The organism is Bradyrhizobium sp. KBS0727, assembly GCF_005937885.2.
Taxonomy (GTDB): domain Bacteria; phylum Pseudomonadota; class Alphaproteobacteria; order Rhizobiales; family Xanthobacteraceae; genus Bradyrhizobium.
Genome location: NZ_CP042176.1, coordinates 3,609,696 through 3,837,142 on the forward strand (window position 1 = coordinate 3,609,696; position 227,447 = coordinate 3,837,142).

212 protein-coding genes, 1 tRNA gene and 3 pseudogenes (1 of these 216 only partly in view) are annotated in these 227,447 nt (G+C 62.2%); 116 read left to right on the forward strand and 100 right to left on the reverse strand.

Translation table 11 applies throughout. The features are described from left to right. From FFI89_RS16650 to FFI89_RS16660, 3 genes are all read left to right on the forward strand, one after another. Positions 1-1,145, forward strand: the 3' portion of a protein-coding gene (locus tag FFI89_RS16650; RefSeq protein ID WP_138838344.1) for a cytochrome P450. 88 nt of this gene lie to the left of the window's left edge; 1,145 of the gene's 1,233 nt are visible here — the last part of the coding sequence; its start codon lies off the left edge, out of view; the stop codon is at positions 1,143-1,145. A gap of 164 nt (positions 1,146-1,309) precedes the next feature. Further along, entirely contained in the window at positions 1,310-3,034 is a 1,725-nt protein-coding gene (gene ilvD, locus FFI89_RS16655; RefSeq protein WP_138838346.1) for a dihydroxy-acid dehydratase, read from the forward strand. Then, entirely contained in the window at positions 3,021-3,857 is an 837-nt protein-coding gene (locus tag FFI89_RS16660; protein ID WP_138838348.1) for a tetratricopeptide repeat protein, read from the forward strand. The genes ilvD and FFI89_RS16660 overlap by 14 nt, the downstream gene beginning before the upstream one ends. A gap of 51 nt (positions 3,858-3,908) precedes the next feature. Here FFI89_RS16660 and xth read toward each other — a convergent pair whose 3' ends face one another. Further along, positions 3,909-4,700: an exodeoxyribonuclease III gene (xth, locus tag FFI89_RS16665; RefSeq protein ID WP_138838349.1), complete on the reverse strand. Its 792-nt coding sequence runs from the start codon at positions 4,698-4,700 to the stop codon at positions 3,909-3,911. Positions 4,701-4,854: 154 nt separating this feature from the next. On the opposite strand from xth, the gene FFI89_RS16670 reads away from it, so the two are divergent. The 3 genes from FFI89_RS16670 (at position 4,855) to FFI89_RS16680 (ending at position 11,579) form a co-directional block, all read left to right on the forward strand. Further along, the gene (locus FFI89_RS16670) at positions 4,855-5,985 is read left to right on the forward strand and encodes an efflux RND transporter periplasmic adaptor subunit (RefSeq protein ID WP_138838350.1); all 1,131 of its coding nucleotides are present in this window, start codon (positions 4,855-4,857) and stop codon (positions 5,983-5,985) included. 3 nt (positions 5,986-5,988) lie between these two features. Beyond that, positions 5,989-9,117 (forward strand): efflux RND transporter permease subunit, encoded by a 3,129-nt coding sequence (locus FFI89_RS16675; protein ID WP_138838351.1) that lies wholly within the window; start codon positions 5,989-5,991, stop codon positions 9,115-9,117. Between the two features lie 107 nt (positions 9,118-9,224). Beyond that, positions 9,225-11,579: an ATP-binding protein gene (locus FFI89_RS16680; RefSeq protein WP_138838352.1), complete on the forward strand. Its 2,355-nt coding sequence runs from the start codon at positions 9,225-9,227 to the stop codon at positions 11,577-11,579. A gap of 16 nt (positions 11,580-11,595) precedes the next feature. Here the strand turns inward: FFI89_RS16680 and erpA are convergent, their stop codons facing one another. Next, on the reverse strand, positions 11,596-11,925 hold the full coding sequence (erpA, locus tag FFI89_RS16685) for an iron-sulfur cluster insertion protein ErpA (RefSeq protein WP_027537859.1): 330 nt from the start codon (positions 11,923-11,925) through the stop codon (positions 11,596-11,598). A 107-nt stretch (positions 11,926-12,032) separates the two neighbouring features. Here erpA and FFI89_RS16690 point away from each other — a divergent pair, with 107 nt between their 5' ends. The 13 genes from FFI89_RS16690 to FFI89_RS16750 all read left to right on the forward strand — a co-directional run bounded on the left by FFI89_RS16690 (position 12,033) and on the right by FFI89_RS16750 (position 25,526). Next, positions 12,033-13,241, forward strand: coding sequence for a deoxyguanosinetriphosphate triphosphohydrolase (locus FFI89_RS16690; protein WP_138838353.1), 1,209 nt, complete (start codon positions 12,033-12,035; stop codon positions 13,239-13,241). A 9-nt stretch (positions 13,242-13,250) separates the two neighbouring features. After that, the gene (gene argS, locus FFI89_RS16695; protein ID WP_138838356.1) at positions 13,251-15,044 is read left to right on the forward strand and encodes an arginine--tRNA ligase; all 1,794 of its coding nucleotides are present in this window, start codon (positions 13,251-13,253) and stop codon (positions 15,042-15,044) included. 118 nt (positions 15,045-15,162) lie between these two features. After that, complete coding sequence (locus tag FFI89_RS16700) at positions 15,163-16,644, forward strand: SPOR domain-containing protein (protein WP_138838358.1); 1,482 nt, start codon at positions 15,163-15,165, stop codon at positions 16,642-16,644. A gap of 47 nt (positions 16,645-16,691) precedes the next feature. Then, the gene (nagZ, locus tag FFI89_RS16705) at positions 16,692-17,714 is read left to right on the forward strand and encodes a beta-N-acetylhexosaminidase (RefSeq protein ID WP_138838360.1); all 1,023 of its coding nucleotides are present in this window, start codon (positions 16,692-16,694) and stop codon (positions 17,712-17,714) included. Continuing rightward, a complete protein-coding gene (locus FFI89_RS16710) occupies positions 17,711-18,532 on the forward strand; it encodes a ScpA family protein (RefSeq protein ID WP_138838362.1) in 822 nt (273 codons plus the stop codon). The genes nagZ and FFI89_RS16710 overlap by 4 nt, the downstream gene beginning before the upstream one ends. Before the next feature lie 18 nt (positions 18,533-18,550). After that, on the forward strand, positions 18,551-19,300 hold the full coding sequence (scpB, locus tag FFI89_RS16715; protein ID WP_138838364.1) for an SMC-Scp complex subunit ScpB: 750 nt from the start codon (positions 18,551-18,553) through the stop codon (positions 19,298-19,300). 166 nt (positions 19,301-19,466) lie between these two features. Continuing rightward, the gene (locus FFI89_RS16720) at positions 19,467-19,700 is read left to right on the forward strand and encodes a twin-arginine translocase TatA/TatE family subunit (RefSeq protein WP_138838366.1); all 234 of its coding nucleotides are present in this window, start codon (positions 19,467-19,469) and stop codon (positions 19,698-19,700) included. A gap of 134 nt (positions 19,701-19,834) precedes the next feature. Further along, positions 19,835-20,347 (forward strand): Sec-independent protein translocase protein TatB, encoded by a 513-nt coding sequence (tatB, locus tag FFI89_RS16725; RefSeq protein WP_138838368.1) that lies wholly within the window; start codon positions 19,835-19,837, stop codon positions 20,345-20,347. Then, on the forward strand, positions 20,344-21,165 hold the full coding sequence (tatC, locus tag FFI89_RS16730) for a twin-arginine translocase subunit TatC (protein ID WP_138838370.1): 822 nt from the start codon (positions 20,344-20,346) through the stop codon (positions 21,163-21,165). The genes tatB and tatC overlap by 4 nt, the downstream gene beginning before the upstream one ends. 167 nt (positions 21,166-21,332) lie before the next feature. Beyond that, entirely contained in the window at positions 21,333-22,664 is a 1,332-nt protein-coding gene (gene serS / locus FFI89_RS16735) for a serine--tRNA ligase (RefSeq protein WP_138838372.1), read from the forward strand. Positions 22,665-22,676: 12 nt separating this feature from the next. Beyond that, on the forward strand, positions 22,677-23,582 hold the full coding sequence (locus FFI89_RS34715) for a hypothetical protein (protein WP_210249128.1): 906 nt from the start codon (positions 22,677-22,679) through the stop codon (positions 23,580-23,582). 95 nt (positions 23,583-23,677) lie between these two features. Beyond that, positions 23,678-24,445 carry a 5'/3'-nucleotidase SurE gene (gene surE, locus FFI89_RS16745; protein ID WP_138838375.1) on the forward strand — a complete coding sequence of 256 codons (768 nt, stop codon included), beginning with the start codon at positions 23,678-23,680 and terminating at the stop codon, positions 24,443-24,445. Positions 24,446-24,539: 94 nt separating this feature from the next. Then, entirely contained in the window at positions 24,540-25,526 is a 987-nt protein-coding gene (locus FFI89_RS16750) for an integrase core domain-containing protein (RefSeq protein WP_138838376.1), read from the forward strand. A gap of 100 nt (positions 25,527-25,626) precedes the next feature. Here the strand turns inward: FFI89_RS16750 and FFI89_RS16755 are convergent, their stop codons facing one another. Continuing rightward, positions 25,627-26,004, reverse strand: coding sequence for a response regulator (locus FFI89_RS16755; protein WP_138838378.1), 378 nt, complete (start codon positions 26,002-26,004; stop codon positions 25,627-25,629). Positions 26,005-26,277: 273 nt separating this feature from the next. Between FFI89_RS16755 and FFI89_RS16760 the strand changes: the two genes are divergently transcribed. Further along, on the forward strand, positions 26,278-26,895 hold the full coding sequence (locus FFI89_RS16760) for a protein-L-isoaspartate(D-aspartate) O-methyltransferase (protein ID WP_138839335.1): 618 nt from the start codon (positions 26,278-26,280) through the stop codon (positions 26,893-26,895). A 120-nt stretch (positions 26,896-27,015) separates the two neighbouring features. Beyond that, complete coding sequence (locus FFI89_RS16765) at positions 27,016-28,389, forward strand: peptidoglycan DD-metalloendopeptidase family protein (protein WP_138838380.1); 1,374 nt, start codon at positions 27,016-27,018, stop codon at positions 28,387-28,389. 188 nt (positions 28,390-28,577) lie between these two features. Here the strand turns inward: FFI89_RS16765 and FFI89_RS16770 are convergent, their stop codons facing one another. Beyond that, positions 28,578-29,549, reverse strand: a complete 972-nt coding sequence (locus FFI89_RS16770) for an ATP-binding protein (RefSeq protein ID WP_138838382.1) — start codon at positions 29,547-29,549, stop codon at positions 28,578-28,580. Between the two features lie 194 nt (positions 29,550-29,743). Between FFI89_RS16770 and yajC the strand changes: the two genes are divergently transcribed. From yajC to FFI89_RS16795, 5 genes are read left to right on the forward strand one after another with little or no spacing between them, the layout of a single operon-like run. Beyond that, the gene (gene yajC / locus FFI89_RS16775) at positions 29,744-30,109 is read left to right on the forward strand and encodes a preprotein translocase subunit YajC (RefSeq protein ID WP_074830187.1); all 366 of its coding nucleotides are present in this window, start codon (positions 29,744-29,746) and stop codon (positions 30,107-30,109) included. A gap of 54 nt (positions 30,110-30,163) precedes the next feature. After that, positions 30,164-31,762 carry a protein translocase subunit SecD gene (gene secD, locus FFI89_RS16780; protein WP_138838384.1) on the forward strand — a complete coding sequence of 533 codons (1,599 nt, stop codon included), beginning with the start codon at positions 30,164-30,166 and terminating at the stop codon, positions 31,760-31,762. An 11-nt stretch (positions 31,763-31,773) separates the two neighbouring features. Beyond that, positions 31,774-32,775, forward strand: coding sequence for a protein translocase subunit SecF (secF, locus tag FFI89_RS16785; protein ID WP_138838386.1), 1,002 nt, complete (start codon positions 31,774-31,776; stop codon positions 32,773-32,775). Positions 32,776-32,777: 2 nt separating this feature from the next. Beyond that, the gene (locus FFI89_RS16790) at positions 32,778-33,161 is read left to right on the forward strand and encodes an Mth938-like domain-containing protein (RefSeq protein WP_138838389.1); all 384 of its coding nucleotides are present in this window, start codon (positions 32,778-32,780) and stop codon (positions 33,159-33,161) included. Continuing rightward, entirely contained in the window at positions 33,158-34,018 is an 861-nt protein-coding gene (locus FFI89_RS16795) for a phytoene/squalene synthase family protein (RefSeq protein ID WP_138838391.1), read from the forward strand. Before FFI89_RS16790 ends, FFI89_RS16795 begins: the two co-directional genes overlap by 4 nt. Before the next feature lie 98 nt (positions 34,019-34,116). Here FFI89_RS16795 and FFI89_RS16800 read toward each other — a convergent pair whose 3' ends face one another. The 3 genes from FFI89_RS16800 to FFI89_RS16810 all read right to left on the reverse strand — a co-directional run bounded on the left by FFI89_RS16800 (position 34,117) and on the right by FFI89_RS16810 (position 36,980). Next, entirely contained in the window at positions 34,117-35,220 is a 1,104-nt protein-coding gene (locus tag FFI89_RS16800) for a serine/threonine protein kinase (protein ID WP_138838393.1), read from the reverse strand. Between the two features lie 4 nt (positions 35,221-35,224). Continuing rightward, positions 35,225-36,676 carry a methylenetetrahydrofolate--tRNA-(uracil(54)-C(5))-methyltransferase (FADH(2)-oxidizing) TrmFO gene (gene trmFO / locus FFI89_RS16805; protein ID WP_138838395.1) on the reverse strand — a complete coding sequence of 484 codons (1,452 nt, stop codon included), beginning with the start codon at positions 36,674-36,676 and terminating at the stop codon, positions 35,225-35,227. 151 nt (positions 36,677-36,827) lie between these two features. Further along, positions 36,828-36,980, reverse strand: a complete 153-nt coding sequence (locus FFI89_RS16810) for a DUF1127 domain-containing protein (protein WP_138838396.1) — start codon at positions 36,978-36,980, stop codon at positions 36,828-36,830. Positions 36,981-37,839: 859 nt separating this feature from the next. Between FFI89_RS16810 and FFI89_RS16815 the strand changes: the two genes are divergently transcribed. Further along, the gene (locus FFI89_RS16815) at positions 37,840-38,148 is read left to right on the forward strand and encodes a hypothetical protein (protein ID WP_138838398.1); all 309 of its coding nucleotides are present in this window, start codon (positions 37,840-37,842) and stop codon (positions 38,146-38,148) included. An 83-nt stretch (positions 38,149-38,231) separates the two neighbouring features. On the opposite strand, the gene FFI89_RS16820 is transcribed toward FFI89_RS16815, so the two are convergent. Continuing rightward, a complete protein-coding gene (locus FFI89_RS16820; protein WP_210249129.1) occupies positions 38,232-39,065 on the reverse strand; it encodes a lytic transglycosylase domain-containing protein in 834 nt (277 codons plus the stop codon). A gap of 237 nt (positions 39,066-39,302) precedes the next feature. Continuing rightward, positions 39,303-40,220, reverse strand: a complete 918-nt coding sequence (locus FFI89_RS16825) for a DUF2189 domain-containing protein (RefSeq protein ID WP_168213163.1) — start codon at positions 40,218-40,220, stop codon at positions 39,303-39,305. A 307-nt stretch (positions 40,221-40,527) separates the two neighbouring features. On the opposite strand from FFI89_RS16825, the gene FFI89_RS16830 reads away from it, so the two are divergent. The 3 genes from FFI89_RS16830 (at position 40,528) to FFI89_RS16840 (ending at position 42,626) form a co-directional block, all read left to right on the forward strand. Further along, positions 40,528-40,914 carry a DUF3597 domain-containing protein gene (locus FFI89_RS16830; protein WP_138838402.1) on the forward strand — a complete coding sequence of 129 codons (387 nt, stop codon included), beginning with the start codon at positions 40,528-40,530 and terminating at the stop codon, positions 40,912-40,914. Between the two features lie 87 nt (positions 40,915-41,001). Continuing rightward, positions 41,002-41,793: a fumarylacetoacetate hydrolase family protein gene (locus tag FFI89_RS16835; RefSeq protein WP_138838404.1), complete on the forward strand. Its 792-nt coding sequence runs from the start codon at positions 41,002-41,004 to the stop codon at positions 41,791-41,793. Positions 41,794-41,930: 137 nt separating this feature from the next. Continuing rightward, the gene (locus FFI89_RS16840) at positions 41,931-42,626 is read left to right on the forward strand and encodes a hypothetical protein (protein WP_138838405.1); all 696 of its coding nucleotides are present in this window, start codon (positions 41,931-41,933) and stop codon (positions 42,624-42,626) included. Here the strand turns inward: FFI89_RS16840 and FFI89_RS16845 are convergent. After that, on the reverse strand, positions 42,514-42,786 hold the full coding sequence (locus tag FFI89_RS16845; RefSeq protein WP_138839339.1) for a GNAT family N-acetyltransferase: 273 nt from the start codon (positions 42,784-42,786) through the stop codon (positions 42,514-42,516). The genes FFI89_RS16840 and FFI89_RS16845 overlap by 113 nt on opposite strands. Positions 42,787-42,922: 136 nt before the next feature. On the opposite strand from FFI89_RS16845, the gene FFI89_RS16850 reads away from it, so the two are divergent. Beyond that, positions 42,923-43,090, forward strand: coding sequence for a tetratricopeptide repeat protein (locus tag FFI89_RS16850; RefSeq protein WP_246669508.1), 168 nt, complete (start codon positions 42,923-42,925; stop codon positions 43,088-43,090). A gap of 184 nt (positions 43,091-43,274) precedes the next feature. Then, a complete protein-coding gene (locus tag FFI89_RS16855; protein WP_138838409.1) occupies positions 43,275-43,676 on the forward strand; it encodes an SPW repeat protein in 402 nt (133 codons plus the stop codon). A 48-nt stretch (positions 43,677-43,724) separates the two neighbouring features. On the opposite strand, the gene FFI89_RS16860 is transcribed toward FFI89_RS16855, so the two are convergent. After that, the gene (locus FFI89_RS16860) at positions 43,725-44,000 is read right to left on the reverse strand and encodes a GNAT family N-acetyltransferase (protein WP_138838411.1); all 276 of its coding nucleotides are present in this window, start codon (positions 43,998-44,000) and stop codon (positions 43,725-43,727) included. Between the two features lie 260 nt (positions 44,001-44,260). Between FFI89_RS16860 and FFI89_RS35215 the strand changes: the two genes are divergently transcribed. The 7 genes from FFI89_RS35215 to FFI89_RS16895 all read left to right on the forward strand — a co-directional run bounded on the left by FFI89_RS35215 (position 44,261) and on the right by FFI89_RS16895 (position 49,554). After that, positions 44,261-44,389: a hypothetical protein gene (locus FFI89_RS35215; RefSeq protein WP_256379192.1), complete on the forward strand. Its 129-nt coding sequence runs from the start codon at positions 44,261-44,263 to the stop codon at positions 44,387-44,389. Positions 44,390-44,555: 166 nt separating this feature from the next. Continuing rightward, positions 44,556-44,756 (forward strand): hypothetical protein, encoded by a 201-nt coding sequence (locus tag FFI89_RS16865; protein ID WP_138838412.1) that lies wholly within the window; start codon positions 44,556-44,558, stop codon positions 44,754-44,756. After that, complete coding sequence (locus FFI89_RS16870) at positions 44,753-46,390, forward strand: acyl-CoA synthetase (RefSeq protein ID WP_168212913.1); 1,638 nt, start codon at positions 44,753-44,755, stop codon at positions 46,388-46,390. Before FFI89_RS16865 ends, FFI89_RS16870 begins: the two co-directional genes overlap by 4 nt. Positions 46,391-46,394: 4 nt before the next feature. Beyond that, positions 46,395-47,276: a PCC domain-containing protein gene (locus FFI89_RS16875; protein ID WP_138838416.1), complete on the forward strand. Its 882-nt coding sequence runs from the start codon at positions 46,395-46,397 to the stop codon at positions 47,274-47,276. 344 nt (positions 47,277-47,620) lie between these two features. Then, a complete protein-coding gene (locus FFI89_RS16885; protein WP_138838420.1) occupies positions 47,621-48,376 on the forward strand; it encodes an AAA family ATPase in 756 nt (251 codons plus the stop codon). A gap of 19 nt (positions 48,377-48,395) precedes the next feature. After that, positions 48,396-49,172, forward strand: a complete 777-nt coding sequence (locus FFI89_RS16890) for an AAA family ATPase (protein WP_138838423.1) — start codon at positions 48,396-48,398, stop codon at positions 49,170-49,172. A 184-nt stretch (positions 49,173-49,356) separates the two neighbouring features. Then, on the forward strand, positions 49,357-49,554 hold the full coding sequence (locus tag FFI89_RS16895; protein WP_246669172.1) for a HigA family addiction module antitoxin: 198 nt from the start codon (positions 49,357-49,359) through the stop codon (positions 49,552-49,554). A 129-nt stretch (positions 49,555-49,683) separates the two neighbouring features. Here the strand turns inward: FFI89_RS16895 and FFI89_RS34720 are convergent, their stop codons facing one another. From FFI89_RS34720 to FFI89_RS16930, 8 genes are all read right to left on the reverse strand, one after another. Then, a complete protein-coding gene (locus tag FFI89_RS34720) occupies positions 49,684-49,950 on the reverse strand; it encodes a hypothetical protein (protein WP_210249005.1) in 267 nt (88 codons plus the stop codon). Positions 49,951-49,956: 6 nt separating this feature from the next. Then, a complete protein-coding gene (locus tag FFI89_RS16900; RefSeq protein WP_210249006.1) occupies positions 49,957-50,679 on the reverse strand; it encodes a hypothetical protein in 723 nt (240 codons plus the stop codon). A 26-nt stretch (positions 50,680-50,705) separates the two neighbouring features. Next, on the reverse strand, positions 50,706-53,693 hold the full coding sequence (gene uvrA / locus FFI89_RS16905; protein WP_138838425.1) for an excinuclease ABC subunit UvrA: 2,988 nt from the start codon (positions 53,691-53,693) through the stop codon (positions 50,706-50,708). After that, positions 53,686-54,018 carry a hypothetical protein gene (locus FFI89_RS16910; protein WP_138838427.1) on the reverse strand — a complete coding sequence of 111 codons (333 nt, stop codon included), beginning with the start codon at positions 54,016-54,018 and terminating at the stop codon, positions 53,686-53,688. Before FFI89_RS16910 ends, uvrA begins: the two co-directional genes overlap by 8 nt. Continuing rightward, a complete protein-coding gene (locus tag FFI89_RS16915; RefSeq protein WP_138838429.1) occupies positions 54,005-54,799 on the reverse strand; it encodes an outer membrane protein in 795 nt (264 codons plus the stop codon). The genes FFI89_RS16910 and FFI89_RS16915 overlap by 14 nt, the downstream gene beginning before the upstream one ends. A 199-nt stretch (positions 54,800-54,998) precedes the next feature. After that, entirely contained in the window at positions 54,999-55,763 is a 765-nt protein-coding gene (locus tag FFI89_RS16920) for an outer membrane protein (RefSeq protein ID WP_138838431.1), read from the reverse strand. A gap of 191 nt (positions 55,764-55,954) precedes the next feature. Beyond that, the gene (locus tag FFI89_RS16925; protein ID WP_138838433.1) at positions 55,955-56,749 is read right to left on the reverse strand and encodes an outer membrane protein; all 795 of its coding nucleotides are present in this window, start codon (positions 56,747-56,749) and stop codon (positions 55,955-55,957) included. Positions 56,750-56,944: 195 nt separating this feature from the next. After that, positions 56,945-57,709 carry an outer membrane protein gene (locus FFI89_RS16930; protein WP_138838435.1) on the reverse strand — a complete coding sequence of 255 codons (765 nt, stop codon included), beginning with the start codon at positions 57,707-57,709 and terminating at the stop codon, positions 56,945-56,947. A gap of 498 nt (positions 57,710-58,207) precedes the next feature. Here FFI89_RS16930 and FFI89_RS16935 point away from each other — a divergent pair, with 498 nt between their 5' ends. Then, positions 58,208-58,705, forward strand: coding sequence for a single-stranded DNA-binding protein (locus FFI89_RS16935; RefSeq protein ID WP_138838437.1), 498 nt, complete (start codon positions 58,208-58,210; stop codon positions 58,703-58,705). A gap of 55 nt (positions 58,706-58,760) precedes the next feature. Here the strand turns inward: FFI89_RS16935 and ccoG are convergent, their stop codons facing one another. The 8 genes from ccoG to FFI89_RS16975 all read right to left on the reverse strand — a co-directional run bounded on the left by ccoG (position 58,761) and on the right by FFI89_RS16975 (position 64,142). Then, the gene (gene ccoG, locus FFI89_RS16940; protein ID WP_138838439.1) at positions 58,761-60,194 is read right to left on the reverse strand and encodes a cytochrome c oxidase accessory protein CcoG; all 1,434 of its coding nucleotides are present in this window, start codon (positions 60,192-60,194) and stop codon (positions 58,761-58,763) included. 10 nt (positions 60,195-60,204) lie between these two features. Continuing rightward, positions 60,205-61,095, reverse strand: coding sequence for an SUMF1/EgtB/PvdO family nonheme iron enzyme (locus FFI89_RS16945; protein WP_138838441.1), 891 nt, complete (start codon positions 61,093-61,095; stop codon positions 60,205-60,207). 66 nt (positions 61,096-61,161) lie between these two features. Beyond that, entirely contained in the window at positions 61,162-62,259 is a 1,098-nt protein-coding gene (gene nirK, locus FFI89_RS16950; protein WP_138838443.1) for a copper-containing nitrite reductase, read from the reverse strand. Positions 62,260-62,401: 142 nt separating this feature from the next. Beyond that, complete coding sequence (locus FFI89_RS16955; RefSeq protein ID WP_138838445.1) at positions 62,402-62,716, reverse strand: hypothetical protein; 315 nt, start codon at positions 62,714-62,716, stop codon at positions 62,402-62,404. A gap of 21 nt (positions 62,717-62,737) precedes the next feature. Then, entirely contained in the window at positions 62,738-63,151 is a 414-nt protein-coding gene (locus FFI89_RS16960; protein ID WP_138838447.1) for a hypothetical protein, read from the reverse strand. 10 nt (positions 63,152-63,161) lie between these two features. Further along, entirely contained in the window at positions 63,162-63,671 is a 510-nt protein-coding gene (locus FFI89_RS16965; RefSeq protein WP_138838449.1) for a copper chaperone PCu(A)C, read from the reverse strand. Next, entirely contained in the window at positions 63,671-63,871 is a 201-nt protein-coding gene (locus tag FFI89_RS16970) for a hypothetical protein (RefSeq protein WP_138838451.1), read from the reverse strand. The genes FFI89_RS16965 and FFI89_RS16970 overlap by 1 nt, the downstream gene beginning before the upstream one ends. Position 63,872: 1 nt before the next feature. Next, positions 63,873-64,142 carry a biotin attachment protein gene (locus FFI89_RS16975; protein WP_210249007.1) on the reverse strand — a complete coding sequence of 90 codons (270 nt, stop codon included), beginning with the start codon at positions 64,140-64,142 and terminating at the stop codon, positions 63,873-63,875. Between the two features lie 171 nt (positions 64,143-64,313). Here FFI89_RS16975 and FFI89_RS16980 point away from each other — a divergent pair, with 171 nt between their 5' ends. Next, positions 64,314-64,520, forward strand: a complete 207-nt coding sequence (locus FFI89_RS16980; RefSeq protein WP_138838453.1) for a DUF1858 domain-containing protein — start codon at positions 64,314-64,316, stop codon at positions 64,518-64,520. On the opposite strand, the gene FFI89_RS16985 is transcribed toward FFI89_RS16980, so the two are convergent. After that, positions 64,510-65,229: a Crp/Fnr family transcriptional regulator gene (locus tag FFI89_RS16985; protein WP_138838455.1), complete on the reverse strand. Its 720-nt coding sequence runs from the start codon at positions 65,227-65,229 to the stop codon at positions 64,510-64,512. The genes FFI89_RS16980 and FFI89_RS16985 overlap by 11 nt on opposite strands. A 145-nt stretch (positions 65,230-65,374) precedes the next feature. Between FFI89_RS16985 and FFI89_RS16990 the strand changes: the two genes are divergently transcribed. The 4 genes from FFI89_RS16990 (at position 65,375) to gyrA (ending at position 70,683) form a co-directional block, all read left to right on the forward strand. Continuing rightward, entirely contained in the window at positions 65,375-65,827 is a 453-nt protein-coding gene (locus FFI89_RS16990) for a pseudoazurin (RefSeq protein ID WP_138838457.1), read from the forward strand. Between the two features lie 27 nt (positions 65,828-65,854). Next, a complete protein-coding gene (locus FFI89_RS16995; RefSeq protein ID WP_138838459.1) occupies positions 65,855-67,045 on the forward strand; it encodes an NnrS family protein in 1,191 nt (396 codons plus the stop codon). A 282-nt stretch (positions 67,046-67,327) separates the two neighbouring features. Continuing rightward, positions 67,328-67,720, forward strand: a complete 393-nt coding sequence (locus FFI89_RS17000) for a DUF2306 domain-containing protein (RefSeq protein WP_138838461.1) — start codon at positions 67,328-67,330, stop codon at positions 67,718-67,720. Positions 67,721-67,944: 224 nt separating this feature from the next. Continuing rightward, positions 67,945-70,683, forward strand: coding sequence for a DNA gyrase subunit A (gyrA, locus tag FFI89_RS17005; RefSeq protein ID WP_138838463.1), 2,739 nt, complete (start codon positions 67,945-67,947; stop codon positions 70,681-70,683). A gap of 130 nt (positions 70,684-70,813) precedes the next feature. Here gyrA and FFI89_RS17015 read toward each other — a convergent pair whose 3' ends face one another. Both FFI89_RS17015 and FFI89_RS17020 read right to left on the reverse strand, forming a co-directional pair. After that, complete coding sequence (locus FFI89_RS17015; RefSeq protein WP_138838465.1) at positions 70,814-72,736, reverse strand: potassium transporter Kup; 1,923 nt, start codon at positions 72,734-72,736, stop codon at positions 70,814-70,816. Positions 72,737-72,839: 103 nt separating this feature from the next. Continuing rightward, the gene (locus FFI89_RS17020; protein ID WP_138838467.1) at positions 72,840-73,100 is read right to left on the reverse strand and encodes a hypothetical protein; all 261 of its coding nucleotides are present in this window, start codon (positions 73,098-73,100) and stop codon (positions 72,840-72,842) included. A 286-nt stretch (positions 73,101-73,386) separates the two neighbouring features. Between FFI89_RS17020 and coaD the strand changes: the two genes are divergently transcribed. The 6 genes from coaD to FFI89_RS17050 all read left to right on the forward strand — a co-directional run bounded on the left by coaD (position 73,387) and on the right by FFI89_RS17050 (position 77,218). Continuing rightward, positions 73,387-73,884 (forward strand): pantetheine-phosphate adenylyltransferase, encoded by a 498-nt coding sequence (coaD, locus tag FFI89_RS17025; RefSeq protein WP_138838469.1) that lies wholly within the window; start codon positions 73,387-73,389, stop codon positions 73,882-73,884. A 38-nt stretch (positions 73,885-73,922) separates the two neighbouring features. Beyond that, positions 73,923-74,486 carry a peptidylprolyl isomerase gene (locus FFI89_RS17030; RefSeq protein WP_138838471.1) on the forward strand — a complete coding sequence of 188 codons (564 nt, stop codon included), beginning with the start codon at positions 73,923-73,925 and terminating at the stop codon, positions 74,484-74,486. A 4-nt stretch (positions 74,487-74,490) separates the two neighbouring features. Continuing rightward, the gene (locus FFI89_RS17035; RefSeq protein ID WP_138838473.1) at positions 74,491-74,931 is read left to right on the forward strand and encodes a hypothetical protein; all 441 of its coding nucleotides are present in this window, start codon (positions 74,491-74,493) and stop codon (positions 74,929-74,931) included. Beyond that, positions 74,907-75,371 (forward strand): peptidylprolyl isomerase, encoded by a 465-nt coding sequence (locus tag FFI89_RS17040; RefSeq protein ID WP_138838475.1) that lies wholly within the window; start codon positions 74,907-74,909, stop codon positions 75,369-75,371. The genes FFI89_RS17035 and FFI89_RS17040 overlap by 25 nt, the downstream gene beginning before the upstream one ends. A 120-nt stretch (positions 75,372-75,491) precedes the next feature. Beyond that, positions 75,492-76,562, forward strand: a complete 1,071-nt coding sequence (gene queA / locus FFI89_RS17045) for a tRNA preQ1(34) S-adenosylmethionine ribosyltransferase-isomerase QueA (RefSeq protein ID WP_138838477.1) — start codon at positions 75,492-75,494, stop codon at positions 76,560-76,562. 203 nt (positions 76,563-76,765) lie between these two features. Further along, positions 76,766-77,218, forward strand: a complete 453-nt coding sequence (locus FFI89_RS17050) for an ester cyclase (protein WP_138838479.1) — start codon at positions 76,766-76,768, stop codon at positions 77,216-77,218. Positions 77,219-77,424: 206 nt separating this feature from the next. Here the strand turns inward: FFI89_RS17050 and FFI89_RS17055 are convergent, their stop codons facing one another. Further along, positions 77,425-78,462 (reverse strand): aspartate-semialdehyde dehydrogenase, encoded by a 1,038-nt coding sequence (locus tag FFI89_RS17055; protein WP_138838481.1) that lies wholly within the window; start codon positions 78,460-78,462, stop codon positions 77,425-77,427. A 261-nt stretch (positions 78,463-78,723) separates the two neighbouring features. On the opposite strand from FFI89_RS17055, the gene tgt reads away from it, so the two are divergent. Beyond that, complete coding sequence (gene tgt, locus FFI89_RS17060) at positions 78,724-79,857, forward strand: tRNA guanosine(34) transglycosylase Tgt (RefSeq protein WP_138838483.1); 1,134 nt, start codon at positions 78,724-78,726, stop codon at positions 79,855-79,857. Between the two features lie 3 nt (positions 79,858-79,860). On the opposite strand, the gene FFI89_RS17065 is transcribed toward tgt, so the two are convergent. After that, positions 79,861-80,076, reverse strand: a complete 216-nt coding sequence (locus FFI89_RS17065) for a hypothetical protein (protein ID WP_138838485.1) — start codon at positions 80,074-80,076, stop codon at positions 79,861-79,863. A gap of 233 nt (positions 80,077-80,309) precedes the next feature. Here FFI89_RS17065 and cysK point away from each other — a divergent pair, with 233 nt between their 5' ends. Both cysK and FFI89_RS17075 read left to right on the forward strand, forming a co-directional pair. Continuing rightward, positions 80,310-81,287, forward strand: coding sequence for a cysteine synthase A (gene cysK / locus FFI89_RS17070; protein ID WP_138838487.1), 978 nt, complete (start codon positions 80,310-80,312; stop codon positions 81,285-81,287). 2 nt (positions 81,288-81,289) lie between these two features. Next, positions 81,290-81,529: a BrnA antitoxin family protein gene (locus FFI89_RS17075; RefSeq protein WP_138838488.1), complete on the forward strand. Its 240-nt coding sequence runs from the start codon at positions 81,290-81,292 to the stop codon at positions 81,527-81,529. A 127-nt stretch (positions 81,530-81,656) separates the two neighbouring features. On the opposite strand, the gene FFI89_RS17080 is transcribed toward FFI89_RS17075, so the two are convergent. Together FFI89_RS17080 and FFI89_RS17085 are read right to left on the reverse strand one after the other, a co-directional pair. Further along, positions 81,657-83,072, reverse strand: coding sequence for a caspase family protein (locus FFI89_RS17080; protein ID WP_138838490.1), 1,416 nt, complete (start codon positions 83,070-83,072; stop codon positions 81,657-81,659). Positions 83,073-83,275: 203 nt separating this feature from the next. Continuing rightward, positions 83,276-84,154, reverse strand: coding sequence for a DMT family transporter (locus tag FFI89_RS17085; protein ID WP_138838492.1), 879 nt, complete (start codon positions 84,152-84,154; stop codon positions 83,276-83,278). Between the two features lie 283 nt (positions 84,155-84,437). Here FFI89_RS17085 and FFI89_RS17090 point away from each other — a divergent pair, with 283 nt between their 5' ends. Continuing rightward, positions 84,438-84,836, forward strand: a complete 399-nt coding sequence (locus FFI89_RS17090; protein ID WP_138838494.1) for a RidA family protein — start codon at positions 84,438-84,440, stop codon at positions 84,834-84,836. A 94-nt stretch (positions 84,837-84,930) separates the two neighbouring features. Continuing rightward, entirely contained in the window at positions 84,931-85,131 is a 201-nt protein-coding gene (locus tag FFI89_RS17095; RefSeq protein ID WP_138838496.1) for a hypothetical protein, read from the forward strand. 15 nt (positions 85,132-85,146) lie between these two features. Here FFI89_RS17095 and FFI89_RS17100 read toward each other — a convergent pair whose 3' ends face one another. From FFI89_RS17100 to coxB, 6 genes are all read right to left on the reverse strand, one after another. After that, positions 85,147-85,440 carry a GYD domain-containing protein gene (locus tag FFI89_RS17100; RefSeq protein ID WP_138838498.1) on the reverse strand — a complete coding sequence of 98 codons (294 nt, stop codon included), beginning with the start codon at positions 85,438-85,440 and terminating at the stop codon, positions 85,147-85,149. A 33-nt stretch (positions 85,441-85,473) separates the two neighbouring features. Beyond that, entirely contained in the window at positions 85,474-85,869 is a 396-nt protein-coding gene (locus FFI89_RS17105; RefSeq protein WP_168212915.1) for a cytochrome C oxidase subunit IV family protein, read from the reverse strand. Positions 85,870-85,878: 9 nt separating this feature from the next. Next, complete coding sequence (locus FFI89_RS17110) at positions 85,879-86,601, reverse strand: heme-copper oxidase subunit III family protein (protein ID WP_138838500.1); 723 nt, start codon at positions 86,599-86,601, stop codon at positions 85,879-85,881. Positions 86,602-86,617: 16 nt separating this feature from the next. Continuing rightward, positions 86,618-87,322 (reverse strand): cytochrome c oxidase subunit 3, encoded by a 705-nt coding sequence (locus tag FFI89_RS17115; protein ID WP_138838502.1) that lies wholly within the window; start codon positions 87,320-87,322, stop codon positions 86,618-86,620. Next, entirely contained in the window at positions 87,319-89,094 is a 1,776-nt protein-coding gene (ctaD, locus tag FFI89_RS17120; RefSeq protein WP_138838504.1) for a cytochrome c oxidase subunit I, read from the reverse strand. The genes FFI89_RS17115 and ctaD overlap by 4 nt, the downstream gene beginning before the upstream one ends. Positions 89,095-89,179: 85 nt before the next feature. Then, positions 89,180-90,013: a cytochrome c oxidase subunit II gene (gene coxB / locus FFI89_RS17125; RefSeq protein WP_138838506.1), complete on the reverse strand. Its 834-nt coding sequence runs from the start codon at positions 90,011-90,013 to the stop codon at positions 89,180-89,182. Positions 90,014-90,565: 552 nt separating this feature from the next. Between coxB and FFI89_RS17130 the strand changes: the two genes are divergently transcribed. Further along, on the forward strand, positions 90,566-91,462 hold the full coding sequence (locus tag FFI89_RS17130; RefSeq protein ID WP_138838508.1) for a DUF2189 domain-containing protein: 897 nt from the start codon (positions 90,566-90,568) through the stop codon (positions 91,460-91,462). Between the two features lie 116 nt (positions 91,463-91,578). Here the strand turns inward: FFI89_RS17130 and FFI89_RS17135 are convergent, their stop codons facing one another. The 5 genes from FFI89_RS17135 to FFI89_RS17155 form a co-directional block, all read right to left on the reverse strand. Next, positions 91,579-92,127 carry a hypothetical protein gene (locus FFI89_RS17135; protein ID WP_168212916.1) on the reverse strand — a complete coding sequence of 183 codons (549 nt, stop codon included), beginning with the start codon at positions 92,125-92,127 and terminating at the stop codon, positions 91,579-91,581. Next, positions 92,072-92,425: a hypothetical protein gene (locus FFI89_RS34890; protein ID WP_138838512.1), complete on the reverse strand. Its 354-nt coding sequence runs from the start codon at positions 92,423-92,425 to the stop codon at positions 92,072-92,074. The genes FFI89_RS17135 and FFI89_RS34890 overlap by 56 nt, the downstream gene beginning before the upstream one ends. A gap of 197 nt (positions 92,426-92,622) precedes the next feature. Next, the gene (locus tag FFI89_RS17145) at positions 92,623-93,222 is read right to left on the reverse strand and encodes a formyltransferase family protein (protein WP_138838514.1); all 600 of its coding nucleotides are present in this window, start codon (positions 93,220-93,222) and stop codon (positions 92,623-92,625) included. 123 nt (positions 93,223-93,345) lie between these two features. Further along, positions 93,346-93,678 (reverse strand): hypothetical protein, encoded by a 333-nt coding sequence (locus tag FFI89_RS17150; RefSeq protein ID WP_138838516.1) that lies wholly within the window; start codon positions 93,676-93,678, stop codon positions 93,346-93,348. Positions 93,679-93,720: 42 nt separating this feature from the next. Then, positions 93,721-93,978, reverse strand: coding sequence for a hypothetical protein (locus tag FFI89_RS17155; RefSeq protein ID WP_138838518.1), 258 nt, complete (start codon positions 93,976-93,978; stop codon positions 93,721-93,723). A gap of 150 nt (positions 93,979-94,128) precedes the next feature. Here FFI89_RS17155 and FFI89_RS17160 point away from each other — a divergent pair, with 150 nt between their 5' ends. Beyond that, positions 94,129-94,545 (forward strand): hypothetical protein, encoded by a 417-nt coding sequence (locus FFI89_RS17160; protein WP_138838520.1) that lies wholly within the window; start codon positions 94,129-94,131, stop codon positions 94,543-94,545. A 270-nt stretch (positions 94,546-94,815) separates the two neighbouring features. Here the strand turns inward: FFI89_RS17160 and FFI89_RS17165 are convergent, their stop codons facing one another. From FFI89_RS17165 to FFI89_RS17175, 3 genes are all read right to left on the reverse strand, one after another. Further along, entirely contained in the window at positions 94,816-95,073 is a 258-nt protein-coding gene (locus FFI89_RS17165) for a hypothetical protein (protein ID WP_138838522.1), read from the reverse strand. 154 nt (positions 95,074-95,227) lie between these two features. Beyond that, positions 95,228-95,479, reverse strand: coding sequence for a hypothetical protein (locus tag FFI89_RS17170; protein ID WP_138838524.1), 252 nt, complete (start codon positions 95,477-95,479; stop codon positions 95,228-95,230). A gap of 175 nt (positions 95,480-95,654) precedes the next feature. Beyond that, positions 95,655-96,452 carry a substrate-binding domain-containing protein gene (locus FFI89_RS17175; protein WP_246669174.1) on the reverse strand — a complete coding sequence of 266 codons (798 nt, stop codon included), beginning with the start codon at positions 96,450-96,452 and terminating at the stop codon, positions 95,655-95,657. Between the two features lie 332 nt (positions 96,453-96,784). Here FFI89_RS17175 and FFI89_RS17180 point away from each other — a divergent pair, with 332 nt between their 5' ends. The 4 genes from FFI89_RS17180 (at position 96,785) to FFI89_RS17195 (ending at position 100,275) form a co-directional block, all read left to right on the forward strand. Then, positions 96,785-98,413, forward strand: coding sequence for a hypothetical protein (locus tag FFI89_RS17180; RefSeq protein ID WP_246669175.1), 1,629 nt, complete (start codon positions 96,785-96,787; stop codon positions 98,411-98,413). Between the two features lie 132 nt (positions 98,414-98,545). Beyond that, positions 98,546-98,974, forward strand: coding sequence for an FMN-binding protein (locus FFI89_RS17185; RefSeq protein ID WP_371721266.1), 429 nt, complete (start codon positions 98,546-98,548; stop codon positions 98,972-98,974). After that, positions 98,955-99,866, forward strand: a complete 912-nt coding sequence (locus FFI89_RS17190) for an FAD:protein FMN transferase (RefSeq protein ID WP_138838528.1) — start codon at positions 98,955-98,957, stop codon at positions 99,864-99,866. The genes FFI89_RS17185 and FFI89_RS17190 overlap by 20 nt, the downstream gene beginning before the upstream one ends. Next, positions 99,853-100,275, forward strand: coding sequence for a hypothetical protein (locus FFI89_RS17195; RefSeq protein ID WP_138838530.1), 423 nt, complete (start codon positions 99,853-99,855; stop codon positions 100,273-100,275). The genes FFI89_RS17190 and FFI89_RS17195 overlap by 14 nt, the downstream gene beginning before the upstream one ends. Before the next feature lie 141 nt (positions 100,276-100,416). On the opposite strand, the gene FFI89_RS17200 is transcribed toward FFI89_RS17195, so the two are convergent. The 3 genes from FFI89_RS17200 to FFI89_RS17210 form a co-directional block, all read right to left on the reverse strand. Beyond that, positions 100,417-100,704, reverse strand: a complete 288-nt coding sequence (locus FFI89_RS17200) for a hypothetical protein (protein WP_138839349.1) — start codon at positions 100,702-100,704, stop codon at positions 100,417-100,419. A 400-nt stretch (positions 100,705-101,104) separates the two neighbouring features. Next, entirely contained in the window at positions 101,105-102,304 is a 1,200-nt protein-coding gene (locus FFI89_RS34895) for a peptidase M15 (protein ID WP_246669176.1), read from the reverse strand. Between the two features lie 195 nt (positions 102,305-102,499). Next, positions 102,500-103,045 (reverse strand): CAP domain-containing protein, encoded by a 546-nt coding sequence (locus tag FFI89_RS17210; RefSeq protein WP_138838532.1) that lies wholly within the window; start codon positions 103,043-103,045, stop codon positions 102,500-102,502. A gap of 247 nt (positions 103,046-103,292) precedes the next feature. On the opposite strand from FFI89_RS17210, the gene FFI89_RS17215 reads away from it, so the two are divergent. Beyond that, positions 103,293-103,601, forward strand: a complete 309-nt coding sequence (locus FFI89_RS17215; RefSeq protein ID WP_138838534.1) for a hypothetical protein — start codon at positions 103,293-103,295, stop codon at positions 103,599-103,601. Between the two features lie 16 nt (positions 103,602-103,617). Here FFI89_RS17215 and FFI89_RS17220 read toward each other — a convergent pair whose 3' ends face one another. Next, positions 103,618-104,052: a DUF2721 domain-containing protein gene (locus FFI89_RS17220; protein WP_138838536.1), complete on the reverse strand. Its 435-nt coding sequence runs from the start codon at positions 104,050-104,052 to the stop codon at positions 103,618-103,620. A gap of 399 nt (positions 104,053-104,451) precedes the next feature. On the opposite strand from FFI89_RS17220, the gene FFI89_RS17225 reads away from it, so the two are divergent. The 3 genes from FFI89_RS17225 to FFI89_RS17240 all read left to right on the forward strand — a co-directional run bounded on the left by FFI89_RS17225 (position 104,452) and on the right by FFI89_RS17240 (position 108,693). Further along, positions 104,452-106,251 carry a HAMP domain-containing sensor histidine kinase gene (locus tag FFI89_RS17225; RefSeq protein WP_138838537.1) on the forward strand — a complete coding sequence of 600 codons (1,800 nt, stop codon included), beginning with the start codon at positions 104,452-104,454 and terminating at the stop codon, positions 106,249-106,251. Positions 106,252-106,859: 608 nt separating this feature from the next. Beyond that, entirely contained in the window at positions 106,860-107,351 is a 492-nt protein-coding gene (locus FFI89_RS17235) for a DUF992 domain-containing protein (RefSeq protein WP_246669177.1), read from the forward strand. A 133-nt stretch (positions 107,352-107,484) separates the two neighbouring features. After that, positions 107,485-108,693, forward strand: a complete 1,209-nt coding sequence (locus tag FFI89_RS17240) for a TAXI family TRAP transporter solute-binding subunit (protein WP_371722517.1) — start codon at positions 107,485-107,487, stop codon at positions 108,691-108,693. Between the two features lie 88 nt (positions 108,694-108,781). On the opposite strand, the gene FFI89_RS17245 is transcribed toward FFI89_RS17240, so the two are convergent. From FFI89_RS17245 to FFI89_RS17255, 3 genes and pseudogenes are all read right to left on the reverse strand, one after another. Further along, positions 108,782-109,183 carry a hypothetical protein gene (locus tag FFI89_RS17245; RefSeq protein ID WP_138838543.1) on the reverse strand — a complete coding sequence of 134 codons (402 nt, stop codon included), beginning with the start codon at positions 109,181-109,183 and terminating at the stop codon, positions 108,782-108,784. Further along, a pseudogene (locus FFI89_RS17250) lies at positions 109,180-109,518 on the reverse strand (arylsulfatase); the annotation flags it as partial. The pseudogene FFI89_RS17250 and the gene FFI89_RS17245, both read right to left, overlap by 4 nt. A 211-nt stretch (positions 109,519-109,729) precedes the next feature. Continuing rightward, the gene (locus FFI89_RS17255; RefSeq protein ID WP_138838545.1) at positions 109,730-110,362 is read right to left on the reverse strand and encodes a response regulator transcription factor; all 633 of its coding nucleotides are present in this window, start codon (positions 110,360-110,362) and stop codon (positions 109,730-109,732) included. Between the two features lie 431 nt (positions 110,363-110,793). Here FFI89_RS17255 and FFI89_RS17260 point away from each other — a divergent pair, with 431 nt between their 5' ends. The 5 genes from FFI89_RS17260 to FFI89_RS17280 all read left to right on the forward strand — a co-directional run bounded on the left by FFI89_RS17260 (position 110,794) and on the right by FFI89_RS17280 (position 113,090). Further along, positions 110,794-111,474 carry a hypothetical protein gene (locus FFI89_RS17260; protein WP_371721271.1) on the forward strand — a complete coding sequence of 227 codons (681 nt, stop codon included), beginning with the start codon at positions 110,794-110,796 and terminating at the stop codon, positions 111,472-111,474. A gap of 95 nt (positions 111,475-111,569) precedes the next feature. Then, positions 111,570-111,926: an HdeA/HdeB family chaperone gene (locus tag FFI89_RS17265; RefSeq protein ID WP_138838547.1), complete on the forward strand. Its 357-nt coding sequence runs from the start codon at positions 111,570-111,572 to the stop codon at positions 111,924-111,926. A gap of 101 nt (positions 111,927-112,027) precedes the next feature. Beyond that, on the forward strand, positions 112,028-112,405 hold the full coding sequence (locus FFI89_RS17270; RefSeq protein WP_138838549.1) for a response regulator transcription factor: 378 nt from the start codon (positions 112,028-112,030) through the stop codon (positions 112,403-112,405). Between the two features lie 71 nt (positions 112,406-112,476). Further along, entirely contained in the window at positions 112,477-112,710 is a 234-nt protein-coding gene (locus FFI89_RS17275) for a response regulator (protein ID WP_246669180.1), read from the forward strand. 95 nt (positions 112,711-112,805) lie between these two features. Next, on the forward strand, positions 112,806-113,090 hold the full coding sequence (locus tag FFI89_RS17280) for a hypothetical protein (protein ID WP_138838551.1): 285 nt from the start codon (positions 112,806-112,808) through the stop codon (positions 113,088-113,090). A 182-nt stretch (positions 113,091-113,272) separates the two neighbouring features. On the opposite strand, the gene FFI89_RS17285 is transcribed toward FFI89_RS17280, so the two are convergent. Both FFI89_RS17285 and FFI89_RS17290 read right to left on the reverse strand, forming a co-directional pair. Further along, entirely contained in the window at positions 113,273-113,647 is a 375-nt protein-coding gene (locus tag FFI89_RS17285; protein ID WP_138838553.1) for a hypothetical protein, read from the reverse strand. Positions 113,648-113,940: 293 nt separating this feature from the next. Beyond that, a pseudogene (locus FFI89_RS17290) lies at positions 113,941-114,261 on the reverse strand (HupE/UreJ family protein); the annotation flags it as partial. Positions 114,262-114,393: 132 nt separating this feature from the next. Here FFI89_RS17290 and FFI89_RS34370 point away from each other — a divergent pair. From FFI89_RS34370 to FFI89_RS17340, 11 genes are all read left to right on the forward strand, one after another. After that, complete coding sequence (locus tag FFI89_RS34370; protein ID WP_168212917.1) at positions 114,394-114,564, forward strand: hypothetical protein; 171 nt, start codon at positions 114,394-114,396, stop codon at positions 114,562-114,564. 667 nt (positions 114,565-115,231) lie between these two features. Further along, entirely contained in the window at positions 115,232-115,501 is a 270-nt protein-coding gene (locus FFI89_RS17295; protein WP_138838555.1) for a hypothetical protein, read from the forward strand. Positions 115,502-115,681: 180 nt separating this feature from the next. Then, on the forward strand, positions 115,682-115,918 hold the full coding sequence (locus FFI89_RS17300; RefSeq protein WP_138838557.1) for a hypothetical protein: 237 nt from the start codon (positions 115,682-115,684) through the stop codon (positions 115,916-115,918). Between the two features lie 647 nt (positions 115,919-116,565). After that, a complete protein-coding gene (locus FFI89_RS17305) occupies positions 116,566-116,766 on the forward strand; it encodes a hypothetical protein (RefSeq protein WP_138838559.1) in 201 nt (66 codons plus the stop codon). Next, the gene (locus FFI89_RS17310; RefSeq protein WP_138838561.1) at positions 116,763-117,971 is read left to right on the forward strand and encodes a virulence-associated E family protein; all 1,209 of its coding nucleotides are present in this window, start codon (positions 116,763-116,765) and stop codon (positions 117,969-117,971) included. Before FFI89_RS17305 ends, FFI89_RS17310 begins: the two co-directional genes overlap by 4 nt. A 786-nt stretch (positions 117,972-118,757) precedes the next feature. Then, on the forward strand, positions 118,758-119,174 hold the full coding sequence (locus tag FFI89_RS17315; protein WP_138838563.1) for a hypothetical protein: 417 nt from the start codon (positions 118,758-118,760) through the stop codon (positions 119,172-119,174). 69 nt (positions 119,175-119,243) lie between these two features. Beyond that, positions 119,244-119,576 (forward strand): hypothetical protein, encoded by a 333-nt coding sequence (locus FFI89_RS17320; protein ID WP_138838565.1) that lies wholly within the window; start codon positions 119,244-119,246, stop codon positions 119,574-119,576. 28 nt (positions 119,577-119,604) lie between these two features. After that, the gene (locus tag FFI89_RS17325; protein WP_138838567.1) at positions 119,605-120,225 is read left to right on the forward strand and encodes a hypothetical protein; all 621 of its coding nucleotides are present in this window, start codon (positions 119,605-119,607) and stop codon (positions 120,223-120,225) included. Further along, positions 120,215-121,276, forward strand: coding sequence for a phage major capsid protein (locus FFI89_RS17330; protein ID WP_138838569.1), 1,062 nt, complete (start codon positions 120,215-120,217; stop codon positions 121,274-121,276). Before FFI89_RS17325 ends, FFI89_RS17330 begins: the two co-directional genes overlap by 11 nt. Before the next feature lies 1 nt (position 121,277). Continuing rightward, on the forward strand, positions 121,278-121,616 hold the full coding sequence (locus tag FFI89_RS17335) for a hypothetical protein (RefSeq protein ID WP_138838571.1): 339 nt from the start codon (positions 121,278-121,280) through the stop codon (positions 121,614-121,616). 193 nt (positions 121,617-121,809) lie between these two features. After that, the gene (locus FFI89_RS17340) at positions 121,810-123,054 is read left to right on the forward strand and encodes a hypothetical protein (protein WP_138838573.1); all 1,245 of its coding nucleotides are present in this window, start codon (positions 121,810-121,812) and stop codon (positions 123,052-123,054) included. A gap of 141 nt (positions 123,055-123,195) precedes the next feature. On the opposite strand, the gene FFI89_RS17345 is transcribed toward FFI89_RS17340, so the two are convergent. The 4 genes from FFI89_RS17345 to FFI89_RS17365 all read right to left on the reverse strand — a co-directional run bounded on the left by FFI89_RS17345 (position 123,196) and on the right by FFI89_RS17365 (position 127,863). Beyond that, positions 123,196-123,666 (reverse strand): hypothetical protein, encoded by a 471-nt coding sequence (locus FFI89_RS17345; RefSeq protein WP_138838575.1) that lies wholly within the window; start codon positions 123,664-123,666, stop codon positions 123,196-123,198. Positions 123,667-124,131: 465 nt separating this feature from the next. Next, a complete protein-coding gene (locus tag FFI89_RS17350; RefSeq protein ID WP_138838577.1) occupies positions 124,132-124,803 on the reverse strand; it encodes a hypothetical protein in 672 nt (223 codons plus the stop codon). A 1,847-nt stretch (positions 124,804-126,650) separates the two neighbouring features. After that, positions 126,651-127,079, reverse strand: a complete 429-nt coding sequence (locus FFI89_RS17360; protein ID WP_138838581.1) for a hypothetical protein — start codon at positions 127,077-127,079, stop codon at positions 126,651-126,653. Positions 127,080-127,215: 136 nt separating this feature from the next. Continuing rightward, complete coding sequence (locus FFI89_RS17365; protein WP_138838583.1) at positions 127,216-127,863, reverse strand: DUF6680 family protein; 648 nt, start codon at positions 127,861-127,863, stop codon at positions 127,216-127,218. Between the two features lie 225 nt (positions 127,864-128,088). Here FFI89_RS17365 and FFI89_RS17370 point away from each other — a divergent pair, with 225 nt between their 5' ends. The 6 genes from FFI89_RS17370 (at position 128,089) to FFI89_RS17390 (ending at position 133,014) form a co-directional block, all read left to right on the forward strand. After that, positions 128,089-129,072, forward strand: coding sequence for a hypothetical protein (locus FFI89_RS17370; protein ID WP_138838585.1), 984 nt, complete (start codon positions 128,089-128,091; stop codon positions 129,070-129,072). Positions 129,073-129,397: 325 nt separating this feature from the next. Further along, positions 129,398-130,105 carry a hypothetical protein gene (locus FFI89_RS17375; RefSeq protein ID WP_138838587.1) on the forward strand — a complete coding sequence of 236 codons (708 nt, stop codon included), beginning with the start codon at positions 129,398-129,400 and terminating at the stop codon, positions 130,103-130,105. 550 nt (positions 130,106-130,655) lie between these two features. Further along, positions 130,656-130,859: a helix-turn-helix transcriptional regulator gene (locus tag FFI89_RS35370; protein ID WP_371722518.1), complete on the forward strand. Its 204-nt coding sequence runs from the start codon at positions 130,656-130,658 to the stop codon at positions 130,857-130,859. Then, positions 130,856-131,548 carry a hypothetical protein gene (locus FFI89_RS17385; protein WP_138838592.1) on the forward strand — a complete coding sequence of 231 codons (693 nt, stop codon included), beginning with the start codon at positions 130,856-130,858 and terminating at the stop codon, positions 131,546-131,548. Before FFI89_RS35370 ends, FFI89_RS17385 begins: the two co-directional genes overlap by 4 nt. After that, positions 131,549-131,806, forward strand: a complete 258-nt coding sequence (locus FFI89_RS34375) for a hypothetical protein (RefSeq protein ID WP_138838594.1) — start codon at positions 131,549-131,551, stop codon at positions 131,804-131,806. It begins immediately after the preceding gene. Positions 131,807-131,841: 35 nt separating this feature from the next. After that, the gene (locus tag FFI89_RS17390) at positions 131,842-133,014 is read left to right on the forward strand and encodes a hypothetical protein (RefSeq protein ID WP_138838596.1); all 1,173 of its coding nucleotides are present in this window, start codon (positions 131,842-131,844) and stop codon (positions 133,012-133,014) included. A gap of 56 nt (positions 133,015-133,070) precedes the next feature. Here FFI89_RS17390 and FFI89_RS17395 read toward each other — a convergent pair. From FFI89_RS17395 to FFI89_RS17405, 3 genes are all read right to left on the reverse strand, one after another. Further along, a tRNA-Lys gene (locus FFI89_RS17395) sits at positions 133,071-133,146 on the reverse strand. Between the two features lie 229 nt (positions 133,147-133,375). Beyond that, complete coding sequence (locus FFI89_RS17400) at positions 133,376-136,048, reverse strand: glycosyltransferase (protein ID WP_138838598.1); 2,673 nt, start codon at positions 136,046-136,048, stop codon at positions 133,376-133,378. Between the two features lie 191 nt (positions 136,049-136,239). After that, positions 136,240-136,821, reverse strand: coding sequence for a beta-1-3, beta-1-6-glucan biosynthesis protein (locus FFI89_RS17405; protein WP_138838600.1), 582 nt, complete (start codon positions 136,819-136,821; stop codon positions 136,240-136,242). Between the two features lie 232 nt (positions 136,822-137,053). Between FFI89_RS17405 and FFI89_RS17410 the strand changes: the two genes are divergently transcribed. Continuing rightward, positions 137,054-138,679 (forward strand): beta-(1-6) glucans synthase, encoded by a 1,626-nt coding sequence (locus tag FFI89_RS17410; protein WP_138838602.1) that lies wholly within the window; start codon positions 137,054-137,056, stop codon positions 138,677-138,679. On the opposite strand, the gene FFI89_RS17415 is transcribed toward FFI89_RS17410, so the two are convergent. Further along, a complete protein-coding gene (locus FFI89_RS17415) occupies positions 138,639-139,019 on the reverse strand; it encodes a hypothetical protein (RefSeq protein ID WP_138838604.1) in 381 nt (126 codons plus the stop codon). The two genes, FFI89_RS17410 and FFI89_RS17415, sit on opposite strands and share 41 nt — an antisense overlap. Positions 139,020-139,122: 103 nt before the next feature. Then, positions 139,123-140,595, reverse strand: coding sequence for a hypothetical protein (locus tag FFI89_RS17420; protein WP_138838606.1), 1,473 nt, complete (start codon positions 140,593-140,595; stop codon positions 139,123-139,125). A gap of 269 nt (positions 140,596-140,864) precedes the next feature. Between FFI89_RS17420 and glmU the strand changes: the two genes are divergently transcribed. After that, positions 140,865-142,223, forward strand: coding sequence for a bifunctional UDP-N-acetylglucosamine diphosphorylase/glucosamine-1-phosphate N-acetyltransferase GlmU (gene glmU, locus FFI89_RS17425; protein WP_138838608.1), 1,359 nt, complete (start codon positions 140,865-140,867; stop codon positions 142,221-142,223). Between the two features lie 10 nt (positions 142,224-142,233). On the opposite strand, the pseudogene FFI89_RS17430 reads toward glmU, so the two are convergent. Next, positions 142,234-142,473, reverse strand: a pseudogene (locus tag FFI89_RS17430) (F0F1 ATP synthase subunit A); the annotation flags it as partial. 176 nt (positions 142,474-142,649) lie between these two features. Between FFI89_RS17430 and FFI89_RS17435 the strand changes: the two are divergent. Both FFI89_RS17435 and FFI89_RS17440 read left to right on the forward strand, forming a co-directional pair. Continuing rightward, a complete protein-coding gene (locus FFI89_RS17435) occupies positions 142,650-143,330 on the forward strand; it encodes a DUF2270 domain-containing protein (RefSeq protein WP_138838611.1) in 681 nt (226 codons plus the stop codon). Positions 143,331-143,786: 456 nt separating this feature from the next. Beyond that, entirely contained in the window at positions 143,787-144,920 is a 1,134-nt protein-coding gene (locus tag FFI89_RS17440) for a transporter substrate-binding domain-containing protein (protein ID WP_168212918.1), read from the forward strand. Positions 144,921-144,986: 66 nt separating this feature from the next. On the opposite strand, the gene FFI89_RS17445 is transcribed toward FFI89_RS17440, so the two are convergent. Then, positions 144,987-147,551, reverse strand: a complete 2,565-nt coding sequence (locus FFI89_RS17445; protein ID WP_138838615.1) for a GAF domain-containing protein — start codon at positions 147,549-147,551, stop codon at positions 144,987-144,989. Between the two features lie 914 nt (positions 147,552-148,465). On the opposite strand from FFI89_RS17445, the gene glmS reads away from it, so the two are divergent. Together glmS and FFI89_RS17455 are read left to right on the forward strand one after the other, a co-directional pair. Next, a complete protein-coding gene (gene glmS / locus FFI89_RS17450; RefSeq protein ID WP_138838617.1) occupies positions 148,466-150,289 on the forward strand; it encodes a glutamine--fructose-6-phosphate transaminase (isomerizing) in 1,824 nt (607 codons plus the stop codon). Positions 150,290-150,410: 121 nt separating this feature from the next. Next, positions 150,411-151,178, forward strand: coding sequence for a DUF502 domain-containing protein (locus FFI89_RS17455; RefSeq protein WP_138838619.1), 768 nt, complete (start codon positions 150,411-150,413; stop codon positions 151,176-151,178). Between the two features lie 95 nt (positions 151,179-151,273). On the opposite strand, the gene recG is transcribed toward FFI89_RS17455, so the two are convergent. Then, complete coding sequence (recG, locus tag FFI89_RS17460; RefSeq protein ID WP_138838621.1) at positions 151,274-153,382, reverse strand: ATP-dependent DNA helicase RecG; 2,109 nt, start codon at positions 153,380-153,382, stop codon at positions 151,274-151,276. A gap of 158 nt (positions 153,383-153,540) precedes the next feature. On the opposite strand from recG, the gene FFI89_RS17465 reads away from it, so the two are divergent. Beyond that, positions 153,541-153,831 carry a succinate dehydrogenase assembly factor 2 gene (locus tag FFI89_RS17465; RefSeq protein WP_138838623.1) on the forward strand — a complete coding sequence of 97 codons (291 nt, stop codon included), beginning with the start codon at positions 153,541-153,543 and terminating at the stop codon, positions 153,829-153,831. Continuing rightward, complete coding sequence (mfd, locus tag FFI89_RS17470; RefSeq protein WP_138838625.1) at positions 153,828-157,346, forward strand: transcription-repair coupling factor; 3,519 nt, start codon at positions 153,828-153,830, stop codon at positions 157,344-157,346. Before FFI89_RS17465 ends, mfd begins: the two co-directional genes overlap by 4 nt. Before the next feature lie 161 nt (positions 157,347-157,507). Here mfd and FFI89_RS17475 read toward each other — a convergent pair whose 3' ends face one another. The 3 genes from FFI89_RS17475 to FFI89_RS17485 form a co-directional block, all read right to left on the reverse strand. Continuing rightward, positions 157,508-158,734, reverse strand: a complete 1,227-nt coding sequence (locus FFI89_RS17475) for a GGDEF domain-containing protein (protein ID WP_138838626.1) — start codon at positions 158,732-158,734, stop codon at positions 157,508-157,510. Positions 158,735-158,817: 83 nt separating this feature from the next. Continuing rightward, positions 158,818-160,323: a class I adenylate-forming enzyme family protein gene (locus FFI89_RS17480; protein ID WP_138838629.1), complete on the reverse strand. Its 1,506-nt coding sequence runs from the start codon at positions 160,321-160,323 to the stop codon at positions 158,818-158,820. Positions 160,324-160,341: 18 nt separating this feature from the next. Further along, positions 160,342-162,174 (reverse strand): extracellular solute-binding protein, encoded by a 1,833-nt coding sequence (locus FFI89_RS17485; RefSeq protein WP_138838631.1) that lies wholly within the window; start codon positions 162,172-162,174, stop codon positions 160,342-160,344. A gap of 258 nt (positions 162,175-162,432) precedes the next feature. Between FFI89_RS17485 and FFI89_RS17490 the strand changes: the two genes are divergently transcribed. Further along, positions 162,433-163,263 carry an invasion associated locus B family protein gene (locus FFI89_RS17490; protein WP_138838633.1) on the forward strand — a complete coding sequence of 277 codons (831 nt, stop codon included), beginning with the start codon at positions 162,433-162,435 and terminating at the stop codon, positions 163,261-163,263. A gap of 92 nt (positions 163,264-163,355) precedes the next feature. Here FFI89_RS17490 and hspQ read toward each other — a convergent pair whose 3' ends face one another. Next, positions 163,356-163,688 carry a heat shock protein HspQ gene (gene hspQ / locus FFI89_RS17495; protein ID WP_027537766.1) on the reverse strand — a complete coding sequence of 111 codons (333 nt, stop codon included), beginning with the start codon at positions 163,686-163,688 and terminating at the stop codon, positions 163,356-163,358. A 123-nt stretch (positions 163,689-163,811) separates the two neighbouring features. Between hspQ and FFI89_RS17500 the strand changes: the two genes are divergently transcribed. Next, on the forward strand, positions 163,812-164,765 hold the full coding sequence (locus FFI89_RS17500) for an AEC family transporter (protein ID WP_138838635.1): 954 nt from the start codon (positions 163,812-163,814) through the stop codon (positions 164,763-164,765). Between the two features lie 5 nt (positions 164,766-164,770). Here FFI89_RS17500 and FFI89_RS17505 read toward each other — a convergent pair whose 3' ends face one another. Next, on the reverse strand, positions 164,771-165,961 hold the full coding sequence (locus tag FFI89_RS17505; protein ID WP_138838637.1) for a UbiH/UbiF family hydroxylase: 1,191 nt from the start codon (positions 165,959-165,961) through the stop codon (positions 164,771-164,773). 134 nt (positions 165,962-166,095) lie between these two features. On the opposite strand from FFI89_RS17505, the gene pcsA reads away from it, so the two are divergent. From pcsA to FFI89_RS17520, 3 genes are all read left to right on the forward strand, one after another. Next, positions 166,096-166,830 (forward strand): phosphatidylcholine synthase, encoded by a 735-nt coding sequence (pcsA, locus tag FFI89_RS17510; protein ID WP_138839357.1) that lies wholly within the window; start codon positions 166,096-166,098, stop codon positions 166,828-166,830. Continuing rightward, entirely contained in the window at positions 166,827-167,540 is a 714-nt protein-coding gene (locus FFI89_RS17515; RefSeq protein ID WP_138838639.1) for a TerC family protein, read from the forward strand. The genes pcsA and FFI89_RS17515 overlap by 4 nt, the downstream gene beginning before the upstream one ends. 100 nt (positions 167,541-167,640) lie before the next feature. After that, complete coding sequence (locus tag FFI89_RS17520; RefSeq protein WP_138838641.1) at positions 167,641-168,615, forward strand: quinone oxidoreductase; 975 nt, start codon at positions 167,641-167,643, stop codon at positions 168,613-168,615. Positions 168,616-168,740: 125 nt separating this feature from the next. Here the strand turns inward: FFI89_RS17520 and FFI89_RS17530 are convergent, their stop codons facing one another. Next, positions 168,741-169,937, reverse strand: coding sequence for an acetylornithine transaminase (locus tag FFI89_RS17530; protein ID WP_138838643.1), 1,197 nt, complete (start codon positions 169,935-169,937; stop codon positions 168,741-168,743). A gap of 233 nt (positions 169,938-170,170) precedes the next feature. Further along, on the reverse strand, positions 170,171-171,496 hold the full coding sequence (gene rimO, locus FFI89_RS17535) for a 30S ribosomal protein S12 methylthiotransferase RimO (RefSeq protein ID WP_138838645.1): 1,326 nt from the start codon (positions 171,494-171,496) through the stop codon (positions 170,171-170,173). Positions 171,497-171,610: 114 nt separating this feature from the next. Between rimO and FFI89_RS17540 the strand changes: the two genes are divergently transcribed. The 4 genes from FFI89_RS17540 to FFI89_RS17555 all read left to right on the forward strand — a co-directional run bounded on the left by FFI89_RS17540 (position 171,611) and on the right by FFI89_RS17555 (position 177,093). Next, positions 171,611-172,201: an ANTAR domain-containing response regulator gene (locus FFI89_RS17540; RefSeq protein ID WP_057852587.1), complete on the forward strand. Its 591-nt coding sequence runs from the start codon at positions 171,611-171,613 to the stop codon at positions 172,199-172,201. Further along, positions 172,198-173,364 (forward strand): CmpA/NrtA family ABC transporter substrate-binding protein, encoded by a 1,167-nt coding sequence (locus FFI89_RS17545; protein WP_138838647.1) that lies wholly within the window; start codon positions 172,198-172,200, stop codon positions 173,362-173,364. Before FFI89_RS17540 ends, FFI89_RS17545 begins: the two co-directional genes overlap by 4 nt. Before the next feature lie 346 nt (positions 173,365-173,710). After that, positions 173,711-175,498, forward strand: a complete 1,788-nt coding sequence (locus FFI89_RS17550) for a NirA family protein (RefSeq protein ID WP_138838650.1) — start codon at positions 173,711-173,713, stop codon at positions 175,496-175,498. Then, positions 175,495-177,093 carry a sulfite reductase subunit alpha gene (locus FFI89_RS17555; RefSeq protein WP_138838652.1) on the forward strand — a complete coding sequence of 533 codons (1,599 nt, stop codon included), beginning with the start codon at positions 175,495-175,497 and terminating at the stop codon, positions 177,091-177,093. The genes FFI89_RS17550 and FFI89_RS17555 overlap by 4 nt, the downstream gene beginning before the upstream one ends. Positions 177,094-177,223: 130 nt before the next feature. Here FFI89_RS17555 and FFI89_RS34380 read toward each other — a convergent pair whose 3' ends face one another. Continuing rightward, the gene (locus FFI89_RS34380) at positions 177,224-177,391 is read right to left on the reverse strand and encodes a hypothetical protein (protein WP_168212919.1); all 168 of its coding nucleotides are present in this window, start codon (positions 177,389-177,391) and stop codon (positions 177,224-177,226) included. Here FFI89_RS34380 and FFI89_RS17560 point away from each other — a divergent pair. Beyond that, on the forward strand, positions 177,390-177,542 hold the full coding sequence (locus FFI89_RS17560) for a hypothetical protein (RefSeq protein ID WP_168212920.1): 153 nt from the start codon (positions 177,390-177,392) through the stop codon (positions 177,540-177,542). The two genes, FFI89_RS34380 and FFI89_RS17560, sit on opposite strands and share 2 nt — an antisense overlap. Before the next feature lie 3 nt (positions 177,543-177,545). On the opposite strand, the gene FFI89_RS17565 is transcribed toward FFI89_RS17560, so the two are convergent. From FFI89_RS17565 to pxpB, 3 genes are read right to left on the reverse strand one after another with little or no spacing between them, the layout of a single operon-like run. Continuing rightward, positions 177,546-178,316 carry a LamB/YcsF family protein gene (locus tag FFI89_RS17565; RefSeq protein ID WP_138838656.1) on the reverse strand — a complete coding sequence of 257 codons (771 nt, stop codon included), beginning with the start codon at positions 178,314-178,316 and terminating at the stop codon, positions 177,546-177,548. A gap of 39 nt (positions 178,317-178,355) precedes the next feature. Beyond that, the gene (locus tag FFI89_RS17570) at positions 178,356-179,411 is read right to left on the reverse strand and encodes a biotin-dependent carboxyltransferase family protein (protein WP_138838658.1); all 1,056 of its coding nucleotides are present in this window, start codon (positions 179,409-179,411) and stop codon (positions 178,356-178,358) included. After that, the gene (gene pxpB / locus FFI89_RS17575) at positions 179,408-180,139 is read right to left on the reverse strand and encodes a 5-oxoprolinase subunit PxpB (protein WP_138839359.1); all 732 of its coding nucleotides are present in this window, start codon (positions 180,137-180,139) and stop codon (positions 179,408-179,410) included. The genes FFI89_RS17570 and pxpB overlap by 4 nt, the downstream gene beginning before the upstream one ends. A 224-nt stretch (positions 180,140-180,363) precedes the next feature. On the opposite strand from pxpB, the gene FFI89_RS17580 reads away from it, so the two are divergent. After that, positions 180,364-181,062 carry a ribonuclease activity regulator RraA gene (locus tag FFI89_RS17580; RefSeq protein ID WP_138838660.1) on the forward strand — a complete coding sequence of 233 codons (699 nt, stop codon included), beginning with the start codon at positions 180,364-180,366 and terminating at the stop codon, positions 181,060-181,062. Positions 181,063-181,087: 25 nt separating this feature from the next. Next, complete coding sequence (locus tag FFI89_RS17585) at positions 181,088-181,492, forward strand: cupin domain-containing protein (protein WP_138838662.1); 405 nt, start codon at positions 181,088-181,090, stop codon at positions 181,490-181,492. A 108-nt stretch (positions 181,493-181,600) separates the two neighbouring features. On the opposite strand, the gene FFI89_RS17590 is transcribed toward FFI89_RS17585, so the two are convergent. Next, positions 181,601-182,431 (reverse strand): DUF2147 domain-containing protein, encoded by an 831-nt coding sequence (locus FFI89_RS17590; protein ID WP_138838664.1) that lies wholly within the window; start codon positions 182,429-182,431, stop codon positions 181,601-181,603. A gap of 185 nt (positions 182,432-182,616) precedes the next feature. After that, positions 182,617-183,387, reverse strand: coding sequence for a transporter substrate-binding domain-containing protein (locus tag FFI89_RS17595; protein WP_371722519.1), 771 nt, complete (start codon positions 183,385-183,387; stop codon positions 182,617-182,619). 106 nt (positions 183,388-183,493) lie between these two features. On the opposite strand from FFI89_RS17595, the gene FFI89_RS17600 reads away from it, so the two are divergent. Further along, positions 183,494-184,006: a DUF1993 family protein gene (locus tag FFI89_RS17600; RefSeq protein WP_246669181.1), complete on the forward strand. Its 513-nt coding sequence runs from the start codon at positions 183,494-183,496 to the stop codon at positions 184,004-184,006. Between the two features lie 20 nt (positions 184,007-184,026). On the opposite strand, the gene FFI89_RS17605 is transcribed toward FFI89_RS17600, so the two are convergent. The 7 genes from FFI89_RS17605 to FFI89_RS17635 all read right to left on the reverse strand — a co-directional run bounded on the left by FFI89_RS17605 (position 184,027) and on the right by FFI89_RS17635 (position 191,613). Continuing rightward, positions 184,027-184,494, reverse strand: coding sequence for a hypothetical protein (locus tag FFI89_RS17605; RefSeq protein ID WP_138838670.1), 468 nt, complete (start codon positions 184,492-184,494; stop codon positions 184,027-184,029). A gap of 121 nt (positions 184,495-184,615) precedes the next feature. Next, entirely contained in the window at positions 184,616-186,040 is a 1,425-nt protein-coding gene (locus tag FFI89_RS17610; RefSeq protein WP_138838672.1) for an amidase, read from the reverse strand. A 75-nt stretch (positions 186,041-186,115) separates the two neighbouring features. Beyond that, positions 186,116-187,105: a hydroxyacid dehydrogenase gene (locus FFI89_RS17615; protein ID WP_138838685.1), complete on the reverse strand. Its 990-nt coding sequence runs from the start codon at positions 187,103-187,105 to the stop codon at positions 186,116-186,118. 31 nt (positions 187,106-187,136) lie between these two features. Then, the gene (locus FFI89_RS17620; RefSeq protein WP_138838687.1) at positions 187,137-188,237 is read right to left on the reverse strand and encodes an ABC transporter ATP-binding protein; all 1,101 of its coding nucleotides are present in this window, start codon (positions 188,235-188,237) and stop codon (positions 187,137-187,139) included. Between the two features lie 4 nt (positions 188,238-188,241). Further along, the gene (locus tag FFI89_RS17625) at positions 188,242-189,153 is read right to left on the reverse strand and encodes a carbohydrate ABC transporter permease (protein WP_138838689.1); all 912 of its coding nucleotides are present in this window, start codon (positions 189,151-189,153) and stop codon (positions 188,242-188,244) included. Further along, on the reverse strand, positions 189,153-190,091 hold the full coding sequence (locus FFI89_RS17630) for a carbohydrate ABC transporter permease (RefSeq protein WP_138838692.1): 939 nt from the start codon (positions 190,089-190,091) through the stop codon (positions 189,153-189,155). The genes FFI89_RS17625 and FFI89_RS17630 overlap by 1 nt, the downstream gene beginning before the upstream one ends. 181 nt (positions 190,092-190,272) lie before the next feature. Then, on the reverse strand, positions 190,273-191,613 hold the full coding sequence (locus FFI89_RS17635) for an ABC transporter substrate-binding protein (RefSeq protein WP_138838694.1): 1,341 nt from the start codon (positions 191,611-191,613) through the stop codon (positions 190,273-190,275). 458 nt (positions 191,614-192,071) lie between these two features. Between FFI89_RS17635 and FFI89_RS17640 the strand changes: the two genes are divergently transcribed. Next, positions 192,072-192,836 carry a Spy/CpxP family protein refolding chaperone gene (locus FFI89_RS17640; RefSeq protein WP_138838696.1) on the forward strand — a complete coding sequence of 255 codons (765 nt, stop codon included), beginning with the start codon at positions 192,072-192,074 and terminating at the stop codon, positions 192,834-192,836. Positions 192,837-193,235: 399 nt separating this feature from the next. On the opposite strand, the gene FFI89_RS17645 is transcribed toward FFI89_RS17640, so the two are convergent. From FFI89_RS17645 to FFI89_RS17655, 3 genes are read right to left on the reverse strand one after another with little or no spacing between them, the layout of a single operon-like run. Then, positions 193,236-193,637, reverse strand: a complete 402-nt coding sequence (locus FFI89_RS17645) for a VOC family protein (RefSeq protein WP_138838698.1) — start codon at positions 193,635-193,637, stop codon at positions 193,236-193,238. Between the two features lie 50 nt (positions 193,638-193,687). Further along, positions 193,688-194,884, reverse strand: coding sequence for an acyl-CoA dehydrogenase family protein (locus FFI89_RS17650; RefSeq protein WP_138838701.1), 1,197 nt, complete (start codon positions 194,882-194,884; stop codon positions 193,688-193,690). Between the two features lie 17 nt (positions 194,885-194,901). Beyond that, positions 194,902-196,305, reverse strand: coding sequence for an MFS transporter (locus tag FFI89_RS17655; RefSeq protein ID WP_138838703.1), 1,404 nt, complete (start codon positions 196,303-196,305; stop codon positions 194,902-194,904). A gap of 216 nt (positions 196,306-196,521) precedes the next feature. Between FFI89_RS17655 and FFI89_RS17660 the strand changes: the two genes are divergently transcribed. Continuing rightward, positions 196,522-196,872, forward strand: a complete 351-nt coding sequence (locus tag FFI89_RS17660; RefSeq protein ID WP_246669182.1) for a PilZ domain-containing protein — start codon at positions 196,522-196,524, stop codon at positions 196,870-196,872. A 51-nt stretch (positions 196,873-196,923) separates the two neighbouring features. Here FFI89_RS17660 and FFI89_RS17665 read toward each other — a convergent pair whose 3' ends face one another. The 3 genes from FFI89_RS17665 to FFI89_RS17675 form a co-directional block, all read right to left on the reverse strand. Next, positions 196,924-197,892 carry a tripartite tricarboxylate transporter substrate binding protein gene (locus FFI89_RS17665; protein ID WP_138838705.1) on the reverse strand — a complete coding sequence of 323 codons (969 nt, stop codon included), beginning with the start codon at positions 197,890-197,892 and terminating at the stop codon, positions 196,924-196,926. A gap of 90 nt (positions 197,893-197,982) precedes the next feature. Next, the gene (locus FFI89_RS17670; protein ID WP_371721289.1) at positions 197,983-198,618 is read right to left on the reverse strand and encodes a DsbA family protein; all 636 of its coding nucleotides are present in this window, start codon (positions 198,616-198,618) and stop codon (positions 197,983-197,985) included. A gap of 119 nt (positions 198,619-198,737) precedes the next feature. Then, on the reverse strand, positions 198,738-200,969 hold the full coding sequence (locus tag FFI89_RS17675; RefSeq protein WP_168212922.1) for a BTAD domain-containing putative transcriptional regulator: 2,232 nt from the start codon (positions 200,967-200,969) through the stop codon (positions 198,738-198,740). Between the two features lie 260 nt (positions 200,970-201,229). On the opposite strand from FFI89_RS17675, the gene FFI89_RS17680 reads away from it, so the two are divergent. From FFI89_RS17680 to FFI89_RS17690, 3 genes are all read left to right on the forward strand, one after another. Further along, positions 201,230-213,946 carry a VCBS domain-containing protein gene (locus FFI89_RS17680; protein WP_138838711.1) on the forward strand — a complete coding sequence of 4,239 codons (12,717 nt, stop codon included), beginning with the start codon at positions 201,230-201,232 and terminating at the stop codon, positions 213,944-213,946. 237 nt (positions 213,947-214,183) lie between these two features. Beyond that, entirely contained in the window at positions 214,184-215,209 is a 1,026-nt protein-coding gene (locus FFI89_RS17685; protein WP_138838713.1) for a histone deacetylase family protein, read from the forward strand. Between the two features lie 238 nt (positions 215,210-215,447). Further along, the gene (locus tag FFI89_RS17690) at positions 215,448-216,677 is read left to right on the forward strand and encodes a Spy/CpxP family protein refolding chaperone (protein ID WP_138838715.1); all 1,230 of its coding nucleotides are present in this window, start codon (positions 215,448-215,450) and stop codon (positions 216,675-216,677) included. 96 nt (positions 216,678-216,773) lie between these two features. On the opposite strand, the gene FFI89_RS34385 is transcribed toward FFI89_RS17690, so the two are convergent. Continuing rightward, positions 216,774-216,920: a hypothetical protein gene (locus tag FFI89_RS34385; protein WP_168212923.1), complete on the reverse strand. Its 147-nt coding sequence runs from the start codon at positions 216,918-216,920 to the stop codon at positions 216,774-216,776. 85 nt (positions 216,921-217,005) lie between these two features. Continuing rightward, the gene (locus FFI89_RS17695) at positions 217,006-217,248 is read right to left on the reverse strand and encodes a hypothetical protein (protein ID WP_138838717.1); all 243 of its coding nucleotides are present in this window, start codon (positions 217,246-217,248) and stop codon (positions 217,006-217,008) included. 345 nt (positions 217,249-217,593) lie between these two features. Here FFI89_RS17695 and FFI89_RS17700 point away from each other — a divergent pair, with 345 nt between their 5' ends. Then, entirely contained in the window at positions 217,594-218,004 is a 411-nt protein-coding gene (locus FFI89_RS17700) for a hypothetical protein (protein WP_138838719.1), read from the forward strand. A 717-nt stretch (positions 218,005-218,721) separates the two neighbouring features. On the opposite strand, the gene FFI89_RS17705 is transcribed toward FFI89_RS17700, so the two are convergent. Together FFI89_RS17705 and FFI89_RS17710 are read right to left on the reverse strand one after the other, a co-directional pair. Beyond that, positions 218,722-221,895 (reverse strand): efflux RND transporter permease subunit, encoded by a 3,174-nt coding sequence (locus FFI89_RS17705; protein ID WP_138838721.1) that lies wholly within the window; start codon positions 221,893-221,895, stop codon positions 218,722-218,724. Between the two features lie 4 nt (positions 221,896-221,899). After that, entirely contained in the window at positions 221,900-223,009 is a 1,110-nt protein-coding gene (locus FFI89_RS17710; protein ID WP_138838724.1) for an efflux RND transporter periplasmic adaptor subunit, read from the reverse strand. A 945-nt stretch (positions 223,010-223,954) separates the two neighbouring features. Between FFI89_RS17710 and FFI89_RS17715 the strand changes: the two genes are divergently transcribed. Then, positions 223,955-224,212 carry a hypothetical protein gene (locus tag FFI89_RS17715; protein WP_138838726.1) on the forward strand — a complete coding sequence of 86 codons (258 nt, stop codon included), beginning with the start codon at positions 223,955-223,957 and terminating at the stop codon, positions 224,210-224,212. Positions 224,213-224,562: 350 nt separating this feature from the next. Here FFI89_RS17715 and FFI89_RS17720 read toward each other — a convergent pair whose 3' ends face one another. Beyond that, positions 224,563-226,764 (reverse strand): hypothetical protein, encoded by a 2,202-nt coding sequence (locus FFI89_RS17720; RefSeq protein WP_138838728.1) that lies wholly within the window; start codon positions 226,762-226,764, stop codon positions 224,563-224,565. Positions 226,765-227,447 lie beyond the last annotated feature (683 nt).

Below are 227,447 nucleotides of genomic sequence, written 5' to 3' on the forward strand. Positions count from 1 at the left end.
CGCAGGGGCCGGTGGTTCGGGTGAATTTCCCGATCGTCGGCAAGGTCTGGGCCACGACGACGCAGGCGCTGGCGGACCGGGTGCTGAAAGACACCGAAACGTTCACCATCCGCAAGGACGACGGCACGGTCGCCGGAATGCAGTGGTGGATGCCGAAGGTGATCCGGGCCCTGGCCAACAGCATGCTGTCGATGGACGATCCCGGACACAAGCGATTGCGCGACATCGTCGACGAGGCGTTTCGCCGGCGCGCGGTGCTCGGGATGGAGCCGCACATTCAGGCCATTGGGGATAAGCTCGCCGACGAATTGTTCGCCGAGGGCAGCCCATGCGACCTTGTCGATCGCTATGCGCGCAAACTGCCGTTGTCGGTGATTTCCGAACTGCTCGGGCTTCCGCCGGGCGACCGGACAAGATTCATTGCCTGGGCCGGCGGTTTCACCCGCTTCACCGGCATGCTGGGATTTTTCGGCGCGATCCCGAACATGCTTGCGATGCGGCGCTACATGGAACGGCATGTCGAGACCGTCAGGCAATCCGGCGGCGAGGAGCTGATCGCCGAAATCGTGCGCGTCGAAAAAGAGGGCGGACAGATCAGCCGCGATGAAATCGTCGCGATGATTTTCCTGCTGCTGTTTGCAGGCCACGAAACCACGTCGCACCTGATCAGTGGATCCGCGTACGAGCTTTTGAAAAATCCCGATCTCCGCAACTGGCTCGAACAGGATTGGAGCCGTCTCGATCTGGCGGTCGAAGAGTTCTTGCGGTTCGTCACCCCGGTGCAATTCACCAAGCCGCGTTACGTCCGCCGCGATGTCGAACTCGATGGCATCCGGTTGCGCAAGGGCGACAAGGTCATGGCGATGCTGGCGGCCGCCAACTGGGATCCTTTGGCCAATGCCCATCCGGAGCGTCTCGACCTGCAACGCAGGCCGAACCGCCATATCGCCTTTGGCACCGGCATTCATTTCTGCCTCGGCCATCAACTCGCGCGCCTCGAAGCCAAATGTGCGCTGAAATCCCTGTTTCAGCGCTGGCCTGGCCTGAAGCTGGCGGTTGATGAGTCGGAAATCCGGTGGCGACAACGGCCGGGCTTGAATGCCATTGAGCGATTGGCGGTGGAACCGGGTTCCCTGGACAGTTAGGGGCGGGTGTATTGGTGCCTCAATGGTTGCCCGCGCGCCACGATTGTTGCGCTGTCGCAACAGTATGGGGACATTTAACCGTTCTCACGGGTAGTTCGCGCTTGCGCCGCTTTTTAGCCACACCCCTCCATGAAATCATGTTGACTTGGGGGAACGGGGTCGCAATGGACGCCAAGGCCAACATCAAGAGCAGGTTGCCGAGCCGTCACGTGACGGAGGGGCCCGAGCGCGCGCCCCATCGGTCCTATCTGTACGCGATGGGTCTGACCACCCAGCAGATTCACCAGCCCTTCGTCGGCGTGGCATCGTGCTGGAACGAGGCCGCCCCCTGCAACATTTCGCTGATGCGCCAGGCCCAGGCCGTGAAGAAGGGCGTTGCCTCAGCCGGCGGCACCCCGCGCGAATTCTGCACCATCACCGTCACCGACGGCATCGCCATGGGCCATGACGGCATGCGCTCGTCGCTGCCGTCGCGCGAATGCATCGCCGACTCGGTCGAACTGACCGTCCGCGGCCATTCCTATGACGCGCTGGTTGGCCTTGCCGGCTGCGACAAGTCGCTGCCGGGCATGATGATGGCGATGGTCCGGCTCAACGTGCCCTCGATCTTCATCTATGGCGGCTCGATTTTACCCGGCAATTTCCGTGGCCAGCAGGTCACGGTGCAGGACATGTTCGAGGCCGTCGGCAAGCATTCGGTCGGTGAGATGTCGGACGCCGACCTCGATGAAATCGAGCGCGTGGCCTGTCCGTCAGCCGGCGCGTGCGGCGCACAATTCACCGCCAACACCATGGCGACGGTGTCGGAGGCGATCGGGCTGGCGCTGCCTTACTCGGCGGGCGCCCCGGCTCCTTACGAGATCCGCGATGCGTTTTGCACCGCCGCGGGCGAGAAGGTCATGGACCTGATCGCGCTCAATATCCGCCCGCGCGACATCGTTACCCGCCGCGCGCTGGAGAACGCCGCCGCCGTGGTCGCTGCGTCGGGCGGGTCGACCAATGCTGCGCTGCACCTGCCGGCCATTGCCCACGAATGCGGTATCAAGTTTGACTTATTCGACGTCGCCGAAATCTTCAAAAAGACTCCGTATGTCGCCGATTTGAAGCCGGGTGGCCGTTATGTTGCCAAAGACATGTTTGAAGTTGGTGGCATACCGCTTCTGATGAAAACGCTGCTCGACAATGGCCATCTGCACGGAGACTGCATTACCGTCACGGGCCGGACGATCGCCGAAAACCTCAAGAGCGTAAAATGGAATCCGCACCAGGATGTGGTGCGGTCCGCCGACAAGCCGATCACCGTCACCGGCGGTGTGGTCGGCCTGAAGGGAAATCTTGCGCCTGAGGGCGCGATCGTGAAGGTCGCGGGCATGTCGAAGCTGAAATTTACCGGTCCCGCCCGCTGCTTCGATCGCGAAGAAGATGCCTTCGAGTCGGTGCAGAAGAAAACCTACAAAGAGGGCGAGGTCATCGTGATCCGCTACGAGGGGCCGCGTGGCGGTCCCGGCATGCGGGAAATGCTGTCCACGACCGCGGCCCTGACCGGGCAGGGCATGGGCGGCAAGGTCGCCCTGATCACGGACGGCCGGTTCTCCGGCGCCACCCGCGGGTTCTGTATCGGCCATGTCGGACCGGAAGCGGCGGTGGGCGGCCCGATCGCCCTGTTGCAGGATGGTGACATCATCGAGATCGATGCTGACGTCGGGACTCTTAACGTAAATTTGACCGACGCCGAGCTCGCAGAACGTAAGACCAAATGGCGGCCTCGCGCGACCAACCATACGTCGGGTGCGCTGTGGAAATACGCCCAGCAGGTTGGGCCGGCGGTGGATGGGGCTGTAACCCATCCGGGCGGTGCGCACGAGAAACAGTGTTATGCGGACATCTAGGCGTATCATTCTTGCGTTGATGTTGGGGGCCGCGCCGGTGGCTGCTCCCGGATTCGCGTTTGATGGTGCGCCGACCACCCAGGATGCCGCGCTTCCTGTCGTGTCCCAGCCGGCTGCTGCAGCCCTCAATGCCCAGGCCCTGAAGAAGGTGGCGCCGTCGGCGGTGACGCCTGCCAGCGCGCCCTCGCTCAATTCGCTGCAATACGCCGCTGAAGGTGGTCACCCCGTCGCGCAGTGGAAGCTCGGCCGGATGTATGCCGACGGTGACGGCGTCATCCAGGACGACGTACGCGCGTTCGAATATTTCAGCCGCATCGCCAATGCGCATGCCGAGGACAGCCCGTCGGCGCCGCAGGCGGCGATCGTCGCCAACGCCTTCGTCGCGCTGGGCCGCTACTACCTCAACGGCATTCCGAATTCGAAGATCAAGGCCGACACCGAGCGGGCGAGGGAGATGTTCTCCTACGCCGCGTCCTATTTCGGCAATGCGGATGCGCAATACGATCTGGCGCGGCTCTATCTGAAGACCCCTGATGCTTCGCGGGATGATTTCCGCTACGGCGCACGCTGGCTCGGTCTTGCCGCCCAGAAGGGCCAGCATCAGGCGCAGGCCCTGCTCGGCCAGATGCTGTTCAACGGCGACCGGCTGCCGCGTCAGGCCGCGCGGGGGCTGATGTGGCTGACCTTGGCCCGTGACAGCGCCACGGCCGACGAGGCCTGGATCAAGGAAAGCTACAACCGGGCGATCACCAAAGCGTCCGACGACGACCGCGCCATGGCGCTGCAGATGCTCGAGCACTGGGTGCAGGGCCGAAAAGACTGAGACCGCAGAGACCAATTCTCCGGCAGAGGCGCTCTTGCGCCTGTCCGGCGCTCAGCCCGTCTCCAGGTCGAAATCCGCCCACACCGGCACATGATCCGACGGCTTCTCCCAAGCGCGCACGTAGCTGTCGATGCCGACATCGGTGAGCCGGTCGCTGGCCTGCGGCGACAGCAGCAAATGGTCGATCCGGATGCCCCAGTTCTTCTGCCAGGCGCCGGCCTGGTAATCCCAGAACGTGTACTGGCCGGGTGCGTCGGTCACCGCGCGTAGCGCATCGGTCAGCCCGAGGCCGAGCAGGGACTGGAACGCCTCGCGGGTTTCGGGGCGGAACAACGCATCGTTGGCCCAGGCGGCGGGGTTATAGACGTCCTGGGCCGCCGGAATGACGTTGAAGTCGCCGGCGAGAATGAACGGTTCTTCCGCTTTAAGTCGCTCGCGGGAGTACTCAAGAAGTCGCGACATCCATTTGAGTTTGTACGGATATTTATCGGTGTCCGGTGGGTTGCCGTTGGGCAGATAGAGGCAGGCGATCCGCAGGACGCCGGATTTCAACGTGACCACGCCTTCGAGAAAGCGCGCATGGGCGTCCTCGTCGTCGCCGGCGAGGCCCGATTTGGTTTCCTCGAACGGCAGCTTCGACAACAGCGCGACGCCGTTGAAGGTTTTCTGGCCATGGGTGACGACGTTGTACCCGAGCGCTTCGATCTCCAGCCTGGGAAAGGCGTCATCGACGCATTTGATCTCCTGCAGGCAGACGATGTCCGGCGAGCAGTCCCTGAGCCAGCTGACGAGATGCTCGATCCGTTGCCGGACCGAATTGACGTTCCACGTAGCAATACGCATTCAAATGACCCGGATCGTAACCACACATTTTCGCTTTGCTGGCATACCATGCGCCGCAAGCCTGTGGTAACCGTCTAGAAATAAGGCGCAAAAGTCGCCGTCAAGGGGTCGGAAACCGTCGTCCCGTCCTTTGCGGGCGGCGGACGTGAAAATTATGAAAAAAAATCACTTGATCGTTTTTGCCGGCGTCATCGGCATTGCCGCGGTGGCCGCCTATGCAACCCGCTCGACCTGGATGGGCGGCGGGGCCACGGCGCAGGGGCCGCAGCGGCCGCGCATGGTCTCGGTCGAACTGGCCAAGGCCGAGCGCAAAACCGTCCCCGTCGACGTCGATGCGATCGGGACCGTGACGCCAATCTCCAGCGTGGCGCTGAAATCGCGGGTCGAGACCACCATCGTCTCGGTGCATTTCGAGGACGGCGCCAAGGTCGCGGAAGGCGATCTGTTGTTCACGCTCGACAGCCGCCAGATCGACGCCCAGATCGAGCAGGCCGAGGGGACGCTGGCCAAGGATCAGGCGCAGCTCGAGGGTGCCCAGCGCGATCTCCGCCGCTTCACCGACCTGGTCGGCAAGGGCGCCACCACGCAGGTCAACGTTGATAACGCCAAGACGCAGTCCGACACCCTGTCCGCCACTATCAAGGCCGATCAGGCGGCGCTGGACAATCTGAAGGTCCAGAAAAGCTACACCCTGATCCGTGCGCCGTTTGCAGGCCGGATCAGCGCCGCCAACGTAAAGGTCGGCAATTTCGTGCGGCCGGCCGATACCGCGGCGCTCGCCGTGATCAACCAGATGGCGCCTGTTTACGTGACCTTCGCCGTTCCGCAGCGCGTGCTGGTCGACCTGCGCGAGGCAATGGCCAAGGGCGATTCCGGGGTCGCCGCGACGATCCCGGGCCACCAGCGTTCCGAGAGCGGCAAGGTCGCGATGGTCGAGAACACCGTGGACGCCACCACGGGCATGGTGACCGTGCGCGGCATCATGAACAACGAGAACGAGACGCTGTGGCCGGGGACCCTGGTCGCGACCAAGCTCGTGATCCGCAATGAAGACGCCATCGTGGTGCCCACGGTCGCCGTGCAGCGCAGCCAGAACGGCAACTATGTGTTTGTCGTCAAGGACGGCGCCGCCAAGGTCCAGCCGGTCAAGGTCGATCGGACCTCGCAGGGCGTTTCGGTGATTTCCGAAGGGCTGACCGGCGACGAAAGCGTTGTGGTCGACGGACAATTGCTGCTGTCGAACGGGGCGCGGGTCGAGCCGCGGGCCAAGAAGGCCGGGGCGTAACCGATGACGCTCTCCGAGCTCTGCATTCGCCGCCCGGTCATGACGACGCTGATCACGGCGTCGATCATCGCCTTCGGCGTGTTCGGTTTCCGCCTGCTGCCGGTGTCGGCGCTGCCGCGGGTCGATTTTCCGACGATCGCGGTCAGCGCGACCTTGCCGGGTGCGAGCGCGGATACCATGGCGGCTTCGGTCGCCGGCATCATCGAGCGGCAGCTCTCGACCATTGCCGGCATCTCGTCGATGTCGTCGAGTTCCTCGCAGGGCACCAGCGTCATCACCATTCAGTTCGACCTCAACCGCAACATCGATGCCGCGGCGCTGGACGTGCAGACCGCATTGACGATCGCGCAACGCCGGCTGCCGATCGAAATGACGATCCCGCCGAGTTTCCGCAAAGTGAACCCGGCCGACTTCCCGGTGCTGTTCGTCTCGCTCGGTTCGGCGACGCTGCCGCTGTCGGCGGTCAACGAATACGGCGACATCACCATCGGGCAGGCGCTATCGCAAATTCCCGGCGTCGCGCAGGTGCTGATCTACGGGGCGCAGAAATTCGCCATCCGCGTCCAGGCCGATCCCGAAGCCGCGGCGGCGCGCGGGCTGTCGCTTGAGGACATCAGGACCGCGGTATCGCGGGCAAATTCGTCGACGCCGGTCGGCACCCTGAACGGGCCGAAGCAGGACGTCGCGCTGCAGGCCTCCGGGCAGATGGACAAGGCGATCGACTACCGGCAGGTCGTGGTGGCCTGGCGCAACGGCTCGCCGGTCAAGCTCGACGAAGTCGCGCGGATCTATGACAGCGTCGAGAACGACAAGATCGCGACCTGGCTGAACGACGAGCGGGCCATCGTGCTGGCCATCCAGAAGCAGCCGGATGCCAATACGGTGGCTGTGGTCGATTCCGTGCTGGCCAAGCTGCCGGCGCTGCGCGCGCAGATTCCACCGTCGGTTTCGATCAATGTGATGATGGATCGTTCGATATCCGTCCGTCAGGCGGTCGCCGATGTCGAGGAAACGCTGCTGATCGCCGTGGCCCTCGTGATTCTGGTGATCTTCCTGTTCCTGCGCTCGGCGTCCGCGACCTTCATTCCGGCGCTGGCGGTTCCGATCTCGCTGTTCGGCACCTGTGCGGTCATGTACGCGCTGGACTATTCGATCAACAACATGACGCTGCTGGCGCTGACGCTGTCGGTCGGCTTCGTGGTCGACGATGCCATCGTCATGCTGGAAAACATCGTTCGTCACATCGAACACGGCATGCGGCCCTATGAGGCTGCGCTGAAAGGTGCGCGCGAGATCGGCTTTACGATCATCTCGATCACCTTCTCGCTGATCGCGGTGTTCATTCCCGTGCTCTTGATGGGCGGCATTGTCGGCCGGGTGTTCCGCGAGTTCGCGGTGACGGTATCGGTGGCGATCATCGTATCCGGCTTCGTGTCCCTGACCCTGACGCCGATGCTGTGCGCACGCGTGTTGCGGGCGCATGATGCGACCAAGAAGCCGAATGTCGTGCTTCGCGTGTTCGAGGCGATGTTCGAGTCCTGGCTGCGCGCCTACGAATGGGCGCTCGACCGGGTGCTGGCGCACAAGGCGTTGATGCTGGTCGTGACGCTGGCGACGCTGGGTGGCACGGTCTACCTCTACATGATCGTGCCGAAGGGCTTCTTCCCGCAGGAGGACACCGGCTTTTTGATCGGCGTGACCGAAGCCGCCACCGACACCTCGTTCGAGGCCATGAAGGTGCGGCAGCAGGCGCTGGTCGAAGTGCTGAAATCCGATCCCGCGATTGAGTACATCAACTCCACCGTCGGCTCGGGTGGCCCCAATGCGACCGCCAATTACGGCCGCCTGTTCATCGCGCTGAAGCCGCAGAAGACGCGTGACAACGCCGCCGTCGTGATCGGACGTTTGCGCACCAAGGCGCGACAGATTCCGGGCATGCAGGCGTTCTTCCAGAGCATCCAGAACCTCAATATCGGTGGCCGGATTTCGAAAAGCCAGTACCAGTACGTACTGCAGAGCGGCGATACCGAGTCGCTCTACCGGCTCGCGCCTGAGATGCGCGACAAAATCGAGAAGCTGCCGGGTCTGCTCGACGTCACCACCGACCTCTACATCAAGAATCCGCAGATGACGGTCGACATCGACCGTGAAAAGGCCGCGGTCTACGGCATCACCGTCGATCAGGTGCGCAACCAGCTCTACAACGCCTATGGCGCGCGCCAGGTCGGCACCATCTACATGCCGACCAACGACTACCAGATCATCCTGGAAGTGCAGCCGCAGTTCCGTGTCGATCCGTCGGATCTCTCCAAGCTCTACATGAAGACCCAGAACAACGTGACCATTCCGCTTGCAGCAGTTGCCAAACTGGTGCCTTCGGTGGGGCCGCTGCAGATCAACCACCAGGGCCAGCAGCCGGCGGTGACGATTTCCTTCAATCTCGCGCCGGGCTACTCGCTCGGCTATGCCACCGACAGCATCCGCGAACTCGAGCGTTCGTCAAACCTGCCGCCGACGATCTTCTCCGGCTTCTCGGGCACGGCGCAGGTCTTCGAGGACTCCAAGAGTGGGCAGGGCGTCCTGATCCTGGCGGCCATCTTCGCGGCCTTCGTCATCCTCGGCATTCTCTACGAGAGCTTCATCCACCCGATCACCATCATCTCCGGCCTGCCGTCGGCCGGCATCGGCGCGATCCTGACCCTGATGCTGTTCGGCATGGAGCTGTCGGTGATCGCGATGATCGGTATCGTGATGCTGGTTGGCATCGTCAAGAAGAACGCCATCATGATGGTGGATTTCGCGCTGGAACGCCGCCGCGTCGGTCTCAGCGCCGAGCATGCGATCCGCGAAGCGGCGCTGCTGCGTTTCCGTCCGATCATGATGACGACGTTTGCCGCGATCTTCGGCACGCTGCCGATCGCCATCGGCGCCGGCGCCGGCGCCGAACTGCGCCAGCCGCTCGGCGTCGCCGTGGTCGGCGGTCTCTGCGTGTCGCAATTGCTGACGCTGTTCATCACGCCTGTCATCTACATCTATCTCGATCGTGTCGATCGTCTGCTGAAGCGCCGGCTCGAACCGCAGCACGAGGAGACCGGCGAAGGCGAGCGGCCACATGTGGTTGCAGCCGAATGAATTCGGCTACGGATTGTTAACGCTGTCGCCGGGCGCGGCACGCAGTTAACGCCGCCGAAGCGTTTGCTGGTCCTATCTGCCGATATCGCGCGGAAGGTTGGCCCAGCATGAAATCCACTGTTGATCTGTTGACCGGTTCGGTCGTGCGCGGCGGTCCGCTGGGGAAGCCGTTCGCCTGGATCGGCGGATTTTCTTCGATGGCCGGCATCGAGGCTGGCGAAATCACCGATCGCGAAATGAGCCGGATCCGCGCCAGGCAGATCGACGCCGTGACGCGGCTCGTGCCGGTCAGCATGACCGTCAATCTGATCACCGTTTCGATCGTGCTCGCGCTGTTCTGGAACACCGGCTCGAACGCCTTTCTGGGACTGTGGGCCCTGCTGATCGCGGCGGTCGCCCTGCTGGCGGCGCGGTCGTGGATACGGTCTCAACGCACCCGCCCGCAGCAGGCCTCCTTGGGGGCGATGCGCAACTCGACGCTGCAGGCCATCTTTCTGGCGGCGATCTGGAGCGCGTTGCCGCTGGCGTTGCTCCCCAGATCAGGCCCGGCAGAGCAGATGATCATCGTCTGCCTGGTGGCCGGAATGATTGCGGGCGGTGCCTTCACGCTGTCGACGATTTCCCGGGCGAGCCTGATGTACATCTGGACGATGGCTTTCGCATCGACTGGCGCGCTGCTGCTGTGCGGTGACAAAATCCATTTCTTCACCGCGGCGTTCCTGTTGCTGTTTGCCGGCTTCATGGCGCGCAACGTCGTTTCTCACGGCAATCTGTTCGCTGACAATCTGCGTGCCCAACTGCAGCTCGAGCGACAGACCGAGATCATCTCGCTGCTGCTCAAGGAATTCCAGGAAAACGCCAGCGACTGGCTGTGGCAGACCGATGCGCAGGGGCGGCTGATCGACGTACCGGAACGTTTCGCCGAAGTGGCGCAGGTGCCGCTGCCGCTGCTGAAGGGCGCGCATTTTTCCGAATTGCTGGAAATGCTGTGTCCCGACGACACGATCACGGCATCGAACATCGCAGCCTTGATGGAACGGCATGCGCCGTTCCACGAGATCAGCCTGCGTGTCGTCGCCGGCGGCGAGACGCGGTTGTGGTCCTTGACGGCCAAGCCGATGGGCGACAGCGAAGGGCAGTTTCACGGCTATCGCGGCTTCGGCCGCGACGTCACCGAACGCTGGCGGGCGGAGCGGGCCGAGGCCGAAAGCCGGGCGAAGTCGGATTTCCTGGCCGTGATGAGCCACGAAATCCGCTCGCCCATGAACGGTGTGCTGGGGTTGGCCGCCATGCTGCTGGAAACCGCGCTCGATCCGGAACAGCGCCAGGCGGTCGCCACCATTCACGAATCCGGCGACAACCTGCTGCGGATCCTCAACGACATTCTCGATCTTTCGAAACTGGAGGCCGGGCGGTTCCAGTTCGAAGCCACGGACTTCTCGCCGATAGCGCTCGTCGAGGCCGTGGCCGCGGTGATCCGCAGCACTGCCGGCAACAAGGGACTGACGGTTACGATCGAACTCGACCCGGCACTGCCCGCATCCCTGCGCGGCGATGTCGCCCGAATCCGGCAGGTGTTGCTCAATCTTGCGTCTAACGCGGTGAAATTCACCGAACGCGGCAAGGTAACCATTGCAGCTCACTGCCACTCGCGCGGCGACATGCTGGCCCGGGTGGACTGGTGTGTCTCCGATACCGGTATCGGCATTGCTCCCGACCGGGTCGGCCGCCTGTTTACCGACTACGAGCAGGCCGACGCCTCGATCAATCGCCGCTTTGGCGGCACCGGCCTCGGGCTCGCGATTTCCCGGCGGATCATCGAACAGATGGGCGGCAAGATCGGTGTCACCTCGGTCCCGGAACAGGGCTCGACATTCCGGTTTTCACTGACATTGCCGTGGAGCGATACCTTCGTCGCCGAACCATCGAAGGACCGGGCTGGCGCCGACGATCTCAAGGCGCGGATTGCCGCGCAGGGCCGTCCGTTGCGGATCCTCATTGCCGAGGATGATGCGACCAACCGCTTGGTGGTCAGCAAGATGCTCCGGGAATTCGACATCGAAACCTGCATCGTGAGCGACGGCGCGCAGGCAATCGAGGCCGTGCTGGAAGCCGAATACGATCTGGTGCTGATGGATGTGCAGATGCCTGTCATGGACGGCCTCGCCGCGACGCGGGCGATCCGCTCGGGCGACTTCATGTCGCTGCCGATCGTAGCACTGACCGCCAACGCCTTCCCCGAAGACGCAAAACTGTGCCGCGAGGCCGGGATGTCGGACTTCCTCGCCAAGCCGCTGCGGAAGCAGATGCTGGTCGATGCCGTGTTGCGGGCGTTGGGTCGGGCGCGCGAGCCATCGGACGTGTCGCTGGAGCTGGCGCCAACGCTGGTGCCTGCCATGCCGGACACGGCGGAGCAGGGCGGCAAGGCTGCCGCGGAGCACGAAGTCCAGCCCGCGAGCTAGCCGGGGAACAGCAGGGTCAGATCGAGAAGCTGGTGCCGCAGCCGCAGGAGGCGGTGGCGTTCGGGTTGACCACGCGGAACGAGGCGCCGATCAGGTCATCGACGAAGTCGACTTCCGATCCGGCCAGGAACGGCACCGAGGCCGGATCGACTAGCACCACCGCGCCTTCGCGCGCGATCACGAGATCGTCTTCGGCCTTGGCATGATCGACGTCGAATTTGTACTGGAAGCCGGAGCAGCCGCCGCCCTCGACGGAGATGCGCAGCATGGCGCCGTCGCCTTCGGTCTTGAGGATTTGCCCGATACGGCGGGCAGCCCGCTCGCTGACGGTGATGGCAGTGGTCATGACAGCTCTCCGGTCGATGGCGTCATACCCAATTCATTTGGTATGCCGCCTCATACATAGTTAAGTGCGTAACGTCGCGGAATCAAATGGATAAGGACTAAAAAAACGTGTCGGTCGGAATGGCTGCCCCCCGCGCCCTTTATGCCTGCGACCCTGAGCGGAGCCGCGGCCGGCTGTTCGCGGAACCCCCGAGTAGGACCCGCAGCCCGTTCCGCAGGGATTGCGACCGGGTAATCCATTCCACCGCTTTTCGCCGTCTCAAGCACAAAACCCAGGTTTTCGTGTTCCATGAGGGCGATCATTACCGCACCCGGCTGACCCATTCGCTGGAAGTGGCGCAGATCGCACGGGCTTTGGCCCGGCAGCTTGGCCTCGACGAGGACCTGACGGAGACGCTGGCGCTGGCCCACGACCTCGGCCATCCCCCGTTCGGCCATGCCGGCGAGCGGGCGCTCGACAAATGCCTGCACGCCCATGGCGGCTTCGACCATAACGCGCAGGCGCTGCGCGTGGTGACCGCGCTGGAGCATCGCTACCCCGAATTCGACGGGCTCAACCTGACCTGGGAATCGCTCGAGGGCATCGTCAAGCACAACGGCCCGCTGGCTGAGCGCAGCGGGGCGCCGGCCGGTCACCATGGCGAAGGCGGCATTCCCGTCGGCATTGTCGACTTCAACCGGAAATTCGATCTGGAGCTGTGGAGTTTTGCTTCGCTGGAGGCCCAGGTCGCGGCCTTTGCCGACGACATCGCCTATGATGCCCACGATATCGACGATGGCCTGCGCGCCGGTCTCTTTGCTGTTGATGACCTCAAGGTGATGCCGCTCACCGAGGCGATCATCGCCGATATCGGCAACCATTATCCCGCTCTCGACGACGTTAGGCGCGGCGCCGAACTGGTGCGCGAGCTGATCTCGTACCTGATCGGGGCGGTGGTCGCGGAGACTCAAAAACGCCTGGAGGCGGCCAAGCCGCAATCGGCCCACGACGTCCACCTTTACCATCAGCCGATGGTCGCGTTTCCGGATCCGGTGGCGCAGGAGGAGGCCGCCATCAAGGCGTTCCTCAAGCAGCGGATGTACCGGCACGCGCGGGTGATGCGCGTGATGGGCGAGGCGGAAGGGATCCTGTTCGACCTGTTCGCGCGCTACCAGGCGTCGCCGGGCGATCTGCCGGCCGAATGGGTCGAGGGCACTGAGCGCGAAAGCGAGGGCGAGCGGGCGCGCCGGATCGGCAATTTCATCGCAGGGATGACCGACCGTTTCGCCCTGATGGAGCACCAAAGGCTTTTTGACTCGACCCCGGATTTGCGTTAGGCGGCGGCCATGGCCGACAAACCTGCTTCACAACACCTTTTTGCCGATGTGCTCGCGCGCGTGCACGCGATCTGCGCAGCACTTGCGACCGAAGGCCGATGGCCCGACGGCATCGATTTCTCCCGCGTGGTGGTCGAGCCGCCGCGCGATGCCAGCCATGGCGACATGGCAACCAATGCCGCGATGGTGCTGGCCAAGGAAGCCAAGGCCAAGCCGCGCGAACTCGCCGATAAATTTGCCGAAAAACTTCGTGCCGACGAGCTGATTGCCTCGGTCGATGTCGCTGGGCCCGGTTTCATCAATCTCACGCTGAAGCCTCAGGTGTGGGCGGATGCGCTGCGCACGGTGCTGCGCGAAGGCGCCTCCTACGGCAACAGCGCGATCGGCAACGCCGGCAAGGTCAATGTCGAATACGTCTCGGCCAATCCGACCGGACCGATGCATGTCGGGCATTGCCGCGGCGCCGTGTTCGGCGATGCGCTCAGCAGCCTGTTGCAGTTCGCGGGCTATGACGTCACGCGCGAATATTACATCAACGATGCCGGCGCGCAGGTCGACGTGCTCGCGCGTTCGGCGTACCTCCGCTACCTCGAAGCGCTCGGCGACAACATCGGTGAAATTCCGGAAGGGCTTTACCCCGGCGACTATCTGGTGCCGGTCGGGCAGGCGCTCGCCGCCGAATTTGGCGACAAGCTCAAGGCGATGCCGGAAGACGCCTGGCTGCCGATCGTTCGCGCCAAGGCGATCTCGGCCATGATGGAGATGATCAAGGGCGACCTGGCCGCGCTCCAGATCAAGCATGATGTGTTCTTCTCGGAGCGGTCGCTGGTCGAGACCGGCAACAACAAGGTCACCGAGACCATCGATTTCCTGCGCTCCAAGGGCGATATCTACGAGGGCCGCCTGCCGCCGCCGAAGGGCAAGCCGGTCGAGGATTACGAGGATCGCGAGCAGACCTTGTTCCGCGCGACGGCCTATGGCGACGACGTCGATCGTCCCCTGATCAAGTCCAACGGCGCCTACACTTATTTCGCTTCCGACATCGCCTATCACAAGAACAAGATCGATCGCGGCTTCCTCGATATGATCGACGTGTTCGGCGCCGATCATGGCGGCTACATCAAGCGCATGCAGGCCGCCGTGAAGGGCGTCAGCGCCGGCAAGGCCACGCTGGACATCAAGGTCGTGCAGCTCGTTCGGCTGCTGCGCGACGGCGAGCCGGTGAAGATGTCGAAGCGGTCAGGCGATTTCGTCACTCTGCGCGAAGTCGTCGACGAAGTCGGCTCGGACGCCGTCCGCTTCATGATGCTGTTCCGCAAGAACGACGCGGTGCTGGATTTCGACCTCGCCAAGGTGATCGAGCAGTCCAAGGACAACGCGGTGTTCTACGTCCAGTACGGCCACGCCCGCGGCCATTCGATCTTCAAGAACGCCCGCGAGCTGGTTCCGGACCTGCCCGAGTCCGACGCCGCCCGGGCGGCCTATCTGGGCGACGCCGCCTTGGAGCGGCTGACCGACCCGGCGGAACTCAGCCTGCTGAAGCTGCTGGCGCTCTATCCCCGGATGATCGAGGCGGCGGCGGTCGCACACGAGCCGCACCGAATCGCATTTTATCTGTATGATTTGGCCAGCGAATTTCATGCGCTTTGGACCAGGGGGCGCGATTTGCCCTATTTACGCTTCATTATCAATAATGATGCACAGATCACGAAGGCGCGGCTGGCGATGGTTCAGGGCGTCGTCTCGGTTCTGGCATCGGGCTTAGCCGTTCTCGGCGTCCATGCTCCGACCGAGATGCGGTAGGCAGGGGCGAAGGCCCTCACGAATGGGGATTTGTGGGGGGTCTGGCAGGGGCCAATTCGTTGTCAGGTTTCGCTGACATAGCGGGTTGGCGCTGTCCCGAATGGGATGCACCACCACGATGGCTGAACGATATCCGGACCGACCTTTTCCCGCCTCCGACCACGACCGGGGCGACGACCTCCGCCGTGCGGAGAGCGATCCGCTGGCGGAACTGGCAAGGCTGATCGGCCAAACCGATCCCTTCGGTACCGCAGCAGGCAAGGCGCCGCCACCACATCCGTTGCAGTCGCGCGCCAATCCGCGCCCGCAAACCTATGCCCCGGCTGACGAAGACGACAACGCGGCCCCGATGCCGCCGCCCTGGATGCAGCGCGCCCGCCAGGAAGCCCCGCCACCGGAGGATTACGCAGACGAAGAGCCGGCTTACGAGCCCGCGCCTGTGCATCCCTTGCACCGCTACGCGGCTCAGCAGCCGGCGGCGCCCGCGCAGGAATACCAACGAGACTACCAGCAGGAATATCAGGAAGAGCAGCACTACGCCGACGAGGCGCCGCCGGCCGACCCGTCGCGTTATGACGACGCGCTGTACGGTCAAATCGAATCCGGGGAACAGGAATATCAGCGCGACCCGGCCTATCCGGACGATCCCTACGCCTACCAGAGCGAATATGAGGAGCCTGCCGAGCCCAAGCGCCGTTCCAGCGGCCTGGTGACGGTCGCCGCCGTGCTGGCGCTGGCCGTGGTAGGGACGGGGGCAGCCTTCGCCTATCGTACTTATGTCGGTTCGCCCCGCAGCGGCGAGCCGCCGATCATCAAGGCCGACAACAGCCCGACCAAGGTCGTTCCGGCGCCGGCCGACAGTGCCTCCGGAAAGACGCCCGACCGCATGGTGCCGGGCGATGGTGGCGAGAAGCTGGTGTCGCGCGAAGAGACGCCGGTCGACGTCAATTCCAGGTCCGGCGCGCCGCGTGTGGTGTTTCCGCCGCTGAACCAGAACGGCAGCCCGCCGCCGGTCGCCAGCGTTTCGCCGGGGGCGCCGCCGCCGCCGACGGCTGCGAACGGCACGATGCCGAACAGCGAGCCGCGCAAGATCAAGACGCTGGCCGTCAAGGGCGATGCGGCTGAAAACGGCGGGGTTCCGGCTGCCGTGGCCGCGCCTGCAACAAAACCGGTGGCCGGACGGACGGCGAGCGCGCCGGCGGCACCGGCCCCGGCCGCACGTAACCCTTCCTCAGCCAACGCCAGCGCGCCGCTGTCACTGGCGCCGCAGGGTGGGGCACAGCCCGATCCGGCGCCGACCCGCATGGCCGCCACCAATCCGGTGCAGACGGCTCCGGCCGCCTCCGCCGGCGGTGGATACGTGGTTCAGGTCTCCTCGCAGAAGTCCGAGGCGGACGCGCAGGCGTCGTTCCGGGCCCTGCAGGGCAAATTCCCGGCGGTGCTGGGTTCCCGTTCGCCCCTGATCAAGCGGGCCGATCTGGGCGAGAAGGGGGTCTACTACCGGGCCATGGTCGGGCCGTTTGGGTCACCCGACGAAGCCTCGCAGTTCTGCGGTAGTTTGAAAACCGCGGGTGGACAGTGCGTCGTCCAAAGGAATTAACGGCCGTTTCCTTGACCCGGGAGCCGTGAGGGGCCTAATCGGCCCCTATGAGCAGCCGCGCATTCATCACAGGCGTATCGAGACTGGAACTGGGCGCTGACGAGCGCAAGTTTATCCGCGACGAACGCCCATGGGGCTTCATCCTATTCAAGCGCAATATCGATACTCCGGCTCAAGTGTCTTCACTCGTTCGGGAATTGCGTGAAGCCGCAGGCAGCCCGGATGCGCCGGTCCTGATCGATCAGGAAGGCGGCCGGGTTCAGCGGCTGGGACCGCCGCACTGGCCGGTCTATCCGCCCGGCGCCGTCTTCGGTGCGCTCTACGACATCGAGCCCAGGCTGGGCTTTCAGGCGGCGCGCCTGAGCTCCCGGCTGATCGCGGCCGACCTGATCGACCTCGGGATTACCGTCGACTGTCTGCCACTGGCGGACGTTCCGGTGGCCGGCGCCGACGCTGTGATCGGCAACCGGGCCTATGGAACCGGACCTGCCAAGGTTGCCGCGATCGCCCGGGCCGTCACCGACGGGCTGGTCGAGGGCGGCGTGCTGCCGGTTCTCAAGCATATTCCCGGGCATGGCCGGGCCACCGCAGACAGCCATTTTCGTCTGCCGACGGTCGATACGTCGCGGGAAGAGCTCGAAACGACCGATTTCGCGGCCTTTAAACCGCTGGCAGACCTGCCAATGGCCATGACCGCACATGTTGTGTTTAGCGCGCTAGACACCGCCCATCCGGCGACGACTTCTGCGACAATCATAAACCAAGTGATTCGCGGCGTAATCGGGTTCCAAGGTTTGTTGATGAGTGATGACGTGTCCATGAATGCGTTGGCGGGAACGATCGCCGAGCGGACCCGCGCCATCGTCAACGCCGGCTGCGACATGGTTTTGCATTGCAACGGCAAGCTCGACGAGATGCGCGACGTAGCGCGTGAGACGCCGGAACTGACGGGTGAGGCCCTTGAGCGCGCCAAACGGGCGCTGGCCTCACGACATCAACCGCAGCCGCTCGACCGGCAGGCGGCACGGGCTGAATTGGACGCGCTGATTAATCGGGTAGGGACGGCATGACCGCGGAGATTCTATCGTTTGAAACCGGACGGCCCGCCGAAGTAACGGACGGCGAGCACTCGCTGGTCGTCGACGTCGAGGGCTATGAAGGCCCGCTCGATCTGCTGCTGACGCTGGCGCGGCAGCAGAAGGTCGATCTCTCCAAGATATCGATCCTGGCGCTGGCCGACCAGTATCTGGTCTTCATCGAGGCGGCGCGAAAAATCCGCCTTGAACTCGCGGCCGATTACCTGGTCATGGCGGCGTGGCTCGCGTTCCTGAAGTCGCGCTTGCTGCTGCCTGAACCGGCGACGCCGGATGGACCGAGCGCCGAGGAGATGGCGACTGCGCTTGCCAACCGGCTGCGCCGGCTGGAGGCGATCCGCGAGGCGGCCAACCGGCTGATGAACCGGCCGCAGTTCCAGCGCGATATCTTTCCGCGCGGCAATCCGGAATCGATCGCCGAAATCCGCCACCCGAAATTCACCGCGACGCTGTACGACCTGCTGTCGGCTTACGCCACGCAGCGCCAGCAGCGCGTGCTCGCCACCGTTCATCTGGCCAAGCGCACGGTGTGGTCGCTGGCGGAAGCGCGCGCCTCGCTGGAGCGGCTGATCGGCATCGCCGAGGAGTGGAGCTGTCTCGACGAATATCTTCTCAACTATGTCGTCGATCCCTCGCAAAAGGCGACGGTGTTCGCGTCGAGCTTTGCCGCCGCCCTTGAGCTCGTGCGCGAAGGCGAGATGGAAATAAACCAGAAAGAGGCGTTCGCGCCGATCTATTTTCGTAAGCGTCAAGCGTCCGGAGCGATGTCCGCGCCGGATCTGACGGTCGAGTAAGTGGAAGGAGAGCTAGCCATGGCAAGCCTGGCGGAAAAACGCATGGAAGATGCCGAGGAGCGTCCCGTCGACCCCAACACGGAAATCGATACCGTGGCGCGGCCCGAGGAATTGCGGCTACTCGAAGCGCTGCTGTTTGCCTCCGCCGAGCCGATCGATCAGGCAACGTTGGCGAAACGGATGCCCGACGGGGTCGACATCAAGGAAGCGTTGGCGCGGCTGCAGGCTGAATACGCCACGCGTGGCGTCAACCTGGTGCGGGTCGCCAACAAGTGGTCGTTCCGCACCGCCGGCGATCTGTCGTGGCTGATGACCCGCGAGAGCACCGAAACCCGCCGCCTGTCGCGCGCGGCCATCGAGGTGCTCGCAATCATCGCCTATCACCAGCCGGTGACGCGCGCCGAGATCGAGGAAATCCGCGGCGTGATCACGTCGAAGGGAACCCTGGACGTGTTGCTGGAGACCGGCTGGATCCGTCCCCGCGGCCGTCGCAAGACGCCGGGCCGTCCGCTGACCTTCGGCACCACCGAGGCGTTCCTGACGCAATTCAGCCTTGAGGCGCTGGGCGATCTGCCGGGCCTGGAAGAGCTGAAGGGAACGGGTCTCCTGGACTCACGGTTGCCTTCCGGCTTCAGCGTTCCGACACCGTCTGACGATGCGGCATTGCGTGAGGACGAAGATCCGCTGGAAGCAGGCGATACGCTGGACCTGCTGCTGGCACCCGCTGCGGAGCCTGAAAGCGGCCCAGAAGGTAGCAGCGAAAGCTAGTTCCAAGGCGCCGTCGTTTATTCCCGGATTGGGGATTAACAATAGCAAAATTACGTAGCCGCGGCACCGATTTGCCGCGGCCTAAGTCCTTGTTTTTGACACCTCCCGGGCCTACCTTCCGCCAAAGCTTGGTCGGTTTCCGGCCGTCTCTTTGGAGGGTTGCAGGATGGGTTCGCTTAGCATTTGGCACTGGATCGTCGTGATCGCAGTGGTCCTGCTGTTGTTCGGTCGCGGCAAGATTTCGGACCTGATGGGCGACGTCGCGCAGGGCATCAAGGCCTTCAAGAAGGGTATGCAGGACGATGACAAGACGGCGGAAAAGCCCGAGCCCGCCAAGACCATCGATCACGCCGGGGCTCCTTCCGCGGCGCGTTCGGATGTCGGCAGCAAGGCTGTCTGAACCAGCCCCTCGTTGAAGGGTGCCGGCTTATTGAGGCCGGTTGAGGAAAGGCGCGGGCGTCCCCAAATCTTGCTACAAGGCAAGTCTTGTCGCAGGGAAATGGGCGCGGACGTCGCGCGTGAGCGGAAAAATTCATGTTCGATATCGGGTGGAGTGAACTGGTCGTCATCGCGGTCGTCGCGTTGATCGCCATCGGCCCGAAAGAGCTGCCGGGTGTGCTGCGCATGGTCGGGCAATGGATGGGCAAGGCGCGCAAGATGGCGGCCGAATTCCAGGGCCAGTTCAACGAAGCGATGCGCGAGGCCGAAATGGCCGACCTCAAGAAAAGCTTCGACGAGGTCAAGGAAGCCGCGACCGGCTTCACCAGCGGCAACATCATGACCTCGCTGCAAAAAGACGTCAGCGATGCCATGCAGATCGACGATATCGACAAGCCGAAAGAAAAACTTGAGGTTCAGCCGGTAGATGCGCAGATTGCATCCGCGATCGGCGAACCGGTCGAGCCAACCACGCCGGCCGCGCCGACCCCGGAAACCTTCGTCGAGGCCGAGACGCACGCCTCTGAGCCGCTCGCGATCACCCGTGAAGTCCAGGCCGCGCCGCAGGAAATCGCAGCCGACATCGCCCGGGACGCCAAAGCGTCATGAGCGCCGAAGACATCGAGGCCAGCAAGGCGCCGCTGATGGATCACCTGATCGAGCTGCGCTCGCGGCTGATCAAGGCGCTCCTCGGTTTCGGCATTGCCTTCATCTTCTGCTTCTTCTTCGCCAAGCAGATCTACAACGTGCTGGTCTGGCCGTTCGTCTGGGTCGCCGGACCCGAGAATTCGAAATTCATCTACACCGCGCTCTTGGAATATTTCCTGACGCAATTGAAGCTCGCGCTGTTCGGCGCCGGCTTCATCTCGTTCCCGATCGTGGCGACGCAGATCTACAAGTTCGTGGCGCCCGGCCTCTACAAGCATGAGCGCGGCGCGTTCCTGCCGTACCTGATCGCAACCCCGTTCTTCTTCGTGCTCGGCTCGCTGCTGGTCTATTTCGTCGTGCTGCCGATGCTGGTGCGGTTCTCGCTCGGCATGCAGCAGTCCGGCGGCGCGGAAACCGCCCAAATTCAGCTATTGCCCAAGGTCGGCGAATTCCTGTCGCTGACGATGTCGCTGATCTTTGCCTTCGGCATCGCGTTCCAGTTGCCTGTGATCCTGACGCTGCTGGGCCGGATCGGGATCATCACCTCGAAGCAGCTCAAGGAAAAGCGCCGCTATTTCATCGTCGTCGCCTTCATCATCGCCGCTGTGCTGACGCCGCCGGATGTCCTGAGCCAAGCCTCGCTCGCGCTACCTTTGCTGCTGCTTTACGAAGGCTCGATCATCGCCGTCCGCATGGTCGAAAAGAAGGCCGCCGCCACACAGGCTGCCGCGACACCTCCGCCCGAAAGCCCGCCTCCGGAAGCCAATCCGGCGGAATAGACTGGCCGTCATACCCCGCGAAGGCGGGTATCCAGTACGCCACGGTCTCCCCGAATATCTGCGGTCGAGCCGCGCCCGTGCGACGTTCGGTGTTCCAAAACCGGCTTATTCGGGTTACTGGATGCCCGCCTTCGCGGGCATGACGAAATTTCGCCTCAGGATTGGCCATGCACGACATCAAATCGATCCGCGACAACCCCGCCGCCTTCGACGCCGGACTGAAGCGCCGCGGGCTGCCGCCGTTGTCGGCGTCGCTGCTCGCGATCGACGAAAGGCGCCGTGCGGCGATCCTGGCCTCGGAGCAGGCACAGGCAAGACGCAATGCGGCTTCGAAGGAAATCGGCGAAGCCAAGAAAGCCAAGAACGACGCGCGCGCCAATAAGTTGATGGCTGAAGTCGCCGAGCTCAAGACCACCATGCCTGAGCTCGAGCTTACGGCGAAGACGGCCGACGAAGATCTCGCGAGCGAATTGTCCGCGATCCCCAACCTGCCGCTCGACGAGGTGCCCGATGGGGTCGACGAGCATGGCAACGTGCAGCGCCATGTCTACGGCAAGGCCCGGACCTACGCTTTCACGCCGAAGCCGCATGACGATCTCGGCGGCGCGCTCGGCTACATGGATTTCGAGGCCGCCGCCAAACTGAGCGGCGCGCGCTTCGTCGTGTTGAAGAAGGGCCTGGCGCGACTGGAGCGCGCGATCGGCCAGTTCATGCTTGATCTCCATACCAACGAGCACGGCTACTCCGAGATCAATCCGCCGCTGTTGGTGCGGAACGACGTGATGTTCGGCACCGGGCAGTTGCCGAAGTTCGAGGACGATCAGTTCTGGGCCATCAAGGGCGAATTGCTCGCCGATCCCGATGGTCGATTGCTGACCGATCGTCTTGGCCTGATCCCCACGGCCGAAGTGTCGCTGACAAATCTCGTCCGCGAATCCATCATCGACGAAAAAGAGCTGCCGATGCGCCTCACCGCGCTGACGCCGTGCTTCCGCGCCGAGGCGGGTGCTGCGGGGCGCGATACCCGCGGCATGATCCGGCAGCATCAGTTCACCAAGGTCGAGCTGGTTTCGATCGCAACGCCCGAAACCAGCCTCGACGAGCATGAGCGCATGTTGTCCTGTGCCGAAGAGGTGCTGAAACGGCTCGACCTGCATTACCGGGTGATGACGCTGTGCGCCGGCGACATGGGTTTCTCGGCGCAGAAGACCTACGACATCGAGGTCTGGATGCCAGGACAAGGTGAGGGCGGCGCCTACCGCGAAATCTCGAGCTGTTCGGTGTGCGGCGATTTCCAGGCGCGCCGCATGGATGCGCGCTCTCGCGGTCCCGACGGCAAGCCGCGTTTCGTCCATACACTGAACGGCTCTGGCACGGCGGTCGGCCGCGCTTTGATCGCTGTGATGGAAACCTATCAGCAGGAAGACGGCTCGATCGCGGTGCCCGCCGTGCTGCAGCCCTATATGGGCGGGCTCAAGATCATCGAGCGCGACAAATAGCGAATGTAACAAATGCCCCTGCATCGCGACATCCATTGGATTGGAAGGCAATGGGCAGTCACCGGCCACGGGATGCAGTTGATCGACCAGAAGCTGCAGGGCTTCTTCGATATCGAGGTTTCCAGATTATGGGACGACGGTCTCATCGAAAGCATGCACGCCAAGGAATGGCTGAATGCGGCTGATTTCGACAAGGGTCTCGCGATCGCGCGGGCGCGACACCCGCAACCGCCCGGCGCGAAGCCAGCGCCTCGACAGGCGGCGCCTGTAGCGGCGATTCAACCCGTTACGCCGCTTGAGCCGGCAGTGAAGCCCATCGAGCGCAAGCCGGAAACTCCGAAACTCGAAATTCCGAAGCCGGTAGCTCCGATCCTCCCAAAGCCCGTTTCCGTCGAACAGCCGCGCACGGTGGAGGAGTTGAAAACACCCGCGATCGCTACGCGTGCGCCTCTCGAGCCGCCTGCTGCAGTAACGTCGCCCCGGCAAGCCGCGCCTCCGACGGCGATCGAACCGGCTGCGTCGCTTTCACCGGTCGTGAAGCCCGCGGAGCCGAAGCGAGGACCCCTCAAGCTCGGAGTTCCAGAGCCGGTAAAGGTGACGCTCATAAGGCGCGGTCCCGTCGAAACGCCGACTGCTGTAATGCCGCCGCCTCAAGCGGCGCCACCTCCGCCGGCCGTCCATGTTGCACCGCTCCCGCCTGCCATAGAACGCGAGGCGTCAAAGCCGGTCGTGCCGACACTCATCAAGCCGGGTTCGGTCGAACCCGGGCGAGCGGTGGCCGAGCCGCTGGCATCCGCAATCGCAACGCACGCTTCCTCCGTCGAGCCGCTACAGCCGCCGTCGCTGTTTCAGATGCGGTATCAGTGCCGCGCCAGATTCGTTCGTCCGTGGCGCGTGGTGGTGCGGCGGAAGACTTGAGGAAGCCCGGCCGGTTTGCCTCGGCGGCGATAGCCGGATAAGACGACGCCCGGCGCTAAAGCCAATCGACCCCGAACCAGAAGGCACTTTGGCGGATGCGAATTCTCTGTACCAATGACGACGGCATCCATGCCCCCGGCCTGAAGGTCGTCGAGGAGATTGCGCGTGCGCTGTCCGACGACGTCTGGATCGTGGCGCCGGAGCTCGATCAATCCGGCGTTTCGCACTCGCTGTCGCTGAACGATCCGCTGCGCCTGCGCGAAGTCGGTCCACGCCACTTCGCGGTGCGGGGCACGCCGACCGATTGCGTGATCATGGGATCGCGCCACATCCTCGGCGACAAGGGACCCGATCTCGTGCTGTCGGGCGTCAACAAGGGCCGCAACGTCGCCGAGGACGTGGTCTATTCGGGCACCATCGCCGGCGCGCTGGAAGGCACCATCCTCGGAATTCCGTCGTTTGCGCTGAGCCAGGAATTTTCCATCGAGACCCGGCACGCGCCGCTGTGGGACACCGCGCTGAAATTCGGTCCGGACATTTTGCGCAAGGTGATCGACGCCGGTGTGCCGAAGAACACCGTGATCAATGTCAATTTTCCGGCTTGCACGCCCGACCTGGTCAAGGGCATCCGGGTGACGCGGCAGGGCAAGCGCAATCTCGGCTTCCTGAAAGTCGACAAGCGCCACGACGGCCGCGGCAATCCGTATTTCTGGATCGGCTTCGAGCGCGCTGCGGCCATGGAAGCGCCGGCCGAAGGCACCGACCTCGCAGCGCTTGCCGCGCGCTATGTCTCGGTAACGCCGCTGCGGCTCGACCGCACCGACGAGGCTTTTTCGGACGCGCTGACGACGACGCTGAAGTGACGCGAAGCGTTACGCGCCCAGCAGTAGGCTCGTCATTGCTGTGCATGTTCAATAATTCGCTGATTGAATCACCCCCTGAGAGGAGGAGGATTCGATGCGCGACAACAGCTATGACCGGACGATTGAGCGCAATTACCTTCAGAAATGGCGGTTTCTGATCCCGGAGTATGAGGCGGTGAAGGCTGGCCGATCGGGCACATTTCGCCGGGTCGGCGATTTTTACCGTCATCACGGGACGTGCTCGCAGACCTTCCGGAAATATTACAACCGATATCTACGGAGCGGCGCGGAGGCTGACCTACTGCCGCAGCGCCGCGGGCCGAAGTGGCGCGAGCGGCGCGAACCGGAAGGTATCGAGGCCGAGATCGTCGCCTGCCGCCACCGTGGCATGAACCGTTACGAGATCCATGCCGCCTTGCGCGAGCGGCGCGATACGCTACCTTCGCCATCGACCATCTATCGGGTCCTGAAACGCTATCAGCTGAACCGCCGCACCCCGGCGATGCGTGAGGAGAAGCGCCGCATTATCAAGGACAAGCTCGGCGAATTGGGCCATGTCGATCTGCATCAGCTACCGCGTGACATGTTCCTCGCGCCACCCTCAAGCTCGGCCTACATTGTAAGCTTGCTCGATAGCTGCTCGCGGCTGGCCTGGGCCGAGGTCATCACCTCGAAGAAGGCGCTGCCGGTCATGTTCAGGACGCTGAAGATGATCAACACGCTCAACGTCACTTACGGACTGGTCTTCGCTGAAATCCTGTCCGACAACGGCTCCGAATTCGCCTCCCGCAATCACCCTGAAGAGCACCCCTTCGAGGCCATGCTGCTCGAACTCGGCATCAAGCACCGTTACACAAGACCCTACCGGCCGCAGACCAACGGCAAGGTCGAACGCTTCTGGCGCACCATCGACGACGACGTCATCGACGGCGCGACCTTCGACAACCTAGATCACTTCGCCAACGAGCTCTTCGAGTATCTGATCTACTACAACAACCACAGACCTCATCAGGCCCTTGGCGGACAGACCCCGAAAGACTTCGCTTCGACCAAAACTCAAGCCACTCAATCAGCGAATTAGTGAACTCGCACAATTGCGAGGAGCATAAGCGACGAAGCAATCCAGACTTGCTCCGTGGCTGTGGATTGCTTCGCTCCGCTCGCAATGACAAAGAAGGCCCCTAAACCGCCGCGCTCTTCAGCGTGCTGTCGATCATTTGGGCCAGCGTTTCCAGTTGGAACGGCTTCTGCAACGCGGGACGATCGCGATATTCCGGAGGCAGGCCCGAGGAGCCGTAACCGGTCGCGAAGATGAACGGGCGGCCTTTCATCTTGATCAGTTCGGCCACCGGCGTGATCACCTTGCCGTTGACGTTGACGTCGAGAATGGCGAGGTCGAATTCGGTCGATTGCGTGAGCCTCAGCGCCTCGCTGATTTCGCCGGCTTCAGCCGCAACGCTGTAGCCGAGCTCTTCGAGCATGTCGGCCACCATCATCCGGATCATGACCTCGTCCTCGACGAGGAAAACAGAACAGCCCGCCGGCCGTGTCGCCATCATGATGGAATCCTTGCCCTTCCGAGCGCCAAGGTTCGCAAAAAACACCCCCCGGCGCAACGCCGGCCTGCATCGACAACACGATTGTTGGCTAATGATTTTCCGGAGCGGTAACGCCGTGGTGGGATTAACGGTTCCAGGTCATGGAACCGGATTCTTCAGGAAATTGTTCCTTAATGGCGCCGCCGCTATTGCATCCCGGTCGGCCCGAAGCTCAGGATTGGCGGCCAGGCCCGCCCAAGAGATGTCATGTCCCAAGAACCGCCCGAAAAGATGATGTTCCAGCTCACCCTGCGGCGGCGGGGGATCAGCGATCAGGCCGTCCTGCGGACCATGGAGGAGGTGCCGCGCGAGGTGTTCGTCGCGGTCGCCGACCGAGGCTACGCCTATCGCGACAGCGCCCTCGGCATCGCTTGCGGGCAGACCATCAGCCAGCCCTTTGTGGTCGCCTACATGACCGAGCAGTTGCAGCTCCGGAAGCATCACAAGGTGCTCGAGATCGGCACCGGCTCCGGTTACCAGGCCGCCGTGCTGTCGCGGCTCTGCGGGCACGTCTTTACCATCGAGCGCTACCGGACACTGGCCGACAGCGCGCGCGCCCGGCTGGAGAAGCTCGGCTATCACAACATCGAAGTGATGTTCGGCGACGGTTTCGATATTCCGCCAGGGGCCGGCGACTTCGACCGCATCATCGTGACGGCGGCGATGGAGAAAATTCCGGACAGCCTGCTGCAGCGGCTGGAGCCCGGTGGCATCCTGATCGCGCCGGTCGGGCCGCATCACGGGACCCAGACGCTGGTCCGCGTCACCAGGACCGACAGCGGTTTCGACAGCAGGGAATTGGTCGATGTGCGCTTCGTGCCGGCGCTGCCGGGAATCGCGCGCGAGCTGTAGAACCCGGGATTGGCGGTTCCCGCCAATACCTTATTCGAAGCCTCGTTTGACAGTTAAGCGCTTGTTTACTCGGGAGGTGTTTACTCAAAACAGTATTTTGTTGCGTACCAGTGAGTAACCATGTCCCGTCTCGCCGAGTTACTTCGCTCGCGTAGCGCTCCGCAATTTGCGGTGCTGGCGCTGATGTCAGTCGGGTTTGCCGGCTGCAGCGCCGATATGTCGACGCGACTTTCCCAGAATTATTCCAATCCCTTTGCGTCGGAGCCTCAGGCCACCGGTTCGGTGCCGACGCCCGCCGTCGAGCGCCGCGAACTGCCGCAATATGCAAGGCCGCAGGCGCAGAATTCGCAGACGCAGTATCAGCAGCAAGCGCTGCCGCCCGCGGTCGCTGCGCCTCACTCCTATCCGGTCGCATCCAGCGGCGTGTCCGGTGGCGGGCGCGGACTGTCGTCCTACGCGCCGCCGCCCGCCCATCCGCAGCTCGAGACCACCGGCACGGTTGCGCCGCGCTCGGTCGCGGCGGCGCATCCGCCGGCGGCCGGCGGGACTACGATCATCGTCGGCACCAGCGATACGCTCGACCTCTTGTCGAAGCGCTACAATGTCTCGACCGCGGCGATCCTGCAGGCCAATGGATACAAGGGGCCGCGCGCGCTCTCGCCCGGCCAGCAACTCATCATTCCGCGCCAGACCGCGGCCGTTGCCGCGCCTGTGCCGGCCGTCGCGCCGCCGATGAGCAAGCCCGTCGCCGCAGCGTCGGGCGTTCACGTCGTCAATCGCGGCGATACCCTGATGAGCATCGCGCGCCGTAACCATGTCCCGGTGGCGGAGCTGGCCAGGGCCAATAATCTCGACACGTCGGCCAAGCTCAGCCTCGGCATGAAACTCACTGTGCCCGGCGCAAAATCCGCGGCTGTCGCGCCGGTGATGCAGCCGGTTGCTGCTGCGCCGGTTCAGCCGGTCGCTGCCGTTGCCGCTCCCGCCACCAAGATGGTTGCAGCCGCCGTGCCGCCGCAAAGCGCGCGTCTGGCGCAGGCGACCACGAACGTCGTGGAAGAAAAGCCGGTTGCTGATGCGCCGGCCGCGGTCAAGCCGAGCGAAGCCACCGGTGCGTTGCCGACCTTCCGCTGGCCGGTGCGCGGCAAGGTGATCACGAGTTACGGCGCCAAGACCAACGGCAAGTCCAATGACGGTATCAATCTGGCGGTGCCGGAAGGCACGCCAGTGAAGGCGGCCGAAGACGGTGTCGTTGCCTATTCCGGCAACGAACTGAAGGGTTACGGCAATCTGGTTCTGGTTCGGCACTCCAACGGTTACGTCACCGCATATGCCCATGCGAGTGAACTGATGGTGAAGCGCGGGGACACGATCAAGCGCGGTCAGATCATTGCCAAGTCGGGTCAATCGGGTGAGGTGGGGTCGCCGCAACTCCACTTCGAGATCCGCAAGGGATCTTCACCGGTTGACCCGCTTCAATTCCTGAACGGCGCGTAAGGGATCGCTGCGTCGAGCAGCGAACCAACGCAGCCACACCTACAACTGTCATCGCCCGGCTTGACCGGGCGACCCAGTATTCCAGAGCAGTTGCGATAGGGCTGTGAAGCTGCGGCGTACTGGTTCCCCCGCCTTCGCGGGGGATGACGAGTGGAGCGCTTGGCGTGCAGCGAGCCAGCTAAATTCTTCTACTTCCCCGTCAGCCTTACACCGAGCCGGCCCGCCAGTTCCTGCGTGAACTGCCACGCGACCCGGCCCGAACGCGAACCGCGCGTGGTCGACCACTCCAGCGCCTCGCGCTCCAGCTCGTGGTCGGCGATCTTGATGCCGAAATGGCTGCAATAGCCGCGCACCATCGCGAGATATTCGTCCTGGCTGCAGCGGTGAAAGCCGAGCCACAGACCAAAGCGGTCCGACAGCGACACTTTTTCCTCGACCGCTTCGCCCGGATTGATCGCGGTCGAGCGCTCGTTCTCGATCATGTCGCGCGCCAAAAGGTGGCGGCGGTTCGAGGTGGCGTAGAGGATGACATTGTCGGGACGGCCCTCGATGCCGCCTTCCAGCACCGCCTTCAGCGACTTGTAGGAGGCGTCGTTGCCGTCGAAGGAGAGGTCGTCGCAGAACACGATGAAACGGAACGAGGAGTTGCGCAGGCGGTCCATCAGGCCGGGCAGGCTCTCGATGTCCTCGCGGTGAATCTCGATCAGCTTGAGCCGGTCGGCCGGCTTGCGGTCGATATTGATATTGGCATGGGTTGCCTTCACCAGCGACGATTTGCCCATGCCGCGCGCGCCCCAGAGCAGCGCGTTGTTGGCGGGCAGGCCGTCGGCGAACCGCTCGGTGTTCTCGATCAGGATGTCGCGCATCCGGTCGATCCCCTTGAGCAGGCCGAGGTCGACGCGGCTGACGCGCGGGACCGGCGCCAGCCGTCCATCCGGGTGCCAGACAAAGGCGTCGGTTGCGCCGAACGACTCAGCGGTCCCGGCCGCGGGCGAAGCCGCGGATAGGTGGCCTGCGATAGCTTCCAGCGCCATGGCAATCCGCTCGGCACTGGCGTCGTTCGAGGGCTTTGCCGGACGTTTTGTCGCGGTTTTTGCTGGTGCCCGAGAGGCCGCCTTGGAGGCGGCGCGGGGCGTTGTTTTCTTGGCTCTTTTTGACATTCTTGGGGTTCCTGACCGCGCAGCCATAACGGGCCTTGGAAGGTCCCGCAAGCGGCCTAAATGAGGGGCCTGGCAGCGTTGCAATTAGGCCCGCCGCCGCTATAGTCCGCGCGAATTTACCCGGACCGGTGCGTTGCCCAGGCCTTGATACCCAGGCAGGACCGGTTCTTTCCCGACTTACGAGGATTGTTCGAATGCTGATTACCCCTGCGTACGCCCAGGCTGCAGCCGGTGGCGATGCCAACAGCATGTTGATGTCACTGCTGCCGTTCGCGCTGATCTTCGTGATCATGTACTTCCTGATTCTGCGGCCGCAGCAGAAGAAGGTGAAGGACCATGCCGAACTGGTGAAGAACATCCGCCGCGGCGACACCGTCGTCACCTCCGGCGGCCTGGTCGGCAAGGTGACCAAGGTGGTGGACGACGACCAGATCGAGTTCGAGATTTCGGACGGCGTCCGGGTGCGGCAGATGCGGCAGATGATTTCGGGCGTCCGTGCCAAGGGCGAACCGGCCAAGGAAAAGACGGAAGCTGCCAAGGACGAGACGTCCGCGAGCTAAAGTTTTTCGCGCTGCTCTCGCGGCGTATTTTCCTGGATCTGACGGGTCAACTCGATGTTGTATTTCACGCGGTGGAAGGCGCTGGCGATCATTCTGACCGCGCTTGTGGTCTGCCTGTGCGCCGTGCCGAACTTCTTCCCGGAATCGCAGGTCAAGACCTGGCCGGTCTGGGCGCAGCGCCATCTCGTGCTCGGCCTCGATCTGCAGGGCGGCTCGCACATCCTGCTCGAAGTCGACTCCAACTCGGTCAAGAAGGACAAGCTCGACCAGGTTCGCGACGACGTCCGCCGCACGCTGCGCGACGCCAAGATCGGCTATACCGGTTTGGCCGCCAAAGCCGACTCGGTCGAAGTCCGGGTCAAGGACACTGATCTTGCGACCGCGCTGACCAAATTGCGCGAGCTGTCGCAGCCGCTCGGCGGCCTGCTTGGCTCCAGTGGCCAGCGCAGCCTCGAAGTCTCCGATGCCGGCGGCGGGCTGATCCGGCTCACCGTACCGCAGGCCGCGATCACCGAACGCATCCGTCAGTCGGTCGAACAGTCGATCCAGATCGTCGAGCGCCGCGTCAACGAACTCGGCACTGTCGAGCCCCTGATCCAGCGCCAGGGCGTCGACCGCATCCTGGTGCAGGTGCCGGGTCTGCAGGATCCGACCCGGCTGAAGGAATTGCTCGGCAAGACCGCGAAGCTCGACTTCCGCATGGTCGACCTCACCGTTCCGGCGGATCAGGCCCAACAGGGCAGGGTGCCGCCGGACTCCGAAGTCCTGATGAGTTCGACCGCGCCGAAGGTGCCCTATGTCATCAAGAAGCAGGTGCTGGTTTCCGGCGGCGACCTGACCGACGCCCAGCCGGGCTTCGACCAGCGCTCGGGCGAGCCGATCGTCAGCTTCCGCTTCAACACCTCAGGCTCGCGCAAATTCGCGCAGGCGACGTCGGAAAATGTCGGCCAGCCCTTCGCCATCGTGCTCGACAACGAGGTGATTTCGGCGCCCGTGATCCGCGAGCCCATCACCGGCGGCTCGGGCCAGATTTCCGGCAGCTTTACCGTGCAGGCCGCCAACGATCTGTCGATCCTGCTGCGCGCCGGCGCGCTGCCGGCGCCGCTGACCATCATCGAGGAGCGCACCGTCGGTCCCGGCCTCGGCCAGGACTCGATCGAAAAGGGCGAACTCGCGGCCTACGTCGGCTCGATCATGGTCATCGTGTTCATGCTGGTGACCTACCGGCTGTTCGGCGTGTTCGCCAACATCGCGGTTGCCATCAACGTTGCGATGATCTTCGGCGTGCTGTCGCTGCTCAACGCCACGCTGACGCTGCCCGGTATCGCCGGCATCGTCCTCACCGTCGGTATCGCGGTCGACTCCAACGTCCTGATCTATGAGCGTATCCGCGAGGAATTGCGCGGTGGCCGCACCGCGATTTCGGCGATCGACGCCGGCTTCAAGCGTGCGCTCTCGACCATTCTCGATTCCAACATCACGACTTTCATCGCCGCCGCCGTGCTGTTCTATATCGGTACTGGGCCGGTGCGCGGTTTTGCCGTGACGCTCGGCATCGGCATCATCACCACGGTGTTCACCGCCTTCACGCTGACCCGCCTGATCGTGGCGGGGTGGGTGCGGTGGAAGCGGCCGCAAACCGTGCCGATCTAAGGATCCAGCCTGTGACTCACTTCGTTCTCATCGCGCTGGGCGTTTTGATTGTCGTGCTGACCGTGGTCAGCGCGCTCGGCCTGTTGCCGTCGCTGCGGATCGTCCCCGACGACACCCATTTCGATTTTACGCGCTTTCGCCGCATCAGCTTTCCGATCTCGGCGCTGCTGTCGATCGTCGCGATCACGCTGTTTTTCACCCACGGGCTGAATTTCGGCATCGACTTCAAGGGCGGTACGCTCATGGAGGTCCAGTCCAAGTCGGGCGCGGCCGATATCGCCACCATGCGCGCGACGTTGGGAAATCTCGGGCTCGGCGACGTCCAGTTGCAGCAGTTCGGCGGTCCGGCCGACGTCCTGATCCGCGTCGCCGAACAGCCCGGCGGCGATGCCGCGCAGCAGGCGGCGGTGCAGAAAGTTCGCGGCGCGCTCGGCGATGCCGTCGACTATCGCCGCATCGAAGTGGTGGGGCCGCGCGTTTCGGGCGAACTGCTGGCCTACGGCATGCTCGGCCTGATGCTCGCGATCTTCGCGATCCTGATCTATCTCTGGTTCCGGTTCGAATGGCAGTTCGCGCTCGGCGCAATGATCGCCAACGTCCACGACATCGTGCTGACCATCGGCTTCATGTCGATCTCGCAGGTCGATTTCGACCTCACCAGTATCGCGGCGCTGTTGACGATTCTCGGCTACTCCCTGAACGACACGGTCGTGATCTATGACCGGATCCGGGAAATGCTGCGGCGCTACAAGAAAATGCCGATGCCGCAACTGCTCAACGAATCCATCAACTCGACACTGTCGCGCTCGATCATCACCCACGTCACGGTGACGCTGGCGCTGCTGGCGCTGCTGCTGTTCGGCGGCCACGCCATCCACAGCTTTACCGCGGTCATGATGTTCGGCGTGGTGCTGGTCGGCACCTACACCTCGATCTTCATCGCCGCGCCGATCCTGATCTATCTCGGTGTCGGCACCCACCGCGACGGGCCGGACGTTCCCGCAAAGAAATAGCCATGGCCAACCCCTCGGACGTTCCGCACCTTCCGAGGCCGGCGCCGATCGAGGCCTACGGCAAGGGCGGCTTCGCCTTCGACACCATGTCGCATCGTGGCTCGCTGTTGTGCCTTCCGGACGGGATCTGGGCATGGCCGGTGACGCAGCCTGCCGAGATCGACCAATACACGCTGGAGCGCGTGTTCAAGGCCGCCAACGCCATCGACACGCTGATCGTGGGCACCGGCACCGAGGTCTGGCTGCCGCCACGCGGCCTGCGCGAGGCACTGCGTGCGGTCCGGGTGGTCATGGATACGATGCAGACCGGTCCGGCAATCCGCACCTATAACATCATGCTGGGCGAGCGCCGGCGCGTCGCGGCGGCGCTGATCGCGGTGCCATGAACGCCACGCAAGCTCCCATCGACGCCGCCGGCTTCTGCGCCGATCTGGTGCGCAGTCACGATTTTGCCCGCTACGCCGCGACGCTGTTCATGCCGGCGATCCCGCGTCGTGCGCTGCTGGCCGTCTACGCCTTCAATGCCGAGATTTCGCGGGTGCGCGAGCAGGTCAGCCAGCCGCTGCCGGGCGAGATACGGATGCAATGGTGGACCGACACGTTGGCCGGATCGGGCCACGGCGGCAGTGAGGGCAATCCGGTGGCCGCAGAACTGCTGCTTGCGATCCGGGATTTTCGTCTGCCGGTCGAGCCGCTATTGCGCCTGATCGAGGAGCATCAGTTCGATCTCTACAACGACCCGATGCCGTCGATGGCCGCGCTGGAAGGCTATGTCACCGATACCTCGTCGGCGCTGTTTTCGCTGGGCGCGCGGATCGTGGCGCGGCCGTCGGAGCAGATCGATCATCTGGCGCGCCATGCGGGTCTCGCGCAAGGCATTGCGCAGGTGATCGCAGCGTTGCCGCTCGATGCGGCGCGGCGGCAGCTCTTCGTGCCGGTGCAGTTGCTGGAAAGTCATGGCAGCGGCATGGAGGAAATCTATGCCGGCAAGCAGACGCTGAAGGCGCGTGCGGCGATCGATCAGTTGAGCGGTGAGGCGCGCGCGCATCTAGCGACGGCCTTTGAGCTGCTGGCCGGCGTACCGCCGGAGGCGAGACCGGTATTCCTGCCGCTGGCGCTGGTCCGCCGCGATCTGAAGCGGATGTCGCGCGCCGACGTCGATCCCTTCGTACCGCATCCGACCTCACGGTTGCGGACGCTGTGGACACTATGGCGGGCGTCGCGGTCGAAGGAGTTTTCGTAGGCTGCGCCGCTCAGGCGGTCGTCATACCCCGCGAATGCGGGGTATCCAGTACGCCGCGCCGTCCGATTGAATCACCCGCTTTCGCGGGTGACGACAGCTTAGCGCGCCGGTTGATCCATATCGGCCGACTCGAAATTGAATCGATCGCGCAAGTTCTTGCGCTGTTCCAAAATGTCTTTCAGGAATTCGCGGTCGGCATCGCTGGTCATCATCGGCCCGATCAGGTCGATCTGATTCATCGCGACCAGTTGCAGGATCTCGGTACGCGGTTTTCCGGCACTGTCGCGCGGCAGGGCATGCACCACCTGGATATGTTCGGGCGGCTTGATGCCCTTGGCGGATGAGAGTTCGCTGCGCAGTTGTTTTTCCAGCGCGACCTTGTCCGCCTCGACAAACGCATACAGCCCGACACCGACACGCCGGTCGGCAAAGGCGACGATCGCGGTGTCGCGGACTTCAGGGTTTTTCCGGATCAGATCGATCAGCACCGGTGCGTCATTGACCAGGCGCCGGCCGCCGCCTTCACGGTCGGTGAAATTGAACAGCCCCCGGGTGATCGCCTGGTAGACCTTCTTGCCGGTCTTGAGCCAGAGGCTGGCGACAAAGGATTTGCGCGCGAGGATCTTGCGCTCCATCGGGGTCAGCGCCGCGGGCGCATAGCTGCGCTTGTGCTTCAACAGATGCCGCAGGTCCTCATAGGCCGCGATCCGGAACAGTCGGCTGCGGCTCTTGAAGCAGCCGGCCAGCTGAAAATCGGTGAGATAGGCGTTGCCGTCGCTGCCGCGCAGCCAGTTCTGTTCCTTGGCGAGGTCGTTATGGCAGATGCCGGCGCGATGCAGCTTGCGCAAGGCGAGCTTGGCGGAGCGGAAATAGGCGAGGTCACCATGGGGTTTTGCCAGATGCAGCGCGACACCGTCGATGAAGCCGCGCACCAGCGCCTGCCGCCCGGCCCACAACAGTTTTGGGCCGACATCGAGATCCCGCGCCAGCGCCAGCGCGCGACGTTCGCGCGCGAACAAATGGCGGGCCAGCGGATAGGACCACAGCGGCACCTGGTCGAGCCGGCGCAGCACAGCCTCGACGTCTCCGGAATCTTCGCGAAAACGTCCGCGTTCGACGGTCGAGAACACGTCGCGCTTCAACAGCACGCCTTCGGTCCATCGCGCCGACAGAACCGCGGCGTCATCTCCTTGCAAGGCCATGATGTTACGCCGCCGCCGCAACGCGTAGGTGGTCGGCGATCCAGCCGTCGAGGTCGGCGAGCGCGCGGGCGCTCATCGCCTGCTTCTTGGCGACCGTCTTCTCGTTGCCGCGCAGCCGTGTGCCGTCGGGTTTTTTGGTCGGCGCGACTGCAAGCGGCGGGAACAGGCCGAAATTGATGTTCATCGGCTGGAACGAGCGCGTGCCGGGCTCGAGTTTCTCGCCGGGTTCGATGGTCTCGATGTGGCCGCCGGTGATATGGCCGAGCAGCGATCCCAGCGCGGTGGTCGCGGGCGGCGGTGCCAGCGACTGCGCGCGTGCATCGGCCGCGGCGTAAAGTCCTGATATCAGGCCGATGCTGGCGGATTCCACGTAGCCCTCGCAGCCGGTCATCTGACCGGCAAAACGCAGCCGCGGCTGGGCACGTAGTCGCAACTGGCCGTCCAGCAGTTTGGGCGAGTTGAGGAAGGTGTTGCGGTGGAGGCCGCCGAGCCGGGCGAATTCGGCGCCTTCGAGTCCGGGAATGGTGCGGAACACCTGTAGCTGCGCGCCGTGCTTCAGCTTGGTCTGGAAACCGACGATATTGTAGAGCGTGCCGAGCTTGTTGTCCTGGCGCAGCTGCACGATGGCGTAGGCCTTCACCGTCGGATTATGCGGATTGGTCAGCCCGACCGGCTTCATCGGTCCGTGTCGCAAGGTCTCGGGGCCGCGTTCCGCCATCACCTCGACCGGCAGGCAGCCGTCGAAATAGGGCGTGTTGGTCTCCCAATCCTTGAAGTCGACCTTCTCGCCGGCCAGCAGCGCCGCGACGAAGGCATCGTATTGGTCCTTCGTCATCGGACAGTTGATGTAATCGGCGCCGGTGCCGCCGGGCCCGACCTTGTCGTAGCGCGACTGAAACCACGCCACCGACATGTCGATGGAATCCTTGTGCACGATCGGGGCGATGGCGTCGAAGAACGCCAGCGCGTTCTCGTCGGTCAGCTCACGGATAGCTTCCGCCAGCGGTGCCGAGGTGAGGGGTCCGGTGGCGACGATGACATTGCCCCATTCCTTTGGCGGCAGGCCGGCGACCTCCGCCCGATCGATCTCGATCAGGGGATGGTTGTGCAGCGCCTTGGTGACGGCGGCCGAAAAGCCGTCGCGGTCGACCGCCAGCGCGCCGCCGGCGGGCACCTGATTGGCGTCCGCCGCGCGCATGATCAGCGAGCCCAGCCGGCGCATCTCGGCGTGCAGCAGGCCGACGGCATTGTTGGCGGCGTCATCGGAGCGGAACGAGTTGGAGCAGACCAGCTCGGCCAGGCTCTCGGTGCGGTGCGCCTCGGTCATCCGCGAGGGACGCATCTCGTGCAGGATTACGGGAATCCCGGCATTGGCGATCTGCCAAGCGGCTTCCGAGCCGGCAAGGCCGCCGCCAACCACATGGACGGTGTCACTTTGGGGAGTGTTGGAAATCATGCGCGCAGGGTTAGCGCGTTTTCGCAGCGAGTGCACCTGCGTCCGAGGCCGTCGGCGCGTTTTGAGAGGAAACGCGTCTGGTTCAGATACGACAACGCCCGCAGCAAGGCGGGCGTTATCCGTTCGTTAGATCAGGCGGCTGGCGGGCAAATCAGCCGTTAAAAGTCCCGGCTGCAACGCGCGGAATGTCCGAGCGATCAAGGCCGATATCGGCCAGTTCGCGATCGCTGAGCTGGGACAGTTCGCTGACATTGCGCTGATAGTCCCGGAACGCCTGGATCATGCGGATGAGCGAGAGAAGCATGGTAGTCTCCTTGTAGTTACGATTCAGCTCTTGGAGGAAAGCCTCATCGTTGAAATGAATATAGGTCGCTATACCGCAATGCAGAAGTTCCGATGTTGCGGTGCAGCTAATCTAAAAACGCATAGCGGGGGTAAGAAACGATTAACCTTTCGGCATGGCTGCCGGAGCGGTTATCCGAGGCGGTGGCCCGGGCACCGAAATGAAGCGAACGTGCCTATAAAATAGGGGAAATGTCGCAAATCCGTCACAGCTCTTACTGCCAGAATAAATGGAAATTGGGGAACAGAGATTCAAGGGTGGAGCCCCGCCGCGACTGAAAATGTCTCTCTAAGGGCCGAGTCTTGGAACTTTCTTATGCATGATTCGCATGCAGCTCTTGCCTTTAAAGTGAACTAATAATCATTTCTTTGTTGGGGCGCTAAATGCTCCGTCGGCTGTGTCGCGATGGAAGCCCAGCGCCTTCTAGGCGGACGCACGGCGTCTACGCGGCATCGGGCACGGACCGCGCGTGGACCGCCATTGACCGGAGGACGTTGTCGCCCACTACGACGATGCGACCCTGGCGAGGTGGATGCGGAGCAGTCGCGTCAGCGAAATTGCGCAGGATCATTTGCATCCTCGGTCACGCATTGAAGTCGCACAGCCTGAGGTGATGACGGTCCTCCCGCGATGATCGTCGCATCGCTCGAGCGCCTCCGCCGATCGACGCGCACTGTGCGTCGCATCATTACGCGGTCGTAATGAAAAAGCGTTGTTTCGCATAAGGCCTTGCGCGCGGCGCCGATCAAATCTCTATCGCGCGAATTTCATTCTGAAATTTTTGTGTGATCGGCGAACAATCGTTTCACGGATTCCGGCAATGACGCCGGTTTTCGTTCAAAAAAACAGAAGATGGAAAACTACCATGCTCAACAAGATACTCGCAGCAGCCGCAATGGCTGCAATCGCTTACGCCGTCGTCCCCGCCAATGCCGCCCATGTCAGCGCCGGCTGCAGTGGATCGAACCTCACCAAAACCGAATCCATGGTCGAGACCATGGCTGACGGTGAAGGCAAGATCATGGCCCAGAAGGAAATTGCGATGGCCCAGGATTCGATGCTCAACGGCAAGATGGGTGCATGCGGCATGCATCTCAGCAAGGCCATGCATGCGGGTATGGCGAAGTAAATTCGCACGTTCTCACACGAAGGGCCGGTCGCGTGCGATCGGCCCTTCGATTTTGTCATTTGCTTCGCGGCTTTTGTTTCGCGCTAAGGCGCACGCGCGAGCTGGGCGGCGAAATAAGCGACGGTCTTTGCATAGACCTCGCTCTTGTTCCACTGCTGGATCACCGCAAAATTCGGGCTGCCGGGTTGCCAGTCCTTGCCCTTCTGCCAGCCATAGCTGGCAAGAAAGTTCGCGGTCGATGCCAGTACGTCCGGGACGCTCCGCAGCAGATCGCGGTGGCCGTTGCCGTCGAAATCCACGGCGAATTTGATGTAGGACGAGGGCATGAACTGGGTCTGGCCGATTTCGCCGGCCCATGCGCCACGCATTTCCTGCGGGGCGATATCGCCGCGCTCGATGATGCGCAGCGCGTCCATCAACTCGGCCTTGAACGTGTCGGCGCGCCTGCAATCATAGGCCAGCGTTGCCAGCGCGCGCATCGTCGGGAATTTCCCGATATTGGCGCCGAAATCGGTTTCCAGACCCCAGATCGCGACGATCACTTCGCCCGGCACGCCATAGGCCTGCTCGATCCGCGACAGCACCGAACCATACTGCTTGAGCATGTTGGAGCCGCGGGCCATTCGGGGCGGGACCATCCGGCCGGAAAATTCCTCAAAGCTCTGGCTGAACACTTTCTGCGACTGGTCGCGGGTCAGCACGTTCTTGTCGAGGGTGACGCCGCTCAGGCCTGCCTGGATGGCGGCGGGTGAAATCCCTTTCGCGGTGGCTTCCTTCTTGAAGTCTTCCAGCCACGCCTCGAAGGTGCCGGTGCCGCAGGGCGCGGCGATCGCGGATGCGGCGGCCGACGTCAAGACGAGTGCGGCCAACGCAACGGCGCGCAGGGAGCGGCGAGGGGTCAAAAAACAAGAGCTCATGCAGTCATTCGCTCCAAGGTCGACTCATCATCGACATCAGCTTCGAAACCATACCGAATGTTCGGGGCAACAGCGGCTAAAACAAGGCTTTTCCACCTGCATGGCCGTTACGCATGCAGTGCGCGCTATGCCGCCCAATTCATGGGCTGCGGGATTGTCGGGGCCATCATCCTCCGGCGCACCGAACCGCCGGTCAGCCGTCGACCGGCGGTCTTGGTCGCGACAGGTGCCGCTGCCCTAGCTGTCCTTGCGCCGCCAGGGAAACAGATTGGCCGGGAAATCGGCGGCGGGACGGCGTTCGCGCGGCTGCCGTGGCGGAAGTGGCTGCGGGTTGAGCTCGGGCTCGATCGTTTCCCGATAGAGATGCCAGGTGGCGTGCCCGAGCAACGGGATCACGACTGTAAGGCCAAGGAAGAACGGCAGCGATCCCGCCACCAGCAGTACCGCGACGATCAATCCCCAGGCTGCCATTGGTACCGGATTGCGTGCGACCGCGCGCAGCGAGGTCACCATCGCATCGCCAACGCCGGCATGACGATCGAGCATCAGCGGGAACGACACCACGCTGACGCAAAGCGCGACGAGCGCGAACAGGAAGCCGACGCCACAGCCGACGATGATCAGCCACCAGCCTTGCGGCGTCGTCAGCACGCGCGTGGCGAAGTCGGAAATACCGGTCGCGCCTTCATAGCCGAATGCCGCAATGTAGATTGCCTGCGCGGTGGCGACCCAGGTCACGAACAGTGCCAGCAGCAGGACGCCGAGGCCGAGCATCGCGCCGAATGATGGTGAGCGCAGCACTTCGAGCGCATCCCATGCCGAAGGTTGCTGTTCGCCTTTCTCTCGACGGCGGCTCAGCTCATAGAGACCGAGTGCTGCGAACGGGCCGAGCAGGGCAAAGCCGGCGGCGAGCGGAAACAGCAACGGCAACACGGAATAGCCGAGCACGGTGCGCGCCAGCACCAGTCCGAGCACGGGATAGATCACGCAGAGAATGATGGCGTGGCTTGGGACAGCCTTGAAGTCTTCCCAGCCGAGTTGCAACGCCCGATGCAGATCGGAGAAGCCGATGGTTCGAATGACTGGCGCAGCTGCGGCATCTTGTCCGTTCTGCGTCAGAGATGTGACATTGCCTTGAATTGGAGCGCCTTGCATTGGAGTGGCCATGGTCGTCGCCTCCCTTTGGCGGCAGCGTTTTGCGCCTTGCCGGGGCGCAAACGTGCCGTTTCCAAAAATGATCACGAACAGACCAGACGCGCAGACAGGTAGAGGAACTGGCCTTGTCGCGAACTGAAGCGATAACGTACTCCCAAAGAGGGACAGATGCACTCACGCTTCGGTGAATGTTGCATTGGCAAGCGAGGCCGGTCTCGGTAAACTCGACCTCGGTACCGGCTAGGTGCTGCCGGTCGGAAAGTGCCGACGGACCCCACCACATCTTCAAGCTTATTGGGAGCTAACGATGAGTATTTTCGGAAAAATCATGAGCGCGATCTTCGGCACCAAGGCGGATGCTGCGCCTGCGAGTGGCGGAGCGGCGCCGGCGGGTGGATCCTCGTCAGCTGCGGCGCCCGGGGCGGCACCGGCCCAGACCGTCGACGTCGCGCCGATCCTGGACAAGGCGGTGGCGGCCAAGGGCGAGAAGCTGGAGTGGCGCACCTCGATCGTCGACCTGATGAAGGCGCTCGACATCGACTCCAGTTTTGCAGCGCGCAAGGAGCTGGCCAAGGAGCTCGGCTACACCGGCGACAGCAACGACTCCGCCAGCATGAACATCTGGCTACACAAGCAGGTCATGACCAAACTGGCAGCCAATGGCGGCAAGCTGCCGCCGGAAATCAAGCACTGATCTGCGGCTTCAGGCACGGCAAAGGCCCGCGATATCGCGGGCCTTTTTCGTGACGCCGCCAAACAAGAATCAACAAGGAGAACGCTCATGAACATTATCGATCGCAGGACTATCCTGGCGTCCGGTGCGCTGGCACTGGCGGGCACGGCCATGCAGGGCAGTCCGGCCGAAGCGCAAGCCGGCCCGAAGGCGATGTTTCCCGTACCGGCGACGACGATCCCGATCGTCGGCGAGGCCGAGGTATTTCAGGTTCGACGGATCTATTGCATCGGACGCAACTATGCCGCGCATGCGATCGAGCGTGGCTCCGACCCGACCCGGGAGCCGCCGTTCTTCTTCCAGAAGCCGACCGATGCGATCCAGAACGTCGCGGTCGGCACCGTCGCCGACCATCCTTATCCGTCGCTGACCAAGAACTATCACCATGAGGTCGAACTGGTCGCGGCACTGAAATCGGGCGGCGCCGACATCCCGGCCGAGAAGGCGCTCGAGCACGTCTACGGCTACGCGCTTGGCCTCGACATGACCCGCCGCGACCTGCAGAACGGCATGGCGGCGGAGAAGAAGCCGTGGGAGATCGGCAAGAGCTTTGACCATGCCGCCGTGATCGGCCCGATTCACCCGGCGTCGAAGACCGGCCATTTTGCCAAGGGCGCGATCTCGCTTGCGATCAACGGCACCGTGAAGCAGAGCTCCGACCTGCAGAACATGATCTGGAGCGTGGCCGAACAGATCGCCAAATTGTCCCAGGCCTTCGAGCTGAAAGCAGGCGACATCATCTATTCCGGCACCCCTGAAAATGTCGGCCCGGTGGTCAAGGGCGACGTACTGCTCTGCAAGCTGGAAGGCCTGCCGGATATGTCGATCCGGATCGTGTAAGGCGCTCGGGCGGCTCCTGAACTTGCGAGCTGCAAGGCGCGACCAAGGGATGACACGCGGCGGCGCGGACGATGCCTGGCGTCAGGCATGGTCCGCGATCCGCTGCGCAAATTTCTGACATCCCGAGGATCCAGGCCTTGCCAACCCGCATCGAGCGTTCCGGCGACCTTCTCACCATCCAGCAGGACGTTCCGTGGCTGTCGCGGCTGCTGATGCTGCCGCTGCTGTTGGGCGCCGGCTATCTTTTTCGGATTTTCTTTCTGTCGATCGGCGACGTGCTCGGCGGCGTGAAAGAGAGCGAGTTGCTGGCTGGCCAGATCATTTGCCTCGTCCTCGGCCTGCTCATCGGCGTCCCCGGCCTGATGGGATTCCTGATTCGAAACTCGCTGGTGATCGACAAGGCGCAGGGCAGGGTGACGAAGTTCTACGACTTCAGGCTGTTCGGCATACCCAAGAGCTTCGACCTTTCGCATGTTTCGCTGATCACGATCACTTGGGAAGACATCCTGGAGCAGAACACGACCGGTCCCGACCGCGACATATTTAATGTCAATTTGGTGCGTCCCAGGGATCACCAAGCGACCATGATCGCATTCTTCAGAACACTGAAGGAAGCGACCGATCTGGCCAACGAATTGTCCGTCGCACTTGGAATACCGGTGAAGGATCTTTCGGACACCGAACCGGACGAGGACTGCGACCCGGAGGAGCTGGACAAGGCTATGCCGTCAAATCCGCGGCCTCGGGGTGCTTTGCGAGGTAGTCCACAACAAACGAACATCCCGCAACCACCTTCCGCCCGTCCGCCCGGATCAGCTCCAGCGCACCCTTGACCAGTTCGGATGCGATGCCGCGGCCGCGAAGCGAGCGCGGTGTCTCGGTGTGGGTAATGATGACGGCTGACGGCGTCACGCGGTAATTCGCGAACGCCACCGCGCCTTCGACGTCGAGTTCGAAGCGGCTTTGAGCCTTATCGTCACGGACGGCGGCCATGCGGGCAATTCCCCAGTTCGAATGATTCACCGTGTTCATTTAAGCGCGTGAACCCGGCGCTGCAAACCGCAATCGCGGCACGATCCGGCCCTACCAGGGCGACAACAGAGGCGGCCTTGCCGATTACGACAAGGCGCTGCAATACGACCCGGCCGATGCTTATTCCTGGAATAATCGCGGCCAGGCCAAAATGCGGCTCGGCGACGTCAAGGGGGCGATCGCGGATTTCCGCAAGGCGCTCGAGATCAACCCGAGCCTGCGCACCGGACGCGACGGCCTGCAACAGCTCGGGGTGGCGCTGTAGGGTTGGCCTGCCGCCAGCCGCCTTCATGCACGGAATCCTGCTGGTCGCGTCTTGCAAGCGATTCCGGCGTGCCTACCTTTTAGGGCAGACATACGCCCCGATGCGGCCGGATCTCGTTCGATATCGGAATGTGTTTGATCGTGGGCCGCTGACGTATGCCTCTTTTTTTCAAGGGAGGTTACCTATGTCGGACTCTCGTTTCTTCAATACGCATCGCCCATGGGAAGATTGGTTCGGCATGCTGCTTGGCGGGCTGATTGTGGTGTCGCCATGGTTTCCGTTCCAGTCCAGCCACGAGACCATGGACGCTGAGCGCAGCACGATGATCCTCAACACCTTTGCGGTCGGCATGCTCGTGTTCGGCCTTGGCCAGCTCGAATACGTCGCCTTGCAGCGGTGGGAGGAGGTAGCGGAAATCGCACTCGGCCTCTGGCTGATCGCATCGCCCTTCATCTTCGGCTATTCCGGCGACGACATGCTGAAGATTTGGCACGCCTCGCTCGGCGTCATCGTCGTGTTGCTGGGTGGGCTTCAACTCTGGCAGGACTGGCGGCTCAGCGACAATGAGCTGGCCAACCATCCGTAGTAGTAGCGACCAGTGCGTGGGCCCGCCGGTCTCCAGCTCGGCGCGGCCTCATGCCTTCAGCAGATCGGCATAGTCGGCGTGCTTGTCGATCCAGGCTTTGACGAACGGGCACTGCGCGACCACTTTCAGCCCGTCGGCCCGCACTTGGTCGAGCGCGCCCTTGATGAGCTTCGAGCCTACGCCTTTGCCGCCGAGTTCAGGGGGCACCTCGGTGTGGACGAAGGTGATGACGCCGTCAGCTAACTTGTAGTAGGTGGCGGCGATATGGCCTTCGACCGCGAGTTCGAAACGGTGCTCGGCCTTGTTGTCAACGACGTCGTTCATGTTGCTACCTGCTAGTTCTTGAGAGAGTCCGTAAGCATATCGCGGATCGACCAAGGTTCGCCGTCGCTGGCCCGATCGGCCGACGAGGGCGCTGCGGCCCATACCGGTTGCGATAGAGCCATGGCCGGCAGGCCGGCCGCACCTGACACTATCAACGCCCGACGGGTCGCCATGGCAGTCCTCAAATCAGATCAGTCTGCTTATAGACGGAGATGCTTGGCTGGATCATGGTGATTCCGGCAAGATGCCGGGAGAAGACCATGTCGAATGAAAAAGGGCCGAACATCAAGAAAAAGCAGAAGTGCAAGAACTGCGAGGGCAAGGGCTTGGTGAAAAAGGGCGACAACGTCGTCAAATGCCAGCGCTGCAAGGGGACCGGCGTGCGCTGAACGTTGTTGCCGTGCGGCGCCGTTCGCGTTCAAAATGCCCATCTGACGGCGATCCGGCGGCCCTTGCCGAAGCCTGTGCGATGGCGATAAACCATCGCCAAGAAACCATGGCCAAGCCTGCCCCGGGGCGATCAACAGCCCCCGCCTGCGTTGAAGAGGAAACCTCATGAAGCTCGTCCTGACCGTGCTTGGCATCGTCCTGCTCGTCGTCGCCGCGGTCTATTTCGTCATGCCGGCCGATCAATTGCCGGGCTTCTTCCCCGGGCATGAAGCGGGCGTTGCGAAAATCCACGCCAAGCATGGCATTGTCGCCGGAGTCGCCGGCCTGGTGCTGCTGGCGGCCGGCGTATGGATGGGACGCCGATGAGCGGCTCATCCGCCGCAACCAGCCCGCGCGGGGGACTGGCGCGGATGTCGCGCCGGGTGATGAACCTGGCGCATCTGGTGACCCAGAACGCCCGGCGCCATGGCGAACGGGCGGGCTTCATCTGGGGCGACAAGTCCTGGACCTGGCGCGAGATCGATGCCGCCGTCTCGGCGCTGACGGCGGCCCTTGCCGCGCGCGGCGTTGTCAAGGGCGACCGCATCCTCGTTCATTCCAAGAATTGCGACGAGATGTTCTGGTCGATGTTCGCGGCCTTTCGCCTCGGCGCGGTCTGGGTGCCCACAAACTTTCGCCTGATGCCGGACGAGGTCGCTTATCTTGCCTCGGCTTCCGGCGCCAAGGCGTTCCTGTGCCACGGCGATTTTCCCGATCACGCCAGCGCCGCGGCCAATCCCGCGCTCGAATTCATCTGGCGGATCGGCGAGGGCGGCTTTGGCGAGACCTCCGTGGCCGAGGCGATCGCGGCGCACGCCGGCACGAAGGTCGACAACGCCGCCGTCGATTACGACGATCCCTGCTGGTTCTTCTTCACCTCGGGCACGACGGGACGCTCCAAGGCGGCGGTGCTGACCCACGGCCAGATGGCGTTCGTCGTCACCAACCATCTCGCCGACCTGATGCCGGGCACCACGGAACGGGACGCCTCGCTGGTGGTGGCGCCGCTGTCGCACGGCGCCGGCGTCCATCAACTGGTGCAGACCGCCCGCGGCGTGCCGACCATCCTGCTGCCGTCGGAGAAATTCGACATCGCCGAGGCGTTCCGCCTGATCGAGGTCCATCGGGTCAGCAACATCTTCACGGTGCCGACGATTTTGAAGATGATGGTCGAGCACCCCGCGGTCGACAAATACGATCACTCCTCGCTGCGCTTCATCATCTATGCCGGCGCGCCGATGTACCGCGAGGACCAGAAGGCCGCGCTGAACAAGCTCGGCTCCGTGCTGGTGCAGTATTTCGGCCTTGGCGAGGTCACCGGCAACATCACGGTGCTGCCGACCTACCTGCACGACCCCGAGGACAGCCCCACAGCCCGGATCGGCACCTGCGGCTTCGAGCGCACCGGCATGCAGGTCTCGATCCAGGGTGACGACGGCAGCGAACTCAAACCGTTCGAGACCGGCGAGATCTGCGTGATCGGCCCCGGTGTGTTCGCCGGCTACTACGACAACCCCGAGGCCAACGCGAAAGCGTTCCGCGACGGCTGGTTCCGCACCGGCGATCTCGGCCACATGGACGCGGAGGGTTTCGTCTACATCACCGGCCGCGCCTCCGACATGTACATTTCGGGCGGATCGAACATCTATCCGCGCGAGGTAGAGGAGAAGATTTTGACCCATCCGGCGATCGGCGAGGTCGCGGTGCTCGGCGTACCCGATCCGTTCTGGGGTGAGGTCGGCGTCGCCGTCTGTGTCGCGCGCGAAGGCGCTGCTGCGGTGAGCGAGGCGGAGCTGGCCGCGTTCCTGTTGCCAAAGGTGTCGCGCTACAAGATGCCGAAGCGGTTCTTCTTCTGGGAGGCGTTGCCGAAGTCCGGCTACGGCAAGGTTCCGAAGCGGCTGGTTCGCGACGAGTTGGAGGCGCGCGGGCAGCTCGACCTTGTTTCCAAGACAGGCACCTGAGACGATGCGCAGCATCGCCCAGCCGGGCGCGCCGGTACCCGAACGCATCCAGTGGGTCGAGGCGCGGGGACGGGCGTTTTCGTTCACGCTTGAAGCCGGCCTGCCGCTGCTGGAAGCCGCCCGCCGCGGTTTTGCCGAGGCCGGATTTGCCGGTGGCGTGCTGAGCCTGCGGGCAGGGGCGCTCGGCCCGCTCGCCTATGTGATGCCGGCGCTGTCGAAGACCGCCGCCAATGCCGCGTTCTACAGCGACACCTTTCGCCCCTCGGGGATCACCCGGCTGAAGTGCGCGGCGATGACGCTCGGCCAGCGCGACGGCGCGCCGTTCTTCCACTGCCACGGCCTGTGGACCGAGACCGACGGCCATCTGCATGGCGGTCACATCCTGCCCGAGGAGAGTTTTGTTGCCGAGCCGTTTGCGGTGGAGGCGTTCGGGATCGACGGCGCTGTGTTCACGGCCGAGCCGGACACCGAGACCAACTTCAAATTGTTCGGACCGGTAGCGTTTTCGAACGAAGTTCCGTGGGCCACGACGGACGCCGAAGGCGGGCACCGCGCCTTCGCCCTGCGGCTGCGGCCGAACCAGGATTTCGCCGTGGCCCTGGAAAATTTCTGCCGGCAGCGCGGCATCTTTCACGCCCGCCTGCACGGCGGCGTTGGCAGCACCATCGGCGCGCACTTTACCGATGGCCGCAATGTCGTGCCGTTTGCGACCGAACTGGCGATTACCTCCGGCACCGTCGGACCCGGCGCCGACGGCACGCTGGAGGCTACGCTCGACGTTGCAGTGGTCGATTATCTCGGCGGTATCGCCGAGGGCCGCCTGATGCGCGGCGACAATCCCGTGCTGATGACGATGGAGCTGGTGCTCGAGGTGCTCGACGACTAGGCACGATCGTAGCGAGAGCTTGAGGCGATTCACATTTCAAACAGCTATTGGCACCGTCATTCCGGGGCGGTGCGTAGCATCGAACCCGGAATCTCGAGATTCTCAGATGCGCAATTGCGCATCGTAGTTCGCCGCGTTGCGGCGCCCCGGAATGACGGCGAATACAGTTTCGCCTTCCCGCGGCGCTGATCGCCCGAAGTTTTGCTGGAAACCGTGCCCTCGATAGACAGAGGGCGCAGGGAAGACCGAATGTGCGCCGCACCCGCGGTCTCGTACACAGCCGGTATGGCTTGCCCCATTCATATTCCGACGGATACAGTCCCTGGTTGTAGCGGGAATTTGCCATGGCCTCACGACGCAATCGAACCATCAACCTGCCGGCGCCGTACCTTCGGCGGGTCTGGCTCAATCCCGCGGAGGTCTCTGACCCCGCAGCCTATCCGTTTTGCCTGCCGTTCCTGGTCGACGGCTTCGATCTGGAATTTGAACGGGCCATCACCATCATCGTCGGCGAGAACGGGACAGGCAAATCGACGCTACTCGAGGGGATTGCCGTGCTCGCCGGCTTTGACGAGGCCGGTGGCGGCAAAGGCTACCGGCCGGTCGATCATTCCAACGCCAGGGAGGTGATGGGCGGGGAGCTGTCGTCGGCTCTCGGGGCGAGTTGGCTGCCGAAGATCACCTACGGCTGGTTCTTCCGGGCCGAGAGCTTCTTTTCCGTCGCGAGATATCTCGACGAGGTCGGCAGCCCCTCTGCGGACTTCCTCTCCTACTCGCACGGCGAGGGTTTTATGCGCTTCTTCGAGGAGCGTTGTCAGCGCCAGGGCATCTTCATTTTCGACGAGCCGGAATCGGCGCTGTCACCCGCGCGTCAGATGGAATTCCTGAAACTGATGCGGCGGATGGATACTTCGGGCAACTGTCAGGTCATCATGGCCACGCATTCGCCGATGCTGATGGCCTACCCGCAGGCGCGGCTGTTGCGCCTATCGAAGTACGGGCTGGAGCCGGTAACCGTCGAGCAGACTGACCATTATAGGGTCTTGCGCGAGTTCTGTGCCGATCCGGCTGGCTTTGTGGAGGGCGCGATCGCTGAGTGATCGCCGGAACGGAGTGGGCATGGCCTCACGACGCAGTCGCCCGATCAACCTGCCGGCGCCGTATCTGCGGCGGATCTGGCTCAATCCGGCGGAGGTCTCTGACCCCGCAGCGTATCCGTTTTGCCTGCCGTTCCTGCAGGGTGAGTTCGAACTGGAGTTGGACCGCGCCGTTACCATCATCGTTGGCGAAAACGGGACCGGCAAATCCACCCTGTTGGAAGGGATTGCCGTGCTTGCCGGATACGACGAAGCTGGCGGTGGCAAAGGCTATGTGACGGTCGATCATTCATGGGCGTTGGAGAAAATGGGCGGCCAACTGTCGAAGGCATTGCGGGCCAGTTGGTTGCCCAAAATTACCAATGGCTGGTTTTTCCGCGCCGAAAGCTTCTTCTCAGTTGCGCGACATCTGGACGAGATGGCTCAGAAATACCCGCTGGGGGGAGGGCCTCCGCCGGATTTCCTGTCCCATTCCCACGGTGAAGGATTTTTGCGTTTCTTTGAAGAGCGCTGTCAGCGGCAGGGCATCTTCATTTTCGACGAGCCGGAATCGGCACTGTCGCCATCGCGGCAGATCGAATTTCTGAAACTGCTCCGGCGCATGGACGAGTCCCGCATCTGCCAGGTCATCATGGCCACGCATTCACCGATGCTGATGGCGTATCCCCAAGCCCGATTGCTGCGGTTGTCGAAGTACGGGCTGGAAGCCGTGACGGTGCGGGAGACCGACCACTACAAGGTCATGCGCGAGTTTTGCGCGGACCCGGACGGGTTCGTACAGGCGGCGATCGAGGAGTGAGACCGTAGGGTGGGTTGAGCAAAGCGAAACCCACCAAGAGAAGAGTGATGGATATTGCTTTGCTCGACCATCGTGGACCATCGCAGAGGGTGAACACCATGGCTCCCGTCGAACATCCCGGCCGCCTGCTGAAACGCGAATTGGCTGCCCGCAAGCTGCCAACCGGCTGTCGCGGGATATCGGCGTGCCGTCCGGCCGGATCACCGATATTCTCAACTTCCGACGTGCCATCACCGCGGACACGGCGGTCCGGCTCGGCCGCTATTTCGGCAACGGCGCGCAGTTTTGGCTGGATTTGCAGAGCCAATACGACATCGGAGTCGTCGAGCGGGAGAAGGGCGCCGAGATCGCCAAGCGCGTCAGGCCGGCGGATGCGGCGTGAGCGCTTCGCCGTTCCGCGTTACGATCAAAGGCTACGTTAGGCCGTAGGGTGGGTTGAGCAAAACCAACGGAAGAGCAATGGGTTTCGCTTTGCTCAACTGATCCTGCGCGGACTGTCCTTTAAGTGGATTCAAAACGGAATCTGATCGTCCAAAACGCGTTCCTTTGGGGTTGGTGGCAGGGCGGCCGCCGGCAAAGGCACATTGGTCACGACGAACAGGTTCAAAATATCCTCACGGTCCATAAACATAACTTGGCTGCGCTTGGAGGCATCAAGTCGTTCACCCAACCAATTCTTCGCTGCCTTAGTGATTTCGCCGCCAGCCACAATGAACGCGTGATCAACCAGGACCCGGCGACTAGTTTCGGGATCAAAGATCTCATGCCCGAGCATCATCGTAGTTTAATTCAGGATTTCAGCGACGTTGGCTGTGTCACCCTTGCGCATGCCAGCGGCGTCGAGTTTGTCGCGCTTTGCCTGCAGGCCGAAGTAAAGGACATGCTGCGTCGGGAGCGTGTAACGCATCCAGATATCTTTGCCGTATTCTAGTGCCTTGTCCCGATGACCAGCAGCCGTAACGCGATGAAATCCGAGTTGACGAAATAGCGGCAGCAGCACGTCTTCGATTAGTTGGTCTTCTGACGCCCTATCGAGAAAGGCGATCAGCAGTTCGCGACGCACGAGTTCGTCTTTTGAAAACGGACGATGAGGATTGGCCGTTGCTGAGGCGATCGCGCCCGTACCGATGTGTCGGAGATAGCATTTTTTATCCGCGGCATAGAACGCCTCGAAACCTTCACGAGCAAGCGAAGTGTTCAATTTGGTAAGCGCAGCGGTGCGCCCGGGGTCACTATCGGTAGCATCTCCAGCGTCCATCAACGTTGCGATGAGGTTGCAAAATGTCGTTGGAGGAGTCTGTGCGTCTGGGTGTGGTTCGGCCAGGATTTGTTCTAATACGTTCGAAACCCATGCAGCACGTGTTGATCCGTCATGAGCATAGTCGGTGTCCGCGTCACGAAAGAAGCGGGTGATTTGGCTGCTGCTGCGATAAATAAATGGCACAGCCTCGCCGTTACCGCAGACCATATCGGCAATCTCATCGACGGTGCGTTGTCTCCACTTCATCGACTGCCTCAATTTAAGGAACGACGCTACTCCGCCGCCTCGCTCGCCCCGCCACTCCGCTTCTTCCGCGGCGCGTCCGCCTTCGCCAGCACCGGCGCCAGAAACTTTCCGGTATAGCTGCGCGGCGCCTTGACGATATCCTCCGGCGGGCCCCAGGCGACGATTTCGCCGCCGCCGTCACCGCCTTCGGGGCCGAGGTCGATCACCCAGTCGGCGGTCTTGATGACTTCGAGGTTGTGCTCGATCACGACAACCGTATTGCCCTGCGACACCAGCTCGTGCAGCACTTCGAGAAGCTTGGCGACGTCGTGGAAATGCAGGCCGGTGGTCGGCTCGTCGAGGATATAGAGCGTGCGGCCGGTGGCGCGCTTTGACAATTCCTTGGCGAGCTTGACGCGCTGGGCTTCGCCGCCGGACAGCGTCGTGGCCTGCTGGCCGACATGGATATAGTCGAGGCCGACGCGGTGCAGCGTCTTGAAGGTTTCGCGAACACGGGGGACCGCCTTGAAGAACTCGGCGGCTTCCTCGACGGTCATGTCGAGCACGTCGGCGATGCTCTTGCCCTTGAACAGGACTTCGAGCGTCTCGCGGTTGTAGCGCTTGCCCTTGCAGGCGTCGCAGGTGACGTAGACGTCGGGCAGAAAGTGCATCTCGATCTTGATGACGCCGTCGCCCTGACAGGCCTCGCAGCGGCCGCCCTTGACGTTGAACGAGAACCGCCCCGGCTCGTAGCCGCGCGCCTTGGCTTCGGGCAGGCCGGCGAACCATTCGCGGATCGGCGTGAACGCGCCGGTATAGGTCGCGGGGTTGGAGCGCGGGGTGCGGCCGATCGGCGACTGGTCGATGTCGATGATCTTGTCGATATGCTCCAGCCCCTCGATGCGGTCGTGCGGGGCGGCGCCCTCGCTGGCGTTGTTGAGCTTGCGGGCGATGGCCTTGTAGAGCGTGTCGATCAGCAGCGTCGACTTGCCGCCGCCGGAAACGCCGGTGACGGCGGTGAACAGCCCCAGCGGAATTTCCGCCGAGACGTTTTTCAAATTGTTGCCGCGGGCGTTGATCACCTTGATGGTGCGGCGATGGTTCGGTGGCTTGCGCTCGGGGATCGGCACCGACAATTCGCCGGTGAGATACTTGCCGGTCAGCGACTTCGGATTGTTCATGATCTCGGCGGGCGTGCCGCGAGCCACGATGTGGCCGCCATGCATGCCGGCGCCGGGGCCGATGTCGAGCACGAAATCGGCGAGACGAATGGCGTCCTCGTCATGTTCGACCACGATCACGGTATTGCCGAGATCGCGCAGCCGCTTCAGCGTCTCCAGCAGCCGCGCATTGTCGCGCTGGTGCAGGCCGATCGAAGGCTCGTCCAGCACATAGAGCACGCCGGTCAGGCCCGAGCCGATCTGCGAGGCCAGCCGGATGCGCTGGCTCTCGCCGCCCGACAATGTGCCGGAGGCGCGCGCCAGGGTCAGGTAGTTGAGGCCGACGTCGAGCAGGAACGACAGCCGCTCGCGGATCTCCTTCAGCACGCGCACCGCGATCTCGTTCTGCTGCGCGGTCAGCGCCGCCGGCACGCTCTCGAACCATTCGCCGGCGCGTTTGACCGAAAGCTCGGAGATTTCGCCGATGTGCTTGCCGCCGATCTTGACGCACAAAGCCTCGGGCTTGAGGCGATAGCCGTTGCAGCCGGCGCAGGGGACGTCAGAGAAATACTTTGCCAGTTCCTCGCGCGCCCACTCGCTCTCGGTCTCGCGGAAGCGGCGCTCGAGGTTGGTGACGACACCCTCGAACGGCTTCTTGGTGTCGTAGGAACGCACCCCGTCCTCATAGGAGAACTTGATCTCGTCGTCGCCGGAGCCGTGCAGCAGCGCGGCCTGCGTCTTCTTCGGCAGGTCCTTCCACTTGGTGTCGAGCGTGAACTTGTAGAATTTTCCAAGTGCCGTCAGGGTCTGGATGTAATAGGGCGACGACGATTTGGCCCAGGGCGCGATCGCGCCCTTGCGCAGGGTCATTTCCTTGTCGGGAATGACGAGGTCTTCGTCGATATGCTGCTCGACGCCGAGGCCGCCGCAGGCCGGGCAGGCGCCATAGGGATTGTTGAAAGAGAAGAGCCTGGGCTCGATTTCGGGAATGGTGAAGCCGGACACCGGACAGGCGAACTTTTCCGAGAACAGAATCCGTTCCGGCCCGCTCTTGTCGTGGATCTTTGCGGTCTTCTTGTCGGATTTCTTTTCTTCCGCAGCACCCGCGGGCGCGTCGGCGTATTCGATCACGGCGAGGCCTTCGGCGAGCTTCAGCGCGGTCTCGAAACTTTCCGCAAGCCGCTGGCCGATATCCGGCCGCACCACGATACGGTCGACCACGACGTCGATGTCGTGCGGGAATTTCTTGTCGAGAGCCGGCGCCTCTGACAGTTCGTAGAAGGTGCCGTCGATCTTGACGCGCTGAAACCCCTTCTTGAGGTATTCGGCGAGCTCCTTCTTGTATTCGCCCTTGCGGCCGCGCGCGACCGGCGCCAGCAGATAGAGCCGCGTGCCCTCGGGCAGATCAAGCACGCGGTCGACCATCTGCGATACCAGCTGGCTTTCGATCGGCAGACCGGTGGCGGGCGAATAGGGCACGCCGACGCGGGCCCACAACAGCCGCATGTAGTCGTAGATCTCGGTGACGGTGCCGACGGTGGAGCGCGGATTCTTCGAGGTGGTCTTCTGCTCGATCGAGATCGCCGGCGACAGCCCGTCGATCTGGTCGACGTCGGGCTTCTGCATCATCTCGAGGAACTGGCGCGCATAGGCCGATAGCGACTCGACATAACGCCGCTGGCCTTCGGCATAGATGGTGTCGAACGCGAGCGAGGATTTTCCGGAGCCGGACAGCCCGGTGAACACCGCGAGCTTGTCGCGGGGAATCTCGACGTCGATGTTCTTGAGATTGTGCTCGCGCGCGCCGCGGATCGTGATCGCGCGCGAGGCCGAGCCGGCGTTCTGTTGGCGCTTCGCCCTCAGGATTTCATCCATAGCGGTATTTCCAGGCGCGTGTGACGCACGACGTTGGGCGCACCGCCGGGAGGTCCGGGACGCCGATGAGTGAAAGCTGGAACGTAGGAAGAACGGGGAAGGATTTCCAGTGCTGGCGGCTAGCCATCAACGGATTGTTTTGGTCCATGGCGTTTTCAAGCGAAGTGGGTATCGGTTCGCGTGAAGAAAACGCGTCAGACGGAGATTTGGCAGCAGCGGTCAGCAGCTCCGGGCAAACATAAGTTCCGCCGACAAACAAAAAGGCCGGCGCGAGGCCGGCCTTTCGGTATTTGGTCGGCTGAAAGCCAAGCTCAGTACTTCGCAATCACCGGGCCGCCGAACCGGTAGTTCAAACGGGCTGTGAACAGATCGACGTCCTGACGGATGCGATCGGTGCGGGTGGTGCCGATAAAAGGCGCCGTGCCCGTGCCCGTGAACGTGACGTCACGATCGCCCATGAAGAGATGATCGTATTCGAGCGCGAACGACCAGTTCCGGGAAAAGGCGAATTCGCCGCCAACACCGACCACGCCACCCCAGCGGGTTTCGCTCGCCGAGTCGACGTTGGGATTCAGGATCGCCGCGTTAGTGATGAAGCCATTGTACTTGTCGTGGGTGACGGCTGCGCCGCCCTTCACATAGAGCAGGAACGTGTTCCAGGAATAGCCAACCTGGCCGGTGAACAGGCCAAAGGAATCGATCTTGGTCTGGTTTGAGGAGTCGCCCAGAGCGCGGAAGAAGATATCGCTGACGTTCGAGCCCTTGATGTCGGCCCAGTTGCCCTGCGCTTCGATGCCGAACACCCAGGCTGCGCTCTGCCAGCGATAGCCGACCTGACCGCCGATGGTGCCGCCGCTCGCATCATGGCATCCCTCGGCAATCGACGTCACGAAGATCGTGCTCCGTCCCGCGGTACGGTCCCAGCACTTGTGGCTCCAGCCGCCGCCGCCGTTGATACCGAGATAGAAGCCGCTCCAGTCATAGACGGCGGCAATCACCGGCGCCGGCGCCTTGGTGTAGGGACGGGCGGCCAGATCGGCGGCCGAGGCGGGGGCGGCAAGGCCGAGCGCTGCGAGGCCCAGTACAGTCGAAACGAGCTTCTTCATGTAAAAATCTCCAAGTTCGCAATATAACTTCGGGAACAAATCTACCCCGTCACAACCAGGAAGGCTGTAGCCGCGAAAGCACATCCCGGGAGATAACCGAACCCGGGCCGGCGAGGCCGGCGCAGAAGAGATTTCCGGCCGCAAAACAAAAGGCCGGCGCGAGGCCGGCCTTTAGTCTGCTCGAGGGAGGCGGCGAAGCTCAGTATTTCGCGATCACCGGGCCGCCCCAGCGGTAGTTTACGCGGACGGTTGCCATGTCGACGTCCTGGCGAATGTTGTCGGCGCGTGAAACCGCGATGGCCGTTGCCGGGAAGACAATATTCGGAGTGCCCATGAACAGGTGGTCGTATTCGACGGCGACGGACCAGTTCGGCGCAAAGCCGACTTCGAAGCCGGCGCCCACGGTGCCACCCCAACGGGTGCCGCTCGCCGAATTGAACACGACGCCGGTTGCGGTGAAGACGTTGCTGTATTTGTTGTCGGTGACCGCAGCGCCGCCCTTCACGTAGAGCAGGATGTTGCTCCAGGCGTAGCCGACCTGGCCGGTGAAGAGACCGATGGCGTCGATCTTGGTCTGGTTGCTGAAGGGAATGATCGCCGTTGCACTCGAACTCGATCCCGTCAGGTTGGCCCAATCGCCCTGGGCTTCGACACCGAACACCCAGTTGGCCGACTGCCAGCGGTAGCCGAACTGACCGCCGGCAAGTCCGCCGGTCGCGTTGTGGCAGCCCTCACGCGGGGTATTCGCAAGCGCGACGCCATTGTCGCTGGTCAGGTTCCAGCAGTTGTGGCTCGATCCGCCGCCGCCATTGAGACCGACATAGAAGCCGCTCCAGTCATAGACCGCGGCAATCATCGGCGCCGGCGCCTTGTTGTAGGGGCGGGCGGCGAGATCCGCCGCCGAGGCCGGGGGCGTGAGGGCCAGCGCGCCGACACCGACTGCGGCGAGCAGAAATTTTCTCATCTCGTACCCCTTGGGAATCTATTCTGGAGACTTTCGTTGTTCCCAAGCTACCAAGGCGTGCAGTCGATGGCTGTTACATCTTGGTCACAGTTTGACATAATGTCGCACCGGTTCGATTTCGCCATGCGAAAGCAGGCAAACAAAAAGGCCGGCGCGAGGCCGGCCTTTCGCAGTCCGTTGACGCAGTAAGCTCAATACTTGGCGATAACCGGGCCGCCGAACTTGTAGCTCAGGCGGGCGGTGACCATGTCGATGTCCTGACGGATGGTCTCGGTGCGCGAAAACGCACCGGTGGTGGAAACAAAGGTCAGGTTGCGGTTGCCCATGAAGCCATGGACGTAGTCGATGCCCAAAACGACGTTCGGCGTAATACCGAAATCGAGGCCGGCTCCAACTGCGCCGCCCCAGCGGGTATCGCTGACATTATCGAGCACTGTACCGATACCGGTGGCGGTTCCCTGGAACTTGTCGTTGACCACCATGCCGCCGCCCTTCACGTAGAACAGCACGTTGTTCCAGGCGTAACCGATCTGACCGGTGAACACGCCGATCGCGTCGATCTTGGTGTTGTTGGTGACGCCAGTCACAAACCTGCCCCCGGGCACGAAAATCAAGCTGGTATTGGATGCCGTCAGATCAGCCCAGTCGCCTTGGGCTTCCAATCCGAACACCCAGGCGCCGGCCTGCCAGCGGTAGCCGGCCTGACCACCGACCACGCCGCCGGACGCATCGTGACAACCTTCACGTCCGCCGGGGCTCGTAAACACGGCAATCACACCGAAGGTGAACGGACCCGTATCCCAGCATTTGTGGGACCATGCGCCGCCACCGTTGATACCAATATAGAATCCGCTCCAGTCGTAGATTGCGGCAACCATGGGCGGAGGCGCCTTGGTGTAGGGACGGGCGGCCAGATCGGCGGCTGAGGCGGGCGCGGCCAAGCCGAGCGCAGCGAGGCCAAGTGCGGCTGAAATGAGCTTCTTCATGAAAGTCTCCCCGATTCTCACGATTGAACTTCAACCACGAGTTTACCCCGTCACAACCTGGAACGCTGTAGCAGCGCGAACACACTCCGGAAGATAACGCAGCCTGCGGGCCGGAGCAGGGGGAACTTGCGGCCCCAAAAACAAAAAGGCCGGCGCGAGGCCAGCCTTTCAGTATCCTGTTTGACGCTGCTTGTATCAGTACTTCGCGATGACCGGGCCACCCCAGCGGTAGTTGACGCGGACGGTAATGAGGTCGGCGTCCTGCTTGATGCTGTCGGTGCGGGTGTTCAGGCCTGCGACCGGGTTGACGCTGGTGAAGGTGTTGCCGTTCGTTCCCATAAACAGATGGTCGTATTCGACTGCGGCCGACCAGTTCGGCGCGAAGCCGAATTCGACGCCGGCGCCGACCGCGCCGCCCCAGCGGGTTTCGCTGGTGCGATCGATCACGAGGTTGGTAGCGGTCAACACGCCTTCATAACGGTTGTCGGTAACCGCGGCGCCACCCTTCACATAGAGCAGGGCGTTGTTCCAGGCGTAGCCGATCTGGCCGGTGAACAGGCCGAAGGCATCGATCTTGGTGCGGTTGGTCGAGACGCCGAGCGTGGCGAGGCTGGCATTGCTGCCGCGGAAGTCAGCCCAGTTGCCTTGCGCTTCCAGGCCGAACACCCAGTTGCCGGCCTGCCAGCGGTAGCCGATCTGGCCGCCCGCGGTGCCGCCGGTCGCGTCATGGCAACCTTCGGCAACCAGAGCAGTGGCGATGCCGCCAATGGCGGTGTTGGTGTAGCAGTTGCGGCTCGAACCCCAGCCGCCGTTGGCGCCGATGTAGAAGCCGCTCCAGTCATAGACGGCAGCGATCATCGGGGCGGGCGCCTTGGTGTAGGGACGCGCAGCGAGATCGGCAGCAGCGGCGGGAGCCGCGAAGGCGACGAGGGCAACCGTGCCCAGCAGAAACTTCTTCATGGTCCACTCTCCAGCTGTTGGCCGCTTCTCGTTGGTCCCGAAGCGTTTTCGTGATGACGCGAGCGCCGCATCGTTGGAACAATCCATACGCCGGATCGATTGAAAAAGCCGTCGCCGAAATGCAACACTCGGGGGCGAAATGCGGTCCGGCAAGTTAATGATTTGTTTATGGTATTTCGGCCGCGCTGAGAAGAACCGGGTTCCACTTTGGCGGTTCGCTTCGGGCTCGCGCAAAGTGAGCACTGGATGACGTGCGGTTGCGTGGAACAAAACTGGAACATTGGTTTCGGGCGTGCTATATGTGGATAACCGGGGGATTGCCGATCGAACGCTAAGTCGGCAACGCCGGCGAGCGTATAGGGTCGCTTCGGATGGTCCTGGGTTTGGCCTTTGGTCGGACAGGATGACGGACAAAGCGACAGGTTGAAGCTGCAGGCGGCCGGCGTGTGACGGCAGGCCCGGCGATGTCTTGACAGTGATTTTGAGTGGAGAGCGGCGATGGCGGGAAGCGTGAACAAGGTGATTCTGGTCGGAAATCTCGGCAAGGATCCGGAAATCCGGCGGACACAGGACGGGCGGCCGATCGCCAATCTGAGCATCGCGACCAGCGAAACATGGCGCGACAAGAACACCGGCGAGCGCAAGGAAAAGACCGAGTGGCACCGCGTCGTCATCTTCAATGAAGGGCTTTGCAAGGTCGCCGAGCAGTATCTGAAGAAGGGCGCCAAGGTTTACATCGAGGGCGCGCTGCAGACCCGCAAATGGACCGACCAGGCCGGCGTCGAGAAATACTCGACCGAAGTCGTGCTGCAGGGCTTCAACTCGACGCTGACGATGCTCGACGGCCGCAGCGGCGGCGCTGGCGGCAGCTTCGGCTCGGACGATTCCGGCGGCGATTTCGGCGCCGAGCGCTCGGTCAGTTCGGCGCCGCGGCGCGCGGTTGCGGCCGGCGCCGGCGCGCGCAACAACGACATGGACGACGATATTCCGTTCTAGGACGAGGTATTAGAGCGATCATCCGGTTGATCGCACCGAGCCGTTGTTCGGTCGCCTATGGCACGACAAAGCGGTCGACCGCCGAAAGCACCTGCTTTCCTGCAAGGTCCCTTGCCACGAACCGGATGCTGCCGCTCACGGGGTGGACCATGGTGACGGCGACGCGGACGGCCTCGGAGCCGTCGGCCGGTACGGTCACGGGCTTACCGGGCTCGCCCCCGATAAGTGTCAGGCTTGCCTCCGCGCCTTCCGCTTTCAACTCGAACGCGTGCGGCACACCGGATTTGTTGAGCAGCTTGATCGTATAGCCGTTGCGGACTGAGCCGTCCGACAACATTACCGCCAGCGGGCTGCGGTCATGTTCGACGGTGATCGAACCGGTCGTGCGGTTGGCGAACATGATGGCCATTCCCGCAGCCAACGCCACGCAGGCGCCGGCAAGCCCGACCGTCTTCGGACGGACGAGGCGTGAAACGCGGGCTTCGCCCTTACGTTCGCGCTCGATGTTGTTCCAGCTTTCGTAGTCGATCAGCCCGCGCGGGCGGGATAGCGACGCCATCACGTTGTCGCAGGCGTCGACGCAGAGTCCGCAATTGATGCAGGCGAAGTTCGGTCCCTCGCGGATGTCGAGGCCGATCGGACAGACCGTGACACATAGGTTGCAGGCGACGCAGTCCCCGGCCTTTTCGCCGCGACTTCGCAGCTCGATGGCCTTCTTCGCCGAGGTCCGCTGTTCGCCGCGATAATCGCGATAGTTGACCGTGTAGGCTTCGGGATCCCAGATCGCGCCCTGCAGTCGCGGCCACGGGCACATGAACGTGCAGACCTGGTCGCGCGCAAAGCCTGCCAGGCCATAGCTCGTTCCGGCAAACACCGTGATCCAGGTCCAGACCGAGGCGGAGGCCTCACCATGCACAATCGCGCGGATAAGCTGGGGAGCGTCGGCAAAATAAAAAACCAGCGCGCCCCCGGTTGCGAATGAGATCGCGAGCCAGGCGGCATGCTTGGCGCCGATCTCTGCGATCCGGCGAAACGTAAGCGGCGCGCCGATCTTCTTCAGCCGCTCGCGCCGGTCGCCTTCGATCAACCGTTCCACCAGCAGGAAGAGGTCGGTCCACACCGTCTGCGGACAGGCGAAGCCGCACCAAACGCGGCCTGCCAACGCATTCGCCAGGATCAAGATGGCGGCGGCCAGGATCATCAGCCCGGTAACGTAATAGAGCTCCTGTGGCCAGATCTCGATGAAGAAGCCGTAGAGCCGGCCATGCTCGAAATCGAGCAGGATCGCCTGGCTCGGCTCGCCCGGACCGCGGTCCCACCGCAGGAACGGTGCGGTGTAATAGACGCCGAGGGTCAGAACCAGGATGACCCATTTGAGCCGGCGGATGCGGCCTTTCACGGATTGCGGGACGACCTTGGCGGTCGTGCCAGACGCGGCCGCCTTCTTGGCGCGCGCGCGGGCGTGATCGATCTCGATGGTGAGCGCCATGTTCGACCGTTCAGATCAAAGCTTTGAATTTGAATGTCGCGCGGCTGACAAGGTCCTGCACGCCGGGCCACCGATCGCGCTCGATGACCAGGCGAAAGCCGAGGTTGTCCGGGGGAACGCCGACCGCGCAACCGCCGGCCTTCGCATCACGAATGAAGTCGGTGACATAGGCGCGATGCTGTCCTTCGACGACGCGCACGCCGCAGTTCGGGCTTTTGGAGACGACGTTACCGGTGTCGTCCAGCACGTGGCGGACGAAGCAGGTCGCGGTCCATTCCCAGACGTTGCCGCCGACATCCAGCAGGCCGTTTTCGTTGGCGCCGAAGGCCCCGAACGTCCGAGTGCCGGGGTCGGACGGAGCGCGGTCCGCCTCGCGTTCGTAGCGGGCGATCCAGCGTTTTGAAGGATCGTTGTCGTCGATCGCGTTGCCGTCGTCCCTGACCTTGCTGCCGGCGGCGAACGCCCATTCCTCGTCGGTCGGCAGCCGCCAGGTCTCGCCGGTCTTGCCCGACGGCCACGCGGCATAGCCGTTGGCGTCATGCCAACTGATCTGGACGGCGGGGCGATCGGCGGCGACGACCACGCCGCGGTCGAGCGCGCGGCAGGCGCCGTCATCGACGCAACGCTGGTAGTCGGATGAACTCACCTGGTGCTGTATGATCGCAAGCGGTCTGGAAAGACTGACCTGAACGAGAGGCGCCGCCGCTTGCTTGCCGGCACGGGTGAAGTCGCCGTTGACGCGATAGGAGACCGAGCCGGGATGCAGTTCGACGATGGCCTGGCGGTCGCGCAGGCCGGCATCGGCAACGTCACGCTCCATCACCAGCGGCGCCACGGCCAGCGGCCCTGCAAGGCCCGCTGCGCAGGCAAGTGCCAACTTGATTTTGAATGCGATCAGCATGGCCGGCTCGATTCGGAGGAGGGTGCTGGACAATGCCGGCACCCGGTCTTCGTCAGTTCGTCTCGATCAGTTCGTCTTTGGCACGGGAATTTCCGATGGCGCCTTCACTTGGGTCATCAGGTCGTCGTTCCATTTGCCTTCGACCTTGAAGTGGGCGGTGGCGCCCAGCTCTACGGCCTCGATCAGGTTGTGGGTGACGTAGGCGTAGATGCCGGGCTCCAGGAACGTGTACATCGCGGCACCGGCGGATCCGCCGCGGATGAACCAGGTCTCAAGTCCGGTCTGCGGCGTATTGCTGAACTTGCCGGTTTCCCAGACGTAGTCGCCATGGCCGCCGATCAGATGCGGGCGGCTGTCGCGATTTGCCTCCGAATGCACGATCAGCACAGTCTCGCCGACCTTTGAGGTCAACGCGTTCTTGCCTGTCAGTGCGCCGACCTTGCCGTTGAACACGACGTGGGTCGGAACCAGCTTGCGCATCACTTCGACGGTGTCGGTGTAGGCCTCGCCTGGAGAATCGTAGGACTTGTATTTGCCCTTCTCGTCCTTCGGGATGTAGATGTCCTGCTCGCCGATATAGACCGCCTTGTCGTAATGCAGGGACTTGCCCTTGCCGTCGGTGAGCCCTTCGCGCGGCAGCACCATCACTGCGCCGTTCATGCCGGATACGACGTGCCAGGGAATCATCGGGCCGCCCGGTGCGCAGTGATAGACAAAGGTGCCGGTGCGGGTTGCTTTCCAGCGGATCGTGACCTGCTCACCCGGATTGACGAGCGTGAGTTCGGCACCGCCGAGCGCACCCGTCGCTGAATGGAAGTCGATGTTGTGCGGCATCGAGTTGGTGTCTGGATTGACCAGCGTCACCTCGACGTAGTCGCCTTCATGCACGACCATCAGCGGTCCCGGCATCGAGCCGTTGAAGGTCATTGCCTGGAACGTCGTTCCCTCGTTGTCGATGACGACCTTCTTCTCTTCGATAGGCAGCGTGAACTCGATGATCTTGGGGCCGGCCTTGGTGGCCTGCTCATGCGGATGCACGAACGGGGGAGCGACCAGGTCGACGTGCTGACGCGGCAGCTTGGGTTCGTCGGCTGCCATCGCGGGCGCGGCCATCGCGACTGTGAAAAGGGCTGCGCTAAGCAGCAGATTTCGGCGGTTCATCATGACATCATCCCCATATGGGCGGTCGTTCGATGCGTGACCATCGCCCGAAACGGCACGGAACTTGTTGTGCTGGCGCAAGTTCAGATCATCGAATTTGGAATTGTTTGGAATGGCCCGCCTGAGTCAGGATCAGTCCGGCTTTTCAGCGTTCAGGGCGCGGTTTCAGCGCAACGGATTTCACGGCGCGCTTGAGCACAGATTCCACGGCGACGGCCAGGTGAATGGAATAGCTGTGGCTGATGGCAGGAAGCTTGTCCGGATCGACGAGGACCAGCAGAACGCCGTCCTTGACCGAGACAACCTCGAAGCCGATCAACAACCGGTCGTAGGTCGCAGCACCGAGAAGCATGTTGAGCTTGGCTTCGACGGCGAGGTGTTGGTGTGGTGTGGGTCTGAATTCACTCATGGCCCGTCCGGCAAAACGGCAAAACGCCGCCCCACCGGGACAGCGTTTCATCGGTAGATTTTCGGGAAGGACTCAGTAGATCAGGATCGGAGCCGCGATGTTGACCGTGTTGGCGGGCGCCAACGTGATGCCGAGACCGAGATTCCATCGTCCGGCTTCGGATGCGGCCATCTTCACGGACCACTGGTCGTCAGCGGTCTGCTGCGCCTGGGTTGTCACCGGTGCCACGCCCTTGTCCGGGTTGCCCAGTGTCACCGATACCGATTGAGCCTTCAGCGGCAATTCCCCGACGGTCTCAAGCTGGATCGAGATTTCGACCGCGCCGGCATGGACCGCGGAGATCGTCACGTTGGCCATCGCACGTTGATCGTGCAGATGGACGAAGAAACTTTCGTCCGGCGGAATCAGGTTGGGACCGGCTTCCGCCATCAACGGCAACGCCGCCATCAGCACCAGGCACGTTGCATAAAGCGTTTTCTTGGTCATCGTATTTTCCTTACATTCTTGCGGCAGCATCGACCGCGGGATCCGCAACATGGCTCAGCGGTCCGGGCGCCGACGCGCCCATCGCCTGCACGTCGAACGACACTGCGATTTCACCGGCTTTCTCGAACTTCAGATTGACCGGCACCTTGTCGCCGCGCAGCAGCGGGGCGGAGAGGCCGACGATCATCAAGTGCAGTCCACCGGGTGCGAACTTGACGGTGTTTCCGGCCTGGATCGGCAAACCGCCCTCGACCGGGCGCATCGTCATCACGCCGTCGGTAACGGCCATTTCATGGATTTCGATCTTCCTGGCGGCTTCGGTGGAAGCGGACAGCAGTCTGTCCACGGCCGGTCCCTTGTTCTCGATCGCAAGGTAACCGCCGGCGACCCTGGAACCGCCCGGCGTGGCACGGATCCAGGCCTGCGTGACCACGATGTTGGATTCTTCGGCGCGTGTCGCCGGCACCAGCAAGCAGGAGAGCAGCACCGCGCAGACGAGCCTTTTCGTGATCTTCGACATCATAACAATTCCATGGTGAGGCGAACAGCCAGCCAGAGCGCAGCCGACAGCAATGCCGCGGTGATGAAAGAAGCCGTGATCCCGCGGATCAGCGGCGTGCCGTAGGCGGCACGTGCGGAACCTGACCCGAAGCTCGGCTGGTTCGGAATGTGCACCCGCACATCGAGCAGCAGCGCAAGAATGAAGCTGAGAACCTGCATCTCAGACTCCCGAGGCGACGACGGTATCGACGGCCAACGTCGCCAGCAGAAAGCCGGGCTCGATCACGGCAAGTGTAGGAGCCGAGATGGCGAGCCGGCCAGTGGCCGGCGCCACGACGTCGTGCAACGCGCTTTCGATCCGGATCTGGGCGACGGCGTGCCCTTCGTGCGCGGTGTCGCCGTCGGCGACGAGCCATCGCTCAAGGATGCCTTCCGGCAGCATGTTGTTGCGCCAGAGAGCTTCGTCGGCATTGATTCTGATGATTTTCATATTCGATCTCCTTCGATCTCCTTCGATGTCCGAATATGGTCCGAATGCGGCGTGGGCACTTTGCGGCAGCGCAAACCGATCGGGAGTTTCATCATTCGTTACGGTGTTTGTTCCGCAGCAAAGAAATCCGGCGTCGATCGGCCGATGCATATCGTCCAGATGGAGACGCGCATGCCGATCGGTTTTGACGATATCGTTGGCGAGGTGATGACGGCGTGGCCGGCGACGATCCGTGTGTTCCTGGATTTCAGGATGGGATGCGTCGGCTGCCCGATCTCGTCGTTTCACTCGGTGGAGGATGCCTGCAGGGAGCACGGCATCGATCCCGACAAGTTCCTGGCGGCGCTGCGCGTTGCGGCCGATGCGGTCATGGCTTGAACGGGGGGCCTGTGTCCGGGCTTTCCTGGGCCAGTATGAACAGTTGGTGCGGTTCACGGACCACGATCTTCTGTCGGCTGCCCTCCACCAGGCCTTTGCCTTCCCAGGCGCTCAACGTCCGGCTGACCGTGTGCAGGGTAGTGCCGGTCATCTGGGCGATGTCCTGACGGCTGATCGGAAAGTCGATTTCCACGCCATGTTCGACCTTGCGTCCGGATTGTTTCACGAGCCGCAACAGGGCGTGCGCGATGCGCTGCTCGACCTGCTGCGTCGACATCTCCACGACGCGGGTGTGCGTCTCCTGAAGGCGAGCGCCGACAGTCTGCAACGTGTTGGTGGCCAGCGCTGGGAACTTTTCCAACAACCTCGGCCATGTTGTTGATGGCCACGCCAGCACGACGCTGTCGTCGACGGCCGTTGCGGTCGCCGGGTAGTGCTGCAGGCCGATCGCCTTGGCGACCCCGAAAGTCTCGCCGGTCGCGACGTAGCGCACCACGATCTGCTCGCCGGCTGGCGTGGTCTTGCTGGCCCGCACATGCCCGTGCAGCAACACGAAAAAGGAGTGCGCTTCCTCGCCCTGCTGGAATATGGCGGTGTTCCTGGCGAACCGCATCGAGCGGGCCTCGCCCAGAATCGATTCCAGGTTCGCGGCGGAAAAGCCGGCAAATAGCGGCAGATGGGCAACGAGCGAACTATCGACCTTGGTCATAGGGGGCCCTCGGTTCCGGAACTGGGAACGTTAATACCGCAACGATCAATCCTGGACTTGCGCTGGCGCAATAAGTGCCCCGGGCCATTCCCGTAAACGACGGCCGAACCGGCCCGCGGGCGCCGGCAAAACGTGGGGAACGACAATGCGCAAGATGCTGTTGCTGGCGACCGCAGCGGCCCTGATGGCCGTGGCCGGAGGCGCCTTCGCCGCGGAGATCGAGGTGAAGATGCTGAACAAGGGCGCGGAAGGCACGATGGTATTCGAGCCCGCGCTGGTGAAGGTGGCTCCGGGCGACACGGTCAAGTTCGTCGCCACCGACAAGGGTCACAACGCCGAAACCATCAAGGGAATGCTGCCGGCGGATGCCGCGCCCTTCGTTGGGAAAAGTGGCGAGGATGTCGTTGTCACTTTCGAAAAGCCGGGAATCTACGGCGTGAAGTGCCTGCCGCACTACGGCATGGGCATGGTCGCGATGGTCGTTGTCGGGACACCGGCAAATCTCGACGAAGCCAAGGCCGTTCCGCAGGTCGGCAAGGCCAAGCAGGTGATGGCGGGTTTGTTCGACAAGCTTGCCGCCCAGACCGCGCAGAAATAGCCGAAGCGATATCGCAAGGAAGCCGTCATGAGTGCACGAACCTATCAAGGGCCGGTGCTGTTCTCGTACGGCTTCCGGCCGTTCTTTTTGCTGGGATCGATCTACGCCGGTCTCGCCATCCTGGTCTGGCTGCCGGTATTCATGGGGCAGTTGAGCCTGGTCTCTGCGTTCATCCCGCGTGACTGGCACGTTCATGAAATGCTGTACGGCTTCCTGCCGGCCGTGATCACGGGATTCTTGTTCACCGCGATTCCGAACTGGACCGGGCGGCTGCCGCTGCGTGGACGCCCGCTGATGTTTCTGGTCGCGCTTTGGATCGCGGGCAGGGCGTGCGTAACATTTTCGGCAGAGACCGGATGGCTGCCGGCGATGCTGATCGACTGCAGCTTCCTGCTGCTGATCGCAGCCGCCGCGGCCCGCGAAATCATTGCCGGCAAGAAGTGGAACAACCTCAGCGTGGTGACGCTGATCCTCGTTTTGCTGGCGGGTAACGTCGCGTTCCATCTAGAGGCGCATTTCAACGGCGCCGCTGAATACGGCATCCGTGTCGGCATCGCCGTCGTGGTGCTACTGATCTCGCTGATTGGAGGCCGGATCATTCCGAGTTTCACGCGAAACTGGCTGGTTAGGGAAAATCCGGGCCGGCTGCCGGTCCCGTTCGCCCGCTTCGACATGCTGAGCGTCGCCGTCGGCGCCGTCGCGTTGGTGTTCTGGATCGTTTCACCTGGTGTCACCGCGACCGGCTGTGTGCTCGCCATTGCTGGTGTTTTGCACTTCACTCGTCTTGGGCGTTGGGCCGGATACCGGACCGGTCGTGAGCGGCTGCTGCTCATCCTTCATGTCGGCTACGCCTTCCTGCCGATCGGCTTCGTGCTGAACGCCTGCAGTGCCTTCGGTATTGTCCCCGCCGGGGCTGGCGTCCACGCCTGGATGGCGGGAGCCGCCGGCGTTATGACGCTGGCGGTGATGAGCCGGGCTTCGCTGGGCCATACCGGCCGGCAACTGACGGCGTCGATCGCGACTCAGGGCATCTATGCTTCGATTGTCGTCGCTGCCGTGGCGCGCATCTGCGCGGTCATGGACCCGGCTCACAGCGTCACACTGCTGCATGTCGCGGCGTTCGCTTGGGCGGCGGCATTCCTCGGATTCGCCATCGGCTACGGGCCGGCCTTGTTCGGCTGGCGGAGGCCGCCCGCGCAAGCGCCCGCGGCGGCGTGAAGTCTTCCAGATTCGGCATCTCTCTGCGGGTTTGACTGCTAAAGAAATTCATTTGGAATAACAGCAATTTACGCCTTGTTTACGACTCAAGTAGAGCCGTAACACACGGCTGCATTGGCTGGCAGATACATGAACAAGTTCGGGCTCAGCGGGGGCGGCAGGCGCTTTGACGGGGTGTCATGTTAATGATATTTACATTAGGAGTTTTCTCTAAGTCGCTTTGCGTCTCGACCATTGACCGCACCCGCAGACCCCCGATGAGCCCGCCATGAGCCTTGCGTTATGAGCCTTGCGCCATTGCTCGATGCCGCGCCTGCGATACCCGTTCATGCCTTCGCGGCGATGGCCGCGCTGGCGCTGGGGATCGTCCAGTTTGCCGCCCCCAAGGGAACGCTGCCGCATCGGACCATCGGCTGGATCTGGGTCGCCCTGATGGCCGCCGTAGCCGCCAGTTCGTTCTGGGTCCACCAGCTCAGGCTGTTCGGCCCCTGGAGCCCGATCCATCTGCTGTCGATCCTGGTGCTGCTGCCGATCGCCGTCATCAGCGCGCACCAGCACCATGTGGGCCGCCACCGCCGAATCATGATCGGCATCTTCAGCGGCGGACTGGTGGTCGCCGGCCTGTTCACGTTGGTGCCGGGACGGATTATGCATGCGGTGATCTTCGGCCATTGAGGGCCGCGCCGCGCCTTGGAATCGCACCTTTGCGATGAGGGAAAACGAGGCTGTGTCCGGGTCCGAAATTGATCGGCCGGGAGCGCTCTGCGCGACCCGTCGCGGAACCGGGTAAGTCCATGAAAAAACGAAGGGAAAAACAGCCCTGCCAGAGCGCTCCGGGGTGGTTATTCGACCCTCGATGCGCTATATGATTCTGATCTGAGAACTGACCGGATTCCCCTTTGTCTGACCCTGAAGATAACAAGCCCGGCGAGCCGCCGGCGCCTTCCGATATTCGTCCCGTTTCCATCCTCGACGAGATGAAGAAGTCCTACCTCGATTACGCCATGAGCGTGATCGTGGCGCGGGCGCTGCCGGACGCGCGCGACGGTTTGAAACCCGTGCATCGGCGCATCCTGTATTCGATGTACGAGCAGGGGCACACGCCCGATAAGAAATACGTCAAATCCGCGCGCGTCGTCGGCGACGTGATCGGTAAATATCATCCGCATGGCGACCAGTCGATTTACGACGCGATGGTCCGGATGGCGCAGGATTTCTCCATGCGCGTGCCGCTCATCGACGGCCAGGGCAATTTCGGTTCCGTCGATGGCGATCCACCGGCCGCCTACCGATATACCGAAGCACGCCTGACCAAAGTGGCGATGGAAGTGCTCGGCGACATCGACAAGGACACCGTCGATTTCGTTCCGAACTACGACAGCTCCGAGAAGGAACCGGCGGTTCTGCCGGCCAAGTTCCCGAACCTCCTGGTCAACGGCGCCGGCGGCATCGCGGTCGGCATGGCGACCAATATCCCGCCGCACAATCTCGGCGAGGTCATCGACGCCTGCGTGGCGTTGATCGACAATCCCGCGCTCACCATCGACGAACTCATCAACATCATTCCGGGACCGGATTTCCCGACCGGCGGCATCATCCTCGGCCGCCAGGGCATCCGTTCGGCCTATCACCTCGGCCGCGGCTCGATCGTGATGCGCGGCAAGGTGACGATCGACACCATCCGCAAGGATCGCGAAGCGATCATCATCAGCGAAATTCCCTACCAGGTGAACAAGGCCACCATGGTCGAGCGCATCGCCGAACTGGTGAAGGAAAAGAAGATCGAGGGCATTTCCGACCTGCGCGACGAATCCGATCGCGACGGTTTCCGTGTCGTCGTCGAACTGAAGCGCGACGCGGTGCCCGAAGTGGTGCTGAACCAGCTTTACCGGTTCACGCCGCTGCAATCGAATTTCCCGGCCAATATGCTGGCGCTGGATTCCGGTCGCCCGCAGACCATGAACCTGCGCGACTTCCTGACGCTGTTCATTGCGTTCCGCGAGCAGGTGATCACCCGCCGCACCAAATACCTGCTCAACAAGGACCGCGACCGCGCCCATATCCTGGTTGGGCTGGCGATTGCCGTTGCCAATATCGACGAGATGATCCGGGTCATCCGGACCTCGCCGGATCCCACCACCGCCCGCGACATCTTGATGTCGCGGGACTGGCCGGCGCGCGATGTCGAGGCGATGATTACGCTGATCGACGATCCCCGGCATCGCATCAACGAGGACGGCACCACGCGGCTGTCGTTCGAACAGGCCAAGGCGATTCTCGACCTGCGCCTGCAGCGGCTGACAGCGCTCGGCCGCGAGGAAATCTCCACGGAACTCGACAAGCTTGCGGTGCAGATCGCCGACTATCTCGATATCCTGCGTTCGCGTGCCCGCATTCAAGCCATCGTCAAGACCGAGCTCGCCGAGGTCAAGGATGGCTTCGCGACGCCGCGCAAGACCGTCATCATGGAGCAGGAAGGTGAGGTCGAGGACGAAGACCTGATCCAGCGCGAAGACATGGTGGTGACGGTTTCGCATGCCGGCTACGTCAAGCGCGTACCGCTGTCGGCCTACCGGGCGCAGCGCCGCGGCGGCAAGGGCCGGGCGGGCATGCAGACCCGCGACGAGGATTTTGTCTCACGGCTGTTCGTGGCCTCGACCCATACGCCGGTGCTGTTCTTCTCCTCGCGCGGCCAGGTTTACAAGGAAAAGGTCTGGCGGTTGCCGGTGGCACCGCCGAACGCGCGCGGCAAGGCGCTGATCAACATCCTGCCGCTGGAGCAGGGCGAGCGCATCACCACCATCATGCCGCTGCCGGAGGATGAATCCTCCTGGGCCAATCTCGACGTCATGTTCGCGACGACGGGCGGCAACGTCCGCCGCAACAAGCTGTCCGACTTCGTCGATGTTCGCCGCTCCGGCATCATCGCCATGAAGCTCGATGAGGGCGAGGCGATCGTCGACGTCCAGATATGCACCGAGCGCGACGACGTGCTGCTGACGGCTGCCGGCGGCCAGTGTATCCGCTTCCCGGTGACCGACGTGCGCGTCTTTACCGGCCGCACCTCGATGGGCGTGCGCGGCATCGCGCTCGGCACCAACGACACGCTGATCTCGCTGTCGATCCTGCGCCATGTCGAGGCGAGCTCGGACGAGCGGACGGCTTACTTGAAGATGCGCCGCGCGGTGGCCGGCGAGGGCACGGCCGACGAGCCCGCGGATACCGAGGGCGAGGAAACCTCGGGCGCGATCCAGCAGCTTTCGACCGAACGCTATGCCGCGATGTCGGCCGAGGAGCAGGTCGTGCTGACGGTGTCCGTCAACGGCTACGGCAAGCGCACCTCGTCCTACGAGTACCGCACCACCGGACGCGGCGGCAAAGGCATCGTCGCGATGTCGGTCAACAACCGCAACGGCAAGCTGGTGGCCTCGTTCCCGGTCGAGGATTCCGACCAGATCATGCTGGTGACCGACAAGGGTCAGTTGATCCGTTGTCCGGTCGAGGGCATCCGGATCGCCGGCCGCTCGACCCAAGGCGTGATCGTGTTCGACACCGCCGAGGATGAGCACGTGGTGTCGGTCGAGCATATCGGCGACGACGGCGAAAATGGCGAGAACGGCAACGGGAACGGCCACTGACGTCATTCCGGGGCGATGCGAAGCATCGAGCTACGATGTGCAATTGCACATCTGAGAATCTCGAGATTCCCCGATGCGCAATTGCGCATCGGGGGTCTGGTCCTTCGGACCATCCCGGAATGACGAGCGGCTAGATCTCGATCTCGGTCCCGAACTCGACCACCTGCTTGGTCGGCACGCCGAAGAACGCGGCCGTGCGTTCGGCGTTGCGCTGCAGGAACGCGAACAGTGATTCCCGCCACACCCACATGCCCGGAATATCCTCGCGCGGGATGATAGTCTCGCGGCCGATGTAGTAGGTGATGTCGGTGAGATCGATGCCGGGTAATTTGCCTTGCTTGCAGGCGAGGATCAGGCCGTCATAGATCGTGGGATACTGCATGAAGCCGTAATGCAGGATGACGCGCATGATGCCGGGGATAACCTCGATCACCTCGGCGCGATCCTCGTCCGGGATGCGCGGGGATTCCTCGATCAGCACGGTGACCAGCACCACGCGCTGGTGCAATACGTGGTTGTGCTTGACGAACTCCGTCAGTGCCAGCGGCACGCCCTTGGGCGAGGACGCCAGGAACACGGCGGTGCCCGACAGCCGCGCATGGCACTTGTTGACGGCGGTCTCGATCAGGTCTTCCTCGGGCTGGCGCAGCTTGCCGCGCGCCGCCTCGACCAGCTTGACGCCGCTGCGCCAGGTCAGCATCACGAAAGCGACGGCCGCCGCGAGCAGCAGCGGAAACCAGCCGCCCTCAAACAGCTTCACGGAGTTCGCGGCGAAGAAGATGCAGTCGATGATGAAGAAGAAGCCGTTGACCGCGATCACGATGAACGGCGAATAGCCCCACTGGATCGCGACCAGGGCTGCCAATAGCGTCGTGATCGCCATCAGGAGCGACACCGCGATGCCGTAGGCGCCGGCCAGCGCGTCCGAGGTGCCGAAGCTCAGGACGGCGCCGAGCGTGGCGGCGGCCAGCAGCCAGTTCACCAGCGGCACATAGATTTGCCCGATCGCGTCGCTGGTGGTGTGCCGGATCTGCATCCGCGGCAGGAAGCCGAGCTGGATCGATTGCTGGGTCAGAGAAAATACGCCCGAAATGATCGCCTGCGACGCGATCACGGTAGCGACCGCCGCGAACGCGACCAGCGGGTAATGCGCCCAGTCGGGTGCGAGCTGAAAGAACGGATTGTCGATCGCGGTGGGGTCTGAAATCAGCAGGCCCGCTTGGCCGAAATAGTTCAGCACCAGCGCGGGCAAGGCGATGGCGAACCAGGCCAGCCGAATCGGGAAGCGCCCGAAATGGCCCATGTCGGCGTACATCGCCTCGCCGCCGGTGACGGCCAGAAACGCGGCGCCGAGAATCGCGAAGGAGATATGGAAATCCTGGTGGATCAGGAAATTGAAGGCAAAGAGCGGACTGAGGGCTTCGAGCACCGCCGGCGCCTTGACGATGCCGTGGACGCCGAGCGCGGCCAGAACGGCGAACCACCCGACCATCACCGGGCCGAAGATCTGGCCGATCACCCGGGTGCCCTGCTTCTGCATGACGAACAGGCCGATCAGGATCACGACCGTGATCGGTACGACAGCAGGCGCCAGCGACGGCGCATCCACCTTCAGGCCTTCGATGGCGCTCAGCACCGAGATCGCCGGCGTAATCGCGCCGTCGCCGTAAAGGAGGGCGGCGCCGATCAGCCCGACCACCAATAGGTGCGCGCGCCATGTCCCCGGCTGGGCATTGCGCGCGTGAAGCAGCGCCAGCAATGCGACGATGCCGCCTTCGCCGCGATTGTCGGCGCGCAGAATCAGAAGCGCGTATTTGATCGAAATGATCAGGATCAGCGCCCACAGGATCAGCGATACCACACCGAGGATGGCCGCATGCGTCAGCGGCTCGCCATGGCTGGCGGCCTTGGCGGCTTCCTTCAGCGCATAGAGCGGGCTGGTGCCGATGTCGCCATAGACGACGCCGAGGGCGCCGATCGTGGCGGCGGTGGGCAGTAAACTGGAATGGTCGGAGGTTGCAACTGGCGTACTGGTCACTGGCGCGGCCCCCATTGGCACCGCGCTAGCCGGGTCATCCGGGGAGCACGGTCAACCGCCAGTCTGCGACGAGACGTCGCAAATTACCATGGGGATCAACGTGACAAAGCCGTCTGGCCTACGGGGTGCGGTCGGCGGTAACCAGACGCGCTTCGCGGATCGGCGCCGCCTTGGTACCGGCAACGCGCAGGCAGGAAGCCTCGAAGTTCGGCCAGGCCTGCTGCGAGCAGTCCCTTCCGACCGCGCGGACGTCCAACCGGTCAGCCTTGGCGAGGGCCTGCGGTACGCTGGCTTCGACCGTCGGAGCAAAGCCGGGCAACACGGTGAGCGCGGTGGCGACGAACGCAGCAGCAACGATTGCGGAAAGAGCCTTGATCATGACGGTCCCCTGTCATGGGCCTTCGCGGCCCGTCGTTTCGTTGCGTGAACTTCTAGCCAGCGCAAGTTTCCGGGTGTCTTCACCACCCCAGGAAATGGTTTCGTCCCGGCCGAGTTTTGTTTCGTCGCCCACTGGCCGACGAAACAAAGGCCGGCTGCCAAGCAGACGCCCTGACCCCGGGACTAGTTCATTGGCCGAGGCCAAATAAATTGCCGGGCGGCCAAGGAACCTATGGAGGGAACCGGGCCGGCTTGCTCGGCCGCCCGGGGCGGGGTAGACGGGACCTATGCCCCGCATCGCGCTCTATCCCGGCTCTTTCGACCCCGTCACCAACGGCCACCTCGACGTGGTCAAACACGCCGTCGGCCTCTGCGACCGGCTAATCGTCGCCATCGGCGTTCATCCGGGCAAAACCCCGATGTTTTCGACTGAGGAGCGGCTGGACATGGTCCGGGCGGTATTCGGCCCGATCGCCGCCAAGGCCGGCTGCGCCTTCGACGCCACCACCTATGACGATCTGACGGTTACAGCGGCCCAGAAGGCCGGCGCGACTATCATGGTCCGGGGGCTGCGCGACGGCACCGACCTCGACTACGAAATGCAGATTTCGGGCATGAACGAGACCATGGCGCCGGAGGTGCATACGGTGTTCGTGCCGGCCTCGGTCGCGGTCCGCCCGATCACCGCCACACTGGTGCGCCAAATCGCCAAGATGGGCGGGGACGTTTCCGCGTTCGTGCCGTCATCAGTCGCTGCCAGCCTGAAGACCAAATTTGCCCGCTGACGCGCGGCGCACCCCGACCTCTTGATCCCGGAGTTGTCATGATCCGTATTCTCGCTTTCGTTGCCGCGCTGATCTGCGCAGTTCCCGCGATCGCCCAGCCGCTGCCCGCCAATCTCGACAAGGCGAACGCGATCGTGATCGACACCACCAAGGGCCGCATCGTGATCAAGCTGCGGACCGATCTGGCGCCGCAGCATGCCGAGCGCATCAAGCAACTCGCGCGCGAGGGCTTCTACAACAACGTGCCGTTCCACCGGGTGATGGACGGCTTCATGGCGCAGACCGGCGACGGCAAGAATTTCGACGGTACCGGCGGTTCGAAATACCCGAACCTCAAGCAGGAATTCTCCAGCGTGCCGTTCAAGCGCGGCATCGTCGGCATGGCGCGGCGCGGCGACAGCGTCGACACCGCGAACTCGCAGTTCTTCATCATGTTCGCGGACGGATCGAGCCTGAACAACCAGTACACCGTGATCGGCGAGGTCGTGTCCGGCATGGACGTGGTCGACAAGCTGAAGAAGGCGCCTCCGGGATCGTCGGGCGGCCAAGTCACCGACCCCGACAAGATGGTGAAGGTGCAAGTCGCATCCGACATCAAGTGAGGCGATGGCAGCGACGCGTAGCAAGCCATTTTGGTGTTTTGCCGCGGTCTTGCTGTGGCTCCTGTGGTCCGGCGAGGGGTGGGCTGAGCCACCGCCGCTCGATAGCCTCAAGGATATCTTCGCCCGACTGCATTCCTGCTGGAAGCCGCCGCCGCTCTCAGCTGCCAATCCCATCGACATCACGGTGATCGTCAGCTTCAACCGCGAGGGCGTCATTCTCGGCCATCCCCGGATCACCTATGAATCGGAGCAGGCCAGCGACAACGACCGGCTACGGTACCGGATCGCCGTGATGGAGACATTGCAACGCTGCACGCCGTTGCCATTTACCGAGGGACTGGGCGGTGCCGTTGCCGGCCGGCCTTTGGCGATCCCTTTCAGAACCCGCAAACGTCCACCCAAACCTGAAGAGAAACGAGCATGGCTGATACAGAAAATACTTTGATCCTTGAAACCACGCAGGGCCCCGTTACCATCGAGATGCGCCCCGATCTGGCGCCGGGCCATGTCGCCCGCATCAAGGAACTGGTGCGTGAGGGATTTTACGACGGCATCGTGTTCCACCGCGTGATCGAAGGTTTCATGGCTCAGACCGGCTGTCCGCACGGCACCGGAACCGGCGGCTCCGGCAAGAAGCTGAAGGCCGAATTCAACAAGGAACCGCATGTCCGCGGCACCACCTCGATGGCGCGCGCGGCAAGCCCGGACTCCGGTGACAGCCAGTTCTTCATCTGCTTCGATGACGCCTCCTTCCTCAACAACCAGTACACGGTATGGGGCAAGGTCACCTCGGGCATGGAAAACGTCGACAAGATCAAGCGCGGCGAGCCGGTCAAGGATCCGGACAAGATCGTCAAGGCGCGGATGGCCTTGGACGCGGCTTAAGCGCCACACGCTGTCATTCCGGGGCGCATCGCAGATGCGACCCCGGAATCTCGAGATTCCCCGGGGTGAGGTTCGATGCTTTGCATCGCCCCGGAATGACGATCCCTAGCCTGGGGCGCCATGCGCACCGATCTCTTCGATTTCGAACTTCCTGCCTCGAGCATCGCGCTGCGGCCCGCGAGCCCGCGCGATTCCGCGCGCATGCTGGTGGTGCAGCCGGACGGTCAGCTGGATGACCGCACCATCGCCGATCTGCCGCAGTGGCTGCAGCCGGGCGATCAACTGGTGGTCAACGACACCAAGGTGATCTCGGCGCAACTCAAGGGCCGGCGCATCGGCCGCGAGACCGAGCCGAAGATCGAGGCGACGCTGATCAAGCGGCTCGACGGGTCGCGCTGGCAGGCGCTGGTCAAGCCGGCCAAAAAGCTCGCAGCCGGCGACGTGGTCCGCTTCGGTAACGAGGGCAAGGTCTGCCTGCTCGGCCACCTCGATGCGTCCGTCGAGGCCAAGGGCGATGAGGGCGAAGTCACGCTGTCATTCTCGTTTCACGGGCCGACACTCGATCAGGCCATTGCCGATCTCGGCAGCCCGCCGCTGCCGCCCTACATCGCCTCCAAACGCACGCCTGACGATCGCGACGTCGCCGACTACCAGACCATGTTCGCGGCCAATGAAGGTGCGGTCGCGGCCCCCACGGCGGGACTGCATTTCACGCCGACGCTGGAAGCCGCGCTGCGCGACCGTGGCGTCGCATTGCACCGGCTGACCCTGCATGTCGGGGCAGGGACGTTCCTGCCGGTCAAGGTCGACGAGACCTCCGAGCACCGGATGCACGCCGAATGGGGCTCGGTCTCGGCCGCCACCGCCGCGGCGCTGAACACGGCGCGCGACAAGGGCGGCCGCATCGTCGCGGTCGGCACCACGTCGCTGCGGCTATTGGAGAGCGCCGCCGCCGAGGACGGCACCATCCAGCCGTTCAGCGCCGAGACGTCGATCTTCATCACGCCCGGCTATCGCTTTCGTGCGGTCGATATTTTGCTCACCAACTTCCACCTGCCGCGCTCGACGTTGTTCATGCTGGTATCGGCCTTCTCGGGGCTCGAGATCATGAAGGCGGCCTATGCCCATGCAATCGCGGATGGATACCGCTTCTATTCCTACGGTGACGCCTGCCTGCTGTTTCGCAGCTAGTTTGGGTGGGTGGAATCTCAATAGGTCGTCCTCCGGGAGGCGGCTGGCACGCTGGTACGAGACGTGCGCGATCCGAAGGGTGAGCGCCGACTTGGATTCATGCGCTCGGAAATCGGGTGGTTGTTCTTGCGCAGCTATTGGAAGGTCATCCCTGCCTGATCCACGCGACAAGACGCGAGACAGGAAATTCAGGAGATCAAAAGATGCCGACAGTAGATGACAATAAAGCGATTGTGGGTCGCTGGTTCACGGAGTTCTGGGGCAAGACATGCAATCTTGCCGTCGTTGACGAACTCGCCTCGCCGGACATGCTCTTGCAATATTCATTGCATGAACCACGTCGCGGTCGCGACGACATCAAGGCCTTCATGACGGATTTTCGCGAGGCTTTCCCGGATCTCAATTTCTGGGGCATCGCGGACCTCATCGCGGAAGGCGATTACGTGGTCGGCCGCTGGGCGGGAGGCGGAACCCACACGGGTCCTGCATTCTCCGACTTCTTGGCCGGGTCGCTGCCGGCGAACACCGGTCGTACGATGCGGTTTACGGGCACGACGGTCCTTAAGCTGAAGGATGGCAGGATTGTCGAGGAGATCGGCCTCGACGATGGCGTCACTGCTCTGGAGCAATTGGGCTTGATCAAGATCGCAGCCTAGCGTTCGTCTCCAGGTCGGTCCCGAGGAATTGGGGCCGACCTGCATTTGAGATACGCAATCCGCCCGAGGACTGTCGAGCCCTCCAGTTCATCATCGTCCTCGGCAACCCACCATCTTTCTTTGCCGTGTCGTGGTGGGTTACGGCGGAGCTCATCGGGCCGCGCGTTGCGCGGACCCGTTGGCCTAATCCACCCTACAAATCTACCTCACGCCATCGCGCGCTGCGGCAGCAATTCCGCGATCTGGATCGCGTTCAGCGCGGCTCCCTTCAGAAGCTGGTCCGCCGACACGAACATCGAGATCGAATGACCTGAGGGATCGCTGAGGTCCTTGCGGATGCGGCCGGCCAGGACGTCGTCCTGGCCGGAAGCATCGACCGGCATCGGGAAGTAATTGCCGGCGCGATCATCGACGATCTTGACGCCGGGGGCACGCGCCAGGATCGCGCGCACCTCGTCCTCGGTGATCGGCCGTTCGCATTCGAAGGTGATCGCCTCGCAATGGGCGCGCAGTACCGGCACGCGGACGCAGGTGACGCCGACGGCGATCCGCTCGTCCTCGAAGATCTTCCGGGTTTCCTTGATGACCTTGCTCTCCTCGTCGTTGTAGCCGGTCTCGGGGTCGATGGCGGTGTTGTGGCTGAACAGGTTGAAGGCGTAGGGGTGCGGCATCACCTTGGGCGTAAAAACCTGTCCGTTGAGGCTTGCCCGCGTCGATTCCACCAGCTCTTCCATGGCGGCGGCGCCGGCGCCGCTGGCGGCCTGGTAGGTCGAGATGATCAGGCGCTTGATGCGGTTGTTCTGGTGGATCGGCCATAGCGGCACCAGCGCGGTAATCGCGGCGCAGTTCGGATTGGCGATGATGCCCTTGTGATCCCGGATGCGGTTTCCATTCACCTCGGGGATGACAAGCGGCACGTTCGGGTCCATCCGGAACGCCGAGGAATTGTCGACCACGACGGCGCCGGCCTTGACGGCGATCGGCGCGAACTTGCGCGAGATACCGCCGCCGGCCGAGAACAGCGCGATATCGACGCCGTCGAAGGAGCGCTCGGTGAGCTCCTCGATCACGATCTTCTCGCCGCGGAAATCGACGGTCTTGCCGGCCGAGCGCGCGCTCGCCAGCGCCTTCAGCCTGCCGACGCGGAATCCGCGCTTGTCCATGGTGGCGATGAATTCGGCACCGACGGCGCCGGTCACGCCGGCAATGGCAACAACGGGATCGTGGGTCACTTTGGTCTCCATTCTGATGTCATGCTGCAGGCAATAAAAAAGCCCCGGTCCTTTTCAGGCGGGGCGCTTCGGTTCAGTTGATGCGATCGTTCGACTACGCGCGCACGCCTCCGAAGGCCCCAGAGGGCGCTTTGGTTTTCAGGGTGCTTTTGGTCTGAAACGTCATGGCGCGGACTTATGCGGCAGGCCGGCGCCGCCGTCAACGGGTTTTGGGCGGAAAATCTACCCGAACGAGGTTGAACAGGGCAGCCCTGTCACGCCATAAGCTCCCACATGACTGTTCCCAACCATTTTGAGCTTCTTGGTACTAATGGTGCGGCTCGCACCGGAAAGCTGACCACGCCGCATGGCGTGGTGCGGACGCCGGCCTTCATGCCGGTCGGCACCGCGGGCGCGATGAAGGGCCTGCATTGGCGCGAGGTGCGCGATGCCGGCGCCGATATCGTGCTCGGCAATACCTATCATCTGATGCTGCGGCCCGGCGCCGAGCGGATCGCAACACTCGGCGGCTTGCAGAAATTCACCGGCTGGAACGGACCGATGCTGACGGATTCCGGCGGCTTCCAGGTGATGTCGCTGTCGGAGTTGCGCAAGGTCAGCGAAAAGGCCGTGACCTTCCGTTCGCATATCGACGGCGCCAAGGTCGAATTGTCGCCGGAGCGCTCGATCGAGGTGCAGCGGCTGCTGGGTTCGGATATTGCGATGCAGATGGACGAATGCGTACGGCTGCCGGCCGACCGCGCCGACATCGAACGCGCGATGCAGTTGTCGCTGCGCTGGGCCGAGCGCAGCAAGCGCGCCTTTGAAAGTGCGCCTGACGGCTACATGTTGTTCGGAATCGTGCAGGGCGGCGACGTTCCCGAATTGCGCCGCGCCAGCGCCCGCAGCCTGGTCGAGATCGGTTTCCATGGCTATGCGATCGGCGGGCTCGCGGTCGGTGAACCCCAGGCGGTGATGCTGGCGATGATCGAAGAGACCGCGCCGGTGTTGCCGCAGGACCGCCCGCGCTATCTGATGGGCGTCGGCACGCCGGAAGACCTGCTGGAGGCGGTGGCGCGCGGCATCGACATGTTCGACTGCGTGATGCCGACACGGAACGGCCGTCACGGTATGGCGTTCACGCGGTTCGGCCAGATCAACCTTCGCAACGCGCGCCATGCCGACGATCCGCGGCCGCTCGACGAGGCGAGCGCCTGGCCGTCCGCGCGCGATTATTCGCGCGCCTATCTGCACCATCTGGTCAGGTCGGGCGAGACGCTGGGCGCGATGCTGCTGTCGGACATCAACGTCGCGTACTACCAGCAACTGATGCTGGGCATGCGCGATGCGATTGCCGCCGGTACATTTGAGGAATTCAAAAAACAAACGCGCGCCGGTTGGGCGCGCGGTGATATCGCTGCGAGATAAGTCTCAGTTGCAGGCGAATCTCTTGACCGAATGCTTGGTCACAAAACCGTAACCGCAGGTATCGCAGGTCCAGAGATAGCTGATGATGTAGTCTTGGAGGTAGGCGGAAGCCTCCGCGGCCACCATGGAGTCGCAGCACACAGGGCAGGTCGGTAAATCACACCCACGCGGATCGGGCCGAGTCGCGATGGTCGACAGGATTTCAGCAACTGCTGGCATCGTGACCTCCTTGCGATCTGAACCTCAATTGGACTTACGACCAAAGCATACTGCGATTAGTTTGACGATGTCGCAACACAAATGCGTTTGTTTTACGATATTTAGCTCACGGTTTGTTTTGCAACGCAGCGAATTTTTGATGGCGCCGTTTCGCGCTTGCGTCGGGGTGCGGGCACCTCCTAAGTAGGGAACCGCCGCCAGTTGTTGGCAAAACATCGCCAAAGGAGTCTGTGATGGATGCAGCGTTAGCCGTTGGTGCAGTGCACCGTCCCGGTCGGGGCCGGGTTTTCGACTCCATCGTCGACGCCGTCGGCGACACGCCGATTGTGCGCTTGCGCAAGCTGCCGCAGGCGCACGGCGTAAGTGCAACCATCCTGGCCAAGCTCGAATATTTCAATCCCGCCGCGAGCGTCAAAGACCGCATCGGGGCGGCGATGGTGATCGCGATGGAAAAGGCCGGCGTGATCAACGCCGACACCGTGCTGATCGAACCGACTTCCGGCAATACCGGCATTGCGCTGGCCTTTGTCGCGGCCTCGCGCGGCTACCGGTTGAAGCTGGTGATGCCGGAATCGATGTCGATCGAGCGGCGCAAGATGCTGGCCTTCCTCGGCGCCGAGATCGTGCTGACGCCGGCAGCGCAAGGCATGAAGGGCTCGATCGCGACCGCCGAGGAACTGGTACGGACGACGCCGAACGCCGTGATGCCGCAGCAGTTCAAGAACCTCGCCAATCCCGAAGTGCACCGCCGCACCACGGCGGAAGAGATATGGAACGACACCGGCGGCAACATCGACTTCTTCGTGGCCGGCGTTGGCACCGGCGGCACCATCACCGGCGTTGGCCAGGTGCTCAAACCGCGCAAGCCGAGCCTTCGGGTGGTCGCGGTCGAGCCGGAGGAAAGCCCGGTGCTGTCGGGCGGCCAGCATACGCCGCACAAGATCCAGGGCATCGGCGCCGGCTTCATTCCCGATATTCTGGATCGCTCCGTGATCGACGAGATCGTCAAGATCAACAGCGTGACCGCGATCGAGACCTCGCGCGCGCTGGCGCGCAACGAGGGCATCCCGGGCGGCATTTCCTCGGGCGCTGCGATCGCGGCCGCGCTTGAGATCGGCAAGCGTCCGGAAAACGCCGGCAAGACCATCCTCGCCATCGTGCCGTCATTCTCGGAACGCTATCTATCGACAGTACTGTTTGAAGGAATCTAGCGATGGCCGACCAGCCGAGGCGACCGAGAACCCTGAACGACGCGCGGAGCGAAGCCGAAGCGGCGTTCAAGCGCACCACGACCAAGGTGGTTGAAGCGCCGGCGAAGCCTGCCGCGCTTCCCGGCGTGAAGGAGCTGGTTTCGCTGCGCATCGATCAGGATGTGCTGGAGTTCTTCCAGGAAGGCGGTTCGGGCTGGCAAGATCGCATCAACGAGGCGCTGCGCAAGGCTGCCGGAAAGTAGGCCGCCGCACCGACGCGCCATGGCTGATCGAATGGCTGGTCGAAATACCGCTGACTGAAATCTCTCTCAATCCGAAATGAAAAAGCCCGGAAAATGATCCGGGCTTTTTGCAGTGCTGTGCAGCGGCTTAGCGGAGTATTCCGCCCACCACACCGCCGATGAAGCGTCCGGCTCCGGCAGGGTCTCCGCCGCCGCTGCGATAATGACCGCCGCCGCCACCACCTCCGCCGCTCGGACGGCGACGGGCGGGGCGATCGCCGTCATCTCTGGAGCTTGCCGACTGCGTCGTCGGGACGATTTCCGTCAGCAAGGCCTTGTGCTGCAGCTTGTTGAGGAAGCCGGACGCGGGATAGCCGCGGGCGGCCTGCCAGCGCGTGATCACGGCGCGGGTCTGTTCGTCGAACTTGCCGGTCACCTTGGTGTCGAAGCCAAGCCCGGTCAGGCGACGCTGCACGTCGCGGCGCTGTCCCTTGTCGAGGCCGATCTGGTCCTCGGTGACCTGGTTGGACGCTTCGCTGAACGTCGCGGGATCGACGCCGGTGGTCAGGTTGCGGGTCGTCGTGCTCGCGCCGTTCTCCAGCGCCGCAATTCGCGACAGCGCCAGCGGCTTGAATTGACCGTTCGGATAGTTGGTAAGGTAGGCGTTGAGTTCCTCCACCTTGTTGGAGTCCTTGATCGAGCGCCAGAACTCGAGCTCGACATCGGATCCCGGCGCGGAAGCAACGGCGACCGGCGTCGCTGCCGGCGCGGCCCCGTTCGCAGTGGCGGGTGCGGGCGCGCCGTTCAGATAGACCGAGCCGATCAGGTTGGTGTGACCCCAGGGCAGTTGGCCCTTGTTGGTCTCCTCATTGACCTGGGCGCGGACCTTGGTCATCGCCTGCTGGATCTCGACGCCCGGGGTCGCAATGTTGGCGATCAGCGCGCGCGTGAACGGGCTGTTGGTGCCTTCCTGGCCGTCGAGGGCGGTCTGGCCCGGACCGGTCGCGAACGCGATCAGGGTGCCTTCACCGGACTTCATCTCGGCAAGGCCGGTCTGCACCGACACGCTGCGGGTGGCCGAATTCGACTTGATCTTGGCGGCGAACGGATTGTCGCGGCAGGCATCGAGGAACACCAGCTTGACCTTGGCATCGCTCATGGTCTGGTCGAGCGTGAGGTCGATGTTGATGGCGGCGCCGAGCTTGACGTCCATTTCCGATTTGATGTCGGCGTCGATGGGCAGCAGATAATTGGTGCCGCTGATGGCGATGCCATGACCGGCATAGAAGAAGACGGCGACGTCGGCGCCTTGCGCCTTCTTGCCGAAGTCCAAAAGCTTCTCCGTCATCTTGTCGCGGGTGAGGTTGGTGCCTTCGACGACCTCGAAGCCGACATTGCGCAACACGCCGGCCATGGCCTTGGCATCGACCGGCGGGTTCGGAAGCTGGGCGACGTTCTTGTAGGCGCCGTTGCCGACCACGAAGGCGACGCGCCGTTCGGCGTTCGCGGCACCGGCGGAAAGCATCATGCAGAGCAGGGAAAAAATGAGGGTCGGGTAGCGCATCTGAAATCCCCAGGCAGAATCGAAAAAATTGGCGGCAACGCTGCGCCGAGATTACACGAAAAAGCCGCACTTCGCGCGGCAAAAACGCCGCGCAAATCCAGGGAACAATCCGTTACCGCCAACGTGCGCGCGGCGGGGAGGCTATCGCACGTGCCTGGCTCCGCGCGTGATCCAGATTACAGCCGGCCGCCGGAATACCGCAATCAGGTTCTGGCAGCAGCTGGAACAGGACGGGCCGGTTTCAGGTTCAACAGGTTGCCGGTCAGGATCAGGGCGGCGCCGAGCACGGTGAAGATGTCGAGCCGCTCCGAATAGATCAGCCAGCCCGCCGCAGCCGTCAGCGGAACCCGCAGGAAGTCCATCGGCACGACGACGGTGGCATCGGCGTACTGCATCGCCCTGGCGAGGAAGTAGTGGGAAAACGTGCCGCAGACGGCGATCACGACGACGTAGCCCCAGGTGTGGGCTGACGGCCAGGTCCAGACGTAGAGCGCCGGCAGCAATCCCGCGGCCGACTGCACCACCAGCATCCAGAAGATCACCGCCAGTGCGCTTTCGGTGCGGGTGAGCGACTTCAGCATGGCCATGGAAATCCCGAACCCGACGGCGGCGCCGAGCGCGATCAACTGACCGGGATTGATCGCGCCCATGGCGGGGCGGACGATCACGACGACGCCAACCACGCCGAGCACGATCGCGGCAATCTTCCAGGCCGTCATCCGCTCGCCGAGAAAACTCGCGGCCAGGATCGCGGTCCAGATCGGCATCGTGAATTCGATCGCCACCACCTGGCCGATCGGAATCAGCGTCAGTGCGAAGAACCAGCCGAGCTGCGCGCTGTAGTGAATGAGGTTGCGCGCGGCATGCTGGGGAAACCGCGCCGTTTTCACCACGGCAAAACCGCCTTGCGCAAGGATCAGCGGACAGAGCATCAGCAGTCCCAGCACCGATCGCATCTCCATGAGCTGAAACACGTTCAGTTCACGCATGGCCTCGCGGCCGGCGACGGTCAGGACCAGCATCAGGGACAGCCAGCAGGCCATCCACATCGCAGCCTTCAGTTTGGAGGGGGTTCGGGTCATGCGGGGAGGGCGATTGGCCTAGTTGGCGGCGGGGACGCCGGTATCGGCGAGCGCGCGCCGAATTGCAACGCGCAAATCTGCTGACGCAGCGATGCTGCCGACAACCATTTCACGGTGGGAGACAGCAGCCGATCGGTGCTATGGGGGACGCATAACGTTGTTCGTCATTCCGGGTCACGCGAAGCGTGAACCTCAGGGGTGCAATTGCACCCCTGGGAATCTCGAGATTCCGGGTTCGCTTCGCGCCCCGGAATGACGGAAGAGAAAAAACGGGGAGAATCTGATGCGTATCCTGCAACCGGCGGAATGGTCGAAACCGCGCGGCTTTTCACATGGCGTCGAGATCGACGGGCCCGGCAAATGGATCGTGCTGGCCGGCCAGACCGGCGGCGACGAGAAGGGCGAGTATGCGCCCGACATGGCCGCCCAGGTCGGCACCGCGCTGAAGCGGATCATGAAGCTGCTCGCCGAGGCCGGCGCCGGCCCTGAAAACATCGTCCGCCTGACCTGGTATCTGACCAGCCGCAGTGAATATGAAGCCGCGGGCGCCGGCATCGGCGCGGCCTGGAAGGAGACCCTGGGGCGGAATTTCCCGCCGTCGACGCTGCTCTATATCGGCGGGCTGGTCGACGAGCGCGCCAAGGTCGAAATCGAGGTTACCGCCTACGTTCCCAAGGGATAGCAGGGGATAGCAAGGGATAGCAGAAGGCGTAAAAGGCGCCGGACACTCGCGTCGGTTCGACGCGTCGGAACAAGACAAAAGGAAATGACCGCCAATGACCAATCGTGCGACATCCGCAGACTTCGTGACGGCCTTCGCGACGGGCTGGCCGGAAGCGCAGCCGGAGATCATGGTGCTTTCGCTGACCACGCATAAGGGCGTGCAGGATTTTGCCTTCAACAAGGAGCAGGCCTTGTTGATCGCGAAGACCATCAAGGAGACCGCGGCGAAGCTGGCGAAGCCCAAAACCAGCTAACGACCAGTTAGCCGGCTAGCCCAGCGAATTGATGATTTCCCGATAGGCGGCTTCGGGAAACGCCTTCAGCGTGCGCGTCCGGACGTTTCCCAGCATTCCCAGCTGCAGGCTGAAACGTGCCGCAATAGCGTCGTCCGGAGCTTCGAAGATCACGACCATGTCATAGTCACCCATGGTCAGGTAGAAGGATTTGATCTCGCCGCTCATATCTTTGAGGGCTTTCTTCGCAACGTCCAGACGACGTGGCGAGTCCTTCGCGTTCAGGATGCCCTGCTCGGTCCAGTTTGCAAGCATGACGTAGGTAGTCATAGCTGCTCTCCTTTAAGTTCGAGGCAACGGTAGCTACGTCGTCGGCGCGAAAAATATGATCCGGAGCAGATGCGTGTACTCGGACTCGAACACCATGATCGCGACGAACACCAACACCAGTACCGGCGGTAGCAGGATCGCGTAGGCCAGGGCCAGCCGCTCCCAGGCCATGTGCATGAAGACAGCAACGATCAGGCCGGCCTTCAACACCATGAACAGCAGGATCAGCGACCATCTGAGATAGCCATGGAGGCCAAAGTAATCGACGAGATAGGAGCAGGTGCTGAGAACGAACAACCATCCCCAAACCACGAGATAAAGCTTGATCGGATGCTGTTGGCCCTTTGTCTGCGTCGTTCCCGGTGCGAGTGCGTCATGCACGTGAGCCTGCAGATGGTGTCCTTCCAAATGTAACGCTGCGTTTGTCATGCGGCGACCTCACCAGAGATAGAACAGCGCAAAGATGAATACCCACACCAGATCGACGAAATGCCAGTACAGGCCGGTGATCTCGACGATCTCGTATTGCCCTTTCCGGCTCGTGAAAAAACCGCGCCTTTCGACATCGAAGTCTCCCCGCCAGACCTTTCGCGCAATGGCGATCAGGAAGATCACGCCGATCGTCACGTGAGTGCCGTGGAAACCGGTGATCATGAAGAAGGTTGATCCAAACTGCGCGGCACCCCAAGGGTTGCCCCAGGGGCGGACGCCCTCCATGATCAGCTTGGTCCATTCGAACGCCTGCATCCCGACGAAGGTTGCGCCGAATGCCGCGGTCGCCAGCATCAAGGCGGCAGTTTTGGCGCGATCGCGGCGGTAACCGAAATTGACGGCCATCGCCATCGTCCCGCTGCTGCTGATCAGGATGAAGGTCATGATGGCGATCAGGATGAGCGGGATTTTCTTGTCTCCGATCGTGAGGGCGAAGACTTCGCTAGGATTGGGCCACGGCACGGTCGTGGACATCCGCGCCGTCATGTACGACAGCAGGAAACAGCTAAAGATGAAGGTGTCGCTGAGGAGGAAGATCCACATCATGGCCTTGCCCCACGAGACATTCTTGAACGCGCGCTGATCCGAGGACCAGTCGGCGGCAATGCCTCGCCAGCCCGCAGGCCGCGCGATCGATGTTGCGGTGTCCGTCAACGTGGTCTCTGCCATTGCGTCCCGACCCTCCCTAGCTGAGCAACTGGCGACAGATATCGACGAAATTGTCGGTCCAGCCCGTCAGCAGGCCGAGCAGGACCAACCAGACCAGCAGCAGGAAATGCCAGTAGATGGCACAGAGTTCCACGCTCAGGCGCAGTTGGGTCACCGCGACGCCACGCCATACTTTGGCAGTGGTTCTGCCGAGCGCGACCAGACCGCCCATCAGGTGCATCCCGTGCACCGCCGTGATCAGGTAGAAGAACGAATTGGCGGGGTTGGACGCGAGAAAATACCCGGCAACGCTCAGCTCGCGCCACGCCAGCAGCTGCCCAATCAGGAATATGATGGCAGATGCTCCGCCGGCGCACAGACCCATGATGACGCCGTCGATATCGCTCCGGCGCGCGGCCATGTACGCCCATTGCAGCGCCACACTGCTCAGGACCAGCACGGCCGTGTTGAACCACAGCAGTCTCGGCAGCGGCAGCGCCCGCCAGTCCACCATGTTCATGCGCATGGAGTAAGCGCTGATGAACAGCGCGAACAACGAACCGACGACCGCGAGAAACACGCCCAATCCGATTTTCGCCGGCGGCAGGGACGACGGGCTCTGTTCGCGAAAATCGGCGATCAGCCCTTCCTCCAGCCAGGGCTTGGCTGTCAGCCGTTGCTGCGAGAGCCACCAGCCCGCGATTGCCGCTATTCCCGCCATGAACAGGATGATGGCGCTCATGGGGGAGATCCCTGCGCCGACAATCCAGCCGGCGGTTCATTTTGCGGCACAAAATCCGTGGCGGCGCCGGGGACGCTGTAATCGTAGGCCCAGCGATAGACGATCGGGAGGTCCTTGCCCCAGTTGCCATGCCCCGGCGGGGTCTCCGGAGTTTGCCATTCCAGCGACGCGGCTCCCCAGGGATTGCCGCCGGCCTCTTTTCCCTTGAACAGGCTCCAGATCAGATTGAACAGGAATACGAGCTGGGCAAAGCCGACAATCAAGGCCGCTATGCTCATGAACGCATTGAGGTCATGCGCGGATGCCGGGATGAAGGCCGTTTCGCCGATGTCGTGATATCGGCGGGGCATGCCCAACAGGCCCAGATAGTGCATTGGGAAGAAGACCGCATAGGCGCCAAGGAACGAAACCCAGAAGTGGAATCGTCCGAGCGTCTCGTTGAGCATCCGTCCGGTGACTTTCGGATACCAGTGATAGATCCCGCCAAACACGGCCATGATCGGCGCAATGCCCATCACCATATGAAAGTGGGCGACAACGAACATCGTGTCGGACAGCGGAACGTCCACGACCACGTTGCCAAGAAACAGGCCGGTCAGGCCGCCGTTGACGAAGGTGATGATGAACGCCAGCGCGAACAGCATCGGGATGGTGAGATGAATATCGCCGCGCCACAGGGTCAGCACCCAGTTGTAAACCTTGATCGCGGTCGGGATGGCGATGATGAGCGTCGTGGTGGCGAAGAAGAACCCGAAGTAGGGGTTCATGCCGCTCACATACATGTGGTGCGCCCACACGACGAAGCTGAGCGCGCCGATTGCCACGATGGCCCAGACCATCATGCGATAGCCGAAGATGTTCTTCCGCGCGTGGACGCTGATCAGGTCGGAAATGATGCCGAAGGCCGGCAAGGCGACGATGTAGACTTCGGGATGGCCGAAGAACCAGAACAGGTGCTGGAACAGGATCGGGCTGCCACCGCCATATTTCGTCAGCGTGCCCATCTCGACCAGCGTGGGCATGAAGAAGCTGGTTCCCAAAAGCCGGTCGAGCAGCAGCATCACCGAGGCGACGAACAGTGCCGGGAAGGCCAGCAGCGCCATGACGGTAGCCGTGAAGATGCCCCACACCGTTAAGGGCAAGCGCATCAACGTCATGCCGCGGGTGCGCGCCTGCAGCACCGTCACCACGTAATTGAGCCCGCCCATGGTGAAGCCGATGATGAACAGGATCAGGGAGGCCAGCATGAGGATGATGCCCCAATCCTGCCCGGGCGTACCGGAGAGAATCGCCTGCGGCGGGTACAGCGTCCAGCCGGCGCCGGTGGGCCCGCCGGGCACGAAAAAGGTCGAGGCCAGCACCACGACCGCGAGCAGGTAGACCCAGTAGCTCAGCATGTTCACATAGGGGAATACCATGTCCCGGGCGCCGACCATCAGCGGGATAAGGTAGTTGCCAAAACCTCCCAGAAACAGCGCGGTGAGAAGGTAGATCACCATGATCATGCCGTGCATGGTGATAAACTGGAGATACTGGTTCGGATCGATGAATGAAAACGTGCCGGGGAATCCGAGTTGCAGCCGCATCAGCCATGACAGCACCAGCGCAACCATTCCAATGGACATCGCCGTGATCGAGTACTGGATGGCGATAACCTTGGCGTCCTGCGAAAAGACGTACCTCGTCCACCAGCTTCTCGGATGATAGAGGTCGACCTCAGCCACTTCTGCCGGCGGAATGCCAGTTACTGTGTCAAACGGGACATCGACCATCGGAACACCCTCCTTGGTCTCTCTTCGGTCTTTCTCGTCAGCGAGGCGTTCGCCCTCTGCTATGCGGCGCTCCTCGCCGATATTTTCATTCGCTCTTTGCCTTATAAGCCGCTTTCGCGACGCTGCGCTGCCCGGAAAGCTCGGCGAAGGTGTGCTGCTTCTCCAGCCACGCGTGATAGTCTTTCTCTTCCTCTACGACGACCTTGCTCCGCATCTGCGCGTGGGCGGCACCGCAGAGTTCCGCGCAGAGAACGTCGAATGTTCCGGTGCGCGTCGGCGTGAACCAGTAATATGTGACCGAGCCCGGTATCATATCCATCTTCGCTCGAAACTCGGGCACGTAGAAATCATGCAGGACGTCAATCGAGCGGAGTAACACCTTCACCGATTTTCCAAGCGGCAGGTGCAGATCGTCATTTTGAATGACGATGTCGTCCTGTCCGGCGGGATCGTTGGGATTCAATCCCATGGGATTGTCGGAACTGACATCGCGGGCATCGGAAGTTCCGAGCCGGCCGTCCTTTCCGGGAAGCCGATAGCTCCATTGCCACTGCTGTCCCATCACCTCGACCTCGGTCGCATCGGCCGGAACTGTGACGAACTGGTGCCAGACAACCAGACCGGGCGCCAGCATGGCCGCGACGCCGATTGCGGTGCCGACGCTGAGCCACCATTCGAGCTTCTTGTTTTCGGGATTGTAGGCTGCCCGCCTTCCTTCCGTGTGTCGAAACCGGAAGACGCAATAGGCCATGAATGCGACGACCGCGAAGAAAACCGCCCCGGTGATCCAGAATGTCAGGGTGATCGTGTCGTCGATGTAGCCCCAATTGGAGGCGAGCGGGGTCCACCACCACGGGCTGAAAATGTGAAACAGCACCGAGGCGACCGCAACCAAAAGCAGTATGAGTGCTACAGCCATCCCTCATTCATCCTTGCCATCAAAGGCTGCGGATACGAATCAAAGGGCGGGGCTCGCGTCGGTTACGACGGCGGACTTTACTTTCGCCAACGTCGGGCCTCTCGCCTCGCCCATTCGACCGGTCGCGACGTCAAAGCTTGACTTAGAGAACAGGTAACGACCGTTCATTCCAGGAGCTAGGGGCGCGTTCACCACTTTAAGATGGTCCCCGTCGCGCCTTGCGTCAATAGCTCATAAGGAGCTTATGTCACGCCGCTGTCCGGTGGGAGTGTGCGCCATCCGACGAGCATCCGTCCACACCAGCCGCCTGGTGATGCAACGCAACAAACGATGTGCGCAGGCGCACAATTCACCCAACCGTGAGCGCCATCTTGCTTCTATCGCATATCGCGCTAATTTCACTGTACCGGTCGCGACAGGTGTCGTCCGGCAAAGCTCCTTCATGTTGAACCTGATTTGCCGGACTCAGTCGCGATTTTCGCGCATGAGGCGGATGTGCGTGTTTTGAGGGCGCTCCGTTCCCCTGCGATCAGAAGCAAGGAGACCGGAGCCATGACCACAGTATTCGCAAGGCCCAAACTGCAAGTGTTTGGCGTTTCTACCGCCTTTGTCGTTCGCAAGATCGGCCTTTCCGACTTGGGCAACGCACTGCGCCTCGGCTGGGAAGACTTCAAAGCCATCCCGACCCACGCAATCGTCCTGTGCGTGATGTATCCCGTCCTCGGACTTGTCCTGTTCAGACTTGTCCTTGGCTATTCGGTACTGCCGCTGCTCTTTCCGCTCGCTGCCGGCTTTGCCCTGATCGGTCCTTTTGCCGGACTCGGCCTCTACGAACTGAGCCGCCGCCGCGAGCGCGGAGAGGAGCCAGGAGCCTGGGATGCGATGCAGGTGCTGCGTGCGCCGTCGTTCGGCGCCATGCTCGAACTTGGCATCCTCCTGCTCGTTCTGTTCGGGGTCTGGATCGGCGCCGCGGACGCGATCTACATTGCAACCTTCGGCTATGCTCCGGCTGCGAACATCCCTGATTTCGCAGAGCGGGTGCTGACGACGCCTGAAGGCTGGACCCTCATCATCGTCGGATGCGGCGTCGGTTTCCTCTTCGCGGTAGTGGCCCTGTGCATCAGCGTTGTCTCGTTTCCGTTGATGCTCGACCGGCATGCGACCGCGATCGATGCAATCCGGACGTCGCTGCGGGCGGTGAGGGAGAATCCATTTCCGATGGCCGTGTGGGGTCTCGTTGTTGCGGTACTGCTGGCGATCGGTTCGCTACCGTTCTTCGTCGGTCTCTGCGTCGTTCTGCCGGTGCTCGGTCATGCCACCTGGCATCTTTATCGGAAGCTGGTGGAGCCTGACCCGAATCCCCCGGAAGAACAGCCGCGACCGCCGATAGGTCACCGCTATGCCGCAGATTTCCCGGCCTCACTCTTCCCGTGGAGTCACGAGCGCTAGTCTGACGCCAGGCTCAGGCCATACCCAAAACGGTCATCGCCCGCCTTGTGCGCAATTGCGCACCGGAGCGGGCGATCCGGTATTCCAGAGAGGTTACAGCTTGAAACGAAGGCAGCCTATTTCGACAGCGTAATATCGGCGCCCCTGAACTGGCTATCGGCCCGCATCGTGACCACCTGCCTGTTGCCGGTGGTCCGCAGCGAAATGTTGGCATTGAAGCCAGCCGTCACGGCGACAACCTGGAAGTTGCCGCCACCGCCGCGGCCCTGGAGAACGCCGCTGATGCCGCGGCCGGACTCGCTCCAGCTGCCCGAGACCGCGCCGCCCTCGTCGACGACATCGGCCGTCAGGTTGAATCGGTAGGCGTCGCTGGCGCAGGTGAGGCCCATGGCCATTCTGACGCCCGCGACCTGATAGGACGCCCGGCAACGGATGCGCTCGCGCGAACCGTCATCGAGGGTGACGGTGCCGCCGCCGGACCAGTTACCGGCAAGACCCGCGAATGGACCCGATTGGGCGTAGCTCGCCGACGCTGACGCCAAAAAAAAAGCGACGGCTGCGAATGTCAGCCGCCGCGTTTGGGCGAATAGTCCCGCCGATCGGTTTTTCTTACTGACGGGATGCTTCCCATCGACCGCTGCACGGTACGCCAGCTGATGCGCCATTCCACTTCCCCGATCCGGAGTTGCCACTGAGTTGACCGTTCGCATATGCACCATTGATCGAGACTCGCACAAGTCCTCCGCTGCCGACGCTGCCGGAAACCGGGCCGCCCGAGATTTTGCCGTCGCTGACGTTCACGGTTGAAGTGGTCTGCGCATCGCAACTTCCGCTTTTGGTGACAACGGTCACCTGCCAAAGGCCGTCATAGGGCTGCTGGGCGGAAACGGGGGCGGCCGCAATGGTAACGGCGGAGGCAGTGACTGAAGCAAAAATTAGGTCGCGAATGCGATTGGGGCGCATAGGTTCAAGTCCTCGAAATATGTGTGTGATGGCGAGCCTTATCCGGGCACAATGTGTTTAAACTTTGGTGCGTCGCAACAAGGCAGAAAGTTCCTGTGAAGTCAAACACATCAAGGTGAATTTGGTTCCGGCCGGGAACCGGGAAATTAACCCTGTTGAGCCCAATTCAGGGTCCGAATCGGACGGTTCGCCGCTTTTCAGTGCTTGGCGGCGACCAGGGCCGGCGCCCTGGTGGCGAATTGCTCGTCCTGGGGTTTCGCCGGCAGGCTTTTGTGGGTCTTGGCGTGGTCGATGACGTCGCCGAGCAGCTTGTAGCCGAGCGGCGCCAAGGCACGCTCCCACAGCTCCCGCGCGGTTTCGCCCTTCTTGACGAAGACCCACTCCTGGGCGGCGATCGCGCCGGCATCCATGCGGTCGGCGAGGTGATAGACGGTACCGCCGGCGATCGGATCGCCTTCCTTGATGGTCCACTCGACCGCGGCGAGGCCGCGGTGACGCGGCAGCAGCGAGGGGTGATAGCCGATGCCGCCGAGCCTGGCGGCCGCCAGCGCTTCCCGGGTCACGCGGGCGTGGCTGTGGGCGGTGACGATCAAATCGGTATTGGGCGCAATTTCGGCGGCGACCACGAATTTCGGGTCGGCCTGCACGACGACCTCGATGCCGGCGGTCTTGGCCGCGGCAACCAGCCGGTCGTCACGGTCGTGAACGACAACACGCACGATATTGATCCCGTGCTGGCGCAGCATGTTGAAGGTCGTCACGCCGAAGTGGCGCGAACCGACAAGAGTAATCAGCATCTGTTCTGTCCGTCGTTAGTCAGGCCGATATGCGGATAGCACACCCCGGCCGCCTGTCCCGCCGCACGGCCGGGGCGCGCGGGGTTATCAACAGGACGGGCCGGCGGGCCGTCCCAGGCGCGGCTAGCCCTTGCTGACGCAGCTCGGGTAGGGCGCGGCCTCGCCGGGCACGATCGGACAGAGCCGGATCGGCTGCAGCTGGCGCAGCCGCTCCAGCCATTTCGCCTCGTCGATGACAGGCTTGCCGGAGGCAGGCGTGCGTTCGGCCCATTGCAGCGTGTAGTAGTCGGCGCTGCCTTTGACGACGACGATAATCGCGGTTTCGCTGTGCTTGTCGGGAGCGGCTTCGACACTGCCGCAGCTTGCCAGCGCGACATAGCCGTCCTGGTCGCCGAATTTGGCCGGACCCAATCCCTTGGCTACGAACGTGTCAGGGCAGGCGCTGCCAGCGAGCAAGACGGGCTCCGCCAGCGTAAAGGAGATCACATCGCAATGGTGTCAGGCCAGGATGCGGAGCTCGGGTCTGGCAAAGGCCTTGTTGGAATCCCGAGCCGGCGACGTGCGCTGCGCCTGGAGCCTATCGAGGTGCGCCTTGAGATCGGCGCTGCACTGCTTCATCTGGTTGCGCAGCTCGCGACGGGCAAAAGCGGTGAGGGAGGGATCGCCGAGCCGCCGCCACGCGGTGCGCAGCCATTCCTGCAAGGCTCTGATATCGCGATCTCGGATATCGCGATCGAAGATCTCGGGCTGGTTCATTCCGCCAAAATCCCAAAGCGTGATGGTGCGTCGAGTAGGTCTGATTCCCGCGCCAACGCCTACTCCGATAAAAGACGGAGACCGGCCTTCAGATGAGGGAACGCGCGCCATACATCCTTGTTGCACCTTGAGCCCATGGAGAGAGCCCGGATGTCCCGCACCTCGACGCTTGTCGGCGCCATCGCCGTCTCGCTGGCGCTCGCCGTTCCGATCGCGCCCAACGCCTTCGCACAGTTGGTCCCACCCGCCGGCTCGGCGGGTGCCGGCAATTCGGCGATCTCCGGCGTGCCGTTCGGCCCCGCCAATCCCAGCGTGCTTTCCGACCCCAGCGGCATCGGCAACGCCGCAAGAATGCCGCCGCTCGGCACCAACGCGCCGGCCCCACCGACTTCCTACGGCGCGCTCACGTCGTCGCCGCCACAGCTTTCGCGGTCGCGCGTCGTGACGCCCTATGTGAGTGACTCACCGCGGTTCAGTGCCCGAAACGTCGAGTCCCGAAAGCCACCTGTCCGCCGCCGCGAGCGGGCGCAGACCAGTAGCTTTACGGGGATTTGCCGGGGCTGCTGAGCGTCGCGCTCCGATTCAGCTGTAGCTACCTCGTGCATGAAATGAAGACGCTTCTTTAAGTCTCTGGTGTTTCTATCAAAGCGACCGCTCCGCCGCGCGGTCGGACAGCCGGGTGCGGCGCCTTCACCTACCCCAGGGCGACCAGCGCTCGGCTGTTCTTTAAAAGTGGGCGTGCAGAGCGTTTTCGAGCGACGCCGGTTCGCGTCAGGAAAACGCGTCAAAACAAAAAGAGTAGAGCCCGGTTCTGATTCAATCAGAACCGATAAGGCTCTAAACTTCGCGGTCCTCAAACCCGTATTCGCGGTAGATGGCGCCCCGGTCTCCGTTCGGAAACAGGCGGCACTTGGCCTGGGCCAGATGCAGGTTGAAGGTTCCAGGCTGGCATTTGGCGGCCAGCATTTTTCGGATGTCGTCCATCTGCTGGCGGGACTGCTGGGTCGGTTCAAGCTGCTCGAGTGCGACCAGCGCCGTTGCCAACGCTTCCGTGACGACCCATTCGTCGTGGCCGGTAATTCCCTTTTTCGGCATGAGGACCCCGCATTGTGTCAGCTCAGCTTCGGAACAGCCCCTGAACACCATTATAGGTCCAAACCGCCGTTCGTCACGGCCGGACTGCAAAGCGAGCCAACTATTCAAATCCCGGCACGGCAACGCTTGGCGCGAAGCGATGCTGACGATGCGCTCAGAGATCCTTGCGCAGATCGCGCACCGCCATGATCGAGCCGGGCGGGCGGGCTGAACCCGGCGGCGTCGGCGTGATCGTCGCGCCGGCACGGGAGACCGCGTCTACGGACCGCACTCCAACGTTACCGTCAGGGATTTGCTCCGCCGAAACGAACACGAAGATCATTCCGGCAACGCCGAGCGCCGCCAGGGCCGCGGTTATGGCGGCGGGCAGCCAGGCCATGGATGGCCGATATTCGTTGGAGGTCACGTTTGCTTCCTGCGCTCTTCGCTTTTGCGAGATAGGCATGCGCGGCGCTGCAAACCAGTTTCAAACCGATCACCCGCGATCAATACCCGATCACCGGTTGGTGACGATGATGGTGAAAGTTGGTGATCGGCACGTCGCTCAAACGGATCGGCGGACGCGATGCGATGGCGCGCCTCTATCGTCCCGGGATCGGCATCAGCCCGGCCTTGGAGATCACCGGGACGGCCTCCGGGGACGCGAGGAAGCGGAGCAGGGCTGAGGCCGCCTCGGGTTGCTGTACCGTCTGGGTGAGGACGCCCGCGAAGGAAAACCCCGGCTGCACCTCGGCCGGCAGCGCGCCGGCGAAGGTGATGCCGGGAACGTGAATCAATTCGGCCACCTGCTGGAAGCCGATCTCGGCCTCGCCACGCGCCACCACCGCGGCTACCGGCTCGCCGGACGGCGGGCCGCGTATCTTCCGGCTCTTGCCGGCGATCTCCTCGGCAATGCCGAGCTGGGCGAAAAGCTTGGTCGACAGATAGGTGCCGCTGCCGCTGTCCGAATAGGCAATCGACTTGGCCGCCAGTAGCGTGCGCCTGAGCGCCTCGACGCTGCCGATGTCGGGCTTGGCGGCGCCCGCCTGTACCACCATCCCGATCAGCGAGCGCGCCAGCTCGGTCTTGCTGGAGGCCTGAACCAATCCGCGCTTGCCGAGTTCGTCGGCGCCGCCGCCATCGAGGATCACGACGTCGGCCGCTTCGCCGCGCGCCAGCCGCGTCGGAATCGATTCCGGAGAGTCTCCCATCGACGGGCCGCGCGTCGTGACCAGATGGTGGCCGCTGCCGCGCTCGAACGCAGGCGCAAGTTCGGAATAGACGCCGTGGAAGCCGGCCGAGATCATGACGTGGATGTCGGCGGCGGAGGCGGGGCTTACCGCGAGCAGGGCGGTCACGCCAAGCGCGACTAGAAGGCGGGCGAGCGAATGCGGCGTCACGGGATTCTCCTGGCGCGGTGATGGAGCGGGCGCACGACTGCGTCTGATGTGATCAAAAACACCGCGACGAATTGCAGTCCCCACTTCGCTCAGAATGTTCGCGCTCGTCTATGTGGCGAGGTTGGCTACCTACGGCATCGCGCGGGTGCCGGGCGAGGGCGATTGTCTGGAATCATTCTAGCTGCCGATGGCTCACTTTCTTTTTATTCTAATTCTAATGTGGAGCGATTCCAAACAGTCGCTTTGATTATGACTGCCCAGAAATCTTGCAACGATGTTAGGTGCGTCCGCATGTCGCGGAGGGGACAAGTCTCCGCGGATTTGGGGGGACCATGTCGTCGCAACGATTTTCACATTTTCCGGTTTCAACACTGCGATGGGATAACCGCTCGCGGCGTCAAGTGCTGCTCGTCTCAACGGCATTAGCGATCTCAAGTTGTAGCAGTGCCTGGGCGGCGGACGGCGACGCCAACGAGGCGCTCTTGAATAAATTGGAAAGGATGGAGCGGCGGATTCAAATGCTTGAGGGGAAGCTCAAGGAGAAGGACGCCATCGCTCAGGCTTCGTCCGCAATGCGGCCTCAAGCCTCACCCGAGGTCAAGTCGACGGCACCGCCGCGCGCGGCAAGAGCCGAAGCCTCGATCGCCGCATCGTCCCCTCCACCGGCAATACGAGCGGGGACCACAAAAGTGGAGCCGTCTGACGCGGCACCATCTCCGACCCCGACAGCACCGCCAAATAACGGCATTCTCGGACTTGCCGATTCACCCGTTGCCGGTCTCAGCATCGGCGCGTATGGCGAAATCAAGTTCGGCGCCATGCAAAATAGTGCAGCCAACGGCCAGTGGCAGAACGGCTTCGATGCACATCGGCTCGTGCTGTTGCCGACCTATGCGATCACTCCCAACATTATCTTCAATGCCGAGATCGAGTTTGAGCACGCGGGTTCGGGGTTCGATTCGGACGACAAGCTGCACGGCACCGCGGAGATCGAGCAAATCTGGGTTGATTTCAAGATTATCGATCAATTCAACTGGCGCGCGCCCGGTATCGATCTCGTGCCGATCGGCTATATCAACCAGCACCATGAGCCGACACAATTCTACAGCGTCAATCGGCCAGAACTCTACAACGGCCTCATTCCTTCGACGTTCAAGGCCGGAGCGAGCAGCGTCTACGGCACAATTGCGGACGGTCTCAGCTACCAGATTCAGGTCAGTTCCAGTATCGAGGACTTCGGCGGCGACTTCGGCGTGCGCACCGACGCGAAGACCGTTCCGCCATTCCCGACCGGTTATGCGGCGGGTATCAGCGGCCTCGACGGGCTGGCCCTCTCGCGGCCGGTACGCGGCGACTTTCAACAACTCAATAATACGCTTGCCTATGCAGGGAAACTTGATTTTGCGCCGGCGTTTCTGCCTGGCTTTGCAGGAAGCGTGAGCGCCTACTACAGTCCGAACGTGACCCCGCGCGGAGCCTACGCCGATACGGGTGAATTGCTCGGACCTACCAGCGTTGGAATATTCGACGCCGAGTTTCGCTATCGTGTGCCCCAAACCGGCCTTGAACTGCGTGGCGAGTACGTTCACGTCAATTTCAGCCGTCCGGAAAACCTGCGCGCCAACAACGACACCGACCCCTTCAACAATGTCGGCAAATCGATGTACGGCTATTCCGGCGAGATCGCTTACCACATGCCGCTCGGGACCATTTTGAACAGCGACTGGGAGGCCGTACCGTTCTATCGGTACACTTACGAGAACCTGCAGACTGGCGGGTTCGCCGGAACCGATGCAAATACGCCAACCGGGCTCGGCCAACGCCAATTTCACACCGCGGGCCTTGCAATCTTCCCGTCACCCAAATTGGTGCTAAAGGCAACTTATCAAAGGGTGATCGACAAGAGCATTACCGGCGCCCTGTCGGACTCGTTTCTTGGAGGCGTCGGGTTTTTCTTCTGATCCCGGCCAAAACATGTCTGAGAGTACTGCGGAATCATTGGCGATCGGCCCCTCTGCGATTGACGAAGGGCAACGGGAGACAGATGAACTATGACGGCATGGATTCGATATATACTGCCAACTGCGGCGATCATGTCGACCGTTTCTCCTGCCTACTCGGTACAATACCTTTCGATCGAGGAGGCGCAGAAACAGGCATTTCCGTCGGCACGATTTGTCGAGGTCCAGCCCGGCCGGGTCTGGAAAGCCGAGTCCGGTGGACGGACTGTCGGCTTTTTCGTGTTCGACCGGGTGATCGGCAAGCACCTGTTTATCGACTATGCCGTGGCGTTGACGCCCGGCGGGGCCGTCCACAGCGTCGAAATTCTGCAATATCGGGAGTCCTACGGCGGCGAAATCAGGAGTCCGAGCTGGCTGGCACAGTTCGTTGGCAAGACCAGCGGCAGTGCGCTCAAGGTCAACAGCGACATCCGCAATATCGCCGGCGCGACCCTGTCTTCGATGCATGTCGCCGAGGGCGTCAAGAGAGTACTCGCAGTCTATGGTAGCCGCCTCCGATAAAATTCGCCGCGCGCGACCGCTGCTCGGTACCTTCGTGGAAATCGAGGTGGCGGGAGCGGCCAGATCCGAGATGGATGCCGCTGTTGATGCGGCATTCGAGACCGTGGCGAGTGTTCACCGGTTGATGAGCTTTCACGAGCCAGACAGCGACGTAAGCCGCATCAACCGCGAAGCCTGTCTTCGACCGACCTGGGTTAACGCCGCGACGTTTGAGGTTCTGAAAGCCGCGGTTGAGATGCACCGCCGCTCCAACGGTGTTTTCGATATTGCCGTCGCACCGACATTACAGGCCATCGGATTGCTGCCACCGTCGGACGACGGTATGCCAATCTCAGCCGGGCAACGATCATCCAACGCGATCGAACTGCTCCCGGGTCAAACCGTCTGGTTTCGACATCACGATATCCGGATTGATCTCGGAGGAATTGCGAAGGGATTCGCGGTCGACCGCGCGCTGGAGACGCTGCGCCTTTTCAAAATGCCGGCCGGCATCGTCAACGCTGGCGGCGATCTAGCCGTGTTCGGACAGTACGCCCAAACGATCCATATTCGCCATCCGCGCGATCCAGGCCGCTCGATCGCCCGTGTTGAGGTCACCGATGAGGCGCTGGCATCGACGGCCCGCCGCTTCGATCTGATTCAGTCGACGGAAACTGCAGCTTCGGCCATCATAGATCCGGGCACCCGCAGGCCAGCCCACACCGTCGATGGCGCTACGGTGCGCGCGTCCAGCTGCATGGTGGCCGACGCCCTGACGAAAATTGTCATGATTTCAGGGACTGACGCAATTGGATTGCTTGAGCACTACAACGCAAGCGCGCTACTGATTTCGATGGACGGCGACGTTCACATCACCCCTGACTGGCATCACGCAGTACATGTTGCGGCTTAAATCTTCATTCCGCTATTCGATCTATGCCGCTTTCGCGGCCCTGTTCCTGACGGGAACCGGTTGGCTCGTGGCGGATTGGGAAAAAAACCTTTCCAGCGACGATATCTGGCAGCAGAGCGCAGCTTACCTGCTGATGGTCCATGGCGGGGCCGCCATGGCGACGTTGTTGTTGTTGGGCGCTCTGATACCGGTGCACCTGCTGCGCTCATGGCGAAGCGGCAATAATCGCGTCTCGGGATCGGTGATGGTCACGCTCAATGTGGTTTTGATAGTGACGGCCTTCGGGCTGTACTATTTGGGGTCGGAGACAGTGCGCCCCGGGATGAGCTGGATACATATCGTTGTTGGGGTGTGTATGCCCGTATTATTTGCGCTTCATATCTTTCTGGGGCGGCGGCGTTTAAAGTAGCTCCTGTGGATGACGCAGGCTTTGGAAAAATCGCAAGGTATCCGCCGGAAATCCTGCCGGTGGATACCAGCTACGTCGAAGGCTCGCTTGGACAATGCCGAATTGAGGTCGTTCAAGCCACATCCACCGAGGAGGGCGGGCTCAATCACACACCTGGACTCGGCGGTACATCCAATCGTATCCATCCCAATAGCGCTCGCGAACAAACCGGCAGACCGGTTCTTCGACGTAGACCGGCGCTGGCGCATAATAAACCGGTGGCGGAGGAGCGGGCCGTGACGCCAGGGCGCCGCCGAGCAACGCGCCGCCGATAAGTCCGCCGACGACGCCGGCGGCGATCTGACCATTCTCGGCTCTTGCAGACGCCGGCAATAGAAGCGGAGCCGCAGCCAATGCGACAACCACAATCGCGGATGCGATTTTTCCCATCATGTTTTCTCCAAGCTTGCGACCGCAAATCGTTCGCGGACTCCAGGCCATCATACATCTCGCGATTAACGCTTTCTTAAGCTTGCAGGATGGCAGCAAATTGTTTTGTGCAGGAACCGTCCGTCGCTTGCGGCCGTGGTTCGTGCCGGCGGCGGCAGACGCAGGTATTGCCGATGCGGCCCACCTTGTCCCTGCGCTTCCATTGCGGGTCGCCGAGGGTGCTGGCGGCGGAGCGGCTGGCAGTAGTTGTCCGCCCTTGGCTTCGGGACAATCGGCTTTGGCGTTTGGCCAGGAGCAGGAGGTGCCGTGGGTGAGGCCGAAGGCGACGGCTGCCCTGTCACGATTCTCCAGGCGTGGGGATGGCGTGGGCACAGTGGCCACGTCGGTCAGGTCGCGCCCGCTACGATCTTGCCGTTCTGACCCGCTTCACCACGCGGTGGGCTGGCTTTGCGGCCGTTTCCGCCTGCCGGGCCTTCGGATGCTTATCGGCATATTCCTTGCCGTCGATCGGGCCGACATGCGGAGGATCGTGATCGAGATAGGGCCGTCCGACTCCAAAGTCCTTGCCGTGTTCGTCGACCCACTTCCAGAAGACCTGAGAGGACATCAATCGCTGCGCGCGCGTGGCGCCATTGATGCTCACGATGTCGGCCGCAAGCCCGTGGCCGTAGCCACCGCGGAGGCTGCCGCCGTGATAGGACCTGTCGCTGGCCGCCTTGAGGCCGCTCGCAATCGATTGACGATAGTCGTCGCGGAAGGCGCTGGTGATCCCGGGCGACATGCCGATCTCCTCGGCGACGTGAAGCATGTGAAACAGTTTTAGCTTGAAATCCCGGTCCATCCCTCCGATCACATAGTCCGCCATCGACATCCCGGCCTTTTCGGCGGCCTTGGGGTCCTTCCACCCAAAATCCTGATCGGCGCGTGTCGTGAAGGTCCGCGTGACCGTCACCCGTTTGCCCTTCCGCTTGATCGTCACTTTTCGCTGTTCTTCGATCTTGACGGTGTCCTCCTTGGGCGTGCGCTGGTAGAGCGCCCAAAGGTAACGGTCGACGCAGACATCGACGGCAAAACACTCATCGAACACTTCGATCGAACCGGCACCCTGATTGGCCGCTTTACCCTGATTGACGTCGCCGGGCTCGCGGCTCGCAACGCCGGGATTCACAGCGTTAGTGTTAGCGGCCGGCTCCGGCGGTGTTTCAGGCAGCAGCATCTCCGACGGGTCCGTCAATGAGGCCGTCACGATCGGTTCCGGCTCACGCGCAGCCGGCGCTGGCGTTGCGTCGGGCGTTACCGCCACCGTCGCCGGAATGCTGGCGAGCGACAGGTCGGAAGCAATCGACAGGTCGGAAGGCGGGGGAAAATCGGGAGTGCCGGATGCGACCGGCGGCATTCTGTCGGCGAACTTGTTGTCGGCGAACTTGATATCGGTGAACTTGGCGTCCGCGGCCAGCGAAGGCGCGAGCCGTTCAACGATGGGCGCGGCACGGGTGTTGTAGACGGCCGCAAAACTGGACGTGCCGATCCACGCAAGTACCAGAGCCGGTATCGCGGCCTCCCGGCACACCACGGCCAACGTTGCCCACCGCGGGTTCATGATCAGATCACCATCTCCAATTGGGCCGGAGTACGTGGCCGAAGCATCGAGGCGAGAGCGTAACGGGTCGGCCCGGTGATGTGCAACAGCTTGCGCAGGCGGGAATGGGTTGCGCGTCGCGGGAATCCACCGTTTCCAGAGGTTTTTGAGGACTGTTCGCTTTCTGTTCGTGACGCTTGTTCTGGCCGCACGTGTCTACAGGCAGAGGCCCAGCAGTTTTAATCGGCAGGCTTGTGGCGCCCGGGCTTTTGGTTTCGCCGCTGATGGCACGGCCTTCGCGCCGGCGGGCTTCGGCTTCTCATAGCCGCCGGCAATCACCATCGCCCAATAGGTGCGGCCGTTGGCGCTGCTCTTCGCGCTGGCAACGCCCACCCGCGCCGCATCGTGCATCAAGAGATTCTTGCGATGGCTCGAGGAGTTGATCCACTGATCCAGAGTCTTTGGGAAACTGTCGTAGCCGTATGCGATATTCTCGGCAGCCCGTCCCGCATTGGCCGGCGCCACGCGCGAGCCAAACGGTCCGAGGACGTCATGGTCCATTACGCCTTTGGAAGCCATGGCATTGGCCTGGTCCTGCGCAATCCGCCTGAGCGTGGCGTCGGATTTGACGCGCCCTTCCTGGTGCTGAACCCGAAAATCGGAAATCAACGCCGCCGGATCGGCGGGAGCTTGCGCGAGGGCGGGGAAGGAGAGACACAGCGCCAGCGCGGGCCAAAGCAGGAGCGTTGTCGCCAACCGCATTTTGCTTCCAGCTCCTGAACCGCTGCTGCCCAATCAAAATACCGACATGGCCGCGTCGAACGGCGAGGGCGGTCTAAACCAAGTCGCATGACTATGCAAAATCGGCCAGACCGGCGTCCACAATACGGCGGCTGGATGTGCCGGCATGTCGGATTAGCATAGACGAGGGCCCTGCAGCAGGCCCAAAGTAGCGCAGGCTGAATTTTGACTTCCACTCCATTGGGCCAATACGAACAGGAGAAACGCCATGCCTCTCACAATTTCGATGATCGTGCTGGGTTCGCAGCTGGTCATGCCGGTGGCGGACGGGGTACCGAAATTCGACATCGCCCGGAGCTGCAAGCTCGACATGGCCGCGACCGCCGGTCTAACGGTCGATCAATCGGGGAAGAGCTGCATCAGGGATGAGCAGAAGGCGCGGCAGCAACTGGGAAGCCAGTGGTCCAAATTCCCTGCGCCGAGCCGGGCAAGTTGTACCTCGCAGGAGAGCATTGGCGGGACGCCGAGCTATGTCAGTTTGCAAACCTGCCTTCAGATGGGGCAGTGGGCCAGATAATCGGCACAACCCGCCCTCAGGCGTAGTGATCAAATTCGCTGAGCGCAATTCGCACCTCCCTGGCGAAATCGACCAGCGACGCGGTGAAGGCGGCGAGCGACACCATAAAGAGGATTGCGACACCGCGTTCATGCTGAATCGCGAAGAGGGCGGTTGCGAAAGCTACGATCACGAGAACCGTGATGATAATGCTGCTGACCGTAGCCCAGAAGATGGCCCTGTTCAGCATCGCGGTGCGTCGCATCAGCCGCGGGAGATCGGCCTTAAGCCGAACTTTGTCCACGTCACCGTCGGAAATCGCGTTCAGGACAATGGTCCTGTCGATGACTCGATTTAGCCGCGCAATCAAAATAGCGATAAAGGCTGCAAGTGCGCCCAAAAGGAAGGCGGGCGCCGCCGATTGCGAGATGACGTGCGAGAGCTGACTGATGGAGGGTGTATCTGGGTACATCGGATCCGCAGCGTGAGATTAAGGCACAAGGAAAGCCGGCCGCGCCACCTCGCGATGATACACATCGTCGGATTTGGCGACTATGCAAAATCCGCTCCAAGGCATCACAGCTGAGCCCGGTGCCTCGGGCCGCAATTGCGCGCCGTGGAATGAAATGCAAAAGTGTCGGACTATCGCTAAACGTGTATATCATTGGCTAACGCTTACATCAGCTTCTGTCCATGATGCTTGTCGCGGAAGGGAGCACTGGCCCGCTGAAATGGCATAACTTGTGCCGGATCGCCACCAGTTCGGTTACATTTGGTTGCTTCCGCCCTTCGGCGAACTTGTCCCGTGGCAACATAAGCAAACGGCGCGAAGATCGTGGCATTGCGATTATTCCTGAGCACACTTGCACTCTTGCTGGCGACCACCGGTGCGGCGTTTTCCGAGCCCAAGCGCGTATTGCTTCTGCATTCCTTCACCCGCGATTTTGATGCATCGAATGCGATCGCAAAATCCATTCGCGAAGAACTGACGAAACGATCGGCCAATCCGATCGATTTCTCCGAACTGTCGCTGGTCACTGCGCGCTATGCCGATAGTGAGGAGCAGCCGTTTGTTGAATACTTGCGGGCTCTCTTCTCCAAGCGCCGATTGGACCTCGTGATTACCACCGGAGCTCCCGCAGCGGATTTCATCCGGAGGCACAGGCAAGAGTTGTTCACCACCGTGCCGGCGCTGTTTAGCGCCCTTGAACGCCGTAGAGTTGCGCCCGAACACCTGTCCGGTCGTGATGCCGCCGTGGCGATACATAATGTCTATCCGAGAATTATAGAGAACATCCTGGAGGTACTCCCCAAAACCACCAATGTGACGATGATCCTCGGCAATTCGCCTATCGAGAGATTCTGGACAGAGCAGTTGAAGGTTGAATTTCAGCCTTTTGAAAAGCGTGTTGCCTTTACCTGGACCAACGACATGTCGCTTGAAGATATGCTCAAGCACATATCGGCGCTTCCACCCGAGTCGACCATCTTTTTTGGGCTGATGTCGATTGATGCCGTAGGAGTTTCGCATGAGGAGAGCGAGGTGTTCGCGCGCGTCCGCGCCGCGGCCAACGCTCCCATTTTCAGCTATATCGATTTGTATTTTGGCCAAGGCCTGGTCGGCGGACCACTTTCCCGAGTTGGCGATATCGGTGAGCTGACAGCCGGTGTGGCTCTGGGCATGCTTGACGGCCGGGCGCCAACCGGGGACAGGCTCTCATCAACTGAATTCGGTGCGCCGAAGTTCGATTGGCGAGAACTTCAGCGCTGGAACATCAGCGAAAGCAGGCTGCCGCGGGGCAGCGAAGTCTATTTTCGCGAGCCGGGGATGTGGGAGCGCCACCGCATCGAGGTCAGTGCCGGTATCGCTGCACTGTTGCTGCAAACCGGAATCATCTCATTGCTGCTTGTTGAGCGGCGGCGCCGGTCAACAGCCGAGGAGGAAGCAGGCAACCGGCGTCGCGAATTGATCCGTCTCAATCGGGTGACGACCGCGAACGTGCTGTCGTCCTCCATCGCACACGAGCTCAACCAGCCGCTTGGGGCGATCCTCAGCAACGCCGAAGCCGCGCAAATGCTGCTAGAGGCCAACCCGCCAGACCTCACCCAGATTGGTGAAATCCTCGGCGATATCGTCCGCGACGATCAGCGCGCCGGCGAAATCATTGTCGGTCTGCGCAATCTTCTCAACAACAAGGCAATTTCTGACCTGCAACCGTGCGATATGAACGACACGGTTCGAGACGTGGCCCGGATCATTAGCCCCGAAGCAACGAGGCGCGGCGTCGTTTTGCGCACGATGCTTGCACCTGAACCACTGCTGGTGCGATCAGACCCAATCCATTTACAGCAGGTGATGCTGAACCTTGTGATGAATGGCATGGACGCCATGGATGACGTGCCAAGCCGGCAGAATTTGACGATCAGAACCCGCAGGCGCGAGCATTCCGATGCTGTGGAGGTCGCGATATCAGACTCAGGAAACGGTATTCCCGAGAAAGACCTCGCGAATATTTTTGATGCGTTCGTCACCACCAAGCCACAGGGAACTGGCCTGGGATTGCCGATTGCCCGCACTATCGTCGAGAGCTACGGCGGTGAAATCTGGGCGGAGAACCGGCAACGGGGCGCGGTTTTCTCTTTCAGACTGCCTTTGGTAAAGGTCGCATAGGAGGCCGAGGCTCGCTTTCCTTATTCGGTTCTGGCGGAGCCTGTTTGTAGCCATGATCGAAACGGCATCGAAGCAAAGGACAAGACATGACTAGACCACTCTTTTCAATACTGCTGGCTGCCGCAGCTGTATTTTCTAGCGCTACGGTGAGGGCGCAACAGGCAACGGCGACGCGAGTTGCAGCCGAAACGGTAGCGGACGTACTTGCGGCGCAGATCCGTATCCAGGGATTTGCCTGTGACAAGCCGCTCGGTGCAAGGAAAAATACAAAGCGCTCGAGGCCGGATCACGACGTCTGGGTCCTCAGGTGCAGCAACGCAATCTACCGGATCAGTCGCGCCCCCGACATGGCTGCCAAGGTCGAACCCGTACAATGATCGATCCGCCCTTTCCCGAGACCGCGCAAACCATCTGTTGCCGCAAGGGTTTCCGCCGCCCGTGACGAGGAGCCAATCCTCCCCAGGCCTCGCCGCACAGTGAGCACTTGCTCGGCTGCTGCCGTCCGAATCTGCATAGGCAGCGAGCACTCCGGTCCGTATAGAAGGTCGATCGTATCCGCTCGTCAGGCCACCTCAAAGGACCGGGCAGGACCCCAGAAAGTGATCATCATGACCATGAATCGTTTTGGGAAATTGGCGTGCACGATCACGTTCGTGCTGTTTGGATCCACGCTCGCGTCTTCCCAACAACCGCCGCCGGGCGTGCAGGCAGGCATGCTGAGCTGCAATCTCGCGCCGAGCATCGGGCTGATCGTCGCCGAAAGCCAGCGGATGAGTTGCCGCTACACGCCAAACGGACCATATCCGCCGGAGAATTATAACGGTGTCATGAATACCGTTGGGCTCGAGCTTGGGGTCACCGCTGCCGGCGTCATGGCGTGGGGCGTGTTCGCGCCGAGCCAGGGGACGCCGATGGGGGCGCTTGCCGGCGAATATGTCGGCGCCAGCGGCGACATTTCACTGGGTGTCGGTGTCGGCGCCAACGTGCTTTTCGGCGGGTCAAACCGCACGATTGCGCTGCAGCCGCTGTCCGTTGAAGGGCAGGCGGGTGTCAACGTTTCGCTCGGAGTGTCGGGCCTGACGCTGGCATTCGCGCCGTGACGCCGTGAGCGGTCTCGCCATCAACTCTTGGCCGCGCTGGCTCCGGATATTGATTGTCGGCGCAGCCACGGCCGCGACAATTGGCGGCGGATGGTTCGTCTATCGCTATTTCGCAAAGCCTGTCGTGCTTACGGTGGCCGCCGGGTCGGCCGATGGCGACGCGCTGGCGCTGATTTCGGCGATATCGGCACGTCTGGCGACGTCGAATTCCCATGTCCGATTGAAGGTCAGCGATAGCGGCTCGTCGGCGAAGGCCGCTGAGATGTTGGCCGCACACAAGGTGGACCTCGCCATTGTTCGCGGCGACACAAGCGGCCTTGCAGATGCAAGGAGCGTACTGCTCCTGACCCATGGCGTGGTTTTGATCATGGCTCCGTCGGCTGCGAGCGCCGATAGTCTGGGCGATCTCCGCAATACCACGATCGGCGTCGTCGGCGGGGCGATCAACCAGCCGGCAGTGGAGGCGCTGAAGCAGGTGTATCAATTCGACCGCGCCAAGGTCACCTTTCAGGATGTCGCCATCAGTGACGCCGCGGGGGCGCTGGCGTCGGGCAAAGTTCACGCTTTGCTGGTCGTTGTTCCCCTGACGGAAAAATACCTCGCCAAAGTCAGGCAATTCTTTCAGCAGGAACGCGTCAAAGGGGCGGCGCCAAAGCTGATCGAAATCGAGTCGGCCGGCGCGGTTGTCAACGTCGCGCAGTATTACGAAAGCTATGATATTCCAAAGGGCACCTTACGCGGCGCGCCGCCGGTTCCCTCCGATGACCTGACGTCGCTGCGGGTTTCCTATTTTCTCGTCGCCAATAAATCAGTCAACGCCGACGCCATTACCGATCTCACGCAGTCGCTGGTCGACGCCAAACGGGACCTGCTGTCACAATTTCCGATTCTGGCGCAGGCGGCGGCGCCGAGCACGGATACCGATGCCCTGATTCCGATCCATCCGGGGGCTGCGACTTATTACAACGGCAATCAACAGAGCTTTCTCGATAAATACGATGACAAGCTGTATTACGGCTCCTTGCTGTTGGGTTCACTGATCTCCGTCCTCGTGGCAGCCTGGCGTTTTGCCCGGTCCGACAGCGGATCCGAGAGCAAGCTGCAGCCGCTCTACGAACTGGGCAACGACATCCGGAACGCCAGGAGCGAAGCCGAGTTGGACGAAATCGAGAAACGGATTGACCATATCCTCAAGGCCGAACTGGCCAGGAATGCCGGCGGCGAGGGCGCGGACAGCTTCGAGATGGCAGCGCTCGGTCTTGCCGCACACAGGCTCCAATATTTGATGAGCCATTGCAGGAGCCGTCTCGCCAGTGGGCCTGCAAACCAGGCAGGCCATTAGCGCGCTGACGGCTGATCATTGCGCCGGCGCGCGCCGGCTGTGCACGGGCAGCTACCGCGTTTGCTACTTGGTCATCATGCATGGAGCGTTAAGACCGTTTTTCTTCGCTTCCCGCCGCCACGGCCACAACACACCACACCGCCAGCGCCGCATGGGCCAGCACCACCGGCCACAACGCGATGCCGAACATGCCCTGGTTGGCCCACGCCAGAACCAGGATTGCGACGACAGCTGCATTGTAGAGCAGCATGGCCACGATCAATCCTCGCGCGGCACCGCCGGCCGCGTTTTCCCGCGCAAGCCAGCACGCAACACCGAGCGCGAGTATCGCCGCGCCGGCTACGCGGCTGGCCGTGACGCCGGCAGCCGTGCCGGGCGCCGCGCCCAGCAGTAATTCCACCAGCAAGGAGGGGGCCGTCACCAGCACCAGGCCGGTCGCCGCCTCGACCGCGCCCATTGCTGAAAGGAGCGGCCGAGGGGTCCCGCTCATTTCCGCGCCTTCGATGCGGGCTGTTTGGCGGCTGGTTGTTCGATCGGATCGGGCTCCGGCGCCGCCGTGGGTCCGAGTTCGGCCTTGGCTTGCGCCGGGTCCTTGAGCTCCGGCTCGAGTTTGAACGTCAGCTTGTCGATTTTGCCGGTGAACTTGAACGGCGGGTCGTAGCGATATTCCAACATCGCCACGCCGCTGCGGGTGTCCATGCCGACGTCGAAGCTTTCGTCCTCGGGGAAGGTAACCGACATGGAGTGCTCCATGGATTTCCGCGCCACCTCCTTGCCGTCCACCGAGAGAACGCCGGTTCCTCCCTTGCCCAGGCCTGGACCATCGAGCGCAAGCGCTTCGGCTTTCCCGACAAGATCGGTATGAGTTCTGGTTGGCGATATCGCGGGCTTTTTTGCCGTAGCGGTGACCTGGTGATGGACGGTCATTTGGATGCCCCGTGAGCTCGGCAGGATGGCTCGATTGGGCGCAACACATCACGAGGAGCGGTGGAGCGATATTGTCCTTTGGGGAAGACCTGGAGTTGTGCTCACCGCACTATGCCGGGGGCGAGGGCGGTGCCGTCAATCCGAGACGTTCGGCAATGGATACAGCCTCCGCGAACGACTGAACCTGCAGCTTCTGCATGACCATGTGGCGGTGGGCCTTGATCGTGCGTTCAGAAGTGCCCAACGAATGGGCGATCTGCTTGTTGAGCTTTCCGCGCACCATTTGCAAAAAGACTTCGGCTTCGCGCGGCGTAAGCGAGGCGATCAGTGCCCTGAAAGTGTTGAGCTGGTCGCGGCTCTCCCAAATTTTTGCGTACCGGGCCATCGCAGCTTCGATTGCCTGCAGCAGCGTTTTCCGGGACACGGGTTTAGCCAGGAAATCGTCAGCGCCGGCCTTGATGGCGCGTACGCTGGTTGGAATATCGCCGTGGCCGGTCATGAAGATAATCGGCCAGTCGTGGGCTAATTTTGTGAGTTCTTCCTGCAACTGCAATCCGGTAAACGATGGCATCTCCACGTCGAGCAGCAGGCAGCCTGGCCTGGCATCGGCAACGGCCCGCAGGAAGCCGGCCGCAGAGTCATACTCGGCTACATCATAGCCCGACACCTTGAGCAGGCGAGAAACCGCACTGCGAAACGAAGCGTCGTCATCCACGATGTGAATCGCAGGCGCACCCGTCATTCCAATACTTGTTCTTCACTTTTTCGCAGGGCACATCTCGCATCCGCGAGAAGCCCGCTGCATTTTGGGAAAATCAGGTGTCGTGAGAATAGCGGGGGCGTGCACGAACGGCAATGCGAACCGTCAGGCGCAGCCACCCATTGCGACGTACATTTTGTGCCAACGCACTCGCGCATTGTGGCGTTTTGTCGCAGGCTTGACGCAGGCTAGAGATAGGCGGTGTAGGAGCTGATCCAGACCAGAATGGAAGCAAGCAGTCCGATCACGCCGGCATTTTGGCGCACCGAAATTCTCCTACCGCTTCATGGTTTTCTTAAATTTTGAACGCTGCCGGTTTTTGCATAGCCGATGCGCTGCTGCCTTTTCATAGTCGCGTCCAGGCGTGGCCCATTCGAGAGGTGGTCACCGCATTCGCAACGGGAGAGGGAAACATGAAACCTGCAAGACTGGTTCGGTTCGCGGCACTGCTCGTCGTGACGGCGGCATTCGCTTCCGAAGCGTCGCTCGCTCAGACACCCGCGGCGCCGTCCGCCATGAAGACGATCGGCACACCGTCCGGGCAGGCCAGGCCCGAGATCGTGCCGTCGCTGTTCGTGCTCAACTCGCGCGGCGCAACGTTGCAGGGGGACACGCTGACCCTGACCGGGGTGACGCCGAATTCGATTATCTTTGCCGATCGTCCGGTGCGGGCGGCGGGCCACCAGCCGACCGCCGACGTGATTGCGGAGTGGGGATCCGGCGACGACAGCTTTGTCAAGAATCCACCGAATGCAACCCTCTCGGTGCTCGGCAAGGACGGGTCCGTGAAGGATGCCGTCGTGGTGCTGAAGAACCCGAAACTCGAAGGCGACAAGCTGACGTTCAACGTGCAGACCCTCGAAGGCGACCTGGCCGGCGCCGACGGCGCGGCCGCGCTCTTCATCGACATCATCGGCCGGCCGTTCACACCGCTGTCGTTTGCCGGCGTGGCCCGCCGTTCGGCGTTTAGAGGCGCCATGTATGCCGGCGCCGTAGGTGCGGCCGCTTATGGAGCGGCTGCCTATGCGGCGCCCTATGGCTACCCGTATGCCCGGCCGGCCTGCGGCTACTACCCGTATCCGCCTTGCTATTGAACAAGAACCCGAAGGCCGGGAGGCAGGGCTTTGCGGCTCGGTAATTCGCTAGCAGCCGGCGCTTCAGGCGCCGGCTCCTCCGCTGGAGAAAAGCAATGTCCAGGTTCGCTATCACCGCAATGCTTCTGTTCGCGACGGCGATCTCCGAGGCGCGTGCCCAGGTGGATATCAGCAGCTACGCCGACGCCAATGGTTTCATCAACGTTCAGAAGCTGACCTGTGCCCAGTTGGCGGGGACCTGGCAGGGCGACGCCGACCGGCTGACTGCCTGGTACAGCGGCTGGTACAACGGGCTTGCCCGCAAGCATTACATGGACGTGAGCAAGAGCAAGGAAGCCGAGCACGAAGTGATCGTCTACTGCAAGGCCAATCCGGAACAGCTCATCATCGAGGCGATCGCCGTCGTGTTCAAGGATATGCGGGCGAAGCTCGGAATTGAAATGAAGCCATGACGTGGCTCAAGCCGCAATGACGAACTGACGGAGCTGCCTACTCGCAAAAACCTCATGATCGAGGACCGTCGCCCAAGGAAAATTTCAGCTGGCCTATCCGGATGGGCAATCGCGTGCGCACTATAATTGTCATCGACGACAATCCCAGCATGCTGCAAGGGCTCAGCCGGCTTTTGTCGGCGCACGGCTTTCGTGTGCAGACTTTCACGTCGGCGGAGTCCTTTCTGGAGGATGCCACCCGCCTAAGTGCGGATTGCTTGCTCCTCGACATTCATCTCGGCGGGATTTCAGGGATCGAGTTGCAGCGTCAACTGACTTCGTTCGGCACCGACCTTCCGGTGATCTTCATGACCGCGATCGACACTGACGCGGCCCGGCAGGAGGCGTTTGATGCCGGATGTATCGCCTACCTCAGGAAACCGTTCCTGTCGAAATTGCTGATTGATGCGATCAATCGGGTAACTGGTAGAGGCGAGTAATGTTCGAATAATTCCGTGGCGCGGTACAAAATAGATAGCTCGCAGACAATTTTCTCGAGCAAATCCATGTGGTGGCTGACCTGAAGCAAATCCGGATGGGCAATCGCGTGCGCACTATAATTGTCATCGACGACAATCGCAGCATGCTGCAAGGGCTCACCCGGCTTTTGTCGGCGCACGGCTTTCGTGTGCAGACTTTCACGTCGGCGGAGTCCTTTCTGGAGGATTCCACCAGCCTAAGTGCGGATTGCCTGCTCCGTGACATTCATCTCAGCGGGATTTCAGGGATCGAGTTGCAGCATTGAGGCGTGAACCTGCCGGCCGCCAGTTCAGACAAAGGAACGATAGCCCAGGCACCCGGTTGAGGGTCCAGACAACTTCCGGAAAAGGGAGATTCTTCATGAAAACAGTTGCCATCGTGTTGGCTACGGTCACCGTCGCAATTGGCGGCCTTGCATCGCCCGCGCATGCATATGGTCCCGACTACGGCTATTGGGGTGGATACGCGTTCGGCTACTATCGTGATTACGCCCCCGTGGCGACCTACGACGGATATGCGCCGGCGTCCCACGTTGCATACACGACCTACAAGGACCCGCCGGTTTATCTGGGTACTCGCGAACACACGGTTGCTCATCCCGCCAATTACGGCGGTCCCACGGGGCGCCGCCATCGGAATTGGTAACAGACCTCGATCAAGCCCGCCCCGCAAAAGCGGGCTTGATCGTTGGTATATTTTCTATGCGATGCGCGCGGCAGACGGCTGCTAGAGCAGCAGCGGCGGTCGGGACGCAGGTCGAATTGGTCGTCCTGCAACGCATCCGCAGGAGCGGGTTTTCTCATGAGAGGCGGCCAACTGACGCGGCCTTAGCCTATAAAACTATGGCGTATTTGACGCAGCATCGCGAGTGCAACGTCCGTGTACCGTCCGTCGGACAAATACTGGTCTATCTGACTTGCAAAGGTCAGCGCCAGTGCGGCTATGGTGACACCTCTGAGCATGACGACCCGATCGTGCGCCGCTGCCGTTAAATGTTGGTTACCAGCACTCGAGAAACAGAACGGGCCCCGTCGGCTCAGATAGCGGCTGAATATCGGCGCCGCGATGGCCGCACCCCGTTGTTCCTCCCGGAAACGATCAAAGCAGCCGTTCATTTCCGGGTATCTCCGTCGAACTTGGGAAATGGTTTCGTCGGGCCCGGCCGTCTGTTTCGTCGGCAGCGCGGCACCAAGCGGCTTCACGGGATCGAGAGCCGCGGATTTTGACCGGCCCTAGGGTAGGACTGACGGGCGCGCCACAGCGTGGATAGGCTGCCACAAAGCACGATGTGCTGAAGCGAACGTTGCTAGATCAGCGACATCGCCTCGACGATGCGAATAATGCCGAAGGTGAGAACTTGGCAGGCGACCAGGAAAATGGCGAAATCGAGCCACATCTCGTCCTCCGCGGACCGGTTGCACGCCAGGAGGTTGGGAGATTCTGGTTTACAAAAGGTTAAAGCGACGTCCCGCATGCCCGAGCGACTTTGCGGACTTCACACAAAAAAGGCACAGGTCCTCTCGATCAGCCAAAACGCCGCCACCGTGCCGATCGCGTACGCCGCGATGACGTCGAGCCGATTGACTGCTCGCTCAATCAGGGCAGGTTTGAGGCGAAGCGCCATTGCGGTGCGAAACAGGCCGCCCGCCGTTAGGGCCGCAGCCACGAAAGCCAACTGCCCAATCTCCACGCCGAGGTTGAAAAACAGCAGCGCAACGGGGATCGCATGTTGAGGTAATCCTACCTCGGCCAGCGCTCCGGCGAAGCCAAACCCGTGTAAAAGCCCAAAGCTGAAGGCAACCAGCCAAGCTCGACGAACTCGACGAGAGCGGCCGTCAATTCATCAACGGCTATATGCAGGCCCTGCTCGGTCAGCGGGGGCTGCGATGAGGAGAATCAAAAGAAGGCGCGGGCAAATTTCAAAGACGAAATGAGACGGCGGACCGATTTGATCGCGGCCGACTGCGGCGTACCGGAAGCGGAAATCGCAAAGGTGAGAGGACGGCTCAAGCACTATGATTTGCTGTGCTTCGCGAAAAAGTACCGTATCAGCCTCGACTGGCTGATCTGCGGCGACCTGAAGGGGCTTGTCCGAACGATCGTCGCGAGGCGAACATGAAGCGGCGGCGAAGGTCTTACCGGAAGCGCAACCGGCAGTGGATCGCGGCTCACGCCAGACGAAGGCGGTGATGACGACAAGGGCGCGGGGCTTCGGTCCCGCGCTCACACCGTCGGTAACGGCCTCAAGCCCGCCGCTTCAATCCGGCGGGCTTTGCCCTGGCGCGATATCCATTGAGTCGGGTGATCGACGGTGACGCGCGCTATGCTCGGTCATTACTTTCACCGCCTCATTTTCGTCGGCGCAAAGCAATGCTTTCCCGATCGGCAAACACTAGCCACTGATGAAGGCCAATTTCCCTGATGACGTACTCGGTCATTTCGAGCGTCCGGCAGCGAGTGAACCGCATCTTACGCCAGCAACGTTGCCGGTTCATTAACCAGAATCCTGCAGCAGCGGTAACGAGGAGAGAGGGCGCGAATGATCGCCCGGCGCTCGCAGCGCTGGCTAGCCATGCGCTGGCGCCGCGGCCGGCACATGACACCCTGCAAATTTCGGACTCACCAGCGGCCTTCCCAGAGTCGTGGAGGGGGCTATCTGGCGGTGGCGAGGCTTCGGTCCCGCGCCCTAAAGAGGCCGTCGCCAATTTCTATGCTGGCGCCCGCACCACACTTTGGCGGAGGAAATTAAGATGCGAGATATAATCGAAGACAGAAGAGTCCTGAGGATGCAATTCGAGGCCTTCGCACACTATGCGGGACATGAGAGCGGAAAGCCCGAATCCGCATATTGTTTCGATGCATTGGCGGCCAGCGTCGACGACGTCTCGTCCGAATTGTTGGAGACTTATGTCGGACTGTTTCAGAAAACCGAACACCGGAAAATCGGCAGCGCCTTGAGGCAATCGATCCAACAGGGATTGTGGTCGCCCAAAAACGCGACCGAATACATGCAGCGATTCATTGCGTTTGCATCTGGAACAGGGGCGTCCTCCTGAGGCATGCGATAACGGCGTTGATCGCTTGACGCCTTCGGGGCCGATTCCGCACACGTAACTGCAGATTAACTGATCGGCCTCAGTATGCCTCAGTATGAAGTCGACCTTCTGGAGGTCACTGGTATTGCGTAAGGGCCGTCGTTGGGAATTCCGCGACGGCTTTTTCGTGACGAGGCCAAGATGGATTATCAGGCATTCACGAACGATAGCCTCACCCTGATGTACGAGGCCGCGCGCGGCGCGCTGGCGTCCGACGATGCGCAGGAAAAGCAGGGCGAGGATCCAAGGTTCCGCGTTCGCGATACGCCGGATTGGAAGAAGCACGCCGCCGACCTCGAGGCCGAGATGCTCAGGCGCGGGATGCCTTTCAGCGTCATCGAGTGGCACGAGGGCCAGGAGAAACTACCGTTCGGATGAACTGGCGTCGCGGGAAAACCGGCGTTTCGGGCGGCGGGGCAGCCGGACCCGAGTCTGGACCCAAAGCCAAACTAACCAGAGTGAACCTGTTGGACTGAGTGGAATGGCGCACCGCGTTGCTCTGAAATTCCTACGGAAAGACCTTGGGCGCCACTGCCAATAACACGCCGCCCGTCGGCGAGGGATTTGCCAACACAACGCCCACACAATCGTTTCAATCTCCGAGACGATCGCATCGAAGTAATTGATTTATTGGTGAGCGCGGAGGGACTCGAACCCTCGACCCCATGATTAAAAGGCTGGCGACAAGTCAGCAAAATCAATTCGCATTCCGACATTTTCCCCGTTCGTTCCGGCGCTGACCGGAAAGGACTTTTTCGTGCTGTCGGAATGCAAAACGAGGGATAAAGCCCCTCAAATGCGGGCGCGCCGCAATCCCATTTACGCATCTGATATCCGCCAACTCGGCGGTGTCGTCAGCGTGCACCCCAGCCGCGACAGGTGTGGCGGAGACCCCGTCTTCCGCGTCAGTCACATCTCGGGCGGCGGCGACGTTCAATTCCTATCGCTGCCTGTGATGTTGGAGGATCACGCCGCTGCGGCGGCTAGGGTGCTGGCAGAGTTTGTGGGCGCCAGGGGGGTGACGATTGCCACCACCTAAAAAGAAAAACCGCGCGGGCGGCAACCCGGCGGTTCTCCAAATTTCCAAAGATGCGCTAGCAACGCCGTTATCTCATGCCACGGAACGCGAAGCGCTTCAAGCGCGCCGGTTGGCGTCGCGCTTTTTTCTGTCCACCAGCGTCGCCGCGACGATCGCCAGATTGCATTTCGGCGAGGTGGCGGCGTGAGCAACGTTGTCAGCATGCCACCGCCAGAGTGGACGAACGGCCTGATGAGGTTCGGTAGCGGTGCGCCGCAAGGAACGCTCGCCAATGGCTGCCATGCCCTCCGAAGCTCGCCAGAACTGAAATCGATGCTGGCCTACGACGTCTTCGCGATGAAGACGATGGCGGTGGCCGCGCCGCCCTGGGACCCTCTGCATTTCCAACAACGGCCATGGGGCCCGCATGACGATCTGCTTGCCACTGAGCATCTTCAGCGGCTTGGCATTCCGATCAAGCCGCAAACTGCTGCGCAGGCTGTTGAGGTCGTCGCGCGCGAGCAATCATATCACCCGGTGCTGGACTATCTCGACGGCAATAAATGGGACGGCAAGCCGCGCCTGGACGACTGGCTCACAAAGTACATAGGCGCAAACGAAACGCCGTACACCCAAAGCATCGGCCGTTCCGCGCTGATCGGCGCGGTTGCGCGCGTTCGTAACCCGGGGTGCAAGGTCGACACTGTCCCGATAATCGAGGGCAAGCAGGGTCTCGGCAAATCATCGGCTGCGCGGATCCTTTTCGACCCGTGGTTCTCCGATGAATTGGCGGACCTTGGCGGAAAAGACGCTGCAATGCAGACCCAGGGCGCTTGGCTGATCGAGATATCCGAACTCGACGCCATGACCCGTAGCGAAGTTTCGCGAATCAAGGCCTTTATCAGCCGCGCCACCGATCGCTTTCGGCCGCCTTATGGGGCGCGCGTTATCGAAAGCCCGCGCTCCTGCGTGTTCTGGGGCACTACCAACAGCGAAACCTACCTGAAGGATGAAACGGGCGGCCGGCGCTTCTGGCCGATCAAGGCCGGCCGCATCGACGTTGACGGCCTATCTAGTGCACGGGATCAGCTTTGGGCGGAGGCGGACCATCTATATCGCGCCGGTGCTGCCTGGTGGCTCGTCAACCCGGAGGCCCAGCGCATCGCCGATGGCGAGCAAATAGCCCGTTACCAGGGCGACCCTTGGGACGATGCGATCGGCGAGTACCTGAAGACCGTCACCGATGTCTCCGTTGCCGAGATACTTCGCGACGTTCTGCACATCGAGATCGGCCGCCAAACCCCAGCCGACATGATTCGGGCGGGGCGAGTGCTAACGGCGCGCGGGCTGCTCCGCACACAGGTGCGCACCGGTGACAAGCGTGCATGGCGCTATCGGAAGGCGTCGGAATGAACTCAATCCGGACACAAAGAGCGAACGTCACCAGTGATCGAGTGGTGACAAGCCTGGTGGTGGTGACATCAGAAGCCGTTGCGGCACAGCACTTGTCACCAGTGTCACCACTGTCACTAGTTTTAATTCTAGTAATACACGCGCGGGATAAGGGTTTGGGACCCACCGGTGTCACTAGTGACAGTGGTGACACTGGTGACAAACGTGCAGGGCATGGCGGTTTCCGCCCAATCCAGGCCAGCACCACCGACCGCGTCGTTCGGGACGCTGTGCTAATCGCCCTCATTTTTTGTTCTCGGGACATGGCGGTTTCTTCCCGCCAACCGACCAGGGCGTGGACCGGACGGGTTCAGAATCTTCCACTTTTGCAAATTAACGTTCTCGTTGGTCAATCAAAGCCCCCGCCGGCCAAGGGGATTCTGGCTGGCGCCGGTAAGGAGCAGGAACCGGGCGGTTCGGTCCGTTCGCACCGAAACCGAAAATCAGGGTCGACCCATCGCATTCAGGTCGCCCGGAGTTCGGCAACCTCTTGGAATATCGGTGTTCTTGATTTCTCGGAATTCAAGATCCCCATCGTGCCGGCGCAGCACCACGGGGATGCCGGTTTCTGTTTTTCCGGGAGCAAAAGGGAACGGAACCGCACAGGTTCTCATCCAGATAATTTTTCCCGTCAGGGGAATTTAAGATGTCCTTTTTTAGCAAATCAAAGGGACGAAAAAGACGAGTAACCCGCAATTCACGGGCACTTTTGACGAATATCAAATCAAAGAGAAAGGCGAAAAACTAATGACGAAATCAAAGGGTGTGGGTAGGGGCGGCGTTCGGCCTGGTGCCGGCCGGCGGCCTAGGGTTTCAACGGTCGATTGGGACGCGGTAGGGCGCGCCTACTACACCGGCAACGAAGACATCGAGGCGATCTGCAACAAGTTCGACGTCGGATACGGCGATCTGCTTGCGCACGCCGCCGCCAACCATTGGATGCTACGCAGGCCGACGCGATCTCATCCGGACGACCTCGGAAGTCTGGCCAGCGCCCTCGCAGTTGCGATGTGGAGCGTCGACCATACACCAGATCGCTCCAGGCGCTTTGTGGCAGCCATGGTTGCTCTCAATGAGGATGTAATCGATATCGCCGAGGCGCTGAACATTCCCGTTGAGGTCCTGCAAAGAGAGTTCAAGAAAGAATTGGGCGTGCGCTGGTAAAATGTCCGAAGCCGTCGCCCTCATTCGAGCCGCTACCGATCCGCACCGCCTCGCGAGCCGCAATAACTGATGTCCCTGGCGCTCGACCATCTCCGGCGCGACCTCGCCCCCATCGTGCGCGCGATTATCGCGGACGTGGGACGGCGGATGACTCCGGCTGTGGTCGAGGCGCGCGCTTTCGAGCGGCTTGCCAAGATCGTCCGCGGTGGTGATGAACTTCCCGCCGAGCGTTATCGGCGTGAGAACGCGGGCGCGATAGCTGAGATGGAGCAGCTTGGCAACTCTCGCGACGCCGCGATGATAGTTGCTAGGCGCCGGTCGGATAACCCGCACACGCAAGAAATGTTAGCGCAACGCTTTCGTGGGTTGCGCCGAAAAAAGAAACGAATCGAATTCGTTTGAAGGCAGTTCATGGCGCTATGACCAGAGCATGGCAACCAAACAAACCAACGGGCCTATCGCCCATCACCCGACGACCGTCGCCGAAATTAGGCAAACAAGGTTGGCGCTTTACGAGCGTTCACGCGCCCTTCAGGACGAGGGCGCCGCGAGCTGGAAGGCGATGCAGGCCGGCGCGCCACCATCGCGACCGTTGAGCGACCACGATCGCCGCGTCAACGCCCACATTCAACAACTGATGAACGGGTCAACGCCGTCGCATCTGCTGGTGCCGGCTGTATCGCGTGATGAGCAAATCCGGGCCGAGCTCGACGCCATCGCCTACGTGGACCGCGAACTTGGCAGGCAGTTGGAAGATGCCCAACACCACGAAACGGAGCAATGGGTTGTCGATCATGCCACCGAGTGGCGGGCGCTCTGCCGTGAAATCGTGCTCGCCGGGGTGAGGTTGGAGGCGCTCGAAGAGCGCGCGCGCGACACCCTCAAGCCAATAGATGGCCGGTGGGTAAAGGGGCTCGCCATGGGCAGCACCATCGGTTCCGGACTGTCGCTCCTCGGAATTGGCGATCCGCTGCAGGAACTGCGAACAGGTGCTCTGAAAGAGGGCATCGTCACCAACAGCGAACTCAAGAAAGCTCAAAATGTTACCTAAATCGAATCGCGTGCGCGCATTTACTGGTCCGGATGCCGAGCAGAAGGCGGAGCGTGTCGGCTATTGGGCCAAAGCAGTCATGGGGCAGGACGCTGCCCGCCTCTGGTGCATCGATCATGGCATCGGCCTGACGAAGGCGACCAGTGGAACGACCAACTCCGTCGGCGGCTTTCTGGCGCCGCAGGATTTCGACAACGCCATCATCAATGTACGCGAGACAATGGGAGCGTTCCGTCAGGGTGCAGAGGTCCGGCCAACGCGCTCTGACGGGCAAGTTCGCCCGCGCCGTATTGGTGGCTTGACCGCGAACTTCGTGACAGAGGGCGCGGCCATCCCAGAATCACAACTCCAACTCGATGCCGTCGAGAGTGCTCAAAAAAAGTTTGCCATCATGGGGCGCGCCTCTTCCGAGTTATTTGAGGACAGCGCGGCCGATCTCGGCGAATTTATCACCTCGGAAATTGGGTACGCCTTTGCGGCCAAGGAGGACGATGGAGGGTTCAACGGCGACGGCACTTCGGCCTTCGTTGGAATGAGCGGGCTTTCCACCAAGCTCGTCGGCCTAAAATCATCGGTCGCGGCAGCGGCCGGTCACAACACCTTCCTAACCATCGACAATACCGACATCACGAATTTGATGGCAGGGGTTCTCGCGGCGGCAATCCCCGGGGCAGCCTGGTACGTCTCTGCGACCGGCTATGCACAAACCCTTTGCCGGCTTGCGGGCGTTTCCGGCGGCTTGGTCGCGACGCAGCGATCAGACGGCACAATCAGCGCCAACTATCTCGGCTTTCCCGTGCGCTTCAGCGGAAAACTTCAGGACGTGCCTACCACTTTGACAGGCAAGGCAATGTTGTTCTTCGGCAACTTGGCCATGTCCAGCGTTTTGGTCGAGCGGCAGCAACAGACGATTATCGCAATTAGCCGCGATCGGGCCTTGGACACCGACCAGGTCTTGGTTCGCGGTGTTCAGCGTTGTGACATTATCAATCACAGCGTTGGCGACGCGAGCACGCGCGGGCCGGTCGCGATGCTGGTGGGGACAGCGTAAAATGGCAAGACACAAGCTTATTCCACTCAAAAGCAGCGATCCGCTAGCGACACGCTTGAAGCCCGGCGCGGTTGTTCAAATGAGCGATGGCTGGCGAGGCCGTGTCCATCACGACGACGGCGAAGTCGTGTCCCTGATCCGAGATGGCGAGAAAATGAACGCGTCGTTCAAAGGGCATCGAGGGTTATTGCGACGCTCGATCAAAATGGGAGGCATTCCGATGGTCAGCCGAAGTCAAGTTGTCGATCTTCGCGCGCGAAAGGTGATGGGTTGCACGGTGACAGTTATCGATCGCGCCCGCCTTGAGTCCGAGTGGAACAGTGCGCCAGGGTATAATTGAGTTTGCGTCGTTCATCGCGCGCAAGCCGGCCAGTCGTCAGGTGCCGGCAATTAACAGACGACAGTCGGCGGCGGATTCCTACCGCGTGGCCGAGATTCGGAAGCTGGGAAGACACCAATGCGGGGCGGGGGCAATAACCCGGCCCGCACCTTCCAACGAAAGAGGCGACAATGACGTCATTGGAAACTAACCCATGCAGATCCTGACTCCGTCCGGTTACAAGAGTCCAATAGACCTAGCAAGCGGCGACGATGTTTGCGCGTTCGACGTGACGAACGGCGCGCAGATCATCAACCACGTCGAGAACATCGATTACGCCGATTACGCCGCGTGGTGCAGTTGGTGGTCGGCCACTGAGGGCGATGTTCCGCCGTTCACATGGTATCGCATTAACGACAGTTATGTCCTGTTCAGAGAACAGAGCATCTGGCGCAACGGCACCAATGTCTGTCATGCTAAAAATCTCGTGGTCGGTGACGAAATTTATGACGACACTGACCGACCTCTCCAGATCACCAGCGTAGAACCGTTCGAGGACATTTCGCTTGTCTGGTATCGGTTCGATATTTCCGGCGACCATTCGTACATCGTCGATGGCTTGACCGTTCACAATGCGAACCGCAACTGGGTTGGCGGTACCGGCACTTGGGACAGTTCGACAACAACACATTGGGCCGCAAGTTCTGGCGGTGCTGGCGGTCAGTCTGTTCCCGGCGCCGGAGACGCCGTTGGGATCGACGGCAATTCTGGCGGTGGTACGGTCACGCTCAATTTCGGTGGGACCATCACGATCCAGTCCATTGCCATGGGTTCATTTACCGGGACGTTCGACAACAGCGTCAACAACAATAATATTTCGATGTCATCTACCAGCAGCGCATTTAGTGGGTCGGGAACAGCGACTAGAACGTACAAACTGGGTACCGCTACCTACACCGTTACGGGTAACGGCGGCGTGTTCTCCATTCAAACTGGCAGCAACCTCACGTTCACGGGGAATACAGGTAGCACCATCTCGTTCACTGGAACGGGCGGCAGTCAGATCACCACCAGCGGCCAAACGCTCGGAACGGTAAATTTCGGGGCTACGGCCGCGGGCGGTGTCCGCACGATCACCCAGACCAATACCTTCACTAGCATCACGATGACGGCGCCGCTTTGGCTGGAAATTCAGGGCGGCGAGACGCAGACGATCAACACAGTCGTAAACTGGGTGGGTAACTCTACGAACCAGATTACCCTCGTGCCATCCGCGACCAACGGCACCACAGCCATTGCGTTCGCTGCCGGTTCAACGATGCAGTGGTGCGCCCTCCGCGGTATTACCGCTACCGGCTCTCCTGCGGCCACAAACAGCTTCAATCTGCTAAATAACAGCGGGTTCGGTTCGCTCACCGCCCCGTCAGGTGGCGGCGGTGGCTACGTCATCGGGTGTTAGCGATGTGCAATATGATTTTCTGAAATCGATTGTCGAGGCCTCCCTACAAATGGGGGGGGCCTTTTCTTTCTCAGCACGTCATCAAGGCCTTCAACTTTCAGGCCATAACGTGAGCGCCGTCTGACCGTCCTTCGCCAGTATTCATTTTTTTGTTTTCTCCAGTTTCCGTATCTTGGCGGCGTATTCGGCACCGGTATCGGCGTCAACAAGCTTCAGGACCATGCGATAGTCGCCGATGGCCGACGCAGCATCACCCTTTCTCTCGTAGGCTGTCCCGCGCCTTATGTACGAAAAGGGGTCCTTCGGATCATTGGAAATCGTAGCGGTGAATTCGACGATAGCTGCATCGAACTCTCCACGGTCAAGCGCTGCCCTTCCCCTCTCATAGGCCGAAGGCGGCACGTCCGCCGTGTCTACTACGGTGGGATCATTAGCAGCCGGCGCACGCTCTCTTTGTTCGCGTAGCTGGACGAAGGCCCGCTCTCGATCGGCCTCGTTTTCCGATGTTAGCAAGGGAAAAATTGCGGCGTAAGCGTCCTCATCGATACTAACCACGCCGATCTCCGGCACGTCCAATAATACAGGGATTCCTATTGTTGCAAGCGCGGGCAATGCAAGCAATCCGCCGTGCAACCGCACATGATGCACTGCTGGGCGCCATACGGGCGAAGTGCGGAGAACAGTGAGAGGGCGACTATGCTGTATCGAGGAGGGAACATGAATGACGCTGCTGGTGGCGCGGTGATATGTAACACTGGGCGCGCGCGACTGAACGGGTTGTCGATAAACCGGGCCCGCTCTGTAAACAGGGGCGCGATAGGCCGGGACGGATCGATAGACCGGAGCCGGCCGTACACCACTACTGTGTGAGTAGCTATGTCCGGAATAGCCTCCACGAGCGACGGCAGCCGACGGCAACGCGATGGTCAAGAGGATGACGGCAACTATTCCCTGACGGCGCATCAGTACCCTCAAATGATTAGATCAATAAAACTCGATTGTCCCGCAACCAGAGCGAGCACGCAAGGGGCCGCGACTTGGATGCGGCCATCTTGCGTTCGGGACAGCAGCCAAGTGTCAAGGTGACGCTGCAACATCCGGATATACATGCACGATATATTTTTGAAGAGGGTTCTGATCAGGAATGCCTAAAACATGCCATGCTACTTTATATGCTACTTGCCATTCTGCCGGTGATGATGGTCCCTCCATGTCACCGTCACCAACGAAATTGACCAATACGAGCCACGCCCGCTTCTTGTGCTTACGCAAAAAGTACAGATGGGCAAGGCGATTTGCTAACTGATAAAAGGCATCTGTCCACGGCGCGAGCGGCTTCGCTCGCATAAATTGCGCAGTCTCTTTAAGTGAGCTCGCGATCTTCTTTCGTGATGCCAGGCCGGCTTGCGTTGGCGAGGACAGCATTTCTTGGATGTGCGCTTTGGCTTCAACGAGCAGAACGTCACCGACATCTGATACTGCGAGTGCATCCCACTGGGGACCTCGATTCGGCCAAAACCGCGATAATTCATTCGCTAGATTTGTTGCCTCGATCTTTTCCAAGAAAGATCCGTCGCGGTATTCCGCAAAGTCGTCAGCCGCAAGCGGCGATCTCCATGAGATTTCGGAAGCGTTTTTCAGCGACTGTAGAATTGCTTTGTCAATTAAACGTGGCGCTGGCTGGTTTATAGCCGTTTGTATCCACTTTAAACTTCCTCTGGTGCCTTTGACTTGAACCGAGCGGGACATTTGGGGCTGCTCCAATTGTGAGACCAGCGACGGGGGTGTTCAGCCGAACCATCAAAGTCGTCGCGTCCCAGGTCGCGGGTGTTAATGGCGATTAGTTTGCCAAAGGCTGCACAACGGTTAGGGATTGTGAGGTAGCACAAACGAACGCATAGGTTCCGGCCTGTCCCGCCGCGAAGATGTCGACCTCGACGCGGACGGGGGGTACTTCTTGCTTCCAATTGGTCGGAATTGGCAGGACTCTCGTGCGGGTTTGCTTGATTTCTAGGCCGGGAATGTGTGGCAGCCTTTCCGCGGCCTTCAGCGTGCAGGCCCTTCTCGCGTCTGGGAACGTTTCAGGAGGCGGCGCCGAGGCTTCTCGCACCGTTGTCGTTTGAGGTGAGGGCGTTGGGGTCGGCTGAGGTGTCAATCCGGCTTGCTGGGCAGCGGGCGTTGCCGTCCGTCGTTCGGAAGTCCGCATAGGTCCAGCAACGATGAAAATAATTAAAGCGACGACGAAGCCAAACACCGACCATGCCACCACGGGATTATTCATTATGAATGCCCCAAAAGGGAGCATCTTTCCGCAACCATGGCGGGCGCGCAAGGGCTGCTCTATCTGCGTTGCGGTTTTCCCGCTATGGTCATCTTTATGGGGGCGGGCTAACGATCGGCGGACGGGCTCGTTGGACAAGTCCTGATCAGCGAGGGGCTTGCTCACGCCTACGTTTGCAGCGGGACTTCCTGTCCGAAGCGACAGCCATGGTGTGGCGGGCGTTAGCCTCGGCGACCAGGCGGGCAATTGAAACCGATTTAGTCGGTTGATCGGACCATCTTCTTGTAAATCCATTTTCGACCGTCGTATCGACGCAGAACCGTGCCGCGAACAAGCCGGCCGGTTATCGAACGCCGGGGGAAGAAGATTTGTGTGACGTGCCAAACCCCAGCCCAAGACGAGGTTTTTGGAACGTACTGAAGAAAGGTATGAACTGACATGTCGGACCTCTCGAAAAACACTGTCAGGGTTAGCGCGCGAGCCCTCGCGGGACATTGATGCTAGTCCGCACCTCGGCGGTTGCAACGAACATTCATCATTAAGCTAACTTAGAAACCTTACTTCCATGCATGGCCTATGCGAACAGGTCGGCGCCGGCCGGCGTGAACCGCACACAGGTGCCCGGACTCGTGTTTCCAGAGCCTGCCCTTTGTAACAAAGCCGCCTGATGATGAAAACATCTGACGGCCTTGTCACGACCTGACGCCGGGACAAGCGGTATGGATGTCCAGGCAACACAACCCTACGCTGTCTTAGGGGCTTAGCAACGAGACACGTTTGTTAAGATGAATTGTCGGCGCTGCAGGTTAATTCTGGAACTGGAAGTCGCCGGGCCGTCGTACCGCGTCCAACCCGGTGAATTACGGGCAAAGCAGGCACCGACTCAAATCCAGTGCGCTTCAACTATGGAAAGCCGATGGCAGAGACCGCCACCGGTCTGCCGCGACTCAAGTTCTGCATCCTTCGGGCACCAAACCGACGGCGTGCCTGCGGTGGCAGGCGGAAACGAATTCTGTTCTGGAATTCGTTTGGCTACGATTGGTCCTTCATCTCTTGGAACATCTTGATCACGTCGGTAATCCGAAGCTTTTTGTCGCGAGGGCCTTGGAATTCGCTGAGCGCTGACCGCTGCCGGGCGGCGATCTCGTCCCGCTTGTTCTGCGTCTCGGCCCTGAAATACGCTCGCATATCACGTCACAAACCGAAACTGCGGCGCTCACTGTCAACGTTGACAGTGAGTTTCTTGAACCCGAACGAACGCCTTGGCGACCTCAGGCGGCAACTCTAGCTGTTTACGCAACATCGCGGTCTGCCCTTAAGTCCGGTGTTCTGCCAGTACGTGCCGGTCCGCGGTGGCGATCTCGATCGGCGCACCGCAAAAGCAGTGTGACCGGCCAGTCGGAAATTCTGTCGGCATCTTCCGGCCGAAGGCGCGCATCCGGTATTTCCAAGCCGTCCGATCCCGGTGATCGCGCCACTCCCGAAAATCTTCCTCGGTCCGGCGGGATAAGAATACTTCCCAAGCACACTCAAATTCGGCGCGCGCCCGATCGAACGTGGCGGCCGTGCCGTTGGTGTGCTCGCCGGGATGACAGCCCGGATAGAAGCCGCAGGACCATTCCCATGGATCGAGGTCGAGCGGCTGGCCGACGCGCCTGGAGATCGTACCGACGTGCACGTCAGCGTAGAAGACGTGCCAGCAGTCCTGGCGCTCGGGATATCGACGGCGGGTGAGGGCGGGCATGGCCCATTGAAGCGCGGCATTCCCAAATTATCAACCCCTTGGGGCAGGGAACGAGTGCAAGCTACTGCGCGTCGTAGCTGGGGAAAACAGACCGTCCACTGGCGCGCCCCGAAAGGGGGAAAACGACAGAAGACACCTATGTGCTGCCTTTGGCTTCGTCACTTTGAATTCTAACTTTCAATGATCCATCTGCGTCATACGCGTCGACCATTCTCTCAGTGAGTTTTTTCTGCAATTCGGCTGTGACGTCCGCGCCAGGAGCCGCAGTAAGTCGCATTTGTAAGGACTCCTTACCCTCGAGGATCAGCCTTAAACCATGCAAAATCGCAAGTTGAGCTTGCTCGCGTTCCCCATGCCCTCGCGGATAGTAAACTCCACGGCGCAATTCCTCATCAGTGAAGTTGTAGCCTAGAGCTATTGAAATTTTCGACAGTAGTTTTACGTAAAATTCATTGCATCGCTCCGTCCATGCTCGGAGCTTCCCGGGGTCCGTCTCCTCTTCGGGTATCCCCCGAGTAAGCTCGCCGAACAATGACCGCCATGCAGCGAGCACCTCACGATTTTTCGACGCATTCAAGCCCTTCGGCAAAAAGGCAAGGTCAATCATGTTGACGGCCCGGACGTGATCGTCAGCCAACCGAGTGGCGCGGTTTGCCATCATTACGTCGAATATCTGGCGCTTGCGATTTCTGTTTTCAGTCGCGCGCTCAATCCATTTTTGAGTCTGCACGGCGATCACCGGCCCCGCGATGGTCGCGAGAACAACCCACCATTCAATTGCCACTTGTAAAATCTCCTTACCGCACGATTCGCAACGGGGTCAGGATGGCACGCCCAGCGCGCGCTGGATGGCAAATACCAGCTTCTCCCGGCTATTCACAGGGGAGAGGGAGAGACTCGGCACCGATTCGCTTCGACTGAGGAAAGTTGATGGCGCCCGTCGCCACCGGTCTGCCGCGACTCAGGTTCTGGAATCCGTCGGCGCATTCCGCGCTGATGGAGCGGAGACATGGAGAACGCACTATTACCGCTTGGCCAATCGCTCGCTGACAAACATCGAGCCGCCGAACTGAAATGGCGAGGAATGCCGCCCGGGTTGCCGCCGGAAATGGCCGGAGCGATTATGCTTGGGCTGCGGTCGGGCGAGCGAACGCTGGCGGACTACTACCGGTCAGCAGAGGGCGAGCATTATCTATGTACACTCGGTCGACTGTTGCAACACATGTCGCTGCACCCCGCATGGGGTGCGGAAGCGAAGTGTCTCAGCAACGCCTCCACGAATCGGCGCAAGAGCGAAAATAATCCTCTTCGAAAAGCAACGATGTGTCGCAACGGCCTCCACGAGATGACCGGGGACAACGTCAAATTCCGCAATCGTGGAACGCGCTACTGCGTCGCATGCACTCAGATTCAATATAAGCGCGTGCCTACACCGTTGAGCGAGGCTGACAAGGAGCAGATAAAGGCGCTGTTCAGCACAAATCGGCCAGTAACAGTTAGCTTTCTTACGCATGGTAGGATACCGGGCGACGGCTCACGCCAACGCGTCAAGCCCGTTGTTTGCCCCAAACCATTTTACCATGCGCGCGCGAACGACCCTGCTTTCGATCGCTTCATTCGAGAGCACACCGAGAATAGCAACAGCGTCGCCCAGCAAATCAGACACCGTCGCGAAAAGTTTCGTGCTGAGCGAGTTCAGCGGGAGCAGGACGCTAAAGACTATTTCGAAATCGCCGCAATGATCCCGCGATGGTTTCCAGAGCAGGACAAGTTCGACGTCGTCAACGACGTGATGGCCGAACTATCGGCCGGCAAGATCGCGCGCGATCAGTTGCGACAACGGATCAAGTTCTACATGGCCGAAGCGAACAAAATGTTTGCGCCGAAATACAGGAAGTTCGGCGATTCCAAACTGGTTTCGCTTGACGAGGTGATGTTCGACGATGGTTCGACGACCAGGGGCGACACCGTTAGCCGCGGGCTTTGGGACTAGACGCGGCGTATAGTATCACTTTTTCAAGTGGCCGCTCTTCCGGAGGTGATCGGTGACGACCTTCTCAATGAAGGACGAAAGCGAACGGGTATCATCCTTTGCTGCGGCTTCTGCAGCAGCTTTGACCTTCGCCGGCAGTCTTAATGACACCGGTAAGCTCTTGGGTTCAGCGGAAGGCGGGCGGCCCATATTGTCCATTAAATGTAGTTGACTTACTGAAGTTGCGTAACTACATTTATATTATCTTGCTTATCAAGGCAAGTCGGCTCGCCGGGCGTGTTGCTGCACTCCGGGCGAGCCTAACCCAAGCCGAAGGATATCTTCCATGGCCCGAGCTGATTGCGTGCATAGCACGCCACCCACAAACACGCCCGCAGATCCGACTCGCCGTCAATTCCTCTCCCAATCCGCTGGCGTGGCCGTCGGTGGCGCCGTTCTGGCGCTGGCGACAGTTTCAGCCACCGCGGACACCGCGGCTCCTACGGCCGCCGTGGCGTCTGGAGAGCCTGATCCGATTTTCGCGCTGATCGAGGACTACCGGACGGCAGCGGCGGCAGTGGCCGCCGCGGCATCCGAGGTCGACCGCCGCGATGAAATGATGATCGAGCAGGGCCTCGGTCCGTACCCGTTCATTTCGGTGCTTGATGCAAGCAAGCCCGGCAAGCCAACACCGACTCTGGCTTACTCTCACGAACATATTGATCGGCTCCTCCCGCCTGACCGCTTCAGCAAGGCGAATGCGGAGGCGAAGACCGCCCTAGATGTTCAGACTGAGCGAGAAAAGGCGATCGCAGGTGATAGCGAAAAAGTCATGAATGCCGCGATGGACGCGGAAGCCGAGGCATTGGACACCCTCGGCCGGACGTCGCCAACTACGATAGCCGGCGTTCTCGCGCTGCTGTATTTATTCCCGGATCTGCAGCGCGCACGCATTGACGACGACCAGGCCAACGCTCTCATAATCTCCGTTATCGACGCCTTGGTCGACATGCATCCGAATGTGCGATTGCCAAACCCGGCGGGGGCGGTCTGATGAAAATTGAACACTGGCACCGCCGCACGCCCTGATGATCGCCAGCCAGTTGCCTTGACGGGCGGGACGACGCTCTAGCCGTCCTTGATTGCGTGAGAGAGATCGTAGTCACGTTCCTGCACGACGATGAGCCGGCCAAGGCGTCGGTCATGACGCTGGTGCGGCAACAGCCGGACCTGAGCGCGTAAATGAGGCGGCCCGCCGCTTCACAGCAGACGGCGGGCCGCAACAGAAAGTCTTTCACAGACGGCATAGATTCACGGTCAACGACCAACAGGGGTTCTACCGCGAGAAAACCATACTCGGCACTTCATGCGCCTGCATTCACAGCGACGTGACTACACGCACAGCAGCAAGATCGGCCTACATTGTTCGCTATGGCACTAACTGATTTGCGGTCCCCATGCCTGACGGCCAACAAGGCTTATTTGGTTTCTCCTTTAAATATCGGCTCATCCGCGCCCCCTTGCGGTCCCTGGGGGCTTGGTCACAATCAATGTTTTAGAAAGCGAAAGGTTCGACGATGAGTGAAAAACCACAGACACCGTGGATGCGGCGGCCAGAGATCAAGAGGGTCAATCCAGTTGCCGACCGCACGCTAGAGGGCGCCGAAGCCGCCGGCTTGTTTCCGAAGCGAATCCTGCTGTCGCCCAAGGCTCCCGCGTGGCGCCGTGCTGAGGTCGAGGCCTGGCTTCGCGACCCGACGGCGTGGGTTCAGCGGCAAAGGCAGATTGGGAGCGCAGCAACGCAATGATGCTGCCCGCGCCCGCCAGATTCGACTACGACGCAGTGCCGGCTGTGACCGCCAAGGCGTTGCGCGCACAGGCGTCCCGGATCCGCAAGACGGTGAGCGGCGCAACGAAGGCGATCATTGAGATCGGCTGCGACCTGATTGCCGTAAAGCAGTCGCTGGTAGAGCGTGGGCATTTCCGGGACTGGGTGGAAGCCGAATGCGGTTTAAAGCTACGAACCGCTGAAAACTATATGCGGGCGGCTCAATTTGCTGAAGGGCGAAACGCAACCGTTGCGCTTTTGAATCCCGGCATCGTTTACAGGCTGGCGGCTAAAAGCGCGCTAGCCGAGATTGTCCAGTCCGTGCTCGATCGCGCCGCAAATGGCGAGGTTGTATCAGACGGCAGCGTGATCGCGGCTTTCGATGAAGCCAGATTCCAGAAGCAGGAAGCGGAGCGACTGCAGAAGCAAGCCAACCGGCGCGTTGACTCCAAAAAGACGCTAGCCCGTCGCGAGGCTGGGAGCCGACGATACGACGAAGGGCAACGGAAAGAAAACGAACGCCGCCGGCAAACGGCATTGTTGATCATAGATGGGCTTGGTCAAGAACGCTCGACTTTCCTCATCGATAGCTTGCCACACCACGAAGACTGGCGGATCCTCGAAATCCTGCGCAGAGAGGTCGATAAGCGGCGCGAGGTGGCGGCCTAAATGTCGCGTCCTGTTGCAAATCCCGGTTGCGGATGGCCGCTCGAAATGCGCGGTGAGACGGCCGCGGCTTATGTCGACGAGCCGTCGGTAGAGGCGTTTCTGGCAAAGGTCGCGAGGGGCGTCTATTCGCAGCCATCGCGGACCAAGGGCGCGCTTCCGAAATGGCACCGCACGAAACTTGATCATGACGCCGCCCGTCGACACGGCCTGCGCTGTGATGGGCCGGTCTTAGCAGAGAATGCGGAGGATCTTGTCTGATGCCGCGTCGCAAGCCTGCCGGATGGCCTGACCTCATGACCGCGAAGCACCTCGCCAGTGGTGCCACAGCGTACTACTGGGCGCCGCCGACGCGCGCAAAGCGATCTGGCTGCCCGGTGCTGCCCGAGGCCCTGGGGACCGACTACGCCATCGCCAAGCGTAAGTGCGACGACGTTCTCAACCCGCATTACAAGGCGTGGCTGACCCATGGCGAGGCCGACCTTTCGCTGCCGCGTGCGCCGTCCGGCACATGGGATTGGATGGTCGGCATCTATAAGTCGTCGCCGAAATACACCGGCAAAGGTGAGGACACGCGATCGTCCTATGATCGGATGTTGGCGCTGGTGTCGAAGCACATATTGAAGGACGGGCGGTTTTTCGGTGCGCTCGCGCTGGCATCAATCACGCCTGGGACCGCCGACAAGCTTTTTGAAAAGCTCAAGGTCAATTCCAAGGGCCGCACGCGGACCCGTACAGCCGTTTTGGCGATGAGGGTGGCGCAACGCGCGTGGGGCGTCGCAAGGCGCTCTGAACCGCGCCTGGTGCCGTCTGAGAACCCGTTCCAGAAGATGGGGCTCAGCTACAAGAGCAAGCCGACGCGCTTATTCCAGCACGACGACCTGATCAAATTCGTCGCCAAGGCCGACGAATTCGGAGAACGGTCGATCGGCACCGCGGCGATGATTGCGTTTTATTGGCTGCAGCGTGAGATCGATATCATCGGCCGGCTGGCGTGGTCGAACTACCGTCCGTCAGACGCGCCGCAAACCGCGAAGATCATTCACCACAAGACCGGCGCGATCGTCGACTTGCCGCTTTACGACGACGACGGAACGCCGCTTTGGCCGGAACTGATGGCGCGGCTTGATGCTGCCGACCGTCACGGCTCGCTTATCGTAACCCGCGACGTCGCCGATCGCTTCAAGGGCATTCGGCTGCCATGGAAAAAACGGCACTTCCTGCGCCATGTCGCGAAGATCAGAACCGCCGCTGGCATCGATCCGGCAATCAAGTTCATGGGCCTCCGTCACGGTGGCAACGTCGAAGGCGCCGACGCAAATCTGACGGACGCGCAGCTTCGCGCGCTCAGCGGTCACAAGACCACTGCGGCGTTGTTGAGGTACGCCCAAGCGACCACGCAACAGCGAAAATCTGGTGCGCGGATGAGACTGAACTCCAGAACGAAAGGTGCGCAAATTTCGGAATGAGCAAGTGACTCCGTGTCGGAATGACACGCTGGACACCTGCTATGTGATTGATTTCATGGTGAGCGCGGAGGGACTCGAACCCTCGACCCCATGATTAAAAGTCACGTGCTCTACCGCCTGAGCTACGCGCTCACTTGCCGCGCTGTGTAGGGGGCGAGCCCCCTTGGGTCAATAGCGGCTGTGCGGCAAAACCGCTGGTCTTGGGGCCTGAATTCCCTTTATGCCGCTGACGGTTAGCGAAATCTCCTCAGGCTTGGCCGGTCAATCCGTCCACCACTGAGCCTCTGTAGAGGCCCAGTATTTTGTCTGACGCGTTTTCCGGGCGCGAGCCGGGGTCCACTTCGCTTGAAAACGCCATGTATCAGTTCGCTTCCCGGCGAATCTCCGAGGCCACCGGCTGGGACGGGGCGGCCACCGTCGGCAGGCGGACCGGGCGGATCCCGATCAGTTCCGCCGTCCGCACCGCGCTGTTGCGCCAGAAGGCAAAGGAATTGGCGCGGGAGTTTTCCAGGAGCGCGATCGCGACCGCGGCCAGGAACGGCAGGCTTTGCAGCACCAGCACGCCCGCGAAGATGTAGATTTCGCGCACCTGCTTGTAGCCGTTCATGACCACCAGCACGGTGGCGCCCACCAGCAGCAGCACGCCGATCACGGCTTCCCAGAACGCCTGAAATTCGATCGACATCCGCGACAGGCCGCCCTTGGAGGTGCGGGCAAAGGCGAGATGCTCCGTGATCAGGCCCTGCGCCACCGCGCGCGACACCGTCCACTGCACGCTCATCGCCGCGATCATGGCGCCCAGCATCTGGCCGGCCTTGATGTTCACCCGCAGGCGATAGAGCGCGATGAAGTGCGTCAGCGAGACGATGAAAGAGGCGATGATCGGCAGCGTCAAAATCTTGTCGGGAATGGAGATGTCGGCAAACGCCACGATCGGCACCCAGATCAGGTTGAGGATCGCCACCACCACGCCGAGGCTTTCGGCGCCGAGCCAGTTTAGCCAGCCCAGCGAGAACTCGCGGCGCTGATCGGGCGACAGCCGGCTGGCGCCGGGCAGGAAACGCCGCCAGTGTTTTTTGACGATCTGGAAGCCGCCATAGGCCCACCGGTGTCGCTGTTTCTTGAACGCCTCATAGGTGTCGGGTAGCAAGCCCTCGCCATAGCGGACGTTGGTGTAGTGCGTCAGCCAGCCCTGTTGCTGAATGGTCAGGCCGAGGTCGGTGTCCTCGCAGATGGTGTCGCTGGACCAGCCGCCGGCCATGTCCATCGCGGAGCGGCGGATCAGGCACATGGTGCCGTGCACGATGATGGCGTTGAACTCGTTGCGCTGGACCATGCCGATGTCGAAGAAGCCGGCATACTCGCCGTTCATGATGTAGTGCATCAGCGACAGGTCGCCGTCGCGGTGTTCCTGCGGCGCCTGCACCAGGCCGACGCGCGGGTCGGCGAACACCGGCACCAGGTCCTTCAGCCAGTCCGGATGCACGACATAGTCGGCGTCGATGATGCCGATAATCTCGGCGTCAGCAGCGGTGCGGTCCATCGCGATCCGCAGCGCGCCGGCCTTGAAACCCTGCACCTTCTCGGCGTTGATGAACTTGAAGCGTTCGCCGAGCGCGCGGCAGTGATCCTGGATCGGCTGCCAGAACGCCGGATCCGGCGTGTTGTTGATGATGCAGACGCACTCGAAATTTGGATAGTCGAGCCGCGAGACCGCATCGAGCGTCTGCTTCAGCATCTCGACCGGCTCGAAGTAAGCCGGGATGTGGATCGACACCTTTGGGAAGGTGACGCCTTCGCCGATCGTGGCCGGCGCCAGGGCTGCGCTCTTGGCGATCAGCCGGCGCGGGCCGTGGCCGAAGGCGACCGCCGCGATCTCGTCGATCCGCGCCATCGCAATCAAGACCAGCGGCACCAGCAGGATCAGGCCGAGCGTCAGCGCGAACGCCGAACCGAATACGAAGTAATGCCCGGACCAGAAGGCGAATACGGTGGCGGCCCAGGCGCCGACGCCGTTGGCCGCCGCCGAAAGCACAAATGCCTGCGCGACGGTCGGCTGTTCCAGCCGCAGGATCGGCAGCGACATCAGGACGCCGACCAGCAGCGCGATGGCGGCAAGCTTCCAGTAATTCTCGTTGACGATCGGGCCGGTCCACGAAAACTTCGCTTCGCCGTCGTTGTTGAGGATGCCCCAATAGGGACCGACGCCGCCCTCAAAGGATTTCCACGGCCGGTCCATCGCTTCGACGATGTTGTATTCCATGCCCATCGCTTCGGCGCGGGCGACGAAATTACGCAGCACCGAAGCCTGCTCGAACGGGCCGGGCTCGGCGTTCCGCAGGTTGTAGCCGGCGCTGGGCCAGCCGAATTCGGCGATCACGATCCGCTTGCCCGGAAATTTCTCGCGCAGCAGGCCGTAGAGGTAGGCCGCCTGGTCCACCGCCTGCTTGGCCGTGAAGTTTTCCCAATAGGGCAGGATGTGGGCAGCAATGAAATCGACCGACGAGGCCAGTTCCGGATTGTCGCGCCAGCTGTTCCAAATTTCGCCGGTCGTGACGGGAACGTTGACCGACTTCTTGACCCGCTTGATCAGCTCGATCAGGTCCTCGACCTTCTGCTCGCCGCGGAAGATCACTTCGTTGCCGACGACGATGCCGTTGACGTTGCTGTTGCGCTTGGCGAGCGCGATCGCGGACTCGATCTGGGCCGCGTTGTAGTCGTCATCCTTCCTGATCCAGGCGCCCACCATGACCTTGAGGCCGAACTCGGCCGCGATCGGCGGCACCAGTTCGTTGCCTTCGGTCGAGGAGTAGGAGCGGATCGCCCGCGTCACGGTGGAGAGCCGTTTCAGATCGGCGCGAATTCTCGCGGGGTCGATCGTGAGGTCGACGACGTGGCCGGGTTCAAACGGCGTGTAGGAGACGCTCGGCAGGATGCCCTTGAAGTCGGGGGCCGCCTGCTTTTCCTGAAACAGGCCCCACAGCGCAGCGTGAGCTGCGGTCACAAACAGCAGAACGGCGACGACGGCGCGCATCGGCGGCTAAACCATAGGGGGCCTGCATTGGGGGAAAGCGAACCCGTCCCCAAGGTTCGACCGACACGGCGGCAAGAGTAAGGATAATCCTGCCGCGCGAATTCACAACTGGTATGACGGCATGGCGTTTTAAGGGCGCGGATTGTTCGAAAACCGAAAAATCCGTACGTTCCCGGCCAACGCCGCGGCGGTTATTTTGTCGCAGCCGCGGGCGCGGCAGCGGGAGCCGGAGCAGGGGTCGCGGCCGGCGCCGGCGGCGCCGCGCTTCCGGCGGTGGCGGGAGCGGCCGGCGCCGGGCTTGCCGCGGCGGCAGCCTGGGGCTGCGCGCCCGGATTGATCCAGCAGGCATGGATCCGGCTGGACAGGGTTTCGGCCACCTTGGGATCGATCTGGCCGCCAAAGCGGGTCAGGCAACGGAAGGCAGCCTGGACGTGGCCGCCGGGGCAGCCGAACCGGTCGTAGAGGTCGAGGTGCCGGAACGCGGTGTCGAGGTCGTCCCGCCACATCAGGCTGACCACGCGGCGGCCGAGCCAGACGCATTCGGGATTGCCGGCCGGGCCGTTGATGGCCTGCGACGCCTCGACGAACTCGTCGGTCTTGCGCTGGTTGTCCTTGGCGACGTCGGCGGCACTGGCCGCCGGGGGCTTACCCTGATCCTGGGCGGCCTGGCCACCGCTCTGGGCGAACGCAGCGCCCGATCCGATCAGAAACACGAGACCGGCGGCGGCGAGGTGGCGCACAACCGACTTTCCTGGATCAAGCACCCGACGCATACATACCCCGATTGTTTCCGTGTGACGGTTGGCTTGTTGCCGTCCAAATAGGTCCCCAATGCGGCGGAGACTCCTGACGATTCCCATGCCGGTTATTTCGGATTTTGTCCAGCAAACTCACAACTTTATCGCTTCTTGGTAAAATCGCCGCAGGGAAGAAGCGCAAATCCCGCTATTGTGTATCTTGGCAGATCGCCGGTGAACGGCTAATCGACGGGGCCCCGCCCGGAGGATGGAACCGATTTCTCTTCGCACGCCGCTGGCGCTTCTCGTTTTATCCCTTGGTATGATTGCGGCGCTGTGGTGGTGGGCGGCCACGCCGATCATGTTGTCGCGCGCGCCGATCGATCCCAATGCCAAGCTGCAATGCGTTTCCTATGCGCCGTTCCGCGACCTGCAGTCGCCGCTGGCTCCGGCCACCCATATCGCGCCGGAACAGATCGCGCAGGACCTGGCGCAGCTTGCTGCGATCACCGACTGCGTGCGCACCTATTCGATCGAGAACGGGCTCGACCAGGTTCCGGCGCAGGCCGCCAAGGTCGGCCTGAAGGTCATTCAGGGCATCTGGCTCTCGAGCAACCGGCTGAAGAACTTTTCCCAGATTTCGACCGCGGTCAGCCTGACCAAGCAATTTCCCGGTGTCATTTCCGCGCTGGTGGTCGGCAACGAGGTGCTGCTGCGCGGTGAGATGACCACGGCGGATCTCGCCGCCAACATCCGCAGCGTCAAGGCGCAGGTCACGGTGCCTGTGACCTATGCCGACGTCTGGGAATTCTGGCTGCGCAACCGCGAAGTCTATGAGGCGGTCGATTTCGTCACCATTCATATCCTGCCGTACTGGGAGGACATGCCGGTGCGGGCGAAGTTCGCCGCCAGCCACGTTGACGACATCCGCAAGCGGATGGCGGTGGCGTTTCCGGGCAAGGAAATCCTGATCGGCGAAACCGGCTGGCCGAGTGCCGGGCGGATGCGCGAGGGCGCGCTGCCGTCGCGTACCAACCAGGCGCGCGTGGTCTCCGAAATTCTCGACCTCGCCAAGCGCGAAGGCTTTCGCGTCAACCTGATCGAGGCCTATGACCAGCCGTGGAAACGCCAGCTCGAAGGCACCGTCGGCGGCTATTGGGGCCTGTTCGATGCGGTCAAGCGCGCCGTGAAATATCCGCCGGGCGTGCCGATCAGCAATTACCCGCTCTGGAAATGGGACATGGGGTGCGGCATGGCGCTCAGCTTCGTCGTGTTCCTGACGGGCTGGCTGACCTTGCGCCGGCGGCCGTGGCAGCCACGTTTCATGTCATGGGTCGCGGTCGGAACCTCGGCGACGACAGCCGGCATGCTGCTCGGGATCGCCGCCGACAAGATGGTCTACGAGAGCTACGGGATCGGCGGCTGGCTGCAATGGGGCGCGCTGCTCGCCGCAGGCATTCTCTCGCCGATATTGTGCGCCTACGCCGCGATGTCGGGGCGGCCGTTGCCGACCTTCCTGGAATTGCTGGGCCCGCGCGATGGCCGCACCCGATCGGCGTTGACGGTGCTGCTGGGCTTGGTCCTAATCGTGACCACGCTGATCGCCGCCGAGACCGCGCTCGGATTCGCTTTCGATCCCCGTTACAAGGATTTTCCGTTCGCCTCGCTGACCATGGCGGTGGTGCCGTTCGCCGCGCTGATGCTGGTCAACCGGCCGAAGGAGGGCGTACGCCCGATTGCCGAATCCGCCTTTGCCGGCGTGCTGGTCGCAGCCGCGCTCTTTATGGGTTTCAATGAGGGCGCGCAGAACTGGCAGTCGATGTGGACCTGCGCGGTCTACCTGGGTCTGGCGCTTACGCTGTGGCGGGCGCGGGCCGTGCAAATCCCAAAATAAGCAGCCCGATCGCAAGACCCGACAGCGCAATATTGTAGAGCACGATGCCGAGGCCAGCCGCGATCAGCCCGCCGGTCAACAGCACGATCGAAGGCCGCATGACGTGAAGCGTCGCAATCACCAGCGCGACGATGCCGAACACCGAATTCTTGAACAGCGAGGTGGCGAGCGTCCGCGCCTTGCACAGCATGGTCTGGAGGCCGGCGTCGCAGGCCAGCGCCGTGGTGGAGAGTTCGACCGCGAGATAGCGCAGATACAGCGCGTAACCGACGGTCACGAAGCCGATCACCAACAGAAATTGCACCTGATAGGGCGTCAGCCGGAACGGAGTTTTTTTCATCGCGGGAATATGCTCGGGAATGGCGCCGGGGACAAGCCGCGGCTTGCGGTGTCGGTGTCAAAAACGGTGAAAGATCGGCCGTAACGCATTGTGTAGACGAAGGTTATTGCGAGTTCTTTCGACCGAACATCGTCGAAATCGACGACGAAATTGACGACGTCGTTTCCGGCTTCTTGGGTTCCTCGACGGGCGCTGTGGCCGCCGCCCGCTTCGACGTGCCGCGTTTGTGAGACGCGGGCTTGGAGGGCGGCGCCGGCGCCGGCGTGACATCGTCCCTGAACGAGAGCCGCTGGCCGTCGAAGACGGTGGTGTCGCAGGTGCGATTGTTTTCGGTCATGACCGCGCAGATCTTGGCGGCGGCGCCGGCGTCGTTGAGCGGGCCTGCCACCAGGTGCAACTGCATGCCGAGCCCGTTGGTGCCTTCCTTGATCATGATGACCGGGCGTAGCGCCTGCAGCGACGCATTCGACCGCGACTTCAACAACCCGCGCCACAGCGCTCGCAGCCCGTTGACCGAATTGGCGGCGCCGAGATCGACCCCGAACTCGGTTCGCTGCAGGGCAACTTTCGGCGTGGCGGCGTCTTCCGCTTCCTCGTCGCTGGAAGGCGGTGCCGAGGCCACGACTTCCGGGATAGGGCTGGCCGTGACCGGGCTGACGGGCTTGTTCGGCTCGATCAGTTTTGTGGCGGAGGGGTCGGGCGGGGCCATGAACGATTTCGCGGCCACCAGCGGGGTCGCGGCCGCAGCCTTGGCGGCTTCCGGCTTGCCGGGATCGGTTTTGGCGGCATCGGCTTTGGCGACGTCTGCCTTGCCAGCATCGATCTTGCCAGCATCAGCTTTGGCAGCAGCATCCGCCTTGGCAATGTCAGCTTTGGCAACATCCACCTTGGGTGCGTCGGTCCTGGCCGGCTCGAGTTTGGCCGGCTCGAGCTTCGCGACGTCGGATTTGGCGGCTTCTGCTTTGGCCGCGTCGGTCTTCTCGGCCTTGCCGGACTCTGTCTTGAGCGGGTCCTTGGCCACCGAGGCAACGGTGGCAGGGCTTGGCTCCGGAGCCGTGGCCTTCGTCGCCGGTTTTTCGGTCGTGGGTGCGGCGGTGGCGACCGGTCCGACGACCGGCGCAGGCGTCGTTGCGGCTGATGGTGCGGAGAGTGCGGGCGCGGGACCCGCCGCCGCTGCAGTAGGGGGAAGCTGCCGGATGAACGAGCCGGTGACGGAATCCAGCCCCTGTTCCAGGCTGGTAACGCGGGAATACAGCCGGTCGCGGTCGCCGTTCAGAGTATCGACCGCGCTGGCGAGACGCCGGGTCTCGCTCTGGTTTTCCTTCGCTGTCACCTGGATCTGCTGCGCCTGCCGGGACAGTTCGGCCGCCGCCATCTGCTCGCGCTTCAAGCCGAGCGACGACTGGTTGGCCATCACCGCCACCACCACGGCGCCGACCGCGCCGACGCCCCACGAGCCGAGCCGCCACAGCGCGCGACGGTCGAGGTCGTCTTCCTCCGCCAACAAGCCGCTCAGCAGGCCGCCGGTGTTATCGGTGTCGAAGTCGTCTGCGAGATGGTCTGAATCCCTGGCCAAGCGTTCCTGGCCCTCCCTCAGGCCTGCCGAATCACACGGCAAACATTAACAGGAAATCCGGCGTGTTCCTGAATCCGGAGCTTTGCGGGGTGGCGAATCGGTTTGATCTGCCACGGAAAACAATTAAAGAGGCCGGCGCCATCCGACGTGTTCGCTATAGCGTTTTCGAGCGAAGTGGATGCCGGTTCGTGTAAAGAAAACGCGTCAAAACAAGAGAGTGGAGCCCGGTTCTGATTCAATCATAACCAAAAGGGGCTCCAGGGATCAAAATGACGGCTCGTTCCAGCCTGACGGTAGTGCTTGCGGCCGGTGAGGGCACGCGCATGCGATCGGCGCTGCCGAAGGTGCTGCATCCCGTCGCCTCCCAGTCGCTGCTGGCCCATGTGCTGGATGCGGCCCCGCACGGCGCGGGGGCCGCGCTTGCGGTCGTGGTCGGGCCGAACCACAAGGCGGTCGCCGACGAGGTGGCGCGGGTCCGCCCGGATGCGGCGACCTTCATCCAGGCCGAACGGCTCGGCACCGCCCATGCAGTGCTGGCGGCGCGCGAGGCGATTGCCCGCGGCGCCGACGATTTGCTGGTGGCGTTCGGCGATACGCCTTTGATCTCGGCCGAAACCTTCGCACGGCTGCGCGCGCCGCTCGCCAACGGCGCGGCGCTCGCCGTGCTCGGCTTCCGCGCCGCCGATCCGACCGGCTATGGCCGCCTGCTGCTCGAAGGCGACCACCTGGTGGCGATCCGCGAGCATGCCGATGCTACGCCCGAGGAACGCAAGGTGACGCTGTGCAACGCCGGGGTAATGGCGTTCGACGGCCGCCTTGCGCTCGAGATCATCAACAAGATCGGCAATGCCAACAGCAAGCGCGAGTATTATCTGGTCGATGCGGTAGCCATTGTCAGGCAAATGGGATTGGAGGCCGTCGTGATCGAAACCAACGAGGATGAAGTGCGCGGGATCAACAACAAGGCCCAGCTCGCAGAGGCGGAAGCTGTGATGCAGGCGCGGCTGCGCCAGGCCGCCCTCGACGCCGGCGTGACGCTGATCGCGCCCGAGACGGTGTTTTTCTCAGCCGACACCACGTTCGGCAGCGATGTCACCATCGAGCCGTTCGTGGTGATCGGTCCCGGCGTCAGCATCGGCGACGGAACCGTGATCCATTCGTTCAGCCACATCGTACAGTCATCGATCGGCAAGAACGTGCAGATCGGCCCCTATGCGCGGATGCGGCCCGGCACTTCGATGGGCGATGGCTCCAAGCTCGGCAATTTCGTCGAGACCAAAGCCGCGACCATCGAGGCCGGCGCCAAGGTCAATCACCTGTCCTATGTCGGCGACGCCCATGTCGGCGCCAAGGCCAATCTCGGCGCCGGCACCATCACCTGCAACTATGACGGTTTTGCCAAGAACAAGACCATCATCGGTGCCGGCGCCTTCATCGGCACCAACACCTCGCTGGTCGCCCCCGTGAAGATCGGCACCGGCGCCTATATCGGCTCCGGCTCGGTGATCACCCGCGACGTGCCCGACGACGCCATGGCGGTCGAGCGCAGCCCGCAAAGCATCCGCGAAGGCGGGGCGACGCGCTATCGCGAGTTGAAGATGCGCGGCAAGAAACCGAAGGAAGGCTAGGCCCCCGACGTCAATGGCCCGGATGGATGGCCCCGTTGAGGTGGATGCAGGCGAGGATGGCAAACACGTAGTCCTGCAGGAATGCGACCAGCAGTTCGAGCGCGGTGAGCGCGACGGTGAGCCCCAGCGGCAGCACACCGCCGATCCAGCCGATGGCGCCGAACGCGACGCCGAGCATCGCGATAAAGCCCGCGAACACTTTTAGCGCGATGTGGCCGGCCAGCATATTGGCGAACAGGCGCAGGCTGTGCGGATGCTGCGGTGCGCCGCGCTATTCTTGGACCTGATGCTGGTAAATCTGGCTCAGAGCAACCATAGTCGTGGTGTCACAATTCCGGATAGATTCACCGTCGTCGATGATGTGGCCTGTCCGCCGTCAGCGCCGGTCATTTGCGGAAATGTTGCTCGGACAACCGGAGGCCCGTCATGTCTCATATCGATTCCAACGAGGCAAAGCCCCGACGCACATTCGATCCCGCCGAAATGGGCGCCATCGCTCATCTCTACCGTGGAGAAGTCTATCGCTCGACGATCTGGCGAACGCGGCTCGACAACACGACCAATTGGTCGATTGTCACGATGGGCATCGCGCTGTCGACGACCTTTTCCAGCCCGGAGGCTTCGCCGCTGCCACTCCTGCTCGTAGGGCTGCTGATTGCGGTGTTTCTCGGTATGGAAGCGCGGCGTTATCGCTACTTCAATGTCTGGCGCGCCCGAACTCGCTGGCTAGAGACGAATTTCTACGCGCCAATATTGACCGGTGAAGCGCGCGACAACAGCTGGCAGGTGGTTCTCGCGCACGACTACACCGCGCCTCGCCATCACATTTCGTTTCTCCGCGCTGCAGGGCGGCGGTTACGTCGCAACTACGTCTGGATTCTCGTCGTTCAGGCAGTTGCCTATTACGGCAAAATAGCAATCCATCCGACGCCTGCGGCGACCTTGGCAGAATTTGTCGATCGCGCCGCCGTCGGCCCGATTCCCGGCTGGGTGGTCCTGATAGTGGGCTTTGTCTACAATTTCGGCTGGCTCGCGTTCGCGCTCGGCACGATGTGGCTCGACCGGCGCACGCACGGGGCTAACCGCGACGCGGTGGCGATGGGTTAGTGAGCGGGAGCCGGGGCTGACCTAATTCGTCAGCGCCATAGGCGACTTGAAACCCCGTCACCGGACATGAATTTCGGTGCATTTAATTAACTGACCCTAATCTTTGCGTGCATCCTCGCAGAGGCCGAACTCAAGCAGGGGTGAGAACGGAAAGCGCCAAACGGGGAAATAAGTCCACTGGCACCGTAATTCCGTAATTCTGATGATGCGATGGCGGTCGAGCGCAGCCCGCAAAGTATCCGCGAAGGCGGGGCGACAAAGTATCGCGAGCTGAAGACGCGGGGGAAAAAACCGAAGGAAGACTAAATATTCCTGCGCCCCAAGGCAGACGATGTCATTGTGGTCGTCTGCCAAACGCAGTCTACCCGTCATGCCCGCACCGCCAATTCCTTTGGGCTCGTCGGTCTGGCTTCCCTGTTCAGGATGTATCGAATTTACGAGAGTAGGGGCGATCTGATGCTACGTCTGATTCTCTCGATCTGGTTGCACCCGTTGGATGCCATAGTTGCGTCGGCCTTCGCGCGGATCTGCGTAATCCTGGCACTGCTTGCCTTCTGCGTCCCGGGATCGTCGGCGCAGGGAAGTGCCTCGAAGCTCCGCGTGGCCACGCGAGTGGTGGCACCCATGGTCATCGAGGACAAGGGTGCCCTCCGAGGATTCAGCATTGATCTCTGGAACAGCATTTCGGCACGGCTAAATCGTGAGACGGAATACCTTGTCATGTCCGACGTGGGTGAGGTGCTGGATGCCGTGGGAAACGGTCGGGCTGATCTCGGCATTGCGGCTATTTCGATCACCTCAGAACGCGAGAGCCGGTTCGATTTCTCCCAGCCGATCCTGAATGCCGGCCTGCAAATCCTGGTGCGCGGCGCCGCCGAGAATGCCGAGCCAAGTCCGGTGCATCTGATGAGATTGTTCTTCTCCCGCACCCTCCTGATCTGGCTCGGCATCGCGTTGCTTCTGATCATGATCCCCGCACATCTGGTCTGGGTGGTGGAGCGACACCATCGCAACGGAATCGTTCCAAGCAAAAACTATTTTCCGGGAATTTTCCATGCGATGTTCTGGGCCGCGGGCACCCTCGCGACACAGGCCGACCAGATGCCCCGGCACTGGATGGCCCGGATTGTTGCGGTGCTTTGGATGTTTACGGCGGTAGTGTTCGTGGCCTTCTATACCGCGCAGCTCACGGCATCACTGACCGTGCAAAAAATCAGGGGATCGATCAATGGGCCGCAGGATCTGGTTGGCCGGAATGTCGGCACGACGCGAGCCAGCACGGCCGCCGCCTATCTGAGTGAGAACAAAGCTCAGGTCCGTGAGTTCGAGAGCCTTGATGCCGTCTACGACGCACTGCTGGAAAAGCAGGTCGACGCCGTCGTGTTTGATGGGCCGGCGATCCTCTATTACGTAGCGCATGACGGTAAGGGATTGGCGCAAGTCGTCGGCGGTGTATTCCACAAGGAAGACTACGGTATCGTCTTCCCAACCGACAGTCCGTTGCGCAAGCAGGTGAATGAAGCGCTCCTGGCATTGCGCGAAAACGGCAGATACCAAAAGATCTACGATGAGTGGTTCGGCAAAAACTAGGCGCCGCCGGTCATCATCGGGACCGGCACCTTCAAGGCCCGTCGTCACCGACGAGAATGAGAAGGCTCACGTGCTTGCTCCGGTGCCGCTTGTGGTTGGGTTGCGCGGCAGGGTGATCTTGAATTCGGTGTATTCGCCGGGCCGGGTATCGACCTCAATCGACCCGGTGTGCTGCTTGACGACAATGTCGTGGCTCAGCGAGAGACCAAGACCGGTTCCTTCGCCGGGTGGCTTGGTCGTAAAGAACGGGTTGAATATCTTATCGATCACGTCGGCGGGAATGCCGCCGCCGTTGTCCCGAATCCTGATCTCAACGCGGTCGCCAAGGTTCTTGGTCGCAGCCGCCAGGGTAGGCTCGTAGCCATTAAGTTTCGTTTCCGTCTTGCGCTTCGTTGCCGCATAGAAACCGTTCGAAATCAGGTTGAGAAGGACCCGCGTCATCTCCTGCGGAAACAGATCGACCCTGCCGATGGTTGGATCAAAAGACCGCTCCAGGTTCATCTTGAATTCCTGATTTTCGGCTCGGGCACCGTGATAGGCAAGGTTGAGGCATTCCTCCACAAGGCCGTTGAGATTGACCTGCCGACGCTCGGTGGAACCCTCGCGGGAATGCAGCAGCATGTTCTTGACGATCAGGTCGGCGCGCTTGCCGTGTTGCACCACTTTTTCGAGATTCCCTTTCAGCATGTGGGTAAGTTCGTCCGTCTCCGCGCGCGTCTTGTCGTCGAGCGACGCGGGCTTGAGCACGTCGTCAAGTTCCTCGACGAGTTCCGCTGACAGAGCGGAGAAATTATTGACGAAATTGAGCGGGTTCTTGATCTCGTGTGCAATGCCCGCGGTGAGCTGGCCGAGCGACGCCAGTTTCTCGGTTTGAATGAGGCGATCCTGCGCGGTGCGCAAGTCGTTGAGCGACTGCGACAACTCCTTGGTGCGTTGCTGCACCTGTTCGAACATGCGGACATTGCCGATCGCGATCACCGCCTGATCGGCGAAAGTCTGCAGCAGAGCAATCTGTTTATCGCTGAACGGATGGACTTCGGTGCGGCGGAGAACGATCGCTCCGATGCTATCGCCCTCACGCAACATCGGCACGCTGAGGATAGTGCGGTGACCCATGCGTTGCGACAGTTCGCGGCCGTCGGGAAATTCGTCGCCTTCGGCGAGGAGGTCGTGCACGTGCACCGGCTTCTGGTCGACAAAGGCGCGGCCGGCGGTCCATCCTCGGTTGATCGGCCATTTGTCGATACTCATCGGTATCGGACCATGGTGCGCGCTGATACGCAACTGATCGCCATCCCTTAGCAGTACGACGGAGTCATAGGCATCGCAAAGCTCGCAGGCATTTTCCACAATAGCCCTGAGGACCGGCCCAACATCGGTCGGCGAGGAAGCGATGACCTTCAGAATATTGGCGCTTCCGGTCTGGTAGGTCAGCGCCTCCGTGAGATCGCGGGTCTTCGCCTGTACCTCGTCGAACAGCCTTACGTTCTCGATAGCAATCGCTGCCTGGTCGGCAAATGTCGTGACCAATTCGATCTGTTTGTCGGTGAATGGGCGCGCTTCGGAGCGTGACAGGGTAAGGACGCCAATCGGCACACCCTCGCGCAGCATCGGAATGCCGAGAGCGGTGCGGAATTGATCCAGGCCGATTTCCGACGTGAAGGTGTATTCCGGATCGTCCGACACGTCCGGAATGTGAACCAGCTTGCCTTCAAGAAGCGCGCGGCCGGCCACAGAACCTCTGCTTGGTTCGACCGGAATGCGCCTGACAACGTCCAGGAATTTGCGCGAGAAGCCAAAGGCCTCCGCCCGATAGAACACTCCCTGGTCCTGCCGCGTGATCGTCCCATTGTCGGCTTCGCAGAGCCGCGCCGCCGATTCAACCAGCGTTTGCAGGACCGTCTGCAAGTCGAAGGTCGAGCGGCTGATGACTTTCAACACGTCGGCCGTCGCGGTCTGCTGTTGCAGCGATTCGCGCAAGTCCTCTGTGCGCGCCTGAACTTCATCGAACAGCCGTACGTTCTCGATAGCGATCACGGCTTGCGCCGCAAAGGTCGAAACAAGCTCGATCTGCTCTCCGGTGAACGGCTTAACAACGCTGCGCATCAGCGCAATAACACCGATGGGCACGCTTTCTCGTTGAAGAGGAATGCCGAGCATGGTGCGGTATTTGCCTTTGCTCTGGTACTCGATCGCCGAATACTCGGGATCGGTCAGGCAGTCCGGGATATGAATGGTGGTCTGCTCCAGCGCGGTGCGGCCGATCAGCGTGCCGCGCCCGGGACGGATGGGATGGCTGGACGCGTAGTTGACAAAATCAGGCGCAGTATTGGTCGTGGCGGCGACATGGTACTCGTCACCATCGCGCTTGTAGATCAAGGCATATTCGGCGTCGCAAAGCCGGCTAGCGGTCTGCACAATGCTGTCGAGGACAGGCTGAAGTTCGAAAGCGGATCGATTAATGACATCGAGAATGCCGCTGGTCGCTTTCTGCCGCTCCAGCGCTTGCGTCAGTTCACGCCGAAGGGTTGCGATGATTTTTTCAGGATTGGCGGCTCCAGCGGTCGCAGGTTTGTGCGCCCGCTTAGGCCTGGCCGCAAGTTTATGAACCGCTCGCTCGCGCTTGGCCATGAAACAGCGCCCCCCAGCCGGAAAGCCACTAAATCAAGCCAATGTTACTCAATCGCCGTGCGTCCGTATAGCCCGGCGATTCGCGGTAACCGCCTCCGAGCGCGACCATTCTCGGGGCACGGTCATCAGCCAGCAGCTATGCTGCAAGGACGAATTCATTTCTCGCTCTGCGACAAATCAACCCGTCGGTCAAATCACCAAAAGTCTGTCCAGCCCCTCGCGAAAAAATATTTCGCTTTGGCCGTCGGGCAAATCAGTGGTTCAACTCCGCCCGTCTACCGCGACAAGAGGGGCGATCGCGATCGTCACGACCGTGCGGTGGGATGCGGTGGACGCGAAGGCTGCGACTGACGAGCGCGGCATTTGCGTACGGTGAAGTCGTATGGGCCTGACGCCCCGGTGCTGGCGTCAAGTCGTGCGGGAACGAAAGTTCTCGCCGGTGATGGTGGCAAGCAAGCCGGTCACCAGGGCGATCACGTATAAGCCGTAAAGCCATTGCGCAGGGAAGGCCGGGTGTTCTCCGCTGAACCTGTATGCTCGTGTGCAGCTTTGTTTTGCACAATCGCACGCGAGACCGCGGGTGCAGCGCGCGCCCGGTCTTCCCTGCGCCCTCTGTTTTCAGAGGGCAGCGTTTCTGGTAAACCTCGGGCAGTTCATGCCGCGAGATCGCGAAACTGTATCTATCCATCGTCATTCCGGGGCGATGCGAAGCATCGAACCCGGAATCTCGAGATTCCGGGTTCGCTTCGCGCCCCGGAATGACGACCTAGCCGGGTTGGGCGGCTTGTTAAGCTTTCCGTTTAACGCTGTCTCAATCCGCAATAATTATTGAGTATCTGGACGGCGCCGTTTTTCGTTAAGAGAACCGGGCGCTGATTTGGCGAATTTTCGACGATTTGGGGATATTCAACCGCATGTGCGGCATTGTCGGCATTCTCGGACGCAGCCCGGTCGCGGAGCTGCTGGTGGATTCGCTCAAACGCCTGGAATATCGCGGTTACGATTCCGCGGGCGTCGCCACGCTGGAAGGCGACCACCTGGAGCGGCGCCGCGCCGAGGGCAAACTCAAGAATCTGGAAAAGCGGCTGCAGTCCGAACCGCTCACCGGCCATACCGGCATCGGCCACACCCGCTGGGCCACCCACGGCAAGCCGACCGAAAGCAATGCGCATCCGCATGCGACCGAAAACGTCGCGGTCGTGCACAACGGCATCATCGAGAATTTTCGCGAACTGCGCACCATGCTCGAGAAGCAGGGCGCCAAGTTCTCCAGCGAGACCGACACCGAAGTGGTCGCGCATCTCGTCAATTCCTATTTGCTCAACGGCGATTCGCCGCAAGAGGCGGTGAGGAAATCGCTGCCGCAACTGCGCGGTGCGTTCGCGCTGGCGTTCGTGTTCAAGGGCCATAACGATCTGATGATCGGCGCCCGCAAGGGCTCGCCGCTCGCGGTCGGCCATGGCGATGGCGAAATGTATCTGGGTTCGGACGCGATCGCGCTGGCGCCGTTCACCGACACCATCAGCTATCTCGAGGACGGCGACTGGGTGGTGCTGTCCCGCGAAGTCAGCGTGATCTACGACGAGCAGGGCGTCGTCGCCAATCGCGAGGTGCTGAAGTCGGGCGCGTCGTCGTTCCTGGTCGACAAGGCGAACTATCGTCACTTCATGGCCAAGGAAATCCACGAGCAGCCGGAAGTGGTCGGGCATACCCTTGCCAGATATGTCGACATGGCGAGCGAGCGCGTCGTGCTGCCGAAGCTGCCGTTCGACTTCAAGGACATCCAGCGCATATCGATCGTCGCCTGCGGCACCGCGAGCTATGCGGGCTACGTCGCCAAATACTGGTTCGAGCGGCTCGGCCGCGTGCCGGTCGAAATCGATGTCGCTTCCGAATTCCGCTATCGCGAGGCGCCGCTGCGCAAGGGCGATCTCACGATCTGCATTTCGCAGTCCGGCGAGACCGCCGACACGCTGGCGGCGCTGCGCTATGCCAAGGCGGCGGGCGTCCACACGCTTTCGGTGGTCAACGTCCCGACCTCGACGATCGCGCGCGAAAGCGAGACCGTGCTGCAGACGCTGGCTGGTCCCGAAATCGGCGTTGCCTCGACCAAGGCCTTCACCTGCCAGTTGATGGTGCTGGCTTCGCTGGCGGTTGCCGCCGGCAAGGCGAGGGGCGAATTGTCGGATGCCGACGAAGCCAAGCTCGTCCAGGGCCTCATTGAAATTCCGCGCCTGATGGCGGCGGCGCTCACCATCGAGCCGCAGATCGAAAAGCTCGCGCGCGAGATTTCGAAATCCAAGGACGTGCTCTATCTCGGCCGCGGCACCAGCTATCCGCTGGCGCTGGAAGGGGCGCTGAAGCTGAAGGAAATTTCCTATATCCACGCCGAAGGCTATGCGGCGGGCGAGCTCAAGCACGGGCCGATCGCGCTGATCGACGAGAACATGCCGGTCGTGGTGATCGCGCCGTTCGACCGGGTGTTCGAGAAGACCGTCTCCAACATGCAGGAAGTCGCCGCCCGCGGCGGCAACATCATCCTGATGACCGACGCCAAGGGGGCGGCGGAAGCGACCGTCGAATCCCTGGTCACGATCATCCTGCCCGACATGGCCGCGACATTTACGCCGATGGTCTACGCCGTCCCGGTGCAGCTCTTGGCCTATCATACCGCCGTGGTGATGGGCACCGACGTCGACCAGCCGCGAAATCTCGCCAAGTCGGTCACGGTCGAATAGTCGCATGGCCGTCCGGCTGTCACGCTGGCCCTTCAAAAAGCTGCTAGGATGACTTAGCTGCCGTGAGGGCGTCCCGCGCCCTGATGTGGCGATAATGGCCGTCCGACTATCTGGAACCGCAATGAACCGCGAAGAACTGCCCCTGAACGCTCCCCCCGAAGACATCCTGCCCGATCACCCGCGGGGGCTAATGGCCCGGTTCCGCAACTATTTCCTGACCGGGCTGATCGTCGCCGGGCCCATCGCCATTACGTTTTACCTGACCTGGTGGTTCGTGAACTGGGTCGACAACCTGGTCCGCCCCTTCGTACCCACGGCCTACCGGCCGGAAACCTACCTGCCGTTCGGCCTGCCGGGTTCCGGCCTGATCGTCGCCGTGATCGCGCTGACGCTGCTGGGCTTCCTCACGGCCAACCTGATTGGACGCACGCTGGTCGATCTCGGCGAACGGCTGCTGGGGCGGATGCCGGTGGTGCGGGCGATCTATCGCGGCCTGAAGCAGGTGTTCGAGACGCTGTTCTCGGGTTCGGGATCGAGCTTTCGTCGCGTCGGCCTGGTCGAATTCCCGTCGCCGGGGATGTGGTCGATCGTGCTGATCTCGCAGCCGCCAAGCGTCGAGATCGCCAACAAGCTGCCCGGCGGCGAGGAACAGATATCGGTGTTCCTGCCCTGCGCGCCGAACCCGACCACGGGATTCTTTTTCTACGTTCCAAGAAGCAAGATCATCGAAGTCGACATGAGCGCCGAAGATGCCGCGACCCTGATCATGTCGGCCGGCGTGGTGCAGCCCGGCTCCGATCAGCAGAAGAAAGTGGCGGCGCTGGCCGGCATGGCGAACGCCGCGCGCGTGGCGAACTCGGCCTCGCTGCAGCCTGCGAAGGTGGAGTAGTCTCACTGTCATTCCGGGATGCGCGAAGCGCAGACCCGGAATCTCGAGATTCCGGGTTCGCATCTTCGATGCGCCCCGGAATGACAGCGAGAAAATCACCCAGCCCCAATCAACGGCACAGCCTCGTCGCGCTCGTACAGATACAGCAGACAGCGCAGCGCTTCGCCTCGCTCGCCGCGGAGCTTCGGATCGTCCTTGAGTATCCGCAGCGCCTCGTCGCGCGCCTGCGTGACGAGCTGGCCGTGGACCTCCGACCGCGCGATGCGATAGCCGGGCAGGCCGCTCTGGCGGATGCCGAGCACGTCGCCTTCGCCGCGCAGCTTCAGGTCCTCCTCGGCGATCCGAAAGCCGTCGGTGGTCTCGCGGATCACTTTCAGACGAGCGGTGGACATCTCGCCGAGCGGCTCCTTGTAGAGCAAGAGGCAGGTCGAGGCTTCGGAACCGCGGCCGATCCGGCCACGCAACTGGTGCAATTGCGCCAGCCCGAACCGTTCGGCGTTCTCGATCACCATGATCGAGGCGGCGGGCACGTCGACGCCGACCTCGACCACGGTGGTTGCGACCAGAAGGCCGATCTCGTGCGCGGCGAACTGCGCCATCACGCGGTCCTTGTCGGTGCCCTTCATCTGGCCATGCACCAACCCAACACGGTCGCCGAACCGTTCGCGCAGGCGTTCAAAGCGCTCGGTGGCATTGGTGAGATGCTCGGTGCCCTCGGCCTCGGATTCCTCGACCAGCGGGCAGATCCAGTAGACGAGCTTGCCGGCCTTCAGCGCGCGGCCGACGCCGTCGACGACTTCCTCGAGCCGGCTGTTCGGAACCGTGCGGGTGTCGATCGGCTGGCGGCCGGTCGGCTTCTCGCGCAGTTCGGAGACGTCCATGTCGCCAAAATATGTCAGCACCAGCGTGCGAGGGATCGGCGTCGCGCTGAGCACGAGAACGTCGACCGCTTCGCCCTTGTTGGTGAGCGCGAGGCGCTCGCGGACGCCGAAACGGTGCTGCTCGTCGACCACCGCCAGCGCCAACGCCTTGAACACCACATCGTCCTGGATCAGCGCATGGGTGCCGACCAGAAAATCAATCTCGCCGCCCTCCAGCCGCTCCAGAATCTCGCGGCGCTCCTTGCCCTTTTCGCGGCCGGTCAGGATGGCGACCCTGAGCCCCGCGCGCTCGGCGAGCGGCGTGATGGTCTTGATGTGCTGGCGCGCCAAAATTTCGGTCGGCGCCATCAGCGCCGCCTGCTTGCCGGCTTCGATGACGGCGGCGGCGGCCAAGAGTGCCACCACCGTCTTGCCCGATCCGACGTCGCCCTGCAGCAGCCGCAGCATCCGTACCGGCTGGCGCAGATCCTCGGTGATGGCGGCCACCGCATCGCGTTGCGACGTCGTCAGTGCGTAGGGCAGTGCGTCGATGATCCTGCTGCGCAGATGGCCGTCGCCGGCGTGACGGTCGCCGGCCGGCCGCCGCAACTGGGCGCGGACCAGTGCCAGCGCCAGTTGGCCAGCGAGCAGTTCGTCAAAGGCCAGTCGCGACCAGAACGGGCCGTCGGGCAGGATATCTGTCAATTCGACCGGGACGTGGACGCGGTTCAGCGCTTCCCGGATCGGCGGAAACTTGCAGCGGCGCAGCACGTCCGGGCTGATCCATTCCGGCAGTTCGGGCAGCTTGGTCAGCGCCTGCGCGATCGCCCGCCGCAGCGAACCGAGCGCCAGGCCCTCGGTCAGGGGATAGACCGGATCGATGCCCGTGAGTTTGGCAAAGCCGGCCTCGTCGATGACGCGGTCGGGATGCACGATCTGCGGGATGCCGTCGTACATCTGCAGCGTGCCGGAAACGTAGCGCTTCTCGCCGACCGGCAACAGCTTCTCGACATAGCCCGGCTTGGCGCGGAAAAACGTCAGCACCACGTCGCCGGTGTCGTCGCTGGCATAGACCAGGAAGGGGGCGCGTGCATTGCGCGGCGGAGGCGGGCGATGCCGATCGACGGTGACCTCCAGCGTCACCACGGTTCCCTGCACGGCGTCGCGAATCTTCGGCCGGGCCCGGCGGTCGATCACGCTGGCCGGCAGATGCAGCAGCAAATCGACCAGCCGCGGGGTCTCGGTGCGGCTCAGCAGATAACGCAGCAACTTGTCCTGTTTCGGCCCGACGCCGGCCAGGGTCGTGACCGGCGCAAACAAGGGATTGAGCAGACTGGGGCGCATACATCCCTCTTCAAGAGGATGGATTGCCGGGTCAAGCCCAGCAGTGACGATACCGGTGATAAATCGGGGAATAGTAGGGCTGACATCGTCGGTCCCGGTCGCTATATCAAGCCCGCCCGGCACGTCCGGGCTTTTGGCGTTCGGATGGGATCTAAGAAATGACGGGATCGACACGATCAAGCAGCGGCCTCGACGACCGCCGCAAGCGGCTGCTGTTTCGCTGCTGGCATCGCGGTACCCGCGAGATGGACCTGATCCTGGGCCGCTTTGCCGACATCGAGATCGCCGGCCTGACGGATGGCGAGCTGACACAATTGGAGCACCTGATCGAGGCGCCCGATCCCGATCTCTATGCCGCACTGACCGGCGACAAGCCGCTGGTTCCGGAATATGCCAGTGCGCTGTTCGACCGCATCAAGGCGTTTCGCGCGGTGGACCACGACGCATGAAATCACCTGCCAAATCGCCCGCCGCGCTGCTCGTCCCCGGCCACGCGCTGACCTTTGCCAACGTTGCCGAGGGCGCCGAAGGGCTTGTCGTCGCCGATCTCGCGCGCGCGGTCGCGGCAAAACCAAAACCGTCGGCGGTCAGCCTCGCGGTGGTCTGCCGCGACGGTCCCCGTATGCAGCAACTGGCCCGCGCGCTGGAATTCTTCGCGCCCGACCTGCCGGTGATGCAGTTTCCGGCCTGGGACTGCCAGCCCTATGACCGGGTGTCGCCGCATGGCGGCATCCTGGCGCAGCGCCTCACCACGTTGGCGCGGCTGGCGCGCCTCAAGGGTAGCGACAAGCCGCTGATCGTGCTGACGACGGTCAATGCCGTCGTCCAGCGGGTGCCGGCCCGCGAGGTCGTCGCGGCGCAGGCGCTGTCGGTCGCCCCCGGCCATGTCGTGCCGATGGACTCGATCGTCGCATGGCTCGAGCACAACGGCTACAACCGCTCCTCGACCGTGCGCGAACCTGGCGAATATGCCGTGCGCGGCGGTATCCTCGACCTGTTTCCGGCCGGGCTCGAACAGCCCGTGCGGTTCGACTTCTTCGGCGACAGCCTGGAATCGATCCGCACTTTCGATGCGGAAACCCAGCGCACGCTGCTCGACATGCGCGCGCTCGATCTGGTTCCGATCTCGGAATTCCAGCTCGTCACCGAAACCATCCGCCGCTTTCGCATGGGCTATGTCGCAACGTTCGGCGCGCCGCAGCGCGACGATCTGCTCTACGAAGCCGTCAGCGAAGGCCGCCGCCACCCGGGCATGGAGCATTGGCTGCCGCTGTTCCAGGAACGGATGGATACGTTGTTCGACTATCTCGATGGCGCCGTCGTCGCGATCGAGCCGCAGGCCGAGGATGCCGCGCGCGAGCGGTTCAAGCAGATCGCGGACTATTATGAGGCCCGGCGCGAGGCGCTGGACCATCCCGGCGGCGGCGCGATCTACAAGCCGTTGCCGCCCGACCGGCTCTACCTGACCGACGCGGAATGGACGACGCGGCTGGGCGAGGCCGCACTGGCGCGGCTGACGCCGTTTGCGGTGCCCGACGACGGCGCCGATGTGATCGACGCCGGGGCGCGCGCCGGCCGCAGCTTTGCGCCGGAGCGGGCGGATACGGCGGTCAACGTGTTCGAAGCTGTCGTGGCGCATGTGCAGGCGTTGCAGGCGCAGCGCAAGAAGGTGGTGATCGCGCTGTGGAGCGAAGGCTCGCGCGATCGCATGGGCAGCATGCTGCGGGACCACAAGCTGCTCAACCTCACCAGCGTCAACGCCTGGCGCACGGTGCAGGCAACTCCGCGCAACGAGGCCATGCTGGCCGTGGTCGGCATGGAAAGCGGCTTTGAGACCGACGACGTCGCCGTCATTAGCGAACAGGATATTCTCGGCGACCGCCTGGTGCGGCCGCGCAAATCCAGCCGCAAGCTCGACAACTTCATTTCCGAGGTGACGAGTCTCGCGACCGGTGACCTCGTGGTGCATGTCGAGCATGGTATCGGGCGCTTTGTCGGCTTGCAGACCATCGAGGTCGGCGGCGCGCCGCATGACTGCCTCGAGCTGCATTACGCCTCCGAAACCAAGCTGTTCCTGCCGGTCGAAAACATCGAACTGCTGTCGCGCTACGGCTCCGACCACGCCAATGTCGAACTCGACCGGCTGGGCGGCGGCGGTTGGCAGGCGCGCAAGGCCAAGCTGAAGAACCGCATCCGCGAGATCGCCGGCGAACTGATCAAGATCGCGGCCGAACGGCATCTGCACGAAGCGCCGAAAATGCCGGTGCAGCCGCATGTCTATGACGAATTCTGCGCGCGCTTCCCCTATGAAGAAACCGAGGACCAGCTCGGCGCGATCACCTCGACGCTGAAGGACCTCGAAAGCGGCCGGCCGATGGACCGCCTGATCTGCGGCGACGTCGGCTTCGGCAAGACCGAGGTGGCGCTGCGCGCGGCGTTTGCGGTCGCGCTCGACGGCAAGCAGGTCGCCGTAGTGGTGCCGACCACGCTCTTGGCGCGGCAGCACAGCAAGAATTTTGCCGAGCGCTTCCGCGGCTTTCCGGTCAATGTCGCGCAGGCTTCCCGCCTGATCCCGCCCAAGGAGCTGACGCTGGTCAAGAAGGGGCTGACCGATGGCAATGTCGACATCGTCGTCGGCACCCATGCGCTGCTCGGCAAGGCGATCAAGTTCAGGGATCTGGGCCTGCTGATCGTCGACGAGGAACAGCACTTCGGTGTCAGCCACAAGGAGCGGCTGAAGCAGTTGCGTGCGCAGGTCCACGTGCTGACGCTGAGCGCCACGCCGATTCCACGCACACTGCAACTGGCGCTGACCGGCGTGCGCGATCTCTCGATCATTGCTTCGCCGCCGGTCGACCGGCTCGCGGTGCGCACCTTCGTGGCGCCGCATGATCCCTTGATGATACGCGAGGCGCTGTTGCGCGAACGCTATCGCGGCGGCCAGGCGTTCTATGTGGTGCCGAGGATCGAGGATCTCGCCAGCGTCAAGGATTTCCTCGACAAGAACGTGCCGGAAATGAAGGTCGCGGTCGCCCACGGCCAGATGCCGCCGACCGTGATCGAGGACATCATGTCGGCGTTCTACGACGGCAAATACGACATCCTGCTGTCGACCACGATCATCGAATCCGGGCTCGATATCCCGACCGCCAATACGCTGATCGTGCACCGCGCCGATATGTTCGGGCTGGCGCAGCTCTACCAGTTGCGCGGCCGGGTCGGGCGCTCGAAGCTACGGGCCTATGCGCTGTTCACGCTGCCGGCGCAGCAGAAGATCACCGCACAGGCCGAACGGCGGCTCAAAGTGCTGCAGTCGCTGGAAACGTTGGGCGCGGGCTTCCAACTTGCGTCGCACGACCTCGATATCCGCGGCGCCGGCAATTTGTTGGGCGAGGAACAGTCCGGCCACATCAAGGAGGTCGGCTTCGAGCTCTATCAATCGATGCTGGAGGAGGCGATCCTCAACCTCAAGGCCGGCGTGGCCGAGCCTGCCGCCGACCGCTGGTCGCCGCAGATCACCATCGGCATGCCAGTGCTGATCCCCGAGGAGTATGTCGCCGACCTCGCGGTACGGCTGTCGCTGTACCGTCGGCTCGCCGATCTCGAGACCGACGACGAGATCGACAATTTCGCCGCCGAAATGCGCGACCGGTTCGGCGTGTTGCCGGACGAGGTGCGCTATCTGTTCAAGGTCGCCGCGATCAAGGCCTATTGCCGCAGGGCCAATGTCGAGAAGGTCGATGCCGGGCCGAAGGGCGCCGTCATCACCTTCCGTGACAACAAGTTCGCCCAGCCGGACAGATTGGTGTTCTTCATCCGCCAGCATGGCCAGGCCGCGAAAGTACGCCCGGACATGAAGGTGGTCTTCCTGCAGGTGTGGAAGACCCCGGAAGAGCGCCTGATGGGCACCACCGAGATTTTGCGCCAGCTCGCCAATCTCGCGGAGAACAAGAAGGCGGCGTAGGCGCACGACCCATTCTCGTCATTGCGAGCGAAGCGAAGCAATCCATGCTAGCGACAAGACAAGTATGGATTGCTTCGGTCGCTTCGCTCCTCGCAATGATGAAAAACGCGAAGCGGCCGCCGACGTTGCCATCGACGGCCGTTCTCACGTGGCGCAGCCGCTTACGACGCGGCGCGCTGCGCTTCTTCGTCAAGCCGTGACAACAGTGACTTCGCCGAATCCTTCGGCATCAAGGTCGCGACCGTCACGTCGGGTTCCGATCGCGTGTCGCGCGGGCCGTGGCTGGTGTGGCGCATCACGCTCGACAGCCGCCGGGCGATGGCGTGCGCGGTCTTCAGGTCGGTCTCGGCAAAGGCGACGACGACCGATCCGTCTTCCCCCACGACGCCAAAGTCCATCTGCCGCATCAGGCGGCTGATGATCCGCGCGCCGTCGATCTGGGCGCGGGGATGCGCGGGATCGAAGGCAAAGCGAGCCACGGATAATCCGCCGCCGCGTTCCTGGGTCTGATAGACGGCGCTGGCGAAATCGCGGTCGAAAGCTGGTGATGTCAAAAGGCCGGTCTGGGCGTCGATGAGACCGTCGGCGTCGATCGACTTCAGCGTCCGGCTCAAACTGGCTTCGAAGGCGTGCTGGCGGATCAGCGGCAACACGGCCGCCGCCACCTGGGCGGCATCACCGGAGATGATTTCGAGGTTTGGCAGATCATAGGCTGGCGCCGGGTCGCCTGATGTCACCGCCACCGGCAGATGCCGGAAGCGGGCGTCCTCGGTCAACACGGTGAGAAAGGCGTCGACGACGCGCGCGCTAAAACCTTCGCCGAGCACGATGCCGTCGATGTCTCTGGTGTTGAGATGGTTCGCCGCGGCCTCGATCGAGAGCGCACCGACGACGCCGACGCGTTCGCCGAGCGTGACGGATAGCGCGGGATAGGCGCCGCCGCGACCGATCAACAGCACGGTCGCCTCGCGCGCCAAATCGATATCTGACAATGCGATCGGCGCCGCTGGAACCTGCCGGCGCATCACGGTTGCGTGCAATGAGCGGATCCGAAGCGCTGCGCGCAAACGCGCGATCAGGCGATCGGAGTGCCCCTGGATCTGAAAGAACGGAATGGCGTTGTCGGGAAGCGCGATCTGCGGATCGATCGCGATCAGCGGCAGATAGGGCTGCCGCCCGGCCACGCGCCGCGCCAGCGCCGCCAGACCCGCTTCATCGGTTTCAGACGACGCGGCCACGATGGCGGCCGGCTGTACCTGGTCGACCGCGCGGGCGGCCTCCGCCCAATCGGCCTCGATGACCGGAAACAGCCTGGCAACGTCAAGTGCGTCGGCAAAGGACGGCCGCTTTGCGGTCGATACGAGGAGGATCGGGCCTTGCTGGGACATTCTGACAACTCGGATGACGCAGGAACGCGCAATCCTAGTTTGCCGGGCTTAATGGCGCGTCAACACGTGCCCTTCGGCGGTCCTCATGCGCTATTGGTGCGATCGCGAAATGCTTCGACCATCAACGGGTTAAGCCCGAGTTCCGCAAGCGCATCACGGGCGCGGCCGTTATCGTGGGCGCGGCCGGCAAGCCGATGGCCACTGAGGCGATCGGGAAGTGCCGTCAGCAGCGCGCCTTGTCCAAGCCTTCGGGCCCACTCCTGCAGGTCCTGCGCGAGGAAGCGGTAGCCGCCGACGGCCATGATGCCCGACGGCGGCGCCGTGATGTTGATCGTGCCGGTCGCGCGATCGAGCCGTGCGGCATAATCGGTATCGACGAAATCGCGCGGCGGCGGCGCGATCAGCGAGTCACTCGGCGGCGGTGGCGGCGCATAGGCGGCGACCGGCACCATCGGTCCGCGCAATCCGAGCGTGCCCCGCGGCGTCAGCAGGATATCGCCGGCGATCGAGGTGCCCGGCAGTTCGCGCGGCGCGCCGTGCGGGCCGGGCTTGATCCGGGCCGGCGAGCCGTCCTCGGCCATGCGGCGTGCGCCGAACAATCCGGCCTCGCCGAACAGGTAGACGTCCGTCAGCGTGGCCTGTTGCGCGGCCCAGTTCGCGCTGGCGGCGACCTGTTCCGGGGCACGCCAGAGGCCGATGACATTGCGCAGGCTCGGCATGCGCGCGCCGAGATCGAGTTCGTCCAGCCGCAGCGCCAGTTGCGCCGGCGCGATCAGGGTGTCGCAGGCATGCTCGTTGATTTCCTGCTCCAGCACCTCCTCGTCGAACGGGTGATGCAGCACCAGCGTTCCGCCTGACAGCAGCCACACCACCAGCGAGGAGGCGAGGCCGGCAAACGACATCGGCGCGAACGCCGATAGCACGGTGGCGCCCTGCGGCACGTCGCTCTCAAGCGACATCGCAAGGCCGCCCGCAATCAGGCTGAGATGCGCCCGCGGCACCGGACGGAAACCGTCGGCGGTCACATCGAAGCTGATCAGCGCCGCCTTGCGGCCGTCCTGGATGACGGCCCGCGTGGTGGTGGATTGTCGGGTCATCGCATCGTCGAGCGAGAACATGCCCTCGGGCAGATCGGTGCCGAAGCCGCAGACGTGGCGGATCGAGAACGCCTCGGCCGCGGCGTTCATGGCCAGATCGGAATAGAGGATGCCGTCGACCCTGCTTGTCGTGACGATGGCGCGGGCCGCGGTGCGATTGAGCGCCATGGTCAACTCGGCCTGCCGCCACAGCAGCGGCAGCACGGCAACAACGAGGCCGGCGCGGTAGGCGGCCAGCACCGTGAGCGCGAACTCGACTGTGTTCGGCAGTTGGACCGCGATCACGGAATTCGCGGGCAGACCGGATTCGATGAAATGCGCCGCCAGCGACGAGATCATCCGATCCGCCTGCGCAAAGGTAAGGGACCTGGGCGCTTCGCCGGTGACCCGCGCCTTGTTGGCGGGATCCACCAGCGCCAGCGCATCCGGCCGCCGCGACAGAACGCGCTTGAACAGCGTATCGAGGGTTGGCGATGCGGTAGGCTGGGTCACGGCGTCACTTCAATGCAATCATTTCGGTTGCGGGTCCGGCTTCTGCCACCATGTTTCCGGAAGATAGCCGGTCAACGAGGTCTTCTCAGGCCTTTCTATCCGATTCCATCGCGCGATCCATTGCTCGCCGGCGTTAAACAGCGGGATAGCGTAGAAGCCCGACATCAAGGTCCGGTCCAGTGCCCGCACCGCGGAGATGAACGCCGGCCGTTCGCGCGCCTCCAGAAGGGCGGCGATCAGGGCGTCGATGGCGGGGTCCTTGGCGCCCATGTAGTTTCGCGTGCCCGGGATGTCGGCAGCCTGGCTGCCCCAATAGAACGATTGCTCGTTGCCGGGAGACAGCGACTGGTCCCAGCGGTTCTGCAGCATGTCGAATTCGTAACCGAGCCGCCGCTGGTCGAATTGAACCGGATCGACCGCGCGAACGCCGGCCTCGATGCCGGCGCGCTTGAGGTCGCGGGTATAGGCCAGCGCGATGCGCTCCTGATCGCGCGTGGTGACCAGGATCTCGAAGCTAAGGGGCGCCCTGGTCGAACGTTGCCGCAGCACGGTGCCGTCGAGATCGTAGCCGGCCTGCGACAGCAGCGTCAGAGCGCTACGTAGGGTCGCGCGATCGCGGCCCGAGCCGTCGGTGACGGGCAGGCGGTAGCTGCCGTCGAGAATGTCCGGCTGGAGGTGCGCGGCGAACGGCTTGAGAAGCTCACGCTCGCGATCGTCGGGACTGCGGCCATAGGCGGATAGTTCAGAGCCGGCAAAGAAGCCGGCCGACCGCGTATAGAGGCCGAAGAAGTAGTTGCGGTTGATCCATTCGAAGTCGAACAGCAGCGTCAGCGCCTGCCGCACCCGGATGTCGGAAAATACCGGACGCCGCGTGTTGAACACCAAAAATTCCGACGGCTGCGGCATGCCGGTCTTGATGGTATCGCGGATCAAATCGCCGGTTCGGGCCGCGGGGAAATCATAGCCCTCGTGCCAGCGCAGCGGCTCGGTTTCGACACGAAAATCGTACAGACCGCGCTTGAATGCCTCGAACTGGCCGTTGGACTCGCGATAGAAATCGAACCTGATCTCGTCGAAATTCCACAAGCCCCGATTGACCGGCAGGTCGCGGCCCCAATAATCGGGATTGCGGGTCAGCGTGACGCTCGCGCCGGGCTTCACCGCACTGACGCGATAGGGGCCGGAGCCGACCGGACCGGCCATCGTGGTCTCTTCAAAGGTCGCGGGATCGACGGCGTGTCGCGGCAGAACCGGCATCAGGCCCAGGATCAGCGGCAGTTCGCGGTCATTGGCGCCGCCGAGGTCGAACCGCACGGTGAGCGGGTCGGGCGCTTCGGCCTTTGTCACCTTGGAATAATATTGGCGGTGGTTGGGGCGGCCCTTGTCGCGCAGCAGCGCCCATGAAAACAGCACATCGCCTGCCGTGACTGGCTTACCGTCCGAGAAGCGCGCGCGCGGGTCGAGATGGAAAGTGACATAGCTTCGCGCGTCGTCGGTCTCGACGCTCTTGGCCAGCAGGCCGTAGAGGGTGAAGGCCTCGTCGTTGCCGCGCGCCATCAGGCTCTCGACCACAAAACCCCGGATCTGCTGAAGCGCGAGACCGCGGACGATCAGCGGGTTGAGGCTGTCGAAGGTGCCCGACAGGCCCCAGACCAAGCGGCCGCCCTTCGGCGCATCAGGATTGGCGTAGGGCATATGCGTGAACCCGACGGGCAGCGCAGGCGCGCCATGCATGGCGATCCCGAAGGCTTCGCCGGCCGTTGCCGCAGGGACCGTCGCGACCGGTGACAGGACGAACGCCAGCGCCACGCATGCCAGAAAAGCCGAGCGGATCGGTCCAAAGGCGGTCATCGGCACGCGCGGATTTGATTCGGAAATGCACACCGCCAAGCTTTACCATAGGCGCCGGCCTCCGACCGTGACGGACGCCAAAGATGCCTGTCGGCATTGATCTTTTCGTCGGTCGCTGTATTGAAGGCGTGCAATTGGCGACGGCGGCAGCGCCTGTCACGTATCCGCCTCAATTGACTAGGAGACAGCCGCCCAAACGGCTAGGTGTCGGTGCCTGCAGCGGTTTCGGGCGCTCCCGTTCAGAAAGGGTTTTCCGCAATGAATTTCCGTATCTTGGCCGCGTCGATCCGGCCGCATGGGCGGGTTTTTGCCTTGTTGGCGGCGACGGCACTGTCCGCGACGCTGGTCGCCTCCGCCGCGCAGGCTCAGACGCCGGCCCCCGCGCCTGGCGCGCCCGCGGCTGCCCCCAAGGCCAAGGCTGCCCCGAAAGCCGCTCCCAAGGCGCCCGCCGCGGCACCAGCGCCGACTGCCCAGCAGGCCGCGCCGCCGGCCGCCGGCGCTCCTGCCGCTGGCGCACAGCCAGCGGACCAGCAGGTCCAGCTGATTTACGCCCCCTGGACCAAGTTCTGCCTCAAGGGCCAGGACGCCGGCGCCAAGCAGGTTTGCTTTACCGGCAAGGACGGCCGTATCGAGTCCGGCCAGCCGGTCATTGCCGCCGTCATCATCGAGCCCGAAGGCGAGCCGAAGAAGATCCTGCGCGTGACGCTGCCGCTCGGCATGCAGCTCGTGCACGGAACCCGGATCATCATCGACGCCAATGCGCCGCAGCAGAGCCCCTATGTCATCTGCTTCCAGAACGGTTGCATGTCTGATTACGAAGCAACGCCTGAGTTGATCGCCAACCTGAAGAAGGGCCAGAACCTCGTGGTCCAGGCGATCAATTCCAACGGCGCGCCGCTGACGCTGCCGCTGCCGCTGGCCGGCGAGTTCGCCAAGGCCTATGACGGTCCCCCGACCGATCCGAAGGTGTTCGAGGAAAACCAGAAGAAGCTGCAGGAAGAGCTGCAGAAGCGGGCTGAAGAAGCCCGCAAGAAGCTGGAAGCCAACCCGCCGGCGGCTGGGGCTGCTGCAAATCCGGCCTCGAAGTAACGCTGGTTGCGAGACAAACAAAAAGGCGCCCGGTGGGGCGCCTTTTTAGTTTGGCCGAATTGGTTTTGCCGAACGACTGACGGGCAGGGCGATCAGTTGAGTGACGGATTGCGCGGGCGGTAGCCGCCGGATTTGTCCTTCACGAAAATCTCGGCGACCTGCGAATGCCGGATCGGTTCGCCGGAATCGTCGGGCAGCAAATTCTGCTCGGAGACATAGGCAACGTATTCGGACTCCGAATTCTCGGCGAGCAGGTGATAGAACGGCTGATCCTTGTGAGGCCGAACCTCTTCGGGGATCGACAACCACCATTCCTCGGTATTGTTGAATTCCGGATCGATGTCGAAAATCACGCCGCGGAACGAGAACACCCGGTGGCGGACGATCTGCCCGATCTGAAATTTGGCGGTGCGCGCTTTGATCATGTCTCGTCGAATAGACCATGATTGTGGCCGATGCTAGGGGCAAAAGGACGATTTAACCCTCAGGCATGGTGGCCAGACCAGGCGCCATGGTCCCGAAATGACTGACGAAAAGACGTTTACGAGATGGCCGATATTCTCAACCTCGCGATTCCCTATTTCGGCCTGATCTTCATCGGTTTTGCCTGCGGCAAAGGTAAGGGGTTGCCGGAAGCCGGCCTCGCCTGGATGAACTTCTTTCTGCTCTATGTGTCGTTGCCGGCACTGTTGTTCGGCATCACGTCGAGGACGCCGTTTTCGGAACTGAACAATCCGCCATTCCTGATTGCGACCACGCTCGGCACCGTGACCGCCTTCGCGCTGGCCATGGTGGCCGGCCGGATCATCGGCGATCTCTCGCTGCGCAAAGCCACCATGGCCGGATTAGCCGGCGCCTATGGCAATATCGGCTACATGGGACCGGGTCTCGCGCTCGCGGTGCTCGGAGCCAAGGCGGCGGCGCCGACCGCGCTGATCTTCTGCTGCGACAGCATCTTCCTGTTTTCGATCGTGCCGCTGTTGATTGCGCTCACCGATCGCGATCATCCGTCGCCGTGGCACGCCATCGGCGTCGCGGCGCGTCAGATCGTGCTCAACCCGTTGATCATGTCGGCCGCCGCGGGCGCGCTGGCGGCGGCGCTGCACCTTGAATTGCCGGTCTCGATCGACAGGACGCTGCAGTTCTTGCAAAACGCCGCAGCGCCGACGGCGCTGTTCGTATTGGGGGTGACGGTGGCGCTACGCCCGTTCGACCGCGTGCCCTGGGAAGTCCCCTGGGTGATCGCGATCAAGCTGCTGGTTCATCCGCTTCTCGTGTTCGGATTGATGCTGTTGTTCGGGCCTTTCGCGCAGCCATGGGCGGCAACCGCGGTGCTGATGGCCTCACTGCCGCCGGCGTTGAACGTGTTCGTGATCGCCCGGCAAAACAACACCTGGATCGAGCCCGCGTCCGTTGCCGTCCTGATTGGAACGTTTGCATCCGTGGTGACGCTGACCAGCGTGATGTGGTTCATCCAGACCGGACGGCTGGTGTTTCCTTAAACAGGCTAGCTTACGCGCTTCCAGGAGGGCGCAAGCCCTTCGCGCATCGCAAGCCGCCGCAGCGGGCCGAACGCGCCGAGCAAATGCATGCCAGCCGCGCGCAGCGACTGCACGGCCAGGAAATCGCTGAGCAGCGAGCGGTTGGCGATGTCGATCGCGATCGTGCGGCTGGCGACGTCGGCGCGCCGGGCTGATTGGTAGCGCGCCAAAACCTGCGGCGAACCGGGGTCTTCGCCCCGCGACATCGCGTTTCCTGCGATGTCGGCAATATCGGCGGCGTCGCGCAGTCCCATGTTGAGGCCTTGTGCGCCGATCGGCGGCACCACATGGGCGGATTCACCGACCAGTGCGACCCGATGGCTGGCGAATTGCCTCGGGCTCTCGATCGCCAGCGGGAAGACATTCCGCCCGGCCTCGACCTGGACGCGGCCGAGAATCGAGTGCGATTGCTTCTCGGCGGCGTCCGACAGTTCGTCGTCGCCAAGCGACATCAGCCGTTCGGCTTCCTTCGTAGCCGAAACCCACACCACGCTGCAGCGGTTGCCGGGCAGGGGCACGAACACGCACGGGCCCTGTGGCGTGTGGAACTCGGTGGAGATGTTCTTGTGGGGATGCGAATGGGCGATGTTGAAGGTCAGCGCCGATTGATGCAGATCGCGCCGCTTGATCTCGATCCCGGCGGCGGCGCGGGAAGGCGACTGCCGCCCGTCGGCGCCGACCACCAGCCGTGCTGTCAGAGCCTGACCCCGGCTGGTCCGGATCGACACTTCTGCATGGTGCGGCTCGATGGTGACGGCCTCGTCGTCGTAGCGCGTCAGGTTGGCCAATTCGGCGGCGCGTTCCTCGAGTGCCGATATCAGCGAGCGGTTGTCGATGTTGTAGCCGAACTGCTCGAGCCCGATTTCATCGGAGGAAAACCGCACCTCCGGCGCACGGATCAGCCGGCCGGTATCGTCGACGAGACGCATGGTCTGCAGGGCGGCGGCCTTGTCGCGGCAGCGCGGCCAGACCGCGAGGCGTTCGAGCAGGTCGGCGGACGCGCCGAGCAGCGCCGTGGTGCGATTGTCGGCATAGGGCGCGCGGCGGGCGAGCAGGGCCGTTTTGGCGCCGGTCCCGGCCAGCGCAATGGCCGCGGTCAATCCCGCCGGGCCTCCGCCGATCACAACGGTGTCATAAATCTGCGATGTATCGTTCATCCCGCGACAATTGACGTTCCCGGCCGCGTTTTCAAGCCATCAACGGGCCGAAAAGTTTCCACCGCATTGCGCGGCGGATGGCCGCAAGCGCGGATATGCAAATCATGGCGATTCCTGATAGCACTGCCGGGATAATGGACCAGACAACCCAGCCACTCTCAGCCCCGGGATCGGCCCGGATGCGTCTCGCCGCATTTGGGGTGCATATCTTGACGGCGATCGGCGCCGGCCTGGCGCTGATCGCGATGCTGGAAGCCGTGCGGGAGCACTGGGCCAACATGTTCGGCTGGCTCGGCGTGGCGCTGATCGTCGACGCCATCGACGGGCCGATCGCGCGGAAGCTCGATGTCGAGCGATTGCAGCCGAACTGGTCGGGCGAGGTGCTCGACCTCGTCGTCGATTTCGTCACCTACGTCTTCGTTCCGGCCTATGCGATTACGGCGAGCGGATTGCTGCTTCCGCTGGCGGCGCCGCTGCTCGGTATCGGCATCGTGGTGTCGGGCGCGCTGTATTTCGCGGACAAGCGCATGAAGGTATCCGACAATCATTTTCGCGGCTTTCCGGCGCTGTGGAACGCGGCGGCGTTCTATCTGTTCCTGCTGCATTGGCCGCCGGCGCTCTCCAGCCTCGGCATCGCGGTGCTGATCGTGCTGACGTTTGCGCCGTTTCACGTGTTGCATCCGGTCCGTGTCGTGCGGCTGCGCTGGCTGACGCTGTGGCTGCTGGCGGTGTGGGCTGGGCTCGCGATCTACACGCTTGCCTGCGATTTCAATGTCGGCGTTCCCATCGTCGCCGGGCTCTGTTTCATCGCCGCCTATATCGTCGGCAGCGACGCCGTCATCCGGCGAATAAAGGCATTCAAGGCATGATGGAATTACTGACCAGCGCGGAAGCGTGGGCGGCGTTGCTGACCTTGACGGCGCTGGAAATCGTGCTCGGCATCGACAACGTCATCTTCCTGTCGGTAATCGTCTCGCGGATTCCGCCCACGCAGGCCAAGCGCGCCCGGCAGATCGGCCTGCTGCTGGCGCTGGTGTTCCGCATCATCCTGCTCAGCCTGCTGGTCTGGCTGATCGGGCTGACCCAGCCGGTTCTGACCGTGAAGAACGTCGCGCTGTCGTGGCGCGACATCATCCTGGTCGGCGGCGGACTGTTCCTGATCGCGAAGGCGACGCATGAAATTCATGCCGAGGTCGAGGCGCGCGACGCCGAAGCCGACGCGGCGCCGAGAGCCAGCGCCTTCTTCTGGGTGATCGTCCAGATCATCGTCATCGATATGGTGTTCTCGCTGGACTCGATCATCACCGCGATCGGCATGGCGCAGGATCTCGAAATCATGATCGCCGCCGTCGTGATCGCCTGCGTCATAATGTATGTTTCGTCCGGCCCGGTAGCGCGGTTCGTGGCTGAACATCCGACCACCAAGATGCTGGCGCTGGCGTTTCTGGTGCTGATCGGCGTGGCGCTGGTCGCTGATGGATTCAAGTTCCACATTCCGCGCGGCTACATCTACTTCGCCATCGTGTTCTCAGCGGCCGTCGAAATGTTCAATGTGCTCGCCAAGCGCAACCGCAGGTAGGCCGTTCAGTAGCCGGATTCAGCCCGCGAGTTGACAACGCGGCGGCGATGGCTTTCGCTTCGATTGTCGGCGTTGAAGGAAATACCGAGGGAGACCGTTCATGACCAAGGCCGTGCGCGTGCACAAGGTAGGGGGCCCGGAAGCGCTGGTGTACGAGGACGTGGAAGTCGCCGCGCCGGGACCGGGCGAGGTTCGGATCCGCCAGCACGCCGTCGGCCTCAACTTCATCGACGTCTATTTTCGCACCGGCCTCTACAAGGCGCCGTGCCTGCCTTTCATCGCCGGCAATGAAGCCGCCGGCGAGGTGGTGGCGGTTGGACCCGGCGTGACCAATTTTCATCCCGGCGATCGCGTCGCCTACTATTTCAATCTCGGCGGCTATGCCTCCGAACGGGTCATCCCGGCCGACAAGCTGGTCAAGTTGCCCGACCACATCACCTACGAGCAGGGCGCTGTCCTGATGCTCAAGGGGCTGACAGTCTGGTACCTCCTGCACAAGACCTTCAAGGTCGAGCCCGGCCATCGCGTGTTGATCCACGCGGCGGCCGGTGGCATCGGCTTGCTCGCCTGCCAATGGGCGCGCGCGATGGGGGCGCATGTGATCGGGACCGTCGGCTCCAGGGCCAAGGCCGATCTCGCGCTCGCCAATGGCTGCGACCACGTCATCCTCTACAACGAGGAAAATTTTGTCGAGCGGGTCAAGCAGATCAGCCGTAACGAACTCTGCGACGTCGTCTATGACGGCGTCGGCAAGACCACGTTTCCGGGCTCGCTGTCCTGCCTCCGGCCACGCGGCCTGTTCGTAAGCTTCGGCAACGCGTCCGGCCCGGTGCCGCCGTTCGCGCTCGCCGAACTCAACAACCACGGTTCGCTGTTTGCGACACGGCCGAAGCTCAACGACTATGTCGGCACCCGCAAGGAATTGCTGGAAGGCGCCGACACGCTGTTCGCCGCTGTCATCAACGGCAAGCTCCACGTGCCGATCAATCAGGCCTATGCGCTGAAGGATGCGGCGAAAGCGCATATCGAACTCGAGAGCCGGGCGACGACGGGGGCCGCGATTTTGCGGCCCTGACCTAACGCGAAATTGCCTCACCCACCGTCATGCCCGGCCTTGTGCCGGGCATCCACGTCTTTGCCGCCGAGAAAAGAAAGACGTGGATGGCCGGGACGAGCCCGGCCATGACGAATGCTGAAGGCTTACGCCACCATTCGCGCAGCACCTGCTTTGGTCAGGATCGTATCGAGACAGCAGATCATTTCTGCGATCTCGTCTTTGGACACGTTAAGCGCCGGCATGAAGCGCAAGGCATCCGGCTGCGGCGAATTCAGCAGCACGCCTTCCACGAATGCCTGGGCCACGATCGATGCGCCGATCGGCAGCTTGAGATCGAGCGCCAGCAGCAGACCCCGGCCACGGACCTCGCCGAGGCCATGCCGCGCCGACAGCTTTTGCAGTTCGCTTTCCAGAAACAGCCCGGCATCGGTGGTCGATTTCAGGAACGCCGGCGTGACGACATGTTCGAGTACGGCGAGGCCCGCCGCGCACATCAGCGGGTTGCCGTTGAAGGTGCCGCCCTGGTCGCCATGCTCGAAACAGGACGCATACTCGGTTGCCAGCAACGCCGCCAGCGGCACGCCGCCGCCGATGCCTTTGCCGAGCGTCATGATGTCGGGTTCGATGCCGGCATGCTCGTAGTGGAACAGTTTTCCGGTCCGGCCCATGCCGGTCTGGATCTCGTCCACGATCAAGAGCAGCCCGCGCTCCTGGGTCAGCGCGCGCAGCTCCTGCAGGAATTGATCGGTCGCCGGCCAGACGCCGGCTTCGCCCTGGATCGGCTCCAGCATGACCGCAACGGTCTTGTTCGAGATCAGCCGCTTCACGGACTCGATGTCGTTGAGCTGTGCCTTGGGAAAGCCTGACACCTTGGGCTCGAACAGTGGCTCGAAGGCCTTCTTGCCCGATGCCGACATGGTCGCGAGCGTACGGCCATGGAAGCCGCCGACGAAGGTGATGATTTCATGCGCGCCGTTCTTGTAGAGCGTGCCAAATTTGCGCGCCAGCTTGATCGCGCCTTCATTGGCTTCGGCGCCGGAATTGGCAAAGAACACCTGGTCGAAGCAGCTGTTGGCGACGAGCGCCTGGGCGAGCTTCAGGCTGGGCCCGTTGAAGAAAGCCGGACTCGGCGTGAGCAGTTGCTTGGCCTGCGCGGCAAGCGCGTCGGCGACGATCGCAGGCGAGTGGCCGAGGCAGTTGACGGCCCAGCCCTGCATGAAGTCGAGATAACGCTTGCCGCTATCGTCCCACAGATAGGCGCCGTCGCCCTTGACGAACACGGTCGGCGGACGCGCGGTGATGTTCATCAGCGCGTCATAGGGATGGGTAGCGTCGGTCATGTCGGTCTCCTGTCGGGTTCTGGTGAAGCGGTGGGCCTGAACGCAAGAAGGCCGCACTTTTTGGGTGCGGCCTTCTCGAAAACGTTGCTGAACTAGTTGATCAGCTTTGTCGTCGGACACGGCGCAACCCATCATCGTCGCTGGAGCGACGACGGAAGTCTGCGCGGCGGTTGGTCCGGTTGAGGTTCATGGGCGAGGGCCATACAGCCTGACGGCAGGTCGTGTCAAGCGGGTCAGAATCCCGCGACGCTGCCGTGGAGATCGTACTGGTCGGCGCGCTCGATCTTCGCGGTGACGATTTCACCGACCTTGAGCGGACGGCGGCTCGACACATAGACCGCGCCGTCGATCTGCGGCGCGTCGGCTTTTGAGCGACCTTTCGAGACGGTCGGACCGACCTCGTCGATGATGACCTGCTGCCGCGTGCCGACCTTGCGTTTGAGGCGCCGCGCGGAGATTTTCTGCTGCCGGGCCATCAGCGCATTCCAGCGCTCCTGCTTGATCTCGTCGGGCACAACATTGCCGATCGCATTCGACGGCGCGCCTGCGACCGGCTCATACTTGAAGCAACCGAGACGATCGATCTCGGCCTCTTCGAGCCAGTCCAGCAGATACGCAAAATCGGAATCGGTCTCGCCGGGAAAACCGACGATGAAGGTCGAGCGCAGCGTCAGGTCAGGACATTCCTCACGCCACTTCTTGATCCGCGCCAGCGTCTTTTCCTGCGCGGCCGGACGCTTCATCGCCTTGAGAACCTCCGGGCTCGCATGCTGAAAGGGAATGTCGAGATACGGCAGAACCTTGCCTTCGGTCATCAGGCCGATGACCTCGTCGACATGCGGGTAGGGATAGACATATTGCAGCCGTACCCAGGCGCCGAGCTCGCCGAGTTCCTTGGCGAGATCGAAGAATCTGGCGCGGACCTGGCGGTCCTTCCACGGGCTCTCGGCGTATTTGATATCGACGCCGTAGGCCGAAGTGTCCTGCGAGATGACGAGCAGTTCCTTGACGCCGGCGGCGACCAGTTTTTCCGCTTCGCGCAGCACGTCGTTGGCCTGACGCGACACTAGGTCGCCGCGCAGTTTTGGAATGATGCAGAAGCTGCAGCGGTTGTTGCAGCCCTCGGAAATCTTCAAATAAGCGTAATGCCTGGGCGTCAGCCTGACGCCTTGCGGCGGCACCAGATCGAGATGCGGGTTGTGGACCGGCGGCAGCGCGCGATGCACGGCCTCCAGCACGCTCTCATATTGCTGCGGACCCGTGATCGAGAGCACGCCGGGATAGGCCGCCTCGATCTGCTCGGGTTCGGCGCCCATGCAGCCGGTGACGATGACCTTGCCGTTCTCGGCCATGGCCTCGCCGATGGCGCCGAGCGATTCCTGTTTGGCGCTGTCGAGGAAGCCGCAGGTGTTGACGATGACGATGTCGGCGCCGTCGTGCTTGCGTGCCAGCTCATAGCCTTCGGCGCGCAGCCGCGTGATGATGCGCTCGGAATCCACCAACGCCTTGGGGCATCCCAGCGATACAAAGCTGACTTTGGGCGCGGCGGCCTGTTGCATGTCACATCTGCCTGATTGATACGCACGAGCTAGTCCCATTTGCCTACAATTACAAGGCTTTGCGACGCCCGCCGACGTGCTATGCATGCCCCTGCCGGGTTTAAGAGTTGATCGATGAGCGCTGAGTCGTCTCCGAAAATCGTCATAGTCGACGAAAGCCCGATCCGCGCGGCCATTCTGGAAGAAGGGCTGCGGGAGGCGGGCTTTACCGGCGTGGTCCATATCAGTGAAATGCAGAGCCTTTTGGCGCGGATCTATGCGCTGGACCCCGACGTCATCCTGATCGACCTCGAAAATCCCAGCCGCGACGTTCTGGAACAGATGTTCCAGGTCAGCCGCGCGGTGCGGCGGCCGATCGCGATGTTCGTCGACCAGAGCGATGCGGCCTCGATCCAGGCCTCCGTCGATGCCGGCGTCTCCGCCTATATCGTCGATGGTCTCAAGAAGGAGCGGATCAAGCCGATCCTCGACCTCTGCATCTCCCGCTTCAATGCCTTCTCGAAGCTGCAGGATGAGCTCGACCGCACCAAATCCGCGCTCGAGGAACGCAAGGTGATCGATCGCGCCAAGGGAATCCTGATGAAGGTGAAAGGCCTCACCGAGGACGAGGCCTATGTGCTGATGCGCTCCACCGCCATGCGTGAGAAAAAGAAGATCGGCGAGATCGCGCAGTCGATCCTGACCGCGTCGGAGTTGCTGAAATGACCACACCGCTGCATATCGGCTTCATTCCGCTGGTCGACGCTTCGGCGCTGATTGTCGCCGTCGACAAGGGCTTTGCGGCGGCCGAGGGGCTCGACGTCACGCTGGTACGGGAAGTGTCGTGGTCCAACGTCCGCGACAAGCTCAACATCGGCCGGTTCGACGCCGCCCATCTTTTGGCGCCGGTTGCAATCGCCTCAAGCCTCGGACTTGGGCATGTCAAGGTGCCGATCGTGGCGCCGTTCAATCTCGGTCTGAACGGCAACGCGATCACGGTGTCGCCGACACTGCATGCCGCTATCATGGGCGAAATCGACGGCGATGCCACCGACCCCATGGCAACCGCATTGGCGCTGTCCCGCGTCGTCGCCAAACGGCGCGCTGTTGGTGCGGAACCACTGACATTCGGCATGACGTTCCCGTTCTCCACCCATAACTACCAGCTGCGGTTCTGGATGGCCGCAGGTGGTGTCGATCCCGACGAGGATGTTCATCTCGTGGTGTTGCCGCCGCCCTACATGGTGGACAGCCTCGCCAACGGACACGTCGACGCGTTCTGCGTCGGCGCGCCCTGGAACTCGGTCGCCGTCGATCTCGGGGTCGGTCACATCCTGCATTTCGTCTCGGATATCCTGGTGCGTGCGGCGGAGAAGGTGCTGGCGGTCCGGGAGAGCTGGTCGGAGAAGAATCCGGAGGTGCTTGCGGCGTTGATCCGGGCGGCCTCGCGTGCCGCTGAATTCATCGAGCGGCCCGAAAACCGCGCCGAGGCCGCGCGCATCCTGGCGCAGCCGGAACGGATCGGCGTCGATGCGGAAGTGATCCAGCGTACCCTCGATGGCCGCCTGAAGATTTCGCCTGACGGAGCAAGGCGCGAGAGCAGCCGCTATCTTCTGGTCGGTCGCGAGGGCGCGGCGCGGCCGGATCCGGCACAGGCTGCCTGGCTCTATGCCCAGATGGTGCGTTGGGGACAGACCGCGATGCGGCCGGAGGCGCTCAAAACGGCGATGGGGGTCTTTCGCCCAGACCTCTATGACGCCGCCCTGGGGCAACACGGGAAGGCTGCCGGCCCCTCTGACGCCATCGGCGCGTTTGCCGGGCCCGCCTTCGACCCGGCCGACATCGCCGGGCATCTGGCGGCGTTCGAAATTGGCCATTGGAAGCCCTGACGCTTGATGAGTGCAAGTTGGGCACCTATTCCATGCAGGCTAGTTTTTAGGCAGCCTGCCTTCGAAGCAACGGTGAAGCCTGCTTCAGAGTTTCAATCCCATCTCATAATCTATTGAAATAACGAAGTATTCTGCGCGACTCAGTGTGGCACGCAACTTGTATGTTGCAGTGCGGCCAGCCGTCGCAGATGCCTGCTGGCCTACGTCCAAGATGGATTTCCGCAGCAACGAAGCTGGTCGGACCGTCTCCCGAGATCGCTCAGCACACGGCTGGATGGGTCTCTGGCGGTCGCCCACCAATTCGTCATGCCACCTGTCGTGGCCCGCAGGAGCTTCGTCGCCCATCATGAAAATCGAGACTCTTACCATCGACTTTACCGACGAGCAGAAACGCTACCTCGAAGGCTTCACCACGGGGTTGCAGATCAGCCGGGTCGGGCGCGGCCTTGGCGGCGGCAGCGCGGGCAAGGCAAACGCCGAGCCGGCCGGACCGGAAGCCGCCCATATCAAGGCGCAGGACAAGGTCATCGCCTCCGGCAAGAAACTCGCGGATCAGGAAAAATTCAAACGCGAGGAACATCCGTTCGACGCCTATCCGCGGCTGAAGCAGCAGGCGCTGGACGATGCGCCGCCGTCGCCGGCGGACAATTTTCGCTGGCGCTATTACGGCCTGTTCTACGTGGCGCCGGCGCAGGACTCTTACATGTGCCGGTTGCGGATCCCGAACGGGATCATGAAGCACTGGCAGCTCGCCGGCATGGCCGATCTTGCCGAGCAGCTTTGCGGGCCGTTCTGCCACGTCACCACGCGGGCGAATTTGCAGGTGCGCGAAATTCCCTTCAGGAATTCGGTGGCGCTGATCGAAGGCATTCAGGATCTCGGCCTGTGCTCGCGCGGCTCGGGCGCCGACAACATCCGCAACGTCACGGGCACGCCGACGGCGGGGATCGATCCGCAGGAACTGATCGACACCCGCGAATATGCCCGCGAGTGGCACTATCACATCCTCAACGATCGCTCGTTGACGGGACTGCCGCGCAAATTCAACGTCGCGTTCGATGGCGCCGGCAAGATCGCCGTGCTGGAAGACACCAACGACATCGCGTTTTCGGCGGTCGAGGTGAAGGACGGTTTTGGCGTCGAGCCCGGCGTCTGGTTTCGCCTCGGGCTCGGCGGCATCACCGGTCACCGGGATTTTGCCAGATACGGCGACATCATCGTCAAGCCCGCGGACGCCACCAAGGTATCGGACGCGATCGTGCGCGCCTTCATCGATCTCGGCGACCGCACCAACCGTCTCAAGGCACGGCTGAAATACGTGCTCGACGCGATGGGACACGATAAATTCCTCAACGTCGTGGAAGAGCGGCTCGGCCAGCCCTTCACCCGCGTGCCGGCGGAGGCGTTTGCGCCACGTCCGGCGTTCGACCGCATGGCCCATATCGGCGTTCACAAGCAGAAGCAGCAAGGCCTGAACTGGATCGGCGTGTCGCTGCCGCTCGGCAAGGTCACCTGCGAGCACATGCGTGGGCTGGCCAGGATCGCGCACGACCTCGGCGACGGCGATATCCGCCTGACCGTCTGGCAGAACCTGCTGATATCGGGCGTGCGTGACGAAAATGTCGAACTCGCGATCGCGGCGATCAAGGCGATTGGGCTCGCCGTCGAGGCCTCGCAGATCCGCGCCGGCCTGATCGCCTGCACCGGCAATGCCGGTTGCAAGTTCGCGGCGTCAAATACCAAGCTGCACGCGGCCGAGATCGGCGACTGGTGCGAGCCGCGGGTCAATATCGAGACCCCGCTCAACATTCATCTCACCGGCTGCCACCATTCCTGCGCGCAGCACTACATCAGCGATATCGGGCTGATTGCCGCCAAAGTGCCGGTTGGCGAGGACGACGACACCGTCGAGGGCTATCACCTGTTCGCCGGCGGCGGCTTTGGTCCCAACGCCGATGTCGGGCAGGAGGTCTATCACGACCTCAAGGCCGAAGATGCGCCGCAGACGGTCGAGCGGCTGCTGAAGGCGTATCTCGCGCACCGCGCCTCATCCGATGAAACCTTCCTTTCGTTTGCGCGCCGCCATGACGGCGAGACGCTGCGCAAGCTCGCCGATGCCGAGGTGTCCTCATGAACCAGATCACGCCCCCGCCGAAGATCGAGATCATTCCCGGCAGCGCACCGTTTTCGGAAGCGCAGCGGTCATGGCTGAACGGCTTCTTTGCCGGCCTGTTGTCGGACGCACCGACCCCATTGTCGGCCGAGCAGGGCGCCGCCGTCATGGGTGGCGGCGATGGCGACGACGGTGAAGCGCCCTGGCACGACCAGACCATGCCGATCGCCGATCGGATGAAGCTCGCCGAAGGCCGCCCGCTGCGACGGCGATTCATGGCGGCGATGGCACAGCAGGATTGCGGCCAGTGCGGCTACGACTGCCATAACTATTCCGAAGCGATCGCGACCAAGAGCGAAGCGCGCCTCAATCTCTGCGTCCCCGGCGGCAAGGAAACCGCGCGGATGCTGAAGTCACTCTATGAGGAGATCGACAAGGCGCCCGCCGCCGCGCCGTCATCGGCACCGGCTGCCGCGCCCGCGACGCCCGCCGTCGTATCGGAGGCCGGGCGTTCGCGCGACAATCCGGTGCCGGCAAAATTCCTCTCGCGCCGGCTGCTGAACGGCAAGGGCTCGGAAAAGGAAACCTGGCATATCGAATTCGATCTGTCCGGCTGCGGGCTCGATTACGTCGTCGGCGATTCCTTCGGCATCTTCGCCCGCAACGATCTCGGCCTGGTGGACCAGATCATCGCGCTGCTCGGCGCGTCGCATACGACGGAGGTGAGGGGCAAGACGTTGCGCGAGGTCTTGCTCGACGATGTCTCGTTGTCTCCGGCGCCGGATTCGCTGTTCGAGCTGATCTCGTACCTGACCGGCGGCGCGCTGCGGGAGAAGGCCCGTGCGCTGGCGCAAGGGGAGGATCCCGATGGCGACGCCGCCACGCTTGACGTGATGGCGGTATTGCAGAAGTTTTCGCGGGTCCGTCCGCACCCCGAGGCCTTCGTCGAGGCGCTGGAACCGCTGCAGCCACGGCTGTACTCGATCTCGTCGTCACACAACGCGACGCCGGGAAAGCTGTCGCTGACGGTGGATTGCGTGCGTTACGTGATCAATAAGCGCCGGCGTCTGGGACTTGCATCGACGTTCCTGTCGGAGCGGATCAATCCGGGCGACGAACTCAAGGTCTATGTCCAGAAGGCCCATGGCTTCGCGCTGCCTGAGGATGCGAAAACGCCGATCATCATGGTCGGTCCGGGGACCGGCATCGCGCCATTCCGCGCCTTCCTGCAGGACCGCCGCGCCACCGGGGCGCCCGGCAAGAACTGGTTGTTCTTCGGCCATCAGCGCAGCGACTGCGATTTCTTCTATGCCGACGAACTCAACGCGATGAAGACCTCGGGTCTGCTGACCCGGTTGTCGCTGGCGTGGTCGCGCGACGGCGACAAGAAGTTCTATGTCCAGGACCGCATGCGCGAGGTCGGCCGTGAGATGTGGACGTGGCTCGCCGAGGGCGCTCACGTCTACATCTGCGGCGATGCCAAGCGCATGGCAAAGGACGTCGAGCGGGCGATGGTCGACATCGTCGCCCAGTTCGGTGCACGCTCGACCGACGAGGCCATCCTCTTTGTTGCGGATCTCAAGAAAAAGGGCCGGTTCCAGCAGGACGTGTACTAGTCTAGGGGCGGGACGAGGTCAGATTGGGTCGGGACGCCGGGCCTTTTTCCCGCTCCTTTCTACTTTGCATGGGGTTGTTTTCGCGATTTTGTGTCTGGCGCCGTGCGTTTTCCGGATATTCGGGTTCCGGTTAGCTCAAATCGGCGCGAATAAAATTCTCACGAGAATCCCGGCCGGAGAATTTCCAGCTGAAAACCTGTTCCGGCGAAGCGTCGGCATCACTTTTTTTCCCGCCGGCTTGAATCCGGGCGCAACCGATATTCCATATGCAGCCCATGCAGCGTTGGAGGTCGACCATGCGCGAACTATCGGCGGAAGCCCGCCTGCACCTATATGCGCGCTCGCTGTCCCGGCGGACGGGAGCCGGGTTCCATACCGCGGCGCTCTATGGCGCGCTCGCGATCATAGCGGCCGTCGTTTTCGGCACGCTGTCGGTTCACCCATTCTAGGAATTAACCAGCCGTCTTAAACGGCGCGACCGCAATCCCGGCAGTCTTCAAGGCTTGACGGACCCCGCGCGCGATTTCGACCGCGCCCGGCGTGTCGCCGTGGATGCAGACCGTATCGGTGCGCATCTTGATGACCTTGCCCGTGACCGAGACCACCGCACCGTCCTGCACCATCCGCACTACCCGCTCGGCGATCTCTTTGGCGTCGTGCAGCACGGCGCCGGGCTTTTTGCGCGAGACCAGCGAGCCATTGTCCTCATAGGCGCGGTCGGCGAATACCTCATGCACCATCGGCAGATTGGCCGCTTCGCCCGCGGTCACCAGCTTTGAATTGGCCAGCACCACGAAGATGAGGTTGGGATCGACCGCCTTGATGGCGTTGGCGATGGCCCTTGCCGTCATGTCGTCCTCGCAGGCGACGTTGGAAATCGCGCCATGCGCCTTGACGTGCGTCACCTTGTGGCCGGCGGCGGTTGCAATCGCCTGCAAGGCGCCGATCTGGTAGGCGATCAGGTTTTCGATCTCCGACGACTTCAACCCTGGCATCGGCCGACGGCCAAAACCGTGCAGATCGCGATATCCAGGATGGGCGCCGACGCTGACGCCGCGCGCCTTCGCGAGTTCGACCGTGTGGCGCATGATGTCGGCATCGCCGGCATGAAAACCGCAGGCGACGTTGACCGATGTCGCGAGTTCGATCATGGCGGCATCATTGCCCATTTCCCACGGGCCAAAGCTTTCGCCGAGATCGCAATTGAGGTCGATGGTTGTCATGATGTTGGTCCGCTTCTACTCTGTGGATCTTGTGGGCGGTTAGTCCGGCCCCGATGGGTCGGCCTGCGGCGCGACCTGCCAGGTCACGGCATCGACCGCGCTGACGGCCTGGCCTGCGACATTGGCATCGTGCAGCGCGTCGAGGTTGAGATCAACGCTTTCGAGCGCGCGCAACCGCTCGGGCAGGGAGCGCAGCAGCTCGGCAAACCTACGCGCCTCGGCCTGCGCCTCGGCCATGCTGACCGCCTGGAAACGAAACGGCCGCCCGGCCGGGGTCTGCGCAAACCGGCCGAAATCGGCTGATATCACGGTCGCGATCTTGGGATAGCCGCCGCTGGTGCCGCGGTCCGGCATCAGCACGATCGGCTGGCCATTGCCGGGCACCTGCAGGCTGCCGTTCACGGTGCCGTCGGAGACGATGTTGTGGCCGTGCAGATGCGCAAGCGCGGGGCCTTCGAGCCGGTAACCCATGCGGTCACTGGTCGCCGATACCTTCCACTCGCTGTCGACAAACAGCTTCTTGGTGTCGTCGGCGAATTCGTCGTCCTGCGGTCCCCACACCACCCGGATCGGCGCGTCCGATGCCGGCGGCAGGTCGATCCGCCGCTCCGTCGCGCCGCTGGCCGCCTTGGTCTGCAATTCGTCTCCGGCCTGCAGGGGACGGGGATAGGGACTGCCGAGGCCGGCCCGGGCGTTGACGGCAAGACTGCCGAACATCGGCTCGCCGGCAATACTGCCTTCGATGGCGAGATAGCTGAACGAACCGCTGCGGGCAAAGCCGAGCGTCAGTGTCTCGCCGTCGGCCAGCGTCGCGGAAGTATCCGGTGCAACCGGGCGCCCGGCGATATCGGCATTCCGTGATGCGCCGGCGAGTGCGATCCGAACCGCACCGCCGCGCGCCGTGAACGTCGCCCCGAACGGGCCGATTTCGACGCATGCGGCAAAGGGGTCGTTTCCGACCAGCGTATTCGCCGTCGCCAGCGCCAGGCGATCCATCGCACCGCTTGGCACCAGGCCATAGCGCTGCGAGCCGGGACGTCCGCCGTCCTGGATCGAACTTGCCGGGCCAATCGATGCGATGACGAGTTTGCTCATGAGGCCAGCAACTCGGCAATGAACTCGCCGGCTTCAGCGGCGCGATCCTGCTCCGCGAAGGTTTTTGCATCGACGGCCGCAAAGGTTATTTGGTCGCCCGGCTCCAAAAGAAAGATCGGATCGCGGTGGAGCTGATAGGTGCGGACCGCCGTCCGTCCGAGCAGATGCCAGCCGCTCGGGCCGGCGAGGCACTGCACGCCGGTTTGCACGCCGCCGATCGAAATCGTGCCGGCCGGTGTCAGCAGCCGCGGGTTCTGACGCCGCGGCAGATGCAGGAAATCCGCAAGCCCGCTGAGATAGGACCAGCCCGGCGTAAAGCCGATCATGGCGACGCGATAATCGCCGGCCGTGTGCCGTGCCACGATATCCTCGGGTGTGGTGTCGAGGGTCTTGGCAACGTCCTCGAGGTCGATGCCATGCTCGCCGCCATAAACGACGGGAATACGCCAGCGCCGGGCCGGCATTGTCTCCGGAACAGGCCGCTGAGCGAGCGCCAACAGCTTCTCGCCGAGATCGTCGAAACCGACCTGCAGGGGATCGTAATGCACCAGCAGCGAACGGTAGGTCGGCACGGCCTCGGTCACGCCGGCGATCGGCTCGGCCGCCAGCGCGCGGTCGAGCGCCAGCACCCGCCGGTTGGCGGCATCGTCGATGTTGCGGCTGAATTCCACCGTGATGGCGCTGTCGCCACTGGGCAAAAGGCGGGGCGGGGATAGCGGCGCGGCCATGGCCTCGGAATGCCTCATAGCTTCTGGGCGAGAGCTAATCTGTAGCGTGTTTGGTGGCGAAGTGGAATTCGCTTCGTGCGAAATCAGCCTGCAAGTTCAATAAATTAATCTGCATCGCGCTGATAAGATGTTGTGATCGCGCATATCCGGTCAGCCCTTGACGCGATGCCCGCGCCCCGCAAGATGCGGGAGCTTTCAATTCCCTCCCGGAGCCTGCATTCCAGATGTCCCTGTCCCCCGAAGCCGTCGCAACCCTGTCCCGTGTCTCCACCGGCACCATCACCACCGTTCTGCTCAAGAAGGGCCTGCGGAACGTCTGGATGCGCGGCGCTAAACCGCTGCGTCCGGGATTGCCGCGGCTGGTCGGACCGGCCTTTACGCTGCGCTTTGTCCCCGCGCGCGAAGACCTCGCCACGCCTGAATCCTGGTCGTCACCGATTTCGACCCGCACCGCGATTGAAGCGATGCCGGCAGGCTGCATCTGTGTCACCGACGCCATGGGCATCACCGATGCCGGCATTTTCGGCGATATTCTCTGCGCCCGCATGGTCAAGCGCGGGGTGGCCGCGCTGATCACCGATGGCGTGGTTCGCGACGTCGAAGGCGTGCTCGGCACCAACCTGCCGGTCTGGTGCGACGGCTTTGCCGCGCCGCCGTCGGTCGCCGGGCTGACCTTCGTCGGCTGGGGTGAGCCGATCGGCTGCGGCGGTGTTGCGGTATTTCCCAACGACATCGTGGTCGCCGACCAGGACGGCGCGGTGCTGATCCCGCAGGCACTGCTCGACCACGTGCTGGCCGAGGGGCCGGAGCAGGAACGGATGGAGGCCTGGATCGTCAACGAAGTGAATAACGGCGCGGCGTTGCCGGGCCTTTATCCGATGAACGCCGAGACCAAGGCGCGCTACGCCGCCAGCAAGAAATAACACCAACAAGGAGAGGTAACCCCCCATGGACTTTCATCCCGCGGGCTCCCGGCCGACGCGCACCGCACCGCCTGAATATTTCACCGGCACCGTGCTGCAGGACCCGATTATCGCGACCGCATCCCCGGCACGGCTGGTCGCGAATTCCGTTTCCTTCGAGCCCGGCGCACGCACCGCATGGCACTCGCATCCGCTCGGTCAGGCGCTCTATGTGCTGGCAGGGCTTGGCCGAATACAAACCAAGGGCGGACCGATCCGGGAAATCCGCCCCGGCGACGTGATCTGGATTCCGCCGGGCGAGAAACACTGGCATGGCGCTTCGCCGACCAATGGCATGACCCACCTCGCGATGCAGGAAGCGCTCGACGGCAACACCGCGACCTGGATGGAAAAGGTCACGGACGCGGAGTATTCCGCCAAGGTCGGCTAGCTAGATCCGCTCGGCGATCCAGGTACCCGCGCACAGAACCGGCAAGCGCCCAACAAAATGCCCCGCCGACCGGGCGAGGCTTTTGTTGCCTGTGCGATGGCGGGTTTGTCAGTTGACGCGGGTCCAGGTCTGGCCGCCGCAGAACACGCCGCCGAAGGCGCAACCCTGGACGCGCAGGCTGTCGGAGCCTTTCAACGCGATGGTCGAATCATAGGTGCTGCCGGTGTTCGGATCGAGGATCCGGCCGCTCCATTTGGCGTCCTTAGCGGGCTTCATGTTGATCAGAACCTGTTCGCCGTTCTGGTTGGATTTCTTGTCGACCGAATAGCCGCAGAGATTGGCGCCGCATTGCTCGATCCTGACCTTGCCTTCCTTCTCTTCCGTCAGCCACAGGCCAAGCGGCGAGTTCGCGGCCTGAACCGCTGCCGGGGCCGGGGCGGGTGCCGTGGGCGGCACGGCGGCGACGAGTGGTGCGGGCGCATCAGCGGGCTTGGCTACCGGAACTGCTTCTTGCTGAACCGGCGGGGCAGGCGGGGCGGGCGGTGATGTCGTCACGGTATCCGCGGGCGTGGCGGCTGCCGTTGCGGTCGATGGTTCAGTCGTTGAGGCCGTAGCAGGCGCTACCGGTGCAGGGGCCGCGGGAACGGGAGCCGTCGCTGCGGGCGCCGCGGCCTGCTCGGATGGAGCCGGCGCCGCAGCGTCGGGCGCGGATTGCTGCGAGTCGGTCTTGGCCTGTTGAGGTGACTTGCGCGAACGGTCGGTGTCCTCGTTGCGCGAACGCTTGGCCTTGCGGCCGCTATTGTCGTAAACGCCGGGAATCGAGACGGTTCCGCGATCGGGATCGACGCGAATGGTGCGGCCGCCATATTCGAAGGTGTACTGGGCTTGCGCCGCGGTGCTTGCGAGCAACAGGGCGGCGATAGCCAGAAGCTTCTTCATAACGACCTCCTGAACGGGGAATTCCAATCCCCGAAGCTACGCATTTGCAGCCTCACGCAACGTGATCCAGATCACTTTCAAATGATGAGTCGTATCCTAGCGGCTTTGGTTCAAAGATGGTCCGGCCAGTCTAATTTGCGGCCGATAAGCGGTCAATTTTCTGCGAAAACCGATCTGGTTGCGGATCAATCGAACCAGGCGGCGTAGATTTTTCGATAGCTGCCGTCCTCGGTGGCGATATGCAGCCATTGATCGACGAACGCCTTGAGCGCGACATCGCGTTGCAGCCAGTAGGCCTTCTCGGCGAAGTCGAACGGCTTTTCCGGATGCACCGCGCAGAGCACGCCGGCGTGTTGCTTCTGCTGGTAGCGGGTCTCGGCAGCGTCCGTCATCATCAGGTCGGCATTGCCCTTGGCGATTTCGTCAAAGATGGTGACGTTGTCGTTCCAGGTTTTGATCTCGGCGTTCTTGATATTGGCCTTGGCAAAGCGCTCGTTGGTACCGCCGGGATTGACGATCACGCGCGTACCGGCCTTGTCGATATCGGCGATGGTTTCAAATTTGCCCTTGTCGGCGCAGCGGGCGATCGGAGTCTTGCCCTCGCGCATGATCGGCGTGGAGAACATTCCCTTTTTCTGCCGGTCGAGCGTGATCGAGACGCCGCCCATCGCGACGTCGAAATTGTCGGCCTCGAAATCCTTCATCATCTGCGGCCAAGCGGTCTGGACGAACTCGACCCTGACGCCGAGCGCCTTGCCAAGCGCCTCGGCCATGTCGACGTCGAAACCGCGGAATTTGGCGGTCGCCTTGTCGAAATAGGTGAACGGCAGATAGTCGCCGGTCATGCCGACACGCAACGTTCCGCGCTTGATGATGTCGTCGAGGCGCGAGGAGGCCGCTGGCTGCTGGGCTGACGCGGATACCGTCCACAGAACAACCATGACGCTGGCCAGCATTCGAAACATCACGACTTCTCCCCGAGCGATTTCTATTGCACTTTGGTGCGATGGCGATGGATTTAGACCAGATGCCCGCGCGGGGCCAGCCGGAGAAATCGAAATCGTGACCATCTCGCTCTACGACGCCTCGGTCGGCGTCTTCGTGCCCTTTCTCGGCAACCTGTCCGCGCTTCTCGACCACGCCGCGGCGGATGCGAAGGCCCGCAACATCGATCCCGCGGTGCTGCTCAACATGCGGCTCTATCCCAACATGTACAGCCTGAAGCAGCAGGTGGCCGAGGCCAATCGTCATGCGGTCGTTGCCGGCGCGCTGCTTGCCGGCAGCACCCCTTACACATTCGGGGATGCCGAGCCCGACATCGCCGAGCTCAAGTCGCGGATAGCGGCGGCGATCGATTTTGTGCAGGGCTTGCCGCGCGCGACGGTCGATGCCGCGGGCGACAAAGAGGTCGTTTTCACCTTCAAGAGCGGTGCGATGCGAACATTTACCGGGAAGTCACTGCTGCTGACGTTCAGCGTGCCGCAGTTCTTCTTTCACATCACGACGGCCTACGACATCCTGCGTCACGCCGGCGTCGAACTCGCCAAGAAGGATTTTCTCGGGCCGCCACGTTAGGCGAAAACGTCGGAGGAGGACTATGCCTCGCCGCTGTCCTTGCGCACCAGATTGGCGGCGGCGCCGCGCCCGCTCATCTCGCTCTTCAACTGCTCGAAGCGGCGGTGCGCTTCGGCCTCGCGGTCATGAACCATCTGGACTGCGGCATCCCGGCTCATCGGGCCGCTGACGACGGGATTTGAATTCTCGCCGATGGTCTCATCTACATAGTATTCGCCGTTGTCGGCACGGACCGTCCACCTGAAGCGGAGCGCAGCCATCGGACCGGGCCCGACCCTGGAGTAGCCATGAGCCTCGATGGGCGCATGGATATCGACAGGCGCGTGGGGCTGGATCGGGGCTTGTGCCTCCACGGAGGTAGGCAGCGGAGGAGGGCTGACCGGCCTTTCGTCAACCGCCGGCCGAACCGGCTCGCGATGGATATCCGGCTGATCGAGAATGCTGGCAATCGCCGCCAGCGCGTTGTCGGTCGGGTCGCTGTGGCTCACAATTTAGCCTCCGGATCGAACTCCGTCTGCGGAATCGGTGTCCCCGCTGCCGCCCGGATTGCTGTCCTCACTTCCGAATAAGGCTGAGTTTTGTCCGTGCCTAGCGTTTTCGAGCCCGACGTCAAGCAGATACCGGCGGCAATTTGCCCCGCCAGGGCCGCGCCTGCTCCAGTTGGCCCGCAATCCGGAACAAAACGCCCTCATCGCCGAGTTTGGCCGAAAACATCATGCCGAGCGGCAAGCCGGCCTTGTTCCATGCCAGCGGCACCGACATGGCTGGTTGGCCGGACATGTTGAACATCGCGGTCGCGGGCATGTAGCGGCGCAGGATCGGCGCGATATGCGACAAATCGCTCGACATCGTGTCGAGCTCACCGATCCGTAGCGGCGGCGAGCACAGCGTGGGACACAGGAAAAGGTCGCAGGTCTCGAAGAAGGTCGCCAGCGCGCGCGAAATCTGGAAAGCCGCGAGCTGGGCGGCGACATAATCGGTCGCGGTGGTCTTCTGGGCGTTGTGGGCGCTGGCCAGCGTCAGGATCTCGAGATCGCTATCGGTCATCTCGCGGCCGATTTTCTGCTCGATCAGCCGCACCGTCAGCGCGGTGTTGCCGCCCACGATCGTTGCCATGACGGCTGCCGGGTCGGCGGCAAGTTCGGGGGCCCGTTCCTCGACATGATGGCCGAGCCCGGCCAGCAGGCCGGCGATTTCGCGTACCGCCGCAGCAATCTCCGGATCGATGGCGTCGCCATAAGGCGACCGGTCGGTGAACGCAATGCGAAGCTTGCCGGGGTCACGGCCGACCTCCTGCGAAAACGGCCGCTCCGGGGCCGGCGCGACATAGGGGCTCGACGGTTCGGGCCCATGGATCGCGTCCATCATCACGGCGCTGTCGCGCACGCTGATGCTGACGACATGGCCGCAGGAATACCCGCCCCAGCCTTCGCCGCGGTCGGGACCGAGCGGATTGCGCGCCCGGGTCGGTTTCAGGCCGAACACGCCGGAGGCCGAAGCCGGGATCCGGATCGAGCCGCCGCCGTCGCTGGCATGCGCGACGGGAAGAATCCGGGCGGCAACCGCCGCCGCCGCACCGCCGGACGATCCGCCGGAAGAGTGCGCGAGATTCCAGGGATTGCGGGTCGGCCCGTGAAGGCGGGATTCCGTCGTCGGCATCAGGCCGAATTCTGGGCTGGCGCTCTTTCCGAAGATCGAGACACCGGTATCGAGGAAACGTTGCGCCAGCGTGCCGGTGTGGTCGGCGACGAAATCCTTCAGGATCGTCGCGCCCGATGTCGTGCGGGTCCCCTCCAGCAGATCGAGGTCCTTCAGGAGGAACGGCACACCGGTGAAAGGACCGTCCGGAAGACCGCGATCGATCTGGCGCTCGGCATGGTCGTAGTGCTTGACCACGACCGCGTTGATTTGCGGGTCGACCTTTGCCGTACGGGCAATCGCCTCGTCGAGCAGTTCACGCGGCGTGACCTGCTTCTTCCGCACCAGTTCGGCCAAACCGACCGCGTCGTAATTGCCGTATTCCTTGAAGGCCATATGCGTCACCTCGTTGAGGGTCGATCGACGATCCGCCCGTCAGTCCGGAATCATTGGGTCATCGTTTCAGGCTTCTCAGCCGAGGACGTCCTGGTTGATCACATTCTGGCGCAGGGGTTCGCCGTCCAGGACGCTCAGGATATTGCGCGCGGTCTGCTCGCTCATGCGATCGACGGCTTCTCGCGTCACGCCGGCGACGTGTGGCGCCATGATGACGTTGGGAAGTGCGAACAGTTTGTGCCCGGCCGGCGGCGGTTCCTGCTCGAACACATCAAGGCCGGCACCGGCTAGCCTGCCGGACACCAGCGCGTCATGCAGCGCCGCCTCGTCGACGATGCCGCCGCGCGCGGTATTGATCAGATAGGCGCTCGGCTTCATCAGCTTCAGCCGCGCGGCATTGAACATGCCGACGGTCTCGGGGTTCTTCGGGCAGTGGATGCTGACGAAATCGGCGCGCGGCAGCGCCGCGTCGAGGTCGGAAACCGGCTCGCAACCGGCGGCCTTGATGTCAGCAGCAGGCTTGTAGGGATCGAAAATCAGAACGTTCATTTCCATCGCCTGGCAGCGCTTGGCGGTTCGGGTGCCGATGCGGCCGAAGCCTACGATCAGCACCGTCTTGCCGAAGAGATCGTAGGGCAGCATCCCGAGCCGGCTCGGCCACTTGTCGTCCCGGACGATCGAATGCATTTCCACCGCACGCTTGGCCAGCGTCAGCATCATGAACAGCGCCTGCTCGGCGACTGACGGGGAATTCGCCGTACCCGCCACCATCAGCGGAACCTTGCGGCGGCTCAGCGCGGGGACGTCGACGGCATCAAAGCCGACACCGATCCGCGTCACCACCTGCATGTCCTTGGACGCCTCGAGCTCGGTCTCGCCAAAACGCGTGCCGCCGAGGGCAACGCCGTGAACCGGCGCGTGCTCTTTCAGCTTGGCTTCGAAATCCCTGGCGGAGATCATGTTGGGAAATTCGACGAGTTCGATGTCGTCCCGCGCGTGGAGCAATGCACGGCCCTGGTTTGACATCGATTCCGTGGCGAAGATTTTCTTCTTGTTGGTAGCCATTTCCTGCCCTTGGTGCTGTTTTTTTACGCCGTCAAAGGACGACGCCGGTCACCTCGTTTAGCAGGTGCATATTGTTGAGGTCCACTGCCAATCGGAGCGGGGCGCCATCCTGCGCCCCGGCGTTGGGATTGACCCGGCCGCAGACCTGCGCGCCCTCCATCGCGAAATAGATCAGCGTCTCCATCCCCATCGGCTCGGTGACGTCGAGCGCGGCGTCGAAGTTCTCGATGCCGGGCTCAGGATGCGCCTTGGCTTCGGTGATATGCTCGGGCCGGATGCCCAGCAGCAATTTGTCTGCGCGCGAAATATCCTTGTATCGCGCGGCGCGTGCCGGCGGTAGCGGGAAGGCGATACGGTCGGTCAGGCGAATCTGCAGCTTGCCGCCGACGTCCTCGAGCCGGCAGGGGATGAAATTCATGGCCGGCGAGCCGATGAAGCTTGCGACGAATTTCGTTGCCGGCTTGTGGTAGAGTTCATTCGGGGTCCCGATCTGCTCGATGCGACCGTGGTTCATCACCACGACTCTGTCAGCAAGCGTCATCGCCTCGACCTGGTCGTGGGTCACGTAGACCGTGGTGGTGCGGACCTTCTGGTGCACCTTCTTGATCTCGATCCGCATCTGGACGCGCAGCTTGGCGTCGAGGTTCGACAGCGGCTCGTCGAACAGAAACACCTTCGGGTTACGTACGATGGCCCGGCCCATGGCGACGCGCTGTCGCTGGCCGCCCGATAACTGCTTCGGCTTGCGGTCGACCAGTTCGACGATGTCGAGCATGCGCGCCGCCTCGTCGATCCGGCTCTTGATCTCGGCCTTCGGATAGCGCTTCAGCCGCAGTCCGAACGACATGTTTTCTGCGACGGTCATGTGCGGATAGAGCGCGTAGTTCTGGAACACCATCGCGATGTCGCGGTCCTTGGGCGGCACGTCGTTGACGACGTCGCCGCCGATCATGATGTCGCCATCGGAGATGTCCTCCAGGCCTGCGATCATCCGCAGCGTGGTCGACTTGCCGCAGCCTGACGGTCCCACCAGCACGACAAACTCATGGTCGGCGATGTCGAGATCGATGCCGCGCACCGCCTCGACGTCGTCATAACGCTTAACAACCTTACGCAACGTCACGTCAGCCATGAGTTCAACCCTTTGTCGCGCCGGCGGTCAGGCCGGCAATGTAGTAGTCCATCAGGAAGGCGTAGATGATCAGCGGCGGTGCTGCTCCGAGCAGAGCGCCGGTCATGATCTGGCCCCAGTTGAACACGTCGCCCTTGATCAGAGTGGTGATGATGCCGACCGGCAGCACCAACTGGTCGGTCGAGGTGGTGAACACCAGCGGATAAAGAAACTGCGCCCACGAGACGGTAAAGGCGAAGATGGTCGCGGCGATCAGGCCGGGCAGCGCCACCGGAATGAAGATCCGCGTCAGGGTCTGGAACCAGGAGGCTCCGTCGATGATGGCGGCTTCGTCAAGCTCCTTCGGAATCGAGGCAAAATAGCCGATCATGATCCAGGTGCAGAACGGCACCGTCAGCGTCGGGTAGATGAACAGCAGCACGTACCAGCGATTGATCAACTGGATGCCGGTCCATTCGCCGAACTGCGCAAACACCTTGAACAGGGGAATGAAAAGCAGGCTGTCCGGGATCAAATAGGTCAGGAACACGCCGGTCGCGAGCGTCGCCGAGCCCCAGAACCGCATTCGTGCCAGCGCGAACGCCGCCGGCACAGAGATCAGCATCGTGATCGTGACCACGAAGATCGAGACCATCGCGGAGTTCAGGAAAAATCGCAGGAACTGGTTCGACGTCAGCAGGCCGACGTAGTTTTCAAGGGTGGGATGAAAGACCCACCAAGGGTTGGTCGCCGCCGAAATCTCCGCGCTGCTCTTGAGCGAGGTAATCAGCATGTAGATCGGCGGCACCAGCGAGAAGATCGCAAACAGCGTTAGGAAGAAATACGACCAGCGCAGCGCCCATGTCCGGTCGCGACTCATGCTGCCATATTTGACGCTGCGTGTCGGGGCGGCCTTGTCGATTGCAACTGTACTCATCAGGACTCATTCCCGCGCTTGTTGACATCCCGCAGGATGAAGATCGCTGCGACCGCCAGGATTGGCACCATGAACAGCGAGACGCTGGCGCCGAGCGGAATATCGCTGCCTTCAATGCCGATCCTGAAGGCCCAGGTCGCGAAGATGTGGGTGTGATCCAGCGGGCCGCCGGTGGTCAGGATTCGCACGATGTCGAAATTGGCGAAGGTGACGATCAGCGAAAACAGCGTCGTGATCGCGATGATGTTGCGCATCATCGGCAGCGTTATGTACCAGATCCGCTGCCACCAGTTGGCGCCGTCGATGGCGGCGGCTTCATAGAGCTGGTCCGGCACCGACTTCAGCGAAGCCAGGTACATGATCATGAAGAACGGCGCGCCGTACCAGACGTTGACCAGGATGACGGAGAAGCGCGCCCAGTCGGCATCGCCGGTCCATGGGATCGGGCCGATGCCGAAAAACGACAGCGTATAGTTGAAGGCGCTGTAGGAGGGGTCGAACAGCCACAGCCAGGCCAATGTGCTCATCGCCGGCGGGATCACCCACGGCACCAGCAGCATGCCGCGCCATTTGCGCTGCCCTTTGGCGGGAATGTTGTGAACGAAGTGCGCGACGATGAATCCGATCAGCGCTTTGAAGATGACGGCAGAGATCGCGAAGATGCAGGACTGCTTGACGACCAGCCAGAACGTATCGCGCTTGAACAGGAACTCGAAATTGCCGAGGCCGATGAATCTCTGCATCGACTTGTTCAGCGTCGCCAGATGGATGGAATAGAACGCCGGATAGAGCACCAGGAGCGCGATGAGAACGATCAGCGGCAGCGTCATCAGGAAGGCGGCCGTCGATTTGCGTTTGAGCGCCTTTCGCAAACTCGAACGCTTGCGCGCCGGCTGCGTGGTGCCGACGCTGTTCGGCTGAAATGCGACATCAACCATGATGGATCTTCTCCGCGCGATTCATCTCAAAGGCTAAAGATAACGGCTCTTGAAGCGAGCTCTTGTCGTGAGCCGAGACTGGAACCGGCGATCAGAAAGCCGATTTCCGACGAGGCGGTCTGGCGGCGAATACGCCGCAGCGACCCGCCATCCGGCAGGCCGCCGCGGGATATCTCACATCCTAGCTCCGCATGAAGCCTTCGCACTCGCCTTCGGCCCAGGCGAGTGTCTTTTCCATTGCTTCGCCCTGGTAGTAGCGCAGGCACATCTTGGTCAGCGTCGCCTGGGCGTAGATCTGCTGTGCGATCTTGGGCGGCGCCGGCGACGCCGCGATCGACAGGATCTGATGCTTGTAGGGGTTCGGATAGTGATAGAGCGTGCCCTTCGGCGGCCCTTCCTCCTGCCAAACCTTCAACGTCGTCAGCTTCTCGTAGGCCGGCAGGTCGTAGCCGCCGCTCGCCGTCACCATCTTCTCGATCGCAGCCGGTTTCGATAGCTGCACCAGCAGGCTCTTCGCGGCTTCCTTGTTCTTGGAGAAGTTCCAGATGCTCCAGAAATAGGGCAGGTAGGGCGCAAAGCGGCCCTTCGGCCCGGCCGGGAAGCCGTGGGTCCAGCACTGTTCGGCAACTTGCGGCGCGTCACGCTTGGCAACCGCCCAGGCGCTCGGCGGATTCATGATCAGCGCGCCCCTGCCGGAGACGAGCCATTTATTGTTGGACGCGTCATCCCAAGCCGCGGCATCCGGCGGCAGGAAGGCGATCAGTTTCTTGTAGTACTCAAGCGCCTGGCGGACGGCGTCGGTCTTGACGGTGAGATTGCCCTTGGCGTCGACGAGTTGGGCGCCGTACGACAAGAAGATCGCGCCCGCGGTATCGACATTGTCGGTGGTCTCGCCGAGACCGATGCCGAACGGGAATCCTCCCTTGTGGCAGGCCTCGGCCGCTTTCAGGAACGTATCGAGCGTCCAATTGTCGGCCTTCGGTTCCGAACCGGCCGGGTACATGGCCTGCACGTCGATGCCGGCGTACTTCTTCATCAGGTCGATGCGCGAGCAGGGCCCCTTGATCTGGCTGCCGACGCAGGCGGGAACACCGAGCCACTTGCCGTCGAGCTGGCCAAGATACTTGGCCGTGCCGTTGACTTCGCCATTCTCGGCGATGATCGGCCCCATGATGTCGTTGACGGGCTCGAGCTGTTCTGAATTGGCGTGAGCCCACCAGGTCGGCATCGCGATGATATCGTGGCCGGACTTCGCCTGCCCTTCGGCCGCGATGGTCAGAAGGTTCTTGTTGCCCTGGCTCGGGATGTAGTCGATCGTCACCTCGACCTTGGCCTTTTCGGCCCACTCATTGACCAGATCGGTCGAGGCCTTGTTGGCGCCGGGCACCCAATGATCCCAGAAGCCGATCGCGAGCTTGCCGGCAGCGTGGGCGCCGCGAATGTAGGGCGCGGTGATCAATGCGGCGGAAGATAGCGCAGTAGCAGCAACAAATTGTCGGCGAGAAAGCTTCTTGCGTGACATGGCGTTTCCTCTTTGCTGAGCCAGATTGTGCTTCTTGTTTTTATTCTCCGTCAGTTGCCACGCCGGATGAGAACGACGTGCCAGCGGATATTTTGTAATGAGATCAGAGCAGAATTGTTTGCGTCTGTCGAGAAAACACGACGATCGCATGCATTGAACTAACGTTGTGTATGAATTCCCGGCATCACCGGCGTCGTTTCGACGCCGAGAGGATCGTCAATAATCGGATCGATCGTATTGCGCTGCACACTACGCGTTCCGATCTCGCCGCAACCGGATACGATTGTGCCACAGTCAATATGGCGCGTGTGTAACTCTTTCGCGCGGAAGGTATTTCCCTGTCGTGGACAGCGCACCGCGACGGTGGACGGGCTCGGGGCGAAAACGATAGTTTAGACATCGCAGGATTCACCTCCCCCTACACGCTGTCCTCGCCGATCGACCATGGAGCCTAAATAATGATCAGTCTTACTAAGCTTGCGCGTCCGTGGTCGCGGTTGCGTGTCGCACTTGGCGCCGTGGCTCTGCTTGCACTCGGTGCATCCGCAAGCGTGGACGCGCAGGTGGTCCAAGGGGTCGAGAAAGGGGCGCGAGAGGGTAACAAGGCGGCCGGCCCCGTCGGCGGCGTGCTGGGCGGCGCTATCGGCGGCGTCGTCGGCGTGGTGACTGGCGTCACCGGCGTCTTGACCGGCGGTTCGAAGGGCGGACAGGCCCCGGCAGCGAAAGAGGGCAAGCCGAGTGAGCCGCCCAAACAAGGCGACACCGCAAAGCAAGGCGACACCGCGAAGCCGGCAAAGGCTGCGAAGGGCACGAAGTCCGCAAAGCAGCAACAGCAAGCCGTCCTCACTCAGGATGGCGCGCCGACGCTGACCGCCGAACAGATCGTCATCAACAGCGACGCCAATATCGAGCGGATCAAGAAGGAATTGAACCTCACTCCCGAGCAGGAGAAGCATTGGGCAGGCTTCAACAGCGCAATGCACTATCTCGGGCACAACGGCGCCGATCGGCTGAACCTGCGTATCGCACGCGCCAAGCGCGACCCGCCCGACGATATCATCGAGCAGATGCGCAACGAAGCCCAGTTCCTCAACGACCGTGCCGTCGATCAGCGCAATGTGGCCGACGCGGCCGAGCCGCTGTTTGCAGCGCTGGACGACAAGCAAAAGGCGACGTTCATTCAGGAGATGGTCAATCTCAGCCACGAGCGCGGGCTGGACTGACGCCTGCTGGCCCAAGCCGGTTGCTTGACGCCAACCGGGATTTGGCCATGCGTCCAATGGTGCCCACGCGCTGGTCGATTTGAGCGCGCGCCGGACGAATAGCCGGGCACGCATGCCCTGGGGTAGGGTTGAAGGCGCGGCACCCGGCTATCCTGCCGCAGCGGCGCGGCCTTCCCAATCGTCATGCAATGATGTGGAAACCCTGACCAACTCGCGCCTTAGTGATGGCTGACTCGTGGCCTTGTCGGGAACCTGGTCGTTCGCGGCCGAGTGTTGCGCCGCCACATCACCCGGCGCACGGGCGCGATAACATTGCGAAAACGAATTCGGCCAGCGGGGGCTGTCCGAATTGAGGTCGAACGCCGGGCAGGACTGCGGCGTCACGCCCGACTTCTAAAGTCAGGGCTTGGGGAAATTCAATTCCACGCCGACACCGTCGGGATCGTAGAGAAAGAACTGCGTGTCGCCGGTCCGCGGCACGATGCTCTCGCGGAATTTCACGCCCTTGGCCTGCAGGCGCTTGCGCATGCCGTCGACGTCATCCGCCGCAAAGGCGATATGGTCGAGCCGCCCGGTGTCCTCGAATTTCTTCTCGGTCCCGCGCACCACGATGCCTTCGCGTGGCTTGCGCGTGCCCATCAGGTGCACCGTGGCGGTGCCACCCGAGTAGAGCCAGTAGCCGGGGAAGTCGAGCGGCGGCCGGTCACCGTTTTCCAGACCGAGCACGTCGCAATAGAAATCCTTGGTGCGCTCGAGGTCAGAGGGTTCGATGGTGTAGTGCTGTAGTCCGCCTAGTCCCATGGTTGTTCTCCTTATTTGTTGGACGCTGAGGGGGTCAAACGCAGATGGGTTTAAACGAAAGTGAGGTCGGTTTCGGCGCCCAGCATCCAGGCGCCGACGGTTTCAAAATGCCTGATCTGGCCCTGAAGCTGCTGAGTCACGGTGTGCATGTCACGGAAGCGGCGCTCGAGCGGATGATCCTCGAAGATCGCGGTGGCGCCGGCGGCGTTGTAGGCGAAATCGACCGCCTCGCGCGCCTTGTGAATGGCATTGGTTGAGGCCATCCGCATGTTGATGCGCTGTGCAACGGTGATGGTCCCGCCCGCGGTAAGATCTTTCCAAGTGTCGGCCATCGACTGCAGCACATAGCCGCGCGCCGCGCGGAGATTGACCTCCGCCTGGGCGAGATTGCACTGGACCACCGCGTTGTCGCGCAACAGGCCTTTGGCGCCGCGCGGCACCTTGTTGCGCATCGTTTCGACAAAGGTATCGAGCGCGCTCCGGGCGATGCCGCAGGCGACGCCGGCAAAGCCCACCTGGTAACAGGTGCCCGCGCCCATGCGGTAGAGCGGGCCGCTTTCACGGCACTCGCGGTCGAATTCGCGGGTCATCGAGTGATCGGACCGGACAAAATGGTCGTTCAGCGCGAACTGGTCGCTGGCGGTGCCGCGCAGGCCGACGGTGTTCCAGATGTCGGTCCATTCGACGTCCTCGGTGCGCACCAGCATGGTGCGCTCCAGCGGCGAGCCGTTGGCTTCGTATCTTGGCGAACCGTCGGCCGCATAGATCGGACAATGCGCGCCGAGCCAGGTCGCGTGACGGCCGCCGGAGGCAAACGCCCACACGCCGGTGACGCGATAGCCGCCCTCGCATTCGACCGCTTTCACCCTGGGGCCGGGCCCCCAGGCCAGCACCGCTCGGGGGTCGCCGAAGATGGCCTGCGCCACCGGTAGGTCGAGATAGGCCGCCGACATGGCGCAGCCGCCGGCCTGGCTCAGGCACCAGGCCGTGGAGGCATCGGCCTTGGCGATGGTTTCGATGACGTGGAAGAAGGTGACGGGATCGGTTTCGATCCCGCGGGACGAGCGCGGCAACAGCAGCCGGAACAGCTGCGCCTCGTGCAGCCTGTCCAGCAGCACCCGCGGCAGCCGGCGCGTCGTCTCGATGGCGTTCGAAGCCGCCGCGACGTGAGGACGCACGGCTTCGGCTAGGGCGATCACCGTCGGGTCGCCCGCAAGATCGGCAGTCGTTGCGATCGCTGTATCCAAGACTTGTGTATTCAAGACTAGGCCTGACGAACTTGAGCGGTCGAAAGATCGAGCCCATCGGCCAGTTCCTTGTCGATCTGCTCGATCGACTTGCCCCTGGTTTCAAAGCCGATGAAATAATACACGATGCCGGCCATCAGAAACCAGCAACCGAGATAGATAAAGGCCGTCGGAATCTGGGTCAGCGGCACGTCGGGTTTGAGGTAGTTGTTGGAGCCGACGATCAGGGCAAGCCCGACCGGGCCGATGATCTTGCCGATGCCGCCAAAACCATAGGCCGATCCCATGCCGGTGGTTCGAAGATGGGATGGCCAGACCTCGGCCGCGTAGGGCCCGACGATGGCAAAGCCGCCGTCGGCGAAGAAGAAGGCCACGGCCAGGATCAGCCAGAACGCCGACAGGCCGAACAGCGTCGTATCGTAATTGTATCCGGCGACGATGGTCAGGATGCCGGCGCCAAGGCCAAGCAGCCCGCCGGCCGTACGGCGCCCCAGGGCTTCGGAGAAATAGGAGAACGAGAGGCGGCCGATGAAACCGGAGACGCTGAGCAGGATCATCATCTTGGCGGCCTCCTGTGGCGACACCTTCAACAGCAAGACAAACAGCGACGGCGCCCACAGCGTGATGCCGTAGACGCCGGTCTGGGCGCCGGCATTGCCGAGCCACGAAACCAGCAGGCTGCGCGGATATTTGAACAGATCGAACCAGCTCGACTTGATGACCGGACCGGCATCGGCTGCCGTCGGCATCGGTAGCGCCGACGGTTCCATCTGCAAGGCCCAGGCGAGCGACTTGCGCGCGTCCTCGTATCGGCCCTGGCGGCACAGCCAGCGCGGCGACTCCGGAACCCAGAGACGCACGAGCAAGACAAGAAAGGCCGGCAACACGCCGATCGCGAACAGCAATCGCCATTCGCCGCTGCCGATCAGGGCGCCCATGACGGCGCCGAGGCCGACACCGAGCGGGATAACGCAGGTCACGAGGCCGCCGACCCAGCCACGCTTGGAGGAGGGCATGAATTCCTGCACCAGCGGCAGGTCCACGCAATACAGGCCGCCGACACCGGTTCCGACGAAGAAGCGCATGATCGCAAGATAGACCCAGCCGTTGTCCGGCGTGAAATAGAGCAGGCCGGTCGCGATCGAGAAATTCAGCACGGTCCCGATGAATACCACGCGGCGGCCGATACGATCGGCGAGCCAGCCCCAGACATAGGCGCCGATGATGGCGCCGATGCCGGAACTCATCAGCACGGTGGCCGATTGACCAAAGGTGAGCTTCCAGGGGCCGATCAGGAAGGCGAGCACGAAACCGATCAGGAAATAATCGAAGAATTCGAGCGCGTCGCCAATGATGGCCGCAGCAAGGATCTTGATCTGATTGCCGGTCAGACTCGTCCGGCGGTCGAGTATTTCGAACATGGCGTTCCCCCGGCGCCTGTTCATTTTTATATCTCAGCGGACGTCGCGCCTGCGCACCGCATGTGTTCAAAGGCTATCCTGCTACCGGCGCGATCGGCAAGCCTGTGCTGACGCGGGGCACATCTGCATGCGAACAATGGGGACCTCGTACTGCTCTGCACAAAAGCAATTGCGCAAGCCGCCTGAATCGGGTGCAACCATCCAGCCGGTGTTTCCGTGTTGCCGCCAGCCGGCAACTGCTGCAGCGCACGCGCGCCATTGTTTAATGTTTTGGCGATATCGTCATCGATTGAGCATCATCCGGGACCAGGCGGGATGGAAGAGAAACGAAGGCATCCGCGAACCGACACCGACGAGCCGGCCTTTGTGTCGTCAGGAGGCTCGGTGATGCGCTGCGTGGTGCGGAATGTTTCGCTCGAGGGGGCGGCGATCGACGTCGAAAACCCGGCCTTTGTTCCGCAACGCTTCCTTCTGGTGATGGCGAACGATTCGTCGATCGTTCATAAGTGCCAGATTGCCTGGATCCAGAAAAACCGGATCGGCCTGACTTTCATCGACGCGGAATGATCCTTCGGAGCCGTATTTCAGGGCGCGCGGGATCTCAGGGCGCCCGGACGCTCACTCGACCCGCAGGTTGGCGTCCCGCACCACCTTGCCCCATTTGTCCATCTCCAATCTGATGCGGGTGCCGAACTCATCCGGGGTATTCGCGACCGGCTTGAAGCCGAGTGCGGTGAGGCGTTCCTTTACATCCGGCTGGGAAACCGCTTTTGCGATCTCACGATAGAGCAGGTCGACGATCTCCTTCGGTGTTCCCGCCGGCGCGACGATGCCGGTCAGTGTGTCGGCGTCCTGGTCCTTGATGCCCTGTTCGGCGAAGGTCGGCACGTCGGGCATACCCGCGGCGCGTTCGGTGGCAGCAATGCCGAGCGCACGGAGTTGGCCGGCCTGTACCGCCGAGAGCGCCGGCGGCAGCGCGGTGAACGCAATCGGGGTGTGGCCGCCGACGGTCGCCTGGATCGCCGGCCCGGCGCCGGCAAACGGCACGTGCACGAGGTCGAGCTTGAACGCCAGCCGGAACAACTCGCCGCCGAGATGCGGCGTCGAGCCGACACCGGGACCGGCAAAGCTGTACTTGCCGGGATTGTCGCGAATGAGCTGCACCAGTTCGGGCAGCGTTTTGGCCGGTACCGATGGATTGACCACCACGACATTCGGCGAGACCGCGACCAGCGTCACCGGTACAAAGTCCTTGACAGCGTCGTACGGTACCTTGGCGTAGAGGCTGGGGTTGACGACGAAGCCGGTAGAGATCGCCATGATCGTGTAGCCGTCGGCGGGCGCGTGCGCGACCTGGCCGGCCGCGGTATTGCCGCCGGCGCCGCCGATATTCTCGACGACGAACTGGTGACCGAGACTGTCGGAAAGCTTCTGCGCCACGATCCGCGCAATGGCATCGGTCGGTCCGCCCGCTGTAAACCCGACCACGATGCGGACCGGCTTGTTGGGATAGCCCTGCGCCAACGTCGCCGCGACACCGGACGCCAGCCACACGGCTGCGAGCAATACGCGTAAGACGGCGCCCATGGCGTTCCCCCTGATGTGTTTGTTGTTGGCGCCATCATCGGCGAGGGCGCCGTGCCGGACAAGGGGGAAACCGCGCGGGCCCGGCCCTGGTTATTTCCGCAGCAGCGGCTTGAGCCGCTCTTCGAGCTCCTCAAATGACATCGAGCCCTGAAGCTTCACGCCGTTCAGGAAGAAGGTCGGCGTCGAAACGACCTTCAACTCGTGCAGCGCATATTGCTGGTCGGCGGCGAGCCTGTCGAGCTGAGCCTGATCCTTCGCGCAACCCTCGACTTCCTGTTCGCTCATGCCGTTCAGCTTGCCGACAAAGAACAGCGTGTCCTTTGTCTGCGCAACCAGCCGGTCCTGCAGCTTGAACAGGGTCTCGACTGCACCGAGGTATTTTTCGGAATCGTCCTTGGCGATGCAGCGTGCCAGCATCGAGGCCGCGGCCGCCTTGGGATCGAGCGGGAATTCGCGGAACACGAACCGCACCTTGCCGGTGTCGATAAATCTGGACCGGAGCATCGGAAAGACATTCTCGCCGAAGGCCGCGCAATGCGGGCAGCTCATCGAAGCGTATTCGGTGATGGTCACCGGCGCCTTGGCCGACCCGATGACGATGTCGGGCAGCGATACCGGCTTGGCGACGGCCGCGGCAATTGCGCTTTGCGCCATGGCCGAGCCGGTACAGGACGTGGCCGCGAAAGCGAGGAGAATGGCAACAACGGTGCGGCGGCGAACGGTCAACGGAGGCTCCGGACGACATTGGCGGGTCGATGCGTCCAACATTCCCCGCAGCAATAGTTTAGCTTCTTCGATGCGCGAAGGCAAAAACCAGGGGAAGGCAAAACCAGGCGTCGTCGTCGCTATCGGTCCGGCGAGCCGAAGGCCAGCATCAGGCCTTCGTGCAGCTTGGAGTTCTCGCTGCGGCCGAAATGCTTGGGCAGGTCTTCGTTTTCGAGGCTCGGCGCAAACGCCCTGAGCTTCGCGGCGAAGCGCCGGGCCTCAGTGGGTTGGTTGGCCAGCGCGTATGCCGCCACGAGGCCCGCCCAGCTTCGCGGATAGTGGGGGTTGATCGCGATCGAGCGCTCGAACGTCGTGATCGCCTCGCGATACTTGCCGAGCTCGAGTTCCGCATTGCCTGCGAACTCAAGCCAGACCGGCATGATCGGGTCGCGCGGACTTAGCAGCATCGCATAGCGGACGTGTTCGAGCCCCTCGGAGACTTTCCCGGAACGGATCAGGCCGTTGCCGATCTGGGCGTGCGCACTGGCGTCGCTGGGATCGATCCTGATCGCTCGCTCCAGATGTTCCAGCGCTTCCGGCAATGCGGGCAGCCGATTGAGTGCGAGGGCCAGATAGAAATGGGCCTGGCTCGACTCGGGGTCGCGTACCAGCACCTGACGCAGGATTTCCTCCGCCTTGCTGCGATGGCCGCCCGGATCGGTATCGAGAACCTGAGCCCCCATCCGGGCGTGATAGGCGCCGATGCCAAGTTGAGCGGAAAGATTTTTCGGATCGTGCTCCAGCGCCTTGTTGAACAGTGCGAGCGCCTCCTTGTACCCTTCGAGATTGACCTGCGACAGCGCAGCCCAGCCGCGATAGGCGAACGCATCGGCGTCGAAATCATTCGACAGCCGCTGGCTTTCGATCGGAAGAACTTCAAACTGAAGCTCACGCGCCAACCGGCTGACGATTTCGTCCCGGACGCCCTGCCGGTCGGCCCCGTGACGCTCGACACGGCCGCTCCACACCGAGAGGCGGGTGGCCGGGTTGATCAGTTCGACGTTGACCCGAAGATTGTCATCCTGAATCCGGACGCTGCCTTCCAGCACATATCTTACCTGCAGTTCGGTGCCGAGCTTGGCCACGTCGATGACCTGACCCTGGTAGCTGCGCGCCGTCTGGCGCGAGATGACCCGGAACGAGGGAACACGCGACAACGTATTGGTCAGATCGTCCGTCAGCATGTCGGCGATCAACTGACCCGGCTCATCGGCGCCGCCCGGGCTTGCGAACGGCAACACCACAATCGGGATAATGCCCTTCCGCAGTTGTGTTTCATGAGCGAGCGCCGGCGAGCGCCAGGGGTCATGCGGGGCGCCGAGCGCCGTGGATGATTGGAACGAAGTCCACGGGCCGAGTCTCAAAATGGTGTGCAAGGGCTCCGAAGCGAAAGTTGCCGCAGCTCCCAGAATCCCGGCTAGGGCTAACCCTGCCAAGGTCATCCCGTCAGGGCGTCGCGTCAGAAAGTTCCATCGTGGCGCGACAGGCAAAATCACCGGCCCGATAGCGGTACTGCCGTCGGTAAGCGGCCGGCGGCGGTCATGTTGAACATCTTGCAACGGTCGTTGGACCACAGGCGCATCGCTGCTCCGGAGACTCTCGAGCATGGCCCGGGTTTCTCGTTCGGGCGCGACCCCGAGTTCGCGCTGAAGCATACCTGCAAAACTACCAGCCCGCGACAACGCTTCGTTCTTGCCACGGTAGCGGGCGTACAAGGCGATCGCGAGCCGATGCCAATCTTCTCGCAGCGGATCGAGCGCTATCAACTGGTCGATGGCCGCCAGCGCCTGGTTCGGTTCAATCGCCAGATCCGGGCGCCGCACGAAGGTTTCGCAGAGCTGCGCGGCCGCGTGCTGCAGGCGCGTTCGCTGCGCGCTGACCCACTCTTCGAAAGACTCTTCTTCAAGGATGAATCCGGAGAGAAAGTCGCCGGTGAGCAACCGGGCCGCACGCTCGAGGTCTTCCGCATTCTGCGAGCCAGCAAACGATGCAAACTCCCGGGCATCGATCGACCACGATGCCGGATCGAGCCGCACGATCTTGGTGTCGGTCATGAAAGCGGACGTCGGAAGTTCCTTGCGTAACAAGGTCAGCGCCTGCCGCAGGCTCTGCCGCGCTTGCCGATCGGAGCAACCGCCCCACAGCAACGCCGCGAGTTCCTCGCGGCTTGCCGCATAATCGCTGCTCATCCCGAGATAGGCCAGCAGAGCCCGGGTCTTTTTCGTCGCGAGCTGGATTGGCTTGGACTCGTCATCCGAAGCGGCGACGCCGAACCGGCCGAGCAAACGCAGACGCATTACAGGCAATGTCATTGGTGACTTTGCATCAAGGTGGCTTCGGAGCATCAAAGGCGGCTACGGATCGAAATGATCAATTATTTTTAGGCTGCTTCGCCGCTTTCGACGGACCGCCTGTAATTTTCGGCCTGATCCTACGAAGTGTACCTTCCGGAGCAAGCTTATATTTAACAGATGGTTAGTAATTTCACGTTTTTTTTGCGCTCCTATAACGCCGCGTCAGCAGACTCACTCCCGTATCTGAATTCAGGAACTCATTTCGGGAGAAAAAAAACATGGCAAATTCGGCGGCAATCATCGGCACACCGACGGTCAGCGACGTCACCGAAGACACGAATTTGCAGGTTTTGATCGCTGCTGGGGTGATTTCCATCACCGATGCCAACGCGGGCCAGGCCGCATTCAGGACGACGGTCAACTCGGCATCCGGCAATCTCGGCTCATTAACGATCGCCGCAAATGGATCCTACACCTACTCGGTTGCCGACAGCGCCGTGCAATATTTGGGCGCCGGCGATACCAAAATCGACACCTTCACGGTGACGTCGCTCGACGGTACAACTAAAAAGATAAGTTTTACGATCCACGGCGTTAACGATGCGGCCGTGATCGGCACGCCGACGGTGCACGACGTCACCGAGGATGCGACCAAGCCTTTCCTCACCGCGAGCGGTTCCATCTCGATTTCGGACGTCGATCAGGGGGAGGCCTCGTTCAAGACGTCGGTGATTCCGGCCGCTGGCAATCTCGGAACCCTGACGCTCGCGGCCAACGGATCGTACAGCTATTCGGTCGCCAATAGCGCCATGCAATATCTCGGCGCCGGCGACACCAAAATCGACACCTTCACGGTGACGTCGCTCGACGGCACAACCAAACAGATCAGTTTTACCATCCACGGCGTCAACGATGCGGCCGTGATCGGCACGCCGACCGTGCACGACGTGATCGAAGATGCCACCCAGCCGTTTTTGACTGCAATCGGCACGATCTCGATCACGGATGCGGATCAGGGCCAGGCCGCGTTTCAGACTTCGGTGATTTCAGCCGCCGGCGATCTCGGGAGCCTGACGATTGCGGCCAATGGATCCTACACCTACTCGGTGGCTAATAGCGCCGTGCAATATTTGGGGGCCGGCGATACCAAGATCGACACCTTCACGGTGACGTCGCTCGACGGTACAACTAAAAAGGTAAGTTTCACGATCCACGGCGTTAACGATGCGGCCGTGATCGGCACGCCGACCGTGCACGATGTGACCGAGGATGCGACCAAGCCTTCCCTCACTGCGAGCGGCTCCATCTCGATTTCGGACGTCGATCAGGGTCAAGCCTCGTTCAAGACATCCGTGATTTCGGCCGCTGGCAATCTCGGAATACTGACGCTCGCAACCAACGGCTCGTACAGCTATTCGGTCGCCAATCGCGCCGTGCAATATCTCGGCGCCGGCGACACCAAAATCGACACCTTCACGGTGACGTCGCTCGACGGCACAACCAAACAGATCAGTTTTACCATCCACGGCGTCAACGATGCGGCCGTGATCGGCACGCCGACCGTGCATGACGTGACCGAAGACGCCACCCAGCCGTTTTTGACTGCAAACGGCACGATCTCGATCTCGGACGTCGATCAGGGGCAAGCCGCGTTCCAGGCCGCAGTCGTTTCGGCCGTCGGCAATTTGGGAACGCTGACGCTGGCCGCGAACGGCAGCTACAGCTATTCGGTCGCCAACAGCCTTACCCAATATCTCGGCGCCACCGACACCAAGACGGATACATTCACCATTGCCTCGGTCGACGGCACCACCAAACAGGTGACCTTCACGATTCATGGCGTCAACGACGCCGCTGTCATCGGCACGCCGACGGTCCATGACGTCACCGCCGATCCCAGTCTGGTGACGCTGACGGCGACCGGCTCGATCTCGATCACCGATGTCGATCAGGGGCAGGCCTCCTTCAAGACGTCGGTGATATCGGCGGCCGGCAATCTCGGCCAACTCACGCTCGCGAGCAATGGCAGCTATTCCTATACCGTGGCGGAAAGCGCCGCGGCGCAACTGGGCACCGGCGGCACCAAGGTCGACACGTTTACGGTCACCTCGTTCGACGGCACGACCAAACAGGTCACCTTCACGATCCATGGCCCGGGCACGACCAATCACCCGGCGACCATCGGTGATCCGACCGTCCACGATGTGACGGAAGATACGTCCATTGACAGCTCCGGAAACCTGGCGGCCGTCGGCAGCATTTCGATTTCGGATCCCGACGCGGGGCAGGCCGCTTTCCAGACGACGACGACAGCCACCGCCGGGAATCTTGGCGCGCTCGCGCTCGCCAGCAACGGCAACTACACCTATACGGTCGCCAACAGTGCCGTGCAGTATCTCGGAACAAGCGATACCAAGGTCGATACCTTCACCGTCACGTCAGTAGACGGCACGACCAAGCTGATCTCCTTCACGATCCACGGCACCAACGATGCCGCCGTCATCACCGGCACCAGCACGGCAAATCTGACCGAAACCAATGCGGTGCTGACCGCGAGCGGCGCGCTGAGCGCCACCGATGTGGATAGCCCCAATACGTTTGTCGCGCAGACCAATATCGCCGGCAGCAACAATTACGGTCACTTCAGCATTGGCGCCGACGGCGCCTGGACCTACAGCACCGACACCGCGCACGACGCGTTTGTCGGCGGCATCACCTATACCGACAGCCTCACGGTGACGACTGCGGACGGCACCCCGCAGGTCATCACGGTCAACATCCTCGGCACCAATGATGCGGCCGTGATTGGCCAGCCGTCGCTGGCCGACGTGACCGAAGATGTCTCGGTCGACAGTTCCGGAAACCTGACCGCATCAGGATCGATTTCGATCTCCGATGTCGATAGTGCGGCTACGTTCCAGGCCGGCGCAACCGGAGCGGCTGGAAATCTCGGGGCGCTCGCGTTCGCCGCCAACGGCACCTACACCTATACGCTCGCCGACAGCCTCACGCAGTATCTCGGCGCCAACGATACCAAGACCGACACCTTTGCGGTGACGGCGACGGACGGCACGACCAAGCAGGTGAGTTTTAACATCCACGGCGCGCAGGATGCTCCGACCTTGACCGTCGGAACGTCGGCGTCCGGCATGGACAACGCCAATATTTCCCTGACCGTGTCGGCCGGTCTGATCGATACCAGCAACGCGCTGACAATCGCCATCCAGAATGTGCCGTCGGGCTTCACGTTGAACCATGGTACGGTATCGGATGATGGGTCGACCTGGCTCCTGACAAAGGCAGATCTCACGGGATTGGCCCTCCAACCCGTTGGTGGCATCGCCAAGCCGGGAAACTTCAGCCTCCACATCGTTGCATCCTCGGGCGACGGCACGCACACGGCCTCGACCAGCGCGGACATCGCTGTCACCGTTACTGCAAATCCGAACGAGTTCAACGGCCTCGCGCTGGACGGCTATATCGCCGGCGCCACGGTCTTCGCTGATGCCAACAATAACGGCATTCTCGATCTCGGCGAGGCGCACACGACCACCAATGCCGATGGCAGCTTTACCCTCAATGGAGGAAGCGGCCCGCTCGTCATGTTCGGCGGCACCGATATTTCCACCAACCTGAGTTTCAATGGCGTGTTGAAGGCGCCCGAGGGATCGACTGTCGTCACGCCGTTGACGACGCTGATCGTGGCGATAACCACGGCCGATCACACGGTTTCGTCTGCCGATGCCGCAATTCAGGTGTCGGCAGCGTTCGGCCTCGATCCTACCAAGGATCTCACGACGTTTGATCCGGTATCCGCAGCCGTTTCGGGCGGCACGGACGCCGCCGCAGCAAGCGCTATCCTCTCGGCGGGAATCCAGGTTCAGAGCACGGTCGCTCAGGTCTCCGCGGTGGGAGGCTCGGCAGCCTCGGTCTTCACCGCGATAGCCAACACCGTCACGACCAGTGCGAGCAGTTCCACCACCGTCGATCTCAGCGCGTCGTCCACGGTCCATGACATCGTTTCGAATTCGGGCGTCAGCGCAGACGCGGCCTCGGCGGTAGAGGCCGTCGTTTCCGCCGCGAACGGAAGCATCCAGTCCGCGGGCGCCGACGTGACCGCACTGGCGCAGGCCGCCGTCGTGGCCCAGGGCGCCGCGACAACGCAGTTGGCCAACACCGACTTCACCGATACGGCCCAGGTTGCGGCGCTGCAGCAGAATTATGTCACCGATCTCGGTACACAGGTATCCAATGCGGTTGTCGGCGTCACCGGCCTCGCGCTCGTGGGCACGCTGGGGGCCGATGTCCTGACCGGCGGGGCCGGCAACGATGCCATCGACGGCCTGGACGGTAACGATACGATCAGCGGCGGTGGCGGCAACGATCAACTCTATGGCGGCATCGGGAACGACACCCTGACCGGTGGCGCCGGCGACGATCGCATCGATGGCGGCGCAGGCTTTGACCGCGCAAGCTACGCGGACGCGGCTGCCGGTGTCACTATTGACCTGACGGCAGGAACAGTGCACGGCACCGCGGCAAATGACGTCGCCAACGTCGGCAACGACACCCTGGTGTCGATCGAAGCGGTGACCGGCAGCGCCTTTGCCGACAGCTACAACGCAGCGGGATTTACCGGATCGACGGGTCTGCCCGGCAGGCCGGTCGGGTTCAACGAATTCGAGGGCGGCGGCGGCGACGACACCATCATCGGCATGGTCAATGCGTCCGGAGAAATCCTCACTCGAATTTCATATGTCAGCGCAGCTGCGGCCGTGACGGTGGACATTGCCGCCGGTACGGCGCACGGAACCGCGGCAGGCGATGCCGCCAATGTCGGCAACGACACCTTCACCAATGTCAACGCTATCGTTGGATCGGCGTATGACGACACGCTGCTCGGCAGCAACAATCCGAACGGCACGTATGAACAGTTTGACGGCCGCGCCGGCAACGATCTGATCGACGGCCGGGGAGGTTACGATTTCGCGACCTACAACAACGATCCGAACACGACGTCGGGGATTACCGTCCATCTCGCGGCGGGCACCGTTACCGGCGATGCGACGGTAGGCACCGATACGCTACGTTCGGTCGAGGCCGTACGCGGCACCAATTTCGCCGACGTCTATGACGCAACTGGCTTCAGCGCGACCAGCACCAACGCGGGCTCTTTCAATACCTTCAATAACTTCGACGGGCAGGGTGGTAACGACACCATCATTGGCAACGGCAACACCCGGATTCAATATTCGAATTCCGCTGCTGCCGTAACGGTCGATATCGCCGCCGGTACCGCGCACGGAACGGCGGCGGGCGACGTTGCCCAGGTCGGCACCGACACCTTCTCGGGTGTCAACGCCGTTATGGGCTCGATGTTCGACGACACCCTGCTGGGAAGCAACGGCAATGAAAACTTCATGGGCCTGGCCGGCAACGATTACATCGACGGCCGCGGTGGCTTCGACGTCGTGCAGTACAGCAACCTGACCTATACGACCGGCGCGATCAGCGTCGACATGGCCTCGGGGACCGTGACCGGTGATGCCTCCATCGGCACGGACACCCTGAGGTCGATCGAGGGCGTCCAGGGCACGATCTTCAACGACACCTATGTGGCAACCAACTTCGGCGCCACCGGCTTCCTGAACACGTCCACCAACAACGTCGGAAACAACGGCACCTTCAACCAGTTCGAAGGTCTGGCGGGCAACGACAGCATCACCGGCAACGGCAACACCCGCATCATTTATTCCAGCGCGGCCGGCGGGGTGACGATCAACCTGCAGGCCGGTACGGCCAGCGGCGATGCCTCGGTCGGAACCGACACGTATGTCGGCGTCAACAGCGCCACCGGCAGCAATTTCAATGATACCTACAATGCCGCCGGCTTTACCGGGATCACCTCGGCGGGTTCGTTCGGCACCTTCAACCTGTTCGAAGGCCTGGGCGGCAACGACACCATTACCGGCAACGGCAGCACCCGGATCGCGTACTCGCAGGCGGCGGCGGGCGTTACCGTCGATCTGTCGGGCGCGACGGGCACGGCGCACGGAACAGCCGCTGGAGACGTCGCCAATGTCGGTATCGACACCATCATCGGCGGGGTGAACAGCGTTCTGGGCTCCAACTTCGCCGATCTGATCATCGGCGGCTCGGCGGCTGAGACCTTGTTCGGCGGAGCCGGTAACGACACGATCAATGGCGGCGGCGGCAACGACAACATCACGGGCGGTGCCGGCAACGATACCATCGACGGCGGCGCCGGAACCGACGTGGCCGTGTTTGGCGGCCCGCGCTCCGCTTACACTATCTCGGGTACCGGAACGGTGACCGTAACCGACACCCGGACGGCGACGGCGTCGCTGACCCCTGACGGCACCGACACCCTGACCAACGTCGAAGTCCTGCAATTCAGCGACCAGCTCGTGCTCGGCGCGTCCGGGTCGGCCGCCAATCCGGTCGACGTCTCCGGAATGTTCTTCAGTGCCGGTCCGCTGACGGGCACCTCTGGCGACGACTACCTGACCATCGGCTTCTCGATGTTCAACCGCGCGATCGATCTAGGGGCGGGCAACAACACGGTCACCATCGGCGTCGGCGGCGGCAACCTCAACCTGACCAACGTGCAGCACCTGGTCGGCAGCGGCAACGACGACTTTGTCAGCCTGGTGCACAACGTCAACGGCTTGACCATCGATCTCGGGGGCGGCGGCAACGACAACGTAAATCTTGCCAATGGCGTCAACTCGGTCAGCGTCACCAACGTCGAGAACCTCGGCGCGAGCGACTTCTCGGGCCCGGCGTCAAACGACACGCTGACGATTCTGAACAATGTCAGCGGTATCAACGTGAACCTCGGCCAGGGCATCAATACGCTGAATTTGGCAGCCGGTACGAACTCGTTCGCCAATATCTACAATGTCGACACCATCCACGGCAGCTCGACCGACGATACGCTGACTGACACGTCGGTGGGATTTGGTTCACCGAACAACGATATGGTCGTCGACCTCGGCGACGGCAACGACACGCTGACCCTCAGCGCAAATTACGCCAGCTTTACCCTGCTCAACACCGAGCATTTGGTGGGCAATGCGCAAGACAATTACTTTGTTCTGAACAGCGACGTCAGCGGCCTCGCGGTCGATCTCGGCGCAGGCAACGATACGGTCAACCTCGCGAGCGGAACGAACTCCGTCAGCGTGACCAACGTCGAGTACATCGACACGCAGGACGGCATCATCAGCAACCCGGCGTCCAACGACGTGTTGACGCTTCTCAACGACGTTTCCGGACTGACGGTCAACCTGCAGCAGGGCAGCAACACGCTCAATCTCGCCGCGGGCACCAACTCGCTGACGACCTACAACGTCCAGACCATCAACGGGAGCGCCTCGGACGATTCGCTCACCCTGCAGAACTCGAATTACAATGTCTCGATCGATCTTGGCGCCGGCAACGATACGCTGACGCTGGCGGACGGCTTCAATAACGTCACCGTCAAGAACATCGAGAATGTGATCGGCGGCAATGGCAACGACAACATCAACATCGCGGACCTGAGCGGGACGGTTACCGTCACCGGCGGCCTTGGCAACGACTTCATCAGTCTGGGTGGGTCCCAGGATAATGTCCGATTCACCAAGGTCGCAGACTCGGCGGCCGGCGGGGGCGCCGACACCGTCGCGAACTTCGATGTCGCGAACGATGCCTTCGTGTTCGACCACGTTGGCGGGCTTGCCACCGCCATTCATTTCGTCAGCAGCGGCACGTTGGATGGGACGGCGGCCAATCCGCAATCCGAAGCGATCCTGAACGGAAATCTGCTGCAGATCGACGTCAACGGCGACGGACAAATCGGTGCCGGCGACATGGAAGTCTATATCAACGGCATCAATGGTACGTTGACCGATGCCAACTTCGTCACCGTCGGTGTCGATCACCGGCCGACGGATATCCAGCTTTCGGCGGCGACGGTGGCCGAAAACAGCAGCAACGGCCTGGTGGTGGGTACGCTGTCGGCGACCGACCCGGACGTCGGCGATACCGCAACCTTCAGCCTGACCGACAGCGCAGGCGGCCGGTTTGCGATCAGCGGCAGCAACCTCGTCGTCAATGGTCCGATCGACTACGAGACCACCCAATCGCTGCAGGTGACGGTCCGGGTGACCGACTCCGGCGGATTGAGCTACGACAAGATCTTCACGATTGGCGTCATCGACGTCAACGAAGCGCCGACTGCCGTGGTGCTGTCGAACCAGCTCACGTCAACGCCGGAAAACGGCGGCGACGTCAAGGTTGCCGACATCGCCATCACCGACGACGCGCTCGGTACCAACACCCTGTCGCTGTCTGGAGCCGACGCAGCCTTCTTCTCGATCGTGACCGGCATCAATGGACCGGAACTGCACTTCAACGGTGGCGCCAATTTCGAGGCAAAGGCTGCATATGACGTAACCGTCAACGCCAACGATACCACGGCCAGCAACCATGCCGCACCGGACGCATCGCAGAGTTTCCATCTCACCATCGCCGACCTCAATGAGGCGCCGACGATCACCTCCGGCACGGCCGCAAGCGTCGCGGAGAACGCGCCGACCAATACGGTCGTGTACCAGGCTGTTGCCAGCGATCCCGATACAACCGCGCCGAACAATACCATCACCTGGAGTCTGACCGGCGCCGACGCGGCAGCCTTCAACATCAATGCCAGCGGTAGCGTCACGTTGAACAGTCCGGCGAACTACGAGGCGAAGAACTCCTACAGCATCAACGTCATCGCAACCGACGGCGGAGCTCTGTTCGACAGCAAGGCCGTGACCGTCAGCATCATCGACGTCAACGAGGCGCCGACGGCGGTCGTGCTGTCGGGGCAGGTGACTTCCACGACGGAGAACGGCGGCGACATCAAGGTCGCCGATATCGCCGTCACCGACGACGCGCTCGGCAGCAACGTACTTTCGCTGTCCGGAGCCGATGCGGCCGCGTTCTCGATCGTGACCGGCGCCGGCGGCGCGGAACTGCATTTCAACGGCGGGGCGAATTTCGAGGCCAAGACGTCCTACGACGTGACGGTGAACGTCAACGACGTCACCGCCAGCAATCATGTCGCACCCGACGCGTCGCAGAATTTCCATCTCGCTATCACCAACGTCAACGAAGCGCCGACCGACATATTGCTGTCCGCAAATGCGATCGGACAAAGCACTGCCAACGGTACCGTCATCGGCGTCCTCTCGGCCGTCGATCCCGACGCCGGCGATACTGCGACGTTCTCGCTGATCAACGACGCCGGCGGCCAGTTCACGCTCAGCGGCAACAATCTCGTGGTCGCGGGATCGCTGACGGCCGGAGCGCAGCAGATTGTCGTGCGCGACACCGACTCGGGCGGCTTGACCTTCGACAAGACCCTCACGATCAACGTGAGCACCGGTGCTACGATCGTCGGCGACGCGGGTAACAACATTCTGGTCGGCACAGCCGGTGATGACCTCATCCAGGGTCTGGGCGGCAACGACAAGCTGCAGGGCATGGCGGGCAATGATACGCTCGACGGCGGTCAGGGCTTCGATCGCGCGATCTATACCGACGCGACATCCGGTATCACCGTCAACCTTGCGGCGGGGACCGTCACCGGTGGATCCGGCTCGGATACGCTTGTTAACGTCGAGGGCATCGTCGGCAGCGATTTCGCCGATACCATCAACACCGCCGGCTTTACCGGCGATAGCGGCATCGCTGGGAACCCGCTCGGCCTCAACGAGATTGAGGGCCGCGGCGGCAACGATACCATCACCAGCGACGTCAACAGCCAGGGCGCACTGCTGACGCGGGTTTCCTATGTCAGTGCGGCGGCGGCCGTCACTGTCGACCTCGCCGCCGGTACCGCGCAAGGCACTGCGGCCGGCGATGTTGCCCAGGTCGGCACCGACACCCTTGTCGGTTCCGGATTCTCGACCGTCATCGGGTCGGCCTATGACGATACCTTGCTCGGCACCAACAATGCTGCCGGCACCGTCGAGATCTTCGACGGCCGGGGAGGTAACGACACGCTCAACGGCAGGGGCGGCTTCGATCGCGCCGACTATGCCCTCGACCCCGCGACAATTTCCGGCATCACGGTGAACATGGCGGCCGGAACCGTCGTCGGCGACCGGCAAACGCTCGGTGACACGACGATTGGTAGCGATACGCTGATTTCCATTGAATCCGTTCGCGGCACGAATTTCGCGGATAGTTACACTGCAAGTGGATTCAATGGCACCAGCGGTGCCAATCAGGGCTCGAACGGTAGCTTCAATGAATTCAACGGGATGGGCGGCAACGACACCATCATTGGCAACGGCAACACCCGGCTCTCCTTTGTCAACGCAACGGGTGCTGTCACGGTCGACCTGGCTGCGGGAACCGACTCGGGCGACGCATCGACCGGCAACGACACCTTCAGCGGCGTCAATGCCATCCAGGCGTCGATGTACAACGACACCTTGCTTGGCGCTGCAACCAACGACACCATCGCCGGCCTCGGAGGCAATGACTTTATCGACGGCCGCGGCGGCTTCGATCTTGCGACCTACAACAATATCTATTTTTCCACCGGGCCCGTGACCGTGAATATGGGGGCGGGTACCGCAACCGGTGATGCATCGATCGGCTCCGACACGCTGCGCTCGATCGAGGCGATCCAGGGCACCAACTTCAACGACGTATACAATGCCAGCACGTTCGGTACTGCAGGCGCGTTCAATATCGGGAACAACGGTACCTTCAACCAGTTTGAAGGTCTTGGGGGCAACGATACCATTACCGGCAATGGCAACACCCGCGTCATCTACTCCAACGCGACCGGAGGCGTGACCATCAACATGCAGGCCGGGACAGCCACAGGCGACGCCTCGGTCGGGACCGATACCTTTACCGGTGTCAACAGCGCCACCGGGTCGTCGTTTGCGGATACCTACAACGCCGCCGGTTTCGTCGGCGGGTTCAACCTGTTCGAAGGTCTCGCCGGAAACGACACCATCACCGGCAACGGCAATACCCGCATTGCCTATACGCAGGCCGCCGCCGCCGTCACGGTCGATCTGTCCGGGGCGACCGGCACTGCGCACGGTACGGCCGGTGGCGACGTCGCCGCGGTTGGAACCGACACCATTACCGGCGGTGTCAACAGCGTTCAGGGATCGAATTTCAACGACACCCTGATCGGCGGTGCGGGCAACGAACTGTTTTTCGGCGGAGGCGGCAACGACAGCATCAGCACCGGTGGCGGCAACGACCAGATTACCGGTCAGGCCGGCAACGACACTATCGATGGTGGCGCCGGTACCGACATAGCGTTCTACACCGGTCCGATGTCCGCCTACACCATCACGACGCCAGGGGCAGGGCAGACCCAGGTCGCTGACTCTGTATCCACGCGAGACGGAACCGACATCCTCACCAACGTCGAGGTCTTGCAGTTCAGCGACGCGGCGATGCTGTTGTCGTCGGGAGGTGCGGGAAGCCCGATCGATATCTCGGCCTTCAACCTGAACTTCAACACCCCGTTGACCGGAACCGGCAACGACGACTACCTGATGGTCGGAGGTAACATCTTCGGTCACCAGATCGATCTGGGGGCAGGGAACGACACCGTCATCCTCGCCAACGCTGGCGGCTACACGCTGAACCTGCTTCATGTCGAAAACCTGATCGGCAGCAGCGGCGACGATTTCGTCAGCCTCGTCAACGATGCGGCGGGCCTGGTCGTCGATCTCGGCGCGGGGACCAACGACAACCTCAACCTCGCCAATGGCGCGAATACGTTGAGCGTGACCAACGTCGAGAATGTAAATTCCTCGGACTTCTCCGGTGCTGCCTCAAACGACACGCTGACGCTCTCCAACGATGTCAGCGGTCTATCCGTCAATCTCCAGCAGGGCGACAACACGCTCAATCTGGCGGCCGGCATCAATTCGTTTACCTCGATCTTCAATGTCCAACACATCAATGGCACTGCGTCCGACGATACGTTGACGATAGGAACCGGGCTCTTCGAACCCGGCAATAATCCGATCGTCGATCTTGGCGCCGGAAACAACACGCTCAATTTCGGTGGAGGAACCCTGACGATTCTGAACGTTCAACACCTCATCGGCGACGGGTCGAACAATTTCATAACGTTCAACAATGACGTCAGCGGCGTCGCCGTTGATTTGGGTGGTGGTGCCGATCAACTCAATCTCGCCAACGGCACCAACTCTCTGAGCGTTGCCAACGTCGAAAATGTCAGCGCATCCGACTGGACCGGGGCAGCTTCCAACGACACGCTGACCTTGCTCGGCAACGTCAATGGCGGTTTGACCGTCAATCTTCAGCAGGGATCCAATACCCTCAACCTTGCGGCGGGCAGCAACACGTTCGACAATCTCTGGAACATCGATCACGTCAACGGCACGTTGTCGAACGATAGCTTGACGATACAAGGCAATGGTACCGGTGCTGCAATCGACCTCGGCAACGGAAACGACACGCTCAATCTCAACGGCGGATCGAACGGACTGGTCGTGGCCAATGTCGAAACGATCAACGGCAGTGCCAATTTCGACAACATCACGATCAGCAACGCTGTTGCGGGCAGCACGACCATCACGGCGGGTGCGGGCGCCGACAACATCATCGCCAGCGCCGGACAGGACAACTTCCGCTTCGTCAGCGTGGCGGATTCCACCATCAACGGCCAAAACGACACGATCGCGAACTTCGACGCCAGCCAAGACACCTTCACCTTCGCAGGGATCACCGTCGCCAACGGCCAGATCGATTATGTCGGAGCCGGCAGTTTCGAAGGTGCAGGTCACGCGTCGGCGACCCTGCAGAATGTCGGACCAGGCAACGACATGCTGAATATCGATATCGACGGCGACGGCGTGATGACCGCAGCCGATATGGTCGTCAATCTCACCAATCTCACGGGAACGCTGCATAGCTCCAACTTCCTGCTGGCGTAAGCCAGCTTGATGCCAGGAGAGCCGCGCCAGCCAGGGCGCGCCTCTCGCGCATTTGCGGTGCGCGCGGCGGCGGCCGGCGAACCTGCCGCGGCACGGCCGCGAGCGGTTCGCGCGCTGCCGCTGACCGCATGACTCTCACCTCCTTGACAATCCGAACGATGTTTGTCGTGTTCGTCCCGACTCCGTGAAAGGCAAACTGTCTGGTTTGGCTTCAGAAGCTATTCTTGAGGTGTTGAAGTGAAGGCGGTCTATACCGAACGGCATCGAAGCCATGATCCGCAGTTCTTTCTGGTGCGCGGCGTTATCAGGCGCACCACCGAACAGCCCGAGCGCGCCGACCGGCTGCTGAAGGGTCTTGCGGCCGGATCGCACGACATCATCGAACCGACCGCGTTCGGTAAGGGACCGCGGGCGAGGGTGCATAGCGCCGAATATCTCCGCTTTCTGGCGGAAGCCTGGGACCAATGGTTGGCACTTGGCGATGCCGGTCCGGAGATGATTGCCAATATCCATCCGGTGCGCCAGGCCGCGACCTATCCGACCAGCATCGTCGGCAAGCTCGGCTGGCACACGGCCGACACGGCCTGCCCGATCGGCCCGGGCACCTGGACCAGCGCCTGCGCGGCCACCGATGTCGCGGTCACCGCGGCACAGCTCGTGCTGGACGGCGAAGATGCCAGCTACGCGCTGTGCCGTCCGCCCGGCCATCACGCCTATGCCGACATGGCCGGCGGCTTCTGCTTCCTCAACAACACGGCGATTGCCGCAGCACACCTGCGGCTCGGGCACGAGCGCGTGGCAATCCTCGATGTCGACGTCCATCACGGCAATGGCACGCAGGGCATTTTCTATGCGAGACCCGACGTGCTGACGGTTTCCATCCATGCCGAGCCGGCGCATTTCTATCCGTTCGTGTGGGGTTACGCGCATGAACGGGGCGAGGGCGCCGGCCTCGGCGCCAATTTCAATATCCCGCTGCCGATCGGGACTGGCGACGACACCTATCTGACGGCGCTGGCGGACGCGAAGAAGACCATCGATGCGTTCGCGCCCGGCGCGCTGGTCGTGGCCCTCGGTCTCGACGCATCCGAACATGATCCGCTCAAGGGTCTTTCGATCACCACCAACGGTTTCAGCCAGATCGGCGCCGCCATCGCGCGGATCGGCCTGCCGACCGTCCTCGTTCAGGAGGGCGGCTATCTCTCCGATGTCCTTGGCGACAACCTCACGGCGTTCCTGGGTGGCTTCGAGGGAAAGAGGTAGGCGAGCACATTCCGTCATTGCGAGTCTGTAGCCCGGATGAGCGAAGCGATATCCGGGGCGGTGTTAGAGTGGTCCCGGATTTCGCTACGCTCATCCGGGCTACGAAATTGAATACGGTTTCGCATTCTCGCGGCGCGATGCGCCCGAAGTTTTGTGCTTGTAGCCATCTTGTAGAACTGGCGTTCGACCTTGGTTGGTCCCCTCCGGAACTTTTGGTTCCATCGGGCGTTCTCGTGCCATGTCGAAATTCCCTGTTGGAATCATCATTCTGGGAGTGTCCTGCCTGTTTCTGGCCACCGCGCCGTCGAGCACCGCTCAGGCGAGAGGCCTGCACATTCGGATTGGCGGCGGCCCCATCGGCATTGTGAGATCCGTTGCCTCGCTGGCTTTCCGAGGCCTGCATGGCCGGCGCGGCGAGCGCGTCAGAATGGCAAACCTCCATGACGAGGCCACCGGCGTGTTGTCGCGCGCCGATTTCACCCGCAGCGCCGACTGGGTCACGAAGCCGGTGGCGCGGGTGCAGGTCGGAGCCACCGCCGCGCTGGCGGGCTGGCACGGCCGCCGTGGCGCGAGCGGATGGTGGCAGCATGGTGATGGTGGGTATGGATGGGTGGGTCCGTTGTTCTGGCCGTTCGCCTATTACGACATCTACGACTACACGCTCTGGGGCGACGGCATCGGCTTCTGGGGCTATGGCTACCGCGATATCTACGCCGCGATATTCACGCCCTATGGCGACGAGGACCTCACCCGCTACATGGTGTCCCCGCGCAGCCGGCGGCATGGCGGGCTCCCTTCGCTCGCACAAATCTGTGGCGATGACGCAAGCGAGTTTGCCGGTCTGCCGATCAAAGAGATCAGGCAGGCTATCGTACTGAGCGAGGAGCGGAGCGCGGCGCTAGACGACCTTGCTAACGCGTCAGTCGAGGCCGCCCAGATCATCCGCGCGGCCTGCCCGGCCGAGGTCGCGTTAACGCCGTCTGGCAGACTCGCCGTGATGCAACAGCGCCTGGAGGTGATGAAATCCGCGATCGCACGTGTAACGACGCCATTCGAGACATTCTACGAGCTGTTGGACGACGACCAGAAGGGGAAGCTCGCCGAGTTGTCCGGTCAGCGCGCACCATTTGCGCCCAAGGTTCCGGCCACTCAGAGCTGCACGCCGCCCGAGGTGCTACAATGGCCCGGCAGCGAGATCGAGGCGAGGCTGCATCTGAACGACTTACAGCGTGAGGGGCTGGACGCGCTTCAGCGGATGAGCGCGCTCGCCAGGAACACGCTGAATTTCAATTGCCGGCCGGATGAGAACCTCAATCCGCCCGACCGGCTTGCGACAGCCGATACAAGGCTCGACGCCATGCTGGACGCGGTCAAACTGTTGCGGCCGGCCCTCGACGATTTCTTGGCAACGCTGAGCGACGAGCAAAAGGCTCAATTCAAGACCATCGGGGCAAAGCGCACGAGCTGACGGATCAGCCGGCCGGGGACTAGTGGTCCGATTCCGATATTCACGTCCCGCCCCACAAGGATCGTATGGCAAGAATTGTGCGCCGGCCGATGCGGTTCACTCCAGAACCTCATATTCGAACGCAATGCCTTCCGGGTCGTTTTGCTCGAGCCATGTCTCGGCGGCGTCCTCGCTCGCGAAGACTTTCAGATGATCCTTGTCGCCAACCTGCTTTCTGGTGTCGACGTAGACCCAAACTGTCATTGTCTTTGCTCCAAAAGTGTCAGACGCTTACGAGCTGATAACCGCTGCCCTTGCAATCCGAGCATTCATCCCGGGCGGAAGGTGGTCAATTTCTATCTGAACGCAAAAAGAGTGGCAGGTCGTCGGCCTCTTCATTGGCCGGAAAGCCCGTATCGGGTTCGGGGATTTTGTATGTCTTACGTTCCAGGCGCGCCCATTGCGTCGCCTGGCGATAGTCACGGCAGCGGAGAATCATTTCCTGGTCCCGAACGACAACCACGACGTCACAGATCGGAGAATCCGGATAACTCCGGATCGTAACTGCCGGCGGAGCCCATTTGCCGGTCATCGCAACATCTTTCTTTGCCCGAAAGCATTTCCCGGCTGGATGAGACGGGGCTGTAACGGCCGGGCGGCTTCACGGAGCGCGGTCCCTGAGTTATCGACTCAAACTAGCCTGAGAAGATTCGTTCCACCCGCCAGGGCGCAATTTGCCTAGAGTTTTGTCGGCTGCTGGTCTCAGGAGGCGTTGGCGTTGGGCACACCATGCCACCCGGCGTCATCTGGGTGCATCCGGACGAGGAGCGGTGAGGCGCTGGTTCACGCCGGCGGGTTTTTTTTGGGGCGGTATCGCAACCAAATAGGTTTGCGAAGGTTCGTGATTCGGAGGTGACGATTTATAGGAGGCGCATCCATGTGCGATTATAGCTTACATGCGGTTGCGACACGTCCCGCTGAGGTCGCGGAAACGTTGGTTTCGACCAACTTTTCTACAGGGACTCACGGCTTTGCGAGCCCTGACGATCCGAAAGTCGCGGTCTGCCTTCGTCCCGGGACCGAGATCGCATTCGAGAATGAGGTTGAAACTGGCGGCATGATGTTTCGCAAGAGCGTCGGCGATCGATTGGCGCGGTTTCGCCAAATAGCCCTCGACAAGCCATACCGACATCATGACGCGCTAGAATTCTCAAACGGTGCAATCGTTCTAGTCACCGACCTCACTGTCGGGCAAAGGGCTACGGTACTACAATTGCCTGCAAGCCCGATCGAGGAGAAGCCTCAGGTGCCCCAACCTGCAGCTCGGTATGAGACCGCCGACGTGTGATGGGCCTTTCGCCGCCGACTGAGACCCCGCCGGATCGGCGGCGGGGTGGTCAGTCATTCGGCATCCCTAGCTGGGCAGGCGATGAATCGATATCGAGGAACCCAACCGGAGTTCCAATTCTCGATAGTTTCACCGCACACGGCGCATTCAAAGCTGCTGATCTCGCGTGCCTCTGCAATGTGTTCGCTGCGGTCATAAACCGCGCCGCACTTACAAGTTCGATGGGTACCGATCATCGGACATCATCCCCGCCACATTCAAACTGAAATGGCCCCAGCGCGGACGTCACTGAGGCCGCTTGGGTCGGAACTCCCGACTGGGGAGGGGGCTCCCGGGGTGGTCTGCCAGCCGAGGTTCTTGCACTCGGGTGAGTTAGGTCAACTTGCTAAGTCACGAATGGTTCCAACAATCCCGATGATTCTCTCTTGAACCTTGGCCAGTACCGAAAGGGGATGGATTCTAAGTGTCGCAGAAAGCGCTCCAGAGGCCGATCACTATGGGGATGAGAGCGACGCAAATCCAAAAAGCGGGTGCGCTGGAACTTAGGCCGGCAATAAGGATCCAAACACCGAAGCCGGCGATTAAGGCTGAGATCGCATAGGCGGCAGCTTTGTCCATGTTCGATCCAGCGAAACTGAGATCGATTGCCACTGCAACTACTTGCTACGGGCCAAAACGTTCCAATCTCGCCGCGATCGGCAAACGCCTGCACGAGCTCTAGGGATGTATTGAAGACGCATCTCCTGCTTCTCCCTTCGCAGGCCGCTCGACGGCCGGACGAGCGCCCGGTCGCAGGCGCTCACGAATAGCCTGGAACATGACGTAGAGGGGCGGGATCGCGAAGATGCCGACAAAGGACGCCAGGATCATTCCGCCGAACACGGGCGTGCCGACGCCTTGCCGCGCCAGCTCCGAAGCGCCCTTGGCAACGACCAGCGGATAGAGGCCGAGAATGAAGGCGAACGACGTCATCATCACCGGGCGGAAGCGCAGGCGTGCGCCTTCGGTCGCGGCCTCGAGCAGCGGGATACCCTGTTCGCGCTTCTCCTTGGCAAACTCGACGATCAGGATGCCGTTCTTGGCGGCGAGGCCGATCAGCACGACCATACCGATCTGGGCGTAGAGATCGAGCGTCAGCCCGGACAACACGATCGCACCAAACGATCCGAGAATGCCGATCGCGACCGACAGCAACACCGGAACGGGAATGGTCCAACTTTCATACAGCGCCACCAGGAAAAGGTAGGCGAACAGGACCGCGAAGCCGAGGATGATCGCCGTCTTGCCTTCGGCGCGCTTTTCCTGGAACGCCGTATCGGTCCATTCACCCTTGAACCCCTGCGGCAGCGTCTTGGCCGCGACTTCCTCCATGGCGGCGAGCGCCTGGCCGGACGACACGCCAGCCGCCGGGCCGCCCTGGATCGTGACCGCACGCAGGTTGTTGTAGCGGATCAGGGCCGGGGGGCCGACCACGATGCGGACTTCCGCGAGGCTTCGGATCGGAATCATCTTCCCCTCTGCGTTGCGCACGTTGATCCGAAAGATGTCGTCGATACTCGACCTGTCGGCCGCTTCGGCCTGGACCTGCACCTGCCAGGTGCGGCCGAACATGTTCATGTTGTTGACGAAGTATCCGCCGAGCGAGGCCTGCAGAGCCTGGAACATGTCCTTGAGCTGAACACCGAGGATTTGAACCTTGTCGCGGTCGATATCGAGGTAGATCGAGGGATTGCTCGCCGAGAACGTGCTGAACACCCGTTGTAGCCTCGGATCCTGGTTGGCCGCTACAGTGAGGCCTCGGACAGCCTGTGCGAGCTCCTTGGGGTCGCCGCCGCGCAGATCCTCCAGCACATAGCTGAAGCCGCCGCCGGTGCCGAGACCAACGATCGGTGGAGGCGCCAATGGTACGACCGTGCCGCCCTGGATCTGACGGAATTTCGGGCCGAGCCTTGCGATGACGTCCTTCGCGCCCATGCCCTTGGCCTTGCGCTCTTCAAATGGTTTGAAGGTCACGATCATGAAGCCGGCATTGGGCTGCGAGTAGCTGTCGATGAAGTTCAATCCGATGATCGAGGTGTATTCATCGACCGCAGGATCTTCCTTGACGATGGCCTCGGCCGCACGCATCACCTCGGAGGTACGAGCCACCGACGCCCCGCCGGGCAGCTGCGCGACGACAAAAATGGCGCCCTGATCGTCTTCGGGGAGAAAGCCGGTCGGCGTGACCGTTGCCAGTCCAACGACGCCGGCGCCGGCGACAACCACCATCGCAATGCCGATCACGGAAAAACGGACGATCCGTCCAATGACCGAGCCATAGCCATTGGCCACCCGGTCAATCGACCGCATGATGGTCCCGATGATCCCGCGCCTCGGACCATGATGGGGGCGCAGCAGGACGCCGCAGAGGGCCGGGGAAAGCGTCAGCGCGTTGATGGCCGAAAGCAGCATCGCCACCGAAACGGTGACCGCAAACTGTCGAAACAGCTCGCCGGAAATGCCGGGAATGAATGCGATCGGCACGAAGACCGACAGCAGCACCAGCGTGATCGCAATGATCGGCGCGGTGATCTCAGCCATCGCGCGCTTGGTGGCTTCCGCCGGCGTCAACTCGGGGTGTTCCTCCATGACCCGCTCGACGTTTTCGACGACAACGATGGCATCGTCGACGACGATGCCGATCGCCAGCACGATTGCCAGCAGCGAGACGGTGTTGGCGGAATACCCGACCGCCTTGAGCGCGATGAATGCGCCGATCAGGCTGACTGGGACCGCAAGCGTCGGGATCAGGGTGGCGCGAACGCTGCCGAGAAACAGGAACACGACGATGACGACAAGGACAAACGCCTCGATCAGGGTCTTCTGCACCTCGTGCATGGTGTCGGTGACGAACACCGTTGGGTCGTAGGTGATCTTCCAGGCCAGATCGTCCGGGAAGCGGGTTTGCAGTTCGGCCAGCTTGGCGCGGATGGCGGTGACGGTGGCGATGGCATTGCCGCCCGGCGATTGGTAGATCACCAGCGCGGCGGCATCCTGCCCGTTGAACCGCGTCTCGCGGTCGACGTTGGCGGCGCCGAGTTCCACGCTGGCGACGTCGCGCAGCCGCAGCAGCGATCCGTCCGGATTGGTCCGAATGACGATGTTCTCGAATTCCGCAACGGAGGTCAGCCGGCCCTTGGTCTGGATGTTGAGCTGTAGCTGCTGATCGTCGGAAATTGGCCGCGCGCCGACGCGCCCCACCGCGGCCTGGATGTTCTGCGACTGGATCGCGTTGATGATGTCGCCGGTGGTCAGGTTGAGGCCGGTCAGCCGATCGGTCCTTACCCACGCCCGCATCGCGTAGTCCTGGGCGGCGAACAGGGAGGCGTCGCCGACACCAGGTGTGCTCTTGATCGAATCGAGCATGTTGATGGTGATATAGTTCGACAGGAACAACGGATCGTGGGTGTGCTTTGGCGAGTAAAGCGCGATGGTCGCGAGGATCGCGGTCGATTTTTTCTTGACCACGATACCCTGGCGCTGAACTTCCGATGGCAACGACGACAGCGCGGTCTGCACGCGGTTGTTGACGTTGACCGTATTGATATCCGGATCGGTGCCGAGTTCAAACGAGGCGGTCAGCGTGTAACTGCCGTCATCGCCGCTCGTGCTCTTCATGTACATCATCTTGTCGACGCCGACGGCCTGCGCCTCGATCGGCTGGGCGACGGTGGCGTCGACGACGGCGGAGTTCGCGCCGGGATAGAAGGTGGTAACCGAAACCTGCGGCGGCACGATATCCGGATATTGCGCGACCGGCATCGCCAGGAATGCGAGGGCGCCGGCAATGGTCGTGACGATGGCGATGACGATCGCTAGCCGCGGACGGTCGACGAAAATGGCTGACAACATGGCTTCAGCTCCTGCCGGGAGCTGGCGGCAGCGGCGTTGGGCGAACCGGTGCACCTGGCCGCAGGCTCTGGGTGCCTTCGACGATCACCAGTTCGCCGCCGTTCAATCCCTGGTCGATGATGACGCCGCCGCCGCTCTCGCCGGCCGGCTTGACCCTTCGGATCGCGGCCTTGCCGTCGCTGGCGACGAAGACGTAGACGCCCTCCTGATCGGCGATCAGCGCGGCCTGCGGGATCACGATCTTCTCTTCCGGCTTGCCGGCTTCGAGGCCAACCCGCACCAGTTGACCGTCGATCAGGACAAAGTCCGGATTCGGAAAGCTGGCGCGGACCGAGACCGTATCGGTGGAACGATCGACGCTGACATCGACGAAATTGATCTGGCCGGTTTGCTGGTACGAACTGCCATCGGCGAAGCGGAGCCCTACCTTGATGCCGGTGATATCGACCTTCTGTCGGGCCTGCTGCGCGCGCAGGAATTCGCGCTGGCTGACCGGGAACGAAACGTACATCGGAGCCTGGCTGACGATCACGGTGAGGGCGCCGCTGTCCGGGCCGACGACATTGCCCTTGGTGATGTTGGTCTTGCCGACCTTGCCGGCGACGGGTGCAGTGATCGAGGTGTAGCCGAGATTGATCTTGGCGGTCTGCAGGTTGGCCTCGTCGATCATGATCTGGCCTTTGGCGGATTCGTCGGCGGCAAGCGCCTGGTCCCGTGCGACCGCGGTGCCGGCGCTCTTCGCCAGCAAATCCTCGGCCCGCTGCAGCTGGACTTCCGTCAACGTCTTGTTGGACTTGCTGCGCTCCAGCGCGCCCTCCGCCTGGCCGACCGCCGCCTCGAACAGACCCTTTTCGATACTGTAGAGCGGCGCGCCTTCCTTGATGAGATCGCCTTCTTTGAAGCGGACATCTTCCAGGTAACCCGTGACGCGCGCCCTGATCTCGACCCGGTTGACGGCCTGGACGCGTCCGACAAAGTCGAGCGCCTGGGTCACCGGCTTCTTTTCTGCGGTGACGACGCCCACGGGGACCGCCGGCGGCTCCTGTTTGGTTTGCGCGCCCGCAGGCAGACAGAACCCGCATAGAATCAGGACGGTGCAGGTGACGACGCGCATCGCTGTATCCTTGTGTTCGGGAAACCCCGGTTTGTTCGGGAAACCAAAGAGAGTGACGGAAACGACAGCAATACTGACATAATTGCGTAGCGAACCAAAGTCAGTATTTCATCGCGCGCAACACACGACCAGCACTGATTTTCTTGATGCAATTTTCAACGCGGAGCGGAGACGTCGCGGCGCAATCTCGCGGCGCGATTCGCCCGAGGTTTTGCAAGAACCATTCGCCCAGAAATCAGAGGGCGCAGGGAAAGCCGGGTACACGCTGTACCCGCGGTCTCGCGTGCAAGATGCACAAGCAAAAACGCACACGAGCATACAGGTTCAGCGGAGGCACTCCGACTTTCCCTGCGCAATGGTTTGACGGCTTATGCCGTGCTCGCCCCGGCGACGAATTCGTTTTTGTCACCGTCGCTGGCGAATTAGCGATCCATCAAAGCCCGGTCGGGCCGACTTCGCCTCCGCCAGCTTGACATCAGCAACGGATGCCAGGCCCACACGGTTTTGCCGTACGCAGCAGCCCCGTCTTCGCCTAAAGGCTTCGCCGGGCACGCCCGACTCAAACCGCAAGCTTCAACTGGGCGTTGGCGCCGTTCGTCTGCATGAGGGGTATCGCTCACAGGCAAAGCCCGCCCTGCAATCCCCGTTCACGCCGACACCGCCGCGTCCACCGCACCCCGCCCCGCGTTTCTGACGATCCGGATACGCCCCTTGTGTGGGACGGGATGGCGGAGTTCTAGGCGTGATTTGGGGGAATCGCGAAGCGGAATATTTTTGCGCGAAGGACTCGACCGAGACCATGCGTGATTTGCCCGTCGGGTAGCACAAGCGGTTGTGGATGGTGGGCCGTAACGGGAGAGAGCAATCCGATTGCGGGAAGGGATTGTCCGGCAGACACTTTTGATTTTGCCAAAATCACGGACGTGAAGTCCACGAAAAGGAGTTTTGTGGCTTGGCAGCAGGGAGGCGATCATTTGGTGTTTCCCGGCGTTAGAACGAATCGCGTCCAACTCTGTCGGCGTACAGGCGGGCATTAGCAGTTCGAGCAATCAGTCCATCACTTATGTCGGCCTCAGAGATATCGCCTGTGCGGGCGGCGGCACGTTCACGGCGACCAACTCGCAAAACCTTGGCAATAACAGCGGCATCACAATTACTGGCCCGGCTGGCGGCGGCGGTTCATCTGGCATCATCGGCTCGTAGTGGGTCAAAAGACGCCATACTAGGATGAGAAATTGCTGGTCGCGTAATTCTAGAAACGCGGGTCGTGGGTTTCGAGGGCGGCTCGTCGCACCTTGGCCTTGCTTGGCTCTTCGGCTAGTCGGCGCCCTGCCTGCGCTTCAATCTTAAGGGCATCGGCCTGCGCGCGGTAGGCAGCCGAGATCAGTTCGTTTCTGGTACTTCATGGCCGTTTACCAACCACAGCCCTTGGGCGGGGCGAATCTCAAACCGTCATTCTCGTCCCACAATAGGCCAAGCGGGCTGGGCACGATACCATTCACCAAATTCGTCGTGTGACTGATCTTTCTCTAGAGTGCGCGCACCCGTTGCCGTTAGCCTGGCTTGCCGCGCGAAGGCATCCATGCGGAGAGGACATAAAAACAGATCGCCAAGATCAGCAGGTGGCGGAAGCCAAGGACAGTCGAGAATGATTCGGCCAGACCCCCGATCACCGATCCCGCGATATTGGATCCAAAAGCCTGATCGGGATTGGCTTCGTTGCGGAAGGAGCGGGCGAAGATCACGCCGGCGAAGAACATCGGTCCAAGCGCCAGCACACAAGGCAAGACGTAACGCCAGGCTATTCCCCCGCTCAGGAAAGCATCGAATGGCACCAGCACCGAGGCCGACAGCATGACCAACAGCCCGGCGTAATGTAGTCCTAGCCGGAGCGATGGTACTTTGATCACATACAGATTGGCGGCGAGGATCAACACCAGTGCGGTGAAGAAAACCGCTGAATTGACGATCCAGGTGCTGCCGAACAGCAGGGCCATTTGCACAACCGCTTTGGTTTCGAGCAACATGAACGCTGCTCCAAGGAAGAACATCCGGTTGTTCGGCCGCCAGCGACCCTTTGGCTTAAAAAGGAAGACCATGCCGATCCCGAGGGCGCCAAGCAGGATTATCGAGCGGATCGTTAAATCGGGGATCAACTTTCCGCTCAGATACAGAAAGGGCCAGTCATCGGTGGTCGATTGTTTGGACGCGTCGTTGTCATAGACTAGTCTTGCCGGCGCAATCGCCGCCCAGTCATCGTGCTGGACGGCTGCCGACCAAAGCGGCGTGTCGAACCCATTTATCGACAGATTTTCGGGCGGCTGGCTATTCAGCCAGAACTTGCCATGCTGCTGAAAGGCCGCGGGGATACGCGGATTACAGCCGGCAATGATGGTCGAGAACCCGGCCTGTTCTGATGATTTTATCGTTTCGGCGTAAGGCAGAGGGAGCACAATCGGATCGCAACCGAACACCTCCTTCGCCATCGCGGCGACGCGTTGGACGATCCATCCCTGACGGTAGAAATTGTACATCACGAAAGTGCCGTTAGCTTTCAACACGCGCCGGACGTCCGCAAAGGCCTGTTCGGTGAACAGGTAGCTTTCGAGACGGATGTTGGCATAGCCGCTGTGCAGGATCAGGGAATCGACGAGGGCGTACACGACCAAATCGTATTTCCGCTCGGTCGTGCGCAGGAAGTGACGCCCATCATCGAGATGGCGGACCACCCTTTTGTCCTGATAGGGCCGGTCAGGGTGACAACAGATGCCAATTTCCTGGATCACCGGATCAATCTCGACCGCATCGACGCGGTTCACGCCAAAGCGCAGCGCATGCGTGATGTCGTTGCCGGATCCGGCGCCGATGATCATGACGTCCTGGAATGGCGGGCCGCCGCTTTGCCGTTGCAGCAAATGAATTAGTGAATAGTTGGAGCCGCCACTCTCGAAAGGCACCATCATTTGATGGCCGATATTGTTGACGGTGATCTCGCCGTTCGCCTTGTTTCGGTCGACAGCATAATAGGGAGACCAGCGCGTTTCGTGAACGTTCGAACGCTCTGCGGGTATCGCGGGAAATATCACGATGGCCGCGAGCGCGAGAAGTCGCGGGGGCGACAAGGCCTTGTCTTGATGGAGAAGGTAGACAATTCCAACGCAGCCTATCAGGAACCAAATCGTTGGCGGCGCTTGCGTAAACGAAAGCGCTGAGAATCCTACAATCCCCGCCAGGCTTCCGGCAATGTTCAACGAATAGGCGATGACGCGATTGGGATGAGCGTCGAAGGCCCGACCAAGCACTTGGCCGAGCCCGACGAACATCAACGCGATCAGGACGAAAAACAGCGCGGCAATCAATTCAATCGGCACCACGAATTGAGCCAGATCCGGGTTGCGGTACTCGGTGCCGAAAAAAACCTCCTGCGGCAATGCCTGATGTCCCACGTCGACTGCGAGCCCGCCCCAGTGGGAATATAACGTCATGATCACGCGCGCCGCGGTGAAGGTTCCGAGGGCCAGCAGCGGAAACCAGGCAAGCCAGTTCCAGCGCTGCCGCGCGGCCAGGCAACCGCAGGACATACCCAGAAAGCAGGCGATCAGAACGATATTGGTAAAGAACGTAAGGAAAACGACGGTGGCCGAGAACCAACGTATGCACGCCAATTCGAGGAACAGGATCAAAAAGCCGATTGCAAAAAGATTCACGCTGTTTCGCCGCTCGTCGAACCAATCAACGATGCCTGCAATGAACATGATTCCCGTTTCCCGAAGCTCAAATGAATATTTGAACTTCTTAACCAGTGATCCTCAACGATTCGGACGTAGTTGACCATCGCCCAGGCGCCTTTGACCCTCTGATTTTTACACAACGCTTTGGATTTTAACGATTTCGCAATCTGCCTTGGCGCAATCCCCAGCTGATGGAGCGGGGCCATGGAGATCGAACGCTTACCGCTCGGCCAATCGCAGGCCGACAAACACCGGGCCGCCGAACTGAAATGGAGAGGCAAGCCGTCCGGAATCCGCCCTAGATCGCGATTCAATTTATGGAGAAGCTGAGGGCTGGGAGCACAGTGCGCAAGCTGATGGCCGTTAGCGGGAATTGCTACCTCGATGGTTGGGCATTAGCCAGATTACTGAGACCTCGCTCCGGATCGAGAGCCTTCGCTTTTGCCATTCCCTCTGCCGTATTTTGTAGAGGCGATTCTATCGGTTGAACTTCTCGAACTGAGGAATTCTTGACTTGTCTATTTTCGCAGCCTGTTAGCAACAAAATACTCAAAACCGTCGTTCGTAGAATTCGCATTGTCTTTTTCTCTATGGTTCCCGATCGAGGCTGCAACACATGCACGTCGATGTCGCCGAGGACTTTCAGAGAAGTGCGATTTATCGTCCAGATTTGCTTGAGGTGCGCCTTAAGCGCAGGGTCGCTGCAA

Coding starts and splice junctions, on each gene's coding strand:
- ilvD (WP_138838346.1), top strand. CDS start 1,310: ATGGACGCCAAGGCCAACATCAAGAGCAGGTTGCCGAGCCGTCACGTG.
- FFI89_RS16660 (WP_138838348.1), top strand. CDS start 3,021: ATGCGGACATCTAGGCGTATCATTCTTGCGTTGATGTTGGGGGCCGCG.
- xth (WP_138838349.1), bottom strand. CDS start 4,700: ATGCGTATTGCTACGTGGAACGTCAATTCGGTCCGGCAACGGATCGAG.
- FFI89_RS16670 (WP_138838350.1), top strand. CDS start 4,855: ATGAAAAAAAATCACTTGATCGTTTTTGCCGGCGTCATCGGCATTGCC.
- FFI89_RS16675 (WP_138838351.1), top strand. CDS start 5,989: ATGACGCTCTCCGAGCTCTGCATTCGCCGCCCGGTCATGACGACGCTG.
- FFI89_RS16680 (WP_138838352.1), top strand. CDS start 9,225: ATGAAATCCACTGTTGATCTGTTGACCGGTTCGGTCGTGCGCGGCGGT.
- erpA (WP_027537859.1), bottom strand. CDS start 11,925: ATGACCACTGCCATCACCGTCAGCGAGCGGGCTGCCCGCCGTATCGGG.
- argS (WP_138838356.1), top strand. CDS start 13,251: ATGGCCGACAAACCTGCTTCACAACACCTTTTTGCCGATGTGCTCGCG.
- FFI89_RS16700 (WP_138838358.1), top strand. CDS start 15,163: ATGGCTGAACGATATCCGGACCGACCTTTTCCCGCCTCCGACCACGAC.
- nagZ (WP_138838360.1), top strand. CDS start 16,692: ATGAGCAGCCGCGCATTCATCACAGGCGTATCGAGACTGGAACTGGGC.
- FFI89_RS16710 (WP_138838362.1), top strand. CDS start 17,711: ATGACCGCGGAGATTCTATCGTTTGAAACCGGACGGCCCGCCGAAGTA.
- scpB (WP_138838364.1), top strand. CDS start 18,551: ATGGCAAGCCTGGCGGAAAAACGCATGGAAGATGCCGAGGAGCGTCCC.
- FFI89_RS16720 (WP_138838366.1), top strand. CDS start 19,467: ATGGGTTCGCTTAGCATTTGGCACTGGATCGTCGTGATCGCAGTGGTC.
- tatB (WP_138838368.1), top strand. CDS start 19,835: ATGTTCGATATCGGGTGGAGTGAACTGGTCGTCATCGCGGTCGTCGCG.
- tatC (WP_138838370.1), top strand. CDS start 20,344: ATGAGCGCCGAAGACATCGAGGCCAGCAAGGCGCCGCTGATGGATCAC.
- serS (WP_138838372.1), top strand. CDS start 21,333: ATGCACGACATCAAATCGATCCGCGACAACCCCGCCGCCTTCGACGCC.
- FFI89_RS34715 (WP_210249128.1), top strand. CDS start 22,677: ATGCCCCTGCATCGCGACATCCATTGGATTGGAAGGCAATGGGCAGTC.
- surE (WP_138838375.1), top strand. CDS start 23,678: ATGCGAATTCTCTGTACCAATGACGACGGCATCCATGCCCCCGGCCTG.
- FFI89_RS16750 (WP_138838376.1), top strand. CDS start 24,540: ATGCGCGACAACAGCTATGACCGGACGATTGAGCGCAATTACCTTCAG.
- FFI89_RS16755 (WP_138838378.1), bottom strand. CDS start 26,004: ATGATGGCGACACGGCCGGCGGGCTGTTCTGTTTTCCTCGTCGAGGAC.
- FFI89_RS16760 (WP_138839335.1), top strand. CDS start 26,278: ATGTTCCAGCTCACCCTGCGGCGGCGGGGGATCAGCGATCAGGCCGTC.
- FFI89_RS16765 (WP_138838380.1), top strand. CDS start 27,016: ATGTCCCGTCTCGCCGAGTTACTTCGCTCGCGTAGCGCTCCGCAATTT.
- FFI89_RS16770 (WP_138838382.1), bottom strand. CDS start 29,549: ATGTCAAAAAGAGCCAAGAAAACAACGCCCCGCGCCGCCTCCAAGGCG.
- yajC (WP_074830187.1), top strand. CDS start 29,744: ATGCTGATTACCCCTGCGTACGCCCAGGCTGCAGCCGGTGGCGATGCC.
- secD (WP_138838384.1), top strand. CDS start 30,164: ATGTTGTATTTCACGCGGTGGAAGGCGCTGGCGATCATTCTGACCGCG.
- FFI89_RS16790 (WP_138838389.1), top strand. CDS start 32,778: ATGGCCAACCCCTCGGACGTTCCGCACCTTCCGAGGCCGGCGCCGATC.
- FFI89_RS16795 (WP_138838391.1), top strand. CDS start 33,158: ATGAACGCCACGCAAGCTCCCATCGACGCCGCCGGCTTCTGCGCCGAT.
- FFI89_RS16800 (WP_138838393.1), bottom strand. CDS start 35,220: ATGGCCTTGCAAGGAGATGACGCCGCGGTTCTGTCGGCGCGATGGACC.
- trmFO (WP_138838395.1), bottom strand. CDS start 36,676: ATGATTTCCAACACTCCCCAAAGTGACACCGTCCATGTGGTTGGCGGC.
- FFI89_RS16810 (WP_138838396.1), bottom strand. CDS start 36,980: ATGCTTCTCTCGCTCATCCGCATGATCCAGGCGTTCCGGGACTATCAG.
- FFI89_RS16815 (WP_138838398.1), top strand. CDS start 37,840: ATGACGCCGGTTTTCGTTCAAAAAAACAGAAGATGGAAAACTACCATG.
- FFI89_RS16820 (WP_210249129.1), bottom strand. CDS start 39,065: ATGAGCTCTTGTTTTTTGACCCCTCGCCGCTCCCTGCGCGCCGTTGCG.
- FFI89_RS16825 (WP_168213163.1), bottom strand. CDS start 40,220: ATGCAAGGCGCTCCAATTCAAGGCAATGTCACATCTCTGACGCAGAAC.
- FFI89_RS16830 (WP_138838402.1), top strand. CDS start 40,528: ATGAGTATTTTCGGAAAAATCATGAGCGCGATCTTCGGCACCAAGGCG.
- FFI89_RS16835 (WP_138838404.1), top strand. CDS start 41,002: ATGAACATTATCGATCGCAGGACTATCCTGGCGTCCGGTGCGCTGGCA.
- FFI89_RS16845 (WP_138839339.1), bottom strand. CDS start 42,786: ATGGCCGCCGTCCGTGACGATAAGGCTCAAAGCCGCTTCGAACTCGAC.
- FFI89_RS16855 (WP_138838409.1), top strand. CDS start 43,275: ATGTCGGACTCTCGTTTCTTCAATACGCATCGCCCATGGGAAGATTGG.
- FFI89_RS16860 (WP_138838411.1), bottom strand. CDS start 44,000: ATGAACGACGTCGTTGACAACAAGGCCGAGCACCGTTTCGAACTCGCG.
- FFI89_RS35215 (WP_256379192.1), top strand. CDS start 44,261: ATGTCGAATGAAAAAGGGCCGAACATCAAGAAAAAGCAGAAGTGCAAG.
- FFI89_RS16865 (WP_138838412.1), top strand. CDS start 44,556: ATGAAGCTCGTCCTGACCGTGCTTGGCATCGTCCTGCTCGTCGTCGCC.
- FFI89_RS16870 (WP_168212913.1), top strand. CDS start 44,753: ATGAGCGGCTCATCCGCCGCAACCAGCCCGCGCGGGGGACTGGCGCGG.
- FFI89_RS16875 (WP_138838416.1), top strand. CDS start 46,395: ATGCGCAGCATCGCCCAGCCGGGCGCGCCGGTACCCGAACGCATCCAG.
- FFI89_RS16885 (WP_138838420.1), top strand. CDS start 47,621: ATGGCCTCACGACGCAATCGAACCATCAACCTGCCGGCGCCGTACCTT.
- FFI89_RS16890 (WP_138838423.1), top strand. CDS start 48,396: ATGGCCTCACGACGCAGTCGCCCGATCAACCTGCCGGCGCCGTATCTG.
- FFI89_RS34720 (WP_210249005.1), bottom strand. CDS start 49,950: ATGATGCTCGGGCATGAGATCTTTGATCCCGAAACTAGTCGCCGGGTC.
- FFI89_RS16900 (WP_210249006.1), bottom strand. CDS start 50,679: ATGAAGTGGAGACAACGCACCGTCGATGAGATTGCCGATATGGTCTGC.
- uvrA (WP_138838425.1), bottom strand. CDS start 53,693: ATGGATGAAATCCTGAGGGCGAAGCGCCAACAGAACGCCGGCTCGGCC.
- FFI89_RS16915 (WP_138838429.1), bottom strand. CDS start 54,799: ATGAAGAAGCTCGTTTCGACTGTACTGGGCCTCGCAGCGCTCGGCCTT.
- FFI89_RS16920 (WP_138838431.1), bottom strand. CDS start 55,763: ATGAGAAAATTTCTGCTCGCCGCAGTCGGTGTCGGCGCGCTGGCCCTC.
- FFI89_RS16925 (WP_138838433.1), bottom strand. CDS start 56,749: ATGAAGAAGCTCATTTCAGCCGCACTTGGCCTCGCTGCGCTCGGCTTG.
- FFI89_RS16930 (WP_138838435.1), bottom strand. CDS start 57,709: ATGAAGAAGTTTCTGCTGGGCACGGTTGCCCTCGTCGCCTTCGCGGCT.
- FFI89_RS16935 (WP_138838437.1), top strand. CDS start 58,208: ATGGCGGGAAGCGTGAACAAGGTGATTCTGGTCGGAAATCTCGGCAAG.
- ccoG (WP_138838439.1), bottom strand. CDS start 60,194: ATGGCGCTCACCATCGAGATCGATCACGCCCGCGCGCGCGCCAAGAAG.
- FFI89_RS16945 (WP_138838441.1), bottom strand. CDS start 61,095: ATGCTGATCGCATTCAAAATCAAGTTGGCACTTGCCTGCGCAGCGGGC.
- nirK (WP_138838443.1), bottom strand. CDS start 62,259: ATGATGAACCGCCGAAATCTGCTGCTTAGCGCAGCCCTTTTCACAGTC.
- FFI89_RS16955 (WP_138838445.1), bottom strand. CDS start 62,716: ATGAAACGCTGTCCCGGTGGGGCGGCGTTTTGCCGTTTTGCCGGACGG.
- FFI89_RS16960 (WP_138838447.1), bottom strand. CDS start 63,151: ATGACCAAGAAAACGCTTTATGCAACGTGCCTGGTGCTGATGGCGGCG.
- FFI89_RS16965 (WP_138838449.1), bottom strand. CDS start 63,671: ATGTCGAAGATCACGAAAAGGCTCGTCTGCGCGGTGCTGCTCTCCTGC.
- FFI89_RS16970 (WP_138838451.1), bottom strand. CDS start 63,871: ATGCAGGTTCTCAGCTTCATTCTTGCGCTGCTGCTCGATGTGCGGGTG.
- FFI89_RS16975 (WP_210249007.1), bottom strand. CDS start 64,142: ATGAAAATCATCAGAATCAATGCCGACGAAGCTCTCTGGCGCAACAAC.
- FFI89_RS16980 (WP_138838453.1), top strand. CDS start 64,314: ATGCCGATCGGTTTTGACGATATCGTTGGCGAGGTGATGACGGCGTGG.
- FFI89_RS16985 (WP_138838455.1), bottom strand. CDS start 65,229: ATGACCAAGGTCGATAGTTCGCTCGTTGCCCATCTGCCGCTATTTGCC.
- FFI89_RS16990 (WP_138838457.1), top strand. CDS start 65,375: ATGCGCAAGATGCTGTTGCTGGCGACCGCAGCGGCCCTGATGGCCGTG.
- FFI89_RS16995 (WP_138838459.1), top strand. CDS start 65,855: ATGAGTGCACGAACCTATCAAGGGCCGGTGCTGTTCTCGTACGGCTTC.
- FFI89_RS17000 (WP_138838461.1), top strand. CDS start 67,328: ATGAGCCTTGCGCCATTGCTCGATGCCGCGCCTGCGATACCCGTTCAT.
- FFI89_RS17015 (WP_138838465.1), bottom strand. CDS start 72,736: ATGGGGGCCGCGCCAGTGACCAGTACGCCAGTTGCAACCTCCGACCAT.
- FFI89_RS17020 (WP_138838467.1), bottom strand. CDS start 73,100: ATGATCAAGGCTCTTTCCGCAATCGTTGCTGCTGCGTTCGTCGCCACC.
- coaD (WP_138838469.1), top strand. CDS start 73,387: ATGCCCCGCATCGCGCTCTATCCCGGCTCTTTCGACCCCGTCACCAAC.
- FFI89_RS17030 (WP_138838471.1), top strand. CDS start 73,923: ATGATCCGTATTCTCGCTTTCGTTGCCGCGCTGATCTGCGCAGTTCCC.
- FFI89_RS17035 (WP_138838473.1), top strand. CDS start 74,491: ATGGCAGCGACGCGTAGCAAGCCATTTTGGTGTTTTGCCGCGGTCTTG.
- FFI89_RS17040 (WP_138838475.1), top strand. CDS start 74,907: ATGGCTGATACAGAAAATACTTTGATCCTTGAAACCACGCAGGGCCCC.
- queA (WP_138838477.1), top strand. CDS start 75,492: ATGCGCACCGATCTCTTCGATTTCGAACTTCCTGCCTCGAGCATCGCG.
- FFI89_RS17050 (WP_138838479.1), top strand. CDS start 76,766: ATGCCGACAGTAGATGACAATAAAGCGATTGTGGGTCGCTGGTTCACG.
- FFI89_RS17055 (WP_138838481.1), bottom strand. CDS start 78,462: ATGGAGACCAAAGTGACCCACGATCCCGTTGTTGCCATTGCCGGCGTG.
- tgt (WP_138838483.1), top strand. CDS start 78,724: ATGACTGTTCCCAACCATTTTGAGCTTCTTGGTACTAATGGTGCGGCT.
- FFI89_RS17065 (WP_138838485.1), bottom strand. CDS start 80,076: ATGCCAGCAGTTGCTGAAATCCTGTCGACCATCGCGACTCGGCCCGAT.
- cysK (WP_138838487.1), top strand. CDS start 80,310: ATGGATGCAGCGTTAGCCGTTGGTGCAGTGCACCGTCCCGGTCGGGGC.
- FFI89_RS17075 (WP_138838488.1), top strand. CDS start 81,290: ATGGCCGACCAGCCGAGGCGACCGAGAACCCTGAACGACGCGCGGAGC.
- FFI89_RS17080 (WP_138838490.1), bottom strand. CDS start 83,072: ATGCGCTACCCGACCCTCATTTTTTCCCTGCTCTGCATGATGCTTTCC.
- FFI89_RS17085 (WP_138838492.1), bottom strand. CDS start 84,154: ATGACCCGAACCCCCTCCAAACTGAAGGCTGCGATGTGGATGGCCTGC.
- FFI89_RS17090 (WP_138838494.1), top strand. CDS start 84,438: ATGCGTATCCTGCAACCGGCGGAATGGTCGAAACCGCGCGGCTTTTCA.
- FFI89_RS17095 (WP_138838496.1), top strand. CDS start 84,931: ATGACCAATCGTGCGACATCCGCAGACTTCGTGACGGCCTTCGCGACG.
- FFI89_RS17100 (WP_138838498.1), bottom strand. CDS start 85,440: ATGACTACCTACGTCATGCTTGCAAACTGGACCGAGCAGGGCATCCTG.
- FFI89_RS17105 (WP_168212915.1), bottom strand. CDS start 85,869: ATGACAAACGCAGCGTTACATTTGGAAGGACACCATCTGCAGGCTCAC.
- FFI89_RS17110 (WP_138838500.1), bottom strand. CDS start 86,601: ATGGCAGAGACCACGTTGACGGACACCGCAACATCGATCGCGCGGCCT.
- FFI89_RS17115 (WP_138838502.1), bottom strand. CDS start 87,322: ATGAGCGCCATCATCCTGTTCATGGCGGGAATAGCGGCAATCGCGGGC.
- ctaD (WP_138838504.1), bottom strand. CDS start 89,094: ATGGTCGATGTCCCGTTTGACACAGTAACTGGCATTCCGCCGGCAGAA.
- coxB (WP_138838506.1), bottom strand. CDS start 90,013: ATGGCTGTAGCACTCATACTGCTTTTGGTTGCGGTCGCCTCGGTGCTG.
- FFI89_RS17130 (WP_138838508.1), top strand. CDS start 90,566: ATGACCACAGTATTCGCAAGGCCCAAACTGCAAGTGTTTGGCGTTTCT.
- FFI89_RS17135 (WP_168212916.1), bottom strand. CDS start 92,127: ATGGCGCATCAGCTGGCGTACCGTGCAGCGGTCGATGGGAAGCATCCC.
- FFI89_RS34890 (WP_138838512.1), bottom strand. CDS start 92,425: ATGCGCCCCAATCGCATTCGCGACCTAATTTTTGCTTCAGTCACTGCC.
- FFI89_RS17145 (WP_138838514.1), bottom strand. CDS start 93,222: ATGCTGATTACTCTTGTCGGTTCGCGCCACTTCGGCGTGACGACCTTC.
- FFI89_RS17155 (WP_138838518.1), bottom strand. CDS start 93,978: ATGAACCAGCCCGAGATCTTCGATCGCGATATCCGAGATCGCGATATC.
- FFI89_RS17160 (WP_138838520.1), top strand. CDS start 94,129: ATGTCCCGCACCTCGACGCTTGTCGGCGCCATCGCCGTCTCGCTGGCG.
- FFI89_RS17165 (WP_138838522.1), bottom strand. CDS start 95,073: ATGCCGAAAAAGGGAATTACCGGCCACGACGAATGGGTCGTCACGGAA.
- FFI89_RS17180 (WP_246669175.1), top strand. CDS start 96,785: ATGTCGTCGCAACGATTTTCACATTTTCCGGTTTCAACACTGCGATGG.
- FFI89_RS17185 (WP_371721266.1), top strand. CDS start 98,546: ATGTCGACCGTTTCTCCTGCCTACTCGGTACAATACCTTTCGATCGAG.
- FFI89_RS17190 (WP_138838528.1), top strand. CDS start 98,955: ATGGTAGCCGCCTCCGATAAAATTCGCCGCGCGCGACCGCTGCTCGGT.
- FFI89_RS17195 (WP_138838530.1), top strand. CDS start 99,853: ATGTTGCGGCTTAAATCTTCATTCCGCTATTCGATCTATGCCGCTTTC.
- FFI89_RS17200 (WP_138839349.1), bottom strand. CDS start 100,704: ATGGGAAAAATCGCATCCGCGATTGTGGTTGTCGCATTGGCTGCGGCT.
- FFI89_RS34895 (WP_246669176.1), bottom strand. CDS start 102,304: ATGAACCCGCGGTGGGCAACGTTGGCCGTGGTGTGCCGGGAGGCCGCG.
- FFI89_RS17210 (WP_138838532.1), bottom strand. CDS start 103,045: ATGCGGTTGGCGACAACGCTCCTGCTTTGGCCCGCGCTGGCGCTGTGT.
- FFI89_RS17215 (WP_138838534.1), top strand. CDS start 103,293: ATGCCTCTCACAATTTCGATGATCGTGCTGGGTTCGCAGCTGGTCATG.
- FFI89_RS17220 (WP_138838536.1), bottom strand. CDS start 104,052: ATGTACCCAGATACACCCTCCATCAGTCAGCTCTCGCACGTCATCTCG.
- FFI89_RS17235 (WP_246669177.1), top strand. CDS start 106,860: ATGACCATGAATCGTTTTGGGAAATTGGCGTGCACGATCACGTTCGTG.
- FFI89_RS17245 (WP_138838543.1), bottom strand. CDS start 109,183: ATGAGCGGGACCCCTCGGCCGCTCCTTTCAGCAATGGGCGCGGTCGAG.
- FFI89_RS17255 (WP_138838545.1), bottom strand. CDS start 110,362: ATGACGGGTGCGCCTGCGATTCACATCGTGGATGACGACGCTTCGTTT.
- FFI89_RS17260 (WP_371721271.1), top strand. CDS start 110,794: ATGAAACCTGCAAGACTGGTTCGGTTCGCGGCACTGCTCGTCGTGACG.
- FFI89_RS17265 (WP_138838547.1), top strand. CDS start 111,570: ATGTCCAGGTTCGCTATCACCGCAATGCTTCTGTTCGCGACGGCGATC.
- FFI89_RS17270 (WP_138838549.1), top strand. CDS start 112,028: ATGGGCAATCGCGTGCGCACTATAATTGTCATCGACGACAATCCCAGC.
- FFI89_RS17280 (WP_138838551.1), top strand. CDS start 112,806: ATGAAAACAGTTGCCATCGTGTTGGCTACGGTCACCGTCGCAATTGGC.
- FFI89_RS17295 (WP_138838555.1), top strand. CDS start 115,232: ATGCAATTCGAGGCCTTCGCACACTATGCGGGACATGAGAGCGGAAAG.
- FFI89_RS17300 (WP_138838557.1), top strand. CDS start 115,682: ATGGATTATCAGGCATTCACGAACGATAGCCTCACCCTGATGTACGAG.
- FFI89_RS17315 (WP_138838563.1), top strand. CDS start 118,758: ATGACGAAATCAAAGGGTGTGGGTAGGGGCGGCGTTCGGCCTGGTGCC.
- FFI89_RS17320 (WP_138838565.1), top strand. CDS start 119,244: ATGTCCCTGGCGCTCGACCATCTCCGGCGCGACCTCGCCCCCATCGTG.
- FFI89_RS17325 (WP_138838567.1), top strand. CDS start 119,605: ATGGCAACCAAACAAACCAACGGGCCTATCGCCCATCACCCGACGACC.
- FFI89_RS17330 (WP_138838569.1), top strand. CDS start 120,215: ATGTTACCTAAATCGAATCGCGTGCGCGCATTTACTGGTCCGGATGCC.
- FFI89_RS17335 (WP_138838571.1), top strand. CDS start 121,278: ATGGCAAGACACAAGCTTATTCCACTCAAAAGCAGCGATCCGCTAGCG.
- FFI89_RS17340 (WP_138838573.1), top strand. CDS start 121,810: ATGCAGATCCTGACTCCGTCCGGTTACAAGAGTCCAATAGACCTAGCA.
- FFI89_RS17350 (WP_138838577.1), bottom strand. CDS start 124,803: ATGTCCCGCTCGGTTCAAGTCAAAGGCACCAGAGGAAGTTTAAAGTGG.
- FFI89_RS17360 (WP_138838581.1), bottom strand. CDS start 127,079: ATGCCCGCCCTCACCCGCCGTCGATATCCCGAGCGCCAGGACTGCTGG.
- FFI89_RS17370 (WP_138838585.1), top strand. CDS start 128,089: ATGGAGAACGCACTATTACCGCTTGGCCAATCGCTCGCTGACAAACAT.
- FFI89_RS17375 (WP_138838587.1), top strand. CDS start 129,398: ATGGCCCGAGCTGATTGCGTGCATAGCACGCCACCCACAAACACGCCC.
- FFI89_RS35370 (WP_371722518.1), top strand. CDS start 130,656: ATGCGGCGGCCAGAGATCAAGAGGGTCAATCCAGTTGCCGACCGCACG.
- FFI89_RS17385 (WP_138838592.1), top strand. CDS start 130,856: ATGATGCTGCCCGCGCCCGCCAGATTCGACTACGACGCAGTGCCGGCT.
- FFI89_RS34375 (WP_138838594.1), top strand. CDS start 131,549: ATGTCGCGTCCTGTTGCAAATCCCGGTTGCGGATGGCCGCTCGAAATG.
- FFI89_RS17390 (WP_138838596.1), top strand. CDS start 131,842: ATGACCGCGAAGCACCTCGCCAGTGGTGCCACAGCGTACTACTGGGCG.
- FFI89_RS17400 (WP_138838598.1), bottom strand. CDS start 136,048: ATGCGCGCCGTCGTCGCCGTTCTGCTGTTTGTGACCGCAGCTCACGCT.
- FFI89_RS17405 (WP_138838600.1), bottom strand. CDS start 136,821: ATGCGTCGGGTGCTTGATCCAGGAAAGTCGGTTGTGCGCCACCTCGCC.
- FFI89_RS17410 (WP_138838602.1), top strand. CDS start 137,054: ATGGAACCGATTTCTCTTCGCACGCCGCTGGCGCTTCTCGTTTTATCC.
- FFI89_RS17415 (WP_138838604.1), bottom strand. CDS start 139,019: ATGAAAAAAACTCCGTTCCGGCTGACGCCCTATCAGGTGCAATTTCTG.
- glmU (WP_138838608.1), top strand. CDS start 140,865: ATGACGGCTCGTTCCAGCCTGACGGTAGTGCTTGCGGCCGGTGAGGGC.
- FFI89_RS17435 (WP_138838611.1), top strand. CDS start 142,650: ATGTCTCATATCGATTCCAACGAGGCAAAGCCCCGACGCACATTCGAT.
- FFI89_RS17440 (WP_168212918.1), top strand. CDS start 143,787: ATGCTACGTCTGATTCTCTCGATCTGGTTGCACCCGTTGGATGCCATA.
- FFI89_RS17445 (WP_138838615.1), bottom strand. CDS start 147,551: ATGGCCAAGCGCGAGCGAGCGGTTCATAAACTTGCGGCCAGGCCTAAG.
- glmS (WP_138838617.1), top strand. CDS start 148,466: ATGTGCGGCATTGTCGGCATTCTCGGACGCAGCCCGGTCGCGGAGCTG.
- FFI89_RS17455 (WP_138838619.1), top strand. CDS start 150,411: ATGAACCGCGAAGAACTGCCCCTGAACGCTCCCCCCGAAGACATCCTG.
- recG (WP_138838621.1), bottom strand. CDS start 153,382: ATGCGCCCCAGTCTGCTCAATCCCTTGTTTGCGCCGGTCACGACCCTG.
- FFI89_RS17465 (WP_138838623.1), top strand. CDS start 153,541: ATGACGGGATCGACACGATCAAGCAGCGGCCTCGACGACCGCCGCAAG.
- mfd (WP_138838625.1), top strand. CDS start 153,828: ATGAAATCACCTGCCAAATCGCCCGCCGCGCTGCTCGTCCCCGGCCAC.
- FFI89_RS17475 (WP_138838626.1), bottom strand. CDS start 158,734: ATGTCCCAGCAAGGCCCGATCCTCCTCGTATCGACCGCAAAGCGGCCG.
- FFI89_RS17485 (WP_138838631.1), bottom strand. CDS start 162,174: ATGACCGCCTTTGGACCGATCCGCTCGGCTTTTCTGGCATGCGTGGCG.
- FFI89_RS17490 (WP_138838633.1), top strand. CDS start 162,433: ATGAATTTCCGTATCTTGGCCGCGTCGATCCGGCCGCATGGGCGGGTT.
- hspQ (WP_027537766.1), bottom strand. CDS start 163,688: ATGATCAAAGCGCGCACCGCCAAATTTCAGATCGGGCAGATCGTCCGC.
- FFI89_RS17500 (WP_138838635.1), top strand. CDS start 163,812: ATGGCCGATATTCTCAACCTCGCGATTCCCTATTTCGGCCTGATCTTC.
- FFI89_RS17505 (WP_138838637.1), bottom strand. CDS start 165,961: ATGAACGATACATCGCAGATTTATGACACCGTTGTGATCGGCGGAGGC.
- pcsA (WP_138839357.1), top strand. CDS start 166,096: ATGGACCAGACAACCCAGCCACTCTCAGCCCCGGGATCGGCCCGGATG.
- FFI89_RS17515 (WP_138838639.1), top strand. CDS start 166,827: ATGATGGAATTACTGACCAGCGCGGAAGCGTGGGCGGCGTTGCTGACC.
- FFI89_RS17520 (WP_138838641.1), top strand. CDS start 167,641: ATGACCAAGGCCGTGCGCGTGCACAAGGTAGGGGGCCCGGAAGCGCTG.
- FFI89_RS17530 (WP_138838643.1), bottom strand. CDS start 169,937: ATGACCGACGCTACCCATCCCTATGACGCGCTGATGAACATCACCGCG.
- rimO (WP_138838645.1), bottom strand. CDS start 171,496: ATGCAACAGGCCGCCGCGCCCAAAGTCAGCTTTGTATCGCTGGGATGC.
- FFI89_RS17540 (WP_057852587.1), top strand. CDS start 171,611: ATGAGCGCTGAGTCGTCTCCGAAAATCGTCATAGTCGACGAAAGCCCG.
- FFI89_RS17545 (WP_138838647.1), top strand. CDS start 172,198: ATGACCACACCGCTGCATATCGGCTTCATTCCGCTGGTCGACGCTTCG.
- FFI89_RS17550 (WP_138838650.1), top strand. CDS start 173,711: ATGAAAATCGAGACTCTTACCATCGACTTTACCGACGAGCAGAAACGC.
- FFI89_RS17555 (WP_138838652.1), top strand. CDS start 175,495: ATGAACCAGATCACGCCCCCGCCGAAGATCGAGATCATTCCCGGCAGC.
- FFI89_RS17560 (WP_168212920.1), top strand. CDS start 177,390: ATGCGCGAACTATCGGCGGAAGCCCGCCTGCACCTATATGCGCGCTCG.
- FFI89_RS34380 (WP_168212919.1), bottom strand. CDS start 177,391: ATGGTCGACCTCCAACGCTGCATGGGCTGCATATGGAATATCGGTTGC.
- FFI89_RS17565 (WP_138838656.1), bottom strand. CDS start 178,316: ATGACAACCATCGACCTCAATTGCGATCTCGGCGAAAGCTTTGGCCCG.
- FFI89_RS17570 (WP_138838658.1), bottom strand. CDS start 179,411: ATGAGCAAACTCGTCATCGCATCGATTGGCCCGGCAAGTTCGATCCAG.
- pxpB (WP_138839359.1), bottom strand. CDS start 180,139: ATGGCCGCGCCGCTATCCCCGCCCCGCCTTTTGCCCAGTGGCGACAGC.
- FFI89_RS17580 (WP_138838660.1), top strand. CDS start 180,364: ATGTCCCTGTCCCCCGAAGCCGTCGCAACCCTGTCCCGTGTCTCCACC.
- FFI89_RS17585 (WP_138838662.1), top strand. CDS start 181,088: ATGGACTTTCATCCCGCGGGCTCCCGGCCGACGCGCACCGCACCGCCT.
- FFI89_RS17590 (WP_138838664.1), bottom strand. CDS start 182,431: ATGAAGAAGCTTCTGGCTATCGCCGCCCTGTTGCTCGCAAGCACCGCG.
- FFI89_RS17595 (WP_371722519.1), bottom strand. CDS start 183,387: ATGCTGGCCAGCGTCATGGTTGTTCTGTGGACGGTATCCGCGTCAGCC.
- FFI89_RS17610 (WP_138838672.1), bottom strand. CDS start 186,040: ATGGCCTTCAAGGAATACGGCAATTACGACGCGGTCGGTTTGGCCGAA.
- FFI89_RS17615 (WP_138838685.1), bottom strand. CDS start 187,105: ATGGCTACCAACAAGAAGAAAATCTTCGCCACGGAATCGATGTCAAAC.
- FFI89_RS17620 (WP_138838687.1), bottom strand. CDS start 188,237: ATGGCTGACGTGACGTTGCGTAAGGTTGTTAAGCGTTATGACGACGTC.
- FFI89_RS17625 (WP_138838689.1), bottom strand. CDS start 189,153: ATGAGTACAGTTGCAATCGACAAGGCCGCCCCGACACGCAGCGTCAAA.
- FFI89_RS17630 (WP_138838692.1), bottom strand. CDS start 190,091: ATGGTTGATGTCGCATTTCAGCCGAACAGCGTCGGCACCACGCAGCCG.
- FFI89_RS17635 (WP_138838694.1), bottom strand. CDS start 191,613: ATGTCACGCAAGAAGCTTTCTCGCCGACAATTTGTTGCTGCTACTGCG.
- FFI89_RS17640 (WP_138838696.1), top strand. CDS start 192,072: ATGATCAGTCTTACTAAGCTTGCGCGTCCGTGGTCGCGGTTGCGTGTC.
- FFI89_RS17645 (WP_138838698.1), bottom strand. CDS start 193,637: ATGGGACTAGGCGGACTACAGCACTACACCATCGAACCCTCTGACCTC.
- FFI89_RS17655 (WP_138838703.1), bottom strand. CDS start 196,305: ATGTTCGAAATACTCGACCGCCGGACGAGTCTGACCGGCAATCAGATC.
- FFI89_RS17665 (WP_138838705.1), bottom strand. CDS start 197,892: ATGGGCGCCGTCTTACGCGTATTGCTCGCAGCCGTGTGGCTGGCGTCC.
- FFI89_RS17675 (WP_168212922.1), bottom strand. CDS start 200,969: ATGACATTGCCTGTAATGCGTCTGCGTTTGCTCGGCCGGTTCGGCGTC.
- FFI89_RS17680 (WP_138838711.1), top strand. CDS start 201,230: ATGGCAAATTCGGCGGCAATCATCGGCACACCGACGGTCAGCGACGTC.
- FFI89_RS17690 (WP_138838715.1), top strand. CDS start 215,448: ATGTCGAAATTCCCTGTTGGAATCATCATTCTGGGAGTGTCCTGCCTG.
- FFI89_RS34385 (WP_168212923.1), bottom strand. CDS start 216,920: ATGACAGTTTGGGTCTACGTCGACACCAGAAAGCAGGTTGGCGACAAG.
- FFI89_RS17695 (WP_138838717.1), bottom strand. CDS start 217,248: ATGACCGGCAAATGGGCTCCGCCGGCAGTTACGATCCGGAGTTATCCG.
- FFI89_RS17700 (WP_138838719.1), top strand. CDS start 217,594: ATGTGCGATTATAGCTTACATGCGGTTGCGACACGTCCCGCTGAGGTC.
- FFI89_RS17705 (WP_138838721.1), bottom strand. CDS start 221,895: ATGTTGTCAGCCATTTTCGTCGACCGTCCGCGGCTAGCGATCGTCATC.
- FFI89_RS17710 (WP_138838724.1), bottom strand. CDS start 223,009: ATGCGCGTCGTCACCTGCACCGTCCTGATTCTATGCGGGTTCTGTCTG.
- FFI89_RS17720 (WP_138838728.1), bottom strand. CDS start 226,764: ATGTTCATTGCAGGCATCGTTGATTGGTTCGACGAGCGGCGAAACAGC.